Annotated in this window: 157 protein-coding genes, 1 tRNA gene and 2 pseudogenes; 84 read left to right on the forward strand and 76 right to left on the reverse strand. The window is 63.9% G+C overall.

Translation table 11 applies throughout. The features are described 5' to 3' along the window. Positions 1 to 106, forward strand: a pseudogene (locus tag EN808_RS37205) (IS110 family transposase); the annotation flags it as partial. 68 nt (positions 107 to 174) lie between these two features. Here the strand turns inward: EN808_RS37205 and EN808_RS27530 are convergent. After that, positions 175 to 1,767 carry a peptide chain release factor 3 gene (locus EN808_RS27530; RefSeq protein WP_127873035.1) on the reverse strand — a complete coding sequence of 531 codons (1,593 nt, stop codon included), beginning with the start codon at positions 1,765 to 1,767 and terminating at the stop codon, positions 175 to 177. Between the two features lie 206 nt (positions 1,768 to 1,973). Between EN808_RS27530 and EN808_RS27535 the strand changes: the two genes are divergently transcribed. Further along, positions 1,974 to 3,047, forward strand: a complete 1,074-nt coding sequence (locus EN808_RS27535) for an FAD-binding oxidoreductase (protein ID WP_127873034.1) — start codon at positions 1,974 to 1,976, stop codon at positions 3,045 to 3,047. A 211-nt stretch (positions 3,048 to 3,258) separates the two neighbouring features. Here the strand turns inward: EN808_RS27535 and EN808_RS27540 are convergent, their stop codons facing one another. Then, positions 3,259 to 4,059: a class II glutamine amidotransferase gene (locus EN808_RS27540; RefSeq protein WP_127873033.1), complete on the reverse strand. Its 801-nt coding sequence runs from the start codon at positions 4,057 to 4,059 to the stop codon at positions 3,259 to 3,261. A gap of 14 nt (positions 4,060 to 4,073) precedes the next feature. Further along, positions 4,074 to 4,322 (reverse strand): DUF6356 family protein, encoded by a 249-nt coding sequence (locus EN808_RS27545; RefSeq protein WP_127873032.1) that lies wholly within the window; start codon positions 4,320 to 4,322, stop codon positions 4,074 to 4,076. 115 nt (positions 4,323 to 4,437) lie between these two features. On the opposite strand from EN808_RS27545, the gene EN808_RS27550 reads away from it, so the two are divergent. The 6 genes from EN808_RS27550 (at position 4,438) to EN808_RS27575 (ending at position 8,981) form a co-directional block, all read left to right on the forward strand. Then, a complete protein-coding gene (locus EN808_RS27550) occupies positions 4,438 to 4,908 on the forward strand; it encodes an Lrp/AsnC family transcriptional regulator (RefSeq protein ID WP_127278799.1) in 471 nt (156 codons plus the stop codon). Between the two features lie 96 nt (positions 4,909 to 5,004). Continuing rightward, positions 5,005 to 5,490, forward strand: coding sequence for a dUTP diphosphatase (dut, locus tag EN808_RS27555; protein WP_127278800.1), 486 nt, complete (start codon positions 5,005 to 5,007; stop codon positions 5,488 to 5,490). Positions 5,491 to 5,501: 11 nt separating this feature from the next. Beyond that, positions 5,502 to 6,161 carry an HAD family phosphatase gene (locus EN808_RS27560; protein WP_127873031.1) on the forward strand — a complete coding sequence of 220 codons (660 nt, stop codon included), beginning with the start codon at positions 5,502 to 5,504 and terminating at the stop codon, positions 6,159 to 6,161. Positions 6,162 to 6,242: 81 nt separating this feature from the next. Further along, entirely contained in the window at positions 6,243 to 7,097 is an 855-nt protein-coding gene (locus EN808_RS27565) for a hypothetical protein (protein ID WP_127873030.1), read from the forward strand. Between the two features lie 74 nt (positions 7,098 to 7,171). Further along, entirely contained in the window at positions 7,172 to 7,975 is an 804-nt protein-coding gene (locus tag EN808_RS27570) for an oxaloacetate decarboxylase (RefSeq protein WP_127278803.1), read from the forward strand. 7 nt (positions 7,976 to 7,982) lie between these two features. Beyond that, positions 7,983 to 8,981, forward strand: coding sequence for a proline racemase family protein (locus tag EN808_RS27575; protein WP_127873029.1), 999 nt, complete (start codon positions 7,983 to 7,985; stop codon positions 8,979 to 8,981). Positions 8,982 to 8,985: 4 nt separating this feature from the next. On the opposite strand, the gene EN808_RS27580 is transcribed toward EN808_RS27575, so the two are convergent. Together EN808_RS27580 and EN808_RS27585 are read right to left on the reverse strand one after the other, a co-directional pair. Beyond that, positions 8,986 to 9,696 (reverse strand): sulfate transporter family protein, encoded by a 711-nt coding sequence (locus EN808_RS27580; protein ID WP_127873028.1) that lies wholly within the window; start codon positions 9,694 to 9,696, stop codon positions 8,986 to 8,988. Between the two features lie 221 nt (positions 9,697 to 9,917). Then, a complete protein-coding gene (locus EN808_RS27585) occupies positions 9,918 to 10,820 on the reverse strand; it encodes an EamA family transporter (RefSeq protein ID WP_127873027.1) in 903 nt (300 codons plus the stop codon). A 200-nt stretch (positions 10,821 to 11,020) separates the two neighbouring features. Between EN808_RS27585 and EN808_RS27590 the strand changes: the two genes are divergently transcribed. Continuing rightward, on the forward strand, positions 11,021 to 12,013 hold the full coding sequence (locus EN808_RS27590) for an adenosine kinase (RefSeq protein WP_127873026.1): 993 nt from the start codon (positions 11,021 to 11,023) through the stop codon (positions 12,011 to 12,013). A gap of 374 nt (positions 12,014 to 12,387) precedes the next feature. Then, entirely contained in the window at positions 12,388 to 13,086 is a 699-nt protein-coding gene (locus EN808_RS27595) for an antitoxin Xre/MbcA/ParS toxin-binding domain-containing protein (protein ID WP_127873025.1), read from the forward strand. Positions 13,087 to 13,165: 79 nt separating this feature from the next. Here the strand turns inward: EN808_RS27595 and EN808_RS27600 are convergent, their stop codons facing one another. Both EN808_RS27600 and EN808_RS27605 read right to left on the reverse strand, forming a co-directional pair. Beyond that, positions 13,166 to 15,445 carry an NADP-dependent malic enzyme gene (locus EN808_RS27600; protein WP_135917276.1) on the reverse strand — a complete coding sequence of 760 codons (2,280 nt, stop codon included), beginning with the start codon at positions 15,443 to 15,445 and terminating at the stop codon, positions 13,166 to 13,168. A gap of 133 nt (positions 15,446 to 15,578) precedes the next feature. Beyond that, positions 15,579 to 16,778 carry a glycosyltransferase gene (locus tag EN808_RS27605; RefSeq protein WP_245525139.1) on the reverse strand — a complete coding sequence of 400 codons (1,200 nt, stop codon included), beginning with the start codon at positions 16,776 to 16,778 and terminating at the stop codon, positions 15,579 to 15,581. Positions 16,779 to 16,925: 147 nt separating this feature from the next. Between EN808_RS27605 and mutS the strand changes: the two genes are divergently transcribed. Further along, entirely contained in the window at positions 16,926 to 19,655 is a 2,730-nt protein-coding gene (gene mutS / locus EN808_RS27610; RefSeq protein WP_135917277.1) for a DNA mismatch repair protein MutS, read from the forward strand. A gap of 48 nt (positions 19,656 to 19,703) precedes the next feature. Here the strand turns inward: mutS and EN808_RS27615 are convergent. The 3 genes and pseudogenes from EN808_RS27615 to EN808_RS27625 all read right to left on the reverse strand — a co-directional run bounded on the left by EN808_RS27615 (position 19,704) and on the right by EN808_RS27625 (position 23,511). Then, positions 19,704 to 20,475, reverse strand: a pseudogene (locus tag EN808_RS27615) (aldo/keto reductase). A gap of 92 nt (positions 20,476 to 20,567) precedes the next feature. Further along, positions 20,568 to 20,960 carry a DUF305 domain-containing protein gene (locus tag EN808_RS27620; protein WP_127277847.1) on the reverse strand — a complete coding sequence of 131 codons (393 nt, stop codon included), beginning with the start codon at positions 20,958 to 20,960 and terminating at the stop codon, positions 20,568 to 20,570. A gap of 43 nt (positions 20,961 to 21,003) precedes the next feature. Beyond that, the gene (locus EN808_RS27625) at positions 21,004 to 23,511 is read right to left on the reverse strand and encodes a heavy metal translocating P-type ATPase (RefSeq protein ID WP_135917278.1); all 2,508 of its coding nucleotides are present in this window, start codon (positions 23,509 to 23,511) and stop codon (positions 21,004 to 21,006) included. Positions 23,512 to 23,713: 202 nt separating this feature from the next. On the opposite strand from EN808_RS27625, the gene EN808_RS27630 reads away from it, so the two are divergent. The 8 genes from EN808_RS27630 (at position 23,714) to EN808_RS27670 (ending at position 33,914) form a co-directional block, all read left to right on the forward strand. Further along, on the forward strand, positions 23,714 to 24,526 hold the full coding sequence (locus tag EN808_RS27630; RefSeq protein WP_135917279.1) for a glycosyltransferase family 25 protein: 813 nt from the start codon (positions 23,714 to 23,716) through the stop codon (positions 24,524 to 24,526). 317 nt (positions 24,527 to 24,843) lie between these two features. Beyond that, entirely contained in the window at positions 24,844 to 25,647 is an 804-nt protein-coding gene (locus EN808_RS27635) for a glycosyltransferase family 25 protein (protein ID WP_135917280.1), read from the forward strand. Between the two features lie 259 nt (positions 25,648 to 25,906). After that, positions 25,907 to 26,704: a glycosyltransferase family 25 protein gene (locus EN808_RS27640; RefSeq protein WP_135917281.1), complete on the forward strand. Its 798-nt coding sequence runs from the start codon at positions 25,907 to 25,909 to the stop codon at positions 26,702 to 26,704. 88 nt (positions 26,705 to 26,792) lie between these two features. Then, complete coding sequence (locus tag EN808_RS27645; protein WP_135917282.1) at positions 26,793 to 29,594, forward strand: [protein-PII] uridylyltransferase; 2,802 nt, start codon at positions 26,793 to 26,795, stop codon at positions 29,592 to 29,594. A 46-nt stretch (positions 29,595 to 29,640) separates the two neighbouring features. Continuing rightward, positions 29,641 to 31,242 (forward strand): murein biosynthesis integral membrane protein MurJ, encoded by a 1,602-nt coding sequence (murJ, locus tag EN808_RS27650; protein WP_135917283.1) that lies wholly within the window; start codon positions 29,641 to 29,643, stop codon positions 31,240 to 31,242. A 277-nt stretch (positions 31,243 to 31,519) separates the two neighbouring features. Next, a complete protein-coding gene (trpS, locus tag EN808_RS27660; protein ID WP_127277841.1) occupies positions 31,520 to 32,587 on the forward strand; it encodes a tryptophan--tRNA ligase in 1,068 nt (355 codons plus the stop codon). A 119-nt stretch (positions 32,588 to 32,706) separates the two neighbouring features. Next, positions 32,707 to 33,198, forward strand: coding sequence for a universal stress protein (locus EN808_RS27665; protein WP_010913128.1), 492 nt, complete (start codon positions 32,707 to 32,709; stop codon positions 33,196 to 33,198). 146 nt (positions 33,199 to 33,344) lie between these two features. Next, entirely contained in the window at positions 33,345 to 33,914 is a 570-nt protein-coding gene (locus tag EN808_RS27670) for a NifU family protein (protein WP_027142904.1), read from the forward strand. 196 nt (positions 33,915 to 34,110) lie between these two features. Here EN808_RS27670 and EN808_RS27675 read toward each other — a convergent pair whose 3' ends face one another. Continuing rightward, positions 34,111 to 34,728: a L,D-transpeptidase gene (locus tag EN808_RS27675; RefSeq protein ID WP_127279442.1), complete on the reverse strand. Its 618-nt coding sequence runs from the start codon at positions 34,726 to 34,728 to the stop codon at positions 34,111 to 34,113. A gap of 226 nt (positions 34,729 to 34,954) precedes the next feature. Here EN808_RS27675 and cueR point away from each other — a divergent pair, with 226 nt between their 5' ends. From cueR to EN808_RS27690, 3 genes are all read left to right on the forward strand, one after another. Further along, positions 34,955 to 35,434 (forward strand): Cu(I)-responsive transcriptional regulator, encoded by a 480-nt coding sequence (cueR, locus tag EN808_RS27680; RefSeq protein WP_245464435.1) that lies wholly within the window; start codon positions 34,955 to 34,957, stop codon positions 35,432 to 35,434. A 148-nt stretch (positions 35,435 to 35,582) separates the two neighbouring features. Next, on the forward strand, positions 35,583 to 36,053 hold the full coding sequence (locus EN808_RS27685; protein ID WP_127279441.1) for a nucleoside deaminase: 471 nt from the start codon (positions 35,583 to 35,585) through the stop codon (positions 36,051 to 36,053). 84 nt (positions 36,054 to 36,137) lie between these two features. Beyond that, positions 36,138 to 36,638, forward strand: coding sequence for an MmcB family DNA repair protein (locus EN808_RS27690; RefSeq protein WP_189521958.1), 501 nt, complete (start codon positions 36,138 to 36,140; stop codon positions 36,636 to 36,638). Between the two features lie 63 nt (positions 36,639 to 36,701). Here the strand turns inward: EN808_RS27690 and nhaA are convergent, their stop codons facing one another. From nhaA to EN808_RS27725, 5 genes are all read right to left on the reverse strand, one after another. Further along, positions 36,702 to 37,895 carry a Na+/H+ antiporter NhaA gene (nhaA, locus tag EN808_RS27695; protein ID WP_135917285.1) on the reverse strand — a complete coding sequence of 398 codons (1,194 nt, stop codon included), beginning with the start codon at positions 37,893 to 37,895 and terminating at the stop codon, positions 36,702 to 36,704. Positions 37,896 to 38,194: 299 nt separating this feature from the next. Continuing rightward, positions 38,195 to 38,758 carry an ActR/PrrA/RegA family redox response regulator transcription factor gene (locus EN808_RS27705; RefSeq protein WP_015314185.1) on the reverse strand — a complete coding sequence of 188 codons (564 nt, stop codon included), beginning with the start codon at positions 38,756 to 38,758 and terminating at the stop codon, positions 38,195 to 38,197. A 65-nt stretch (positions 38,759 to 38,823) separates the two neighbouring features. Beyond that, a complete protein-coding gene (locus EN808_RS27710; protein WP_135862295.1) occupies positions 38,824 to 40,155 on the reverse strand; it encodes an ActS/PrrB/RegB family redox-sensitive histidine kinase in 1,332 nt (443 codons plus the stop codon). Positions 40,156 to 40,485: 330 nt separating this feature from the next. Then, positions 40,486 to 42,948: an ATP-dependent helicase HrpB gene (gene hrpB, locus EN808_RS27720; protein WP_135917286.1), complete on the reverse strand. Its 2,463-nt coding sequence runs from the start codon at positions 42,946 to 42,948 to the stop codon at positions 40,486 to 40,488. A gap of 55 nt (positions 42,949 to 43,003) precedes the next feature. Then, positions 43,004 to 43,894: a DMT family transporter gene (locus tag EN808_RS27725; protein ID WP_135917287.1), complete on the reverse strand. Its 891-nt coding sequence runs from the start codon at positions 43,892 to 43,894 to the stop codon at positions 43,004 to 43,006. A 26-nt stretch (positions 43,895 to 43,920) separates the two neighbouring features. Between EN808_RS27725 and EN808_RS27730 the strand changes: the two genes are divergently transcribed. From EN808_RS27730 to EN808_RS27800, 15 genes are all read left to right on the forward strand, one after another. After that, positions 43,921 to 44,610: a PIG-L deacetylase family protein gene (locus EN808_RS27730; RefSeq protein ID WP_135917288.1), complete on the forward strand. Its 690-nt coding sequence runs from the start codon at positions 43,921 to 43,923 to the stop codon at positions 44,608 to 44,610. A 254-nt stretch (positions 44,611 to 44,864) separates the two neighbouring features. Continuing rightward, positions 44,865 to 46,196: an ABC transporter substrate-binding protein gene (locus tag EN808_RS27735; RefSeq protein ID WP_127873006.1), complete on the forward strand. Its 1,332-nt coding sequence runs from the start codon at positions 44,865 to 44,867 to the stop codon at positions 46,194 to 46,196. 126 nt (positions 46,197 to 46,322) lie between these two features. After that, positions 46,323 to 47,270: a sugar ABC transporter permease gene (locus EN808_RS27740; protein WP_095771946.1), complete on the forward strand. Its 948-nt coding sequence runs from the start codon at positions 46,323 to 46,325 to the stop codon at positions 47,268 to 47,270. Beyond that, entirely contained in the window at positions 47,267 to 48,217 is a 951-nt protein-coding gene (locus EN808_RS27745) for a carbohydrate ABC transporter permease (protein WP_135917289.1), read from the forward strand. Before EN808_RS27740 ends, EN808_RS27745 begins: the two co-directional genes overlap by 4 nt. 253 nt (positions 48,218 to 48,470) lie before the next feature. Then, positions 48,471 to 48,674 (forward strand): hypothetical protein, encoded by a 204-nt coding sequence (locus EN808_RS27750; RefSeq protein ID WP_127278072.1) that lies wholly within the window; start codon positions 48,471 to 48,473, stop codon positions 48,672 to 48,674. A gap of 2 nt (positions 48,675 to 48,676) precedes the next feature. Beyond that, positions 48,677 to 49,789 (forward strand): ABC transporter ATP-binding protein, encoded by a 1,113-nt coding sequence (locus tag EN808_RS27755; protein ID WP_135917290.1) that lies wholly within the window; start codon positions 48,677 to 48,679, stop codon positions 49,787 to 49,789. Continuing rightward, positions 49,782 to 50,795 (forward strand): ABC transporter ATP-binding protein, encoded by a 1,014-nt coding sequence (locus EN808_RS27760; protein WP_135917291.1) that lies wholly within the window; start codon positions 49,782 to 49,784, stop codon positions 50,793 to 50,795. Before EN808_RS27755 ends, EN808_RS27760 begins: the two co-directional genes overlap by 8 nt. A 67-nt stretch (positions 50,796 to 50,862) precedes the next feature. Continuing rightward, complete coding sequence (locus tag EN808_RS27765) at positions 50,863 to 52,506, forward strand: dihydroxyacetone kinase subunit DhaK (protein WP_135917292.1); 1,644 nt, start codon at positions 50,863 to 50,865, stop codon at positions 52,504 to 52,506. A 72-nt stretch (positions 52,507 to 52,578) separates the two neighbouring features. Next, on the forward strand, positions 52,579 to 53,181 hold the full coding sequence (gene dhaL / locus EN808_RS27770; protein ID WP_127278075.1) for a dihydroxyacetone kinase subunit DhaL: 603 nt from the start codon (positions 52,579 to 52,581) through the stop codon (positions 53,179 to 53,181). Continuing rightward, positions 53,178 to 53,567, forward strand: coding sequence for a dihydroxyacetone kinase phosphoryl donor subunit DhaM (gene dhaM, locus EN808_RS27775; RefSeq protein ID WP_127278068.1), 390 nt, complete (start codon positions 53,178 to 53,180; stop codon positions 53,565 to 53,567). Before dhaL ends, dhaM begins: the two co-directional genes overlap by 4 nt. 21 nt (positions 53,568 to 53,588) lie before the next feature. Beyond that, positions 53,589 to 53,891 (forward strand): HPr family phosphocarrier protein, encoded by a 303-nt coding sequence (locus tag EN808_RS27780; RefSeq protein ID WP_127278067.1) that lies wholly within the window; start codon positions 53,589 to 53,591, stop codon positions 53,889 to 53,891. A 41-nt stretch (positions 53,892 to 53,932) separates the two neighbouring features. After that, the gene (gene ptsP / locus EN808_RS27785; protein WP_189524176.1) at positions 53,933 to 55,507 is read left to right on the forward strand and encodes a phosphoenolpyruvate--protein phosphotransferase; all 1,575 of its coding nucleotides are present in this window, start codon (positions 53,933 to 53,935) and stop codon (positions 55,505 to 55,507) included. A 9-nt stretch (positions 55,508 to 55,516) separates the two neighbouring features. Next, positions 55,517 to 55,939, forward strand: coding sequence for a hypothetical protein (locus tag EN808_RS27790; RefSeq protein ID WP_127278065.1), 423 nt, complete (start codon positions 55,517 to 55,519; stop codon positions 55,937 to 55,939). 39 nt (positions 55,940 to 55,978) lie between these two features. Then, positions 55,979 to 56,965 carry a dihydroxyacetone kinase subunit DhaK gene (dhaK, locus tag EN808_RS27795; protein ID WP_127278064.1) on the forward strand — a complete coding sequence of 329 codons (987 nt, stop codon included), beginning with the start codon at positions 55,979 to 55,981 and terminating at the stop codon, positions 56,963 to 56,965. Between the two features lie 70 nt (positions 56,966 to 57,035). Further along, complete coding sequence (locus EN808_RS27800) at positions 57,036 to 58,058, forward strand: nucleotidyltransferase family protein (protein ID WP_135917294.1); 1,023 nt, start codon at positions 57,036 to 57,038, stop codon at positions 58,056 to 58,058. A gap of 8 nt (positions 58,059 to 58,066) precedes the next feature. Here the strand turns inward: EN808_RS27800 and EN808_RS27805 are convergent, their stop codons facing one another. The 4 genes from EN808_RS27805 to EN808_RS37210 form a co-directional block, all read right to left on the reverse strand. Beyond that, the gene (locus EN808_RS27805; RefSeq protein ID WP_135917295.1) at positions 58,067 to 59,050 is read right to left on the reverse strand and encodes a serine kinase; all 984 of its coding nucleotides are present in this window, start codon (positions 59,048 to 59,050) and stop codon (positions 58,067 to 58,069) included. Continuing rightward, entirely contained in the window at positions 59,047 to 59,481 is a 435-nt protein-coding gene (locus EN808_RS27810; protein WP_127280435.1) for a lasso peptide biosynthesis B2 protein, read from the reverse strand. Before EN808_RS27810 ends, EN808_RS27805 begins: the two co-directional genes overlap by 4 nt. A 12-nt stretch (positions 59,482 to 59,493) precedes the next feature. Then, positions 59,494 to 59,784 (reverse strand): PqqD family protein, encoded by a 291-nt coding sequence (locus EN808_RS27815; RefSeq protein ID WP_127280436.1) that lies wholly within the window; start codon positions 59,782 to 59,784, stop codon positions 59,494 to 59,496. Positions 59,785 to 60,217: 433 nt separating this feature from the next. Continuing rightward, on the reverse strand, positions 60,218 to 60,334 hold the full coding sequence (locus EN808_RS37210; RefSeq protein ID WP_245520831.1) for a DUF2259 domain-containing protein: 117 nt from the start codon (positions 60,332 to 60,334) through the stop codon (positions 60,218 to 60,220). Positions 60,335 to 60,569: 235 nt separating this feature from the next. Between EN808_RS37210 and EN808_RS27820 the strand changes: the two genes are divergently transcribed. Beyond that, the gene (locus EN808_RS27820; protein WP_127872996.1) at positions 60,570 to 62,477 is read left to right on the forward strand and encodes a propionyl-CoA synthetase; all 1,908 of its coding nucleotides are present in this window, start codon (positions 60,570 to 60,572) and stop codon (positions 62,475 to 62,477) included. A gap of 146 nt (positions 62,478 to 62,623) precedes the next feature. After that, positions 62,624 to 63,706: an acyltransferase gene (locus tag EN808_RS27825; RefSeq protein WP_135917296.1), complete on the forward strand. Its 1,083-nt coding sequence runs from the start codon at positions 62,624 to 62,626 to the stop codon at positions 63,704 to 63,706. Positions 63,707 to 63,829: 123 nt separating this feature from the next. Here EN808_RS27825 and EN808_RS27830 read toward each other — a convergent pair whose 3' ends face one another. The 6 genes from EN808_RS27830 to EN808_RS27855 form a co-directional block, all read right to left on the reverse strand. Further along, entirely contained in the window at positions 63,830 to 66,211 is a 2,382-nt protein-coding gene (locus EN808_RS27830; RefSeq protein WP_127279769.1) for a polysaccharide biosynthesis tyrosine autokinase, read from the reverse strand. Positions 66,212 to 66,359: 148 nt separating this feature from the next. Then, on the reverse strand, positions 66,360 to 67,256 hold the full coding sequence (locus EN808_RS27835) for a UTP--glucose-1-phosphate uridylyltransferase (RefSeq protein ID WP_127279770.1): 897 nt from the start codon (positions 67,254 to 67,256) through the stop codon (positions 66,360 to 66,362). A 74-nt stretch (positions 67,257 to 67,330) separates the two neighbouring features. After that, positions 67,331 to 68,299, reverse strand: coding sequence for a glycosyltransferase family 2 protein (locus EN808_RS27840; RefSeq protein WP_135862307.1), 969 nt, complete (start codon positions 68,297 to 68,299; stop codon positions 67,331 to 67,333). Then, a complete protein-coding gene (locus EN808_RS27845; RefSeq protein ID WP_127281152.1) occupies positions 68,289 to 69,239 on the reverse strand; it encodes a glycosyltransferase family 2 protein in 951 nt (316 codons plus the stop codon). The genes EN808_RS27840 and EN808_RS27845 overlap by 11 nt, the downstream gene beginning before the upstream one ends. Further along, positions 69,239 to 70,228: a glycosyltransferase family 2 protein gene (locus EN808_RS27850; protein WP_135917297.1), complete on the reverse strand. Its 990-nt coding sequence runs from the start codon at positions 70,226 to 70,228 to the stop codon at positions 69,239 to 69,241. Before EN808_RS27850 ends, EN808_RS27845 begins: the two co-directional genes overlap by 1 nt. 15 nt (positions 70,229 to 70,243) lie before the next feature. Continuing rightward, the gene (locus tag EN808_RS27855) at positions 70,244 to 71,416 is read right to left on the reverse strand and encodes a glycosyl transferase family 1 (protein ID WP_127279648.1); all 1,173 of its coding nucleotides are present in this window, start codon (positions 71,414 to 71,416) and stop codon (positions 70,244 to 70,246) included. Between the two features lie 184 nt (positions 71,417 to 71,600). Between EN808_RS27855 and EN808_RS27860 the strand changes: the two genes are divergently transcribed. Then, complete coding sequence (locus EN808_RS27860; RefSeq protein WP_135862310.1) at positions 71,601 to 73,097, forward strand: lipopolysaccharide biosynthesis protein; 1,497 nt, start codon at positions 71,601 to 71,603, stop codon at positions 73,095 to 73,097. A gap of 53 nt (positions 73,098 to 73,150) precedes the next feature. Next, positions 73,151 to 74,173 carry a phosphoribosyltransferase family protein gene (locus EN808_RS27865; RefSeq protein WP_127279646.1) on the forward strand — a complete coding sequence of 341 codons (1,023 nt, stop codon included), beginning with the start codon at positions 73,151 to 73,153 and terminating at the stop codon, positions 74,171 to 74,173. Between the two features lie 26 nt (positions 74,174 to 74,199). Here EN808_RS27865 and EN808_RS27870 read toward each other — a convergent pair whose 3' ends face one another. From EN808_RS27870 to EN808_RS27905, 8 genes are all read right to left on the reverse strand, one after another. After that, positions 74,200 to 75,279: a glycosyltransferase gene (locus tag EN808_RS27870; protein WP_127279645.1), complete on the reverse strand. Its 1,080-nt coding sequence runs from the start codon at positions 75,277 to 75,279 to the stop codon at positions 74,200 to 74,202. A 66-nt stretch (positions 75,280 to 75,345) separates the two neighbouring features. Further along, positions 75,346 to 75,795 carry a hypothetical protein gene (locus EN808_RS27875; RefSeq protein ID WP_127872987.1) on the reverse strand — a complete coding sequence of 150 codons (450 nt, stop codon included), beginning with the start codon at positions 75,793 to 75,795 and terminating at the stop codon, positions 75,346 to 75,348. A gap of 13 nt (positions 75,796 to 75,808) precedes the next feature. Continuing rightward, positions 75,809 to 77,251 (reverse strand): GMC family oxidoreductase, encoded by a 1,443-nt coding sequence (locus EN808_RS27880; protein WP_135917298.1) that lies wholly within the window; start codon positions 77,249 to 77,251, stop codon positions 75,809 to 75,811. 49 nt (positions 77,252 to 77,300) lie between these two features. Next, entirely contained in the window at positions 77,301 to 78,632 is a 1,332-nt protein-coding gene (locus EN808_RS27885; protein WP_127872985.1) for a UDP-glucose/GDP-mannose dehydrogenase family protein, read from the reverse strand. Between the two features lie 49 nt (positions 78,633 to 78,681). Continuing rightward, the gene (locus EN808_RS27890; RefSeq protein ID WP_135917343.1) at positions 78,682 to 79,548 is read right to left on the reverse strand and encodes a family 16 glycosylhydrolase; all 867 of its coding nucleotides are present in this window, start codon (positions 79,546 to 79,548) and stop codon (positions 78,682 to 78,684) included. A gap of 143 nt (positions 79,549 to 79,691) precedes the next feature. Then, the gene (locus EN808_RS27895) at positions 79,692 to 80,093 is read right to left on the reverse strand and encodes a hypothetical protein (RefSeq protein WP_135883688.1); all 402 of its coding nucleotides are present in this window, start codon (positions 80,091 to 80,093) and stop codon (positions 79,692 to 79,694) included. Between the two features lie 299 nt (positions 80,094 to 80,392). Next, a complete protein-coding gene (locus EN808_RS27900; protein ID WP_135862318.1) occupies positions 80,393 to 81,415 on the reverse strand; it encodes a glycosyltransferase family 2 protein in 1,023 nt (340 codons plus the stop codon). Between the two features lie 65 nt (positions 81,416 to 81,480). Beyond that, complete coding sequence (locus tag EN808_RS27905; protein ID WP_135917299.1) at positions 81,481 to 82,611, reverse strand: nucleotidyltransferase family protein; 1,131 nt, start codon at positions 82,609 to 82,611, stop codon at positions 81,481 to 81,483. A 509-nt stretch (positions 82,612 to 83,120) separates the two neighbouring features. Between EN808_RS27905 and EN808_RS27910 the strand changes: the two genes are divergently transcribed. The 6 genes from EN808_RS27910 (at position 83,121) to EN808_RS27935 (ending at position 88,955) form a co-directional block, all read left to right on the forward strand. After that, entirely contained in the window at positions 83,121 to 83,273 is a 153-nt protein-coding gene (locus EN808_RS27910) for a lasso peptide (protein ID WP_127279240.1), read from the forward strand. A gap of 132 nt (positions 83,274 to 83,405) precedes the next feature. Next, positions 83,406 to 83,705: a PqqD family protein gene (locus EN808_RS27915; RefSeq protein WP_127279241.1), complete on the forward strand. Its 300-nt coding sequence runs from the start codon at positions 83,406 to 83,408 to the stop codon at positions 83,703 to 83,705. 106 nt (positions 83,706 to 83,811) lie between these two features. Beyond that, on the forward strand, positions 83,812 to 84,204 hold the full coding sequence (locus tag EN808_RS27920) for a lasso peptide biosynthesis B2 protein (protein ID WP_245525140.1): 393 nt from the start codon (positions 83,812 to 83,814) through the stop codon (positions 84,202 to 84,204). After that, the gene (locus EN808_RS27925) at positions 84,201 to 86,144 is read left to right on the forward strand and encodes a lasso peptide isopeptide bond-forming cyclase (RefSeq protein WP_135917301.1); all 1,944 of its coding nucleotides are present in this window, start codon (positions 84,201 to 84,203) and stop codon (positions 86,142 to 86,144) included. The genes EN808_RS27920 and EN808_RS27925 overlap by 4 nt, the downstream gene beginning before the upstream one ends. After that, the gene (locus EN808_RS27930; RefSeq protein ID WP_135917302.1) at positions 86,141 to 87,118 is read left to right on the forward strand and encodes a serine kinase; all 978 of its coding nucleotides are present in this window, start codon (positions 86,141 to 86,143) and stop codon (positions 87,116 to 87,118) included. Before EN808_RS27925 ends, EN808_RS27930 begins: the two co-directional genes overlap by 4 nt. After that, positions 87,111 to 88,955, forward strand: coding sequence for an ABC transporter ATP-binding protein (locus EN808_RS27935; RefSeq protein ID WP_135917303.1), 1,845 nt, complete (start codon positions 87,111 to 87,113; stop codon positions 88,953 to 88,955). Before EN808_RS27930 ends, EN808_RS27935 begins: the two co-directional genes overlap by 8 nt. Positions 88,956 to 88,974: 19 nt before the next feature. Here the strand turns inward: EN808_RS27935 and EN808_RS27940 are convergent, their stop codons facing one another. Then, complete coding sequence (locus EN808_RS27940) at positions 88,975 to 89,250, reverse strand: exopolysaccharide production repressor exox (protein ID WP_135862324.1); 276 nt, start codon at positions 89,248 to 89,250, stop codon at positions 88,975 to 88,977. Between the two features lie 600 nt (positions 89,251 to 89,850). On the opposite strand from EN808_RS27940, the gene EN808_RS27945 reads away from it, so the two are divergent. Together EN808_RS27945 and EN808_RS27950 are read left to right on the forward strand one after the other, a co-directional pair. Continuing rightward, entirely contained in the window at positions 89,851 to 90,528 is a 678-nt protein-coding gene (locus EN808_RS27945; protein WP_135917304.1) for a sugar transferase, read from the forward strand. An 85-nt stretch (positions 90,529 to 90,613) separates the two neighbouring features. Continuing rightward, positions 90,614 to 91,870, forward strand: coding sequence for a polysaccharide biosynthesis/export family protein (locus EN808_RS27950; protein WP_167531474.1), 1,257 nt, complete (start codon positions 90,614 to 90,616; stop codon positions 91,868 to 91,870). A gap of 319 nt (positions 91,871 to 92,189) precedes the next feature. Here the strand turns inward: EN808_RS27950 and EN808_RS27955 are convergent, their stop codons facing one another. Further along, positions 92,190 to 93,488, reverse strand: coding sequence for an O-antigen ligase (locus tag EN808_RS27955; RefSeq protein ID WP_127275992.1), 1,299 nt, complete (start codon positions 93,486 to 93,488; stop codon positions 92,190 to 92,192). A 307-nt stretch (positions 93,489 to 93,795) separates the two neighbouring features. Between EN808_RS27955 and EN808_RS27960 the strand changes: the two genes are divergently transcribed. From EN808_RS27960 to EN808_RS27985, 6 genes are all read left to right on the forward strand, one after another. Beyond that, the gene (locus EN808_RS27960) at positions 93,796 to 94,548 is read left to right on the forward strand and encodes an SDR family NAD(P)-dependent oxidoreductase (protein ID WP_135917305.1); all 753 of its coding nucleotides are present in this window, start codon (positions 93,796 to 93,798) and stop codon (positions 94,546 to 94,548) included. 229 nt (positions 94,549 to 94,777) lie between these two features. Then, the gene (locus EN808_RS27965; protein ID WP_135917306.1) at positions 94,778 to 96,127 is read left to right on the forward strand and encodes a glucoamylase family protein; all 1,350 of its coding nucleotides are present in this window, start codon (positions 94,778 to 94,780) and stop codon (positions 96,125 to 96,127) included. Beyond that, entirely contained in the window at positions 96,117 to 97,646 is a 1,530-nt protein-coding gene (locus EN808_RS27970) for a mercuric reductase (protein ID WP_135917307.1), read from the forward strand. Before EN808_RS27965 ends, EN808_RS27970 begins: the two co-directional genes overlap by 11 nt. A gap of 124 nt (positions 97,647 to 97,770) precedes the next feature. Continuing rightward, entirely contained in the window at positions 97,771 to 98,421 is a 651-nt protein-coding gene (locus EN808_RS27975) for a bifunctional DNA primase/polymerase (protein WP_245525141.1), read from the forward strand. Continuing rightward, positions 98,418 to 100,553, forward strand: coding sequence for a glycosyltransferase (locus tag EN808_RS27980; RefSeq protein ID WP_135917308.1), 2,136 nt, complete (start codon positions 98,418 to 98,420; stop codon positions 100,551 to 100,553). The genes EN808_RS27975 and EN808_RS27980 overlap by 4 nt, the downstream gene beginning before the upstream one ends. A gap of 33 nt (positions 100,554 to 100,586) precedes the next feature. Continuing rightward, on the forward strand, positions 100,587 to 102,161 hold the full coding sequence (locus EN808_RS27985) for a glycosyltransferase (protein WP_135917309.1): 1,575 nt from the start codon (positions 100,587 to 100,589) through the stop codon (positions 102,159 to 102,161). On the opposite strand, the gene EN808_RS27990 is transcribed toward EN808_RS27985, so the two are convergent. The 3 genes from EN808_RS27990 to EN808_RS28000 all read right to left on the reverse strand — a co-directional run bounded on the left by EN808_RS27990 (position 102,144) and on the right by EN808_RS28000 (position 105,296). Continuing rightward, positions 102,144 to 103,139, reverse strand: a complete 996-nt coding sequence (locus EN808_RS27990; RefSeq protein ID WP_189524177.1) for a hypothetical protein — start codon at positions 103,137 to 103,139, stop codon at positions 102,144 to 102,146. The genes EN808_RS27985 and EN808_RS27990 overlap by 18 nt on opposite strands. Before the next feature lie 80 nt (positions 103,140 to 103,219). Beyond that, positions 103,220 to 103,795, reverse strand: coding sequence for a DUF1349 domain-containing protein (locus EN808_RS27995; protein ID WP_135917310.1), 576 nt, complete (start codon positions 103,793 to 103,795; stop codon positions 103,220 to 103,222). A 61-nt stretch (positions 103,796 to 103,856) separates the two neighbouring features. After that, on the reverse strand, positions 103,857 to 105,296 hold the full coding sequence (locus EN808_RS28000) for an aldehyde dehydrogenase family protein (protein ID WP_135917311.1): 1,440 nt from the start codon (positions 105,294 to 105,296) through the stop codon (positions 103,857 to 103,859). Between the two features lie 277 nt (positions 105,297 to 105,573). On the opposite strand from EN808_RS28000, the gene EN808_RS28005 reads away from it, so the two are divergent. The 5 genes from EN808_RS28005 to EN808_RS28025 all read left to right on the forward strand — a co-directional run bounded on the left by EN808_RS28005 (position 105,574) and on the right by EN808_RS28025 (position 111,283). After that, on the forward strand, positions 105,574 to 106,233 hold the full coding sequence (locus EN808_RS28005; RefSeq protein ID WP_189524178.1) for a TetR/AcrR family transcriptional regulator: 660 nt from the start codon (positions 105,574 to 105,576) through the stop codon (positions 106,231 to 106,233). Positions 106,234 to 106,327: 94 nt separating this feature from the next. After that, positions 106,328 to 107,581: a sarcosine oxidase subunit beta family protein gene (locus EN808_RS28010; protein WP_135917313.1), complete on the forward strand. Its 1,254-nt coding sequence runs from the start codon at positions 106,328 to 106,330 to the stop codon at positions 107,579 to 107,581. Positions 107,582 to 107,608: 27 nt separating this feature from the next. Continuing rightward, entirely contained in the window at positions 107,609 to 107,875 is a 267-nt protein-coding gene (locus tag EN808_RS28015; protein WP_127872971.1) for a sarcosine oxidase subunit delta, read from the forward strand. Beyond that, the gene (locus EN808_RS28020) at positions 107,872 to 110,751 is read left to right on the forward strand and encodes a sarcosine oxidase subunit alpha family protein (RefSeq protein ID WP_135917314.1); all 2,880 of its coding nucleotides are present in this window, start codon (positions 107,872 to 107,874) and stop codon (positions 110,749 to 110,751) included. Before EN808_RS28015 ends, EN808_RS28020 begins: the two co-directional genes overlap by 4 nt. Continuing rightward, a complete protein-coding gene (locus EN808_RS28025; protein WP_135917315.1) occupies positions 110,744 to 111,283 on the forward strand; it encodes a hypothetical protein in 540 nt (179 codons plus the stop codon). The genes EN808_RS28020 and EN808_RS28025 overlap by 8 nt, the downstream gene beginning before the upstream one ends. A 20-nt stretch (positions 111,284 to 111,303) precedes the next feature. Here the strand turns inward: EN808_RS28025 and EN808_RS28030 are convergent, their stop codons facing one another. The 14 genes from EN808_RS28030 to EN808_RS28095 form a co-directional block, all read right to left on the reverse strand. Next, positions 111,304 to 111,789, reverse strand: a complete 486-nt coding sequence (locus EN808_RS28030; RefSeq protein ID WP_127872968.1) for a hypothetical protein — start codon at positions 111,787 to 111,789, stop codon at positions 111,304 to 111,306. Positions 111,790 to 111,956: 167 nt separating this feature from the next. After that, complete coding sequence (locus EN808_RS28035; RefSeq protein WP_135917316.1) at positions 111,957 to 113,204, reverse strand: SfnB family sulfur acquisition oxidoreductase; 1,248 nt, start codon at positions 113,202 to 113,204, stop codon at positions 111,957 to 111,959. A 24-nt stretch (positions 113,205 to 113,228) separates the two neighbouring features. Next, a complete protein-coding gene (locus EN808_RS28040) occupies positions 113,229 to 114,020 on the reverse strand; it encodes an ABC transporter ATP-binding protein (protein ID WP_127279152.1) in 792 nt (263 codons plus the stop codon). 74 nt (positions 114,021 to 114,094) lie between these two features. Then, the gene (locus EN808_RS28045; protein WP_127279153.1) at positions 114,095 to 115,432 is read right to left on the reverse strand and encodes an ABC transporter substrate-binding protein; all 1,338 of its coding nucleotides are present in this window, start codon (positions 115,430 to 115,432) and stop codon (positions 114,095 to 114,097) included. 71 nt (positions 115,433 to 115,503) lie between these two features. Continuing rightward, a complete protein-coding gene (locus tag EN808_RS28050) occupies positions 115,504 to 116,541 on the reverse strand; it encodes a branched-chain amino acid ABC transporter permease (protein WP_127279154.1) in 1,038 nt (345 codons plus the stop codon). 2 nt (positions 116,542 to 116,543) lie between these two features. Next, the gene (locus tag EN808_RS28055) at positions 116,544 to 117,443 is read right to left on the reverse strand and encodes a branched-chain amino acid ABC transporter permease (RefSeq protein ID WP_127279155.1); all 900 of its coding nucleotides are present in this window, start codon (positions 117,441 to 117,443) and stop codon (positions 116,544 to 116,546) included. Next, positions 117,440 to 118,393 (reverse strand): ABC transporter ATP-binding protein, encoded by a 954-nt coding sequence (locus EN808_RS28060; RefSeq protein WP_127872964.1) that lies wholly within the window; start codon positions 118,391 to 118,393, stop codon positions 117,440 to 117,442. Before EN808_RS28060 ends, EN808_RS28055 begins: the two co-directional genes overlap by 4 nt. Before the next feature lie 117 nt (positions 118,394 to 118,510). Then, positions 118,511 to 119,614 (reverse strand): dimethylsulfone monooxygenase SfnG, encoded by a 1,104-nt coding sequence (gene sfnG, locus EN808_RS28065; RefSeq protein ID WP_135917317.1) that lies wholly within the window; start codon positions 119,612 to 119,614, stop codon positions 118,511 to 118,513. 168 nt (positions 119,615 to 119,782) lie between these two features. Next, entirely contained in the window at positions 119,783 to 121,243 is a 1,461-nt protein-coding gene (locus EN808_RS28070; RefSeq protein ID WP_135917318.1) for an FAD/NAD(P)-binding protein, read from the reverse strand. Next, on the reverse strand, positions 121,240 to 122,412 hold the full coding sequence (ssuD, locus tag EN808_RS28075) for an FMNH2-dependent alkanesulfonate monooxygenase (protein WP_135917319.1): 1,173 nt from the start codon (positions 122,410 to 122,412) through the stop codon (positions 121,240 to 121,242). The genes EN808_RS28070 and ssuD overlap by 4 nt, the downstream gene beginning before the upstream one ends. A gap of 248 nt (positions 122,413 to 122,660) precedes the next feature. Then, complete coding sequence (locus EN808_RS28080; RefSeq protein WP_135862367.1) at positions 122,661 to 123,596, reverse strand: sugar ABC transporter substrate-binding protein; 936 nt, start codon at positions 123,594 to 123,596, stop codon at positions 122,661 to 122,663. Positions 123,597 to 123,610: 14 nt separating this feature from the next. Further along, a complete protein-coding gene (locus EN808_RS28085; protein ID WP_135917320.1) occupies positions 123,611 to 124,642 on the reverse strand; it encodes an ABC transporter permease in 1,032 nt (343 codons plus the stop codon). Next, positions 124,642 to 125,631, reverse strand: coding sequence for an ABC transporter permease (locus EN808_RS28090; RefSeq protein ID WP_189524179.1), 990 nt, complete (start codon positions 125,629 to 125,631; stop codon positions 124,642 to 124,644). The genes EN808_RS28085 and EN808_RS28090 overlap by 1 nt, the downstream gene beginning before the upstream one ends. Further along, a complete protein-coding gene (locus EN808_RS28095) occupies positions 125,628 to 127,130 on the reverse strand; it encodes a sugar ABC transporter ATP-binding protein (RefSeq protein ID WP_135862371.1) in 1,503 nt (500 codons plus the stop codon). The genes EN808_RS28090 and EN808_RS28095 overlap by 4 nt, the downstream gene beginning before the upstream one ends. A gap of 331 nt (positions 127,131 to 127,461) precedes the next feature. Between EN808_RS28095 and EN808_RS28100 the strand changes: the two genes are divergently transcribed. The 3 genes from EN808_RS28100 to EN808_RS28115 all read left to right on the forward strand — a co-directional run bounded on the left by EN808_RS28100 (position 127,462) and on the right by EN808_RS28115 (position 130,733). Then, positions 127,462 to 128,136, forward strand: a complete 675-nt coding sequence (locus tag EN808_RS28100; RefSeq protein WP_127278177.1) for a GntR family transcriptional regulator — start codon at positions 127,462 to 127,464, stop codon at positions 128,134 to 128,136. 279 nt (positions 128,137 to 128,415) lie between these two features. Next, positions 128,416 to 129,927: an altronate dehydratase family protein gene (locus tag EN808_RS28110; RefSeq protein ID WP_127278176.1), complete on the forward strand. Its 1,512-nt coding sequence runs from the start codon at positions 128,416 to 128,418 to the stop codon at positions 129,925 to 129,927. Between the two features lie 59 nt (positions 129,928 to 129,986). Further along, entirely contained in the window at positions 129,987 to 130,733 is a 747-nt protein-coding gene (locus tag EN808_RS28115; protein WP_127278175.1) for an SDR family NAD(P)-dependent oxidoreductase, read from the forward strand. A gap of 14 nt (positions 130,734 to 130,747) precedes the next feature. On the opposite strand, the gene EN808_RS28120 is transcribed toward EN808_RS28115, so the two are convergent. From EN808_RS28120 to EN808_RS28145, 6 genes are all read right to left on the reverse strand, one after another. Further along, the gene (locus tag EN808_RS28120) at positions 130,748 to 131,653 is read right to left on the reverse strand and encodes a dihydrodipicolinate synthase family protein (RefSeq protein ID WP_127278174.1); all 906 of its coding nucleotides are present in this window, start codon (positions 131,651 to 131,653) and stop codon (positions 130,748 to 130,750) included. Positions 131,654 to 131,664: 11 nt separating this feature from the next. Next, entirely contained in the window at positions 131,665 to 133,377 is a 1,713-nt protein-coding gene (araD, locus tag EN808_RS28125) for an L-arabinonate dehydratase (RefSeq protein WP_127872957.1), read from the reverse strand. A gap of 17 nt (positions 133,378 to 133,394) precedes the next feature. Continuing rightward, complete coding sequence (locus EN808_RS28130) at positions 133,395 to 134,174, reverse strand: SDR family oxidoreductase (protein ID WP_135917321.1); 780 nt, start codon at positions 134,172 to 134,174, stop codon at positions 133,395 to 133,397. 25 nt (positions 134,175 to 134,199) lie between these two features. Next, on the reverse strand, positions 134,200 to 135,150 hold the full coding sequence (gene araH, locus EN808_RS28135) for an L-arabinose ABC transporter permease AraH (protein ID WP_135917322.1): 951 nt from the start codon (positions 135,148 to 135,150) through the stop codon (positions 134,200 to 134,202). A 9-nt stretch (positions 135,151 to 135,159) separates the two neighbouring features. Next, on the reverse strand, positions 135,160 to 136,671 hold the full coding sequence (araG, locus tag EN808_RS28140; protein ID WP_135917323.1) for an L-arabinose ABC transporter ATP-binding protein AraG: 1,512 nt from the start codon (positions 136,669 to 136,671) through the stop codon (positions 135,160 to 135,162). A 71-nt stretch (positions 136,672 to 136,742) separates the two neighbouring features. Beyond that, positions 136,743 to 137,732 (reverse strand): arabinose ABC transporter substrate-binding protein, encoded by a 990-nt coding sequence (locus EN808_RS28145; RefSeq protein ID WP_127275810.1) that lies wholly within the window; start codon positions 137,730 to 137,732, stop codon positions 136,743 to 136,745. 257 nt (positions 137,733 to 137,989) lie between these two features. Between EN808_RS28145 and EN808_RS28150 the strand changes: the two genes are divergently transcribed. After that, entirely contained in the window at positions 137,990 to 138,679 is a 690-nt protein-coding gene (locus EN808_RS28150; protein WP_245520832.1) for a FadR/GntR family transcriptional regulator, read from the forward strand. Between the two features lie 8 nt (positions 138,680 to 138,687). Next, entirely contained in the window at positions 138,688 to 139,836 is a 1,149-nt protein-coding gene (gene dgoD / locus EN808_RS28155) for a galactonate dehydratase (RefSeq protein WP_135917325.1), read from the forward strand. 423 nt (positions 139,837 to 140,259) lie between these two features. Here dgoD and EN808_RS28160 read toward each other — a convergent pair. Together EN808_RS28160 and EN808_RS28165 are read right to left on the reverse strand one after the other, a co-directional pair. Further along, positions 140,260 to 140,335: transfer RNA gene (locus EN808_RS28160), tRNA-Ala, on the reverse strand. Positions 140,336 to 140,507: 172 nt separating this feature from the next. Beyond that, a complete protein-coding gene (locus EN808_RS28165; RefSeq protein WP_127275813.1) occupies positions 140,508 to 140,900 on the reverse strand; it encodes a TIGR02300 family protein in 393 nt (130 codons plus the stop codon). Between the two features lie 206 nt (positions 140,901 to 141,106). Here EN808_RS28165 and aroA point away from each other — a divergent pair, with 206 nt between their 5' ends. The 3 genes from aroA to rpsA all read left to right on the forward strand — a co-directional run bounded on the left by aroA (position 141,107) and on the right by rpsA (position 145,281). After that, positions 141,107 to 142,465, forward strand: coding sequence for a 3-phosphoshikimate 1-carboxyvinyltransferase (gene aroA / locus EN808_RS28170; protein ID WP_135917326.1), 1,359 nt, complete (start codon positions 141,107 to 141,109; stop codon positions 142,463 to 142,465). A 261-nt stretch (positions 142,466 to 142,726) separates the two neighbouring features. Then, the gene (gene cmk / locus EN808_RS28175) at positions 142,727 to 143,377 is read left to right on the forward strand and encodes a (d)CMP kinase (RefSeq protein WP_135917327.1); all 651 of its coding nucleotides are present in this window, start codon (positions 142,727 to 142,729) and stop codon (positions 143,375 to 143,377) included. Positions 143,378 to 143,583: 206 nt separating this feature from the next. Next, positions 143,584 to 145,281, forward strand: coding sequence for a 30S ribosomal protein S1 (gene rpsA / locus EN808_RS28180; protein WP_127275816.1), 1,698 nt, complete (start codon positions 143,584 to 143,586; stop codon positions 145,279 to 145,281). A gap of 223 nt (positions 145,282 to 145,504) precedes the next feature. On the opposite strand, the gene EN808_RS28185 is transcribed toward rpsA, so the two are convergent. The 4 genes from EN808_RS28185 to EN808_RS28200 all read right to left on the reverse strand — a co-directional run bounded on the left by EN808_RS28185 (position 145,505) and on the right by EN808_RS28200 (position 149,609). Beyond that, a complete protein-coding gene (locus EN808_RS28185) occupies positions 145,505 to 146,212 on the reverse strand; it encodes an SDR family NAD(P)-dependent oxidoreductase (protein WP_127275818.1) in 708 nt (235 codons plus the stop codon). Between the two features lie 222 nt (positions 146,213 to 146,434). Continuing rightward, complete coding sequence (locus EN808_RS28190; protein ID WP_135917328.1) at positions 146,435 to 148,015, reverse strand: 5-guanidino-2-oxopentanoate decarboxylase; 1,581 nt, start codon at positions 148,013 to 148,015, stop codon at positions 146,435 to 146,437. Between the two features lie 80 nt (positions 148,016 to 148,095). Continuing rightward, the gene (locus tag EN808_RS28195) at positions 148,096 to 148,740 is read right to left on the reverse strand and encodes a TetR family transcriptional regulator C-terminal domain-containing protein (RefSeq protein WP_167531483.1); all 645 of its coding nucleotides are present in this window, start codon (positions 148,738 to 148,740) and stop codon (positions 148,096 to 148,098) included. Further along, positions 148,737 to 149,609, reverse strand: coding sequence for a dimethylarginine dimethylaminohydrolase family protein (locus tag EN808_RS28200; RefSeq protein WP_135917329.1), 873 nt, complete (start codon positions 149,607 to 149,609; stop codon positions 148,737 to 148,739). The genes EN808_RS28195 and EN808_RS28200 overlap by 4 nt, the downstream gene beginning before the upstream one ends. Before the next feature lie 213 nt (positions 149,610 to 149,822). Here EN808_RS28200 and EN808_RS28205 point away from each other — a divergent pair, with 213 nt between their 5' ends. From EN808_RS28205 to EN808_RS28240, 8 genes are all read left to right on the forward strand, one after another. Continuing rightward, positions 149,823 to 150,638, forward strand: coding sequence for an ABC transporter ATP-binding protein (locus EN808_RS28205; protein WP_127275822.1), 816 nt, complete (start codon positions 149,823 to 149,825; stop codon positions 150,636 to 150,638). A 56-nt stretch (positions 150,639 to 150,694) separates the two neighbouring features. Beyond that, entirely contained in the window at positions 150,695 to 151,492 is a 798-nt protein-coding gene (locus tag EN808_RS28210) for a transporter substrate-binding domain-containing protein (RefSeq protein ID WP_127275823.1), read from the forward strand. Between the two features lie 204 nt (positions 151,493 to 151,696). Continuing rightward, complete coding sequence (locus EN808_RS28215; protein WP_135862970.1) at positions 151,697 to 152,362, forward strand: ABC transporter permease; 666 nt, start codon at positions 151,697 to 151,699, stop codon at positions 152,360 to 152,362. After that, complete coding sequence (locus tag EN808_RS28220) at positions 152,362 to 153,171, forward strand: ABC transporter permease (protein ID WP_135917330.1); 810 nt, start codon at positions 152,362 to 152,364, stop codon at positions 153,169 to 153,171. The genes EN808_RS28215 and EN808_RS28220 overlap by 1 nt, the downstream gene beginning before the upstream one ends. A gap of 127 nt (positions 153,172 to 153,298) precedes the next feature. Beyond that, entirely contained in the window at positions 153,299 to 154,300 is a 1,002-nt protein-coding gene (locus tag EN808_RS28225; RefSeq protein WP_189524180.1) for an Ldh family oxidoreductase, read from the forward strand. A 241-nt stretch (positions 154,301 to 154,541) separates the two neighbouring features. Beyond that, entirely contained in the window at positions 154,542 to 154,823 is a 282-nt protein-coding gene (locus EN808_RS28230; RefSeq protein ID WP_127275826.1) for a hypothetical protein, read from the forward strand. Between the two features lie 196 nt (positions 154,824 to 155,019). Beyond that, positions 155,020 to 155,472 carry a DoxX family protein gene (locus EN808_RS28235; protein WP_135917332.1) on the forward strand — a complete coding sequence of 151 codons (453 nt, stop codon included), beginning with the start codon at positions 155,020 to 155,022 and terminating at the stop codon, positions 155,470 to 155,472. 110 nt (positions 155,473 to 155,582) lie between these two features. Next, positions 155,583 to 156,560: a complex I NDUFA9 subunit family protein gene (locus tag EN808_RS28240; RefSeq protein ID WP_135917333.1), complete on the forward strand. Its 978-nt coding sequence runs from the start codon at positions 155,583 to 155,585 to the stop codon at positions 156,558 to 156,560. A 93-nt stretch (positions 156,561 to 156,653) separates the two neighbouring features. Here the strand turns inward: EN808_RS28240 and EN808_RS28245 are convergent, their stop codons facing one another. Then, positions 156,654 to 158,021: a cytochrome P450 gene (locus EN808_RS28245; protein WP_135917334.1), complete on the reverse strand. Its 1,368-nt coding sequence runs from the start codon at positions 158,019 to 158,021 to the stop codon at positions 156,654 to 156,656. Positions 158,022 to 158,231: 210 nt separating this feature from the next. Here EN808_RS28245 and EN808_RS28250 point away from each other — a divergent pair, with 210 nt between their 5' ends. The 4 genes from EN808_RS28250 to EN808_RS28265 all read left to right on the forward strand — a co-directional run bounded on the left by EN808_RS28250 (position 158,232) and on the right by EN808_RS28265 (position 165,401). Then, complete coding sequence (locus EN808_RS28250) at positions 158,232 to 158,801, forward strand: NADPH-dependent FMN reductase (RefSeq protein WP_135917335.1); 570 nt, start codon at positions 158,232 to 158,234, stop codon at positions 158,799 to 158,801. An 83-nt stretch (positions 158,802 to 158,884) separates the two neighbouring features. After that, positions 158,885 to 161,515, forward strand: a complete 2,631-nt coding sequence (locus EN808_RS28255; protein ID WP_189524181.1) for a caspase domain-containing protein — start codon at positions 158,885 to 158,887, stop codon at positions 161,513 to 161,515. Between the two features lie 145 nt (positions 161,516 to 161,660). After that, entirely contained in the window at positions 161,661 to 164,132 is a 2,472-nt protein-coding gene (gene gyrB, locus EN808_RS28260) for a DNA topoisomerase (ATP-hydrolyzing) subunit B (RefSeq protein ID WP_135917336.1), read from the forward strand. A gap of 351 nt (positions 164,133 to 164,483) precedes the next feature. Continuing rightward, on the forward strand, positions 164,484 to 165,401 hold the full coding sequence (locus EN808_RS28265) for a hypothetical protein (protein WP_135917337.1): 918 nt from the start codon (positions 164,484 to 164,486) through the stop codon (positions 165,399 to 165,401). Positions 165,402 to 165,480: 79 nt separating this feature from the next. On the opposite strand, the gene EN808_RS28270 is transcribed toward EN808_RS28265, so the two are convergent. From EN808_RS28270 to EN808_RS28315, 10 genes are all read right to left on the reverse strand, one after another. Continuing rightward, positions 165,481 to 166,878 carry an NAD(P)(+) transhydrogenase (Re/Si-specific) subunit beta gene (locus EN808_RS28270; RefSeq protein ID WP_127872941.1) on the reverse strand — a complete coding sequence of 466 codons (1,398 nt, stop codon included), beginning with the start codon at positions 166,876 to 166,878 and terminating at the stop codon, positions 165,481 to 165,483. Positions 166,879 to 166,884: 6 nt separating this feature from the next. Further along, complete coding sequence (locus EN808_RS28275) at positions 166,885 to 167,313, reverse strand: NAD(P) transhydrogenase subunit alpha (RefSeq protein ID WP_189343545.1); 429 nt, start codon at positions 167,311 to 167,313, stop codon at positions 166,885 to 166,887. Next, on the reverse strand, positions 167,310 to 168,587 hold the full coding sequence (locus EN808_RS28280; RefSeq protein ID WP_135917338.1) for a Re/Si-specific NAD(P)(+) transhydrogenase subunit alpha: 1,278 nt from the start codon (positions 168,585 to 168,587) through the stop codon (positions 167,310 to 167,312). The genes EN808_RS28275 and EN808_RS28280 overlap by 4 nt, the downstream gene beginning before the upstream one ends. A gap of 87 nt (positions 168,588 to 168,674) precedes the next feature. After that, entirely contained in the window at positions 168,675 to 168,899 is a 225-nt protein-coding gene (locus EN808_RS28285) for an aa3-type cytochrome c oxidase subunit IV (protein WP_127277793.1), read from the reverse strand. 164 nt (positions 168,900 to 169,063) lie between these two features. Then, on the reverse strand, positions 169,064 to 169,213 hold the full coding sequence (locus EN808_RS28290) for a DUF3096 domain-containing protein (protein ID WP_015314280.1): 150 nt from the start codon (positions 169,211 to 169,213) through the stop codon (positions 169,064 to 169,066). Positions 169,214 to 169,355: 142 nt separating this feature from the next. After that, complete coding sequence (locus EN808_RS28295) at positions 169,356 to 170,045, reverse strand: acyl-homoserine-lactone synthase (protein WP_245464326.1); 690 nt, start codon at positions 170,043 to 170,045, stop codon at positions 169,356 to 169,358. A 372-nt stretch (positions 170,046 to 170,417) separates the two neighbouring features. Further along, complete coding sequence (locus tag EN808_RS28300; RefSeq protein WP_127872939.1) at positions 170,418 to 172,733, reverse strand: EAL domain-containing protein; 2,316 nt, start codon at positions 172,731 to 172,733, stop codon at positions 170,418 to 170,420. Between the two features lie 144 nt (positions 172,734 to 172,877). Then, positions 172,878 to 176,366 carry an indolepyruvate ferredoxin oxidoreductase family protein gene (locus EN808_RS28305; RefSeq protein ID WP_135917339.1) on the reverse strand — a complete coding sequence of 1,163 codons (3,489 nt, stop codon included), beginning with the start codon at positions 176,364 to 176,366 and terminating at the stop codon, positions 172,878 to 172,880. A 217-nt stretch (positions 176,367 to 176,583) separates the two neighbouring features. Then, positions 176,584 to 177,117, reverse strand: a complete 534-nt coding sequence (locus EN808_RS28310; RefSeq protein ID WP_127872937.1) for a hypothetical protein — start codon at positions 177,115 to 177,117, stop codon at positions 176,584 to 176,586. Then, positions 177,110 to 177,718, reverse strand: a complete 609-nt coding sequence (locus tag EN808_RS28315; protein ID WP_135883734.1) for a CGNR zinc finger domain-containing protein — start codon at positions 177,716 to 177,718, stop codon at positions 177,110 to 177,112. Before EN808_RS28315 ends, EN808_RS28310 begins: the two co-directional genes overlap by 8 nt. 141 nt (positions 177,719 to 177,859) lie before the next feature. Between EN808_RS28315 and EN808_RS28320 the strand changes: the two genes are divergently transcribed. The 4 genes from EN808_RS28320 (at position 177,860) to EN808_RS28335 (ending at position 182,366) form a co-directional block, all read left to right on the forward strand. Further along, positions 177,860 to 178,765 (forward strand): branched-chain amino acid ABC transporter permease, encoded by a 906-nt coding sequence (locus tag EN808_RS28320; RefSeq protein ID WP_135917348.1) that lies wholly within the window; start codon positions 177,860 to 177,862, stop codon positions 178,763 to 178,765. A 181-nt stretch (positions 178,766 to 178,946) separates the two neighbouring features. Next, positions 178,947 to 179,531, forward strand: a complete 585-nt coding sequence (locus EN808_RS28325) for a TRAP transporter small permease subunit (RefSeq protein ID WP_135883735.1) — start codon at positions 178,947 to 178,949, stop codon at positions 179,529 to 179,531. After that, positions 179,531 to 181,318, forward strand: coding sequence for a TRAP transporter large permease subunit (locus tag EN808_RS28330; protein ID WP_127278185.1), 1,788 nt, complete (start codon positions 179,531 to 179,533; stop codon positions 181,316 to 181,318). The genes EN808_RS28325 and EN808_RS28330 overlap by 1 nt, the downstream gene beginning before the upstream one ends. 19 nt (positions 181,319 to 181,337) lie before the next feature. Continuing rightward, the gene (locus EN808_RS28335) at positions 181,338 to 182,366 is read left to right on the forward strand and encodes a zinc-dependent alcohol dehydrogenase family protein (protein WP_135917340.1); all 1,029 of its coding nucleotides are present in this window, start codon (positions 181,338 to 181,340) and stop codon (positions 182,364 to 182,366) included. The last annotated feature ends 382 nt before the right edge of the window (positions 182,367 to 182,748 follow it).

Raw genomic sequence — 182,748 nt, forward strand, 5'->3', positions numbered from 1 at the left:
CGGTAAGCAACCAAAGGTCGCCATCGTCGCCGTGGCCCGAAAGATTATGACCATCCTCAGCGCCATGCTTCGACACAACCAACCCTGGTATCCAGACAAAGCCTGAAAACACAGTTGCTCATCCGTCGCCTTCGGCGACACCTTCTCCCACAAGGGGAGAAGGGAAAGGGCAGCCTACGCCGCCTTATCTCTCACCTGATAATCCTTGATCGTGGCGAAGCGGATCGCCTTCCAGCGCTCGGCTTCGTAGTTCAGCGAGAAGGCGTGCTGGGCGAGGAACACCGGGTCGTTGTCGAGGTCGCGGGCGATGTCGCCGCGATGCGCTTCGATGAAGCGAAGCACTTCGGCCTTGTCGTCGGCCGAGATCCAGCGGCAGACCGAAAAGCGCGACATTTCGAACTCGACGGGCAGCGTGTATTCGAAGTTCAGCCGCTCTTTCAGCACATCCAGCTGCAGGGCGCCGACGACACCGACGATGGCCGGCGAACCATCTTCCGGCGAAAACAGCTGCACGACGCCTTCCTCGGCCATCTGGTGCAGCGCTTCCTTCAACTTCTTGGCCTTCATCGCGTCGCCGAGGCGCACGCGGCGCAGGATTTCCGGGGCGAAATTCGGCACGCCGCGAAACAGGATTTCCTCGCCCTCGGTCAACGTGTCGCCGATGCGCAGCGTGCCGTGGTTGGGGATGCCGACGACATCACCGGCGAAAGCCTCGTCGGCGGTGACGCGGGTGCGGGCGAAGAAGAATTGCGGCGCCGAGAGTGACATCGGCTTCCCCGTGCGCACCAGCTTGGCCTTCATGCCGCGCTCGAGCTTGCCCGAGCAGACGCGCACGAAGGCGATGCGGTCGCGATGGTTGGGATCCATGTTGGCCTGGATCTTGAAGACGAAGGAGGTCATCTTCTCCTCCGTCGCCTCGATAGTGCGGGTGTCGGCCTCCTGCGCGCGCGGTGGCGGCCCGAAGGCGCCAAGCGCCTCGATCAGGTCGCGCACGCCGTAATTGCGCAGCGCCGAGCCGAAATAGACTGGTGTCAGATGGCCTTCGCGAAAAGCGTCGATGTCGAGCGGACGGCAGGCTTCGCGCGCCAGTTCGAGTTCCTCGATGAAGGCCTCGCGCTCATTTTCCGGCAGAAGGCCGGCAACGCGGTTGGAATCGGGACCGTTGACCGGCGTGCGTTCCTTCTCGTCGTCACCCTTGCGCACGGCGTTCAGCGCCAGGTGATAGGTGCCGGAGAAGGTCTTGCCACGGCCGATCGGCCAGGTGACGGGCGCGGTGTCCAGCGCCAGCTTCTGCTCGATCTCGTCCAAAATCTCGAACGGATCGCGGCTTTCGCGGTCCATCTTGTTGACGAAGGTGATGATCGGGATGTCGCGCAGCCGGCAGACCTCGAACAGTTTCAGCGTGCGCGGCTCGATGCCCTTGGCGGCGTCTATGACCATGACGGCCGAGTCGACCGCCGATAGCGTGCGATAGGTATCGTCGGCGAAGTCCTCGTGGCCGGGCGTGTCGAGCAGATTGAAGACGTTGTCCTCATATTCGAAGGTCATCACCGAGGTGACGACCGAAATGCCGCGCTCGCGCTCGATCTTCATCCAGTCGGACCGCGTCTGGATGCGGTCCTTCTTGGCCTTGACCTCGCCGGCAAGCTGGATGGCGCCGCCGAACAGCAGCAGCTTTTCGGTCAGCGTCGTCTTGCCGGCGTCGGGGTGGGCGATGATCGCGAAAGTGCGGCGGCGCGCCACTTCCTCTGGGATAGCTTCGGGCATTCTGTTGGGATTTCCGTGTGACAGGCCGGGCTTCTAGCAGCGCTACGCCGGGCTGTCGACCGTTCCGGCGGCACGGATGCCGCCGGATGCCGTCTCTCTGCTGAAGCCAGCAATGGCCGGGAGCCGTGTATTTCAACATTGGCAAGCGGCCATAGGAATGCCACTTGGATGAACATCCCTTGGAATCAGGAGACAGAGGAGTGACCATGGCTGCGTCGAAACAAGTGATCGTCATCGGCGCCGGCATTATTGGTGCCTCGGTTGCCTGGCATCTGACCAGAGCTGGCGCGCAGGTGACGGTCATTGCCGACAGCGCGCCGGGCGGCGTGGCGACGCCGAACTCGTTTGCCTGGATCAACGCCAGTTGGGGCAATCCGGAAACCTATTTCCGGCTGCGCATCCGTGCCATGGCCGAGTGGAAGCGACTTGCAAATGATTTGCCCGGCCTGCCGCTGGCCTGGTGCGGCGGCCTGAACTGGGACCTGCAGGCGGAGAGGCTCGAAGCCTATGCGGACGAGCATTCGGCCTGGGGCTACGGCATCGAACGGGTTGGCCGAGAGCAGGTGGCACGCATTGAGCCCAATCTCGCCGAGCCTCCAGATTTTGCCTTGCATATCGCTGAGGAAGGTGTCGCCGAGCCCGCGGCCACAGCGAAGGCGCTGCTGGCGGATGCAGCGCGGCAAGGCGCGCGCATCCTCTCCGGCACGGTGACCGCGCTGGCCCAGAGCAACGGCAGGATTACCGGCGTGGACACATCACATGGGCTCGTTGCCGCCGACGAGGTGGTGATCGCCGCTGGCGTCGGCTCTCCGGATATTGCGGCGACGGCCGGCATCACCTTGCCGATCGAGACGCCGCCCGGCCTTATCGTCCATTCGCGGCCTTACAGGAAATTGCTCAACGGACTGGTGCACGCCGAGAGGCTACACATGCGCCAGACCGCCGAGGGCCGCATCATCGCCGGCTCGGATTTCGCTGGCGGCGATCCCGGTATGGACGCCGAAGCGACCGCCCGCGCGCTGTTCGCGGTCACGAAAGCAGCATTGCGTGGCGCGGAGGGGCTGGAACTCGATTTCCAAACCATTGGCTACCGCCCCAATCCGATCGACGGCTTTCCGATCATCGGCCGCGCCGAGGGCCTGGATGGGCTCTACGTCGCGGTCATGCATTCCGGCATCACGCTGGCACCAGCCGTCGGCCTGTTTGCCGCGCGGGAGATTCTTGAAGGCGAGCGCGATGCATTGTTGGCGCCTTACGGGCTGGCGCGGTTTGCGCAGTAGCAATGGCTGCTTCCGAGGCGCGGCACTCTACGGCGCCCCCCTCTGTCCTGCCGGACATCTCCCCTACAAGTGGGAGACGTCAGCTTCGCCGGCGGCTTCGCTCTTCAACGTTCGAGATTGGGAAGGCCATCGCGACATCTGGCCTCCCGCTCTGGGGGAGATGTCCGGCAGGACAGAGAGGGGCGCGGAGGAACTCGACCGAAACGATTTGCTATCCAACCAGCGCCAGCTTCGCCGCGACCGGAACGAATGGACTTATGTCGATGCCATCCCTGGTCATGGTGACGAAGCTCGATGGCGGGATCGCCTGCCAGTCGCCGCCCTCGCGATCGAAGGGCTCGGAGACGATGCAGCGGCCAGCGCCCTTGCGGAAGATGGACGTGTAGAGCGTCGGCGCGTGAGCGTCAGTGGCGTAGCGGACCGCATATAGAATCTGCCCGTCGGAGAAAGCGGCGGTGAGTTTAAGCGCCGGCTCGAGACCGGCGCGGCGAGAGGCTTCCAGCACGCGGCTGGTGGCACGCGAGACGGCGCCTAGTGGGTCGGCCGAAAGGCCCTCGTCGATCATCAGGAGAAAAAACAGTTCGGAATCGGTGGTGCCTTCGCGCTGGTCGAAGACAGCGTCGGACAGCGAGTTCTCCAGCGCGCGGCGAATTTTCTCGAAACCGCCGATCTGGCCATTGTGCATGAACGACCAGCGGCCGGAGATGAACGGATGGCAGTTCATGCGGCTGGTGGCGCCGCCGGTCGAGGCCCTGACATGGGCGAGGAACAGGCCGGACTTGATCTGCCGGCACAGGCTTTTCAGATTGGGGTCGGACCAGGCCGGCAGGATGTCGCGATAGAGGCCGGGCTCGGGCCTCTCGCCATACCAGGCAAGGCCGAAACCGTCGCCATTGGTCGGCGACTTGGCTTCCTGGGCGCAGTGGCTCTGGGCGATCAGCGAGTGACAGGGCGCCGTGAGGATATCTTCGAGAACGACCGCTTCACCGAGATAGGCCGCCCATCGGCACATCGCTTTGTCGTCCTCTAGGCACGATCCGCAAGCGCCGCCGGCGCTTCGACCGTGTGATTGCCTCTGTTGTGCGTCCGCTCGTAGAGCTCGCGAATGATTCGGCTGGCGGTAGTCTCGAAGAGAAATGGCAAGAAAGCGTGAACGAGCGCTGCTCCCGCCGCCATCAGCAGGCGCGACGAGAACCAGGCGGCGAAGGCCATATGGCCGAAATAGGTTTCGCCGACCTTGGCCGGATGAGAGGTGAAAATGCTTGCGAGCGACATGCTGGTTCCCCTTCAGCGCTGGAGCTTCCTGATATGAGTATCCTGACACGCCTCACCGGTTCATTGGTCCCAAAATATCCTTGTATTTTGCCACTTCATGGGACAAACATCCCAAATGACACTGGAAATCGATGAAATCGACCGAAAATTGCTTGCCGAACTGCAACGAGACGGCACGTTGTCGGTCGACCAGCTGTCGGAGCGGGTGGCATTGTCGCGCAATGCCTGCTGGCGTCGCGTCAAGCGGCTGGAGGAAGATCGCGTCATCACCGGCCGCGTGGCGCTGGTCGATGCCGAAAAGCTCGGGCTTGGCCTTTCGGTGTTCATCCTGATCCGCACATCCAACCACGACCCGGACTGGCTGCAGAAATTCCGCGCCGCGGTAAGCGGCTTGCCAGAGATCATCGGCGTCTATCGCATGTCTGGCGATCTCGATTATGTACTGCGCGCCCGTGTCGCCGACGTGAAGGCCTATGACCGGCTCTACCAGCGGCTCATCGCCAAGGTGGCGCTGTCGGATGTTTCCGCCTCCTTCGTCATGGAGGAGATCAAGGAGACGACGGTGGTTCCGATGGAAGTGCGTTGAGCCGTCCTCAGGCCATAGTGATGCCCGAAAGAAAGCCGTTGATAGCGCCGCGGGCGAATTGACCGAATCGGCAATCGCGCCGATAGGATCGATTTTATGCGCGCAGCCCTTCAAACACCCTCCGTCATCGGTCCCACCGTCGGCTTCGTCAGGCTGCCGCATGGCGAGGGACTTCCGCTTCCCGCTTATGAAAGCACCGGCGCCGCTGGCATGGATTTGCGCGCGGCGGTGCCCGAAGACCGGCCGCTTCTGATCCTGCCCGGCAAGCGCGCTCTGGTGCCGACGGGGCTGATCCTGGAAATTCCCGAAGGCATGGAAGGCCAGGTGCGGCCACGCTCGGGCCTTGCCTTCAAACACGGCCTTACCGTCCTCAATTCACCCGGCACGGTCGACAGCGACTATCGCGGCGAGGTGAAGGTGCTGCTGGTCAATCTCGGCGACGAGGATTTTGCCGTTACGCGCGGCATGCGCATTGCCCAGATCGTTTTCGCCGCCGTGACGCAGGTGGCTGTGGAAGAGCGTTCGCTCGCCGGCGGCACGGCGCGCGGCTCGGGCGGATTCGGATCGACCGGCACCGCCTGATAGCGAATCCAATGCCCTTGCCTAAACTTGTCATCTTCGACTGCGACGGGATCCTGGTCGATACCGAGAACCTCGCCAACCGGCGCCTGGCCGAATGGCTCAGCGCGAGCGGCTATCCAACGACCTTCGAATATTGCCGCAAGAACTTCTCCGGCCGCAGCATGGTCTCGGTGCAGAAGGAGATCGAGGAGACGACCAGCGTCAGGCTCGGCGCCGATTTCGTCGAGCGCTGGAATGCCGGCCTGCCGGATCTGTTCGCTCATGGCGTCGAGGCGATCCCTTATGTCCGGGAGTTCATCGAGGCGGTCCGCGCCGCCGGCCTCGCCTATTGCGTCGCCACCTCGGCCAGGATCTCGAAGATGCACATAACGCTTGGCCAGACCGGGCTGTTGCCGCTGTTCGAGCATGCCATGTTCAGCGCCACCATGGTCTCGCGCGGCAAGCCGTTCCCCGACCTGTTCCTGCATGCGACCAAAGCCATGGGCTTCGAGCCGGCCGACTGCATCGTCATCGAGGATAGCGTCGCAGGCACGCAGGCAGGCATCGCTGCCGGCATGCGGGTGTTCTCCTATCATGGCGACCCCTATTCCGACCGCGACGGCCTGATCCAGGCCGGCGGCATCCTGTTCGACGACATGCGCGAACTCGCCGGGCTGGTGCCGATCCACTGATTTTGCCGGCCGGATGGGCTAGTGCATGTCGCCCGGAAGTGTCAGCTTCGCGGTGCTTGCGGTGAGGGGACGATATCAAGCATGTCGGGATTTTTGCATCGGCTCGTCTTTGCCTGCCTGTTGCTGCTGCCATTGCTGGGCGGCGCGGCCGGCGCCCAGGACGCGGCCAGCCCGGACCTCGGCAAACCCATCGATGGCCACGCCGGCACGACCTATGCCGATCTCATCAGGATGGTCATTCCGGATCTGACGGCGAAGGGCGACTACTATGTCGGCTCCTCGCCGATCGAGATGCGGCACATTGCCGGTCCCGACAATGACAGCTCGCCACCAGAAGCACCGAGCGTTTTCAGCGCCGGCGTGCTTGGCATCAAGGCCGGAGGCAAGGAGCGGCTGGCCATGCTTTTCGATCTCGGCGAATCGCCCGACAGCGCGGAGGGCTATGCGGTGCTGGCGCTTTACGATCTCACCGGCAAACCGAGGTTGCTCGATGCCGTCAATGTGGCGACCGACCGTTTCACCTTCTTTCGCCACCCCGGCAAACTTTCGCTCGGCGCCAGCGACGATGCGCTGATGATCTCCAGCACGCATTTCAACTCGAACCAGGGCTACATGTCGACGCCGCTTATCCTGGTGCGAGACGACCGTTTTGAGCTGATCGACCTCATCAACACGTTCGACGAAAATGTCTGTTCCTATCGGCGCTCCCAGGACCTGACCTTCCAGGCCGTGAGCGATGGCCAGCCCTACGCCGCGATCAAGGCGACGATAACCGACAAGACGGCACCTGGCGAAGAGACGTGCGACGAACCCGCCCCCAAAGCCGTCTCGAACGACATTTCCGTAACCTACCGCTGGGACAAGAAAACAGCGGGCTACGTCGCCGATTCCGATGCTTTCGAAAAATTGGCAGCAGACAACGAGAAACGCTTCTGAACCAACCGCATTTGTTTGCCCGGCCGGAAACGGCGCGCTAGCATCCGCCCCGACACTCGTCATGGGGAACATTCATGGACAAGGGCAAGATCTTTCGCGACCTGCATGCCTCGACCTTCGTCATGCCCAATCCCTGGGACCCGGGCACGACGAAGCTGCTTGGCTCCTTCGGCTTCAAGGCGCTGGCCACGACCAGCGCCGGCTTTGCCTTTTCGCGCGGCCTGCCGGACGGGGCCGTGAGCTTCGACCAGATGATCCATCATTGCCGCGAGGTGACGGCCGCGACCGAACTGCCGGTCTCGGCGGATCTCGAAAAAGGCAAGGGCGACAGCCCCGAGCAGGCCGCCGAGACCATTTTCGCAGCGGAGGCCGCCGGGCTTGCCGGCTGCTCGATCGAAGACCATACCGGCGATCCGGAAAAGCCCATCTACGAGTTTTCGCATGCGGTCGAGCGCGTCGCCGCCGCGGTGGAGGCGGCGCGGGCGCTGAAGCGCGATTTTGTCTTCACCGCGCGGGCCGAGAATTTCCTGTGGGGCAAGTCCGACCTCGACGATACGATCAAGCGGCTGCAGGCCTTCGAAAAGGCCGGCGCCGACGTGCTCTATGCGCCGGGCATCGGCGACGTCGAGATGGTGCGCACGCTCTGCTCGGCGGTGACCAAGCCGGTCAATGTCATGGCGAGGCCCGGCTTCACCATCGCCGACCTTGCCATGGCCGGCGTCAAGCGGATTTCGCTCGGGCCGTGGCTGACCAATTTCGCCTACGGCATGCTGGAGACGGCGGCGCGCGAGATCCAGCAGGACGGAACGTTCGGCTTCACCCGCGCTGCCATGCCGTTCGGCAAGTTGCAGGCGCTGTACGGCAAATCCCAGGGTTAGACGCCGCATGAACCTTACCGTCGTCGACATGCATACGGGCGGCGAGCCGCTGCGGATCGTCACCGGGGGTTATCCCGCTATCCCCAAGGGCACCATCCTTGAAAAGCGCGCCTATGTGCGGGACAACCTCGACCATTTGCGCAAACTGCTGATCTTCGAGCCGCGCGGCCATTACGACATGTATGGCGCCTTGCTGGTCGAGCCCGATTTGCCCGGCGCCGACCTTGCCGTGCTGTTCATGCACAATGAGGGCTATTCCACCATGTGCGGCCACGCCATCGTCGCGCTCGGCCGTTATGCCATCGATGAAGGCCTGGTGGCGAAACAGGAGCCGTTCACCACCGTCAACATCGAGGCGCCTTGTGGCCTGGTCGTCGCCTCGGTCGAGGTCAGCGACGGCAAGGCCGGTGCGGTGTCGTTCGAGAGCGTGCCTGCCTTCCTGTTCGCCCGCGACCAACAGATCGAGCTGACAGAGTATGGCAAGATCGGTTTCGATATCGCCTATGGCGGGGCTTTCTACGCGCTGGCCGACTGCCATCAGTTCGGGCTGGAATTCGGCCACGACCGCGTGCGCGATTTCGTCGATGCGGCAACGGCGCTGACGAACCGGCTCAAGGCCGAGTTTGCGCTGTCGCATCCCGATCATGACGACCTCGCCTTCCTCTACGGCACCATCCTGACCGACGGAAAGGACGCCTTTTCCGGGGAAGTCACCAGAAATGTCTGCGTCTTCGCCGAGGCGGAAGTCGACCGATCGCCGACCGGTTCCGGCGTGACCGCCCGGCTGGCGGCCATGCATGCCAAGGGTGAGATCGCCATCGGGCAGACGCGCAGTTTCGAGAGCATCGCCGGCTCGCGCTTTTCCGGGGCGGTCGTGCGAACGGCACAGGCCGGCCCGCACGAAGCGATCGTCGCCCGCGTCGGCGGCCGCGCCTATTATTCCGGAGGAGCCGAATTCATTGTCGAACCGGACGACGAGCTGGGGCGTGGTTTCCTCTTGCGCTGAAGGCTCAACCGTTTGCGGAACGGACCGCTTCCCGCGCCGAGACCGCCTTGTGCAGATGCACCATCATGGCGGCGGCGAAGAGCGGCGTCAGCAGGTTGAGCAGCGGCACGGCAAGGAATGCCGCGATCACCAGCCCGGACAGAAACACCGTACCGGCATAGCGCCGGCGCAGGGCCCTCGCATCTTCCTCGGGGCGAAAGCGCATGGCGGCGAATTCGAAGAATTCGCGCCCCAGCAGGTAGCCGTTGACAATGAAGAAGGCTGCGATGTTGATGCCCGGCACCAGCAGAAGCATGAGCGCCACGATGTTGCCCAGGATGACGACGCCGAAAAACTTTATCGCCAGCACCATCGAGCGCAATGCCGGCATGGCCCGTCCGGCCGGGTGGCTTGGGTAATCGGTGCGCTCGACCACTTCGGCGACATCGTCGAGGAACAGGCCGGCGATGACGGCCGTGACCGGCGCAACAAGCAGCGCCATGCCGAAGGCCAGCGCGATGGCCGCGACAATGCCGCCCAGCCAGCCGGCCCAGGACGGTATGCCGGGCAACACGGTCTGGAGCCACGGCAGGGCCAGCCATTCGACAAGGCTGGTCAGGCCGAACCACAGGGCGACCAGCGCCAGCAGGGTTAGGCCGAGCGTCTTGATGAACACGGCGCGGAACGGAGGCGAGAGCAGCTCCAGGGCCGCGGTGCGGGCAGCGTCGAAAATCACCGTGCTTCAACCCCAGGTCAGCGGACACAACCACAGAGCAATTCCAGGAAAAGTGCGTAGCGGTTTTCCGCCCGGGATTGCGTAAAAACGAGAAGTTACAGCGGGTCAGAGATTCCATCAAACACTGAACCGCTCAAGGCAGGACGTCTCCGAGATAGGCAGTGCGGCCCGCGAGCACAAGCGCGGGCCTTTGCTTGTCTTTGGACGCTGCCGAAATCTGACTACCGGGCGAAGGCCGGTTTGCGGACCGGTATGGTCATGGCCGCCACGCCGGCAACGACAAAGCCCATGCCGAGCCATGCCGTCGGACCCAGGCTTTCGCCGAGGAAGATGGCGCCGATGCCGACACCGATCGGCACCCGCAGATAGGCCTGCGACGTCGTGCCGACCGAACCCAGCGTGTGGATGAGGCGAAAATAGATGACGAACGCCAGTGCCGTCGAAAACACGGACAGGCCGAGCAAAGCGAGGATGGAAGCTGCCGAAGGCGTCAGCGTCCATGGCTGGTCGACCACCAGGCTGAGCGGCACCAGCATGACGGCGCCGCACAGCATGGAGCCAGCGGCGGGAAGCATCGGATCGAGGCCCTTGAAGCCACGGCCGAAGATGGCGGCGCCGGCATAGCACACGGTTGCCGCGACGATGGCGATCTGTGCCCAGAGCTGGTGGCCGATGCCGCCAAGCGCCTGTGTGCCGACGATGAGGCAGATGCCGGCAATGCCGGCGCCGACGCCGACCAGCTTGCGTGGGGTGACCGGCTCATGGCGGGTGATCAGCGCGGTGAGCAGGAAGGTGAAGATCGGCGAGGTGGCGTTGAGGATGGTGGCAAGGCCGGCGTCGACCGAGCGCTCGGCCGCGGCGATCAGCGTGAACGGGACGACGCTGTTGAGGCAGGCCTGGAAGGCGAAGCGGCGCCAGCTAGCCGCGTCTCCCGGCATGGCAAGCCCACGCCAGCGGATGATGGCGAACAGGATGGCGCCGGCGATCAGGGTGCGGGCGGCGATGAAGGTGATGGGCGGGATGGTCTCGACGCCGATCTTGATGAAGGTGTAGGAGGCGCCCCACAGGACAGCCAGTACGCCAAGCAGCGCCAGGTCGGTAGCCGTGTCGTTTTTGGCAGGCATGGGCTCGCGCCTTCGGACCGTGATCTCAGGAGCGCAGATGTAGGCGACATCGCGACGAAATGTTTCGGCCACGGTCGAATTGTCGTAGCGCCTGGGCTGGCGCGGCAAGGACAGAAAATCGGTTGCCTGTTTTCAGCGTCATGCTGTAGACCCGCGCGGGCATGGCAAGAAGCCGGCTCGGGTTTTTGGCGGAGACATTGATGCCGGATTATGACGTGCTTTGCATCGGCAATGCGATTGTCGACATCATCGCCCAGTGCGAAGAGGACTTCCTCCAGACCAACGGCATCATCAAGGGCGCGATGAATCTCATCGACACCCATCGCGCCGAATTGCTCTACAGCCGCATGGGTCCGGCAATCGAGGCCTCCGGCGGCAGCGCCGGCAACACGGCGGCCGGGGTCGCCTCCTTCGGCGGACGCGCCGCCTTCTTCGGCAAGGTTTCCAACGATGCGCTGGGCGAAATCTACGCGCACGATATCCACGCGCAAGGTGTCGCCTTTGACACCAAGCCGCTCGAGGGCGAGCCGCCGACGGCGCGCTCGATGATCTTCGTCACCCCCGATGGCGAGCGCTCGATGAACACCTATCTCGGCGCCTGCGTCGAACTCGGGCCGGAAGATGTCGAGGCCGACAAGGCGTCGGGCGCCAAGGTGACCTATTTCGAAGGCTATCTGTGGGACCCGCCGCGCGCCAAGGAAGCCATCCGGCAGACGGCCAGGCTGGCGCACGCGGCCGGCCGCGAAGTGTCCATGACCTTGTCGGATTCGTTCTGCGTCGACCGTTACCGTGACGAGTTCCTCGACCTGATGCGCTCGGGCACGGTCGATATCGTCTTTGCCAACAGCCACGAGATCAAGTCGCTTTACCAGACTTCGTCGTTCGACGAGGCGCTGGCGCAGATTCGCAAGGATTGCAAGATCGCCGCGGTGACCCGCTCCGAAAAGGGCTCGGTCATCGTGCGCGGCGACGAGACCGTGGTCATAAAGGCGACCGCCATCAAGGAACTGGTCGACACGACGGGCGCCGGCGACCTCTACGCCGCCGGTTTCCTGCATGGTTATACACAGGGACGCGACCTCCAGACCTGCGGCGACCTTGGCTCACTGGCAGCCGGATTGGTGATCCAGCAGATCGGCCCGAGGCCACGGCAGAATCTGCGCAAGGAAGCCGAGCAAGCGGGGTTGTTGTAGGGGGGCTTTTCCCTTCTCCCCCTGTGGGAGAAGGTGGATCGGCGCGCAGCGCCGAGACGGTTGAGGGGTGGGTGACGGATCGCCGTTTTTGCCAAGCTGGAACACCCTCATCCGACCTCGCTTCGCGAGGCCACCTTCTCCCACAAGGGGAGAAGGAAAAGACCGTCGCGCGGTTGTCACACACCGCTCCTACAGGAAATTGCGAGCGTCCCGTGACTGGCATTTCGGGATGCTCGCAGTCAGTTGGGGTGTCGTAAATGCAAGACAGCAACCTGTCGGGTTCGCTGCATCTGTTGCCGTTCGGAGTCCCGCTTTTCCCTTAGCCGTTGACAAACGGCCGCAGTCGGGGAGGAGCGCGGCCAGAAGACAGATGCATGACCAGATTTCCAATCCAGGCGACCGGCATAAACCAGGACGACTTCGCGGAGTTGGTCGCCGACAAGGTCGAGCGCGCGCTCGCCCATTATGACGAGGCGATCAACCAGTCCACCATGGTCTCGGTCGCCAAAATCGCCGGCAGCATCGCCTCCGCGGTCACCTTGCTGTCGCCCAAGCACCAGCGCGCCATCGACACCATCCACGCCGACCTTCCGGGGCTGGCCTCGAAATTCGTGCGCGCGCTGGCGGCAGAAGCGGCGCGCCGAGGCGAAGCCGGCACCACCGGCACGACGACGCTGCCCGCAGAGGCCGAAGCGCTTCCCGCGCTGACCCAGTCCGACGACCTCGAATCGATGCTGATCGAGGACTGGGCCGGCCGCGTCGCCGGCTCGACCTATCTGGAAGAGAACCTGCGCATCGCACGCTCCACTTTGCACCGCTGGCAACGGCGCGGCGACGTCATCGCGCTGCGCAAGGGCGGCCGCAAGCACGTCTTCCCGCTGGCGCAATTCGTCGACGGCAGGCCGGTGGCGGGCATAAGCGACGTGCTGGAGCTGATCGGCAACCCGAGGCTCGCATGGCTATGGTTGACCCGCCCAGCGGCACAGCTCGACGGCCGCATCCCGATCGACCTGCTACGGCAGGACCAGGCGGAAGAGGTGGTCGAGGCGGCGCGTGGGTTCGCGCCGGGCTGAAGTCGGCGCGAGAAGGTGCCCGCGCCGCGCTTCGGGCTTGTCTGATGCAGAAGCTTTCGTCTGCCAGGCGGGATGCTCCTCAAGTCCCCGCCGTATAAGCCGCGATCGCCGCCATGTTCACGATATCGCTGTCCTTGGCGTTCAGCGAGACGATCTGCACCGGCTTGTTCAGGCCGACCAGCAGCGGGCCGATGACGGTCGAGCCGCCGAGTTCCTGCAGCATCTTGGTCGAGATCGAGGCCGAGTGGAACGCCGGCATGATCAGCACGTTGGCCGGGCCGGTCAGGCGGATGAACGGGTATTGCGCCATGGCGCGGGCGTTGAGCGCCACGTCGGCGGCCATTTCGCCGTCATATTCGAAATCGACGCGGCGCTTGTCGAGGATGCGCACGGCTTCCTGGATGCGCTCGGAACGCTCGCCCTGCGGATGGCCAAAGGTGGAATAGGCGAGCATGGCGAGCCTCGGCTCATAGCCCATGCGGCGGGCAAAGCCTGCCGCCTCCTCGGCGATGTCGGCGATCTGCTCGGCGTTGGGCATGTCGTGGACGGCGGTGTCGGCGACGATCACCGTGCGGCCGCGCGCCAGCACGATCGAGGCGCCGATGACGCGGTGGCCGGGCTTGGCGTCGATGACGCGCCTGATATCGTCGAGCGCGGTGGAATAGTTGCGGGTGACGCCGGTGACGATGCCGTCGGCGTCACCCAGCGCCACCATGCAGGCGGCGAAATGGTTGCGGTCGTTGTTGATCAGCCGCTGGCAGTCGCGGAACAGGAAGCCTTTGCGCTGCATGCGTTCGTAGAGATAGTCGGTGTAGATCGAATTGCGGCGCGACAGGCGCGCGTTGATGATCTCGATGCCTTGCTTGTTCAAGTCGATGCCGGCGTGCCTGGCGTTCTCCTTGATGACGTCGTCGCGGCCAAGCAGGATGGCCGTGCCGAGCCGCTGGTTCACATAGGAGACGGCGGCGCGCATCACCTGCTCCTCCTCGCCCTCGGCGAAGACGATGCGCTTGGGCTGGCGGCGCACGCGGTCGTAGATGCGCTGCAGGGTCGAGGCGATCGGGTCGCGGCGGGCGGAAAGCTCCTGCGCGTAGCGGTCGAGATCGAGGATCGGCTTGCGGGCGACGCCCGAATCCATTGCCGCCTTGGCCACGGCAATCGGGATGGCCGAGATCAGGCGCGGGTCGAAAGGCACCGGAATGATGTAGTTGGGGCCGAATTTCGGCCGGTTGCCCTGATAGGCGGCGGCGACGTCGTCGGGCACGTCCTGGCGCGCCAGTTCGGCGAGAGCGCGGGCGGCGGCGATCTTCATGTCGTCGTTGATGGTGGTGGCCCTGACATCAAGCGCGCCGCGGAAGATGTAGGGGAAGCCGAGCACGTTGTTGACCTGATTGGCATAATCCGAACGCCCGGTGGCCATGATGGCGTCGGTGCGGATCTCGGCCACTTCCTCCGGGGTGATCTCCGGATCGGGATTGGCCATGGCGAAGATGATCGGGTTCTTGGCCATCGACTGCACCATGGCGGTGGTCAGCGCCCCCTTGGCGGAAAGGCCGAGGAAGACGTCGGCGCCGTCGAGCGCTTCGGCCAGAGAACGCGCCTCGGTCTTGACCGCGTGCGCCGATTTCCACTGGTTCATGCCCTCGGTTCGGCCCTGGAAGACCACGCCCTTGGTGTCGCACAAGGTGATGTTTTCGGGCGAAAAACCCATCGCCTTCATCAGCTCGATGCAGGCGATGCCGGCGGCACCCGCGCCATTGCAGACCAGCTTCGTGGTCTTCATGTCGCGGCCGGTTACCTCCAGCGCATTGATCAGGCCGGCGGCCGAGATGATGGCCGTGCCATGCTGGTCGTCATGGAAGACCGGGATGTCCATCAGTTCGCGCAGGCGCTGCTCGATGATGAAGCATTCCGGCGCCTTGATGTCTTCCAGGTTGATGCCGCCGAAGGAGGGACCGAGGAAGCGCACGCAGTTGATGAACTCGTCGGCATCCTCGGTGTCGACCTCGAGGTCGATGGAATCGACATCGGCGAAGCGCTTGAACAGCACCGCCTTGCCTTCCATGACCGGCTTCGAGGCCAGCGCGCCGAGATTGCCGAGGCCGAGGATGGCGGTGCCGTTGGAGATGACGGCGACGATGTTGCCGCGCGTCGTATAGTCGAAGGCTCTCGAAGGATCCTCGGCGATGGCGCGCACGGGCACGGCGACGCCCGGCGAATAAGCGAGGCTGAGATCGCGCTGCGTCGTCATCGGTTTGGTGGCGACGATCTCCAGCTTGCCCGGCCGGCCCATGGCATGGAATTCGAGCGCTTCCTGTGCGCTGACGGACGGACCGTTGTTCTCGGTTTTCCTGGCCATGATGCTTTTTGATTTCCTCGCCGGTGCGGCACCTCCTTGAAGCGGGTGCCTGTGTCCTTGCGAATTAAGACCACGGGCCGCCGCGTGTAAACCACGAAGCTCTGCAAAGCTGCTTCAAAGCGGACGCGCTCGGTCAGGGACTGGGCTGCGCTGGCTTGAATGCGGTGATTTCATGCGCATGCTGGCGGGCCGTTGCCCATCGCCGCAGCGTCCTGGTTCCGGGGAACGGCCATTGCGACAAGGGCGGCCGTCGGCTTCCCATCCGCTCGAACAGCTCCGACAGGAATTCCATGAGTTGCCGCCGTTGCGGCTCGACCCTGGCCATCGTGCGGTTACGGATCTCCTCGCGCGGTATGGCGCGGTCGCGCAGCGTCTCGACAGCCCGCCGGATCGCCGCCGGATCGGGCTCGGCGATGATGCAATAGTCCGGATCGAAGAAGACATCCCGGCCGCCAAGACTGGGCGTGCTGACCACCGGCAACCCGGCCATCAGATATTCCATGCTGGAACACATCGCCCCTTCCGCCGCCGACAGACAGAGCCCAACCGCGGCCTGGTTGTAGACGCGATTGACCTCCTGCGGCGCCAGCCAGCCGGCCAGGCCATCGATAATCGGGTTGGCGATACGATGCAGCGGCGATTGCGCCTGCAGGCGACGGATGAAGGCACGGTCGCCGGCCCGGGGCAGCTCGCCGATCGAAAAGGTGATGTGGGCGAGCCTTTCGACGTCGAAGGCGAGGTAATGACGCTTGGTGTACGAGATGCGGCCGTTATAGACGGCGTCGAATTCGACGGGGACATCCGGCAATGGCCGAAAGATGTCCTCTGAGACCATCAGATTGTGGTTGGAGACGATCGCGGTTCCTCCGACAGCGGTGACCAGACGACGCTCCTCCGGCGTGTTGCAAAGAAAAATCAGTTCGTGAAGCGGAAAGTTCTCACGGTACCAGGCGAGATCCCGGCCCAGCTTTGCGACGACGTGCGGCCGCTCGAGCGTCCAACTCGGCATCAGCAGGAACAGGGCGCGCCGCGAGGCCAGGCGACGGCCGATTGCGACGATCGAGTTGAGGGGACGGGCGCCGCCGATCGGCGTGTAGATCAACAGCGGATCGTGGCTGAGAACGTAAACCGCGAGCCGAATGCCGCCGTCCAGATGGGACAACGGACCGCTGAGCGGCAGCGCGAAAGGGAGGCGCTTGGCCGCCGAAAACTTAAGCCAGCCCAACCTTTGACTGGCATGCCGAACCGTCATGAGCCAGAGCCGTTCGAGGGCCGAGTCGATCGGCCCTACCATCTCCTCGAACGTTTCGTGCCCATCCCTGTCCATGACCATTATACCCCCAAGACGACAGATATTCGCGATCACGGCATCGGGCAATGCCGCTGAATAGCCGGCCATGGACGATGGCTTGCGATCTTCCCCTGCTTTTCGATGGCCCGGCATTAAACCCCGCCACCACATCTGCTAGCGTGCCGCGCCATGAACATGCACAGCCCGAACGAGCCCGACGCCGCTCCCGAGTTGACGGCGGCGCCACAGCCAGGCGCCGCCGTCACGCCGATGATGGAGCAATTCATCGAGATCAAGGCGGCCAACCCGGATTCGCTGCTGTTCTACCGCATGGGCGATTTCTACGAGCTGTTCTTCGACGATGCCGAGAAGGCGAGCCGGGCGCTGGGCATCGTGCTCACCAAACGCGGCAAGCACCAAGGCCACGACATTCCGATGTGCGGCGTGCCGGTGCATGCGGCCGACGACTATCTGCAGAAGCTGATTGGCCAGGGGTTCCGCGTCGCCGTCTGCGAGCAGATCGAGGATCCGGCCGAGGCCAAGAAACGCGGTTCCAAATCGGTGGTGCGCCGCGATGTGGTGCGGCTGGTGACCCCGGGCACCATCACCGAGGACAAATTGCTGGCGCCGTCGGAATCGAGTTTCCTGATGGCGCTGGGCAGGGTGAAGGGCGGAGCGGACCACAGCTTTGCAATTGCCTGGATCGACATCTCGACCGGGGCCTTCCGCGTCGCCGAGACCTCCGCCGACCGGCTGATGGCCGACATCTTCCGTGTCGACCCGCGCGAGCTTATCATGGCCGAGCCGGTCTTCTATGATCCCGAGCTGAAGCCGGTGTTCGACGTGCTCGGCCGCATTGCCAGCCCGCAGCCGCCTTCGCTGTTCGATTCGGCCTCGGCCACGGGGCGGATCGCGCGGTTCTTCGAGGTGGCGACACCAGACAGTTTCGGCACGTTTTCGCGCGCCGAACTGTCGGCGATCTCGGGCGCCATCGCCTATGTCGAGAAGACGCAGAAGGCCGAGCGGCCACCGCTGTCGCGCCCCGAGCGCGAGGAGCAGGGCTCGACCCTGTTCATCGATCCGGCGACGCGCGGCAATCTCGAACTGTTGCGCACGCTGTCCGGCAGCCGCGAGGGCTCGCTGTTCAAGGCGATCGACCGCACGGTGACCGGCGGCGGCGCAAGGCTGCTCGCCGACCGGCTGATGGCGCCGCTGACCGACCCGGCGGCCATTGTCGCACGGCTGGATTCGGTGTCGTTCTTCCGTTCCGAGGTGCGGCTTTGCCAGGCAGTGCGGATGAGCCTGAAGAGCGTCGCCGACATGCCGCGTGCGCTGTCCAGGCTGGCGCTCAACCGTGGCGGCCCACGCGACCTCGGCGCGCTGCGCGCCGGCTTCGAGGCGGCTGGCGCAATCGCCGAGACCTTTGCCGCGACCGCCCTGCCCCAGGAATTGGCCGACGCGATGGCCGCGATTCAAGCGCTGCCGAAGGCACTCGCCCAGCATCTCACACAGGCGCTCGGCGAGGAACTGCCGCTGCTCAAACGCGACGGCGGTTTCGTTCGCGGCGGCTATCATGCCGAACTCGACGAGATGCGGGCGCTGCGCGACGAGTCGCGCAAAGTGATCGCCGGGCTGGAGCGCTCGCTGATCGAGGAAACCGGCATCCGTTCGCTGAAGATCCGGCACAACAACGTGCTTGGCTACTACATCGAGGTGACGGCCAACCATCATGCAATCATGACCGGCAGCGATGGCGCCAAGGCGCGCTTCATCCACCGCCAGACCATGGCCAACGCCATGCGCTTCACCACGACCGAGCTCGCCGAACTCGAGACCAAGATCGCCAATGCCGCCGACCGGGCACTGAGCATCGAACTGGCCGCCTTCGATGCGCTGACGGCGGAGGCGGTCGCCGAGGCCGAGGCGATCCGCGCCGGGGCCGATGCGCTCGCCGTGCTCGATGTATCGGCCGCCCTCGCACTGTTGTCGGAAAGCGAGGCCTGGTGCCGGCCGGTGGTGGATTCCAGCCTTGCCTTCGAAATTTCAGGCGGGCGGCATCCGGTGGTCGAACAGGCGTTGCGCCGTTCGGGCGAAGGCCCGTTCGTCGCCAATGATTGCGACCTCTCGCCCGAGGGGACTGCCAGGAACGGCGCGATCTGGCTGCTGACCGGCCCGAACATGGGTGGTAAGTCGACGTTCCTCAGGCAAAACGCGCTGATCGCGATCCTGGCCCAGACCGGCTCGTTCGTACCGGCGGCGTCTGCCCATATCGGCGTCGTCGACCGGCTGTTCTCGCGCGTCGGCGCTTCGGACGATCTGGCGCGCGGCCGTTCGACCTTCATGGTCGAAATGGTCGAGACGGCGGCGATCCTCAACCAGGCCGGGGAACGCGCGCTGGTGATCCTCGACGAGATCGGCCGCGGCACCGCGACGTTCGACGGCCTGTCGATCGCCTGGGCGGCGGTCGAATATCTGCACGAGAAGAACCGCTGTCGGGCGATTTTCGCCACCCATTTCCACGAAATGACGTCGCTCGCCGGCAAGCTGGCGCGGCTTTCCAACGTCACCATGCGCGTCAAGGAATGGGAAGGCGACGTCGTTTTCCTGCACGAGGTCGGCAAGGGTGCAGCCGACCGGTCCTACGGCGTGCAGGTGGCGCGGCTCGCCGGCCTGCCGGAGGCGGTGGTCGAGCGGGCCAAGGCGGTGCTGCACCAGTTGGAGGAAGGCGAGGTCTCCGGCAAGGCCAACCGGCTGGTCGACGACCTGCCGCTGTTTTCGGTGGCGGTGAAACGGGAAGCGCCAAAGCCGGTGAAGAGCGACGCGCTGGGCACAGCGCTCGGCGAGATCAACCCCGACGAGATGACGCCGAAGGAAGCGCTGGAGGCGCTCTACCGGCTGAAAGGGCTGGCGGGGAAGTAATTTTGCAATCTGGGCGGCGGAGGGGGAAATTGGGGCAGCACCGCCGCCTCAGATCATCTCCAGCCCGCGCTTGCGCTTCGGTGGCGGGAATGCACGGTCGAGATCGGCGATGTCCTGCGGCGTAAGCTTTATGTCCAACGCAGCGACATTCTGGCGGACGTGCTCCTGGCTGCCGGCCTTGGGAATGGCGATGACGCCGTCCTGCCGCATCACCCAGGCCAAGGCGATTTGCGCCGGTGTCGCGCCGTGGCGGGCGGCGACGGCGTCAAGCCTGGCATTGCGCGCCAGCGCGCCTTGGGCGAACCAGATTGTAGAGCACCTGGTTGGTCTGGACATTGCCGCCGTCGCGCAGGCCAGCCAGTTCCTCCATCTCCTCGGTGTCGAAATTGCTGACGCCCCAATGCCGTATCTTGCCGGCTTTTTTCAGCGCCTCGAAGGCTTCCACCGTTTCCGATAGGGGCACGCTGCCCGGCCAATGCAGCAGATAGAGATCGATGCGGTCGGTGGCGAGGCGCTTCAGGCTGTTCTCGCAGGCGCGCTGCACGCCGGCCCTTGAAGCGTTGGAAGGCAAGACCTTCGAGACCAGGAAGACCTCGGCGCGGCGCCCGGCGATGGCTTTGGCCACCACTTCTTCCGCGCCGCCGCCGGCATACATTTCGGCGGTGTCGATCAGCGTGACGCCGAGGTCGAGACCGAGCTTGAGGGCATTTACCTCGTCGGAGCGGCGCCGCGAATCCTCGCCCATTTTCCACGTGCCCTGGCCGAGAACGGGTATGGCCTCGCCGCAGGGCAGTGTAGTGGTTCTGACGCTCGATTCCATGGCATGGCTCCGTCGGTACTCGATCGCATCGAGGCCTCGACGAGACTCCGCAAGGAGTTCTCGCCGGACCCTACTTAGCGATGCCGGGAAGCTTACTTCACCGGATGGGCGGCGAGCCAGTCCTGCATCTGCTTGATTTCGGCTTCCTGCGCGGCGATGACGCCTTCGGCGAGTTTGCGGATTTCCGGATCCTTGCCGTTGGCCAGCTCGACCTTGGCCATGTCGATCGCGCCTTGATGATGCGGAATCATGCCGCGGACAAAATCGACGTCGGCGTTGCCGGTATATTGCGAGGCCATCATGTCGGTATGCATCTTGTCCATCGCCGCCTTGTAGCCCGCCGTCGAAGGGCTTTCCGCCCCCATGGCCATGGCGCCCATGTCGTGCTTCATCTCCTCGCTCTGCGCCGGCACGCTTTCGAGGAAGACGGCAAGCAGCATTCCGGCCGCCATCAGCAGCAGCACGAGTTTTTTAGCCAAGGTCATTCATGGTCTCCTGTTGGTTGGATTTCGTATCTGGGGGTTAATCTCAGAGTTTCAACGTTCTGAGCCGCAATGCGTTCGCGATCACCGAGACGGAGGACAGGCTCATCGCCGCCGCCGCCAGCATCGGCGACAGAAGCGTGCCGGTAAGCGGATAGAGCACGCCGGCCGCGACCGGCACGCCAAGCACATTGTAGAGGAAGGCGAAGAACAGGTTCTGCCGGATGTTGCCGATGGTCGCCCGGGCCAGGGTGCGGGCGCGGACGATGCCGTTTAGGTCGCCCTTGACCAAGGTGATGCCGGCGCTTTCGACGGCGACATCGGCGCCGGTTCCCATGGCGATGCCGACATCGGCGGCGGCAAGCGCCGGCGCATCGTTGACGCCGTCGCCGGCCATGGCGACGCCGGCACCCCTGCCGCGCAGTTCGTCGACGAGCGCTGCCTTCTGTTCCGGCAATAGACCTGCCCGAACCTCGTCGATGCCGAGACGTCCGGCGATCGCCTTGGCCGTGCGCTCATTGTCGCCGGTCGCCATGATGATCCTCAGCCCACTGTCATGCAGCGCCCTGATCGCCTCCGCCGTGGTCGCCTTGACCGGATCGGCGACGGCGACGATGCCGGCCAGCTTGCCGTCGACAGCGACGAACATCGCCGTCTTGCCATCGCCCTGCAATGCTTCCACGCGGCCCAGGATTGCGGAAACGTCGATGGCGAGATCGGCCATCATCGCGGCATTGCCGAGCGCGACCTTCTTGCCCGACACCGTGCCGGAAACGCCCTTGCCGGTAACCGCCTCGAAGCTGCTGGCCTCGGCGATCTTCACGCCGCGCTGGCCCGCCCCATCGACGATGGCCTCGGCCAGCGGATGCTCCGACCCCTTTTCCAGGGTCGCGGCGTACACCAGCAATTCGTCCTCGGAAAAGCCCGCGGCCGCGACGACGTCGGTCAGTTTCGGCCGGCCCTCGGTCAGCGTGCCGGTCTTGTCGACGATCAACGTGTCGACGGCGGCGAAGCGTTCGAGCGCGGCGGCTTCCTTTATCAGCACACCGGCATGCGCGCCGCGCCCGGTGGCGGTCATTATCGACATCGGCGTGGCGAGGCCCAGCGCACAGGGACAAGCGATGATCAGCACCGAAACCGCCGAGACGATGGCGAAGATCAGACTGGGCTCGGGGCCGAAGACTGCCCAGGCTACGAACGCGGCGATGGCGACCAGGACGACGGCCGGGACAAAGTAGAAGGAAACGCGGTCGGCCAGGCCCTGGATCGGCGCGCGCGAGCGCTGTGCCTTGGCGACGAGTTCGACGATGCGCGACAGCGTCGTCTCGGCGCCGATCCGCTCGGCGCGCATGATCAGCGAGCCGTTCTTGTTGAGCGTGCCGCCGGTCAAGGCGTCGCCTTCGGCCTTCTCGACCGGCAAGGGTTCGCCCGTGATCATCGATTCATCGATGGAGGAGCGGCCTTCCAGCACCGTGCCGTCGACCGGGACAGCATCGCCGGGACGGATGCGCAGGCGATCGCCGGCCTTGACCTCGTCCAGCGCTACATCGGTCTCGCCGCCGTCGTCTGCGATCCGCCGCGCGGTCTTCGGCGCGAGATCAAGCAGGGCGCGGATCGCCGATCCGGTCTTTTCGCGGGCGCGCAGTTCCAGTACCTGGCCGAGGAAGACCAGCGCGACGATGACGGCGGCTGCCTCGAAATAGACCGGCACCGTACCACCATGGCCGCGGAACTGGTGCGGAAAGATGTCCGGGAAGAGCGTGGCGACGACGCTGTAGACATAGGCGGCGCCGACACCGAGCGAGATAAGCGTCCACATGTTGGGGCTGCGGTTGAGGATCGAGTCCCAGCCGCGATGGAAGAACGGAAAGGCAGCCCAGAGCACCACCGGGCTCGCCAGGACCAGTTCGATCCAGACTTTTGCGCGATCCTCGACCAGGCCCTCCAGCGACAGGCCGACCATCGGCGCCATGGCGACGACCAGCAGCGGGACCGACAGCACCGCGCTCACCCAGAGCCGCCTCGTGAAATCGACCAGTTCGGGATTTGGCCCTTCATCGCCTGTCGGCACGCCCATGGGCTCGAGGGCCATGCCGCAGATCGGGCAGGAGCCGGGCTTGTCGCGGATGATCTCGGGATGCATGGGGCAGGTGTATTGCGTGCCCTTGGGCATCGGCCCCGGTGCCGGCCTGTCGCCGAGATAGGTTTGTGGCGCCGCCTCGAACTTCGCCTTGCAGCCGGCGGAACAGAAGTAGAAACCTTGGCCTTCATGGCGGACGAAATGTTTCGCCGTCGAGCGGTCGACGCTCATGCCGCAGACAGGGTCGGTGGCCGTCAGGTAGCTTTCCGGCTCGGACTGGAACTTCGAACGGCAGCGCTCGCTGCAGAAATGATAGAGGCGGCCGCCATGCTCTGATGTCGGCTTGCCGGCGGCCGGATCCACGATCATGCCGCAGACCGGGTCGAGCGGAGCCGCATTCGCGGCGGCGCCTTTGGACGCGCAGCAGCCGCCATGCGAGCCATGCGTATGATGATGGTGATCTGAATGCGTCATTTCGAAAATGCCTTGATGTCACTGCTTTGAGGTCGAGGTAGTGCTTCCAGTAACTGGAAGGTCAAGGGCTGTTTTGATTTTCCGATTCGGGCGCCGTGAAATCGATCGAACACCCCCTGCACAAAGGTACATCTCGTGCTAAAACTTTGCTTGCTAATATTACTCGCCGCATCACGTTCATCTCGCTAGATTTCGGTCGACAATGAAGTGCCTGGTCATAAACCTCGATCGGTCCTCGGACCGACTTGCCCATATGAGAGCAGAATTCGGCCGTATCGGCGTCGCGTTCGAGCGCGTCGTGGCGGTTGACGGATACAGCCATCCCGAACTCGAACAGCAACCTCAGCATCCGATGTATGGACCCCGGCAACTATCGAGCAGCGAAATCGCCTGCCTGCACAGCCATCGTGCCTGCTGGTCGATCCTGGCGCGGGACGAGGCGCGCTATGGCGCCATCTTCGAGGACGACGTGGTCTTTTCCGCGAATGCCAGTTGTTTGCTTGCCGACAGCAGCTGGATCCCGGCCGACGCCGACATCGTCAAGCTGGAGACGTACTTCAGCAAGACCATAATCCAGCGGATGAGGATTTCCGCCGGTCATGGTTTTTCCGTGTCAAGGCTCTGCAAGTTCCATCCGGGAACCGGGGGCTACATCATCTCCAGGCAGGCCGCGCGCGATCTTCTCGAAGCGACCGAAAGGATCAACCTGACCGCCGATGACCTGATCTTCAACCCGGCGTTCGCGACATGGTCGAGCAACGCGATCTACCAACTTGTCCCGGCACTGTGCGCACAGGATCAAGTCCTCGGCGACAGGGCGCTGGGGATGCCAAGCCTGCTCGACCACGGACGCGAATGCAAATGGCTCGCCAGCGGCTTGATGACAAAACGCCGGCGGCCGATGACCGAGAAGATCAGGATCGAGATCGGGCGGGTCGTGGAATGGATCGTCGATTTCTGCAAGTTGCGGCGACGGACCGTCATCCCTCTCGCTTCGCCGGGGCCAAGGGATTAAGCAGGCTTCTCCGGGACCCACTCACAGCGCCGCCGAAACCGGGCGTAAATGCCGCCACAGGGCAGCTCCACCCAGCTCGCCAAGATGCTGTCGAGCAACCGAATCGAATTCCGTTTCGCGTCCGATGTCGCGAAATAGAAACCCTGTCCTGCGTCCAGAAACGGGTCATCGATCTAGTAACCGGAAGCTCAAGAGCCGCTTCGTCGCTGCTCGTTGCATTGCACCTTCTGGATTCCTGACGAAATAATCATGCGACCGGGCACCATCTGTGGTAGAGGGCGGCGACAGTCTCCTGGAAGTATAGATTTTATCCGAAAATGAAGTACCTGGTCATCAATCTCGATCGATCCCCGGATCGACTTGCCCATATCACCGCCGAGTTTGTCCGCATCGGCATCGCGTTCGAGCGCGTCGCGGCGGTCGATGCAAGACAACATCCCGACCTGGTGCTGCAACCCCAGCATGCCCGGTACGCCGAGCGACGCCTATTCGGCAGCGAGATCGCTTGCCTGCACAGTCACCGCGCCTGCTGGACCATCATTGCGCGGGACGACGCGCCCTACGGCGCCGTGTTCGAGGACGACATTGTGTTTTCCGCGAAAGCCGGTGTGCTGCTTGCCGATACGGGCTGGGTTCCGGCCGACGCCGATATCGTCAAGCTGGAGACATTCTTCCACAGAACGGTCATCCATCGGGCCGGCATCTCCGTCGGCCCGGGATTTTCCGTGTCCAGGCTGCGCAAGAACCACATAGGATCCGGAGGCTACCTGCTTTCCAGGCAAGCGGCCCGCGCCCTTCTGCGGGCAAGCGCGGAGGTCAACGTGGCGGTGGACAGCCTCATCTTCGACCCCGCATTCGCAACGGCAGCAGGCAAGACGATCTACCAGCTTGTTCCCGCGCTCTGCGCGCAGGACCAGTTCCTGCGCAACAGATTGCCAAGCCTGCTCCATCAGGAACGGCAAGCCGAGTGGACCGCGAGCGGGCAGGCCGAAAAACGCCGAAGGCCATTGTCGAAAAAGGTAGCGGTGGAGACCAGGCGGGTCGCCGAGTGGATCCTCGACTACTGCCAGTTGCGGCGACACGCGGTTATCCCGCTCGATCCGCCCGAAGCCGGACGTTAGATCTCTTGCCGCTACCGCCGGCGTGCCCGTGCCCACGCCGCGAAAGCAGGAGGCAGGCCTTTCGGTGCCCGTGTCGAAATTCCTGCTGAAGCTCGCCAGGATTGATCTCTGACGCTGCTTCGAATGAAGGCTCACGCCCTGTTTTAGCCGCGCTCATTTCGTCGCACCGCAAATTAGCCCCAGAAATGATCAGCAATCCCTAGACCTTCACGTGCTAGACGGCTCTGGCGATCCGCTGAAGGTAAAGCCTGCGTGCGATATGAAGTGCCTTGTCATCAATCTCGATCGTTCTCCCGAGCGGCTTGCCCATATGACCGCCGAATTTGCCCGCATCGGCATCGGGTTTGAGCGAGTCGCCGGGATCGATGCCAGGCAACATCCCGACCTGGTGCTGCAGCCGCAGCACGCGATACACGCCATCCGGCCTCTTTCCGGCAGCGAGATCGCCTGCCTGCACAGCCATCGCGCCTGCTGGACGATCATTGCCAAGGGCGACGCCCCGTACGGTGTTGTGTTCGAGGACGACATGGTCTTCTCTGGCAAAGCCGGTGCATTGCTTGGCGATACGAGTTGGGTGCCAGCAGACGCGGACGTCGTGAAGCTCGAGACGTTCTTTTCCAGAACCGTCATTCAAAGGAGAAGGACTTCCGCCAGGAACGGTTTTTCCATGGTCCGGCTCCGCAAGGGCCATCCCGGGGCCGGGGGTTATCTCCTCTCGCGGCAAACCGCATGCGACTTCCTGGAAGCAACGGCGCAGGTCAACATAGCTGTCGATGATCTCATCTTCGACCCCACTATCTCAGCCGGCAAGACTGTCTACCAACTCGTTCCAGCGCTCTGCGCGCAGGACCAGTTCATTGGCGACGGGCTGCCAAGCCTGCTTGACCCGGAACGGGACGCCGCGCGGACCGCGAGTGGACTTATGACAAAGCACAGGAAGCCGACAACCGTGAGAATCAGCAGGGAAGCCGGGCGGGCAGCGCGGCGGATCACCGATTTCTTTAAGCTGCGGCGGCGGATTGTCGTCCCGCTCGCTCCAGTCGAGGCAAACGACTAGAGCGTTTGCCGGATTGACAGCTGGCCATACCCAGCGCCGAGAAAACACGCTATAGACGCCGCCCAAAAGGCAAGGCCAACCGGTATCCATGGCGAAAATCTCCCTGAAGCTCGATGAACTGATCGACGGCGACGCTTTGCGCCGCGAGATGACGGCGCTGACCGCGGCCAGCGCTGGCGACGGTTCCAGCCAGGCCATCCGTGCCGCCGTTCTTCAGCTTCTCAAGGGGCGCCTCGCCGAGGGCCGCAAGACAGCCGAGGCCATGCTGATGCAAGATGGCGGCGGCAACGCCTGCGCCGAACGGCTGTCGCACCTGATGGACGAGCTGATCCGGGCGCTCTACGATTTTGCCGCGACGCATGTCTACCGGGTGAAGAACCGGTCCTCGGCCGAACGCATGGCGGTCGTTGCCGTCGGCGGCTATGGCCGCGGCACGCTGGCGCCGGGATCCGACATCGACCTGTTGTTCCTGCTGCCCTACAAGCAGACGCCGTGGGGCGAACAAACGGTCGAGTACATGCTCTACATGCTGTGGGACATGGGGCTGAAGGTCGGCCATGCCACCCGCAACATCGATGAGTGCCTCAGGCTGTCGCGCACCGACATCACCATCCGCACCTCGATCCTGGAGGCGCGATTCCTGTGGGGCGAACGCAAGCTCTATGATGAGCTGATGCTGCGCTTCGACCACGAGGTGGTGCGCACGACCGGCCCGGAATATGTGCAGGCCAAGCTCGCCGAACGCGACGAGCGCCATGCCAAGGCCGGTGAAAGCCGCTATCTGGTCGAGCCCAACGTCAAGGACGGCAAGGGTGGGTTGCGCGATCTGCAGACGCTGTTCTGGATCGGCAAGTATTTTTACCGCGTGCGCACCGGCGAGGAACTGGTCGAGAAAGGCGTCTTCACCGAGGCCGAGTATCGCGAGTTCCAGAAGGCCGAGGATTTCCTGTGGGCGGTGCGCTGCCACATGCATTTCCTCACCGGGAAGGCCGAGGAGCGGCTGCATTTCGACATCCAGCGCGAGATCGCCGAACGGCTCGGCTATACGACCCATCCCGGCCTGTCGGCGGTCGAACGCTTCATGAAGCACTATTTCCTCGTTGCCAAGGATGTCGGCGACCTGACCCGCATCTTCTGCGCCGCGCTGGAAGAGGAGCAGGCCAAGCACGTTCCCGGCTTCAACCGCATCTTCCTGACCTTCCAGCGCCGCAAGCGCAAGCTGGCCGGGACGTCAGACTTCATCGTCGACAACCATCGCATCAACATCGCCGACGACCAGGTGTTCGAGCGCGATCCGGTCAATCTTCTCAGGCTGTTCTGGTTCGCCGACAAGCACGGGCTGGAATTCCATCCCGATGCGCTGAAACTGCTCACCCGTTCGCTCGGCCTGGTCAACAAGTCGCTCAGGCGCGACGAGGAAGCCAACCGGCTGTTTCTCGACATATTGACCTCGGACCGCAACGCCGAACTCAACCTGCGGCGCATGAACGAGGCGGGGCTGCTGGGCCGGCTGATCCCGGATTTCGGCAAGATCGTCGCCATGATGCAGTTCTCGATGTACCACCACTACACGGTCGACGAGCACTTGATCCGCTGCATCGGCGTGCTGGCCGAGATCGAGCGCGGCGATGGCGAGAAGGTGCATCCGCTGTCGCATTCGCTGATGCCGGGCCTGAAGAAGAGCCGCGAGGCGCTTTATGTCGCCGTGCTGCTGCACGACATCGCCAAGGGCAGGCCTGAAGACCATTCCGAGGCCGGCGCCAGGATCGCAAGGCGGATCTGCCCGCATATGGGGCTTTCGCCGGCCGATACGGAAACCGTCGCCTGGCTGGTCGAGAACCACCTCGTCATGTCGATGACGGCGCAGACCCGCGACCTCAACGATCGCAAGACGATCGAGGACTTCGCCTCGATCGTGCAGTCGGTCGAGCGGCTGAAGATGCTGTTGATCCTAACCGTCTGCGACATCCGGGGCGTCGGACCGGGCGTGTGGAACGGCTGGAAGGGCCAGTTGCTGCGTACGCTCTACTACGAGACCGAACTGCTGCTGACCGGCGGCTTTTCGGAAGTCTCGCGCGCCCAACGCACGGCGGCGGCACGCGAACGCCTAGCGGAGGCGCTCGCCGACTGGCCCGACAAGGCGCGCAAGCGCTATGTCGGACTGCATTATGAAAACTACCTGCTGACCGTGGACCTGCCAGACCAGCTTCGCCACGCCGAATTCATCCGCGAGGCGGACGCGGCGGGCAACAAGCTCGCCACCATGGTCAAGACCCACCAGTTCGAGGCGGTGACCGAAATCACCGTGCTGGCGCAGGACCATCCCCGTCTTCTCTCGGTCATTGCCGGGGCATGCGCCGGCGCCGGCGGCAACATCGTCGACGCGCAGATCTTCACCACGTCGGACGGCCGCGCGCTGGACACGATCCTGATATCGAGGGAGTTCGACCGCGACGAGGACGAGCGCCGGCGCGCCGAGCGCGTCGGCAAGCTGATCGAGGACGTGCTGTCGGGCAAGAGCTGGCTGCCGGAAATGATCGAGAAACGGACCAAGCCAAGGCGCGGATCCAAGGTGTTCAAGATCCCGCCGCGCGCCGAAATCCGCAACGCGTTGTCGAACCGGTTTTCGGTCATCGAGGTCGAGGGGCTCGACCGGCCCGGCCTGCTGTCGGAAATCACCGGGACGCTGTCCGACCTATCGCTCGACATCGCCTCGGCGCATATCACCACTTTCGGCGAGAAGGTCATCGACACCTTCTATGTCACCGACCTCACCGGCCAGAAGATCGACAGCCCGGCCCGCATCGCCACCATTCGCAACAGGTTGATAGCGACGCTCGAAGGCGCGGCACTCGAACGCGGCGGCAGGGCCAGGGCAGCCGCCGAGTGACGGCCATCATCTCCTTCTTCCAATCCCACAGGCAGTCTGCGAACGCATGAGTCTCGTCAAGAAATTCGCCACCGTCGCTTCCGGCACGTTGATGAGCCGTGCGCTCGGTTTCGGCCGCGAGATGCTGATGGCAGCCGCACTGGGCACCGGACCGGTCGCGGACGCCTTCAACGCCGCCTTCCAGTTCCCCAACACGTTTCGCCGGCTGTTCGCCGAGGGCGCCTTCAACGCCGCCTTCGTGCCGCTGTTCGCCAAGGAAATCGAGACGCACGGCACCGACGGCGCCAAGCGTTTCTCGGAAGAAGTGTTCGGGGTCCTGTTCTCGGCGCTCTTGGCGCTGACCATCGCCATGGAACTGGCGATGCCGCTGATCGTGCGCTACCTGGTGGCGCCGGGCTTCGCCGACACGCCGGGCAAGTTCGAGACGACCGTTACGCTTGCGACGATCATGTTCCCCTATCTCATCTGCATGTCGCTCGCCGCCATGATGGCGGGGATGCTGAACTCGCTGCGCCGCTATTTCGCGGCGGCGATCGCGCCGGCTTTCCTCAACATCATCCTGATCAGCGTGCTTGGCTACGCCTGGTACCATGGGCTGGATGCACATGCTGTCGGCTTCGCCCTGTCCTGGGGCGTGCTGGCGGCGGGCATGGTGCAACTCGCCATCGTCTGGGTGGCGGTGCGCAATGCCGGCATCTCGATCGGCTTCCGCCGGCCGAAGATGACGCCGAACGTGAAGCGGCTCCTGATCCTGGCGCTGCCGGCGGCGATCACCGGCGGCATCACCCAGATCAACCAGCTGATCGGCACGGCCATCGCCTCGGCGCAGGACAGTGCCGTCTCCTCGCTGGCCTATGCCGACCGCGTCTACCAGCTGCCGCTCGGTGTCGTCGGCGTCGCGGTGGCGATCGTGCTGCTGCCCGAGCTGTCGCGGGCGCTGAAGTCGGGCAACCTGATCGAGGCGGCCAATCTGCAGAACCGCTCCGTCGAATTCACCCTTTTCATGACCTTGCCTGCGGCGGCGGCGCTGTGGGTGATGTCGGAGCCGATCGTGCGGCTGGTCTACGAGCGCGGCGCCTTCGCCGCCAACCATTCGACCCCTGTCGTGGCGGCGATCCTTGCGATCTTCGGTCTCGGCCTGCCGGCCTTCGTCCTGATCAAGGCCTTCACCCCAGGCTATTTCGCCCGCGAGGACACGCGCACGCCGATGATCTTCGCCGCAATCTCCGTGGCGGTGAACGTCGCCACCGCGCTGACGCTGTTCCCGAGGATGGGCGCGCCCGGCATCGCCGTGGCGTCGGCCGTCGCCGGCTGGGTCAACGCGCTGATGCTGCTTGCCGTGCTGATCCGGCGCGGCCATTGGGGTCGCGACGTTCCGCTCTTGAAACGCATTCCGCGCCTCGTGCTGTCAGCGGTGGTAATGGGGGTCGCCCTCTATTTCGCCGAGCATTATTTCGCCGTCAGGCTCGGACCGGGCTCGCCGCTGGTGATCAAGGCAACGACCGTGCTGGCGCTGGTGGCGGGCGGGGCGACGCTCTATTTCGTCACGGCGTTCGCCACGGGCGGCGCCGATTTCGGCATGATCCGCAGGAATGTGAAACGTGGCTCAGGCAAGGCGGCGGTCAAGGACCCGTCCCAGGATTTATAGTGTCTGCGCCGCCCCTCATTGCCCTGCCGGGCATTTCTCCCCGTGGAACGGGGAGAAAGAGGCTGAGCGGGCTACGGCGCTTTTTCTCCCCGTCACTATACGGGGAGAAATGTCCGGCAGGACAATGAGGGGCGGCGCGAACCTGTCAGGACGAAGTCATCCGCCCAGCGGCCCAACTTCCGCCTCTTGATCCCGTCCGCCCCTTCGTTCATAAGCGCGCCGTCGAAAGACTTTCGCCGCGTGCGAAACGGCCCTCCACAAGCCACGGGGAAAATCCATGTCCGCCTTCAAGCCACTCGTCTTCTCCGGCGTCCAGCCGACCGGCAATCTGCATCTCGGCAACTATCTCGGCGCCATCAAGAAATTCGTCGCCCTGCAGGATACGTCGGACTGCATCTACTGCGTCGTCGACCTGCATTCGCTGACCGCGCAACTCGTCCATGACGACCTTGCCGACCAGACGCGGTCGATCACCGCGGCGTTCCTCGCCTCCGGCATCGACCCGAAGAAGCACATCGTCTTCAACCAGTCGCGGGTGATGCAGCATGCCGAGCTCGCCTGGATCTTCAATTGCGTCGCGCGCATCGGCTGGATGAACAAGATGACGCAGTTCAAGGACAAGGCCGGCAAGGACCGCGAGAATGCCTCGCTGGGCCTGCTCGCCTATCCCTCGCTGATGGCGGCCGACATCCTGCTTTATCGCGCCACCCATGTGCCGGTGGGCGAGGACCAGAAGCAGCATCTGGAATTGACCCGCGACATCGCCCAGAAATTCAACAACGATTTCTCCAACCGCATCGCCGGTCTTGGCGTCGGCGTCGAGATGCAGGTCGGCGAGGAGACGGTGAACGGCTTCTTCCCGATCACCGAACCGGTCATCGGCGGCCCGGCGGCGCGCATCATGAGCCTGCGCGACGGGTCGAAGAAAATGTCGAAGTCGGACCCATCGGATCTGTCGCGCATCAACCTGACCGACGATGCCGACACCATCTCGAAGAAGATCCGCAAGGCCAAGACCGACCCGGAGGCCTTGCCGAGCGAGGTCGACGGACTGGAAAGCCGGCCCGAGGCGGAGAACCTGGTCGGCATCTATGCGGGCCTCGCGGAAATGTCGAAAGCCGATGTGCTGAAGCAATTCGGCGGCCAGCAATTCTCCGTGTTCAAGCCGGCGCTGGCCGATCTCGCGGTGGAGAAACTGGCGCCGATCGCCAGCGAGATGCGCCGCATCCAGGGCGACCGCGCCTATGTCGACGCGGTGCTCCGGGATGGCGGCGAACGCGCCGGCGTGCTCGCCGAGACGACTATGAAGACGGTGCGCGACATTATCGGGCTGCTGCAGGGCTGAGCCCGATCGTCAATGCGCCGCCTCGTACCGGCCCAAGACATACTGGCCTATGGCCGGCGGCTTGCCGCCGGCCTGCCGCGGTGGCAGATTGCGGCCGAAAAGATACCGAGTAGATAGACATGGTCTCCAAACGCCTCAGCCGCGAAGCCGGTCATCGCAGGAAATTCCTGACGATCATCGATGACACGCCGGAATGCGAACGCGCCGTCGCCTACGCTTCGAAGCGGGCGCAGAGCACCAGCGGCACGCTGGTGCTGCTCTATGTCATCGTGCCGGACGACTTCCAGCACTGGCTGGGCGTCGAGAAGATCATGCGCGAGGAGGCGAACGCCACGGCGCGCGCGGCGCTGGACGGCTACGCCAACAAGGTGCGCCAGAAGCTCGGCATCGAACCGGAGATGGTCGTGCGCGAAGGCAAGCCGACCGAAGAGATCCACAAGCTGATCGAGGAAGACCAGGACATCGCCATTCTCGTGCTGGCGGCCGGCGCCGGCAAGGAAGGGCCGGGCCCGCTGGTCGGTGCCGTGGCCGGCAAGGGTGCCGCTTTCCCCATTCCGGTCACCGTTGTACCGCAGAATCTGTCGGATGAGGAAATCGACAGCCTGGCCTGAGGCCCGCCCGGGATTCAGCTCCCCAGCCAGCAAAAACATTCCGCCGGCCGGCCGTTCCGGCGATGCGTTTCGCTTGAATGTCCCGCCGATAGAGCCTATTTAGAACTATTCCAAACTAGTTGCCCAAAACGGGCATGGAGACGGCCATGTTCATCCAGACCGAGTCGACGCCCAATCCGGCGACGTTGAAGTTCCTGCCTGGCAAGGAAGTGCTGCTCGAAGGCACCGCCGATTTCCGCGATGCTGACAGTGCGGCGACGGCCTCGCCGCTGGCTGGGCGGCTGTTCGAAATCCCTGGCGTCACTGGCGTGTTCTTCGGCTATGATTTCATCACCGTGTCGAAGGACGGTCCGGACTGGCAGCACCTGAAGCCGGCGATCCTCGGCGCCATCATGGAGCATTTCATGTCCGGCGCGCCTGTCATGGCCAAGGCCGGCCCCGCCGCCGAGACCAGCCAGACGGGCGAATTCTACGACAAGGCCGACGAGGAGCTCGTCATCACCATCAAGGAGTTGCTCGACACGCGCGTGCGCCCGGCGGTCGCCCAGGACGGCGGCGACATCACCTTCCGTGGCTTCGAGAACGGCACCGTGTTCCTGCACATGAAAGGTGCCTGTGCCGGTTGCCCGTCCTCGACGGCGACGTTGAAGCACGGCATCCAGAACCTGCTTCGCCATTTCGTGCCGGAAGTACAGCAGGTCGAACAGGTTTCCTGATTCTTCTTCCGCGCCGCCAGTCGATCTGCGAGCGCGGCCTGAAACATCCTATCCGCGAACAACAAAAAACCGGGCCGAATTGCCCGGTTTTCTGTTTGGGACGTCCGTTGTTGCCTAGACGGTCCGCGTATGAAAGGTGACTTCCAATTTAACCACGATATGCCGAAAAAGCGGACAGGCTTTCCGGCACCATGGCCTAAAGAACGATGACCTTGGCGCCGACCTCGGCGCGATCATAGAGGTCGATGACATCCTGGTTCATCAGGCGGATGCAGCCCGACGACATGGCCTTGCCGATCGAGTTCCATTCCGGGCTGCCGTGCAGGCGGTAGCCCATGTCGCCGCCCTTGTTGAACAGGTACATGGCGCGCGCGCCGAGCGGGTTCTTCAGGCCTGGATCCATGCCGCCGGCGAACTTGGCGAGTTCGGGCTGGCGCTTGATCATCTGCGAGGGCGGCGTCCAGGTCGGCCATTCGCGCTTGATGGCGATATGGGCGGTGCCGTGCCATTCGAAGCCCTCGCGGCCGACGCCGATGCCGTAGCGGATGGCCCGGCCGTCACCCTCGACGAAGTACAGAAACTTGTTCTGCGTATCGACGATGATGGTGCCCGGCTTTTCCTTGGTGTCGTAGCTGACTTCCTGGCGATGGTACTTCGAGGGAACCTTCTCGATCGGGATGCGCGGCAGCTGGTAACCGGCATCGGTCACCGCGCCATAGTCGTTGGAAAAGATCTGCCCGCCGATGGTGCTGCAACCGGCAATAGCGGTGGACAGCGCCAATGCGGCAAGTATTGCAAGCGACTTCATGCGCATGTGGTGATCCGGTGCCCTGCCCAAACTGGAGCGGCACGAGTCGGCCGCTTTCTCGCCATCATTCATGCTGGCATTTGCTTTGCTTGCCAAGCACACGATGCCTATATGCGGGGACTTACGTGCTGGTATGCGTATCACTATGGTATTTCGGCAACATACTTCACCGGATTGTGAAGGAAATTCAATGGGGCCTGAATCACGGGCCCCGCAAAATCGAGGACCCGCCATGAATGTCGGCGACGCCGCCCACCGCTCAGGCCTGCCTGCCAAGACCATCCGCTACTACGAGGAGATCGGCCTGATCGCGCCCGCGCGCGCCGCCAATGGCTACCGCGATTATTCGGGCGACGACATCCACCGGCTGGCCTTCCTGCGCCGCGCGCGCAATCTCGGCTTTTCCATAGACGATTGCCGTCAGCTGATGGCGCTCTACAGGGATCGCGGCCGCGCCAGCCACGATGTGCGCGCGATCGCCGCCGCCCATGTCACGGCCATCGAGGAGAAAGTGCGCGAATTGCAATCGATGCGCTCGACGCTGCAGAAGCTCGTCCACGCCTGCCATGGCGACGAGCGGCCGGATTGTCCGATCCTGGATGATATGGCGGGGGCGGCGTTAGTCGGCGACAAACCCCAGCGCAGGATCGATGGACAACGTGTTGAAGACGGTGATCAACGCCAGGGTGCCGAAGGGCGACAAGCCGGATAGGTGTTGGCGGTGCGAGCGGCCTTGCTACTTCTCCGTGAAGGCCGCCAGCATTGGTTCGTGTGGTATATTGCATGCTCTAATATGAGCGTAGGATATAGGCACTGCCGCTGTCCCACTGACCGGTGACCCCGGTGATCGGAGAGACCGCATGACCCGCGACCAGATGCTCGCCCACCTTCGCGCCGCCGATGCGGTCGCTCGCGAGGCTGCCGCGCACGGCCACCATCCGTTCGGTGCGGTGCTGGTTGGCCCCGATGGCGCGATCCTCATGCGCCAAGGCAACATCGACACCGTGCATCACGCCGAAACCGAACTTGCGCGGCGCGCGGCGGCAGCCTATTCGCCGGAGTTTCTCTGGACATGCACGCTGGTCTCGACCGGCGAGCCCTGTGCGATGTGCACCGGAACGCTCTACTGGGCAAATATCGGCCGGCTGGTCTACGGCTTCGAGGAAACCGAACTCCTCGCGCTGACTGGCGACCATCCCGAAAACCCGACGATGAGCCTGTCCTCGCGCATTGTGCTCGGCTCTGGACAGAAGAAGATCGAGGTTCACGGCCCCTTCCCCGAAATTGCGGACGAACTGGTCTCGGTGCACCGTGGCTTCTGGCAGCGGTAGTGGTTCTTCGCGCCCAAGGGGTGGGTTGTCAAATATCCAATCGCCGGGTTCAAACCGTGAACAAAATCTGGCATGGTGCCTGGCATGCCAATCATCTCCCCGATTCCCCTGAATCCTCTGATCGACGGCCGCCAGTCCGAGCGCGCCATGCTGGTGCGGCGCGGCGTGCAGCGGTTGCTGATGCAAATGGGCGCGCATGTACTGCCTGAGCTGTCGCTGGCCACCGGCCGCCGAGCCGACCTCGTGGCGCTGACCCGGCAGGGCGACATCTGGATCATCGAGATCAAATCCTCGATCGAGGATTTTCGCGTCGACCGCAAATGGCCTGATTACCGGCTACATTCCGACCGTTTTTTCTTCGCCACCCATCCCGGCGTGCCGGCGGAGATTTTTCCGGAAGAGTGCGGGTTCATCCTCTCCGACGGCTATGGCGCTGAAATCCTGCGCGACGCACCCGAACACCGCATGGCGGCGGCAACGCGCAAGGCGCTGATGCTGCGCATCGCGCGCGCCGGTGCTTCGCGGCTGCTCTCGGCGGAGCTTGCGGGTGTCGCGGTGCCGGTGCTCGAGGGGGAAAGCGAGTAGCGGCTGGCAATTGCGCCAAGTGTCAACGGCAGCTTCGCAGAACCAAGGCCTGCAAAACCCGCTCTACTCCCCCACTTCCTCCCCACCCGCCGCCGGCGCCATCAGCAATAGGGCGGCGCCAAGCAGCGCGGCAACGAATGAACCCGCGAGAATGCCAACCTTGACCGCGTCCTGCAGCGCCATGTCGCTGGCGAAGGCGAGCAGGCCGATGAACAGGCTCATGGTGAAGCCGATGCCGCACAGCAGCGAGATGCCCAGCATGTGCATCCAGCCTGCATGGGCCGGCAGGTCCGCAAGGCCGAAGCGGATGGCGAGCGCGGAGGAGCCGAACACGCCGACCAACTTGCCGACGACGAGACCGGCCGCGACGCCCAGCGTCAACGGCTCGATCAGGGCGCCGAAACTCAGGCCGGCGAGCGAAACGCCGGCATTGGCAAAGCCGAAGATCGGGATGACGATGAACGCCACCAGCTTGTGCAGGCCATGCTCGAGCCGGTGCAGCGGCGAATGGTCGAGATCGTGGCCGATCCCGGCGGAGCGTTCGAGCGGAATGGTGAGCGCCAACGCAACGCCGGCCAGCGTGGCATGGACGCCCGACTTCAGCACCAGCACCCACAGGATGGCGCCAAGCACGAGATAGGGCACCAGGCTCATCATCCGCATGCGGTTGAGCACGACAAGCACGGCAATGACGGCGAAGGCCGCGCCGAGATAGGCCAGCGACAGGCCGCTGGTGTAGAATATGGCGATGATGATGACCGCGCCGAGGTCGTCGATGATGGCAAGCGCGGTCAGGAAGACCTTCAGCGAAGCCGGCACGCGGCTGCCGAGCAGCGACAGCACGCCGAGCGCGAAGGCGATATCGGTGGCGGTCGGGATCGCCCAGCCGGACAGTGCGGCCGGATTGTTGCTGTTGACAGCGACATAGACCAGCGCCGGCACCACCATGCCGCCTGCCGCGGCGATGCCGGGCAGCACCCTGCGCGGCCAGGTCGAGAGCTGGCCATCCAGCATCTCGCGCTTGATCTCCAGCCCGACGAGCAGGAAGAACACCGCCATCAGCCCGTCATTGACCCAGTGCGAGACACTGAGCGGCCCGAGATAGGCGTGGAGAACGGCGAAATAGGTTTCGGCGAGCGGCGAATTGGCGACGATCAGGGCAAGGGCGGCCGCTGCAATCAGGATGATGCCGCCGGCCGCCTCGCTGTCGAGGAATTCGCGGAAGACGGAAACCGGCCGCTGCTTCTGATCCTGCATGTCGCCTCCGTCATGCCGCCTGCTCGGCGGATTTTCATTGTCCAAGCGTCGGCGCTGCCCCTCACCTGCCTGCCGGCATCCTCTCCCCGTATAGTGACGGGGAGAGGGGCGCTGTTATCGCCGATTTCGCCAACCGCCGATGTCGCAACATGGCGCCGCGTTGCGGCGGGCCGCTTTCTCCCCGTACGGGGAGAAAGCCCGGCAGGGCAATGAGGGGCGGCACTGACCTGTCTAATAGGCGGTCTCCGCTGCGCGTTGTAAACTGGTATTGGTCTGATGCTCCGCGTGGTTGACGCGCCTCAGCGCGGCGCGCGCTTGGCCAGGATCCGCTGCAGCGTGCGGCGATGCATGTTGAGCCGGCGCGCGGTCTCGGAGACGTTGCGTTCGCACATTTCGTAGACGCGCTGGATATGTTCCCAGCGGACACGGTCGGCCGACATCGGGTTTTCCGGCGGGGCGGCGCGCTCGCCGGTGGTGCGGGTCAGTGCGGCAAAGACATCGTCGGCATCGGCGGGCTTCGAAAGATAGTCGACGGCGCCGAGTTTCACCGCCGTCACCGCGGTGGCGATGTTGCCGTAGCCGGTCAGGATGATGGTGCGGGAATCCTCGCGCTTCTCGCGGATGGCGGCGACCACGTCGAGGCCGTTACCGTCGCCCAGCCGCATGTCGACCACGGCATAGGCGGGCGGATTGGCGCGGGCTTTGCCCACGGCCTCCTCGACGCTCTCCGCCGTCTCGACCACGAAGCCCCTGGTTTCCATGGCACGGGCCAGACGGGTCAGGAACGGCTTGTCGTCGTCGACGATCAGAAGCGAGGTGTCCTCGCCTTCAACCATAGGCCCACTGTTTTCATCGCCTGTCATCGTCTTAAAAAATTCCTGCTGCCTTATTTTTACGCAGATATAGTTTTGCGGGGCTATTGTCCAATTTACGCAGTGTCAAACATGGTCGCCGGGGACGATTGCGGGTTCAGGAAGACATTTCTCGGCCACGAAATCCGCACCACCGCCCCTTCGCCGAGGCCGCTCGAATTGCGAAAATCGAGCGTGGCGCCAGACCGTTCGAGCAAAGTCTTGGCGATGAACAGGCCGAGCCCGAGGCCGCCGCCAGCTTCCGTACCCTGGCGTGTCGACATATAGGGCTCGCCAATGCGGTCGATGATCTCGGGCGGAAAACCCGGGCCGTCATCGGTGATCGAGAAGGAGACCATCGCCTCGTCCCAGCTCCAGCGCACGGTGACGCTGTTGCGGGCGAAATCGACGGCATTCTCGACCAGGTTGCCGAGGCCGTAGATGACACCCGGATTGCGCCGCCCGACAGGCTCCGGCCCGGTCCGGTCGCCGGGGCGGAGCTTGATCGAAATGCCGAAGTCGCGATGCGGCGCGGTGACCTCCTCGACCAGCGAGGTCAGCGGCAGGCGCGACAGATGCGCCTCGCCCTCCGACGACAGGCTGGTCAGGCGTTTCAGGATTTCGCGGCAGCGCTCGCTCTGCGAGCGCAGCAGCTTCACGTCTTCCCCGTATTTCGGATCGGTGCCGAGCGCCTTCTCCATTTCCTTGGCGACCAGCGTGATGGTGGCGAGCGGCGTGCCGAGTTCGTGCGCGGCGGCGGCAGCCAACCCGTCGAGCGCGGAAAGATGCTGCTCGCGCTGCAGCACCAGTTCGGTGGCGGCCAGGGCGTTGGCCAGAAGCCGGGCCTCGGCGGCCACCCGAAAGGCGTACATGGCGGTGAAGGCGATGGACGACAGCACCGCCATCCACATGCCTGCAACATACACGAAGGGCATGGCCAGCGGCGCGTCCTCATGCCAGGGCAGCGGCAGATGGCGGAAGACCAGCAAGGTCGCCGCTATCATCACCAGCCCACCAAGGATGGCGGTGAGCCGAAGGGGAAGCGACGTCGCCGAAATGACGACCGGCACGGTCATCAGCAGCGAGAACGGGTTGGTCAGGCCACCGGTCATGTAGAGCAGGCCGGCAAGCTGCAGGCTGTCGAAGATCAGGATGCCGAAGGCGGCGAACGGGGTGAGTCTATGCGCGGCCGGAAACCGGAAGGCCAGAAACAGGTTCATCCAGGCCGAACAGGCGACCAGCGCAAAACACAGGCTGACCGGCAGCGGGAATTTCAGGCCGTAGGCGACGACAAGAACCGTCAGGCTCTGGCCGACAATGGCAAGCCAGCGCAGCCGGATCAGCGTGTTGAGGCGCAGCCGCTGGCTCTGCTGGAAATCGGGCGTGTTCAGGATGTTGATCATGGCCATGGATTACAGCCGCGGGATGGACAGCGCTAGTAGCGGCGCAAAGGGACATTCGGGATTGGCCGAGGCCTCAAAACTTCGTCATCCCAGGGCGGAGCAGGAGCGTAGCTCCGTCGCGGAGACCCTGGGATCCATTCCGTGACCTTCGACCTGGTGCGGCTGGGCAGGATTCCGCGCCGACGTAGCCACCTTGAAGTCGCGGCATAGATCCTCGGGTCTGCGCCGCGTCGCTACGCTCCTTGCTTCGCCCGTGGATGACGAAGTGATTGATGCTTTCGCGAAATTTTCGAGGGAAGTCCCGCTGACCCAAGCGGCCCGCCAAAGCGCCCATGGCTAGGTCCCGCGCGGTTTGGCGCGGGCGGTCGCGGCGGCGAGCAGCGGATTCTCCGGCCAGACATGCTTGGGATAGCGGCCGCGCATGTCGGCGCGCACATCGGCCCAGGAGCCGCGCCAGAAGCCGGGCAGGTCGCGCGTCGTCTGGATCGGCCGGTGCGCGGGGGACAACAGTTCGAGTGTCAACGGCACGGTGCCGTTGGCGATCGAAGGATGGCGGTCGAGGCCGAACAGTTCCTGGACGCGGACCGCCAGAACCGGCCATTCGCCGTCATAGCGGATCGGCACGTGACTGCCCGACGGGACGTCGAAATGGGTCGGCGCCAGCGCATCGACCTTGCGCTGCAGGTCATGCGGCACGAGCGACGACAGCCCGGCCGGGATCACACCAGCATCGATGGCAGCCAGGGACGCCGCACCGGACAGAAACGGCAGCAGCCAGTCATCGAGGCGCTCGATGAGCGTTTCATCCGACATGTCTGGCCAGGGCGCGCCTAAGCCCTTGTGAAGCCAGGACAGCCGCTGGCGCAGCGTCTGGGCCTCCTTGCTCCAGGTCAAAAGGGAAAGCCCATGCTCGCGCAACGCCTCAAGAATAGCGCGGTCGGCATCGGCGCCGACCGGCGCCGGCAGCATACGTTCGGCGAGTGTGATGGCGCCGAGGCGCACGGTTTCGCGCACCCGCACGGCGCGGCGCTCGCGATCGAAACTCGTCTGCCTGCGCGTTTCGATCTTGCCGCCAAGGGCTGACCGGATATCCTCCTCGCTGATTGCCGCCGCCGCCGTGATGCGGGCATTCTGCGCCTTGCCCTGGAGGTCGGCGACGACCAGAAAGGGTTCGCCCGCCAACGGATCGGCGGCGTCGAGCATGGCGCCGGAGCCATTGGCCAGCACGAAACGGCCGCGCTCGCCGCGCGCCTTGGCGACGCGGTCCGGCCAGGCATGGATGAGCAGGGTCCCGGCGTGAACAGCTCCGCTGGTCTTCGGATCGCCGACCTGCCTGGCCAGGCGCTCGGCAAGCTGGCGCGCCGACGTGGCACGTGGCGATTTCTCGCCGCGAAAGCGCATCAGCCTCCGTTCGAGATCGGCACCGTCGCCGCCAAGGCCGCGTTCGGTGAGCAACACCGCAAGCATGGCCGCCTCGCCGGCATGACCGCTGCCGGCCGCCTCGGCGACCATATGCGCCAGCCGCACCGGCAAGGCGAGCTTGCGGATCGAAGCGCCCGCTTCCGTCAAGCGCCCGGCCTCGTCGATGGCATCGAGCGCGCGCAGCAGCGCCCTTGCTTCATTGAGCGCCGGCGCCGGCGGCGGATCGAGGAAGGCAAGTCTGGTTGGATCGGCGACGCCGAAGGCGGCGCAGTCGAGCAGCAGGCCGGACAGGTCCGCCTCGAGGATTTCCGGCGGCGTGAAGGCGGGCAGTGCCGCCGTCTGCTCGGCGCGCCACAGCCGGATCGCGACGCCGGCCTGCGTGCGACCGGCGCGGCCGGCGCGCTGGTCGGCGGAAGCCTTGCTGACGCGAACTGTCTCCAGCCGTGTCAGGCCGCTGGCCGGTTCATAGCGCGGCAGCCGCGACAGGCCGGAATCGATGACGACGCGCACGCCGTCGATGGTAATCGAGGTCTCGGCGATCGAGGTCGCCAGCACCACCTTGCGGCGGCCCGCCGGTGCCGGCTTGATCGCCGCGTCCTGCGCCTTGCCGTCGAGTTGACCATAGAGCGGGACGATATCGGTGTCGGCGCCGACCTTGCCGGACAGCCGCTCGGCGGTGCGCTCGATCTCGCGCTGGCCGGGCAGGAAGGCAAGCACGCTGCCGCTCTCGTCGGCAAGGGCGGAGCGGATCGCCCTGGCCATGGCATCCTCGATTGCCGCGCCAGCCGGCCGTTCGTCGTACCTGACATCGACAGGGAAGGCGCGGCCCTGGCTTTCGATCACCGGCGCGCCCGACAGGAGTTTCGCGACCCGTGCGCCGTCGAGCGTCGCCGACATCACCAGCAGGCGCAGATCCGGCCGCAGTGCGCCCTGGACGTCGAGGGCGAGAGCGAGACCGAAATCGCCGTCGAGCGAGCGCTCGTGGAATTCGTCGAAAATGACCGCCGAAACGCCGGGCAGTTCAGGGTCGTCAAGAATCATCCGCGACAGAACGCCCTCGGTGACGACCAGGATTTTCGTCCGTGCCGAGGTGCGGTTTTCCATCCGCATGGCATAGCCCACCGTAGCGCCCGGCTCCTCCCCAAGCAGTTCGGCCATGCGGCGCGCGGCGGCGCGGGCGGCAAGCCGGCGCGGTTCGAGCAACACGATCTTGCCCGTGCCCGCCCAGGGCGCATCGAGCAGCGCCAACGGCACCAGCGTGGTCTTGCCGGCGCCGGGTGGCGCCACCAGCACGGCGCTGTTGCCGGAGCCGAGCGCCTCGCTCAGCGCCGGCAGCACGGCGGATACTGGAAGCTCCGGCAAGGACTTGGTCGTCATTGCGCCCGCATATCAGCCGTCACGGGGGCGGTGCAACTTATCGAATTGCGGCGACTCAAAGCCGGGTGCGCGAAAACGGGTTCCAGCGCACCGTGCCCAGCCGCACTTCTTCGCGCACCATGGTCAGCAGGCCGGAGCCGCCGACGACCCCGAGGCCGACAAGCGACAGCCAGTCCGGATATTCCTGGAAGAACAGCGCGCCGAGGATCACCGCCCAGACGATCTGCGAATAATGCGTCGGCGCGATCCGGTTGGCGGGGGCGTATTTGGCGGCCAGCAGTTGCAGCAATTGTCCGCCTGCGGTGAATGCGCCCGCCATCACCAGCCAGACCAGCTGTTTTCCATCCGGAACCGTGAACGAGGTCGCGGCGGCACCGATGCCGTTGAACAGCAGTCCGTACCCGATCAGTACGCCGAGAATGGTTGTGCGTTTTTCCCGCTGCGCCAGCGAACGCATCAGGATGACGTTGGTGGCGGCGAGGAAAGCGATGATGAAAGCGGCAAGGTGGCCTAGGTGCAACTCGCGAAAGCCTGGCCTGACCACCAGCATGACGCCGGCGAAGCCGGCGACCACCGCCAGCCAGCGCCAGGGGCCAACCTTCTCCTTGAGGATCACGGTGGAAAGAATGGTGACGCAGAGCGGCGCCAGAAAGATAAGCGCATAGGCCTCGGCCAGCGGAATGGTGGTGAAGGCATAGACGCTGAGCACGCCTGATGCGATGCCGGCCCAGGCCCGCGCCTGCACCGCCCAGGGACGTTTGGTGCGCCAGAAATCACGCCAGCGCTCGCTGGCCGGCCGACTGAAGAAAAGGAAGCAGCCGGCGAACAATGTCGAGAAGAAGCCGATCTCGAACACCGTGAATTGGCCGCCCAGGCTCTTGATAACGGCATCGCTGCACGAATAGCTTGCATAGGCGATGAGGGCGAGCAGGATTCCGTTCGGCACGTTTTTTCATTTCCGGGAGAGAATAGTTGAAAATACTGGCGCTCGGTGCGCATCCGGACGACATCGAGATCTTCATGTTCGGTACGATGGCCGCCTATGCCGCGCAAGGCGCAGCACTCACTTTTGCCGTGGCCACCGATGGTGCCAGGGGCGGCAAGAGCGATCCCGCCGTTCTGGCTCGTGTCCGCCGCGAGGAAGCGATGGCCGCGGCCGCGCTGCTCGGGGCCGCGCCGCGCTTTCTCGACTTTCCCGACGGCGGCCTGGTGGCGGATGCCGCACTGATCGATGAGCTGAAAACGCTGATCCGCGAAATCGGGCCGGATCTCGTGATCACGCACGCGCCCAACGACTATCACGCCGACCACCGTGCACTGTCGGACGGCGTGCGCATCGCGTCGTCGTTCGGCGTCCCCGTGCTGCATGCCGACACGATGGGCGGCACCGGATTCTCGCCGACGCACTATGTCGATGTTTCCGCCCATGCCGAGATCAAGGCCAGGGCAATCCGCATGCACCAGTCCCAGGACCCGGATCGCTTCGTCGATGTCGCGCTGACGCAGAACCTTTTTCGCTCGGGCCAATGCAATGGTGCACCGGGGTCGCAGGCTGAAGCCTTTCGCTTCGAACCGATGTTTCCCTTCGGGGATATCCGCGCGCTGCTGCCGCCGGCGCCCCCGATCCGGACGGTGATGATGAGCACCAGGCGGGTCGACTGACCCCTCGGAGCACGTCCACACTCCGCGATCATCCGACCGGCGCTCGGCGCTTTTCCCAACGTTTTCAGATACCGGCGCAAACATGCTGCGGCGCAGCAACGAATTCGCTTGCGTTGTTTAGTAAAAAGAGCATCACTAAACAAATTACTAAACATCTGCGGCGCGACGATGCCGCCATGTTTGGGCCTCTGAGGAGAGAGGTTGAGAGTTCTTGAAACCGTCATCCGGACGTGTTTCACAAATGGGAGGAAGGCATGAAATCGAGCTTTAAACTGGCTTTGGGACTGACCTCTGCGATTGCAGCGTCGACAGCCGTCTCGAACGCCGCGCACGCTGAAGACCTGACGCTGTGCTGGGCCGCCTGGGACCCGGCCAACGCGCTTGTCGAACTGTCGAAGGATTTCACCAAGGAAACCGGCATCGGCATGAAATTCGAATTCGTGCCGTGGACCAACTATGCAGACCGTTTCCTCAATGAGCTGAACTCGCACGGCAAGCTCTGCGACCTGATCATCGGCGACAGCCAGTGGATCGGCGGCGCGGCCGAGAACGGCCACTACGTCAAGCTGAACGACTTCTTCGACAAGGAGAAGATCAGCATGGACGACTTCGTACCGGCGACCGTGGTGGGCTATTCCGAATGGCCGAAGAACACGCCGAATTACTGGGCGCTGCCGGCCATGGGCGACGTCGTCGGCTGGACCTATCGCAAGGACTGGTTCTCCAAGCCCGAACTGCAGAAGGAGTTCAAGGAGAAGTATGGCTGGGATCTCGGCCCGCCTGCCACCTTCGACCAGTTGAAGCAGATCGCCGAATTCTTCCAGAAGCGGCAGATCGACGGCAAGACGGTCTACGGCGCCTCGATCTACACCGAGCGCGGTTCCGAAGGCATCACCATGGGCGCGATGGACGTGCTCTACAGCTATGGCTTCCAGTACGAAAACCCGAAGAAGCCCTACGAGATGGAAGGCTTCGTCAACTCCGAGAAATCGGTCAAGGGGCTGGAATTCTACAAGGCTCTCTATGACTGCTGCACCCCACCCGGCGCCTCGAACAGCTACATGGGTGAAGGCGTCGATGCCTTCAAATCCGGCCAGGTGGCGATGCACATGAACTTCGCCTTCACATGGCCGGGCCTGCAGAAGGACGAGAACGTCGGCGGCGACAAGATCGGCTATTTCGTCAACCCGAAGGGTCCTGACGGCGACCAGTTCGCCCAGCTCGGCGGCCAGGGCATTTCGGTGGTGTCCTATTCCGACAAGCAGGAAGCGGCGCTGAAATACATCAAGTGGTTCGCCAACAAGGACGTGCAGGCCAAGTGGTGGTCGCTCGGCGGCTATTCCTGCCTGAACGCGGTGGTGAAGGATCCGAAATTCCCCGCCAGCCAGCCCTATGCTCAGACCTTCCTCGACTCGATGGCCATCGTGAAGGACTTCTGGGCCGAGCCGAGCTACGCGCCGCTGCTGCAGGCCTCTCAGAAGCGCTTCCACGACTATGTCGTCGCCGGCCAGGGTTCGGCCAAGGATGCGCTCGACGGGCTGGTCAAGGACTGGACCCAAGTGTTCCAGGACGATGGCAAGATGTAACTGGGGCAAGATGTAACCGGCTCCTCCCGAGCCAGGCCCAAGCGTCCCGTGCCGCCCTTGGCACGGGACGCAGTTCAGATAAATTCCATGATAGAGACGACCCAAGTGACCGAAGCAGGACTTACCATGCTCAATCGGACCGCGGAGAACGTTGCCCGGGCGACCCCGGAACCGTTGGCGCGCAAGGTCCGGGGCATCAGCGACAAGGGCCTCGCCTGGCTGTTCATCTCGCCGACGATCCTGTTGCTGCTCGCCATCAATATCTTCCCGCTGTTCTGGGCGATCTATCTGTCGTTCACCAATTTTCGCGCCAACCGCCCGAACGAGGTGGTGAAGAACCTCGGTTTCGCCAACTACCAGCGCATCCTAGGCGACCAGGACATCTGGATCGCCATGCAAACGACAGCGCATTTCGTGTTCTGGACCATCCTGTTGCAGACGCTGATCGGCTTCACGCTGGCCTGGCTGATCGACAGGAAGTTCCGCGGCCACGCTTTCTGGACGACGCTGATCCTGGTGCCGATGATGCTGTCGCCCGCAGTGGTCGGCAATTTCTGGCGCTTCCTCTACGAACCCCAGATCGGCCTGTTTTCCTATGTCATCTCGTTCGTGTCGGGCATCCCGCCGACAAGCATCCAGATGCTCTCCAATGTCTCGCTGGCACCGTGGTCGATCATCATCGTCGACACCTGGATGTGGACGCCCTACGTGATGCTGATCTGCCTGGCGGGCCTGCGCTCGATCCCCGAATACATCTATGAGGCGGCCGAGGTCGACCGCGCCTCCAACTGGCGGCAGTTCTGGTCGATCACACTGCCGATGGCGCTGCCCTTCATCATGCTAGCGGTGCTGTTTCGCGGCATCGAGAACTTCAAGATGTTCGACATGGTCAATCTGCTGACCGGCGGCGGGCCGGGCTCGACCACCGAGGTGGCCTCGATCACGCTGAAACGGCAAGCCTTCGAAAGCTGGCGCACCGGCTATTCCTCGGCCTTCGCCATCATCCTGTTCGTCGCGGTGTTCGGTCTCGCCAACATCTACGTCAAGGCGCTCAACAAGGTGAAGCAGAGATGAGCCTGACCACAGCCCATTCGGTCGTCGCCCCCTCGGCAAGTTCGAAGCGCATCGCCGGCGCGATCATCATCGCCTATGCGCTGATCTCGATCGTGCCGCTCTTGTGGATCTTCGCCACCAGCTTCAAGACACCGCCGGATTCGATCGCCTATCCGCCCAAGATCGTGTTCCAGCCGAGCATCGAGGGCTACTGCAACCTGTTCACCACGCGCACGAGGCAGACGCCGGAATACATCAATTCGCTGGGGCCAGCGACTGGCTTCTGCGACGAGACGGTGCGCAAGCGCAACATGGTGATCGCCGGACCATCCAACTTCCTGCCGCGCTTCGTCAATTCGCTGGTCATCGCCTTCGGCTCGACCTTCTGCGCCGTCTTTCTCGGCACATTGTCGGCCTATGGCTTCTCGCGCTTCAAGGTGCCGCTCGCCGACGACCTTCTGTTCTTCATCCTGTCGACACGCTTCATGCCGCCTATCGCGGTCGCTATTCCCATCTACCTGATGTACCGCGAACTCGGCCTGTCCGACACCGCGCTCGGCATGATCCTGCTCTACACGGCGGTCAATGTGTCGCTGGCGGTATGGTTGCTCAAAGGCTTCATCGACGAGATCCCGCGAGAATACGAGGAAGCGGCGATGATCGACGGCTATACGCGGCTGCAGGCCTTCTGGCGCACCGTGCTGCCGCAGGCCACGACCGGCATCGCCGCGACCGCCATCTTCTGCCTGATCTTCGCCTGGAACGAGTATGCGTTCGCCGCGCTGCTGACCTCGGGCACGGCACAGACCGCGCCGCCCTTCATCCCGACCATCATCGGCGAAGGCGGCCAGGACTGGCCGGCGGTGGCAGCCGGCACGACGATCTTCCTGGTGCCGATCCTTGTCTTCACCATCCTGCTCCGCAAGCAATTGCTGCGCGGCATCACCTTCGGCGCGGTGCGCAAATGATGGACTTGGCACAAAGTCGCCCCCCACTCCGTCGAGCTTCGCTCGACACCTTGCCGGGGCGAGCCACGGGTCTCGCCCGTCCTTCGGACCCCCCGATCGACGGGGTAGAGGAAGGGCGCGAACTTCATTCAACCAGGCTCCCTTCCTCTCCCTCCGGAGGGGGGAGAGGTGGCGCTGCGAAGCAGCGACGGAGTGGGGGAACCACCTGGCAACCATCTCTCCCCCTGAACGGGGAGAAGGAGGGGAGGAACGCATGAGCCGCTCGGTTATCTCCAAGCGCCCATCTTGGCCACGCTGGGCAAGGCGCGGGCTGATGGAAAACATAGCGACGGCACTGATCGCCATCGGCTTCCTGATGCTGTTCCAGCCTTTCGCGCTGTCGCTCTACACCTATTCCTTCATCACCATGCTTGCCGGCACGGTGATGTTCATCATCGTCTCCAAGTTCCCGGAATAATCATGGCCGAAATCCGCGTCCAGCATCTGAGAAAGGCCTTCGGCGATTTCGTCGCCGTGCAAGACTCCAACTTCGTCGTCGAGGATGGCGAGTTCTTCGTCATGCTCGGACCGTCCGGTTGCGGCAAGACCACCACCTTGCGCATGATCGCCGGGCTGGAGCTGCCGACCGGCGGCCAGATCCTGCTCGGCGGCGACGACGTTACCATGCTCAGGGCGCGCGAGCGCGACATCGCCTTCGTCTTCCAGCTGTTCGCGCTCTACCCGCACATGAATGTACGCAAGAACATCGGCTTCCCGCTGCTGGCGCAAGGCATGTCCTCCGCCGAAATCCGCAGCCGCGTCGAGGAAACCGCGAAGCTTCTGCGCATCGACCATCTGCTCGACAAATCCGTCTCCGGCCTCGCCGGTGGCGACCGCCAGCGCGTCGCGCTCGGCCGCGCCATCGTGCGGCGGCCAAAATGCTTCCTGATGGACGAACCGCTGGGGACGCTCGACACCGAATTCCGCGATTTGATGGTCCATGAATTGCGCGAACTGCACAACCGCATCCACGCCACCACGGTCTATGTCACGCATGACCAGATGGAAGCGATGTCGATGGCCGACAAGATCGCCGTCATGAACCATGGCGTCATCGAGCAGTTCGGCACGCCACGCGAGATCTACGACCGCCCGGCGTCCATGTTCGTCGCCGACTTCATCGGCTCGCCGCCGATGAATTTTCTGGGCTTCGGCGGCGGGATCGCCAAGGGCGCGAGGGAGATCGTCGTGCAGGGCGCCAAAGTCACGGTGCCGGAGGTACGCGAGGATGTCGGGCCGGCCGACATGGCGCTCGGCATCCGCCCCGAACACATCCGCTTCGACGACGCATCGAAACTGCGCGGCTCAATCTACGGCACCGAATATCTCGGCACCACGCAGATCGTCGCGGTGGAGACATCGGACGGCATCATCAAGGCGCGTGTGCCGGCCGAAATCCGGCTCAACGCCGGCGACCATGTCGGCCTGACGCTGAACAGCGCGCGGCTGTCGCTGTTCGAAAAAGGCTCAGGGCGCGCGGTGAAGACGGCGATCCACGATACCGCCTCTCAGGGGAGAGTGCAGCATGGCTGATGTGCGCATCAAAGGCGTGACCAAGAGTTTCGGCGAGCATGTCGCCGTCAACGGTCTCGACCTGCATATATCAGACGGCGAATTCGTCGTGCTGCTCGGGCCGACCGGCGCCGGCAAGACGACGACATTGCGCCTGATCGCCGGACTGGAGCGGCCGGATACCGGTACGATCGAGATCGGCGGCCACAATGCCACCAGCCTGTCACCGGCCGAGCGCGACACCGCTTTCGTTTTCCAGCAATATTCGCTCTATCCGCATCTGTCGGTGTTCGACAATCTCGCCTTTCCCCTGCGCTCGCCGGCACGAAAAATACCGGAAGACCAGATTCGCCGCCGGGTCGAGGAGGTGGCGAAGATGGTGCGCATCCATCACAAGCTCGCCAACCGTTCGACCAAATTGTCGGGCGGCGAAATGCAGCGCGTCGCCATCGGCCGCGCGCTGGTCCGCAAGCCGTCCATCTACCTGATGGACGAGCCGCTGTCGTCGCTGGACGCCAAGCTGCGCGCGGATCTGAGGCTCGAGCTGAAGCGCATCCAGTCCGAACTCGGCGCCACCATGCTCTATGTCACCCACGACCAGATCGAAGCCATGACCATGGCCGATCGCATCGGCATCCTGGCCGACGGCGTGCTGGTGCAGATCGGCACGCCGCGAACCATCTACTCCGAGCCGGCAAATCTGCACGTCGCGGCAAGGCTCGGCCAGCCCGCCATCAATCTTCTACCGACAGGGCTGCTGCCGGATGGCAGCGCGCCGGCCGGCACCAAGACGATCGGCGCGCGCACCGAGCACCTGGCGATCGAGAAAGCCGTGAATGGCCATGCCGACGGCGTCGTCGACTGGGTCGAGCATCTCGGCGACCAGAACCATCTGCATGTGACGGTGGGGCCGAAGAAACTGGTGACGCTGACCGATCCCGACACGGATCTGGCGCAAGGCGACAAAGTGGCGATCCGCTATCGCTCGCCGCTCTATTTCGGCGCTGACGGACAACGACTGATGTGAATGGTTTTTCGGTGTCCCTCGCCAAGGTGATGCCGGCTTCTGATTGACGAAATACGGGACGAATTCGATGAAGCACTTTTTCAACCGCAGGGAAACGATCGTCACCGAGGCGCTGGACGGATTGTTGCGCACCATTGGCTCAGGCAACCTCGCGCGCCTCGACGGCTATCCCGAGATCAAGGTCGTGCTGCGCGCCGATTGGGACAAGTCCAAGGTCAGCGTCGTCTCCGGCGGCGGCGCCGGGCACGAGCCGTCGCATGCCGGCTTCGTCGGCAAGGGCATGCTGACAGCTGCCGTCTCGGGCGAGATCTTTGCCTCGCCGAGCGTCGAAGCGGTGCTGGCGGCCATTCGCGCGGTCACCGGACCGGCCGGCTGCCTGCTGATCGTCAAGAACTACACCGGTGACCGGCTCAATTTCGGCCTCGCTGCGGAAAAGGCGCGCGCCGAAGGCTTTCGAGTCGAGATGGTGATCGTCGCCGACGACATCGCGCTGCCTGACATCGCCCAGCCGCGCGGTGTCGCGGGCACGCTGTTCGTGCACAAGATTGCAGGCCATCTGTCGGAAGCCGGCCAGGATCTGGCCGAGATCGCGGCCGCGGCGCGGGCGGCGGCGAAGGATATCATTTCGCTCGGCATATCGCTGTCGTCCTGTTCGATCCCGGGCCAGCCGCATGAAGACAGGTTTGGAGCCGATGATGGCGAACTCGGCCTTGGCATCCATGGCGAGCCTGGCGTCGAGCGCATCGCGGTGCAGAGCGTCGACCGGCTGGTGGCGATCATGGCGGAGCGCTTGGCAGTGCGGCTCGACCCGAAGGCCACCTATGCCTTGCTGATCAACAATCTCGGTTCGGTGCCACCGCTCGAAATGTCCTTGGTCGCCAATGCGGTACTTGCCTCGCCGCTCGCCAGGGCCGTCAAGTTGACGATCGGTCCCGGCCCGCTGATGACGGCGCTCAACATGAACGGGTTCTCGCTGTCGCTGATCCGGCTCGATGCGGCGCGCCAAGCGGCCCTGCTGGCGCCGGTCGGCCCGCACGCCTGGATGCCGGCAAAGCCGGTCGTGGCGCCTTATGTCGTGCCGATGGTCAAACCAGCGCACGAAGGCGCGGCACGTAAGGCCAGCCACGACGCAGGCACAAGGCGCTTGATCGTGACGGTCTGTGAAAAGCTGATTTCGCTTGAAGCGACATTGAACGGCCTGGACGCCAAGGCAGGCGACGGTGACACCGGCTCGACGGTGGCGACCGGTGCACGCAGCATCCTCGAACGGCTCGATACGCTGGCGCTTGCCGACCCCGCAGCGACGCTTGGCGCCGTCGGCGACCTTCTGAGCGCCTCGATGGGCGGCTCCAGTGGGGTGTTGTTGTCGATCTTCTTCACAGCGGCGTCGCGGGCCCTCGATGGCGGCACTGATGTACCCAAGGCCCTGCTTGCCGGGCTTGAACGAATGACCTTCTACGGCGGCGCAAAACCCGGCGATCGCACTATGGTCGACGCGCTGGAGCCGGCCCTGAGGGCGCTCGACGCCAAGGGCCTGGAGGAAGCCGCGATAGCGGCCGCGCGCGGCGCCGAAGCCACGGCCGCGATGGAGAGGGCGAAGGCCGGCCGGTCGGCTTATGTCGGCACCAAATTGCAAGGTGTGGTCGACCCCGGTGCTCATGCCGTGGCCGAAGTGTTCGCGGCCGCCGCCGCGCAGCATGCCACGGCCTGACGCATGCTCCAGTTGCCGAACGACCGTTCTTTCGCTACTGCCGGCAAGGTGCAAACCGGGAATTCGGGCGACATGACGGCGCTGAATCTTTCGAAGCTGATCACGGCCGCCGCGGATACGATTGCCGAGCACGCCGAGGAATTGACGGCGCTCGACCAGGCGATCGGCGACGGCGACCATGGACTGAACATGAAGCGCGGCTTCGAGGCCGTGCGCGCCGAGGCGGATGTGTTCGCGGCAAAGCCGCTGCCAGACACACTGAAGGCGATCGGCACCAAGCTGGTGATGACGGTGGGCGGTGCGTCCGGCCCACTCTTCGGCACGTTGTTCATGGCGCTCGGCAAGGAGATTTCGGCGGAACCTGATCGCGCCAACCTGACGACTGCCTTCGGCAAGGCGATCGAAGCGGTGGCCGCGCGCGGCAAGTCACAGGTTGGCCAGAAAACCATGCTCGATGTGCTGCAACCGGTGCATGACGCGTTAGCCGGGGGAAAGACGGTAGCTGAAATAGTCGACATCGCCGACGCCGCCGCCGAAGCGACCGTGCCGATGAAGGCGCTGCGTGGGCGTGCCTCGTTCCTCGGCGACCGCTCGATCGGCCATATGGATGCCGGCGCGCGCTCGACCGCGCTGCTGGTGCGCACGGTGGGACAGGCGATCGGGGAAAGCGCATGAGCAATGTCGGGATCGTGATCGTCTCGCATTCGCCGCTGGTCGCGGAGGGCACAGCCGACATGGTACGCCAGATGGTGGGCGACGAAGTGCCGCTTGCATGGTGCGGCGGAAACGGCCATGGCGGGCTCGGCACCAGTGTCGAGGCGATCATGGGCGCCATCGACAAGGCCTGGTCGGAAGCCGGTGTCGCCATCCTTGTCGATCTCGGCGGCGCCGAGACCAATTCGGAGATGGCGGTGGAGATGATCGGCGAACCGCGAGCGCAGAAGATCATCGTCTGCAACGCGCCGATCGTCGAGGGCGCGGTAATGGCGGCGACCGAGGCCTCCGGCGGCGCCTCGCTCCGGGAAGTGGTGGCGACGGCGCACGAATTGTCGCCGTCGTGAGTGAACGGGGTTTTTGAAGACATGTCCGCAACCGCAGAAGCGACCGTCCTGATCACCCACGATGTGGGCCTGCATGCGCGTCCTTCGGTGAAGTTCACCAAGCTGGCCAAGAGCTTTGCCGCCGATGTGGAAATTGCACTCGCCGCCAACGGCCCGTGGTTCGACGCAAAAAGCATCGTCAAGGTGATGGCAGCCAAGGCGCCGAAGGGCACGGTGCTGCATATCAGGGCCAAAGGCGATGGCGCCGATGATGCGATCCGCGCGCTGATCGAACTGGTGCAGCGCGATTTCGACGAGGACGCTGGCCATGTCCGCTCGGCTTGAGGCCGTTGCATGCCTTGGCCGGCCCGCAGGGAATGCGGGCCATGCGCATTGAAGGTGTTCCGGCCTCGGCCGGCTATGCCGAGGGCCCCCTGTTCGAACTGGACCGGCCTGCCGGCGTCTATGCAAGCAAGGCAAGCTCCGCCGAGGAGACGTTGTCGCTGGAAGCCGCGATCGGCAAGGCGGTGAGCCGGCTCGTGGCCATGGTCGGGACCGCCGACAGCGATGCCGCCGGCATACTCGAATTCCACATCGCCATGCTGGAAGACGATGCGCTGAGCAGGCCGGCCTTCGCATCGATCGCTTCCGGAAAAACCGCCGACGCGGCCTGGCGGCAGGCACTCGATGCCGAGATCGCCGGCTACGACGCCTCGGACCAGGATTATTTCCGCGCCCGCGCCGCGGACCTGCGCGATATCAGGGACCAGGTGCTGCGCGCGCTCACCGAGGACGGTGACAGCACGGCACCGGCCGGCGCCATTCTCTGCGGCGAGGATATCGCGCCGACGCGGTTTCTCGAAACCGACTGGAGCCATGGCGGCGGCATCGCGCTGAAGGCAGGCAGCACTGCCAGCCACGTCGCCATGCTGGCGCGCTCGCGTGGCGTGCCGATGGTCGTGGGTCTGCGCGATCCGCTCACCGCTGGTGCCGGCATGGCGCTGCTCGACGCCGAGCACGGGACTATCGTTCTGGCGCCCTCGCCCACGGAGATCGGCTCGTTCCGACAGGCGTCGTCTTCCTTCGCGGCTCGACAGGGCAAGGCACAGACATTTCTGGCGCGGCCGGCGGCGACGAAGCGCGGCACCGCGGTGCGCGTGCAGGTCAACATCGCCGACCCCCGCGATGTCGATGCCATCGACATCGCGACCTGCGATGGTGTCGGCCTGATGCGTACGGAATTCCTGTTCGGCAAGACGCTGCCGGATGAAGAGACGCAGTATCGCGCCTATCGCAAGGTGCTGGAATGGGCCGGCGAAAAACCGGTGACGATCCGCACCGTCGATGCCGGAGGCGACAAGCCGGTGCCGGGCTTCACCGTCGAGGAAGGAAATCCGTTCCTCGGCCTGCGCGGCATCAGGCTGTCGGTGGCCAGGCTGGATATATTCCGTGTTCAAATCAGGGCATTGCTGCGCGCCGCACCACACGGCAATCTCAAAGTCATGTTTCCGATGATCGCCACATCAGAAGAGTATGAACGCGCCGCCGCCCTGTTCGCCGAGGAGCGGGCGGCGCTCGCCGCGCGCGGCGTCGCGCACAAAATGCCGCCGCTCGGCATCATGGTCGAGGTGCCCTCGGTGGCCATCGCGCCGGAGGCGTTCGCCGGCGTCGCCTTCTTCTCGATCGGCTCCAACGACCTCACGCAATATGTGATGGCGGCTGCCCGCGACAATGCCGCGGTCGCGCATCTCAACTCCGTCCGCCATCCGGCCGTCCTGCGGTTGGTCGGTTCGGTCGCGGCCTTCGGACAGGAGAACGGTATCCCCGTCAGCCTGTGCGGCGACGCCGGCGGTGATCCTGCTTCGATCCCATCGTTGCTCGAGGCCGGCCTGCGCGATCTCTCGGTCGCGCCGGCGCAACTCGCCATGGCCAAGGCGGCCATCGCGGACGTCCGGGTCTAGGCGGCTGGCATGATCGACAACGCATACCAACCCGGCTCCGAGGAGGCGATCCGCGCCTACAAGACGATCCTGTCGCAGGTCATCGACCAGCGCCCGTCGGGCATGCGCCAGCGCCTCGCCGACGCGCTCGGCAAGCACCGCAGCTTCGTCACGCAGATTTCGAGCCCCGCCTATTCGATCCCGATCCCGTCAAAACATCTGCCCGCCATCTTTTCCGTCTGCCATTTCAGCCCAGCCGAGCGCGACCAGTTTCTCGCCGCCTATCACCAGGCACATCCCGGGAAGATCTCGGTCGCCGCGGGCGCACGCAAGACAAGGCACGTTTCGCTCATCGTGCCGGATTTCGGCGATGACAAGCAGAATGCAGCGCTCGACCGCGCGATCAACGAATTCATCCAGAAGGTCACCAGCATCACCGGCAAGAGTGGCTGATCGACCCTTGATGCCAGGCTATTTCGGGAGGAGACGGCCGTGAAGAAATTCATGAACTCGGTGGACACGGTGCTGACCGAGAGCCTCGACGGTTTCGTGGCCGCCCATGCCGACATCCTCGTGCTTGGCGAGGAGCACAAATTCATCCGCCGCAAGGCCCTCGAGCCGGGCAAGGTGGCGCTGATCTCCGGCGGCGGCTCCGGTCACGAGCCGCTGCATGGCGGCTTTGTCGGCCATGGCATGCTGGACGCCGCCTGTCCCGGCCAGGTGTTCACCTCGCCGACGCCGGACCAGATGCTGGCAGCCGCGCAAGCTGTCGACACTGGCGCCGGCTGCCTGTTCATCGTCAAGAACTATGAGGGCGACGTGATGAATTTCGACATGGCGGCGGAGATGTCGGAAGGCGTCCTGCAGGTGGTGACCAATGACGACGTCGCCGTCGAGAATTCGTCCTATACGACCGGACGGCGCGGCGTCGCCGGCACATTGGTGGTGGAAAAGATCGTCGGCGCTGCCGCCGAGCACGGCCTGGCGTTGCCGGCGTTGAAGGCGCTGGGCGACCGCGTCAACGAGGCGACCCGCTCGATGGGCGTGGCACTGACCAGCGGCACCGTGCCGGCGGCCGGCAAACCGACCTTCGACATCGGCGATGGCGAGATGGAATTCGGCGTCGGCATCCATGGCGAGCCCGGCCGCCGCCGCGACACCTTGAGGAGCGCCGATGCGATCGCGCACGAGATCTGCGCCGCGATCCTGGGCGATCTCGGCGACAGGGCGAACGGCCCGGCGCTGCTGTTCGTCAACGGCTTCGGCGGCACGCCGCTGATGGAGCTCTATTTGATGTACAACAGCGCCCGCCGGATTTTCGAGCAGCATGGCGTGACGATTGCCCGCTCGCTGGTTGGCACCTATGTCACCTCGCTCGACATGGCCGGCTGCTCGGTCACGCTGACCCTGCTTGACGACGAATTGACGGGCTGGTGGGACGCACCTGTCCACACGGCGGCGCTGCGCTGGGGCATGTAACGCTGGCTTCCCCTTGGCTTTTCTGCGACCATCCGGGCGATCCCGCTATCGGTAACACCTGTCCGGATTGATGCTGCCATCCCTTACGCCCGCCGAGGAAAAGTTGCTGCTGCGCTTCGCCGACCCGGAGGCCGCGGCGGTCGAGGACAATTTGTCGGCAAAGGCGCTGTCGGCTCTGCTCGACAATGCCGAATTCCACGGCGTCCTGCCGATCATGCTGCGCAAGCTCAGGGAGCGCGGCGACGCGCACCTTCCGTCGAACGCTGGCTTGCAGGACAAACTCGACGATCTGCGCCAGAAGGCGACGATCGCTACCGGCCAGTCGATGCTGCTGCAGTATCATGGCGACCGCATCATGAAGGGGATGGCGGCGGAAGGCATTCCAGCGCGGATCGTCAAGGGGCCGGTGTTCGCGCGAAAACTCTACCGTAACGCATCCGACCGGCCGTTCACCGACATCGACATCCTCGTCGAGCCCGCCAACCTTGCACGGGCAAACCAGGTGATCGCGGCGTCAGGCTTCGAGCTTGGCAGCAACGAGGCGGAATCCTACCAGCTGCAGGAATTCAAATGGCTGGAAAAGGAGAATTCCAGCCTGCTGGTCGAGCTGCATGGCGACCTTGTGCACGACACCGGCATGCGTCGCCGCCTGTCGCTGGGGTTTCGCGAGCTGGGCATCATCGACGGCGAGGCTATGGACACGCCGGCAGCCCTTTTGACGATCGCCATCGTGCATGCCGCCGGCGGGCATAAATTCCACCGGCTGCAGCTTTGTGTCGACGTGCTGCAAGGCGTACGCGCGCTGCGATCACCCGAACAGGAAACCCGCCTGCTCGACGCCGCCCGCATGACCGGCATCGAACTCGAACTGGCGATCGTGCTCAACGTGACCGGCCGCCTGTTCGGCGAACCGCATGCGCTCGAACTTGCCGGGCGGATCAAACCCGACCTGTCGATACGGTTGGCCAAGAAGCTGATCACGACGAACACGCTGCTCAGAGTCAATTCCAGGGAGAAGATCGGCTCGCGCCTGCGCCGCGATGCCTTTCGCTGGATCCAGCGCCTGGCCAAGGCCAGGCCATACGCCGCTTGAAGTGGCCGTCAGTCCCGTGATGTCAACGTGGCGCTGATCAGCGCCGCCGCATCGGCCGGGCGCGCGCCTACTTCCAGCGTGAAGGTCGGCACCGACGAGACCAGTCTGCCGATCGTCGCCAGCCGGCGCTTCTGCAGCGGCAGCAGGCCGGTCGCGCCGGTTCGGACGTTGTCCATCGCCAGCGCCACCATGGCGTCGGTCCTGGCCATCGGCACGAGCCGGGTCTCTTCGTCGGCGGATCGCGCGAGGTGCAGGAGCGCGGCCACCGGACGGGCGGTCGGCGTTTCGATTTTCACGATCCCGCCCAGCTTTTCCAGCGAAACAGCCTGTTCGCCATTGCGGTCCCAGGATGGCCCGAGGCATGGCGCCACCTGCGGGATCATTCGCGCGGTCTTCTCATGGATCTTGACGTGGCGTGGCAAACCCCAGGCAACCGGCGTGGCGCCCGCGACATCCAGGATCATGGCGTCGTCGGAGCACAGGCCGAAACCATGCGTTGCCAGGGCCAGCGAGGTCGTGGTCTTGCCGGTACCGCTCGGGGCATGGATCAGCACGACGGCATCCCGGCCCGGCAGCGTCAGGCCCGCGGTATGCAGCATATGCTGGCCGCCGGCATCGAGCGCGGCGTCCAGCATCAGCATCGACGGCGTCCAGGCGGCCTTGCTGTCGGGCACGATGCAAAGCCGAGCCCAGCCCTTCTCGCTGATCTCGACGGTCTGGCGTCCTGGCAAGACCAGATGGACGCTGGCGCCGTGGGTGATCATCCGGCAGTAGCCGTCGTCCGGTATCTCGCCCTCGAAAACCAGGGATCCGGCGGGTGTCTCGTCCAATGCTTCCGCGTCGGCGATGTCGAAACGAAAATCCGCTTCGGTCGAACCTTCGACGCGCAGGCCGGCGAGCATCCTGTCGAAGTCTAGCCATAGTTCGGCCCGTTCGGCCGAAATGCCGAGCACCTGGCCGTTGAGATCATAGAAGACGCAAGGTCTGGTCAAGCGGGGCGCACCTTCGTGGCGCGGTCATGGTGGCGATAGATTTCGACCATGCCGGGAAGGCTGTGGCTGACCACCGGCCTGCCGTCGAGGCAGACCCAGCAATGCGCCGACAGCCGGGACGCTTGCAGCGACTTCGGATCGACGCCGAAACGCAACTCCGGATCGAAGCCGGCAAGGCGCAGGAAACGGTGGCCGAGCAGCCCTTCCCGCAGGCATCTGCGGTCACGCATCAGCCAGGGATGGCGGACAATGCGGTTGACGCGAGCGACAATGTAGGCGGCTGGCAAGCCACGATAGGGCGTCGGCGAGGCAAGCGGCGCCCATTCCAGCACCTCCTCGAAGCTGCGGTTGGCAATAAGGACCGGCATCAGCCGCGCGCTTGCCCAGAGATGGCAGCGGAACAAGGCGCGCAGGAGAGGACTGTCCGCCATCAAACAGTACCTTCAGCTATCAAGTCCCGGAGCGGCCAGAATGCCTTCCGAGACCAGATCGGCGGCCAGTGCCGCCATGTCCTCGTCAAGCGTGCCCTTGTCGACTTCGAACTCCTCGCAAAGCAGGCCGACGATCTGGCCGAGGCTGCGCGCGCCATCCACCTTGTCGAGAAAGGCTTCGGTCGTGCCGTTGCAGGTATAGAGCTGGCCGCTCCGGGCCAAAAGCACGACCGCGCCGTCGCCGACATGCTGGACCGAGGCATCTTCCGCCAATCTCAGAACCGTTCCAGAGGCAATTTCCATCACGAACCCCAAAAGCCATGCGAAACCCCGGAATGAGATAGCGCGGTGGTGGGGCTCTGTCTATCGACCGGCTGGGGGATGGCCCGCGCAGCTCTGTGTGAGCGACAGATCCTTGTCAGTCGCAACATCCATCCACAGCTGAAATCCTCCCAGAAATAGCCGCCGGAATGACACGCTAGGCAAGCGCGTGGACCGGCAGGACCGTTGCTTTTCTTCCCTTAGGTAAGGTAAGAACTCCCCGTATGTTGGGGAGATAGGGTATGCGTTACAATTGGGAGCGGGCTCCGACGACTTTCGAACGTCATCGAAAAGCGCTTGCGACAGCCATTTTGATCTTCGGCGGCGTCGGCCTCATGCTGGTGGCCTTGCCGATCTAGCGTGATCGACTTTTGTCCAGCAAATCCGGTTCTTTAGACGGCTATCGACGGGTTGCTCAGCGGGGTTGTCCGGTCACCGCGATGAAGCGGCGATCGCGCCCCTCAAAGCCCTGGCTGAAGCGCTGCACCAGCACAACGATCACCGCCGACTTGCCGGCCGGTGTGTTTTTCATAGGATTCCGACAGGCTGTTTGTCCTCATGCAGGGTCTTGAACCAGCACAATCGCGGGCCCTGGCGCGATACGCCACCGATGGTGCATTCGTTCACCCCTCGATGGCGCGCTTCACGACACCGCGCCTATCAGGTCAAGACGCGGCCAACTGAGACGAAAATGCAGGGAGACAACGCCCGAAGAAACAACATAGGCTACTGGCGAGGACGGCAGATGGTTCCTGGGGAGGATATGGATGGCTTCACGCTATCACGAGGTCTATGACGGCTGGAAACGCGACCCGGAAAAATTCTGGGCCGACGCGGCCGAGGCCATCGACTGGTATTCGCCCTGGGACAAGGTGTTCGATGCAGCAGCCGGCGTCTATGGCCGCTGGTTCACCGGCGCGACCTGCAACACCTGCTACAACGCCCTAGACAGGCATGTCGCCGGCGGGCGGGCCGACCAGATCGCACTGATCCATGACAGCGCCATCACCGGAACGGTGAAGAAGTTCACCTATGCCGAACTCAAACGCGAAGTGGTGGCGCTGACCTCGGTGCTGAAGAACCGCGGTATCGGCAAGGGCGACCGCGTCATCATCTACATGCCGATGGTGGCGGAGGCGGCCATCGCCATGCTCGCCTGCGCCCGCATCGGCGCCGTGCATTCGGTCGTGTTCGGTGGCTTTGCCTCGCATGAGCTTGCCACCCGCATCGACGACGCGAAGCCGAAACTGATCATCTCGGCCTCCTGCGGCCTGGAGCCGGGCCGGGTCGTCGCCTACAAGCCGCTGCTCGACAGAGCGATCGAGATGTCCCGCCATAAGCCGGACGCCTGCCTGATCCTGCAGCGCGACCAGTTGCGCTGCGATTTGAAGGACCATTTCGACATCGACTATGCCGACGCGGTCGCCCGCGAACGGGCGGCCGGCGCCAATGTCGACTGCGTGCCGGTGCTGGCCACCGACCCGCTCTACATTATCTACACCTCGGGCACGACCGGCCAGCCCAAGGGCATCGTGCGCGACAATGGCGGCCACATGGTCGCGCTGAAATGGACGATGGACAACGAGTTCGGCGTCAAGCCGGGAGAAGTATTCTGGGCAGCGTCCGATGTCGGCTGGGTGGTCGGGCATTCCTACATCGTCTACGGACCGCTGCTGCATGGCTGCACCAGCGTGCTCTTCGAAGGCAAGCCGATCGGCACGCCCGATGCCGGCACCTACTGGCGGGTGATCTCGGAGCACGGCGTGGTCGCGCTGTTCACCGCGCCGACCGCCTTCCGCGCCATCAAGGGACAGGACCCCAAGGGCGAGTTCGTGCCGAAATACGATCTGTCGAAATTCCGCACGCTGTTCCTCGCCGGCGAACGCGCCGACCCCGAAACCATCAAATGGGCGGAGCAAAAGCTCAACGTGCCGGTGGTCGACCATTGGTGGCAGACCGAGACCGGCTCGCCGATGACGATCAACCCCGCCGGGCTCGGCCTCTTGCCGGTAAAATACGGCTCGCCCGGGGTGCCGATGCCGGGCTACGACATCCGCGTGCTCGACGATGCCGGCCATGAAGTGCCCCGCGGGACGCTGGGCAATGTCGTGGTCAAGCTGCCGCTGCCGGCCGGCTGCCTGCCAACGCTGTGGAATGCCGACGACCGCTTCCGCCAGGCCTATCTCGATGAGTTCCCCGGCTTCTACAAGACGGCCGATGCCGGCATGGTCGACGAGGACGGCTATCTCTACGTGATGGCCCGTACCGACGACATCATCAACGTCGCCGGCCACCGGCTGTCGACCGGCGCGATGGAAGAGGTGCTGGCCGCCCATCCCGACGTCGCCGAATGTGCCGTCGTCGGCATCGCCGACGCGATGAAGGGGCAAATTCCGCTCGGCTTCGTGGTGCTGAACGCCGGTGTCGCGCGCGACGGCGGCGCCATCGAGAAGGAGGTCGTCGCGCTGGTGCGCGAGCGCATCGGCCCGGTCGCCGCCTTCAAGACGGTGATAACGATCAAGCGGCTGCCCAAGACACGGTCGGGCAAGATCCTGCGCGGCACCATGCAGAAGATCGCCGACAAGGAAGCGTGGACGATGCCGGCGACCATCGACGACCCCGCCATCCTCGAGGAAATCACGGCGGCTCTGAAGGCGCGCGGTATCGGCGTCTGAGGAGCACTGCCGGCAGATGAGTGGAGATTCAGTTCCGCGATGTTGCGGCGCGGCGAACTTTGTGATGGACGCATCGCACAATCGTTGATTGTGCGATGCAACATTCCGACTTACAGTTCGCGTGGGGGGCCATTCGATGGGATCGCATGGCTCAGCAAAAAACAACGTTCGGCGGCATCGACATCCTGCGGTTTCTCGCCGCCGTGCTGGTCATGGTCTACCACTACGGCTTCTGGGTGTGGGCCTATCCCGACGGCATCTCGGCGCAAGCGACCGGCGGCGTTCCCGCACAGCCCGGTATCGGCGCCTGGGTCGAATCCGGCTGGGTCGGCGTCGAGATCTTCTTCGTCATCAGCGGTTTCGTCATTGCCTTCAGCGCCGAGAATTCGACGCCGCTGCGGTTCTTCGAGGCAAGGGTCAAAAGGCTGGCGCCGGCGGTGTGGATCTGTGCGCCGATCACCGCGGCGCTGTTGCTGCTGATTGGCTCGAGCTGGCCGACCGATGCGGTGGTAAGGCTCGCCCGAACGGCCCTGTTCGCGCCCTATGGTCCGTGGGTTGACAGCGTCTACTGGACGCTCGGCATCGAGATCGCCTTCTATGCCATCGTCTGGGTGCTGCTGCGGCTCGGCCGCTTCCATCTGATGGAAGCGGTTGCCATCGTCATCGGCCTGGTCAGCACGCTGTTCTGGTGCCTGTACTATCCGCTCGGCTGGTCGGACTTCGCCGAGACGCGCTGGCTGCAGCTCATCCTGGTGCATCATGGCTGTTTCTTCGCGGTCGGCGTGCTCATCTGGCTGATGCGGTTCAAGGCGGTGACGCCTTCGCGCCTTGGCTTCTGCCTGCTGTTCCTCGGCGGCGGCGTGCTGCAGATCGCCAGTTCCGTCGACGTCCACAGCATCAAGGTCGGAGCCATGATGCCCTACGCACCGCCAATCCTGATCTTCCTCGTGGCCATCGCGCTGATGGCATGGTCCCTCAGGCTCGACCTCAGCTGGAGCGGCTGGCGCCGGATAGGCCTGATGACCTATCCGCTCTATCTGATCCACGACGTCATCGGCGCGGCGATGCTCGGCGCCATGGTCCGCGCCGGGCTGCCATATCTCTTCTCGATGGCGATGGTCGCCGCGACCATGATCGCGGCGAGCTGGCTGGTGGCGACCGAAGCCGAGCCGCGCATCCGGCTACTGCTCGACCACACGGTTTTCCGCTACCGGCTTAAGGCAGCGTAGCCGTCCAGCTTCGCCGCCGCGCTTCTTGTCCAGCCGCATAAAGGCGGCGACAGACGGAACTTTGCGTAGTCTCGAAACAAGAAGCGCAGCGCGCTCTCAGGAGATGGTAGGCAACGGCCTATCTCAGACCGCTGTCTTCGACCGCACTTCCGACTTGTCGAGATAGTAGCTCGAGTACTTGTCGAAGAATTTCTCCGATGCGCCGAACGATCCGTATTTGGCCAGCTTCTTCAGGTCGACCTTGTTCAGCACCGCGCCGACGATCTTGTTGGCGACATAGGGTTCGGATTCCAGCATCGAGCGCACCATGGCGCGCGGCGTGCGGCCCCATTCGGTGACCAGCACGAAGCCGTCGACGAGCGGCGCGAAGGCCTTCGCGTCGACCACCGGCCCGAGCGGCGGCAGATCGACGACGATGTATTCGAACGTCTCCTTGGCGTTCTCGATGAAGCGCCGCATGCCGGCCGAGGAGAGAAGCTCGCTGGTGTGCGAGAAATGCCCACGCGACACGGCCGGGATGATGGCCAGCTTGGTCTGCCTGTCGATCTTGCCAACGGACTGCCATGTCTGGCCGCTCACCACCGCTTCCATCAACCCTTGCTCGGCTTCCATGCCGAGGCTGCGGCTGAGGCCCGGATTGCGCAGGTCGCCGTCGATGAGCAGCGTCCTGGCGCCATTGGCGGCGAGCAACCCGGCGAGATTGGCCGCGACCGTCGACTTGCCTTCGCCGGGCAGGACCGAGATCACGCCGATGACGCGGCTGCCTTGCCCTTCCATGACGACATCGAAGGCGATCTTGGCACTGCGCAGCGTTTCGGAGAACATCGATGCCGGAGCGTCGATACTCACCCGCATTCGCGCCCGCCTTTCGATGGCGGCCGGCGATCTGGCGACCTTGAGATCGGGCTCGGCCGGCTTGTCTTCCTTCGTCGGTTTGCTACCGATGGTGGGCAGGTAACCGAGGAATTTGAGGCCGACGCGGTCGCGCACCTCCTCGCCGGTCCTGAAGAACCGTTCGTTGAACTCGTTGAGGCCGCCGAAGCCCGCGCCCATGAGAACGCCGAGCACCAGCGAAAGACCGAGCACGATGATGGTGCGCGGGCTCGAGGCGGCAAGCGGGGTCGACGCATCCGAGATGATGCGGATCTTGCCGACCGGGAAGGACTGCTGCTGGGCGGCTTCCTCGTAGCGGCCGAGGAACGTCTGGTAGAGCGTGGTCAGCGCCGTCGCCTTCTGGTCGAGATCACGCAACTGGACCTGCGACTGGTTGTCGATGGAGCTCTTGCCCTGCGCGGCGGCGACATTGGCCCTGAGCGCGGTTTCGCGCGCCAGCGCCACCTCATACTCGTTGCGGTAGCTTTCGGTCAGCTGCTTCAGTTCGCCGAAGATCTGCGCCGATATGTCGGCCTTCTCCTTGGCGAGCGCCACCGCTTGCGGATGCTGCGGGCCGAAATTCGCCTCGACATCCTGCTGCCGTTTGGCGACGGTGAGGTAGCGTGTCTTCAGCGCCGCGATGACGGAGCTGCTTGGCTGGTCGCTGGATATTGCGGCGTCCTTGAAAGCGTTCTCCGAACCGCTGTCGACGATCGACTTGTATTGCTGGTAACGGGCGCTGGCACGCGCGGTGTCGGCCTGCGCCACGATGAGCTGGGCATTCAGGTCGGCGAGTTGCTTGGCGCTCATCAGCTGGCCGTCGCTGCTGGCGGACAGGCCATGTTCGGCCCTGAATTTCTCGACCGCCAGCGATGCCTGCTGCGAGCTTTCGCGCAGTTCGGTCAGCCGGCCCTGCAGCCAGACCGCCGCGCGCTCGGTGGCGTCGAAGCTGGCATCGAGCTGGTCGGCGAGATAGGCGTCGGCATAGGCCTTCGTGATGGCCTTCGCCAGCGCCGGATCCGTCGCCTGGTAGCCAAGCGCGATGACGTAGCTTCGTCCGACGCGATCCGCCTGGATCTCGTTCTGCAGCTTGAGGATGGCGTAGTCACGGCCGGATGCGGCAATCAACGCGTCGCGCGCGGCGGGGTCGAGCTTGCTGATATCGCCGACGCCCGGCATGACCGGGCTTGGCCGGACATATTGGATCAGTCCGCGGATCAAGCCGATGCCCTGGGCAAGCGCCGATTGCGGCGGGTTCATGAACGCTTCGTTCTGATCGAGCTTGAGCTTGTCGACGACCACGGCGGCGAGCCGCGTCGAGGTCAGGATCTCGATCTGGCTGAGAATCGCCGAATCGGTCTGCATGGTCGTCGACGCCGCCGAAATGTCGTCGACGATCTTGTTCAGCCCCTCATCGATCAGCACGCTGGAGACCGACACGAATTTTGGCGGCGTGGTCTGCAGATAGAGCATGCCCAGGAAAAGGCCGATGACGGCGCACACGCCAACCACCTTGGCCTGCCGTGCGGCCATGCCAAGCAGCCGCTCGATATCGATGAAGTCGTCGCCGTCTCCTGCGTCCGAATTCGGCAATGGCATCCTCTTGTCGAGAGGAAAGTTGGCATAATTCATCTTCGGTCCAATTCTGGCTTGTCTCGCTCGCAGGCCCCAGAAAGATCGGGAGCATTGGCGGACGCGACACACGCTTGGTGCCGGACAGCGCGGAGCCGGCCGGCCCTTCCGCCGTCAGCCACCCGACAATACTCCCGAAAGATGGGCATTATGCGGCTTCTTCCTGGCGTTCATGCGTCCGGACGAACTCCCGGAGCATCTCGAAAACCGGGCCCTTCATGTCGTCGCGCGCCAGCGCGAAGGCGATATTGGCCTGGATGAACCCTTCCTTGGAACCGCAGTCGAACATGCGGCCCTTGAAAGGCTGGGCAAAGAATGGCTGCTCCTGCGACAGGCGGACCATGGCGTCGGTCAGCTGGATTTCATTGCCGGCGCCGCGTTGCTGGTTGCCCAGAAGCTGGAAAATCTCGGGCTGCAGGATGTAGCGGCCGTTGATGTAGAAGTTCGACGGCGCGTTGGCCGGCGCGGGCTTTTCGACCATGGCCGTCACCTCGAAGCCGCCGCCAATGTCGGCGCCACGGCCGACGATGCCATATTTGTTGGTCTCGGTGGGATCGCAGCGCTCGACGGCGATGACGTTGCCGCCGGTCTCGGCATAGAGGTCGGTGATCTCGGCCAGGCATCCGCGACCGCCGAAGGAGACCATGTCAGGCAAAAGCAGGGCGAAGGGCTCGTTGCCGATGACCTCGCGCGCGCACCAGACGGCATGGCCGAGGCCTTGCGGCGATTGCTGCCGGATGAAAGAGGTGGCGCCGGCCACCGGCAGCATGCTTTCGAGCGCTTCCAGCTGTGTCTTCTTGCCGGTCTGCTCCAGGGTTCCGATCAGTTCCGGATGAAGGTCGAAATAATCCTCGATGACCGCCTTGTTGCGGCCGGTGACGAAGACGATGTGCTCGATCCCGGCCTCGAAGGCCTCGTCCACCGCATATTGCACGACGGGCCTGTCGACCACCGGAAGCATTTCCTTCGGCATCGACTTGGTCGCCGGCAGAAACCTTGTTCCAAGCCCCGCCACCGGTATCACGGCCTTCCTGATTTTCTTCATCGCAAATTCCTTCTGAGGAGATCGACTTCAGTCCATTCACAGGCCACGAAAAATCCCTCCATGTGCCTGCATCTTCACCTCCCCACCCCCACGGCAAACTGTGCCGCTACTCGTCGCAACCGCACGGCGATCGGCATGCCCATGTGCCTGACCGCCGCCGGGTCGCTGAGCGCCGTCCGGATCGCCTTGAGCGGGGACCGCGCCTTGATGTGCTGGACCATCGCCAGGAACGAGGCCGCCTTGCGCAAGCTGCGGCCGCGCCGGGCGAAGGCTGCCTGGGCCTCCTCGTCCATCCGATGGGTTTGCGCGAATTCGGCATCCGCCTTGCGCATCGCCTCGACATGATGAGGCTCGAGCACGCGCGAGATCGAACCACTGCGGATATGATAGGCATAGCCGATATCAGGCTCGACCACGCATCTGCCGCCCATGGCCAGGGCTTCGGCAAAAAGGATGTAGTCTTCGCCGATCCTCAGTTCCTCGTCATAACGCAGCCGGTTTTCGTCGAGGAAACTGCGCAGGAAGATCGGCTTGAGGTAGCCGAGATTGAATTTCGATTCGAAGACGACATTGCCGGCGATGTAGGTGGCCAACGAAATCTCGCCCAGGCCTTCCAGATACTGGCGCGGGAACATCGCGTCCTCGACCACGCCGTCCTCACGGACGACCTCGAGATTGTCGACGGCGATCTCGGCGTTCGCCCTTTCGGCGCGGCCGATCATGGCGGCGATACGGCCGGGAAAGACGGCGTCGTCGGAATCGAGAACCGCGATCCACCTGCCCCGGGCGGCGTCGAGCCCGGCATTCCTGGCCCCGCCGGGGCCCCTGTTCTTGTCCAGCGCCAGGACGCGCACGATGTGCTCGGGATAGGCCCGCGCCGCATCGAGCGTGCCGTCACGCGACTTGTCGTCGACGACGATGATCTCGAGGCTGACACCCTTCTGGGCGATGGCGCTGGCGATCGCCCGATCGAGGGTTGCCTCGGCGTTGTAGGCGGCAATCACAAAAGAAACATCGGGAACGGAGGAAACGTCAGGCGGCACGCTTGCCTCCTTCCCCTGGTGAAGGCTGGCCGTAGAGGCGCAGTTCGCGGACACCGACAAGGCCGCTGACGACGCCGACATGCATGATGCCGCGCAGCACGCTGCGGTTCCTGCGTATCGGGCTGGCGACAACCGGAAGGGCGGCGGCAAAGCAATAAGCGGCCTTTGCCGCGGCAAGGGCGGCCTGCTTCACCCGTGCAATGCCGCCGGCGTCGCGGCCCAGGAGATGGCCGTGCGTCTGGCCGACCCGGAAACGGCGGCGGCTGAGCCAGTCGAATGCCGCCCTGGCCCGTGGCACGGCCTCATCCACCCATGCCTCCGGCGCAAACGCGATCCGGCCGCCTGCCTTGTGCATCTGGTCGAAGAATTCGGTGTCCTCGCCGCCGGTCTGGCCGCGCGCCAGGCTGAAGCGGCGGCCGCGCAGGCTGTCCGACCCCATGCGCAGCAGGACGTTGCAGGTGTAGCCGGTGCGGATTTCGCCGCGCACTCGTACCGGCAAGGTGGAATGGAAATCGCCGCGGCGCATCCAGTCCGGCGCATCCGGACGGTAAAGCGCGCGCACCGGGCCGAGCACGGCTGTTGCACCGCTTTCCTCAGCTGTCGCGACCAGCTCGGCCAGCCAGCGGGCGGTGGCGGTTTCGTCGTCGTCGATGAAGGCCAGGAAATCCGCTTCGCTGGCATCGAGGCAAGCGTTGCGGGCAATCGAGATGTTGCGCGCCGGGCAATGCCGGTAGCGGACCGTCAGCTTCAAGTCCCGTGACAGCGTCGCCACCAACTCCCTGGCGCTTGGCGTGTCGTCATTGTCGGCGACGATGACGCCGACCTCGAAGCCGTCAGGCATGGCAAGCGCCGCAAGCGAGCGCAGCGTCTCGGCCAGTTCCGGCCGCCGGAACGTGCACACGCCGATGTCGATGCGGCGGTTCCTGGTCTCAACCGCCATCACACCGCCCTCCGCCGTGCGCCGAGGCCGAGAAGCTGCAGCCAGAAGCCGACGGACCAGCCGAAATGCATGACCATCGCCGAGACGCCGGCAAGCGCGATATCGGCATTGCGCTGGCCGATGGCCGTCACCAGGCCGTAGCCCAGGCACACCGCCACCCACAGCAGCAGCGGCAGCGCCGCAATCCAGTGCACGAACGAGAAGGCCGCGAGAAGGACCACCGGGAAGACCGCCAGCGGCACCATCTGCCTGACCTTCGGGATCACCCGATGTTTCAGCACGTTCTTGGCCCGACCGCGGCCATAGCCGAGATACTGGAAATAGAGGCCGCGCAGCGAGGTGCGCGGATAATAGACCATCTGCGTCCTGCCGCTCATCCAGATCCTGTAGCCGGCCTGCCTCAGCCGATAGTCGAGTTCCGCATCCTCGTTGTGGCTGAACGTCTCGTCATAGCCACCGACGGCCTGGAAGGCCGATATCCGCATCAGCGCGTGATGGCCGTGGTCGACCCATTCTCCGGCGGAGAGGTGGCGGTGCTTCGAGCCACCGGTGCCGAGCTTGGAATTCTGCGCCGCCGCCGCCGCTTTCTGCACGGTGCCGCTGCCGCTGGTCAGCATCGAAACCACGACCGAATCGGCACCGGTGGCCTGCGCCTCCTCGACCAGCCGGTCGCAATAGTCTTCCGGATAGCCGCCATGGGCATCGATGCGGATCAGATAGTGCGCGCCCTCGCCAAATCTGGCCACCGCCAGGTTGATCGCGGCGCTCTGGATGCGCTTTTCATTGTGAAGCAGCACGATGCGCGGATCGTTCTTCTGGCGCTCGCCGACAATGGCGAGCGTGCCGTCGGTGCTGCCGCCATCGGCAACGACGATCTGCGCGCCAAGCCGTTCCGCCGCCGGGCAGAGCTGGTCGAGCAGCGCACCGATATGTGTTGCCTCGTTGAGACATGGGATCACGATCAGGCTGGGGGCAAGCGCTTGCGTCATCGGGCGATGTCCATCCTATGCCAAGGCTTCGGCTGCGAGGGGCTCGCGCATGGTGGTCAGGCGGCGCAGTTTTTCGACCAGGGCGCTGCAGTCGCCGCGATCGTAGCTCCACATCCTCGGATTGTGGGCCAGCACGCGCATCTTCAGCCTGCCGAAACGGTGCTGCTCCATCCCGCCAAGCGCGGTTTCCAACGCCTCGGGCGTGGCCTGCGGCAACAAAACGCCGATATCGCGCTGCCGCAGGAACCGTCCGGTCTCGGTGTTGTCCATCGAGATCGGCACCGCGCCGAAGCGGCAGCCTTCATAAAGGCGGTTGGGCAGCAGCCATTCGGAGTTCTGTCCCTCCTCGAAGAAATCGATCGCCCAGGAGAAATGGACGTCCTGATAGATCGCCGCCATGTCCTCCGGATTGCGATACGGCCCGCCAAACGACAGGTAAGGTTCGGCCTCAACGAAGGCATGGAAATCCGGGAATTCGGAAAGTGCCGGACGGCCGCGCAGCACGATCTCGAACCGGCCCTCCATGCGGCGCGTGAACCCGGCAAGCAGTTCGAGCGAGCGGCGGCAGCGCAGCGCCCCGAACCAGCCGATCCGCCATGGCGGGGCTACGGGTCCTTCGACCGCCTCAGGCTCGCCAGGCAGAACAGCCGCTGCCTCGAAATATTTGTTCTCGACCAGTTCCACCGGTGCCGCGACCTGGCGGAAGGGCCTGAAATAATTGGCGATGAAGGCGGGCGAACTGGTCACCAGCAGCTTCACGTCGCGCGCCAGATGGCGCTCGGTGGCGCGCAGCGCCTTGCCCAGAGCATCATCGCGGAGCACCAGGCGGTGAATGTCGAGGCATTCATAGACGATCGGGACCGCGGCGCCGAAAGCCGACCTTGCCCGGCGCGCCAGCGCCAGCATTTCCAGATTGCGCGCGATGATGAGATCCGGCTTCGGCATGCGCTTGAGCTTCGAACCTATCGATACCGCTGCTTTCGCCACCGCCGTCAGGCGCTGCGCGAATCGGCCATCACGCGTCGCGCCAAGGTCGATGGGCCGCAATCCTTCGATATCGGCGACAGGGGCGGCGGTACGGCGGAAGCCCGCCAGGGTGACCCGGGCGCCACCTGTCCGGAGCATCGTGATCCGTCGGCGAACCGCCGGGTCGGAAATATCGTGCACCAGGTACAAGACATGCAGCATGAAAACTCGACCGCTGTTTGACCCACCCAGGGAAAGCCTAGTACAGCTCTTGCTGCATCGCAACATTTTTGGCACGGCGATCCACGTTTTCTGTTGCACTGCAAAATTATTGCCGTAGTTTGTGGTCGGCGGCGGTTGTGGATTTCGGGCCCCGGAATCCGCGCAAAGATCAGGAATCCTGAATTTGGAAGCCAATCCATTCGATCCGCCGGAAGGCTCTCTGCGCAAATCGGTCGGCCGCGGCGCCGTCGTGACCGCCATGGCGCAGTCGGTGCGGGTCGCCACGCAGATCATATCCGTCATCGTGCTGTCGCGGCTCTTGTCGCCGCAGGATTTCGGTGTCGTGGCCATGTGTGCGCCGGTGCTCGCCTTCATCGCCCTGTTCCAGGATTTCGGCCTGACCCAGGCGACGATCCAGAAGACAGGCATCCGGCACGAGGAGGTGAACTACCTCTTCTGGATCAACGTCGCCGTCAGCGCCATCCTGGCCTGCGTGCTCGCGGGCGCGGCACCCCTGGTCGCTGCCTTCTACGGCGAGCCGCGTGTCGCTGGCCTGGTGGCGGCATTGGGGCTGCAGATCCTGGCTTACGGCCTGGGCGCACAGCATCTGGCGCTGCTGACGCGCCGCATGCAGTTCGGCCGCCTGGCGATCATCGACGTCGCCGGGGCCGTGGCGGGTCTGGCGGTATCGATTGCCTGGACCTTCATCGACCGCTCCTACTGGGCGCTGTTTGCCGGCACGCTGACCGGGGCGGTGCTTCCGACGCTCTGTTACTGGGCAAGCTCGCGCTGGCGCCCGGGCATGCCGCGCAAGGTCGCGGGCATCAGCGAGCTGATCAATTTCGGCGCCGGCATCACCGGTTTCAATTTCGCCAATTTCTTTGCCCGCAATCTCGACAACGTGCTGATCGGCAAATACTGGGGCGAGGCCCAGCTCGGCCTTTACGACCGTGCCTACAAGCTGCTCCTGTTCCCGCTCAGCCAGATCACCAATCCGCTGTCGAAGGTGATGGTGCCGGCGCTGTCGCGGCTGAAGGACGAGCCGGACCGCTATCGCAGCGCCTATCTGCGCGTCATGCCGCTGATCCTTTTGGTAGCGCTGCCCGGCGTCGCTTTCGCCACCGCCATGTCCGATGTGCTGATTCCCTTCGTGCTCGGCGAGCAGTGGCGCGCCAGCGCCTCGATCTTCCTGGCGCTCGGCTTTGCCGGCCTGCTGCAGCCGCTCAACAATCCGGCGGGCTGGCTTTTCGTCAGCCAGGGCCGCTCCGGAGACTTCATGCGCTGGGGCATCATCACGGCGGTGACCTCGGTGCTTGCCTTCGCGCTCGGCCTACCCTACGGCGCGCTCGGCGTGGCGGTCGCCTATGCGGTTAGCGAGTATCTGCGCACGCCCTTCCTGTGGCTCTATGTCGGCAGGAGCGGACCGCTGCAAGCCGGCCATGTGCTGCGCGCGGCAACGCCGTTCGTGCTTGGCGCGCATCTGGCGCTGGGCGCGGTCTGGCTGGTCAAGCCGATGCTGCCGCAGCAGCATGTCGTTGCCCTGGCCAGCGGCGCCATCCTGGCCTACGCGATCACCATCGTCGTCGCGCTGGCATTCGCGGCCGGACGCGAAGCCTTGCGGGAGGCCTTGAAGATGCTGCCTGCAAGAACGCCGGCGGCGACGCCGCGTGAGGCGCAATAATTTCGGCGCCTTTGTCGTCTAACCCTATCCCACCCGAGCATCAGGCCTGATCCATGCACTACCGATCGATCTCCGACATGAACGACGCGATTGTGAGTAACCTTCACCGGCTGCCGCGCGACATCGACCTGGTGGTCGGCGTCCCCAGAAGCGGCGTGCTGGCCGCGACGCTGGTCAGCCTTGCGGCGAACATTCCGATGACCGACCTGGATAGCTTCCTGGAAGGCCGGGTCTACACGTCAGGCATCACCAAGCGCAGGGCCGCACTCGACCGCAAAGTCTCGGAAATGCGCAAGGTGCTGGTGATCGACGACAGCGTTTCCGGCGGCAATGCCATGCGCGACGCCCGTGCCCGCATCAAGGGCGCCGGCATCGAGGCCGACTACACCTTTGCCGCCGTCTTCGGTCTGGAGCCCGAGCATCAGGAGACCGATCTGGTGTTCGAGGTCGTTCCGCATCCGCGCATGTTCCAGTGGAACTTCATGCATCACAAATTCCTGGCGCAATGCTGCGTCGACATAGACGGGGTGCTGTGTCTCGATCCGACCGAGGCCGAGAACGACGACGGGCCGGCCTATGAAAAATTCCTGAGCGAGGCGCGGCCGCTTCATGCCGTGACCCAAAAGATCGGCTGGTTGGTCACCAGCCGGCTCGAGAAATACCGTGCGTTGACCGAGGCGTGGTTGGCCAAGCACGAGATCCAGTACGACAAGCTCATCATGCTCGATCTGCCGAGCAAGGCGGAGCGCCAGCGGCTTGGCGCGCATGGCAGTTTCAAGGCCGATTTCTATCGCAAATCCGATGCCATCCTGTTCATCGAAAGCGAGCATGCCCAGGCGCTGAGGATCACGGAACTGTCGGGCAAACCGGTCCTGTGTGTCGAAACGCACATGGTCAGTTTTCCCGATGCGCTGTCGCTTCCGGCCCTGGGCCAAGCCGCGCGGAACCTGCCGGCAAGGCTGCGCCAGGTCAACTCGCAAGAGGGCCGCAAGAGCGCCGCCAAGACCATCGCCCGCGCCCTGCTTGGCGCGCGCGGCTATGAAACGCTGAAGAACCGGGTCAAGCGCCCAGCCTGACGCGGCGCGATCGGGTCGCTGTTTGACTAAGCGGCCTGGCGCGCGCTCTGCTGTGCCGCCCTGTCCAATATCGAGAAGAAGGTGACGAACTGACGGTCGGGGTCGAGCTCCGGCCGCCCGGCGAAGCTGCGCGCGAGGGCCGAGACCCGCTCATATTCCTTGTTGTCATTCCACAAAAGCCTGACGGCGGCGACCCAGTCGGCGAGCGGAGCATCATAGTCGAGCACCGCGCCGCCAGGGCCGATCGCTTCGGGCAGGCCGCCGCGGCGGGAGCCGACGACGGGAATGCCGCTGCAATGGGCCTCCGAGGCCACCCGCCCCCAGGCCTCTTCCCATTTGCTGGGCGCCAGCAGGATCCGGGTGCGGCCATAGACCGTCTTCATGTCGCTGGTGCGGCCTTCCAGCGTGACATTGCCGAGCGGCGCGATCGTCTGCTCGATGCGTGCCCGGTGATCGTCCGCCAGTTTCCAGCTTTCGACGAACAGGAAAGGGATTTCGGGGCACGCGCCGGCGATGCGCACCGCAAGCTCGAAGCCCTTTTCCTCATATGGGTTGATCAGGGTGACGAACTGGCCCGACGTCGGCGTGCTGTAGTGCGTCGGATTGATGGTCGGCGGGATTACGGTTGTCTCGATGCCGAACTCCCTGGCGTAGGTGCGCGCGGTGAACTCGGAATTGGCGATATAGAGCGCCGAGCCCAATTCGCGCAGGTCGCCTCCCAGTTCGTGAAACTCGACATTGCGGAGATAGACGACCAGCGGCACGCCCTTGGCCTGCAACGCCTTGCCGAGCGGAACCGATTTGTGACACTGGACCACCGCGACATCCGGCTTCACCCTGTTGACGGCGAAGGCCGCCGCCTCCCAGGGGAACCATGCCCGGATCACCGGGTAGCCGGGAAAACTGTCGACGACCGCGGGCTGGCGCAACAGCTTCATCTTTGCACGCGCCTTGAAGCCGAAGACACCATCGCCAAACAGGGCGGCGAGCACCGCGGCCTCATGCCCATGCTCGATCAACTGCTCTGCCAGATGGTGAGTGCTCGACTGGACGCCGCCGCTGAACTCCGGTGGGTAGCCATTGCCGCCTGCAAAGAGAACTTTCATGATCCCGGCTCCTCGTCTATCCATTTCAATGCCTCGGCCCGATGAAGGCCCGCGTCCAAGGCCGCTTCAGGCAGTCTTTGGCGGATCAAGCGTCGCGAACGGATTTGTGCATGACTGCCATCCGGTGAACCGGATGGGATCATTGGGCGAACCGCGCCAGGCGTAGTCCGTCAGCATGTGGAATTCGGCAACAACCCAGCGGTCGAAATGCCCGAGGTCGCGCTGCTTCTGTTTTGGCAACAACTGGCGTGCCTGACCGAGCTTCGCCTTCTCGAGCAAGGTGACGGCATCGCTCAGTTTTTCGCTGGGAAACATTCCCGGATTGCGGTTGCGGAACTCGAGCACGAACTGCTGCAGGTGCTCGATGCGCATGTTCAGCCTGCCGAGGTATTTTTCGAGCGTGACGCGAACCAGGTCCTCGTCCGAGAACGAGGACACGGCCGCGTAGGCCACGCCCGTCGATGCAACTCCGCCTGCCATGATGGCCAGTGCCGAACGCCGCGTGATTTCGATCATCGCATACCTCCCCTCACGCCATCCGGCTCGCTGCCCGCAAGGACAGAGCTGCCGCGGTCAGGCTCGGATTGGCGCAGGAACAGCTGGGATAGGTACTGGTGCCGACGACAACCAGGTTTCTCAACCGGTGATGGATCATGTTGCTGTCGATTACCGAATCGGCCGGGCCGGTGCCCATCCGCAACGTGCCCTGGACATGCGATTCCGTTGGCCGGATCCCGCGGTCGAACAACCGCTCCACCGGTAGCGGGGCAAGCAGTCCAGGCAATTTCTCAAGCGCCCGGGCCATGCCTTTGACCGCGTAGTCCGACGGTGCCTTGAAGCTGACGAAAGCATTGTCGTCCTCGTCGAGAGTGACGAAATTCTCGTGGTCGAGCAGGTTTTCGGTGACCACGACCAGCGGCAGCGCCTGGCGCAGCCGCCCCTTCTCGGCGCGCATCCCGTGCTGCCAGCGGTTCTCGAAATAGACCAGGGCCGCCGCATGCTCGGACCGGTGCGGACCGTCATAGAGGCCGAAATTCAGGCCGGTGGTGATGGTGCTGCCGTCGAAATTGTCGACGCCGTCGAGATAGACCTCGAAATTCCAGCCATAGGATTCATGCAGGCCGCGCCCGACGAATTCATCTCCGAGGCCGGAGCGCAGCATGATCGCCGCGCTCTGGATGGCATTGGCGCCGAGAACGAAGAGGTCGCCGCTGGCCTGATATTCCTTGCCCTCATGGACGAAGGCGACCGAACGCACCGTGCCGCCGACATGGTCGAGCCGCCGCACCTCGGAGCCGAGGCAGACCGATACGTCGGGATGCTCGAAGACATGCATCAGGCCATTATTGGCGGTGAACTTGGCATCGGCCGGGCACAGCCAGCAACGCAGATTGGCGCAGCAGGAGCTGCGTTGCGCGGTCGGCACGCGGGCCCGCGCGGTCGGCATGACGAAATGCTGGTCGGGCTGGGCCGCCTTCATCATCCTGTCCGGCGTCGACATGCGATGCGGCGGCTGCGGAAACGGCCTTGAGCGCGGCAGCATCGCCGCCATGTCCGGATCGCCCGAGATCGACATGATGTCTTCGGCGTCGCAATAGAACGGCTCGACATCGTCGTAGCTGATCGGCCAGTCATTGCCGATGCCGTAGGTGCTTTTCAGCCTGAAGTCGTTGGGATGGAAGCGTGGCGTCTGCGCGAACCAGCAATTGGTCCCGCCGCCCAGCCCGATCGTGTAATTCCACGGCTTGTCGGAATTGGTCTTGTAGGTCGTCTCGTCGTCGATGTCGGTGTTGACGTTCTGGTCGAGCTGCCATTGATGCGTGTTGTGACGGCCCCATTCGAGGACGAGTATGCGCGCCTTACGCCGCCTGGCGAATTCATGCAGGAAGAAAGCCGAACCGAAGCCGGAACCGATCACGACAACATCGAAATGATCCTTGGTGACTTGCTCGGGCTTGACGTCCAGCACCATCAGTTGCAACTCCTTTCCGCGCCGGGCGCAGCCGTAGGGTCGAGCGGTCTCATGCCGCCATTCTGCCGATCGAGTGATATTCGATGCCGTGGCGCGCCACGACCTTGGGATCGTAGAGGTTGCGGCCGTCGAAGATGACCGGCGTGGTCAGTGCATCCTTCAGCGCATCGAAGGACGGTGCGCGAAAACTCTTCCATTCGGTGGCGATCAACAGCGCATCGGCGCCGCGCAGGGCCGCTTCCTTGGTACCGCACAGCATCAGGTCGTCGCGCAGCCCGTAGATGGCCTGGCATTCCTGCATGGCCTCGGGGTCATAGGCCTGCACGTTCGCGCCGGCCTTCCAGAGCGCTTCCATCAGCACACGCGCTGGCGCCTCGCGCATGTCATCGGTGTTGGGCTTGAAGGCCAGGCCCCACAGCGCGAAGGTCTTGCCCTTGAGGCTACCCTTGAAATAGCGATGCACCTTGTCGAACAGGATGGATTTCTGGTCGTTGTTGCGCTCCTCGACGGCGCGCAGCAGCTTGGCGTCGAACTTGACGCCCTCGGCGGTCTTGATCAGGGCGCGTACGTCCTTGGGGAAACACGAGCCGCCATAGCCGAGACCCGGATAGATGAAGTGATAGCCGATGCGCGGATCGCTGCCGATGCCCTTGCGCACCTCCTCGATGTCGGCGCCGAGCTGTTCGGCGAGGTTCGCCATCTCGTTCATGAAGCTGATCTTGGTCGCCAGCATGCAGTTGGCGGCGTACTTCGTGAATTCGGCGCTGCGCACGTCCATCACGATCATCTTCTCGTGGTTGCGGTTGAAGGGCGCGTAGAGTTCGCGCATCACCGCCTCGGTTTCCTCGCTGTCGGTGCCGACGATAATGCGATCCGGCCTCATGCAGTCGGCGACGGCAGAGCCCTCCTTGAGGAATTCAGGATTCGAGGCGACGTCGAAGCTCAAATCGTCGCGGCCTCTTTTCTTCAGCGTCTCGGCGATCCTGGCCTTCACCTTTTCACAGGTACCGACCGGTACGGTCGACTTGCCGACGACGATCTTGGCGGCATCCATCTCGCGGCCGATGGTCTCGGCGACCGCCAGCACATATTTGAGGTCGGCCGAACCGTCCTCGCCGGGCGGCGTACCGACCGCGATCATCTGGATTTCGCCGTGCCTGACGGCAGCCGCCGCATCGGTGGTGAACTTGATGCGGCCAGCGGCATGGTTCTCCCTGACGATGCTTTCAAGGCCTGGCTCGAAGATCGGGACGAAGCCCTGGTTGAGCCGCTCCACCTTGCTAGCGTCAATGTCGACGCAGACAACCTGGTGACCAACCTCGGCAAGCACCGCCGCCTGTACGAGGCCGACATAGCCAATTCCAAACACCGTCAAGTTCATTCGGTTTCATTCCCATCCAGGGCCTGGAGCCGTTTTCGGTCCGGCCGGTTCAATTCGTCTTTCCCAACTCTTTTAGGCTGCAGACCAGCGATTCCGGAAACTGGCAGGGCTGGCCGAGCGCGGTGAAGGCAACGCGCTCTACCTGCAGCGAAAGCTTGCGGCCCGGATCGGCGAACGCTCCCATCCAGCCCTTCATCGTCTCGCTGCCCCAAAGGCTGAAGAAAATCTTCTGCGCATGGCTGGGCAGCTTGGCGGGATCGGTGATGGTGTTCACCAACTGACCGTTGAGGTACCAGCGCAGACTATCCTTCTCCCATACGAAGGCATAGTCGTTGAAGGCACTGTCGGTGCCGCCGGCCACGTCGACCAGTTTCTCGTTCTTGCCCTTGCCGTTGATGTAGGCGTTGACCTGCACCTTGGACGTGTCCTTGGTCAGGATCTCGAAATCGATCTCATCCCAAGGCTGCTTGTCGGACGGGCCGATATAGGAGAAGAAAGCCGCGTTGAGGCCGGGGCCCGTATCGGTTTTCATCCGTGCCTCATAGGTACCATAGCCGAAGCGCTGCTTGGTCTGGATCTCGCCGCAAGCGAACTCGCGATCCTTGGTCTTCTGCTTCGCGAAACCGAGCGAAAGAACACCGTCGGAAAGCTCGACCAAGCCTTTCGACCAAGTGCAATTTTGATGGCTGCCGTTTGTCCAGCCGTCTGAAACGTACCAGCGCTCACGGTCTAAACTTTTGAAATCGTCGACGAAAGAGGGCGCGGACTGGATATCCTGCGCATGAGACGGGGTTGCCGGCAGGCTGCCAAGAGCGGCGAGCAGCAAAGCGGCCGCAAGGCCGGACCGGCGGCCGAAATCCCGGGTTGAAGGGTCGTCGATTGCTGTCGTGGACATGGTTTTTGGTTCCGAACTCATGACAAACTCACCTTTGCGCTGTGTCCCCAACCCAAAGTCGACGTTTGAACCGCTTCCAAACGGGCCAACCTTGACCTCTTCAATCACCCTCCCGACTGCCAACCTTGCATCACCTCCGTCGTAACGGTCCCGCGCCGCCACCTTCACCCTCGGCCGGCTCCCGTCTGCCTGGCCGATTCGACCGCAGCCGGCGAATCGGCGTCCGCATTCTCGTCGAAGACCGCATCCAGCGAATGACGGAGCTCGCGCATCATGCCGCCCTGGCGCGCCAATGCCGCGATGCGGCGCTCGCTGTTCAAGATCGACTGCGTCAACGCGCTGACCTCGGACGAGCGGCGGTCGGAGGCGGAACCATTTTCCATGGCTTCAACGAGGAAAGCCGCGTTGGTCGCCTCCTTCTGATAGCGGCTCTCCAGGCCGGTTTTCTCGGCATCGATTTCGGCCGCGATCTGCTCGAACAGCTTCGCCAGCCGGTCGAGACGCGCAACATCGGTCTGCCTGTCGCGGGCCGGATCCCTTGATCTGAAGCCGAATATCGAGGCCATGAACTTAAATTCCCGTCATCGCTGGCTTTTTGGGCCGGCTTTCTGGCCGGGCCACTGGCCAATCCCCGCAACCGGGGCTGAAAACTCGTACCGCGTCGTCCACTCCTCCGCCGAAGAGAGACTTCGGACCAGTCCGATCGGGGGCCAGTTCGGCTGGTCGTTCAGTTTGCTGCACCGCAACATAGACTGCCATCCCCGGAGCCGCGAGGCAACCACCCAATTCGTAAACTCATAAATCCGATCGAAATGGTTGCGTGGTGGGCGGGCGGCGGGCCGGCAAGAGCCAACGCTCCCGCACCTTACCGTGCCTTGCCCGTGCTGGTTCCGGCCATCAGGAAACGCAGCGGCGGCACGTGTTTGTTCCTGGACACGAGGCCAACGCTGCGAAACAGCGCCTCGAGTTTGTCGGATGCCACGCCCTGGACGATGGGAAAGAAGTTGGATTGGCTTGCGAAGGCATAGGCCGCGGCCGAAGCCAGGCCCCGCTCGGCCTTCACGTCGAGGAAATTGCGCAGCCGATATTTGTCGCGCACATGCCTCTCGTGCCGCCGCAATACCGCCTTGGACCCTTCCGGCAGGCTGTCGATGGCCAGCAGCGCCAGATCGGCATCGGCCAGTCGCTTCAGATCCTGCGTCTTGTGGCGGCCGCTGAGCGAATCGGCTCGCACGATAGCGCCGTAGCCACAGGAACGGATGACCTTGAACCGGGCCCCGTGGGCGACCGCCCGCGCGTAAAGCTCATAGTCCTCACCCAGTCGCAGGCTTTCGTCGTAGCGCAATCCGTGGCGGTCGAGGAAGGCACGGCTGATCACGGGCTTCAAGAAACCGAGTTCGCCTCTTTGCACGCGGCGCCTGGAGATGTTGCCTTCCACGAACCGTTCGAGATTGAGGAATTCGGGATCGGCGGCAAAATCCGGGGCGACGATCTTGGTCGCGTCGCCGGTCGCGTCATCCCTGATGAGCATGATGTTGTCGGCGGCGAAATCCCAATCGGCGCTGGCAAACAGGTTGCGAAACCGGCCATTGAGGAAGAAATCGTCGGCGTCCAGAATGCTGACGAACGGCGCTCGTGAGCGGGTGATCGCGGCGTTGCGGGCAAAGGATGGACCGCGATTGACGTCGAGGCGCATCACCGAGAGCCGGCCGCTGCCGTCGTCGGCCGAGCGGGCGACCTCGGCGGTATTGTCGGTAGAGCCATCGTCGACGACGACGACCTCCGCCACTTCCGGTTCGCGCAGCGCGGATGCGATGGCAACCGCGATCGTGCGCGCCGCGTTTTTGGCCGCGATGATCACGCAAACCTCGGATTTCGTCATCGACATGGAATTTGCCTCTTGCACAGGTTTCGTTCTGCCCTCGCCCTGTACACGTTCGATATCCATTGCCCTCATGGACTGGCCGGCCGTTCGAAGATGCGGCGGCTGATGTCCGCCGACGCGGCCCAGCCAGCCTCGGCCAGGTAGCGGACGGGAGCCCGGCCGCACAATTCCCACAACACAGTCCGCCGCTGCGGCCAGCGCAGCGACGACAGCCATGGCGCGATGACCATGTTGAGCAGGTCCTCATTGCCGATGCGCGACAGGATCGGCTTGGCCCGCTCCGATAGAAGCGTGCCGGTGCCGCCCAGCAGCACGTCGGCGGCGCGCAGGCCGAGCAGCAAGGTGTCGTCCAGTCCCTGGCCTATCGCGGCATCGAGCACACGCTGCTGATCGGCCTCGCCGAGGCGAGCGGCGCTGGCCCTGATATCGCAGACATAGCCGGCGCAGGGCTCGCGGTTGAACAGGGCCTTGGCGACGCTGATGCACGACAGCATCAGTGTGTCGGCGGCCGAAGTGAAAGGGACCTCGACGCCGGTGATCTCGACCAACCGTTTCCGCCGCAGGAACCCGTCGGCATCGCGCGGGCTGGGCGAGCCGGGCTGCTGGAGCCGGTAATGAAGATCGACCGTGGATGATCTCGGCCCGCTGCCGCGAACCATGTGCTGTTCGCCGAGGAAGCGGATCCACCAGACCGAACGCGACTTGCCCGACACCTCGTAGCCAATCAAGCGCAACGCTTCGCGCGTCTTCAGGAACCCGGCCGGCGCGACCAGGATGTCGACATCGCCCGCAGGCTTCATGAAGTGATCGTCGTAAAGCAGATGCTGCTGGAACGGCCCCTTCAGGAAGACGAAATTGATCCGCCGGTCGGACAGCGCCTCGTTGATGGCCATCGAATCCATCAGGCAGGCGGCGTTCATCGAAACCGTCCTTCTGCGATAGGTTTCGAGCCACTGGAAGAGCTCGCCCGGCCTCTCATGCGCCGGCGCACGCGCCAGCGCCTTCAGAACGAAGACACCGACCTTGTTCAGCCTGGCGATATCGGTGACGGCCTCGACCGAAAGGCCCGAGGGCAACGCCTCGGCGGCCGGGGCGGCGGGCGCCGCGAAATACAAACGTAAGCAGGCCCGCACATAGGCGATCTCGTCGGCGCAGTCGGTTGCGCGCAGTCGTTCATAAGAGCTTTCCGGCAAGGCCATTGAGCGCACAGTCTCCAAAAAACGGTTTGCGCGTCGCGTATGCTGCAAGTGCGAAACAAAGCATCCTTAAAAACCGCGGCGCCGTAAAGCCTTTCCTTTCGCGGTGCAAGATTTTGCAACCATAGCGTTTGCCGGCTTCCTCCGAAGGTGACGAGGTGATGGACGGAACACCCCGTCGCGGTGCTATCGGCGGTGGCCAGATGAAAGAGGGATATAGTTTAGCGCTATCTAAAATCAATCGCTTGCGTGAATTTCCCTTCAGGAATTCCCCTTAAAAATGACCAAATCAATGATTTAAAGTGTTGTCACTAGCAAACGCCGAAGTGAAGCAGCTTCCCTTCCTAAATGGCGGATTTCTCACATGGGGAGTGACGTTCGCAACCCATAATTGATTAACGGCGGGTAAATGAGACTTGACTCATAAATGCTGCTATGCAGCTATTGCGCCGCAGCATGAAAGTGCTGACGGTAATCGACAGGCCGTTTCCAGTCCTTGATAGGAGAGTACAATGGAACAGAATGTTGAAAAGCAAGAGTACGAAACGCCAAACCTGACCGTGCATGGTTCGATCGAGACCATCACCCAGGGCGGCGGCGGCAGCACGGCGATCGATGCGTCGTTCCCCGCACATACGCCAATTGGCGACCTCACGTTCTCTTGAGACTATCCTGATCCCGGAGGATGACGTTGGAACCTCCAGTATCCAAAAATCATAAGAAGGAGCCGGGGGTGAAAATCCCCGACTCCTCCAGCCTGTCGATGCGGGGCAACGTGTTGCGAAAGAGGTTTTAGGATGAACTGGAACCCATCCGACCGCGATTGCGTAAGCGCGACCAAGGATGCCGTGGCCTGCGAATTCGGCGAAGGCCTCGCGCTTCTCAACCTGAAATCCAATATCTACTACAGCCTCAACGGTGTCGGCGCTTTCATCTGGGACCTGATCCAGGAGCCCAAGCCGGTCGCCGATATCCGCAGCGCCGTCCTCGCTCGCTACAATGTCGACGCCGAGCGCTGCAAGGGCGACGTCGACGCATTGCTGAAAGGCCTGGCGGAAAACGGGCTTGCGAGGCTTGAGCATGAGGCCGTCGTCTAGGCAGGTGTCGCAGAAGGCCATGGTTGCGCGGCAAAGACCTGTGACGCAGAGACCCCCCGTGCCGATGAAGCGGCCTGGCAGGCGGAGCCTGGCCAGGATTTTGGCCTTGAGCGGTTCGGAAGCGTTTTTCCTGGCCCGCTGCCTGCTGGTGGTCGCGACCGTGCGGCTCGGGCTGACAGTGTTCTCCTACAACCGCGTCCGCGGGATGGTGACACGGCTCAACGCGCGCCAATGTGCGAGCATGGGCGAGTTGCGGCTTGTCGCCTGGGGGGTTGCAGCGGCCGCGCGGTTCGTGCCGGGCGCCACATGCCTGACCCAGGCGCTTTCGGGCCAGTATCTCCTCGCGCGCAAGGGCAATGCGTCGAATATCCGCATCGGCATCGAGCGCGGCACGGGCGAGCAATTGAAGGCGCATGCCTGGCTGGTCAGCGACAACCACATCGTGCTCGGCGGATCCATCGATGGTTTCGCACATCTGGTCGACCACGGCAGCCGATGAGCGGCGTGGCCGGAATCCTGTTGCGGCAGGGCCACGCAGTAGCGGTCCGAGGCCCCGCGCCGACTGAAGCGGCGAGCGGCATCCAGCAGATGTTGGCGCGCATGCGACATCGTGGTCCCGACGGAAGTTCATGGTGGCTGGACAGCGGCGTCGCGCTTGGCCACGCCTGGCTGAACACGACCGACGAAGCCGGGCCCGGCCCGCTGACCATGGCCGGCGGCAAGCTCGCCATCACCGCCGACTGCCGGCTCGACAACCGCGACGAGCTGCTCGCCAGGCTCGGCATCAGGGACAGCTCAGTCGCCGATGCTGCCTTGCTGATGCGGGCCTATCTGCGCTGGGGTGAAGCCTCCCCCGTGCATCTGCAAGGCGATTTTGCCTTCGCCATCTGGGATGCCGAGCGGCAGCTTCTGTTCTGCGCGCGAGACCATTTCGGGGTCAAGCCATTCTATTACCACGCGGCGGAACGACGCTTTGCCTTTGCCTCCGAGATCGGACCAATGCTCGGCCTCGACGGGGTTGGTGCGCACCTCAGCGAGCACCGGATTTCGGGCTTCCTGGCCGGGTTGCCCGACGACCCGCAGTCCACGCCCTACCGCGACATCTTCGCCCTGCCGGCGCGTCACAGCCTTACCGTCACCGCGCAACGCCTGGTGCTGCGCCGGTATTGGCAGATCGAGCCATCACAGCGAGTGCCACGGTCGGATGCCGCGGAGGAATTCGCCCATCTTTTCTCGCAATCGGTCCGCAATCGCATGCGGGGAAGTCCATCGGTCGGCGCGATGCTGAGCGGCGGCCTCGATTCCTCCTCGATCGCCTGCGTGGCCGGGCTGCAAAATGCGGCCGGGCGCAAACCGAAGCTGCCGACCTTCTCCCTAGTTTTCGAGAAGGGTTCGTCGATGGACGAGCGCTCCTTCATCGATGCCGTGCTGGATCAGCAGAAGACCGACCCGACCTTGATCCCTGTCGGCAATTATGCGCCTTTCGCCGAATTCGAACGGGTGCTGGAGGAACAGGAAGGCACCTTCCTGGCGCCGGGCCTGACGCTGACACGCGGTATCTACCGGACGGCGGGCGCCAAGGGCATCAAGGTGCTGCTCGATGGCCATGGCGGCGACGAGGTCGTTTCGCAGGGACATGGCCATCTGCACGAGCTTGCCAATGGCGGCAGATGGCTGGACCTCTGGCGCGAGGTCCGCAGCGCCTCCAACACCTATGGCGACAGCACGCTCGGCCTCTATTTCCAGTTCCTCACTATTTACGGGCCGGCCTGGCGCATCGCCAGGCTGCGGCAGTTGGGGAACCGAGCCCTGAACAAAATACGCAAACCTGCCCAATCGCGGCGTGGCCGGAGCTGGCGCGACCTGATCAATCCGGACCTTGCCAGGCGAACCGAGCTCATCGACCGGTTCCACCGAGCCGGCTATATGCCACCCGGCGTCCAGGCCAGCGATGCTCTCAGTCACCGCTGGATCCTGTCCAACGGTTATGTCCCGCACTCTTTCGAGGTTCTGGACAAGGCCGCCGCCAATTTCGGCGTCGAGCCGCGTTATCCGTTCTGGGACAAGCCGCTGGTCGAATTCTGCCTGGGGCTGCCGGGCGAGCAGAAGCTCAGTCACGGCTTTGGCCGCTACGTGTTGCGCCGGGCTATGGAGGGCATCCTGCCGGCGGCGGTCCAGTGGCGGCGCGACAAGATCGATTTCACCGCCAATCTCGTCAACGGCATGGTGCGCAACCATCGCGACCTGCTGGACCAGTTGCTGGTTGGCGACGCGGGTCGCATCGCGCCCTATGTCAACCTGCCGGAAGTAACCGCTGCCTATGCGCGGCTGTTGCGCCAGCCGGACCAGGTGGCGCCGCTCGATGTCCAGTATGTCTGGCGCTCGGCGTCATTGTCGCTGTGGCTGCGGCAGGTCCAGCATGGCGGAAGCCCGGCATGATGTCCCGCCAAGAGCCGTTCGCCGGCGATCTCGACCATCTTCCCCGGCGCAGCAGGATCGCGGGAGAACGACGTTACTACCGCGCCTACGGCCTGATCGTCGCATCCGACGTGTCCCTGCCCGAACTGGAGCCGGCGGACCCGGCGTCGGCCGACATCGAGATCGCCATCGGCCCGATCGATATGCCCAAGCCTTCGGCGGAGGCCGCGACCTTCTTCCGCTTCGAGCCCGGCCGGCAGTATTTGGCCTGGGAGGCCGTCGGCGCATTCCTGATCAGCGACGCCCGCCGCATCGATGTCCAGCCGGCGCCCGGCGTCGACGACGCCTTGCTTGCCTTTCCGTTGCTGGGGCCGGTGCTGGCGCTGCTTCTGCACCAGCGCGGCCTGCTGGTTCTTCATGCCAGCGCCATTGCGGTAACCGGCAGGGGCGCCATCTTCATGGGCGACAAGGGCGCCGGCAAATCGACGACGGCAAGCGCGCTGATCCGGGCCGGACACGATCTGCTTACCGACGATGTCGTCGCGCTCGACCTGGCAAACCCGAACCAGCCGATGATCGTTCCGGGGTTTCCGCAGATCAAGCTTGCCGCCGATGCCGCAGCGGCAATCTCGCTTGGGCAGGCGCAAGTGCGGCCGCAAGTGCATCCCGCGATCGAGAAGATGCAGCATCGCCTGCACGGCGCCTTCTCCGGCAACAGGGTGCCGGCGGCCAGGATCTACATACTCGAGCGTGGCGAAAGGGCTGGGATCACCCCCTTGCCTTCCATTGCCGCCTTGCCGGCCATCATCAAATTCTCCTACGTGACGCGTTTCGGCCGCGCGGCGCTCTCCGGCGATTTCGCCGCGATGCACCTTCGTCACTGTTCAGCAATCGCTAACCATGTCGGCGTGTGCCGGCTGGACGTTCCGACGGGCATCGACAGGATCGGCGAGGCTGTGGCGCTGATCGAAAAGGAACTGGCAGGAGATGCCTAGGTCATCGGTCTTCAGCCTGTCGCTGTTTCGCGATGTCGCGGCATTTGGCGCCGTCATTGCCCAGATCGGCGGGCGGCGGACCTGGACGGCGCTGTTGTTCCTGATCCTCGGCAGCCTGACCGAAGGCATCTCGATCCTGCTGCTGATTCCGCTGCTGCACCTGGTTGGGCGCGCCGACCAGGATTTCGCGGTCAGGCTGCCGAATATCGATTTCGTCCGCTGGCTGGTGCCCGGCGGAACGCTGCAACTGACGACGGTGCTTTGCGCGCTGGTCGGGCTTGTTGCCGTGCAGGCAGCCTTCAACCGCTTCAAGTCGGTCTATATGGCAAGGCTGCTCTTCGATTTCATCAACCGCCTGCGCATGAACCTGTTCGAGAGCATCGGCAAGGCGCGGTGGGGCGTGTTCACGCGCATGCGCGGCTCCGATCTCGACCATGCCCTGACCGGTGACATCGACCGCGTCCAGGGGGCCGCCTTTTCCCTGCTGATGTTGGTGCAGATCGCCGTGCTGCTGGCGGGCTATCTCGTGATTTCCATGTTCATCTCCCCGGTTATGACGGCGTTTGCCGTCGTTATCGGCATCGTGATGTTCATAGCGCTGCAGCCGTTTCGCTCGCGGGCCACGGCCTTCGGCCGCATCCTGACGAGCAATCGCCAGGACCAGTACCGTACGGTTTCGGAATTTCTCGGCGGCATCAAGGTGGCCAAGAGCCTGAATGTCGAGGGCAGCTATTTCGCGCAGCTGCAGGCCACGCTCGAAAAGATGAAGGCCGATAACATCGCTTATGTGCGGAACAGCTCGATCGGCACCGCCGTGTTCCAGGTGGCGAGCGTCGTGGGCTTGAGCGTCTTCATCTATGTGGCGCTGGTCCGCTTCAACCTGTCGCTGGCCGAGATCGTCGTGCTGCTCCTGGTCTTCATGCGCATCGCGCCGCGCTTCATGGACATGCAGACGCAGGCCCAGCAGGTGCTGATCAACCTGCCCGCCTATACGGCAATGCGCAGCCTGCAGGCACGTTTCGACGCCGAGCGCGAGCCGGGCCATATCGAATCCGGGGATGCCCGCAAGCTGGCCCTCGATACGGGGCTGAACATTCGCGACGTCTCCTTTGCCTATGACGGCGGCGCCGGCAAGGCGGTGGTGAGCGACGTCACCTTCGGCCTTCCGGCCGGCAAGGTCACCGCCCTGATTGGCCCGTCCGGATCAGGCAAGAGTACGATCGCCGACATGCTGCTCGGGCTGCTCGAGCCGACCGCGGGCAAGATCCTCGTCGATGGCGTCGAGGTCGATGCCGGCAACCGCCGCCGCTGGCGCGATCAGGTGGCCTATGTGCCGCAGGAGGTATTCCTGCTGCATGACACGATCGCGGCGAACCTGCGGCTTGCCGCCCCGCAGGCCAGCAACGACGAATTGTGGGCGGCACTCCGCGCCGCGCATGCCGGCGAATTCGTAGAACGGCTTGACCTCAGACTGGAGACGGTGGTCGGCGACCGCGGCGTGCGCATGTCGGGCGGCGAGCGTCAGCGCATCGCGCTGGCGCGCGCGCTGCTGCGCAAGCCTTCACTGCTCATCCTGGATGAGGCAACAAGCGCGCTCGACTGGCAGAACCAGTCACTTATCGCCAAGTCGATCGACGGCCTGCGCGGCTCAATGACGATCCTGACAATCGCTCACCGGCCGTCGATGATCGCCTTCGCCGACTGGGTGGTGGCAATGGAGGACGGCCGTGTCGTGGAAGTTGGGCAATATCGGCGCCTGAAGGCGAAGCCGGGGAGCCGACTGTCCAGGATGCTGTCGGGAGAACAGTCGGAGACCGAACCAGCGGACGTGGCCTGACCCGGCGTGCGCCTTGCGCCTAATGCAGGCTCCGCCGGGCGCTGCCAAGTTTCTCGCCCTCGGGCACTTCGGTGGATTTCTTCTTTCTCTCGGCTTCGCGCAGCCTGTCGGCCGGCGTCGGCTCGCTCCTGGCGATCATGGCGTAGACGACCGCGAAATAGCCGGCCTGGATGACCACCGCGCAGATGATGACACGCAGCAGTGTCGTGCCGAGCGAAGCCCCACCCAGCCACGACCAGGCAACGACGATCGAGAGCGCGAAAAGCATCCCAAGGATGAATTTTGGAAGCGACATACCCAACAGCCCATAAACCGGCTCGGGTTATATCCAACGATAGCCCCACCCGAGCGCCGTCCCTTGTCATGCGGGCTTGTTAAGTCACCCGCTGCCGACCGGTTGCTTCCGGCCTTTCAACCTGTCGCCACCATGACAGGTATAATTTGCAATTCTATTAAGGCGAGCAGAAGGCGGCAAGGGCAACCGCACATATTTTTGAATCAGCTTACGCGCTCGACTCTGCCATGCTGCAACGCACACGGCCGCATTTCACTCAACCTGCAGCCGTTATAAGGCGCGAGTACAATCCATAATATTAAGCAGTATTTTATGTGAATAGTTTCAAATATGGCACCTTCCTAAAGCACTTATATGTTCCGCCCCTCGACGCCGAGAACGCGTCGCCTAGGAATCGCCTCAAAAATGTCCGGATTTTTTTATCCTTGCCCATTTATTGTCACAAATGTGCTAAAAATTTCGAAATTTGTGCAGAGCGAGCTTACTATTTAGTCAATTCATGACGCGACTATTTCAATGGGATGGGAAATTGTGTGTTGCGCTGCAGCATTTTTTTGATATCGTGCGGTCAACCATTCGTTCACCGCATGGAGTTTCCGTATGAGGGATATTGCCAAGTCGGCCACGGCGGGCTTTTCGCAGGCTGACACCGACTTTCCGCCGCCGATCGGCGGTCTCATCAAGCGGAGTTTTGATGTCGCCGGTTCGCTGGTTGGGCTGATCGCGCTCAGCCCGCTGTTCATCATGATAGCATTGCTGGTCAAGTTCTCCGATGGCGGATCGATTTTTTACGGTCACCGCCGAATCGGGCGCGGCGGACGGCTGTTCTCCTGCCTCAAATTCCGCACCATGGTTCCCGACGGGGACAAGGTGCTGGCCGCCTATCTTGCGACCAATCCAGACGCCAATGCGGAATGGATAGCGACCCGCAAGCTGAAGAACGATCCACGCGTCACCCGCGTCGGAGCGGTCCTGCGCAAGCTCAGCCTCGATGAGTTGCCGCAGATCATCAACATCCTCCAGGGCGACATGAGCCTTGTCGGGCCTCGCCCGGTGGTCCGCGACGAACTGGAAATCTACGGCAGCGCGGCTGTCTATTATCTGAAGTCCCGGCCCGGCCTGACCGGCCTGTGGCAGGTCAGCGGCCGCAACGATGTCTCTTATGACAGCCGCGTCGCGTTCGATCGCCACTATGTCGAGAACTGGTCGCTGTTCGAGGACGTTCGCATCATCATCAGGACCGTGCCGGCCGTCTGGATGTCACGCGGTTCTTATTGATCGGCCGGGCTGACCCAGCCATCCGGCGGCAAGCTCATCGGGCGATGGGGCTAAAACGGATCGGAACGTTCAGTTGAAAACAGACATGTTCGAAGCCTTTGGCGGCGGCCCGTTTTTCGGCCGCTCGCGGCTCGTGGCGACGTGCCTTGCGATGTCGCTCGCTTTTCCCCAGCTGGCCGCCGCCGACGACTACCGTCTGGGCTCCCAGGACAAACTCACCATCCGCATCGCCGAATGGCAGACCGTCGAAAGCACGTTCCGCGACTGGTCGTCGGTCAATGGCCAATACACGGTCGGTCCGGCCGGCACGCTGTCGGTGCCTTTCGTCGGCGAACTGCCGGCGGCCGGCAAGACCACGGCAGAGGTCGCCGCGGCGATCGGCGAGGCGCTGCAGCACAAGCTCGCTTTGTCGGACAAGCCCGAAGCCTCGGTCGAAATGGCGCAATTCCGGCCGTTCTACATTTCGGGCGAAGTGCAGAATCCCGGCCAGTTTCCCTATGTGCCCGACCTTACGGTGCTGAAGGCGATCAGCGTCGCCGGCGGCATCAGGCGCAGCGCCGACTACGGTCCCCAGCTCGGCAAGGACCTGGTCACCGCCAAGGGTAATTTCGATATCTCCGACGACCTGCGTGTGCGGCTGATCGTCAAGCGCGCCCGCATCGACGCCGATATGGCCGGCAAGACGAGCTTCGAAGCGCCGAAGGAGGTCGAGGGCGATCCTCGGCTGCCGACCATCGTCAACGACGAGATGACGATCCTGACCGCCGACCAGAAGGCGCTGAAGCTGAAGCTCGAGTCACTCGACGATCTCAAGGGTGTGCTGCAGGCCGAAATCGAATCGCTGGAGAAGAAGATCGTCAACCAGCAGAAGCAGGTCGATCTTGCGCAGCAACAGCTGGCCAGCATCGGTCCGCTGGCGCAGAAGGGTCTGGTCGCCAATGCGAGACTTCTGGATTCGCAGCAGTCCGTCACCGACCTGCAAGGCAAGATCCTGGACTATGAGACGGCCATCCTCACCGCCAAGCAGGCGATCAGCAAGGCGACGCAGGACGCCATCGACGCCCAGAACACCTTGAGCTCGAGCCTCGCCGCCGCCCGGCAACAGACCGAAGCCGACCTGAACGAGGCCGCGCTGAAGGTGAATATGCAGAAAGGCCTGATCGCTCAGGCCACTGATCCGGCGACGACGGCCGCCATCACCAACGACCAGCAGCCTACCTTGCTCTATTCGCTGGTGCGCAATGTCGACGGCAAGACCAGCGAAATCGCCGCCAAGGAAGACACGCCGGTGCTGCCCGGCGATGTGATCAAGATCAAGCTGGCGCCGCTGGCGAGCCAGTAGGGACGCGGAAGTTCGCACGACCCGCCGCTTCGATCCTCTAACACAAAGACTTTGAACCTCCGCCTGGCCTGCCTGGCGGAGGTTTTTGCTGACAGGGTTTCCAGAACCGGAAAACCAGAACGGTTGTTGACGCAATTGCGGACGGGAAAACCGCTACGCACTTTTCCCGGCATTGCTCCAAGAACGGTTTAGTGTTTGATAGAATCTCTGACCCGCTCTAACTTCTTGTTTTCACGCAATTCCCAAGGGGAAGCGCTATGCGCTTCTCCCGGGAAACCGTTACACACTTTCCTGGAATTGCCCTGGCGGACCCTCATCATTACTCGGCCGCCGCCGGACGGTGCGGCCAGGCTGGCTCCCCACCCTTCGCATCCGCTGGCTCGAAGGCCGGCGACCACCGCGTGCGCGTGACCGGCAACCGGGCCAGCTTGAAGAAGCTGAAATACATCAGGAAGGAGCCCATGATGTAGGGGTTGAGAATCTCGACCTCGACGAAGGAGCGGATGAGCAGCAGCACCATCACGCCGATGAGAACCACCGATTCGGCCTGCCATGTCTTGAAGACCACCGCCGCGATATGGCCGAAGAGCGTGCGCAGCATGATCAGCGATATCAGCACCGCCCCGGTGAAGCCGAGTTCGACAAGGGCCTCGACATAGGTGTTGTGGAAATGGAAGCCGGTGCGGGTGGTGATGTAGAATTCGTTCCACAGCCGCTCGGCCTCGGCAAAGCCCTGCACCCAATAGGCGGCATAGCCGACGCCGAGGATCGGCGATCGCATCGCGGCGTTCCAGCCCTGCTCCCACAGATAGGTCCGCCCGGTGAGCGTCGAATCCTTACCGAAGATGCCAAGCACGAAGTCCATGAGCCCGAGATTGAGGGCGACGATGGCCACCACGACGATCATGCCGGCGCCGATCAGGAAGATCACCCGGCGATAGCGCCGCGACAGAAGCTTGCTCATCGCAAGCAGCGCCACCAGCGCCAGAACCGCCGGTATCGAGGCCATCGAGGTGGCGGAATGCGAGACGACCAGCACATAGGCCGACAGCAGCACGACCGGCACGGTCAGCATGAAGCTCAGGCGGCCACGCCGAAGGAAAGCAAGGAAAACGACGGAGAAATAGATGCCGAGCGAGCCGACGAAGCCGATCTGGTTCTTGGAGGCGAAGGCGCCGACGAAATTATAGGTGCCGTCGAGGACGTCCTCGGAATAAGCTCCGACCTTCAGCGAATAGATCAGGACGAAGAATATGCCGACCAAGGCGCCTATCGTCAGGGTGCGCACGCTGACGGTGCGCGCCGCGACATAGGCACAGGCGATATGGGAAAGGTACTGGACCGCCGTTCTGGCGGTGGTGCCGGGTGCCTGCGACCAGAACACGGAGAAGCAGACATAGGCAGCGAACAGCAGCGGCAACCAGGCACTGGACAATTGCCGCAGGAACCGCCGGTAGTCGACCAGGATGAGCGGAAGCCAGACGACATAGTAGGCCAGGATCAGCACCTGGCCGAAAATGACGGAATAGGAGAACGCCCAGATCGAGACGGCAACGGCAAAACTGCCATAGACCGAATTCTTCTCGGGATCGACGAGCAGGGATTTGGGAATTTTCATCTAAAGGGTCCCGTCAACACGACCCAGAACCGGCAGGCCGCAAACCAGCCGGCATATCCGCAAACAGGGGCGTACAAGAAACGGCGTCTCCATTGTGCAGTGCAATATAACCTATCGCACCCCTTGCTCAATGGCAAATCCGGTCACCTTGTCTTACAGCGAAGCGATCGCCGAGAGATCGCAACCCCATAATCCGGCCGGTGTTGGGCCCAGACGATCCGGCCACATGCCGGCTTGAACTCGATCGGCGGTCACCTCACAGTTCCCGACGAGCCATCACATGGACCGGGATGGACAGGGGAGTGACATGCCGATGAATTTCGCGGGACGATTCGCCGGCCGATCGGCGGTGATTACCGGCGGCGCCTCGGGCATCGGCCTGGCGGTCGCGCACAGGATCGTCGACGAAGGCGGGCGCGTCAGCGTCTGGGATCGCGATCCCGCACAGATCGAACAGGCGAAAGCCGTCATTCCCAGCCTGCAGGGGGTGACGATGGACGTTGCGGATGCGGCAAGTGTGGAGGCCGCCGCACAATCGACGATCGAAGTCCTCGGCGGCGTCGACATACTGGTCACCAGCGCGGCCATAACCGGCCCCAACATGACGACCTGGGCCTATTCGGCCGAGGACTGGCAAAGGGTCATCAATATCAACATCAACGGCGTCTTCTATTGCAACAAGGCGCTGGTGCCGCACATGCTCGAGCGCAACTACGGCCGCATCGTCAACATCGCCTCGATCGCCGGCAAGGAAGGCAATCCCAACGCTTCCGCCTACAGCACCTCGAAGGCGGCGGTGATCGGCCTGACCAAGTCGCTCGGCAAGGAACTCGCCAAGACCAAGGTGACGGTCAATTGCGTGACGCCGGCAGCTGTACGCACGGCGATCTTCAAGCAGATGAGCCAGGAGCACATCGACTTCATGCTGTCGAAGATACCGATGGCGCGCTTCGGCGAGGTCGAAGAAGTGGCTGCGCTGATCTCATGGATCGCTTCCGAGGAATGCTCGTTCACCACGGCCGCCGTGTTCGACGTTTCGGGCGGCCGCGCTACGTATTGAGCCGGGTCGAGGCAGTTCCGAGTTCGCCCGAGCCAACTACAATTCCGCGTGACGAAGCAACGATTGGAGCTGGACAGGCTTATGGTAGCTGGCGTCTGAATGAGCGTGCCACAACAGGGGAAAGCCATGACACGACGAGAGAGCCCGGCAGGTGCGATGTCCCCCGGCCACTGTGCCGGTGGCCTGCGATCGACGGAAGCGGCGATCACCAGGCCGGAGTTTGCTTCGTTTGCTTAGAGCAGATCCCACCGCGCTGGCCGATGACGAGCTTCTGGACCGCTATCAGCGCGCCGCCTTCGGCTATTTCCTGGAGAATGTGAACCCCGACAACGGGCTGGTCGCCGACACGTCGCGGCCGAATTCACCGTGCAGCATCGCCGTCGTCGGCTTCGCCCTGTCCTGCTATCCGATCGGCGTCGAACGTGGATGGATGGCGCGCGATGCGGCTGCCAGGCTGACCCTTGCGGCGCTGCGCTTTTTCCAGACCAGCACGCAAGGCAGCGGCCCCGACGTTACCGGCCACAAGGGTTTTTACTACCACTTCCTCGACATGCGCACTGGTTTGCGCGTCTGGCGCTGCGAGTTGTCGATGGTCGATACCGCCTTGCTGATCGCCGGCATGCTGGTGGCGGGCGCTTATTTTTCCGGCGACAATGATGACGAGGCCGAAATCCGCCAACTGGCCGAGGCGCTCTACAGGCGCGTCGACTGGCGATGGGCACAAGGCAGCAGCCCGACGCTCCGCCAAGGCTGGAAGGCCAGGACCGGCTTTCTGCACTATGGCTGGGAAGGCTACAACGAGGCGACGATCCTCTATGTGCTGTCCATGGCCTCACCGGACCGGCCGACCTCCGACGACAGCTACGAGGCCTGGACGGCGACCTACCAGTGGGAAAACATCTACGGCCACGACGTGCTCTATGGCGGGCCGCTGTTCATGCACCAATTCTCGCATGCCTGGATCGATTTCGCAGGCATCCGCGACGCTTTCATGCGCGAGAAGAATTCGGACTATTTCGAAAACAGCCGCCGCTCGACATACCTTCACCGCGACTACGCCCGGCACAACCCCTACGGCTTTGTCGGCTATGGCGAGAACCTGTGGGGTCTTTCGGCAGGGGACGGACCAGGCGGCTTCCGCGCCAGCGTGGAGCGACGGCGCCACCGGTTTTCCGGTTACGCGGCGCGCGGCGCGCCTTTCGGTCCTGATGACGGCACGATCGCGCCATGGTCCTATCCGGCGTCGCTGCCTTTCGCGCCTGATATTTGCCTGGCGGCGATGCGCCATCTCGCCGATCGTTACCCGGAGGTGATCGACAATTTCCGGCTGCCGAGCGGTTTCAACCCGACATTGGCCAACCGGCGAAATTTCGGCCGCAACGGCTGGGTGTCGGAAGGCCATTACGGGTTGGACCAGGGCATTGCGGTAATGATGATCGAAAACCACCGTTCCGGCATGATCTGGGAGCTCATGCGTTGCAATCCCCATATCCGTCGTGGGCTGGACAAGGCCGGCTTTACCGGCGGATGGCTGTCGCGGCCGGCAAGCCCGGCATCCGGGGGGCGCGATGTCACGTGAACCGACGAGAGCCGCCGCCTTCCCCGTCGACCACAACGACGTCGAGCTGGTCAGGGGCGCGCATCCTCCGCACTGGAAGAACCCGACCCCGAACGGCTCCTACAATCTCGTCGTCATCGGCGCCGGGCCGGCCGGGTTGACCGCCGCGCGTGACGCGGCGAGCCTTGGCGCGAAGGTCGCGCTGATCGAGCGCGGGCTGATTGGCGGTGCGTGCATCAATGTCGGCGGCATTCCGTCGAAGTCGATCATTCGCACAGCCAGGCTCTATGCCGACATGCGCGATGCCGAGAGCTTCGGCGGCGACCCGCCAGATCATCTTCGTGTCGATTTTCAACGGGCGATGACACGGATGCGGCAGATCCGGCAGCGGATCAGCCGTGCCGATTCCGCCGCGAGCCTGGTTTCGGAAGGCATCGACCTCTATTTCGGTGCGGCGCGATTTGCCGGCCCCGATACGGTCACGGTCGAGGAAAGCACGCTGCATTTCAAGAAGGCGCTGATTGCAACGGGCGCACACCCGGCCTTCCCTGCTATTCCGGGGCTGGTCGAAGCCGGTTATCTCAGCAATGAGACGATGTTCAACCTGACGCAATGCCCGCCGCGGCTCCTCGTCATCGGCGGCGGGCCGCTTGGCTGCGAGACGGCGCAGGCTTTCTGCATGCTCGGCGCCAAGGTCATCCTGGCGCAGAGCGATCCGATGTTCCTGCCCGGCGAGGAGCGCGACGCCGCGCAAATCCTTTCGGACGCCCTGGCGCGCGAGGGGGTGGAGGTGCGCCTGAACACCGAAGTGGTGGCGGTGCGCAGGGAAGGTACCGCCAAGTTCGCCGACCTGATGCGGGATGGTGACACGACGACGATCTCCGTCGACGAGATCATCACCGGCGTCGGCCGTTCACCCAACGTCGATGGTCTCGGCCTCGAAGAGGCCGGCGTGGCGTATGACGCCGACGGCATCAAGGTGGATGATTATCTGCGAACCAGCAACCCGCACATCTATGCGGCGGGCGACGTCTGCCTCGAATACAAGTTCACCCATACCGCCGAGGCAACGGCGCGCATTGTCGTGCGCAATGCCTTGTTTCGCGGCCGCGAAAGGCTCAGCGACCTCGTCGTTCCCTGGTGCACCTATACCGATCCGGAGATCGCCCATGTCGGCCTCTATCCCCTGGAAGCGCGCCGCAATGGCATTCCGGTCAAAACCTATACGATACTGATGCACGATGTCGCCCGCGCCGTGATGGACGGCGAGGAGGAAGGATTCGTCAAGATCCATGTCAGGGAGGGGTCCGACCGCATCCTGGGCGCGACGGTCGTCGCCAGCCATGCGGGCGAGATGATCAACGCGGTGACCCTCGCCATCCGGTCCGGCATGGGACTGCATGCGTTGGCCGACGTCATCCATCCCTTCCCGACACAGGCGCAAGGCATCAAGATGGCGGGCGACGCCTATAGGCGGACACGCCTCACCTCGTTGCGCAGGCGCCTTGCGGCGCACTGGCTGGCGTGGTCCAGACGATAAGCCCAAAGCCATCACATATGCCGAAATGCTCACAAATACGCAACCAAGTGCGCGGCGGCGCTTGACGGATCCCTGCGAGGCTAATGAAATCGAGACGACGCCTTCGGCCGCGGAACATTCGTGGATGCAGCCTTTAGTCGAAACGGAATACGCAATCGAGCTCTTGTCCAAGGGTTACATCTGTGTGCCTCTGCGCGAAGGTGGCAAGCATCTCGATCTTGAGGCGATGGAATATCATCCGCTGCATTTGAAGGCCCGTCGAAAGGATCTGAAAGAATTGGCGTTCCGGTCGATTGCCTTTCAGTTGTCGCAGAAGCCACCAACACCGGAGGAAATCCGGCGCTGGTTTCGGGACTTTGCTGGAAATGTCGGCATCATCGGAGGATACGGCAACCTTCTCATCTTGGATTTCGACGATTCAGCAGACTATCGCGCCTGGTCTGGCAAGCACGCGCACCTTTCAAGTTGCACGCCGGTCGCGAAATCACCGAATGGATTCCACATCTATCTCAGGACGCGCGAACCGGCGGTATCATCCAGCCTGTATCTCGGCATGCGGCGGATCGGCCACCTGAAGGCGCTTGGCGGTTACGTCGTTGGAAGTCCTTCCGTACTCAAGGATGGCTGCTGCTACAGCTGGTTGAAGGACCAGTCGCCATTCGACGTCGAGCCGCAACCAGTCGAAAGCCTGGCCAGTCTTTCACTTCGCGCGGTCTCGCCACTCAAACATTGCTATGACCGCGTTCTGAAGCGCGGTTTTTTCGTGCCGCAATGAGCATTTCGGGGCGTGAGCAACCCGATATCAGCATCGTCATTCCGGCAAGAAATGCCGCCGCGACGATCGACGCCACGCTGCGAAGCCTTCTGCCGGAGAGGGGCCTGATCAGCGAGATTCTTCTCGTCGACGATGGCTCCATCGACCAGACCACGGCGATCTCGATGCAAAGCGCCCGGAAGTACGGATTGCCGCTGGAGATCCTCGCTATGCGGCTGGGCAGCGCGGGCGCTGCCCGCAACGCCGGAATTGCGCGAGCCAAAGGCAAGTTCATACTTTTCCTCGATGCCGACGATGAGGTGATGGCGGGAGGGTTGGGACTGCTGCATGAGGCGCTCCTGCGCAATCCCGAGGCCGGCCTGTCGATAGGAGCCAGCATTCGCCGCACCAGGGGGAGGCCGGACAAGCTCAAGGTTCCGCATGGGTACACGAGCGACCGGGCATTGAACGCCCGCCGCTACCTTCTTAACGAGGCATGGCCGATCGCCATGGGCAGCGCGTTAGTCGCAGCCTCGGCAATGGCCACCGTCCGCTTTCCGGAAACCACCAGCCTGGATGAGGACACGTGCTATTGGGCGGCCATGCTCGCACAGGCCGACGTGACAACGATCTCTTCTCCGGTGCTTCTCTACCACCATGACGAAGAGAGGATGGCGCGGCGATTTGTCGAGAACCCGCGGGCCACGTTTCTCGCGATAGCACTGGAGCTGGACAAGCTTGCCGGTTCAGCCATTGCCAGGGACGTTCTGCAGTGGAGGAAGGCCTGGATAGCCTTGCGGATTTCAAGGCAGCTTATCAAACACAACCGATACAGCTATGCGATGAGCATGATGCGTGCCGTTCGCGCCCACAAAAGGCTGGGGCCGAGCTGGAAGGCGTCGCAATATCGCATACGAATTCGCATCGGAGCCATGATGGAACGGCCTGACCACTCGTCGAGCGCTGGCGCGGTCACGGAAAGACGTACGCTGATCGTATCCTTCGACCCGGCATTTCCGCCGGTTTCCGGTGCGGACCTGAGAAATTTCAACAATGCCAGCCTTGCAGCCGAGTTCGGCCCAGTCCGGCTTGCCTCGATCAGGCCGCTGGGCGACGCGCGCCAACCGTCCGACGCGCGCATCAACGCGGTTGGCCTGGTAACCGATGGAGAACCGCGTTCGGCCTCTCTCGGCTGGTGGAGGATCGCGGGGGAGAACCGTATCCCGCGCACGGCATTGGTGCGGCTGCGGAAAATGGTGCAAACCTTCAAACCCGATACGGTCATCGTCGAAGGGACCGGCCTGTTCAAGCTGCTGCGACATTTGCGGCCGCTGACGAAGCAGCTCATCCTGGACATGCACAATGTCGAATCCGACCTGGCGGCACAGCTGCGACATATCAGTCCAGGGCGATCCCCGGCGGTGCTTGGCATCCGGCGGCTGGAGAGAAAAGCGCAATCCCTCGTCGACAGGGTGTGGGTCTGCTCGAACCAGGATCGCGAAAGGTTGATGGCCGCATCCCGGCACAATGTGCCGATCGATGTCGTTCCCAATGGAATCCCCAACGTCGAGGACATTCCGCGGGGGCTGCCCGCCGAAGCCGCGACCGACAGCGGTTATCCGACGATCGTATTTATCGGGCATCTCGGCTATCCGCCGAACGTCGATGCGGCCGAGCGCCTGGCGGGCACCATATTGCCCCGCATTCGGCAGGTCTTGCCGGGTGCAAGACTTACTCTTGCCGGACGAAGCCCAAAGGCGGCCGTACGGGCGCTGACCAGATTGCCTGGTGTGGAGCTTGTCGAAGACCCCGAAAGCGTGGCGCCACTCCTGTCCGGCGCGCATCTCAGCATCATCCCACTCAGGGCCGGCGGGGGCACGCGCATCAAGATCCTGGAGGCGATGACTTGGGGGGTGCCGGTGATCGCGACACCGCTCGCTGCCGAGGGGCTGGACATGGTCGAGAATGACCAAGTGATGCTGTCGACCAGCGACGAAGGACTGGCCGACATGGCCATCGAACTCTCTCTCGACGCCGAACGCCGGGCGCGGCAGCGCACGCGCGCGCATCAGGCCGTATGGGCAAGGTTTGGCCCGCAAGCGATCCGCGATGCCGTCCGCGCCGGGCTTGCACTGGACAATGACGGCAAGTGACACCAGGCCACCCCATCACCCCATGAGCCGTCGATGATTCCGCCGATCCTGCACCAGACCTGGAAGACCGACAGCGTTCCCGCACGCTTCCAGGCCTATGCCGACAGCTGGAAGCGGCACAATCCACACTGGACGGTCATGCTCTGGAGCGACCGGATGCTGCTCGAATTCGTGGCCGAGCACTACCCGGATTACCTGCCGATGTTCTGTGGCTACACCAACGGCGTGCAGCGGTCGGACGCGGCCCGCTACATGCTTCTGCATCACTTCGGCGGGGTCTATGCCGACATCGACTGCGAATGCGTCGCGCCCTTCGATGCGATCATGAGCGAGACCCGGGTCGTGCTGTGCAAGGAGCCGGCTTCGCATGCGGCCGTCCAGGCGGATTTCCGGGGCCTGCCCTACCTTCTGTTCAACGGGACGATAGCGAGCCCGCCCGGTCATCCATTCTGGTTGCATCTCCTGTCGATGATGCCCGGGCTCGCCGCCGCCAAGGACGTGCTCGACGCGACTGGCCCTTGCCTGCTCACCTCCGCGCAGCGCGGGTACAGCGATCAGGTGGCCTTCGCCATTCATCCTTCCGCCCTGTTCGTGCCGGTGACGTCGGCCGGGAGCACGGAGCGCGACGCCGGCGACGACACGGCCGCGCTTTCGATCCACCACTGGGCCGGCACATGGTGGACCCCGGAACCGCCGCCGAACTGGTGGACCAAGTTTCGCAATCGGGCCTATGGGCTCCGGTATCACCTGACGCGCGGCGCGTATCTGGATGAGGCGCAGGCGAAAGCAGGCGTCGACAGAACGGTCCTGTCGGCGCCGCCGCCATCGGGCCGAAACGTCGCTGTCTTGGTGCCGCTTCGAGACGCCGCCGACCTCATCCAGCCCTTTCTTGATGCGCTGGATGGGCTCGACTATCCCAAGGACCGGATCAAGCTGGTCTTCTGCGAAGGCGACAGCCAGGACGGAAGCTGGGAGCGACTACAGGCCGCAACCGCTGGATTGGCCGGCAAATATCGTGACATCATCCTGTTGCAAAGACAGGTCGGCACCCGCCTCGACAGGGCAAAACGGGCGAAGCCCAGGATGCAACGCATCAGGCGCGGCGCGATCGCCAAGGTGCGAAATTATCTGATCGATCACGGGCTCAGCGAGGACGATGACTGGGCGCTGTGGATCGACATCGACGTCTGGCGCTTTCCCGGCGATGTGCTGAACCGCCTGATCGCCACGGCACATCGCATCGCGGTGCCCAACTGCGTGAAGATCGCCGGTGGCGCCAGTTTCGACCTCAACAGCTTTGTCATCAGACGGCAGACCAAAAACTATCGCTATTACCGCGAGATACGCGGCGGCCTTCACCAGCCTCCCGTGCAAACGCCAAGCCGGTATCATCTCAGCGATGTCAGGCATCTCGACATCATCGGCCTCGATGCGGTCGGCGGAACCATGCTCCTGGTCGATGCCGCCCTGCATCGCGGTGGCCTTCGCTTTCCCGAAATTCCATACCGCGATCTGATCGAAACCGAAGCTTTTGGCCTCCTTGCCAACGACCTCGGCATCCGGCCGGTCGGCCTGCCCAAGCTGGAAATCCTACACGTCCCGTGGTGAGACGACGGTCCGCCGAAGCCCTTCGCGCAGAGGCTGCAGATAGGCTTGCGGGCGCAGACGGCTCCATACATAGTCCCGGTCCGTCAAATGCGCGGCCTGCCTGATCCAGCGCGCCGGGGCATCGGGGTCCCGCACCTCGCGCCAATCGTCGACGATGATGACAGGCAGGCCTTCGTAAAGCGGATCGAGCGGTGAAGTCTTGGTCACCACGATGCAGCCGAGATAAAGCAGTTCCCAAGTCCGGTGACAGTCCAGGCCGTTTCCGACGGTCGACAGCACGAGCGGATATTGCGAATAGAGCTGCCATATCGAGCGCTGCGATACGCGTTGCCCTAGAAAATCGACATGCGGGCATCCGTCCAGAGCATCAAGCAATTCCCGACGCTCGCCGGACTCTCTGCTGACGCTGAAATCGCAGAATATCCTGGCTGGACGACGATCCGCACTCCCCTGCCCGCGCAGGGTTTTCAGGTGTCTCACCAGTCCGGCAGGGGTCGCCAGGGAACGTGGGGTGTGGAGATCCAGCCCGATCGGAAACGGCTTGACCCTGGGATGACCGCCGTCGCAGTTCTGGCTGTACCAGGAGACCAGATAGGGGTTGGCGAGAAGCCGCTCGACAGTGTCCTTGGCCAGATCCGAAGGCACCGAGGAATCACCGTCGGTCGTCAGCAGGATGAAGGGAGCCTTGATGGTGGGCAGGGCTATCCTGGCGAAAGTGTCGAGATCACAATTTCGCGCAAGCCTGGCCAGGGTGCTCAGCCGCACCCAGACGATGCCATGCGCGCCGCTATAATGGTCGCGGAAAAAAGCCTCGCTTTGCGTCGATTCGGTCGGCGCCCAGCGATACCAATCGGGTCCGGCGAAGTCGCAGAAACGCCCGATCCCTTGCGACCAAAGCACGGAAGGAACGCTGAAAAACCTCAGCGCCCCGGAACGAACGGGTTTCTTGAGTTTTGCCCGCCAACGCGACATGCCCATGGGCAACCCTTAGCCCAGACGCCGTTATGGCCGCAACGTCCGGCCTGCTTGCTCACACAGGCCAAGGCGGGCTCGTGGCGTCAGTCGTGCAGGTCCCGCGCAATCGGCGGGCCGACCGAAAATCCGGAGAACGTGACCTCGAAACCCTCACGCTGCGGCGAACAGCACATCATACCGACATCGACCAGCTTCGAGATGGCGAAATAGGCGAGCCGCACCGGCTTCCAATGACCGTCGGAAGCGTCGAGATACTGGACGCGGATCGCCTCGCCATGGCGGGTCAGGCGGATCCTGACGCCGTCCGGGCCGGCGGCAATGGCCACCAGCGACCAGTCCGACGTGTCGTTGGTGACGACGACGGATAAATAGGCAAGGCCGTCGGTGTATTCGATGCCGGCCTTGATCCAGTGCGTTTCGCTCAGCCGGACCATCAGCCCGGCCTGGTCGTAAAGCACCTCGTAGTCGCCCTTGACGGTGACCTCGGCGGTGAAGTCACCCTCGACCTGCCGATAGAGGAAGTGGCCGTTGTCGCGCCAGAAACCATAGAAGGTCTCGCGCCAGAAATCGGTCTCCTTGCCGGTGCGCACGCGCACGGCATCACCGTCGATGGCATGGTGCGGCGGCGGGTTGAGCCAGGTCAGGTCCTGCAATGTCATCGCTTGCACCGTCGGTTTTTCGAGGAGGTGACGGTTCGCCGGCCGGCAAGCCGGCGCCGGATCATCCCGCGAACGTATAAGCGGTCTTTACCGTGGTGTAGAACTCCATGGCATAGCGGCCCTGTTCGCGCGGGCCGAAGCTCGAACCCTTACGCCCGCCGAAGGGGACGTGGAAGTCGACGCCCGCCGTCGGCAGGTTGACCATGACCATGCCGGCTTCGGAGTTGCGCTTGAAATGCGTGGCGTGCTTGAGGCTCGTGGTGCAGATGCCCGAGGTCAGGCCGAACGGCGTGTCATTGGCGACGGCAAGCGCTTCGTCATAGTCCTGGACGCGGATGACGCTGGCGACGGGGCCGAAGATCTCCTCGCGCGAACTGCGCATGGCGTTGGTGGCCTCGGTGAGCAGCGCCGGCTTGAGATAGAAACCCGGCGTCTTGCGGTCGAGCCGTTCACCGCCGAAGGCGAGCGTGGCGCCTTCCCGGACACCGATGGCGATATAGTCCTCGTCCTGCTTGAGCTGGGTCGCGTCGACCACCGGGCCGATCTGCGTTTGCGCGTCGAGCGCGTCGCCGATCACCAGCTTTTCCATGCGCTCCTTGAGCGCGTCGACGAAACGGTCGTGGATGCCGTTGGTGACGATCAAACGCGACGAGGCCGTGCAGCGCTGGCCGGTCGAGAAGAAGGCGCCGTTCAGCGCGCAATCGACAGCGACCGCGAGATCGGCGTCGTCAAGCACGACCAGCGGGTTCTTGCCGCCCATTTCGAGCTGGAACTTGCGCATGTGCTCGACACTTGCCGCGGCGACGCGTTTGCCGGTTCCCACCGAGCCGGTGAAGGAGACGGCGTTGACGTCGGGGCTGTCGAGCATTGCTTGGCCGACCACCGAGCCCTTGCCCATGACGAGGTTCAGCACGCCCTTGGGCAGGCCGGCGCGGTGCAGGATGTCGACGATGGACCAGGCGCTTTCGGGAACGAGTTCGGCCGGCTTGAAGACGACGGTGTTGCCGTGAGCCAGCGCCGGAGCGATCTTCCAGGCGGGGATGGCGATCGGGAAATTCCATGGCGTGATGATGCCGACAACGCCAACCGCTTCGCGCGTGATCTCGACGCCGACGCCCGGCCGCACGCTTGGCACCACCTCTCCCGACAAGCGCAGTGTTTCGCCGGCAAAGAAATCGAATATCTGGGCGGCGCGGATGGTCTCGCCAATGCCCTCGGCCAGCGTCTTGCCTTCCTCGCGCGCCAGGTTGCGACCGAGTTCGTCCTTGCGCGCCATGATCTCGTCGGCGGCCTTTTTCAGCACCGCATGGCGCGCCAGCGGGCCGGAGCGGGACCATGCCGGAAACGCCGCCTTGGCCGCCGCGATCGCCTGGCCCGCCTGTTCGACCCCCGCCGAGGCATATTCGCCGACGACGTCGCCGGTATCCGAGGGGTTGATGTTGCGGGATCCGGCATCGCCGACCCATTCGCCGTCGATGAGGTTCTTTCGAAACGCTGTCATGTCCTTGCCTTCCCTGGCTGTTGGCCGCGCGGCGGCATCTGTCTGAAGTGGTATTTGCCAGACAATTGCCTTGCGGGAAAGCACGCACTGGGCTCGAAGGCCGCGACAAAAGTCCCCGGGCCTGCGCTCATGCCTCCGGTGCAGCGGCGGCAGTGCCGCGTCGACAACCACTCCAGCCAACATCGGTGGATGGCTCGCCGGGTCAAGGTCGAATTGCCCTGTACACATATGTCCACGACCTTGATTTGCCTGATCCGGCATGTCATGCGTCGTGGCGATGACAGCACTCGAGACGACGATCCAGCGTGCCGGCGCCACCGGCAATATCAAGGCCACTCGCGAAGACTGGCTGAAGCTCGCGCTTGAAACCCTGATCTCGGACGGCGTCGAACGCGTCCGCGTGCTGACGCTTGGCCAGCAGCTCGACGTCTCGCGCTCGAGCTTCTACTGGTATTTCAAGAGCCGCCAGGACCTGCTCGACCAGTTGCTGGACCACTGGCGGCAGACCAATACCCGATTCATCGTCGAGCGCGCCGAACGCCCTTCCGCGACTGTCATTCGCGGGGTGATGAGCATTTTCGAATGCTGGGTGGACGAAAAGCTGTTCGACCCCCGGCTGGATTTCGCGATCCGGGCATGGGCTCGCCGCTCCCCCGCGACAAGGCGCGCGCTGGACGAGGCCGACGAAGAACGGGTCAATGCCATCCGCGGCATGTTCATGCGTCATGGCTACGAGGAGGAAGACGCATTCGTGCGGGCCCGCGTGCTCTATTTCATGCAGATCGGCTACTATTCGCTCGAACTCGACGAGCCGATGAGCAGCCGCCTGCCGCATGTTGCCGCGTATCTGCGCAGCTTCACCGGACAGGAGCCTACGGCGGGCGATGTCGAGGATTTTTCACGTTACGTGGAGGAGACCATCTCGCAGAACCGCTAGCGTTGGCTGACGCAAGCCGGGATGACCGGCAACTAGACATACGTGTCCATTACCCCTAGGTTTGCCCTGATCAACCAGGCTTGTCGCCCACACAATGACCCGCATCTATTCCGCTCTCTCGCTGTTCAAGGAAGGCCTGGCCGGCCAGACCGGCTGGAAACAGGCCTGGCGCTCGCCCGAGCCGAAACCGTCCTACGACGCGATCGTCATCGGCGGCGGCGGCCATGGGCTGGCGACGGCCTATTACCTGGCCAAGAATCACGGCATCGCCCGGGTGGCCGTGCTGGAAAAGGGCTGGATCGGCGGCGGTAATACAGGCCGCAACACCACCGTGGTGCGCTCCAATTATTATTATCCTCAGAGCGTCGAGCTCTACGGGCTGGCGCACCGGCTCTACGAAGGCCTGTCCAAGGATCTGAATTACAACGTCATGCTGTCGCAGCGCGGCATGGTCAATCTGTGTCACTCGACCGCCGAAATGGAAGTCGGCGCGCGCACCGTCAACGCCATGCAGATCAGCGGCATCGATGCGGAGCTGTTTTCGCCCGAGGACGTGCGCCGGGTGGCGTCGATCTATAATTTCTCGGCCGGCGCGCGGTTTCCGGTGTTCGGCGGCATCTGGCAAGGCAGGGCCGGCACGGCGCGCCATGACGCGGTCGCCTGGGGTTACGCGCGCGCGGCGAGCCGGCTCGGCGTCGACATCATCCAGAATTGCGAGATCACTGATTTCATCGTCGAGGGCGGCCGCTGCCGCGGTGTCCAGACGACGCGCGGCACGATCCGTGCCGAGCGCATCGGCATGGCGGTGGCCGGGCACTCCTCGGCTCTGGCTGAAAAAGCCGGCTTCCGGCTTCCAATCAACTCCTACGCGCTGCAGGCCTGCGTTTCCGAACCGGTCAAGCCGATCCTCGACACGGTGGTCCTGTCGCCCGGCACCGGCGTCTATGTCAGCCAGTCGGACAAGGGCGAGATCGTCATTGGCGGCGGGCTCGACCGCATCCCTTCCTATGCACAGCGCGGCAATTTGCCGACGCTGGAGACGGTGATCACGGGGGTGCTGGAGATGTTCCCGATCTTCGGCCAGTTGAAGCTGATGCGGCAATGGGCGGGCATTGTCGACGTCGTGCCGGATTCCTCGCCGATCATCGGGGAATCGCCGCTGCCCAACCTGTTCCTCAATTGCGGCTGGGGCACGGGCGGCTTCAAGGCGATCCCCGCCGGCGGCACGTTGCTGGCGAACCTGCTGGCGAGCGGCAAGCACAACGACATCAGCCGGCCCTTCGATCTCGACCGCTTCGCCAGTGGGCGGCTGATCGACGAAGCGGCCGGCTCCGGCATCGCGCACTGATATACACAGAGACCAGGACTAGGCGTCATGCAGCTCTTTCCTTGCCCGTTCTGCGGCCCGCGCGACGAGACCGAATTCCACTATGGCGGCGATGCCGGCAATACCAGGCCGGACGGCGGCGATGTGCCGATCGATCGCTGGGCCAACTATCTCTACCTACGCTCCAATCCGAAAGGCGCTGCGCGCGAAATCTGGGTGCATATGAACTGCGGCGAGTTCTTCGTCATGGAGCGCGACACGCTCACGCACGAGGTGCTGTCCTCGTCCGCGCTGGGCGAGGAGCACGCGGCATGACCGCCTCGCGTCTTGCTACCGGCGGCAGCGCCATCGACCGCTCGCGCCCGCTCCGCTTCAGCTTCGACGGCACAAGCGTGGACGGCTTTGCCGGCGACACCATCGCCTCCGCGCTGCTCGCCAACGACGTCGCGGTCGTCGGCCGCAGCTTCAAATACCACCGGCCGCGCGGCATCTGGGGTGCCGGCGTCGAGGAACCCAACGCGCTGGTCGATATTGGTGGCCCACACGCGAGGCCGAACACACGTGCCACGACCGAGCCGGCACACGATGGGCTGGCGGCCAAAAGCGTCAATGCGACGCCCAATGCATTGAGCGACCGCAACGCCTTCCTCGACCGTTTTGCGCGCTTCATCCCGGCGGCGTTCTACTACAAGACCTTCATGTGGCCGGACTGGCACATGTTCGAGCCACGCATCCGCGCCATGGCCGGACTGGGCAAGGTCGACAAGGACTGGATCTCATCAGGCCCGGCCGACCAGATCAATCATCATTGCGACGTGCTGGTGGTGGGCGCTGGGCCGGCCGGACTGGCGGCGGCCAAGCTCGCGGCCGGCATGGGCCTCTCCGTGACGCTGGTCGACGACCAGCAGAAGCCGGGCGGGTCGCTCGGCCACCGCGCCAGCGAGATCGACGGCAGGCCGGCTGCCGGGTGGCTCGAGGAGACGCTGGCGTCGCTTGCCGGCGGGGGACATCTGATCCTGCCTTCGACCACGGCCTTCGGCATCTACGACCACAATCTGGTCGGCCTGAACCAGCGCCATTTCGATGGCCGGCCCGACACGCTATGGCGGGTCCGGCCGCGCCGGATCGTGCTGGCTACCGGCGCCATCGAGCGGCCGCTGCCTTTCGCCAACAATGATCTGCCGGGAATCCTGTCGGCCGATGCCGCGCTCGCCTATCTCAGGCGCCACGCGGTGCTGGTTGGCAGGCGCGTCGTGGTCGCCACCAACAATGACAGTGCCTATGAGGTCGCGGAGGCGATCGCCGAGGCCGGCGCCGAAGTGACGCTTGTCGAGATCAGGCGTGACGGGATGCCCGCCGCGCCAGCCAGGATACGGCTGTTGAAGGGGCGGGCGCTTGCCTCCGCGGCGGGCAGGCTACGCGTTGAAGGCGTGACGCTGGACGACGGCACCAGGCTCGACGCCGATTGTGTGCTGGTCTCGGGCGGCTGGACGCCGACCATTCATCTCTTTGGCCAGGCCAGGGGCAAGCTTGCCTGGAGCGAGGCCCGCGCCGCCTTCCTGCCTGGCAATCCGGTCGACGGCATTTCCGTGGCTGGCGCCGCCGCCGGCGCGGTTTCCTTGTCGGACGTGTTCGCCGGCGCGGAGAAAGCCGTCGCATCGCTCGGCCAGGCGAAGGCCCCGCGCAGCACCGGTCCGGAAGCGACAGCCGGGATTGCAGCCGCCTGGCCGGTGCCCGGCTCGAAAGGACGAATCTGGATCGACTACCAGAACGACGTCACGGTGAAGGACGTGGAACTGGCGGCCCGCGAAAACTTCGTCTCGGTCGAGCACTTGAAGCGCTACACCACGCTCGGCATGGCGACCGATCAGGGCAAGACCTCCAACCTGCCCGGACTGGCGCTGATGGCCGGGATCACCGGCCGAACGGTGCCGGAAGTCGGCACCACCACCTACCGCCCACCCTTCACGCCGGTGCCGTTGGCGAGCTTCGCCGGCGCCCGCGCTGGCGAGTTGATGGCGCCGGTGCGCCGGCTGCCGCTGGAAAACGTCCATCGCGCCAACGGCGCCGTCTTCCAGGAATATGGCGGCTGGCTGCGCCCGGCGCACTATGGCGGTCGCAATGCGGACGCGGGACGCGCCATCCAGGACGAGGCGTTTCGCGCGCGCCGGTCGGTCGCGCTGTTCGACGGTTCGACGCTCGGCAAGATCGAGGTGATCGGACCGCGGGCGGCCGAATTCGTCGATTTCCTCTACTACAACACCATGTCGACGCTGAAGCCTGGCCGCTGCCGCTACGGCTTCATGCTCTCGGAGAACGGCGTGGTCTTCGATGACGGCGTGCTGGTGCGGCTGGGCGAGCACCGTTTCGTCGTGTCGTGCTCGTCCTCGCATGTCGCCGCCGTGCACGCCCGGCTGGAGGAATGGCGCCAGGACCGGTTCGGGCGCGGCGCCGTCTACATCCACAACGCGACATCGGAGATGGCGACGCTGACCGTCTCCGGGCCGAACGCCCGTAGGCTGCTCGAAACGGTGGGGCTCGGCCTTTCACTCGCCGACGCCGACCTTCCGCATATGGCGATCGGCCATGGCAGCTATGCGGGAGACGAGGTTCGGATTGCCCGTGTCAGTTTCACCGGCGACAGGAGCTATGAAGTCTCTATCCGCGCGGATCGCGCCGAACCTTTGTGGGCGCATCTGCGCCAGGCCGGCCAGGCGTTCGATGCCGTTCTCATCGGGCTGGAAGCGCTGATGATCCTGCGTGCCGAGAAGGGCTTCATCGTCATCGGCAAGGACACCGACGGTACCACGCTGCCGCACGATCTTGGCGTGGCGGGTCCCCGGACGAAGCGCCAGAGCGAGTTCGTCGGCCGCCGCTCGCTGTTCACCGAGGAGGCTTCTCGGCCCGACCGCATGCAATTGGTCGGGCTGGCGGTGCCGCGGGACGAAGCAGCACTTGCCACCGGCGCGCACGGTATCGAGCGGCGCGGCAGCAAACTGCGCAGCATCGGCTTTGTCACCTCCAGTTATCAGAGCCCCACCCTCGGCCAGCCGATTGCGCTTGGCCTGATCGAACGGGGTGCGGCGCGGCACGGCGAAACGATCGAAATCCAACATCTCGGCAAGCTCAGGACGGCGACGATCGCCGCCCCTTGCGCCTACGACCCGTCGGGAGACCGGCTCAATGCGTGATCTCGCGGAAAAATGGTCTGTCGCGCCGGACTGGCCGTCGGCGACCATTAATGCACCCGGCCTCGTGGTACGCGCTGTCCCTGGCCTCGACCAGATATTGATCAGCGGCGACCTCGACGCCTGGATGCGCCTGTCCGGCGTGGACGGGACTGGCGTGGGCGCCTTTGGCGCGGCTCAGGGTGACCGCTATGCCGCGCGGCTGGCGCGCGACCGGCTGCTCGTGGTGTCGAACACGCCGCTTGCCATTGCCTCCGGTTGGCACGCGGAAGGCTTCGCGGTGACGGTGATCAGCGCCGGGCTGCAGGTGTTCGAGGCCGAAGGCCCGGCACTCGATGCTTTCATCGCGCGTGGAACGACGCTCGATCCCGCGCAGCCAAGTGCCAGCGCGGCGCTATCCTTCGCCGGCATCAGCGCCATCGTCTATCGCCATGACGACAAGCTGCGCATCCACGTCGATCGCGGTCTCGCCGCCTATCTCTGGACGTGGATGGAGACGGCTGCCGCCAACATCGCCGCCGAATCACCGAGTTAGGCAGGCGACGACATTCCCGCTCAGAGCGTGAAAGACCAGAACAGGCAGGCCAGTGTCGCGGCGGCAAAGATCACGAAGAACAGGCTGCGCAGCAGCACATTGCGACGCAGCTCGTTCATGACGAAGTGGCAGCCGATGATCGCGGCCGCAAACAGGAACCGCCAGTTCAGCACCGCCCACAAGACATCCCGCTGACCGAAAGCCCATCTGGCGACGAGGCAGCCAAGGATAGCCGCAAACAGTACGATGACGGTCCAGAAGATCGCGTCCGCGGCGTTGGTCAGCACAATGCTGGCTGCCCTGATCGGCAGGAGCATCATCAGCAGGGCGCTGAAGAAATAGACCGCGGCAAGTGGAATGAACGTGCCGGCATCGGCGATGCCGTCAAGCCGTCTCACACCGATGGCGCCATAGGGATAGCCGTGCCTGGCCACCGCCAGGCTGAGCGCCATGAGCAAGGCGGTCAGCACCGCGACCAGTGCGAAGGATGTGAGGGCTTTGCTCATGATGTTCCTGTCCCGGGCGAATCAGACAGGAACCGGTGTAGCCGATGGTCGTAAATTGCGCGTAAGCTTTCCCCGCCACCGGCACCCCGAAGGGGGTAACCGGCAGGGCGAAATCACTTGGCGATGACCGTATCGACGATGGCGCGCGTCCGGCCGCCGGTGGGAAATCAGCTCCAGGCGTGCAGCGGCGGATTCTCGCCATTGAGGAAATATTTGCCGAGGATCGAATATTTCCAGCGCACCGGATCGTGCAGCGTGTGCGTCCGGGCGTTGCGCCAATGGCGGTCGAGATTGTGCTCGGCCAATGTCGAGCGCGTGCCGGCCAGTTCGAACAGCTTGTTCGTCGCCGCAATGGCGATCTCGGTCGACAGGATTTTTGCTTCCGCGGTGACGATCTGGGCGTGCGCCACGATCTCGGCGGTCGGCTCGGCCACCGCCTTGTCGATCGCGTGGCCAGCCTTTTCGAGCAGCGCCTGCGCCGCGTGCAGGCGCAGCGTCAGGTCGCCGATCGCCTGGATGGTGTAGGGATCGTCCCAGGCATTGTCGACACCGCTGTCGATCCAGGCGCGGCTCCTGGTCCTGACGAAGTGGACCGTCTCGTCGATCGCCGCCTGGGCGATACCGGTATCCACCGCCACCTGGATGATCTGGAAGATGGCGCCGTCGGCGGTCGGCTTGTCGTAGCCCTTGTAGCCGGGCACCAGATGCGTCTTCGGCACCTTGACATTGTCGATGATGACAGTGCCCGACAGCGTCGTGCGCTGGCCGAAGCTCGACCAGTCGTCGACGACCGTCAGGCCCGGCGCGCCGCGATCGGCGATAGCATACCAGGCACGGCCCTCGTCATCGAGCGCGACGATCGGCACCAGATGGGCGAGCAGCGCGCCAGAGGAATAGAATTTGCGGCCATTGACGACGACATGGTCGCCGGCATCGGTGAAGCGGGTTTCGAAATCGGCGGCGCGTTTGGAGCCGAACTCGGAAAAGGCGTTGCCGAACCGCGTGCCCTTCAGCGCCTCGGCGAAAAGCAGCTTCTGCTGCTCGATGTCGGAGACGGTGCGGATGGCGGCGACGACGCCGAGATGGTTCTGCGCGACCTGGCCGATCGAAGAATCGGCCGCCGAGATGATCTCGATCACCTTGGCCAGCGTTGCATAGGAGACTTCGGGACCGCCGAATGCCCTGGACACGTTGATCGACCAGAGGCCGCTTTGCGAAAAGGCGTCGAGTTCGGCTACCGGCCAAATTCGCTCGCGGTCGCGCTTCGACGAATCCTTGACGAATTCGGCGGCCAGAGCGTGGGCGACGGCGATCGCTTCGGCGTCGTCCCTGATGATATGTGCCGGCGCCGAGGGCCTTGCGACCGGCGGTACGGCGGCGGAAGCATGGTCGGTCTTGACGGTCGAGACGGTCATTTCATTGCTCCTTCAAATTTCGGTTCAGGCAACGGCATGGAGATGGGGGGACTTGGGGGCGGGCGTCGGCTGCTGGCCGAGATAGAGCGCCCTGATATCCTCGCGCTGGCGGAGATCGGCGGCTGTGCCGGAGAGCACGGAGACGCCGTTTTCGAGCACGGTGGCGTGGTCGGCATAGCGAAGTGCTACCGCCGAGTTCTGCTCGGCGACCAGGATCGACAGGCCGGTCTCGCTGTTGAGTTTCCTCAACGTCTGGAAAATATCCTGCACGATGAGCGGGGCGAGCCCCATCGACGGTTCGTCCAGCACGAGCAAGCGCGGCCGCGACATCAGCGCCCGGCCTATTGCCGTCATCTGCTGTTCGCCGCCAGAGGTCAGGCCCGACAAGGTCCGGCGCTTTTCCTTCAGACGTGGGAAAAAGGCATAGATCCGTTCGAGGTCGGCGCTGATCTCGGCGCGGCGGCCGCCGCGGCCGATGCCGCCGGCGACCAGATTGTCCTCGACGGTGAGGCTCTTGAAGCAGTGGCGGCCTTCCAGTACCGGCACCAGGCCGGCACGCACCAGATCGCCGGGCTTGCGGCGCGCGACATCCGAGCCCTCATAGCGGATGGTGCCGGCGTTGACCTGGCCCCGTTCGGCCGGCAGCAGGTTGGAGACGGCCTTCAGCGTGGTGGTCTTGCCCGCGCCATTGGCGCCGAGCAGCGCCAGGATCTCACCGCGCCTGATCTCGAAGCTGACGCCGTGCAGCGCCGTGATGGCGTGGTTGTAGGTGGCGTGGACCGCGTCGACAGCAAGGATGATTTCGGTGTCGGGCATGACTGTCTTCCGTACTTGTCGGAACCGAACCGGCCCGGCGCCGCGGAAGGCATCCGCGGCACCCGGCCTGTTGATCAGTTGGTGGTCACTGCGTTGGCATCGTCGGCGGTGCGTAGCTTGATGCCCTTCTCGGCGGCATAGGCTTCGGCGGACTTTTCGATAATCGGCCGCAGCAGCGCCCAGTCCGGGGCGATCCAGTCGGAGACGACGTTCCACTTCTTGCCGTCCCACTGCTGGAAGGTGACGTAGCCCTCGCCCTCATGGTTGTCCCAGCTGACATTGATCGAGTGGAACAGGTCCTTGGCGCCGAGCGCCTCGACCTTGGCCGGATCGAGCTTGAGATGCTCGAAACCCCAGCGGACCTCGTCGCCGGTCAGCGTGCGGTGGCCGAACTTCTCCTGGGCGACGCGGATCGCCTCGACGTTGAGAATGCCGTTGACGATGCCGAGATTGTGGTAGACCGAGCCGATACGGGACTTGTCCTCGAGGTTGCCTTTGCCGGCGCCGTAGACGGTCTTCACGATTTCCTTCACCACGGGATAGGAATTGCCCGAAGCCTGGGTGGTGATGGCGGTGTAGCCCTTGGCGGCGTCGCCGGCGGGAATGACGTCCTCTTCCGAGTTCGACCAGACATTGCCGACGATGTGATCGACGGGGTAGCCGACCTTAACGGCGGTCTTCAGCGCCACCGGGTTCATGACGCCCCAGCCGCGCAGGACGACGAAATCAGGCTTGGCGCGGCGGATGGTCAGCCACTGCGACTGCTGCTCGTTGCCGGGATGCGGCACTTCGATCTGCTGCACGGCGAAGCCGTATTTCTGCGCCAGCAGTTCGTAGATCGGTATGGTCTCCTTGCCATAGGGCGAGCCGTGATAGAGCACGACGATCTTCTTGCCCTTGAGCTTGTCGATGCCGCCCTCCTTCGAGGCGATGTAGTTCACGATGCCCGACGTCTCGCTGTAGGGGTTGAGCAGCAGCGGGAAGACGTAGGGGAAAACACGCCCGTCGGTGGAATCGGTGCGGCCGTGGTTGACCGTTATCAGCGGCACCTTGTCGGCGGTGATGCGGTCGATCATGGCGTAGGCGATGCCGACCGAGAGCGGGTTCCAGGCGGCCGCGCCGGCATGGCTCTTCTGGCGCTCATAGCATTCGACGCCGCGCTCGACCTCATACTGGGTCTCGCATTCGTCCCAGGTCAGCTTGACGCCGTTGACGCCGCCGTCGCGGATGTTGATGAGGTTGAGATAGTCGATGAAGCCGCCGAAGAAGCCGGTGCCGCCGGCCGCATAAGGCCCGACGCGATAGCTCTGCAGCGGGAAATATTGTTCGTCGGCATGGGCTGATGGCAAGGCCACCGACACGATCATCGCCGCGGACAAAGCCGCCGCCTTGAGTGTGCTGAGGAAGGTCATGGTTGGGGTACTCCCGGTATGGGCCGTCTTGGGTTCGGCCTCTGGTTCATTTTCAGGCGTGAATGCGGGGCTCAGGTCGACTGCCAGGCGAACAGGAGCCGTCTTCGGACCCTGTCCCACAGGGCCACCAGCCCATCGGGTTCCAGGATCAGAAACAGGATGATGAGGGCGCCGAGCACGATGCGCTGGCTCATGTCGAGCACGCCCGAGTCAAAGACGTCTCCAAGCAGGAAGCCGCCAAGGCGCGACAGGGCGAGCGGGAACACGACGATGAGGGCGGCACCGAAGAAGGCGCCACGGATCGAGGCCAGGCCGCCGATGATGATGATGAACAGGATCTGGAACGAGCGGTCGAGGTCGAAGCCATCAGGCTCGACTGTCCTGAGATAAGCGAAGGCCCAGATGACGCCGGCGACGCCGATGATGAAGGAGGAGATGGCGAATGCCAGCAGCTTGGTCTTCAGCACCGGTATGCCGATGATGCGGGCGGCGGTTTCATTGTCGCGGATGGCGATGAAGTTTCGTCCCGTCTGCGAACTGACCAGCCGATAGGCAAGGAAGGTGAGGATGCTGACGATGGTCAACGCGAAGAGATAGCGGCCGACGGCGCCGTCGAGCGCGAAGCCTCCTATCGAAAGCCTCGGCGCGTCTATGACGCCGGAGGCGGAGTTGTTCGAGAACCAACTGAACTTGGTCAGCGCCCATTGCACGAAGAACTGTGCGGCAAGCGTCGAGACGGCGAGATAAAAGCCCTTCAACCGCAGGCTCGGCAGGCCGAAGACGATGCCGATCGAAGCGGCGACGATGCCGGCGAGAACGATACTGCCGATCAGCGGCAGGCCCTCGACGCGCAAGTTGAAATTATAGGCGGCGAAGGCGCCGGCCGCCATGAAGGCGGCGCTGCCCAGCGAGACCTGGCCGGCATAGCCTGTGAGGATGTTCAACCCCACACCGGCGAGACCGAGCGCCAGGAACGGCAGCAGTATGGCCTCGAACAAATAGCTCGATCCGATCAGCGGCACGACGCCATAGGCGAAGGCAAGCAACAGGACGGGCGCGATCCATTTCGGCAGCACCGGCGCGGAGAAGTCGGCTGCAATAGCGGCCATGGTCAGACCCTTTCCACGAGCTTCTGGCCGAACAGGCCGGAGGGACGGATCAAGAGGAAGACCAGCGCGACGACATAGGCGAACCAGCTCTCGATGCCGCCGCCGAAATAGTCGCCGATATAGACCTCGGCGAGCTTCTCACTGGCGCCGATCAGGAGCCCGCCGGCAATGGCGCCAAGGATGGAATCGAAGCCGCCCAGCACCAGCACCGGCAGCGCCTTGAGCACCACCAGCGACAGCGAGAACTGCACGCCGAGGCGGGCACCCCAGAGCAGCCCGGCGACCAGCGCGACGAGGCCGGCCGCCGCCCAGACGGTCGCCCAGATCAGCGGCAGCCTGAGGCCGACCGCGAGTGCGGCGAACTGGTCGTCGGCGACGGCGCGGAAGGCGAGGCCGATGCGGGTGTAGCGGAAGAACAGCGACAACACGACAACCATGCCGGCCGCGACCACCGCCGCGAAGATGTCGAACTGGCTGATCAGCACGCCGCCGATTTCCAGCGGCACGTCCTCGATGCCGAGGTCGAGACCGTGGACCTGCGTACCCCAGATCAATTGGGCAGCGCCCTCGATGATGTAGGACAGGCCAAGCGTCGCCATGAACAGGGTAATCGGCGGCTTGTTGGTGAGCGGCCTGAGCACCGTGCGCTCGATGGCGATGCTGATCACCACCATGATGGCGAAGGTTGCCACCAATGCCAGTGCAAACGGAACACCGCGTTCGACAAGACTGACGAAAGTCAGTGCGGCGAACAGCAGCATCGCGCCTTGGGCGAAGTTGAGCACGCCCGAGGTCTTGTAGATCAGCACGAAGCCGATCGCGACCAGCGAATACATGACGCCCGACAGCAGGCCGCCGACGAGCACTTCGATGAAAAACTGGTAGTCGAAATCGGCGATCATATGCCCGCCCTTCCTTCATCACAGGAGAGGGCCTCATTGTCGGAGGCGATGCCGAGATAGGCATCGATGACGCGCTGGTCGTTGCGGACCTCTTCGGGGGTGCCGTCAGCGATCTTGCGGCCATAGTCCAGAACGGCGATACGGTCGGACAGGCCCATGACGACGCCGACATCATGCTCGATCAGGACGACCGTGGTGGCAAAGCGGTCGCGCGCGGCGCGGACGAAATCAGCCATTTCGCTTTTCTCACTCGCTGTCATGCCGGCCATCGGTTCGTCGAGCAGCAGCAGGCGCGGTTCCGCCACCAGCGCCCGGGCGAGTTCGACCCGTTTCTGCAATCCATAGGGCAGCGTGCCGGCAAGACGATCGCGAACGGCGGCGAGGTCGAGAAATTCCAGGATCTGGGCGGAGCGGCTCAAGGCGTCGCGCCGCTCGCCGCGCGAGCGGCCGATGCCGAGCACCTGGCCGGCGAAGTTGGAACGGACCTTGTAGGCGAGGCCGGAGGCAACATTGTCGAGGACGCTGAGCCCTTTGAACAGAGCGAGGTTCTGGAAGGTCCTGGCGACGCCCAAATGCGCCAGCCGCTGCGTCGGCACCTGGGTATAGCCGACGCCGGCGAGCCGGACCTGGCCACGATCTGGGCGGTAGACGCCGCTAATGACGTTGATCAGCGAGCTCTTGCCGGCGCCGTTCGGGCCGATGATGGCGCGGATTTCACCTGATCGAACCGATAGGTCGATATCGGCCAGCGCGACGACACCGCCGAACGACAGGGCGATGCCCTGAAGCGACAGCAGCGGAGCAGTTGCATTGGCAGTAGATCCGGCCGCCCCAGCGTCGCCTTCGGACAACTGTGCAGGCTGGAGCACGGAGGGCAGGCCGCGCGCAAAGACTTCCGGCGCGTAGACCGAGGCTTCCATCGCTCCTAAGGCATAGCTGGGCAACGGCATTCCAATCGTCCTCGATTTCGCCCGCAGGCGCACGAATTCTCGATGCCGCCCGAAAGATCGAGCGCGCTTGAAAACCTGTGCTGGCCGGGCTGCCCGGCCAGCTTTTGGGGGAGATGACTATTCCGCTGCCAGCGACGCTGCCTGCTCGGCGTTTTCCAGCTCGCGAACGAGCGGAATGACGTGCTTGCCGAAATACTCGACCTCCTCCTGGAAGTGCAGGAAGCCGAGCAGGATGAGATCGGCGCCGGCGCGCTTCAGGTCGACGATGCGCTCGGCGACCTGCCTCGGCGTGCCGATCAGGTTCGAACGAAAACCGTCATTGTACTGGACCAGATCGTCGAAGGAGGATTTTGCCCAGTTGCCCTCGCCTTCCGGCGAGGCCTTGCCGGCATTCTTGACCTCGTGGCCGAAGGCGTTGACAGCCTCGGGGTTAGCCTTGGCGATAATTTCGGCGAGCACCGCCTTGGCCTCGTCCTCGGTCTCGCGGACGATGGCGAAGGCGTTGACGCCGACCTTGACGGAATGATTGCTGGCCTGTGCCTTGGTCTTGAGATCATCGACCTGCTTGGCGATTTCGGCCGGCGAGTTGCCGTTGGTGAAGTACCAGTCCGAAACACGCGATGCCATGTCGCGGGCGGCGCGCGAGGAACCGCCCTGGAAGATTTCGGGCAGGGGCTGCGGCGGCTTCGGCTTCAGGGAGTATTCGTTGAAGCGGTAGAAATCACCCCGGAAGGTGAAGCTGTCCTGCGTCCATATTCCGCGCAGCGCGCGGATGAATTCCTCCGAGCGGCGATAGCGCTCGTCATGGTCGAGCCAGTGTTCGCCGATGGCGTGGAATTCGCCACGGAACCAGCCGGAGACGAGATTGATGGCGACACGGCCATTGGTCAGATAGCTGATGGTGGCAATCTGCTTGGCCGCCAGCGCCGGGTTCCAGGGGCCAGGCAGGATCGCGGCGATGACTTTCAGCGTGGTGGTGGCCGCCAGCAGATCATGGCTGAACGCGACCGATTCATGCTGCTCGTCGGCACCGTAGCCGGCGGTGAAACGGATCTGGCTCAGCGCGTAGTCGAAGCCCGCCTTCTCGGCGATCTGGGCCAGCTTGCGGTTGTACTCGGCCGAATGGTTGGTGCGCTGCTCGATGTTGGAAATCACCAGGCCGCCCGAAACATTGGGCACCCAATAGGCGAATTTGACCGCGTCGGTTCCTGCATGTGCCATGAACTGTCTCCCATTCCGGGCCGTGTCGTTGATCGGTCCGGCGCGTAGCCGGATTTCTTCAATATTTATTATGTTTATGGAATTTATATACAAAGAAGGATTTTCCGTTTTTGAACCCTTTGCGGGACGGAAATACCAATTTTCTCCGACCGGGCCGGCTTGCGCTTGTCAGCGCGCGACCGCAACGCTCCCGGCATTGGCGCCAACCGGCTCGGCTGAGGGGAGCGTGTCGAACAACCCAGCGATTTCGGCCGCGACCCTTTGTGCATGACGAGCGACCTCCGGCAGGCCCATGAGTTCGCCAAACGTGCCCCGCGCCAACGGACCGGCGACGAAAAGCCCGGCAACCGGCTTGGCATCGCTGCCGATCGCAAGGCTATCGAGGCTGGTCTCGATACCGAGCCCGTATGTGTCGGCCCTAATCAGCCCGGCCTCAGTCAGCGAAAGCAGCGCCGGGTTTGACTGGAGCGCCTGGCCATGAGCCGGCCCTGTCGTGTTGATGACGGCATCGAAGCGTGCCGTCTCGATCCGCGTCTGTCCGCGCCGTTGGAAGCTGACCGCGAGGCTCTCGCCCTCGTCGTTCGACGCGACAAGCCTGGCGGCGATGGTGTCGAACGCGCCGTCCGTCTGGCGGCGGTCGAGCACGGCAGCGACCTGGGGGGCGATCCTGAAGCGATGCACGTCCCAGAACACGCGCAGCTGGCGGACCAGCCTTGCACGCTCCGGCGGAGAAAGGGCCGCCCACAGCGCCGGCCCCTGCAGGCGCAGCTGGTCGAAGACCGACTGCCAGTTGACCCTGGCGGCCTGCGCCGCCGCCAGTGTGCCGCGAATGTTCTTCAGCAGGCCGAGCGCCGATGTGGCCGGTGCCGACGCAAAGTCGCCGAAAGGCTCATGTCTGATATCCGGGTGGCCGCGCGAGCGCAGGCCGCGCCGCGACAGCGCCAGGATGCGGCCGCGATGGCCACGACGATCAAGTTCGGCCACTATGTCGGCCGAGGTCAGCCCGGAGCCGACGATCAGGACCGACGCCTCCAGCCCGATCTCGGCAAGTGCCGACGGTGCGTAGGGATCGGCGATGAAGCCAGGTGCTTCAGCCAAGGAGGCAAGTGGAGTTGGGATCGCCGGCAGAGGATGCGTCGCGGCAAGCACGACGACGTCCGCCGCGACAGGTCCGGCGGAGGTCTGCACGGTCCAGGCCGCGCCATTGGCTTCTCGTATTACCTGCGTAGCCTGAGCTTCGACATGGCGGACAGCACCGGAGTCGAGCCAGGGTGCAAGGTGCTCGGCGACATAGCGGCCGAACACACGCCGGCGCGGAAACACATCGCCGTTCTTCCACAAGGCATCCGGGTCCCGTTCGATTTCGCCACTGCCGGCCAACCAGCGCGCAAAATGCTGCGGGTCTTCAGGAGCCATGCTCATGCGGATGGCCGGGACGTTGACGCGGTGGGATGGTTCTTCGCTGGAATAGGCAAGGCCGCCGCCAAGCGCGGAACGCGGCTCGATCACCGAGATCGACAGGCGCTCCGGCCGATTTGTCCGCGCAAGGTGCCAGGCCACGGCGGCACCGGAAAAACCGCCGCCGATGATGGCGATGCGCAATCGGCGGGCCGGAGGCAGCGCGTTCACGAGGCGCTGGCGAGCGACTTCGGCCGATGGTCGCCGGCGATGGTCTCGCCGAACGGTCCGGTGTTCACCGAAGAGCTGGCGGCCTTGACCGGATGATCGGTCGGCAGTTTCGGCAGCACCAGTTCGCCAAAACGATAGGCTTCCTCCAGATGCGGGTAGCCGGACAGGATGAAGGTGTCGATGCCGAGGCGCCGGTATTCGTCGATGCGCTCGGCGACCGTGTCCGGATCGCCGACCAGTGCGGTTCCGGCGCCGCCGCGCACCAAGCCGACGCCGGCCCACAGATTGGGCGCGATCTCGAGCTTGTCGCGGCGGCCGCCATGCAGCGCGCTCATGCGCGCCTGGCCGACCGAATCCATGCGGGCAAAAACCTTCTGCGCCGAGGCGATGGTCGCGTCGTCGAGCCGGCTGATCAGGCGGTCGGCGGCGGCCCAGGCCTGTTCGGTCGTCTCGCGGGCGATGACATGCAGGCGAATGCCAAAGGAAAGTTTGCGGCCGGCCTTTTCGGCCAACTCGCGCACGGCGTCGAGCTTGCGTTCGACATCGGCCGGGGGTTCCCCCCAGGTCAGATATTTATCGATTTCCTGCGCCGCCACTTGCGATCCGGCGTCCGACGAGCCACCGAAATAGAGCGGCGGATACGGCGTCTGCACTGGCGGGAACAGCAGGCGACCGTCCTCGATGCGGAAATGCTTGCCCTGGTGCTCGACCGTCTCGCCGCTCAGCACGCGCTTGTAGATGTGGAGGAATTCCTGCGTCACCTCGTAGCGCTCGGCATGCGAGAGAAAAATGCCGTCGCCCTTGTTCTCCAGCGGATCGCCGCCGGTGACGACGTTGATCAGCAGGCGGCCGTTGGAGATGCGGTCGAGCGTGGCGGTCATGCGCGCGGCAAGCGTTGGGGACTGCAGGCCGGGCCGCACGGCTACGAGGAAACGCAGCTGCTCGGTCAGCGGCGCCAACGCCGAGGCAATCACCCAGGAATCCTCGCAGGCCCGGCCGGTCGGCAACAGCACGCCGTAATAGCCCAGCGTGTCGGCCGCTTTCGCCACCTGCGTCAGATAGGGCAGGTCAACAGCCCTGCCGCCTTCGGTCGTGCCGAGATAGCGGCTGTCGCCATGTGTCGGCAGGAACCAGAGCACCTTGATGCGGTCGGCGACATCGCGGCTCATGACCTGCCTCCCGCTGGATGGCGGCGGTGACGGCCTAGGTCTGGGGCGGTTGAAGGCAGGCGCAAAAGGTCGGGCATGGCGTGGTCCTGTCCGGGAAACAGATCGCCGATGCAGATTGCTTATTCTATAAATTCTGTAGAGTTAGTTTATTCCAAATCCTCCGCCGCAATTAGAAATTCTTCCTCATGCTGCGCCGTCCGCAACGAGCGGAGAGGCCGGCCAACTATGCAGGGCCGGCCTTGGCCTTGTCAGAACGCCGGTTCCACCGCGTTGACATTGTCCTTGGTGACGACGGTCAGCGGGATCGGCAGCCGGTCCTTGACCTCCTTGCCGTCGATGATCTCGGCCATGGTGTCGATCGCCAGGCGGCCGTCCTCGACCGGCGACTGCACGATGGTCGAATACATTTCGTTGGTGCGGATCGATTCGAACGCGTCCTTCTGGCCGTTGATGCCGACGATCGGCGGCGCCGCCTTGGAGGGATTGGCCTCCTTCCAGGCGTCGATGAAGCCGCGTGCCATGGTGTCGTCATTGGCATAGACGCCGCTGATCTGGTCACCGAAGCGAGTGATGAGGTCGCGGCTCACGACCAGCGCCTTCTGCTGGTCGAAGTCGGCATTGACGGTGTCGAGCACCTTGATGTCGGCGCTGGTTTCCTTGAGGCGGTCGGTGAAGCCGCTGACACGGCCGATCGTCGTGCCGTTGCCGGCCTGGCCGGCGATGATCACGACAGAGCCCTTGCCGCCGAGCGCCTTGCTCAGCGAATCCGCCGCCAGCTTGCCTTCCTCGTAGACGTCAGGTCCGGTGAATGACTTGATGAACGGCTTGGCGTCGTCGCTCATCGGCGAATTGATGAGGATCGCCGGGATGTTGGCCTGCTGCGCGCGGGCCAGGCCAGGGATGTAGGCCTGCGGGTCGAGCGGCCACAGGATGATGCCGTCAACCTTGCGCGCCACGCAGGTGTTGAGCTGCTCGGTGCCCTTCTGGACGTCGAAGTCCTGACTCAGGCTGAGAATCTCGACGCCGAGTTCCTTGGCACGGGCCTCGAGCGCCTTGTTGGCCGGCGTCGCATAGGCGTGCGAATCCGCCGCCGTCACATAGCAGACCGTCTTGGCATTGGCCCAGCCTGTCGACGCCAGCAACGCCACGGCGGCGATCTGGAGCATGCTTCTCTTGCCAATCATATCTTTCCTCCCAATCATGCTTTTCCTCCCAACCATGCTTTTCCTCCCAACCATGCTTTTCCTCCTTGAGTGATTGGATTGTCGCGAACGAGCGCGGGGCGTGTGCCCTGAGCCCTCCCCGTGGTGGTAACGGCCCGATCGAGCATGACGAGCAGGATCAGGATGAGCCCCGATACGACCTGCTGGACGTATGCGGGAACGGACTGGAACTCCATCGCGATGGTCAGCGAGCCGATCGTCAGCACGCCGCCAAGCGTGCCGAGCGCGGATCCCCTGCCGCCTTCGAGGCGGGTACCGCCGACAACGACCGCGGCGATGACGGCAACCGTCAGTTCCGAGCCGAAGACGGGCGACCCGGTGTTGGTGACGAGGCTCTGGAGAACCCCGGCGAAGCCAGCAAGCGTGCCGGCAAAGACAAAGCCGAGAAAGACGATGCGGTCCGAAGCGATGCCGCTCTCCTTGGCGGCCGCCGGATTGGAGCCGACGGCAAAGACATTGCGGCCCGGAATGGTGCGCGTCAGCCAGAAATGCAGCAGTACGATCAGGATGATGAACAGTGCGCTGCGAATGGTGAAGACATCGAGGTAGATCTTGGCCAGAGCCAGCGAAAGCATGATGTCAGTGCCCGACACCGGCTGGCTGTTGGTGATCCAGTGCGCCAGCGAGCGGAAGATCAGCATCGTGGCCAGTGTCAGGACGAGCGAATTCACCTTCAGCCCGACGACCAGGGCGCCGTTGATGGCGCCCGCCAGCGTGCCGGCAAGGATGGCGACGATCGCGGCGGGCAGGATGCCGATCTCTCGCTGCAGGATGACGGATACGATCCCGGCCAGCGCGAACACCGCGCCACCGGATAGGTCGATCTGGCCCGATATCAGAAGCACGGTAAGCCCAATGGCGATCAGGCCGATCGTGGCCGCCCTGTCGAGGCCGAGGCTGAGCGTCGAAGCCGACAGATAACCCGGAACGAGCAGCGCGGAAGCGACCAGGGTAAGGCCGAGGATGATCACGACCCGGTATCGCGAGGCGAGGACGAGAAGACGCATCAAGCCACTCCCCGCTTGCGCAACGCGGCATCCATGCCGACAGCCCCGACAATCAGGATGCCGAGCACGAAACCCTGGATCGGCGTGCGCACGCCGTCGAGCACCATGACGTTGGTCAGAAGCTGCACGAAGATCAGCCCGGCGATCGCCCGCGGCACGGAGCCGAAGCCGCCGATGATCGAGACGCCACCGACCACCACCGCGGTGACGGCGCTGAATTCATAGCCGGCGCCGATGAGCGGTCGTGCGCTTTGCAAGGTCAGGCCGAGCAGCCCGCCTGAAATGCCGGAGGCGAGTGCCGTGATCACAAAGGCGCCGGCCTTCACGGCCTGCACGGGGACGGCACTTGCCTCGGCGGCGCTGTAATTGCCGCCGGTGGCGAGCGTCCATCGGCCCCAGAAGGAGCGCGACAGGACGAAATGGCCGATGAGGGCAATGACCAGGAAGATCAGCACCACGACCGGAATGCCGAACAGGCGGCCCTTGGCGAATTCGGCCGAGGCGGGATTGCTGCCATAGACGATGACGCCGCCAACGGCAGCCTGGACGATGCCCAGCCCGATGGTGCCGATGCCGAGCGTGGCGATGATGGGATTGATGCCGACATAACCGACCAGCACGCCGTTGAGCAGGCCGATCAGACCGGCGAGGCCGACCGCAAGGACAAAGGCGGGCAGAGGCCCGATCATCGGCTGCAGCCCGAGCGACAGGATGGCGCCGCAGGCGATCGTGGCCGGCACCGACAGGTCAGCCAGGCCACCGACCACCAGCACGAAGGTCATGCCGACGACGACGATGCCGACGATGGACATCGAGGTCAGCACATTGAGGAGGTTGCCGGATGTGAAGAAAGCAGGGCTGACAAGTGAGCCATAGAGCATGACGGCGAGGATGGCGAAAGCGAGGCCCGCCTTAGACAGGGCATCGACAAGCTTGCTGCCGCGCGTAAAGCGGTCGGGGGTGACGATCTCCACGGCCGCGTCGGTCACGCCATTTCCTCCCCGGTCGCCAGGGCCATGATGCGCTCTTCGCTGAGTTCGGCGCGCTCCAGCGGCTCGCAGGCATGTCCGTCGCGCATGACCACGACACGGTCGCAGACGCCCAGGATCTCGGGCAGTTCGGACGAGATCATCACCACCGCCATGCCGCTTGCGACGAGCTGGCCGATGATGTTGTGGATCTCGGCCTTGGCGCCGACGTCGACGCCGCGCGTCGGCTCGTCGAGGATCAGCGCCGACGGCCTGGCGGCAAGCCATTTGGCGATGACCGCCTTCTGCTGATTGCCGCCGGAAAGGAGATTGATGCGCCGTTCGCCATCGGGCGGCGAAATCGAAAACTGCTTCACGTAGTCCGCCGCCAACGCCCGGTCGGCACTTCGCCTGATGCGCCCGAAACGGCTCAGGCGCCGCAGGATGGGCAGGCTGATGTTCTCCCGGATCGACATGCCAGGCACGATGCCATCGCCCTTGCGGTCCTCCGGAACGTACGCAATCCCGGCCTTAACGGCCTGCGATGGGGAATTGATCGAGACCTCGCGGCCGTTGACGCTGACCGTGCCCTCGACGAGGCGCGACAGGCCGAAGATTGCGCGCGCCACCTCGGTGCGGCCGGCACCAACCAGGCCGGTCAGGCCCAGTATCTCGCCGGCTCGCACCTCGAAGCTGACATTGCGGAAGCGCGTGCCGTCGCTGATGCGCTCGACGCGCAGCACCGACTTGCCGATCTCGGCCTGGCTTTTGGGAAAGACGTTACTGACCTCGCGGCCGACCATCAGCCTGATCATCTGCGCGGCGGTGATGCCTTCGATCGGGCGCGTCTCGATCATGGAGCCGTCGCGCAGCACGGTCACCTCGTCGGCGATCTCGAGCACGTCCTTCAAGCGATGACTGATGTAGATGATGGCGATGCCGTCATCGCGCATCTTGCGCAGGATCCTGAACAGCGCTGTTGTTTCATGCTCGCTGAGGCTCGATGTCGGCTCATCCAGCACGATGATCCGGGGTTGCGCGGCATAGGCCTTGGCGATCTCGACGAGTTGCTGCTGGCTGATCGACAGATTGCCCAGCCGCTCGCGCGGATTGATGGCCGCTCCGAGTTCGGCAAGGACGGCGCCGGCCTTCCTGACCATCTCGCCCTTGCGCAGAAAGGTCCATTTGCCGGGCATGCGGCCGAGATAGACGTTTTCCGCGACAGTCAGGTCCGGCACCAGATTGATTTCCTGGTGCACCATGCGGATGCCGAGAGCCTGGGCGTCGGCGGGACGGCGCATGCGCACCTCGGCGCCACCGACCTTGATGGTGCCGCTGGTCGGCGCGTAGGAGCCGTTGAGCACTTTCATCAGCGTCGATTTGCCGGCGCCGTTCTCGCCCACGACCGCATGCACGGTGCCGAACCTGACGGCAAAATTGACGTTTGACAGAGCCTTCACGCCCGGAAACGTCTTGCTTATGCCTCTCATGTCCAAGGCGCAGTCGGCGGCGACAGTCATGTCTGGCTAGGTTCCTCCCGGCAGGCCGGCCCGTTGTCCATGGCATCGAGCTGTTGTGTTATTTTAGTATAATTCCATTTTAGAGCGCGAACCAATGCGGCCAGAAGGCATGCCCTCTCGGCGTGCAGCTTGGTTCAGGCCTTCACTTCGCGGTGAAATTCATCACTATCGAGGATCTATTGCACTAATATAACAGTTCTGGCAAGCTGGATTCCGATGACCTGCGCGACCATCCCATTGTCGATAGAGACCACCCCTCGCATCGGGTGCATTCCGATTTACATTCTAATATAATCTGATCATTTCCGGTGAACGAAGCTACGGATTTGCCATGGACCTTGACCCTTCGACCCTCAATCGGGCTCTGCCGCTCCGCGATCAGATCTATCACAAGATCCGCAACCTGATCGTCGTCGGGCAGATGAAGCCGGGGGAAGTGATCAACGAGGTGGCGATCGCCGAAGCGCTCGGCGTCTCGCGCACGCCGGTGCGGGAAGCCGTCAAGCGCATCAGCGACGAAGGCCTGGTGAAGATCCTGGCGCAGACCGGCACCTATGTCGCGCCGATCAGTCGTGCCGATCTGGAAGAAGCCTATGTCATCCGGCGGGCACTGGAGATGGAGAGCGCACGGCGCGCGGCCGTCAAGCTCACACCGGCGTCGGCGGAACTGCTGGAGGACAATATGGCGGCACATCGGCTTGCCATATCGCGCGGCCGATACGCCACCGCGATCCAGCTCGACGACGTCTTTCATCGCACCATTGCCGAGATTTGCGGCCTGCCGATGATTTGGCGCGCCGTCGATATTTCCAAGGCGCAGATGGATCGCGGCCGCTACCTCGCCATTCCAAAGCCCGGCTACGGCGAACAGACGATCGAGCAGCACGAAGCCATCCTCGACGCGCTGAAGCGTCACGATGCCGAAGGCGCCGCGCGGGCGATGGAGCACCACCTCGAAACGTCCTTCCGCAACACGCTCGAAGTCGCCGCCGAGCTTCTCGGCTGAAGCCGGACGGCACCGCAACCGGGACACGATTGGCACATGCGAAGAATGGGACTTTGTATCGGCCTGAAGGCATAGGCGATCGCGGAATACCAGCGCGCACGCCGCGGTCTGGCCGGAGGTGCTGGCCGTCATCCGTTCCGCCACCAACTCTCTTCCTTAACGCCCGGCGAACGCAGCTTATCCAGGCGACGCTTGACCACTAACATTCTATTATATTAGTATTCCTTATGCCTTTCGCCCCCCGGCTTTGTTCGGGGTGGCCTTTTCAGAGTTTGGGTAATGACGCGCTTCATCAAGCTATCGCACGCCGACAACATCCTACTGGCGGTCGATCCATTGGCGGCCGGCGAAAAGGCCGGCGACGTGGCTGCGAGGGCTCGCATCCCGCGCGGCCACAAGATGGCCATGCTCGACATCGGGGCGGATGAACCGATCGTAAAGTATGGCCAAACCATCGGCTTCGCGCGTGGGCCGATCGCGGCCGGAGATTGGGTGCACGAGCACAATGTCTACCTGCGCGATTTCGAGCGCGACTACGAGCATGGCACCGACGTCAGGGAAACGCCGGTCCTTCCCGATGGCGAACGGGCGACTTTCATGGGCTACCGCAGGTCCAACGGCAAAGTCGGCACGCGCAATTTCATCGCCGTCCTGACCTCGGTAAACTGCTCGGCCAGCGTCGCCCGCTTCATCGTGGAAGAGGTCAACCGTTCAGGCATGCTGCGCGACTATCCCAATGTCGACGGCGCCATTGCGCTCGTGCACGGCACCGGATGCGGCATCGACACCAAGGGCCCGGCCTACGATCTGCTGAAGCGCACGCAGTGGGGTTTTGCCACCAATCCCAATGTCGGCGGCGTGCTGATGGTCGGACTTGGCTGCGAAGCTTTCCAGATCCCGCGTTGGATGCAATCTTATAACATCGAGGAAAGCACCACGTTCCGCACAATGACGATCCAGGAAACCGGCGGCACCCGCAAGACCGTCGATGCCGGGGTGAAGGCCATCGTCGAGATGCTGCCGATCGTCAATGCCGCGGAGCGGACGCCGCAGCCGGCTTCCGAGCTGGTGCTGGCGCTACAATGCGGCGGCTCGGACGGCTATTCCGGTATCAGCGCCAATCCGGCACTGGGCGCGGCAGTGGATCTGCTGGTCGCCCAAGGAGGGACCGCCATCCTTTCTGAAACACCCGAAATCTACGGCGCGGAGCATCTCTTGACGCGGCGAGCCGAAAGCCGGGCCGTCGGCGAAAAACTTGTCGAGCGCATCCGCTGGTGGGAGGACTATACCGCCAGGCACGACATGGAGATGAACAACAATCCGTCTCCCGGCAACAAGCTCGGCGGGCTGACCACCATCCTGGAGAAGTCGCTGGGCGCCTCCGCCAAGGGAGGCACGACCAATCTGCGCGCGGTGCTGGAATATGCCGAGCCTATCAACGAGCGCGGCCTCGTCTTCATGGACACGCCAGGCTACGACCCGGTCTCGGCGACCGGTCAGGTGGCGGGCGGTGCCAACATATTGTGCTTCACCACCGGGCGCGGTTCGGCCTTCGGCTGCAAGCCGACGCCGTCGATCAAACTCGCCTCCAACTCCTTCATCTTCGAGCAGATGCCCGACGACATGGACATCAATTGCGGCGACATCCTCGACGGCGTGACGCTGGCGGACAAGGGCGAGGAGATCTTCGCCGAGATCCTGCGCGTGGCATCGGGCGGGCGCACCAAGTCGGAAGCGCTCGGCTATGGCGACAATGAGTTCGTGCCCTGGAGCCTCGGCGCGACGATGTAGCAGTACCGCTCACTTTCAACACGTACCCCCAGTATCTCAGACGGAAAGAACCGCTCGGCATGAACAGGATAGACCTTGACGGCCAACACGCCGTGGTTACCGGAGGCGCGCAAGGCCTCGGCTTCGCGATGGCAAAGCGTTTTGTCGCCTCGGGCGCGACGGTCACCTTGTGGGACCTCGACGAGGCGCGCCTCGATACGGCCAAGCGGGAACTCGGCAAGGCAGCCACGACGCTGGTCGTGGACATAGCCGACTGGGGTTCGGTGGACGCCGCGCGTGCCAGGACGGAGGAGATCGCGAACAAGATCTCCATCCTCGTCAATTCGGCGGGCATTGCCGGCCCCGCCGCCCCGCTCGATACCTACGACGTCGATGTGTGGAAGAAAATCATCGACGTCAACGTCAACGGCACCTTCTACGTCAACCGCGCCGTGGTGCCGGGGATGAAGGAGCGCAATTACGGGCGCATCGTCAACATCGCCTCGGTCGCAGGCAAGGAGGGCAACCCCAACGCCGCCGCCTATTCGGCCTCGAAGGCCGCCGTCATCGGCATGACCAAGTCGCTCGGCAAGGAGCTGGCGCAGTACGACATCGCCGTCAACTGCATCTCGCCGGCCACTGCGCAGACGCGCATCCTCGAACAGCTGACGGCCGAGCACATCGAATACATGCGCTCGCGCATCCCGCGCGGCCGCCTGCTGGAGGTCGACGAGGCCGCCGCCATGGTCGCCTGGCTCGTCTCCAAGGAAAACAGTTTTACAACCGCTTCCACCTTCGACCTGTCGGGTGGGCGAACGACCTACTGACGAAAAGACGCTGTTCAGGCGGGCAGCCGACCAAGGCTGGCGGCGAAGCGCTGCACCATCGCAAGCCCGGTCTCGTTTGGCCGCATCGCTGGCGCACGGTCGTGAATCTGGATACCGGCGCGGGCGCCGAACAGCCGCTTGCCGTAGCAGATCAGGTTCTCGATGCCTTGCATGACGAAGACCGCCGCCGGCAACATTCTTTCGTAGGCCGCCTCGGCCGCTGCTTCGTCTTCGGCGCGGAACGCCTGATAGGCGCGCACGGCGTGGTCGATGCCATCAGGCGCCAGGATCATGCCACGGCAACCGATGCGGAAATTGTCGGTCAATTCCAGCCCGCCCCGCCCGTTGAAGACGGGGATGCGGCCTTCGGTGCGCTCGATCAGGCCGGCAATGTCGGTGACCGGGCCTTCGCCCTTGATCAGCCTGATGTTGGGGTGGAGCGTGACGAGCTCGCGAATCTCGTCCGATGTCAGGCCACGGCCGAAAAAGGCCGGCGCGTTCTGGATCGCCACCGGCAGGTCGGTTGCCTCGGCGACGCGGCCAAAAAAGCGGATGTATTCGGGCGCTCCATAGGATCCAACTGGCGGCGGCTGCAGGATGACCCAATCTGCGCCGAGGCTTTCCGCATGCCGGACCTGGGATATCTGCTCGGCAACGGAAGACCCGAAGATGGTGAAGGCGAGCGGTACCTTGCCGGCGGTGTCCTGCGCCGTCCACTCCATGATCGTGCGGCGCTCCGCCTCGGTCAGCTTGGCGACTTCTGTCGCGAGGCCAAGCGCCGCCATCCCATGCACGCCGCTCGCCAGGCAGATCTCGACCTGCCTGCGCATCGCCGCGCGGTCGAGTTTTTCCTGGGCGTCGAACAGGGCGTAGAGGATGGCGTGAATGCCGTGGAAATCATCGGGCTGGAATTTTGGCATCCCACGCGCCCTCAATGGCTTTCGCGCGGAATGGCGTGGCCACGGTTGCCGACCAGAAAGTCGAGATCGGCGCCACGGTCGGCCTGCAGGACATGGTCGACATAGAGGCCCTGATAGCCGCCGCGCATCGCCGGCTCGGGCGGCTGCCAGGATTGGCGCCGCCGCGCCAGCTCCTGTTCCGACACGTCGAGATGCAGCTTCCGCGCCTCGACATCGAGTTCGATCATGTCGCCGCTCCTGACCAGCGCCAGCGGACCGCCGACGGCGGCTTCGGGTGCGGCATGCAGCACGACCGTGCCGAAGGCGGTGCCGGACATGCGGGCGTCGGAAATGCGGATCATGTCGCGGACGCCCTTTTTCAGGAGCTTTTGCGGCAGCGCCATGTTGCCGACCTCGGCCATGCCCGGATAGCCCTTGGGGCCGCAATTCCTGAGCACCATGATCGAGGTCTCGTCGATGTCGAGTGCGGGATCGTCGATGCGCGCCTTGTAGTCGTCTATGTCATCGAAGACGACGGCGCGGCCGCGATGCTTCATCAGGGATGGTGAAGCGGCCGACGGTTTGATGATGGCGCCATCGGGTGCCAGATTGCCACGCAGCACCGCGATACCGCCATGCGGCGTCAGCGCCCTGTTGCGCGGACGGATGACCTCGGGATTGTCATTCCGGGCGTCGGCGATGTTGTCGCGTACGCTCTTGCCGGTGACCGTCAGCGCGTCGAGATCGAGCATGTCGGCGATCTCTTTCATGACCGCCGGAATGCCGCCGGCGTAGCAGAAATCCTCCATCAGGAAACGGCCTGATGGCATCAGGTCGAGGATGGTCGGCACGTCGCGACCGAAGGCATCCCAGTCATCGAGGCTGAGTTCGGTGCCGACGCGGCCTGCAATCGCCAGCAGATGCACGACCGCATTGGTCGAGCCGCCGATGGCGCCGTTGACGCGGATGGCGTTGGCGAAAGCCTGCTTGGTAAGAATGGCCGAGGGGCGCAGATCGTCATTGACCATCTCGACGATACGCCGCCCGGTCATGCGGGCGATGCGGTTGCGTCGCGCGTCGACGGCGGGATAGGCGGCGTTGCCGGGCAACGCCAGCCCGAGCGCTTCGACCATCGAGGCCATGGTCGAGGCCGTGCCCATGGTCATGCAGTGCCCAGGCGAGCGCGACATGGCGCTCTCGGCATTGGCGAAATCCTGCTCGCTCATGATGCCGGCTCGCACATCCTCGGAGAATTTCCACACATCGGTGCCGGAGCCGATCTGACGACCCTGGAAGCGGCCATTGAGCATCGGCCCACCGGAAATGACGATCGATGGCAGGTCGCAGGAGGCAGCCCCCATGACCAGTGACGGCGTGGTCTTGTCGCATCCGGCCATCAGCACGACGCCATCCATCGGATTGCCGCGGATCGCCTCCTCGACATCCATCGAGGCGAGGTTGCGGAACAGCATCGCCGTCGGCCGCAGATTGGATTCGCCGCAGGAGAACACGGGGAATTCCAGGGGCAGGCCGCCGGCCTCCAGCACGCCGGCCTTGATGTGCTCGACCAAGCCGCGAAAATGCACATGACACGGGGTGAATTCGGAGAAGGTATTGCAGATGCCGATCACCGGGCGGCCATCGAAAGCATCGTCGGGCAGGCCGTTGTTCTTCATCCAGCTGCGATGGATGAAGGCATCCTTGCCTTGGCCGCCGAACCAATGCTGCGATCGTCTCCTGGTCAATGGCCTTCTCCCGGTGCTCAGGCGGGATGCTGAAGCTGGCTCAGCCCGCCATCGACGACGAGGGTCGCCGCGTTCATGAACGGGCACTCGTCGGAAATCATGAACACGGCGGCAAGGGCGATCTCGCGCGCCGAGGCAATGCGGCCGCCGGGATGCAGCGCCATGGTGTTGGCGCGCGCCGCCGCCGGATCAGGAAAACTGTTCCAGTAGTCGATGGCCTTCTGCGTCTCGACATAGCCCGGCGCCAGCGCGTTCACGCGCACGCCCTGCCCGGCATATTCGAGCGCCAGCGATTTGGTCAGCCCAAGCAGAGCGTGCTTGGCGACAGGATAGGGAAAAGTGTGTGGGATGATGGTGAAGCCGTGGGTCGAGGCGATGTTGAGGATCGCCCCGCCGCCATTCGCCAGCATGCCCGGCAGCACCGCCTTGCTGCAGTTCCAGGCGCCCTTGACGTTGACGTCGAAATTGCGGGTCCACTCTTCTTCGGTGGCCTCCAGCGGCGTCGAGAAAACGTTCATTCCGGCATTGTTGATCAATGCGTTAACCGGACCTATCTCGGCGTTCGCGCGGGCAACGGCTGCTTTTATCGCGACCCCGTCGCTGATGTCGGCTGTCGCATGCCCGACATGCCCCTTGGGTGCCGCGAGACCCGCGACGGTCTTCTCCAGCAACGTGCCGTCCTGGTCGACGAGGAACAATTTCGCACCCTCGGCAAGACAGGCCTCGGCGATGGCCAGCCCGATGCCTTGCGCGGCGCCTGTCAGGAAGATGCGTTTGCCGGACAGGCGCTCAGCCATGGGTGTCACTCCAGTCGAAGACGGGTCAACGCCGGCCCAAGGCCGACGAACGCAGATTGTCAAGCAGCACGGCGAGGAGCAGGATCACGCCGCGCACGATGTACTGGTAAAAGGCCGGGATGTTGAGCAGGTTCATGGCGTTCTCGGCGATGCCCATGATCAGCACGCCGACGATGACGCCGGACATTGTGGCACGTCCGCCGGCAAGCGACACGCCGCCGAGCACGCAGGCCGAGATGACCGAGAGTTCAAGCCCGACCGCCGCGTTGGGCTGTCCGGAGGTGATGCGTGACGCCAGCAGGATGCCGGCGATGCCGCAGACGACGCCTTGCAGGGCGAAAATCCAGATGCGCGTGCGGTCGACATTGACGCCGGCCAGCCGTGACGCTTCGGGATTGCCGCCAATGGCCAGCGTGTTCTTGCCGAACACGGTGCGGTTGAGCACGAAGCCAAAAATGCCGAACAGAACCGCCAGCACCCAGACGGGCGTCGGTATGCCTAGGAATTTCGACAGCGCGAGCTGATAGAAATCCGGGCTGTTGATGCCGACGGCGCGCCCGTCGGATGCGATGAGTGCAAGGCCGCGCACGATCTGCATGGTCGCCAGCGTCGTGATCAGCGCGTTGATGCGGAATTTGGCGATGACGACACCGTTGATGAAGCCGACAGAGGCACCGCAGGCGATCGCCGCCAGCAGCCCGAGCAGGATCGAGCCTGTGTAGTTCGACGCCATCACCGCGACCATGCCAGCGAAGGCAACGATGGAGCCAACCGACAGGTCGAAGTCGCGCGCCGCGAGACAGAACATCATGGTGCAGGCAACGATGCCGACGGTAACCACCGACTGCAGCAGGCCAAGCATATTGCGGTCGGTGAGGAAATTGGGAACCAGCAGCGAGACCAGCGCGAAGGCAACGACGAAGATGACGACGAGGCCCTGTTCGCCGAGCACAATCTTCTTCAGCTGATCGGTCATGTCAGGTCCTCAGGATGCGATGGCGTCGGGGGTTTTGGTGTCGGGAAGTGCCGCGGCCAGGATCGCCTTCTCGGCGAACTGGTTGCGTGCAAGCTCGGCATTGATGCGCCCGCCGCACATCACCAGGATACGGTCGCAAATGCCCATCACCTCCGGCAGGTCGGACGAGACGACGACGATCGCCATGCCATCCTCGGCAAGCTGGTAGAGCAGTTCGTAGATTTCCGACTTGGCGCCGACGTCGATGCCGCGTGTCGGCTCATCGACGATGAGGACGCGTACGCCCTGCTCCGACAGCCAGCGGCCAAGGATGACCTTCTGCTGGTTCCCGCCGGAGAGATTGATGATGTCCTGCTTGCGCGATGGCGTGCGCACCTTGAGCTTCTTGATGAAGGTTTCGGCCGTGGCGATCTCGCTGGCGCGGTTCAGGATGCCGAAGCGCGCGTGATGGCGCCGCGAGGAGATGTTGATGTTCTCCTCGATCGAGCGGCCCTGGATGATGCCGTCATGCTTGCGGTCTTCCGAACACAGCACGATGCCGGCGCGGATCGCGCCATGTGGGTCGGCGGCATGGATCGCCTCGCCATCCACCGTGATGGTGCCGCCCGAGCGCGGGTCGGCGCCGAAGACCAGCCGCATCAGTTCCGAGCGGCCTGCACCGATGAGGCCGAAGAAGCCGACGATCTCGCCGGCCCTTGCCTCGAAACTGGCCGGTATCTTCAGTTTTGCTCCGGAGATGGCTTCGACCTCCAGCCTGATGTCGCCGGCCTTGCGTGGCCGAAAACCCCAGATGTCGGAGATTTCGCGGCCGACCATTTCGGCGACAACCTGGTCGCGGGTGACGCCTTTCAGCGATGCGTGGTGCGCCGCGAGCTTGCCGTCGCGCAGCACGGTCAGGCTGTCGCAGAGGCGGAACACCTCGTCGAGCCGGTGCGAGACATAGATGATGACCTTGCCCTCGCCGCGCAGGCGGTCGATCAGGGCAAACAGGATTTCGCTCTCGCGCGACGACAGCGACGAGGTCGGCTCGTCCAACGCGATGACGCGCGCGTCGAGCATGATTGCCTTGGCGATCTCGATCATCTGGCGCTCGCCGATCGACAGCGTCTTGACCTTGCGGCTGATATCGATGTCGATGCCGGCCGATTTCAGCTTGGCGCCGACATCCTCCAGCATCTTGCCGCGCGCGATGACGCCGGCGCTGGCGGGAAAGCGGCCGAGGCTGAGGTTCTCGGCGACGGTGAGTTCCGGCACGAGCTGCAATTCCTGATGAATGACGATGACGCCATTGTCGAAGGCATCCCTTGTCGAGGCATAGGCCTGGACCTTGCCGTCGATGCGGATCTCGCCTTCGTCCGCATGCTGGTCGCCCGAGAGGATCTTGATCAGGGTCGATTTACCGGCGCCGTTTTCGCCCATCAGGCCATGCACTGCGCCCCTGTCGACGCCGAACGAGACGTCCGACAGCGCCTTGACACCCGGATAGGTCTTGGTGATGTGCGAGAAGTCGAGAAAGGACACGGGCGTCGATCCTTCTTGTGCCACGGCAAACAGGCGGCGGCATGAGCCGCCGCCTGTTTGTACAGGGAGGATTATTCGATGCCGAGGCCCTGGCGGACCTTCTGGTAGTCGTCGCGTTTGGCCAGCGCGCCGGAGGTCAGGATCAGCTTCTCCGGTTCCTTGTTGTTGGCGACCCAGTCATACATGTTGAGCGCCGTCTCGTAGCCATGGCGCTTCGGCGAGATGATCACGGTGCCGACAAAGCCAGTGGCGGTCGGCTTCTTGAATTCGTTGATCGCCGAATCCGCGCCGCCGATGCCGACGCCGATCATGCCGTCAGCAGCAATGCCGACGCTTTCGGATGCGCGCACTGCACCGAGCACCGCTTCGTCGTTGAGGCCGAAAGAGACCCACTTCTTGATGTCGGCATGGGCGTTGAGCACCACCGTCGCGGCATTGAGGGCTGCTTCGGTGTCGGTCTTGGCCTGGGGAGCGTCGAAAATGTTCTCGGCCTTGAAGCCGTTGGCCTTCAGCACCGAGATGGCGCCTTCGACACGGTCGACGGCGGTCGGCAACTGGTCATAGGAAACGCGGATCGCACCGACTTCGTCGGCCTTCCAGCCGCGCGCCTTCATCTCATCGACGATCGCCTGGCCGACGGCCTCACCGATCTTGGTGGCCGAGATGCCCATATGCGGCACGTCTTCGAGCGCCTTGCCGTCGGCGCCGACCAGACGGTCGTCGACGGTCATCAGCTTGAGATTGTTGGCGGTGGCCTTGGCGACGATGCCGGGGCCAAGCTTTACGTCCGGCGTGCAGACGATGAAGCCCTGGGCGCCTTGCGCGCCGAGATTGTCGATCGCCGACATCAGCTTCTCACCGTCCTCGGCGCCGATCTTGACGAGGGTAAAACCCTTTTCCTTGGCGGCCTGGTCGGCGAACTTCCATTCGTCCTGGAACCACGGCTCCTCGGGCTGTTTGACGATGAAGCCGATCTTGGTGTCCTGAGCATATGCAGCGATGGTCGTGACGGACAGCACGGCAAGCGCGCCCGCGACGAGCGCGGTCTTCAGAAGTCGCATGATTACCTCCCAGCGATGGCCGGGCGCTCAGCCCGGATGCAGGAGTCTCTAATTGTTTTTATCATACTCGTCAATTGATCTGGTATGATAATTAAGATACATGCTCTGACCAGGGATCGCTGGCGCAAATCATCCGCATCCGGTAAGGCCGGGCCGGTTGTGCGAAACCAGTGGGTTCGCCGCCTTGGAGGAGGGCTGAGGTGACCGAAACGTCTAAGAAGGCTTCAGCCGACACGACCACGCGCCGCCCGCGCGTCATGCCCGATGTGACGAAGGCGATCGCCTCCGACATCTTTTCCGGGCGCTATCCGGCCGGCTCTTCCCTGCCCACCGAAAACGAACTCGGCGTCGAGTATGGCGTCAGCCGCACCGTCATCCGCGAAGCCCTGAAGGTGCTGGCCGCCAAGGGGCTGGTGCTATCGCGGCCGCGCGTCGGCACCATCGTGTGCAACGAGGACGACTGGAACATCATCGACCCGCAAGTGCTGGCCTGGCACGCGCCGCATGCGCTTGACGACAAGCTGTTCGATGCCATCCTGGAGACACGCCGGGCCATCGAGCCGCTGGTCGCCGAGTTGGCCGCCACGCGCGCGACGCTGCAGGAGATCGCCGATCTGGAGGCCGCGTGGCGCGGCATGGCTGATGCCGGCGAGGACCTCGCCGCCTTCTCGCGCAGCGACATTGCTTTCCACCAGATCGTCTATGCCGCCAGCCACAACCCGATCTTCCGCCAGATCGGCAACCTGATCGACACCGGGCTGAAATTCTCGCTGGAAGCGACGGCAACCATCTCGCTCGACCGCCGCATGAAAGCCGTGGCGGCGCACCGCGAAGTGGTGGAGGCGCTGCGCATGCGCGACGCCGGGGCGGCGCGTGGTGCCGCCAACCGGATTCTCGACCTTGCGGCGCGCGACCTCGTCAGCGCCAAGAAACTCAAGAACAACTGAGACCGCGCATGAAAATCATCTCGCTCACCACCTACATCGTTCCGCCACGCTGGCTGTTCCTGAAGATCGAGACAGATGCCGGCGTCACCGGCTGGGGCGAGCCGGTGGTCGAAGGCCGCGCGTTGACCGTCGAAGCGGCGGTCAAGGAGCTTGGCGATTATCTCATCGGCAAGGATCCTCGCCTGATCGAGGATCATTGGACGGTGATGCATCGCGGCGGCTTCTACCGCGGCGGGCCGATCCTGATGAGCGCCATTGCAGGCATCGACCAGGCGCTGTGGGACATCAAGGGCAAGGCGCTCGGCGTGCCCGTGCATGAACTGCTCGGCGGCAGACTGCGCGACACCATCAAGGTCTATTCCTGGATCGGCGGCGACCGGCCGGCGGAAGTGGCGGCTGGCGCCAAGGAAGTCGTGGCCCGCGGCTTCCTGGCGCTCAAGATGAACGGTACGGAGGAACTGCAGATCGTCGACAGCCACGACAGAATAGATGCCGCCGTCGAACGCGTCGCCATGGTGCGCGAGGCGGTCGGGCCCAATACCGGCATCGCCGTCGATTTCCATGGCCGCGTCCACCGGCCGATGGCCCGCATCCTGGTCAAGGAGCTCGAGCCCTACCGCCTGATGTTCATCGAGGAGCCGGTGCTCAGCGAAAACCGCGAGGCGCTGAGGGAGATCGCCGCCCTCGGCTCGACGCCGATAGCGCTCGGCGAGCGGCTCTACAGCCGCTGGGACTTCAAATCCGTGTTCGAGGAAGGCGTCGTCGACATCATCCAGCCCGATCTGTCGCATGCCGGCGGCATCACCGAGTGCCGCAAGATCGCGGCTATGGCGGAGGCGTATGACGTGGCGGTGGCGCCGCACTGCCCGCTCGGACCGATCGCGCTCGCCGCCTGCCTGCAGCTCGATGCCGTGAGCTACAACTGTTTCATCCAGGAGCAGAGCCTGGGCATCCACTACAACGCCGCCAACGACCTGCTCGACTACGCCGCCAACAAGGACGTCTTCCGCTACGAGGATGGCTATGTCGCCATCCCCGACGGCCCGGGGCTCGGCGTCGAGATCGACGAGGAGTATGTCAAGGAGCGGGCCAAGGAAGGCCACCGCTGGCGCAACCCGATCTGGCGCCACAAGGACGGCTCCTTCGCCGAGTGGTGAGCAGCGAGGTCAGCAGCCAAGCTACCACATTTTTTTCTCAGCATTATCGAGCAACGGTCTTCTGACACGTCACCAACGCCGTCCGTGTTCACGATGAGATCAGACGGGAAACTCTTTTCGATAACGAAACCCAGCTTCTCACAAGCGGCAACGCATCGAACGACGGAAATCGATGCGTTGTTCCCAAGCGAGTTGCGTCCAGAGTTATCCGCCCCGATGAAGCATAGAGCCTGTTTGTTGTCGCTATCGCGGCGCATCCTGACGATGCCCGGCGGAGGGTCGCATACGGTAAGTGCCAGCGCCAACCCAGCAAGAGCGAGTGTAATCAGACTGCCGTTCCGCATTGACCTATCCCACCCCGCTGAAACGGAGACGGACCAGTTAGCATGCGCGCTGACAAAAAAGCTGAAACTCTAGAGAACTTGGTGGAGCCAATCGGGATCGAACCGACGACCTCTTGAATGCCATTCAAGCGCTCTCCCAACTGAGCTATGGCCCCACTCCCGGCAGTCTGCCGGCGCCGTTTCCGGCGAGAGATCGGCGAGGGTTGGAAGACCGCGCCGTTAGTGCAGGCGGCTTCTAACCCCGCCTTTCCCAGATATCAAGCCTTCATCGGCGGCTTTTTCTTCACAGGCCGTGAAAGCCGGCAAACGCTTGCGTTCGAGACCTTGTCAGACCTCGTCGTCGTCGTCGCCGACGCCGATCATGTCGGCAACGTCGTCGTCTTCTTCCTCTTCGTCGGCAAGGAAGGTGTCATCCTCGTCGTCGCCGAGATCGACATCATCCTCGTCGTCGCCGAGATCGGGAAGATCGTCGCCGCCCTTGGCCTCGTCATCGGCCTCTTCCAGCGAAACGACTTCGGCGCCCTCTTCGTCCTCGGCGTCCACTTCCTTCTCGGCCACTTCCTCCTCCTCCTCGACGGCGGCGATCTTGCCTTCGTCGAAATAGGAACGCGGATAGCTCTTGCCGGTATAGGGCGAGACGATCGGGTCTTTGTTCAGGTCGTAGAATTTCCGGCCCGTTTCAGGGTCGATGCGTTTTGTGCCAAGTTCGGTTTTTGCCACGGCAAGCCTCGTCAATAAAAGAGTGGTCCCCTTAACCACAGTTTGCAGCGCTGTCAAAGCGAAAAGCCGGCGTCACAAAACCAAGCATTCAAAGGCCTCGCGCCAAGTGACGACCATGGGGATGACCATTTCGCCTCGCCGTGATAGGAGACCGCCGCAACAAATGAAAAGCGCCGGACCGCCGGCATTCCGTCCAGGGAAATTCCATGTCACACGCCGCCGCTGCCAAGCCGGCCACCGCCCGCAAATCATCCGCCCTTTCCGGCACGGCCCGTGTGCCGGGCGACAAATCGATCTCGCACCGCTCCTTCATGTTCGGGGGGCTTGCCTCCGGCGAAACGCGCATCACCGGCCTGCTCGAGGGCGAGGACGTGATGCGCACGGGCGCGGCCATGAAGGCGATGGGCGCGCATATAGAGAAGCACGGCGCCGAATGGGTGATCCGCGGCACCGGCAATGGCGCGCTGCTGCAGCCGGAAGGCCCGCTCGATTTCGGCAATGCCGGCACCGGTTCGCGGCTGACCATGGGGCTTGTCGGCACCTACGACATGGAAACGACCTTCATCGGCGATGCCTCGCTGTCCGGCCGGCCGATGGGCCGCGTGCTGGAACCCCTGCGCCAGATGGGCGTGCAGGTGCTGAAGGCGACGCCCGGCGACCGCATGCCGATCACGCTGCATGGCCCAAAGCACGCAGCCCCGATCACCTACCGCGTGCCGATGGCCTCGGCGCAGGTGAAGTCGGCGGTGCTGCTGGCCGGCCTCAACACGCCGGGCATCACCACCGTGATCGAGCCGGTGATGACGCGCGACCACACCGAAAAGATGCTGAAAGGCTTTGGCGCCAATCTGTCGGTCGAGACCGACGAGCGCGGCGTGCGCCACATTTTTATCGAAGGCCAGGGCAAGCTCACCGGCCAGACCATCGCGGTGCCGGGCGACCCTTCCTCGGCCGGTTTCCCGCTGGTGGCGGCGCTGATCGTGCCGGGCTCTGATATCACGATCGAGAACGTGCTGATGAACCCGACCCGCACCGGCCTGCTTCTGACGCTGCAGGAAATGGGCGGCCAGATCGACATTTTGAACCCACGCAATGCCGGCGGCGAGGATGTCGCCGATCTGCGCGTGCGCTATTCCGAGCTCAAGGGAGTCACCGTGCCGCCGGAGCGGGCGCCGTCGATGATCGACGAGTACCCGGTGCTGGCTGTCGCGGCCAGCTTCGCCGAGGGCGAGACGCTGATGCAGGGGCTGGAGGAGCTGCGGGTGAAGGAATCCGACCGGCTGTCGGCCGTCGCCAACGGGCTGAAACTCAACGGCGTCGACTGCAACGAGGGCGAGGCGTCGCTTGCCGTGCGCGGCAAGCCGGGCGGCAAGGGCCTGGGAGGCCATCCCAACGGCCTGGATACGACGGTCAAGACGCATCTCGACCACCGCATCGCCATGAGCTTCCTGGTCATGGGGCTGGCGACGGAGAAGCCGGTCACCATCGATGACCAGGCGATGATCGCGACGAGCTTTCCGGAGTTCATGGGGCTGATGGCGGGGCTGGGCGCGGAGATCGGGTGAATTGTCGATGGCAATTGCAAACCTCGGAGATTGGATGCCGACATCCCTCCCTTCGTCATCCTGGGGCGAAGCAAGGAGCGGAGCGACGCCGCGCAGACCCCAGGATCCATGCCGTGACTTCAACGCTCCGCAACGGTGCAATATTCTGGTCCGCGGCATCCTTCGGTTGAGGACACGGCATGGATCCCAGGGTCTCCGCGACGGAGCTTCGCTCCTGCTCCGCCCTAGGATGACGAACGCGTTGGGATCGACGGCCTGCCAATGACCCACCCCTTCACCATCGCCATCGACGGACCGGCCGGCGCCGGCAAGGGCACGCTCGCCCGCCGGCTCGCCGATCACTATCGCCTGAATCTGCTCGACACCGGGCTTACCTATCGCGCGGTGGCCCATGCGCTGCTGCGGCTCGGCTTGCCGCTCGACAATGTCTCGGCGGCCGAGACCGCGGCGCGCCAGGTCGACCTGGCAAAGCTCGACCGCGCGGTGCTGTCGGCGCATGCGGTTGGCGAAGCGGCTTCGAAGGTCGCGGTTTTCCCGACCGTGCGCCGCATCCTGGTCGAAAAGCAGCGCGATTTCGCCAGGACGCCGCCGGGCGCGGTGCTTGACGGGCGCGATATCGGCACCGTCGTGTGTCCCGACGCCGACATCAAACTCTATGTGACGGCGAGTGCCGAAGTGCGGGCACGCCGCCGGCTGGCCGAGATCGAAAGCATCGGCGGCACCGCCGATTTCGCCGAAATCCTTGCCGATATCCAACGCCGCGACGAGCGCGACATGGGCCGGGCCGACTCGCCGCTGAAGCCGGCCGCCGACGCGCACTTGCTTGATACCAGCGAAATGGCTATAGAAGCCGCGTTTCTCGCGGCCATGTCTGTTATCGACGACGTGCTGGCCAAGAGAAACAAGGCCTGATCCGGGTTTTCTCCCGCGTTTCCGTTGCCGGAGGCGAAGAAAATACCCATATCGGGCACGAACCAGCCTGCCAGCATTCTTCATGCGCCGGAATTGCCGCTCGAAAAGCGGCCCAGGGCTTTTTAGCCCGGAACGCCGGCAGGCCAACGCAACGCTAACCCACGGCGCCCGTCCCGCTCGAGATGCGGGGCACTCCAGGAGAAACAATGTCAGCTGCAAATCCCACTCGCGATGATTTCGCGAGCCTGCTCGAAGAATCATTCACCACCGGCCATTCCGGCGAAGGTCAGGTCGTCAAGGGTACGATCACGGCGATCGAAAAGGACATGGCCATCATCGACGTCGGCCTGAAGGTCGAAGGCCGCGTGCCGCTGAAGGAATTCGGCGTCAAGGGCAAGGACACCACCCTCAAGGTCGGTGACACCGTCGAAGTCTATGTCGAGCGCATCGAGAACGCGCTTGGCGAAGCCATGCTTTCCCGTGAGAAGGCCCGCCGCGAAGAGAGCTGGGTCCGCCTCGAAGAGAAGTTCACCAAGGGTGAGCGCGTCGAAGGCGTCATCTTCAACCAGGTCAAGGGCGGCTTCACCGTCGACCTCGACGGCGCCGTGGCCTTCCTGCCGCGCAGCCAGGTCGATATCCGCCCGATCCGCGACGTTTCCCCGCTGATGCACAACCCGCAGCCCTTCGAGATCCTCAAGATGGATCGCCGCCGCGGCAACATCGTGGTTTCGCGCCGCACCGTGCTCGAGGAGAGCCGCGCCGAACAGCGTTCGGAAATCGTGCAGAACCTTGAAGAAGGCCAGGTGGTCGAAGGCGTCGTCAAGAACATCACCGACTACGGTGCGTTCGTCGACCTCGGCGGCATCGACGGCCTGCTGCACGTCACCGACATGGCATGGCGCCGCGTCAACCATCCGACCGAAATCCTCAACATCGGTCAGACGGTCAAGGTGCAGATCATCCGCATCAACCAGGAAACCCACCGCATCTCGCTCGGCATGAAGCAGCTCGAGAGCGATCCGTGGTCCGAGATCGGCACCAAGTTCCCGATCGGCAAGAAGATCAAGGGCACCGTCACCAACATCACCGACTACGGCGCGTTCGTCGAGCTGGAGCCGGGCATCGAGGGTCTCATCCACGTTTCGGAAATGTCGTGGACGAAGAAGAACGTGCACCCCGGCAAGATCCTGTCGACGACGCAGGAAGTCGACGTGGTGGTGCTCGAGGTCGATCCGGCCAAGCGCCGCATCTCGCTCGGCCTCAAGCAGACGCTGGAGAATCCGTGGCAGGCTTTCGCCTCGAGCCATCCGGTCGGCAGCCAGGTCGAGGGCGAGGTCAAGAACAAGACCGAGTTCGGCCTGTTCATCGGCCTCGAAGGCGACGTGGACGGCATGGTCCACCTCTCCGACCTCGACTGGACCCGTCCGGGCGAGCAGGTCATCGAAGAGTACAATCGCGGCGACATGGTCAAGGCGCAGGTGCTCGACGTCGACATCGACAAGGAGCGCATCTCGCTCGGCATCAAGCAGCTGGCCAAGGACACGGTCGGCGAAGCAGCGACGTCAGGCGAACTGCGCAAGAACGCGGTCGTCACCTGCGAAGTCATCGGCGTCAAGGATGGCGGTCTGGAAGTGCGGCTGGTCGACAGCGGCATCGAGACCTTCATCAAGCGCTCCGACCTCAGCCGTGATCGCGACGAGCAGCGCCCCGAGCGCTTCACCGTCGGCCAGAAGGTCGACGCCCGCGTCATCGCCTTCGACAAGAAGACCCGCAAGCTGCAGGTCTCGATCAAGGCGCTGGAAATCGCCGAAGAGAAGGAAGCGGTCGCACAATACGGCTCGACCGACTCCGGCGCTTCGCTGGGCGATATCCTGGGTGCCGCGCTGAAGAAGCAGGGCAACTAAGACCTTCGCAACGCGAAGCTCTTCGCGCAGCCTTAAAAACAAAACCCCGCCGGATCGCTCCGGCGGGGTTTTTCTTTTGAGCGGTTCAGCGCTTGATAGATTCGCCGACCCGCTCTAACTCTTTGTTTTCACGCAATTCCCAAGGGAAACCGCTACGCGTTCTTCCCGGGAAAACCGTTACGCACTTTTCCTGGAATTGCTCTCGGCGAAATGCTCTTGAAGCTCAGGCCCTGCCGTAGAGCGGCACCAGCGTTCCGCTCATTGCCCGGTTGGTGGGCGAGACGAGATAGGCGATTGATTCGGCCGCAGCTTCGAGGCTGACCCATTTGGTGAAATCGGCATCCGGCATGTCGGCGCGATTCGCGGGCGTGTCGAGCGTCGAGGGAGCCACGGCATTGACCAGGATGCCATTGGCCTTGAGCTCTTCCGCCATCGCCACCGTCATGGCAGCGACCGCCGCCTTGCTGGCGGTGTAGGCGACCATCCCGGCGCCGCGCCTGGGGTCGAGCCCGGCGCGCGCGGTGACATTGACGATGCGGCCGGCAGAGCCCGACGCCAGCATCGAGCGGATAGCCGCACGGCTGCACAGGAAGGTGGTGCGGGCGTTGGTGTCCATCATCTCGGCGAAGGATGCCGATTCGATCTTTTCCACCGGTGCCATGGCAAAGCCGCCCGCCAGATGGATCGATCCCCACAAGGCAGGGACCTGAGAATAGAAGGCTTCGACCTTGGCGGAGTCCGACAGGTCGACATTGTGCGCCAGCTTCACATTGTCGTGCGCGGTGAAGGGGAAGTGCTGAGGTGCCGCAGCGTGCGCGTTCGGCACATGACAGATCGCGCCCTGCTCCAGCAGCCTGCCGACCACCGCCCCACCGAGCGCGCCGGTTCCACCGGTCACAACGATATGCCTGCCTTCAAGTGTTTCCGTCATCCTGGACCGCTCCTGTCATTTTTATGACTTTTGTCGTTGGTTAGCCGCGCCGACGCGAAGCGTCGCGCCTTTCAGTCAATCACTCAACCGATATCTCGACATGGCAGCCGTCACGTCTTTGCATGCGTCAGCGCACCGTCGAATAGCGAAGCCTCATGCCTTCCAAGACCAAGCCGGCAAATGGTCCGCTTCCGGTCGGGGACCAAGGCCGGGCTGGGTGGTTCAAACGACCGTGATTTCGATGACACGTGGCAGTCCCGTTGCCCGGGCGTGCCTCAACGCCTGTGGCAAGGCGTCGATGTCGGCCAGCCTTTCGGCTGATATGCCATAGGCTTCGGCAAGCTTGCAGAAATCCGGCGGCGCCGGCGACACGCCGACAGGTTCCACGCCGACATCGAGCATCGAGGTCTCGATCTCGCGATAGCCCCTGTTGTTCCAGACGACGAAGATGACGGGCGCTTCGGAATCCAGCGCTACGGCTATCTCCGGCAAGGTGAATTGGAAGCCGCCGTCGCCGGTCAGGCAGACAACCGGGGCATCGGGCACGGCGAGTGCCGCGCCGATCGCCGCCGGAGGGCCATAGCCCAGCGCGCCGAATCCGGTCGCGGCATTGAACCAGCCGCCGGGCCGGTCATGGTCGTAATAGAGGTTGGCGGCGTAAATCGGCTGGGTGGAGTCGCCGACGATGATGGCACCAGGCAAGGCATCGCGGATCATTTCCACGGCATGCACCTGCGCCGCATAGGCCGGACTCAACTCGGCAAAGGCGGCCTTTCGCCCCGCCGCGGCGCGGCCATGGCCGTCTTCGCCGGCGCTGTGGGCGGGATCGATCGCCGCAAGCAGGGCCTCGATCGCCACGGCGCAATCGGCCTGGATGGCGACCGTCACCGGGCGCCGCGCAAGCTGGTCGGCGCCGATGTCGATACGGATCAGGTTCGAAGGCAACACAAAGCCGCCGTCGCCATAGCCGTCATAGTCGGTCGGGCCGAATTCGGTGCCGGCGGCGATCACCAGATCGGCCTCGGCCATCAGCGCGCGAACCGCTTTCAGGCTTGGGCTTGCCGGCACGCAAAGCGGATGACCATGCATCAGGCCGCGTGCGTTGGTGGTCTCGACAACCGGCGCGCCCAGTCTTTCGGCAAGCCGCCGCAGTGGAGCTTCCGCCTTCCTGGCGCCGCCGCCGGCAAGGATCATCGGACGGCGCGCTACCTTGATTAGCTTCGCCGCCTCGGCAATTGCCCCGGCGTCCGGAGCGGGCGGGGCGGCATTGCTCAACGCAGCCGCAAGACCGTTGGCGGGCTTCACCATGACGTCGGTCGGAATTTCGATATGCACCGGTCCTGGACGCGCGGACGAAAACAACGCGAAGGCACGGGCGAGCGCGCCCGGCAGTTCTGCGGCCTCGGTGATGCGCTCCGAGAACAGCGCTACCTTCTCCATCATGCCGCGCTGGTCGGGCAATTCATGCAGGAAGCCGAACCCCTTGCCGAGCGTGTCGGTGGCGTTGACGCCAGAGATCACCAGCATCGGCACCGAATCGGCGCGCGCCTGGCCCATGGCGGTGATGGTGTTGGTCAACCCCGGCCCGGTGATGACGAAGGCGACGCCCGGCCTGCCGCTGGCGCGGGCGTAGCCGTCGGCCATGAAGCCGGCGCCCTGTTCGTGGCGCGGCGTGACATGGCGGATCCTAGACCTCGCCAGGCCGCGATAGAGCTCGACCGTATGGACGCCGGGGATGCCGAAGACGGTGTCGACGCTATGAGCCTCGAGTAGCGAAATGAGCGCTTCGCCGATGGTGGTCATTGCTTAACTCCCCTGTCTATTTGTTTCTTACGCAATTCCCAAGCGAAAGCGCTACGCGCTTTTCCCGGGAAAACCGCTTCTCATTTTTCCTGGAATTGCTTGAGCGGCGCGAGGCCGAGCTCGGCCTCGACAGCCTTGATGCCAATCGCCGCCAATTCGCCGGGCGAAAACATCTCGCCGGCCAGGCAGCCTTCTATCCAGAGCCCGTCGATGATCGCGTTGATCGCGATAGCATGGTGGCGCAGCTCGCCTGCGTCCGGCTTGTGCTGTTCGGCGGCGAGCACTTCGGCCACTACCGCTTCCACCTCGTTGCGAAAGCCAAGGTAGCCATCGCGGTGGGCACGGGCCAGGGCAGGATCGGCACCGGCGCGGCCGAGGAAGGTTGCCCAGAGCGAAAACACCCGCGCGTCGATGATCGGCGCATTGAGGTTGGCGGTGACGAAGGCCGCGAGGCGTTGGCGCGGCGAGGCATCATCCATGACCAGTGCCGCTTTCGCCTGCTCGGTCATGCGGCCGACCAGCGCCGTATAGGCTTCCTGCAGCAATTCTTCCTTGCCCGGGAAATAATGCCGGATAAGCCCGGCGGTGACGCCGGCACGCAATGCGATGGTGCGCAAGGTGGCGCCCTGCAGGCCATATTCCGCCACGCTGTCCAAAGTCGCTTCAATCAGATCCTGCCGCCGCCGCCCCTCGCCCTCGCGACGGAACTTACGGCGCGCATTCATTGGCGCAGAATCGGTCGCGTCAGGCATGTCGGCCCGCCTTCGCAGGCGATGCAGAGCGCATCCGCCTCGAAGATTTCAACCGTGCAGCCGGCGGCTTCCATCGCGGCCTTGGTCCTGGGAAAGCCCGCGACCGCGATGACCTTGAGCGGGCTGGTCGACAGGACGTTCAGGCTGAGGCCGTTGGAAGCGGCGAATTCTTCGGCGTCGCCTTCGACCAGCCGGATGCCGCGCGCCTTCAGCGTCTGGTAGAACGGGGCCGGCAAAAGCGGCGAATAGACCAAGGCGAGGTCGTCGGCCAGCGGGCTGATCACCGACATCAGATGCAGGCACGCTTCTTCGCCCTGCCACAGCGGCAGATCAAAGCCGTAGACGGAAATGCCCAACGGCGTCAGCAGGTTGGAAACCTGCTGGATGCCTTCCTGGTTGGAGCGGACACCGCGCCCGATCACCAGCGTGCGGGCATCCACCCATACACAGTCGCCACCTTCGACCTGGCCGGGAGCCTCGACGCGGCCAAGGATCGGAATGCCCAGTCTTCTATAGGTTTCCTCATGCAGCGAGGGCTCGCTGGCGCGCAACGGCTTGCCCATGGACAGGATCAGCGCGCCACGGTCGGTCATCAGCGAGGGGTCGTGCGTGAACACCGAATCCGAAAGTCCGTCGGCCCTGTCCTCGATCCATTCGATCTCGGCGCCGGAGGCCGCCACCAGTTCAGCAAGGACCGCGTGCTGCGAGGCTGCTTTCGCCGGGTTGAATCCCGGGCCATAGTGCCAGGCGGCCCTGTCGGCGTCACGCATGGCGTTGGCCGCCGACCGCATCAGCACGCGCCGCAGCGGCGCCGCCATGGACTGTGATCCGAAAGCGCTCATCGATGCCCTTTTTAAGCTGAAAAAAATCGGGAAAATTTCATGAGAGGTTATTTATACACTTGCACAACAAGGCCGCAAGTGCCGTAATGAGCGGGATTGACGGGCTCGCTCTGTTGGGTCCATGCTTGAAGTCTGGAGCGGGGCAGTACAGCGTATGTTGATTAGCCGGATAGACGTTCGACGAACCGCCTGCGGCCATATGGAGGTCTTTTGGTGAGCGCTGTGGCAGCTGCCAAACTCCCATCAGGCGAGGTGCAGGACAGCGCCGCAGAAGCCATCCATGTCGAGAACCTGCACAAGAAATTCGGTCAACTGCATGTGCTGAAGGGCGTATCGCTGTCGGCGCGCGACGGCGAGGTCATCGCCATCATCGGCGGCTCGGGCTCGGGTAAATCGACGCTGCTGCGCTGCATCAACTGCCTGGAAAATCCGACCAGCGGCATCATCCGGGTCAATGGCGAGGAGATCAAGCTCAAGGCGGACAGCCACGGCCACACCATCCCGGCCGACCGCAGGCAGATCGAACGCATCCGCTCCAAGCTCGGCATGGTGTTCCAGAACTTCAACCTGTGGAGCCATATGACGCTGATCGAAAACGTCATCGAGGTTCCCGTGCACGTGCTGGGCGTCAAGCGCGACCAGGCAATCGCCCAGGCCGAAAAGCTGCTGGCGCGGGTCGGGCTCGCCGAGAAACGCGATGTCTATCCGGCCTATCTCTCCGGTGGTCAGCAGCAGCGCGCCGCGATCGCTCGCGCGTTGGCCATCAATCCGCGCGTCATGCTGTTCGACGAACCGACCTCGGCCCTCGATCCCGAACTGGTGGGCGAAGTGCTGAAGGTGATCGGCGATCTGGCTCGCGAAGGCCGCACCATGGTGCTGGTCACCCACGAAATGAAATTCGCCCGCGAGGTCGCGACCCACGTCGTCTACCTCTACAACGGGCTGGTCGAGGAGGAAGGCCCGCCGGAGCAGATCTTTGGCGCGCCCAAATCCGAAAGGCTCAAGCAGTTCATCCGCAACATCGGCTAGGGACAGGCCGGGACGGAAGAAAACCGGGAACCAACAACAAACTGGGAGTTCTGAAAATGAAGACTGTTCTGAATACATTGGCCGCGGCACTGCTGCTCGGCGTCGCCGCCATGGGCGTGGCCAAGGCCGATCCGGTCAAGATCGGCGTCGCCGCCGAACCCTACGCGCCCTTCACCTCGCCCGATGCTTCGGGCAAATGGGTCGGCTGGGAAATCGACTTCATCGACGCCGTATGCGCCGAGGAAAAGCTCGACTGCGTCATCACCCCTGTCGCCTGGGACGGCATCATCCCGGCGCTGACCACCAAGAAGATCGACCTTATCGTCTCGTCGATGTCGATCACCGACGAACGCAAGAAGACCATCGACTTCTCCGACAAGTACTACAACACGCCGACCGCGATCATCGGCCCCAAGGACCAGAAATTCGGTGCCACGCCCGACGATCTCAAGGGCAAGGTCCTCGGCGTCCAGGTGTCGACGGTGCATGCCGTCTACGCCAAGAAGCACTTCGGCCCGACCGCATCCGAGATCAAGGAATACCAGACGCAGGACGAAGCCAACAACGACCTTGCCGCCGGCCGCCTCGACGCGGTGCAGGCCGATTCCATCGCGCTCAAGGAGTTCCTCAAGACCGACCAGGGCAAGGCCTGCTGCGATCTCAAGGGCATGGTGGCCCCTGACGACGAGGTGCTCGGACCGGGCGTCGGCGCCGGCGTGCGCAAGGAAGACACCGATCTGAAAGAGAAGATCAACGCCGGCATCAAGGCGATCCGCGCCAACGGCAAATATGACGAAATCTCGAAGAAATACTTCGATTTCGACATTTACGGCGGCGCCACGCAGTCGAACTGACGACCCTCGCATGGCTGGAGGGCAGGGCGCTGACGCTCCCGTCCTCCAGCCGGCCTGTCCACGCATGCTCGCCGCCGGCCGCAGGTGCCGGCGGATCGAGCCAGCAATCCGGGGGCGACGCTGATCGAATCCTTTCTTCCGGCCTCCGCGGCCGGCATCGTCGAACTTCTCTCGCCCGCGCCCGTCGGCTGGGGCGGGACGCTCCTGGTCGGGCTCCTGCATTCGCTGGAGATCGCCGTCGGCGCCACCATCGTCGGCCTGCTGATTGGAACCTGGGGCGCCTATGGCAAGCTCTACGGCGGACCGGTGGTGCGCGACCTGTTCGCGGTCTACACCACCGTGGTGCGGGCCGTGCCGGAACTAGTGCTGATCCTGCTGCTCTATTATGCCGGCACCGACCTGATAAACCAGGTGCTGGCCGCCATGGGCTACCAGCGTGTCGACATAAGCGGGCTGGTGGCCGGCATCGCCGTACTCGGCTTCGTCCAAGGCGCCTATTCGACGGAAGTCATCCGCGGCGCGATCCTCGCCATTCCGCAGGGCCAGATCGAAGCCGCCCGCGCCTTCGGCATGTCTCCCGGCCTTCTGTTGCGGCGCATCACGCTGCCGGCGATGTTGCCTTTCGCCATTCCGGGCCTCGCCAATCTGTGGCTGATCGCCACCAAGGACACCGCTCTGCTGGCCGTCGTCGGCTTCTTCGAACTGACGCTGGCGACACGACAGGCGGCGGGCGTCACCAAGGCCTATCTGATTTTCTTCCTCGCCGCCGGCGTGCTCTATCTCTGCGTGACGCTGGTTTCGAACTTCCTGCTTGGCCGCGCCGAAAAATGGGCGCGGCGTGGCATGCCTTCGATCAAGGATGCCCGTTGATGACCGGTGAAACAGTCATGATCGATACGGCGGCGCGCGCTTCGCTCTGGCTGCAGCCGCATCGCATCGTGCTGATTCTCATCGCGGTGGGGCTGGTGGCGTCGGCTGCCTTCTTCATGCGCTGGGACTGGCTGCCGCAATATTGGGAAATGGGCCTGATGGGCATCTGGCGTGCCCTGTGGATCCTAGCCGTCACCTGCGCGCTCGGCTTCATGATCGCCGTGCCCGTCGGGCTGGCGCAGGCGGCAGGCTCGATCTGGGTCGCGGCTCCGGCGAAAGTCTTCTGCACCATCATTCGCGGCACGCCGCTGCTTCTCCAGCTATGGCTGCTTTATTACGGGCTGGGCTCGCTGTTCCCGCAATATCCATGGATCCGCGAATCCTGGATGTGGCCCTATCTCAGGCAGGCATGGCCATACGGCGTGCTGGCGTTGACTTTGTCCTTCGCCGGCTATGAGGGCGAAGTGATGCGCGGCGCCTTTGCCGGCGTGCCCAAGGGGCAGTTGGAAGCGGCTCGCGCCTTCGGCATGAGCCGCTGGAAGATTTTCCGGCGCATCTGGCTGCCACAAGCCTTCTACCGGGCGCTGCCAACGCTGACCGGCGAGACCGTGCTGCAGCTGAAATCAACGCCGCTGGTGGCGACGATCAGCGTGATCGATATCTTCGCGGTCTCGTCCAAGGTGCGGCAGGACACCTACCTCACCTACGAGCCCCTGCTGCTCTTGGCGTTGATCTATATGGCGATCACCGGCATTCTGGTCTTCGCCTTCAGCCGGATCGAGGCGCGGATCCCGGTCAAGATAGGTTAGGGGAGTAGGGGAGTAGGGGAGTAGGGGAGTAGGGGAGTAGCCAGCCACTTCCGCATTCACATTTCCATCCCCGTTCGCTATTCACTGCGCACAATTCCCTATTCCCTAATTCCTTAGGACCGTCATGATGCAACTCAGTCTCGACCAGGCAAAAGGACTGTGCCGGATGGCGGCACTTGGGGCCGGCGCCAATGAGGAGGCGGCGCAATCGCTCACCGCCTCGATCATCGCCGCCGAGGCCGAAGGACTTGCAGCCGTCGGGCTGTCGCATTTCATCGATTACCTCGAAGCGCTCGAGGCCGGGCGCATCGACGGCAATGCCGACCCGGTGATCACCCGGCCGGCGCTGGCCATTTATTTCTCGGACGCACGCGGCGGGCTGGCGCATACCGGCTTCGACCGTACCATCGACGACCTCGCCAAGGCGGCAAGACTGTTCGGCGTCGCCATCTTCTCGCAGAAGAACGCCTATACGTGCGGGGCGCTCGGCTACTTCACCGGCCGGCTGGCGGCGCAGGGGCTGGTGTCCTTTGCCGCCACCAATGGACCGGCCGTCCTGGCCGGCTCGGGCTCGGTCAAGCCGGTCTACTGCACCAATCCGATGTCGTTCGCCGCGCCCGCCGCCGACGGCGCGCCGCTGGTCATCGACCAGTCGTCGAGCGCGACCGCTTTCGTCAACATCCGCAAGGCCGCGGAAGACGGCAAGCGGATCCCCGAAGGCTGGGCGCTGGACGCCAGCGGCAATTCGACGACCGATCCAGCCGCCGCCATGAAGGGTGCCATGCTTGCCTTTGGCGGCCAGCGCGGCGCCAACATCGCTCTGATGGTCGAGGTGCTGGCGGCGGGCCTGTCGGGCGCCAACTGGTCGCTCGACGCGCCGTGGTTCAGTGGCGGCCCCGACAGTCCGGGAACCGGCCTGTTCGTGCTCGCGGTCGAGCCCAAGCTGCTCGATCCCGATTTCGAGCAGCGCATGAAAGACCAGCTCGACCGACTGCGCCGGCGCTATGGCGTGCATGTGCCCGGCCGTGCCCGGGCCGAAGCGGCGGAGAAGGCGCAGGCGCGCGGCATCACCGCGCCCAAAGCAGTGATCCAGCGCATCTCCGAATTCGCCGAGCGCTATTCGGCCTGAATAATTTCTATTATTTTCAGATAGTTACATGACCCTCCCCGCCCGAGGCGCGGTTGTGCGCGCTTTTTTGCGTTTGCCCTGAACCTTTTCCGACGCTCGGGCGACCAACGTTTGTGCAGGGCAAGGCGTGCTTGCCCGATCCAGACCGGGGAACAGCAAAATCCAATCGAAAGTCTGCTCCGCGCGAAAGGCATCGCCCTTCGCGTCCCGGAAACACAACCTCGAATCAAGGAAGATCATCATGACCAATACCAAGACCACCATCCTGACCGCCGTCCTCCTGCTCGGTTCCTTCATGGGCGCCACGCAGGCGGCCGATTTGAAGGCCGCACCGGTCAAGCCGGCCAATCCGGGCGTCATCACCGCGCCGAGCGGCGGCGCCACCGAGGACCACTACTGCAAGAACGGCCACGCCAAATTCGCCAACTGCAGCGCTGATTTCATCGCCGCCTGCAAGAAGGTTGGTGGCACCATGTCGGATGTTCAGGGCTGGGGTGGGCGTACTTGCTTCACGCCCTCCTGATACCGTCTCAGGTCAGGCCGCTCGTCGGCCCCTGACACCTCATGGATGTCACCCGGAAAACCCCGCCTCGGCGGGGTTTTCTGCATTTCTCGTTCGTGACGCCAAAACATGATTTCAAAAGTTAACTTTTGTTAACTTGACTTGGTTGCAACCCTCCGGCGTTTGCGAAAGGCATTGTCACAAAACAGGAGCTCCGATGTCCGCGACCACCGACCCCTCCCACGGCAAGCTGATCATTCCGACGCCTGGCCGGCTGTATTCGTCGCTGCATGATGCAGGCGAAACCGTGCTGCGCGTCATCGCCGGCGCGTTCCTCACCATCCACGGCTCGCAGAAGATCGCCAACCCTTTCGGCGCCGCCGAAATGGTCGAAGGCCTGGGCTTCTATCCCGGCGCCTTCTGGTCGTTGCTTTTGGCCTGTGCCGAATTCTTCGGCGGCATCCTGATCGCCATCGGTCTTCTGACGCGGCCCGCCGCCTTTGCCGGCCTGTTCGTGCTGCTGGTGACCGTCTGGTTCCACTGGGTCACCATGGGCCAGGGCTTCTCGGGCGCTGAAAAATCGCTCCTGTGGGCCGCGATCCTGCTGTTCTTCGTCATTCGCGGCGGCAACCGGCACTCGGTCGATGCCCGCCTCGGCAAGGCATTCTGACACACCCGAAAGAAGGGCGGCAGCGACGACGCGTCACCCTTTGCCTTTGGCGCAAAACGGACTATGAAACGGCTCAGCCAAGCCATCTGGAACGCGCGCCGGAGCCCGTCATGACCGAAATCCTGCAGACCCCAAAGCTTGTCGTCGTCTTTGGCGGGTCAGGCTTTGTCGGCCGCCATGTCGTGCGGGCGCTGGCCAAGCGCGGCTATCGCATCCGGGTCGCCTGCCGGAGGCCCGATCTTGCCGGCCATCTGCAGCCGCTCGGCAATGTCGGCCAGATCCAGCCGGTGCAGGCCAATGTGCGCGTGCGCTGGTCGGTCGACCGCGCCGTGCAAGGCGCCGACCATGTCGTCAATCTCGTCGCCATCCTGCATCAGAGCGGCCGGCAGAAATTCTCCGCCGTGCATGATTTCGGTGCTCGCGCGATCGCCGAGGCGGCGCGCTCCGTCGGCGCCGGGCTCACCCATATTTCGGCGCTCGGCGCCGATCTGGACTCCGAATCGGATTATGCGCGCACCAAGGCGCTGGGCGAGAAGGCGGTGCTGGAGACGATCACTGACACCGTGATCTTCCGGCCGTCGATCAATTTCGGGCCGGAAGACAGCTTCTTCAACCGTTTCGCCAATATGGCGCGTTATTCTCCGGTGCTGCCGCTGATCGGCGGCGGCCACACCAAGTTCCAGCCGGTCTATGTCGGCGACGTCGCCGAGGCGGTGGCGCGCTCGGTCGACGGCAAGATCGATGGCGGCCAGGTCTACGAGCTTGGCGGCCCCAACGTGCTCACCTTCAAGGAGTGCATGCAGGAACTGCTCACCGTGATCGAGCGCAAGCGCCTGCTGGTGCCGGTGCCATGGTGGGTGGCAAACATCCAGGCCTCGATCCTCGGCCTCCTGCCCAATCCGCTGCTGACCAAGGACCAGGTGATGCAGTTGCGCGAGCACAACATCGTTTCGGACGAAGCAGCCAAGGCGAACCGGACACTGGCGGGGCTCGGCATCCAGCCGCAATCGATCGCGACGATCCTCCCCAGCTACCTCTGGCGCTTCCGCGCCGCCGGCCAGTTCCAGCAGCGCAAGCCCGCAGTGTGAGGGGGCGCAACAGCTCCTCTGTGACCCGCTCTAACTTCTTGTTTTTACGCAATTCCGGACGGAAAACCGCTACGCACTTTTCCTGGAATTGCTCTAGCGAGGCGTGACCTGCATCGGCAGACCGCCTTGCGGCTGCGTGGTCAATTTCTGCACCGGCCAGGGTTTTGTTTCGGCAGTCGTGTCGAAGCGGAAGCGGGACAAAAGTATGGCGAGCGCGATGATCGCCTCCTGCATGGCGAAGCTGGCGCCGATGCAGACGCGCGGGCCCGCGCCGAAGGGCAGATACTGGAAACGGTCGATCTTTTCACGGTTTCCCGGGTGAAAGCGTTCGGGCAGGAAGGCGTCAGGCTTGTCCCACAGCTTCCTGTGGCGGTGGACGACCCACGGCATCACCAGCACGGCAGCGTACTTGGGGATGTAGAGATCCTTCCACATTTCGGGCTCGATCGGCTCGCGATTGATCGACGGCGCCGGCGGATACAGCCGGAGCGCCTCGTCGAAGGCGGCGCGTGTCAGCGGCATGGCGTCGAGCCACTTCGTCGGATCGGGCTCGCGCGCCAGCACCTGGTCGATCTCCCGTTCGATCCGGTCACGCTCCCAGGGCGATTCAGCCAGGCAATACAGCGTCCAGCCCAGCGCGCGCGCCGTCGTCTCGTGGCCGGCGCCTATGAAGGTGATGATGTTGTCCTCGACTTCCGGGCGCGTCAGCCCGTCGGGGCCTTCGGCCTTGAGCAGCAGCGTCAGGAAATCCTGGGGCACGGCATCGGGATCGCGCCTGAACTTTTCTTCGCGCATCCTGACCGTGTCGGTCACGATCTTGCGGAAATAGGCCATCGTCTTGCGGCCGCGGATGCGGGTCAGCCGCGGCAGCCAGTCGGGCGCGCGCAACAGGTCGAGCGGATCGACGCGACCCATGGTCTCGAACAGGCGATCGATCTCGTTGGCGAAACTGCCTGGTTCGCCCGCGATCTCGCCGGAAAACAGCGTCTCGGCGAGGATGTCGTAGGTGAGCAGCGTCATGTCATGGGCGATGTCCGAGGTGCCGCCAGACTCGTAACGGGTGACGAACTCCAGCGTGCGTTTCAGCATCGGCTGCGCGAAGCCGAAGATGTGGCGCGGCGTGAACACCGGCGCCATCGCCTTGCGCGACCGCTTCCACACCTCGCCCTCGGCGGTCAGCAGGCCGTCGCGCAGGATCGGCCTCAGGATCTTCTGGCGCACCGTCGCCATCTTGTAGTTCTTGGCGTTGTCGACCAGCACATGGCGGATCAGGCCGGGATCATTGGCGATGACCAGCGGCCCGCCAGCGCCCTTGGCCGAAATCCAGGGTTCGTTGTAGGTCGGCTCGCCCCAGAGTTCGAGCGGATTGCGATAGACGATGCGGATCATCTCCAGCGTCGAAGGCGGCGATGTGCGCGGCTTCGGGGCGGGAGGAACGAAGGGGGCGGGCTGAGTATCCATGAAGTGCTCCGCTGCTCCCATCAATGTAGTGGCTGGCACACCGGGCGTCCATGTGACCGAACGGCAGACCGAACCGTGGCGGAAGGAACGCCAGGGCGGACAGTCTGTTCATCCGATCGTGACCGTTCCGCCAGGGTTCAACCTTGTCCGCAGAAAGACTGTGCCGTACTGACGGTCACCAACGGATACCGCCCGACAAAGGAGCCTGCCTTGAAGCGCCAGTTGAACATCATCATCGGCAGCACGCGGCCCGGCCGCGCCGGTCCGGTTTTTGCCGAGTGGCTGGAGACGTTCGCGCGCGAGCACGGAAAATTCGCGCCAGTGCTGACCGACATCGCCGCGTTCAACCTGCCGGTGCTGGATGAGCCGCATCATCCAAGGCTCGGCAACTATCAGAACGACCACACCAAGGCCTGGTCGAAGGCGATCGACCGCGCCGACGCCTTTGTCTTCGTGGCGCCGGAATACAATTATTTCGCGGCACCCGCGATCGTCAACGCGATCGACTATCTCGCCCGCGAATGGAAATACAAGCCCGCCGCCATCTTCAGCTATGGCGGTGTCTCCGGCGGCTTGCGCGCGGCACAGGCGCTGAAGCCGCTGCTGACCGCGGTCGGGATCATGCCGATCCCGGAAGGCGTCGCGCTGCCGCTGTACCAGAAACTGCTCGACGAGAATGGCGCCTTCGATGCCAGCGAGCAGGTGCGAGGCGGGACCAAGACCATGCTGGACGAACTGTCGCGCTGGAGCGAGGCGTTGAAACCAATGCGCGCAGCCTGAAGGAGCCGCTCCCAATCCCGGCTTGCTCGTGCCATAAAGAGATGGAATGGTCGGCAAATGACTGAGCCGGGGGGCGGTTCGACTTGCGTTTGCTGTTTGCCTTGCTGCTGATGCTTGCGACCACCGCTGCAGCGGTGGCTGAGCGGCGCGTGGCATTGGTCATGGCCGATGACGACTACCGGCTGGCCCGGCCGCTTGCCAATCCCATCCATGACGGCGAAGCGATGGAAGCGGCGCTGAAGAAACTTGGTTTCGAGGTGGTGCTCGAAACCAACCGCGATCTCAGGCGCATGCGCCGCGCGCTCGACGATTTCCGCGAAGACGCCAGGGGCGCGGACGTGGCGCTGGTGTATTTCTCAGGGCACGGCGTCGAAATATCGGGCGACAACCGGCTGCTGCCGGTCGATGCCGATGCGTCCTCGCTCGATGCGCTGGACAAGACCAGCCTGCCGCTGGAAGAGGTGCGCGACGCGGTCGCGGCCACCGCGAAAGTCGGGCTGATCGTGCTCGATGCCTGCCGCAGCGATCCGTTCTCGGGGCGTGGCGGCGACGGGCGCGGCGCGACCTCGCTGGCCAACGATGTCGCCGACAAGGTCAAGCCGGGTCTTGGCCGCATCGGGCGGGCGGAAAACATCCTGTTCGCTTTCTCTGCCGCGCCCGGCGAGACAGCCGCCGATGGCGCCGGTCAAAACTCACCCTTCACCACGGCGCTGACCAAATATCTCGGCACGGACGGGCTCGAAATCCGCTCGGTGCTGACGCTGGTGCAGCAGGAGGTCTACGACCTGTCGCGAGGCAAGCAACTGCCCTATGTCGAGAGCGGCCTGCCGAAACTGTTCTTCGCCGCCGCGGCCAAGGAACAGTTGCCAGAGCGCGAACGGCTGCTGCTGGCCATGGCCGACGTGACGCCGGACATGCGCGGCGAGGTCGAGCGGATCGCCAGCGACGCCGACATGCCGCTGGCGCCGCTCTATGGGGCGTTGATCAGCGCCGACATCAGCCATTTGTCGGCCGAGAGCCTGAATGCCCGGCTGCGCGAGGCGGCCGACGCCTTCGTCAAGGTACGCGCCGAGATGAAGACGCTGGGCGCCGACGATCCGCGTGTGACGGAACTGCGCCGTCAGGCCGAGGAGCAGTTGGCCCTGGGCGCCTTCGGCGCGGCACAGGCGAAGCTGGCCGAGGCGGTCGATATCGACGAGGTGTCGCGCAAGGCGCTGAAGGCGAATTTCGCCGACCGGACGCTGTCGCAGGCGGCGACGCTGTTCCTGTCGGCGGGCGCGGCGCGCGCCGACCTCAACTATGCGGCGGCCATCAAGGGCTATGAAACCGTGCTGTCGCTGTATGGCGAGGCCGGGCAGACCTCGCTCAGCCTGGAACAGGCCGACCGTCAGAGCCGCACGCTGGAGGAACTCGGTATTCTTTATACGACGGTGGGCAATGTCGACGCGGCCGGCCGGGCCTTCGCCGCGCTGTTGGCCAATCTCGAGCAGCGGTCGCGTCAGGAAACCGATCCCAGCGTCAAGCGCGATCTCGCCATCAGCCATATCAAGCTCGCCAACACTGAGGTGGCGCAAGGCAACCTGCCGAGCTCGCTCGAAAACTATGAGGCGGCCAGGGGCATGCTGCAGGAGTTGACCGCAAGCGTGCCGGACAAGAAAGACTGGCTCGGTGATCTTGCCATGGCCAATGACAAGATCGGCAACGTCCTGGCGACACAAGGCGATGTGGCCGCGGCCGCCCAGGCCTATCAACAAAGCCTGTCGATCAAGCAGAAATTGGCCGACGCCGAGCCGAACAGCGCCTATCTGCTGCGCGACCTGACCATAACCTATGACGAAATCGGCGACCTTGCCCGTACCGCCGGCCAGTTGGACAGCGCCCAGACGGCCTTTGAAGAGAGCCTGAGAATCCGGCAGGCGCTGGCCGAGAACAAACCCGACGACCTTGAGCGCCAGCGCGCGGTCTCCGTAAGCCACGAGAGGATCGGTGACGTGCTGCGCGAGCGTGGCGCCGCCGCCGATGCGCTCGTGGCCTATAACAAGAGCCAGGCGATCGCCGAAGACCTGGTGCGCCGCGATCCTAACGATACCGACTTGAAGCGCGACCTGTCGATCAGCTACGCCAAGATCGGCAACGCGCTCAACGACCAGGAGAGCTGGCCGGCAGCGCTGGCTTCCTATCAACAAGCGCTGGCCGTAGCGCGTGAACTTGCCGCGAGCGACCCAGGCAACACCGACTGGCAGCGCGACCTTTCGGTCTGTCTGGAAAAGGTTGCCGGTGTGCTTGATGTCCAGGGCAATGTCAGCGACGCACTGCGAAACTACCAGGACAGTCTTGCCATTGCCGACCGGCTGGCCAAGCTCGACCCGGGCAATTCCGACTGGCAACGCGACCTGTCGATCACATTCTCGGAAATCGGCATGCTGGAGACCAAGCAGCGGCATTTCGAGGGTTCCAGGAAGGCCTTCGAAGCCAGCCTCGGCATCCGCCAGACACTGGCTCAATCCGATCCGAACAATGCGCTTTGGCAATTTGATCTGGTTCAGGCCTACATCAACTATGCGTATGTGGCCAAGGATCCGAAGGCGGTGCTGACCAAGGCGCTGAACCTGACGCTGGAGCTAGACCGCACGGGCCGGCTGGCGCCAAGGGACAAATCCACGATCAAATATTTGCACGGCCTTCTCGCTAAATTCAACGCTCGAAAAAAATAGCCGGCTGGCGGCTCGGCATTTGAGCCGGAAATGCCTGCAAACCTTGGAAAAACCGCCTTTAGCGCCTATATCTAGTCGATATCAGAAGCGCGATTCGGGGCCGATTTTTCGCGCTGTACAAGCGGCATCTAGACAACAGGTTTTCATGAGCGACCAGACCGAGAACACCAACGGCGCTGAAGCCGAATACGGCGCCGATTCCATCAAGGTTTTGAAGGGGTTGGATGCTGTCCGCAAGCGGCCGGGCATGTATATCGGCGACACCGATGACGGCTCGGGCCTGCATCACATGGTCTACGAGGTGGTCGACAACGCCATCGACGAGGCGCTGGCCGGCCATGCCGACCTGGTTTCGGTGACGCTTAATCCCGATGGCTCGGTGACGGTTATCGACAATGGCCGTGGCATTCCGACCGACATTCACCCCAGCGAGGGCATTTCGGCGGCCGAAGTGATCATGACGCAGCTGCATGCCGGCGGAAAGTTCGACCAGAACTCCTACAAGGTTTCTGGCGGCCTGCATGGCGTCGGCGTCTCGGTCGTCAACGCGCTGTCGGCCTGGCTGAAGCTCAAGATCCGCCGCAACGGCCAGATCTTCGAAATGAGTTTCACCCATGGCGATGCCGACGCGCCGCTGAAGGCGACCGGCAGCTACGAGCAGGACAAGCGCCCGGGCACCAATGAGGGCCGCAGCGGCAGCGAGATCACCTTCTTTCCGTCCGCCGAGACCTTCACCATGGTCGAGTTCGACTTCGGCACGCTGGAGCACCGGCTGCGCGAACTCGCCTTCCTGAACTCCGGTGTGCGCATCGTGCTGACAGACGCCCGTCATGCGGACGTCGTGAAGCATGAACTGCACTATGACGGGGGCCTCGAAGAGTTCGTCAAATATCTCGACCGCGTCAAGAAACCGCTGATCGAGAAGCCGATCGCCATCAGGGCCGAGCGCGACGGCATCACCGTCGAAGTGGCGATGTGGTGGAACGACAGCTACCACGAGAATGTGCTGGCCTTCACCAACAACATTCCGCAGCGCGACGGCGGCACGCATCTGGCCGGTTTTCGCGGTGCGCTGACCCGCCAGATCACCGGCTATGGCGAATCCTCGGGCCTGACCAAGAAGGAAAAGGTCTCGCTGATCGGCGACGATTGCCGCGAAGGCCTGACGGCGGTGCTGTCGGTCAAGGTTCCCGATCCGAAATTCTCGTCGCAGACCAAGGACAAGCTGGTCTCGTCGGAAGTCCGTCCCGTGGTCGAAGGGCTGGTCAATGAAGCACTCGGCACGTGGCTCGAAGAGCATCCGACCGAGGGCAAGGTGGTCGTCGACAAGGTGATCCAGGCCGCGGCGGCGCGCGAAGCCGCGCGCAAGGCGCGCGACATCACCCGCAAGACCTCGCTTGGGGTCACCTCGCTGCCCGGCAAGCTGGCCGACTGCCAGGAACGCGACCCGGCGAAGTCCGAAATCTTCATCGTCGAGGGTGACTCGGCAGGCGGCTCCGCCAAGGGCGGCCGTTCGCGGCAGAACCAGGCGATCCTTCCCTTGCGCGGCAAGATCCTCAATGTCGAGCGGGCTCGCTTCGACCGCATGCTCTCGTCCGACATGATCGGCACACTGATCACCGCGCTCGGCACCTCGATCGGCAAGGACGAATTCAACGCCGACAAGCTGCGTTACCACAAGATCATCCTGATGACCGACGCCGACGTCGACGGCGCCCATATCAGGACCCTGCTGCTCACCTTCTTCTTCCGGCAGATGCCGGAGCTGATCGAGCGCGGCCATCTCTACATCGCCCAGCCGCCGCTCTACAAAGTGACGCGCGGCAAGAGCTCGCAATACATCAAGAATGAGAGCGCCTTCGAGGAATTCCTGATCGATTCAGGGTTGGAGGAGGCTTCGCTTACACTTGGCTCGGGGGAAGTGCGGACCGGACAGGATCTGCACGGCGCCGTTGCCGACGCGCTGGCCGTGCGCCAGCTCATCAACGGCTTGCACACGCGCTACAACCGCAACGTCGTCGAGCAGGCGGCGATCGCCGGCGGGCTCAATCCCGATGTCTTTGCCGATCTTGGCCGCGCCAACACGATGGCGGAGCGGATCGCGCAACGCCTCGACATCATTGCAGAGGACACCGAGCGCGGCTGGACCGGCCGCATGTCGACGTCGAACGAGGGCATCGGCGGCTATGTCTTCGAACGCACCGTGCGCAGCGTCAAGGAATACGCCCATCTCGACATGGCGCTGATCAATTCCGCCGATGCACGCCAGCTCGACCGCTACGCGCAGCGCCTCAGCGAGATCTACGAGACGCCGCCGGTGCTGCGCCGCAAGGATGTGTCCGAAACTGTCTCGGGGCCGCTGGCGCTGCTCAACGCGGTCTTCGCGACCGGCCGCAAAGGACTGACCATGCAACGCTACAAGGGTCTCGGCGAGATGAATGCCGAGCAGTTGTGGGAGACCACGCTCGACCCGAATGTGCGCTCGCTGCTGCAGGTCAAGGTCAACGACGCGACCGACGCCGACAGCCTGTTCTCGCGGCTGATGGGCGACGAGGTGGAACCACGGCGCGAATTCATCCAGGACAACGCGCTGTCGGTCGCCAACCTGGATATTTGACCGACCGCCCAAATCGGCGCGCCAGGCAATTCCAGAAAGTGCGGAACGGTTTTCCGGGGAAAAGCGATAGCGCTTTCCCCTGGGGGACTTCGTCAAGACAACGAATAGAGCGGTTCCGCGTTTTCGTGAGACAATGAACCGTTCTACGCCGCGCCAATTTGTTCCATCGCCGGCAAACAAAATCATTTCATAGCCCATCGGAACGGAAGCTCCCGAGAGACATTGTGACAGTATCGATCACAATTTCTCACAAGGAGACATCCATGGGACGCGGCATCTTGCTCTGGTTGCTCGGCATTCCGATTCCGATCATCATCCTCATCATGCTGTTCGTACGGTAGGGGGCCTGAAATGCAGTCCGCCCTATCGGCTGTCAACGTATCCGCTTCGACGGAATCGTCCTCCACCGCGGTCAGCTGGGGACCGATCATTGCCGGCGCCTTCGCGGCCTCGACGCTGACATTCATCCTCATGCTGCTCGGCTCGGGCCTCGGGCTCACTATGGTTTCGCCATGGTCGGGCTCCAGCGCATCGATCACCACCTTCGCGGTGTCCACCGCCGTCTGGCTGGTCATCGTGCAATGGCTTTCCTCCGCTGTCGGGGGCTATTTGGCAGGACGGTTGCGTACCAAATGGGTCGGCATCCACACCGACGAGGTCTATTTCCGCGACACCGCCCACGGCTTTCTCGCCTGGGCGTTGGCCACGCTTCTCGTTGTAGGCGTACTTGGCTCGGCGCTTTCCGCCGCGATTGGATCAGGTGTACAGGCCGCGTCCACCGTGGCCTCGGGAGCCGCCATGGGTGCGTCGGCCGGCGCCTCGGCCAATGCCAGCGGCGCATCGGCCGACAATGCGACCTCCTATCTGGTGGATTCGCTGTTCCGGCCGGCCGATCCGGCCAAGCTCGCGGCCGCCAATCCAGGCGATGAAGCCGCGGCAGCCGGGCAGGCCTCACGTATCCTGATCGCCGGTACCGTCGCCGGCGAGGTCTCCGCGGAAGACAAGACCTATCTTGCGCAATTGGTCGCCGCGCGCACCGGCCTTTCCGAGGCTGACGCCAAGACACGTGTCGACGCGGTACTGGCGAAGGCGCAGGACGCGAAGGTCAAGGCGAAGCAGGCGGCCGACACGGCAAGAAAGGCAAGCGCCACCTTTGCGCTTCTCGGTGCCCTGTCGCTGGTCATCGGCGCCTTCATCGCCAGTGCGGCCGCGGCTCTCGGCGGCAGGCAGCGCGATGAAGAGGAAGCCGTTTTCCTGACCAACGGATGAAAGCAAAGCATCAGGACAGCACCAAAGAGCCCGGCATCGACCGGGCTCTTTCTTTATTCGACAGTCAAGATCGGCCGGATCAGTGATCCATCGCCTTGACGATCTCTTCGGTCATCTTCTTGGCGTCGCCGAGCAGCATCATGGTGCCGTCCTTGTAGAACAGCGTGTTGTCGATGCCGGCATAGCCGGAACCGAGCGAGCGCTTGACGAACAGGCAGGTGCGGGCCTTGTCGACGTCGAGGATCGGCATGCCGTAGATCGGGCTGCTCTTGTCATCACGCGCGGACGGGTTGGTGACGTCGTTGGCGCCGATGACATAGGCGACGTCGGCCTGCGCGAATTCGGAGTTGATGTCCTCGAGCTCGAACACTTCGTCGTAAGGCACGTTGGCCTCCGCCAGCAGCACGTTCATGTGGCCAGGCATGCGGCCTGCGACCGGGTGAATGGCGTATTTGACATCGACGCCGTTGGCCTTGAGCTTGTCGGCCATTTCGCGCAGCGCGTGCTGCGCCTGCGCAACCGCCATGCCGTAACCCGGCACGATGATGACCTTCTGCGCGTTCATCATCAGGTAAGCGGCATCGTCGGCCGAACCCTGCTTGACGGTGCGCTCGATGCCGTCGTCAGCCGCGGCGGCCGCCTCGCCGCCGAAGCCGCCGAGAATGACCGAGATGAAGCTTCGGTTCATGCCCTTGCACATGATGTAGGACAGGATGGCGCCCGACGAGCCGACCAGTGCGCCGGTGATGATCAGCGCCAGATTGCCGAGCGTAAAGCCGAGAGCCGCCGCTGCCCAGCCCGAATACGAATTCAGCATCGAGACAACGACCGGCATGTCGGCGCCGCCGATCGGGATGATCAGGAGGATGCCGAGCACCAGCGAGGCGGCGACGATCAGCCAGAACACCAGCTTCGATTCCGTACCGACCAGGAGCACGATCAGCACGACCAGGGCGATGCCAAGTGCGGCGTTGATGAAGTGACGGCCGCCGATCATAATCGGCTTGCCGGACATGCGGCCATCGAGCTTGAGGAAGGCAATGACCGAGCCGGTGAAGGTGATGGCGCCTATGGCGACGCCGAGGCTCATCTCGATCAGGGCCTGGGCATGGATGTCGCCAGCGGTGCCGATGCCGAAGCTCTCCGGTGCGTAGATGGCGGCGGCCGCCACCATGACGGCGGCGAGGCCGACCAGCGAGTGAAAGGCTGCGACCAGCTGCGGCATCGAGGTCATGGCGATGCGGCGCGCGGTGACGGCGCCCACGCCGCCGCCAATGGCGAGGCCAAGCACGATCAGGCCGAAGCGGCCAGCGGACGGGGTTGCCAGCGCCAGCGTGGTGGCAATGGCGATGCCCATGCCGATCATGCCGTAGAGATTGCCCTGGCGGCTGGTTGTCGGATGCGACAGGCCGCGCAGCGCCATGATGAACAGGACGCCGGAAACCAGGTAGAGGAAGGACGCGAAGTTGGCGTTCATGGCGCTCTACTTGTCCTTCTTCTTGTACATGGCCAGCATGCGCTGGGTGACGAGGAAGCCGCCGAAGATGTTGACCGAGACCAGCATCAGCGCGACGAAGCCGAAGCCTGCGGCAACGCCCGAAGCCGCGATACCGACGGCGAGCAACGCACCGACGACGATGACCGACGAGATGGCGTTGGTGACGGCCATCAGCGGCGTGTGCAAGGCGGGCGTCACCGACCAAACGACATAGTAGCCGACGAAGATCGCCAGCACGAAAATGGCGAAGCGGAAGACGAAGGGATCGATGGCGCCGCCCGACAGCGCGTGCGCGGCATTACCGGCGGCCTCGGTGCCGCCCGGGGCATTGGCCAGGTTCTGCACCGCGAGCCTGACGGCAGCACTTGCCTGGTCGAGTTGATCCAGGGCTTTCTGCAAGGTCTGATCCATCACGCGGTCCCTTTCGGCTTAGACGCGGGCGATTTGGGTGCGGCAGGTTTCTTCGCTGCCGCCTTTTTCGGCGCAGGCGTGGACGCATCGGCGACCAAGGTCGTGGCCGGGATCGCCGCCGGCTCGACATAGGGCTGCTGGTCCGCCTTGGCGAAGGCCGGGTGAACGACCTTGCCGCCATCGGTCAGCATCGTCGCCTTGACCAGGTCGTCGTCGCGGTTGATGGCAAGCGTCTTGGTCGTCTTGTCGACCAGAGTCTCGAGGAAGGCGAACAGGTTCTTCGCGTAGAGCAGCGAGGCGGATGCGGCGACACGGCCGGGCACATTGAGGTGGCCGATGATCTTCACATTGTTGGCGGTGGTGACGATCTTGCCTGGCTCGGCACCCTCGACATTCCCGCCGCGCTCGACAGCGAGATCGACCAGCACCGAGCCCGGCTTCATCGAGGCGACCATGGCGGCGGAGACGAGCTTCGGCGCCGGCCGTCCCGGGATCAGCGCCGTGGTGATGACGATGTCCTGCTTGGCGATGTGCTCGGCGGTGAGTGCCGCCTGCTTGGCCTGGTATTCCCTGGACATTTCCTTGGCGTAGCCGCCGGCGGTCTCGGCGGCCTTGAACTCCTCGTCCTCGACCGCCAGGAATTTTGCGCCGAGCGAGGCGACCTGTTCCTTGGCGGCGGGGCGCACATCGGTGGCGGTGACGACGGCACCGAGACGGCGCGCGGTGGCGATCGCCTGCAGCCCGGCGACGCCGACGCCCATGATGAACACTTTCGCTGCAGGCACGGTGCCCGCCGCCGTCATCATCATCGGCAGCGCCCGGTCATATTCCGACGCACCGTCGATCACCGCCTGGTAGCCGGCAAGATTGGCCTGGCTGGACAGGACGTCCATCGACTGGGCGCGGGTGATGCGCGGCATGAATTCCATCGAGAAGGCGGTGACGCCGGCCCTGGCCAAGGCCGTGACAGCGGCATCGTTGCCGTAGGGATCCATGATGGCGATCACCGCGGCGCCAGCTTTGTAACTCTTCAGCTCGGCGTCCGTTGGCCGGCGAACCTTCAGCACGACATCGGCCTTGGCGACATCCAAGGCCTTGCCGATAACGGCACCTGTCTTGGCGAATTCTTCGTCGGGGATGCGCGAGCGGGTTCCGGCACCGGTTTCGACGATGACGTCGAAACCCAGGCCCGCCAGCCGCTTCACCGTATCGGGCGATGCCGCGACGCGCGGCTCGTTCGCATCGAGCTCACGAGGGATGAAAACCGTCTGTCCCACCGCATGATCCTTTCGGCTGGAACCTGTCTGCGCGACGTGTCGACCGGGATATCCGGCTACGTCAACCGCAAGAGGGTTTTGGAAGGTCTATCGCAGAATGAAGGCGCCAACGGCCATGATCAGCACGAACAGGATGGTCGCCGAAAAAAAGCCGCCCGCGAAGAAGCCGAAAGCCATCGCCAGAAGCAGAGCGCCGCAGAAGAGCGAGCCATATTTGGCCAGCGCCAGAAAGCCCGCATAGGTACGGTCATGCTCGGCATAGTCCATCTTCGCGCCCAGTTCTACAGGACCGGTCGGCGTGTGCTCAGCCATAGGAATACCCCTTCGAAGACATCTTTCAGGCACATACCGAAAAGCTGGGCGCAGAGCAATGGCGCTATTGCCGCATCGCAGCCGACAACTGCCTCAAGGGAAAATTGAAACTGGCCGCCGATGCCGGGCAATCGGCGGCTTTGCGGCACGCTTGACCCGCTGTCTCAGCCGGCCAGATGCGGAAACAGGCCCAGCAGTCCAACGACAATCAGATAGAGCGCGACGATGTAGTTCAGCAGCCGTGGCATGATGAGGATCAGCACGCCGGCAATCAGCGAGATGAGCGGCGTGAGGGCCAGCGAGTGGATGGTCATGACCGTATTCCTTCCCACGAACAATGCGACACGCCCGGGGCGAACGCCCGTTGGGCAGAATTGCGGCGATACTCGATGGCGATGCCGCTACTCATAACGGCAGATCCGCGGGAAAGGTTCATGATGCCAGGAAGGCGCCCGTTCAGGCAGCGTCGCGATAGTATTTCGCCGTCGGTACGATGGACAGCGGCGTCAGCCGGTTGATGGCCGGATTAGCGAACATCATCCGCTGCTCCACCGCCGTCGACTTAAAGAACGGGAACCGTTCGAGTGTCTGGCGCAAGTTTTCGCCGCAGGGGATTTCGAACAGGGCGATCGGCGCAAGAACACCCGGGAACACCTTGCCCTCTGTCCTCTGAATGGCATGGAAGATGCGAGCATAGTAAGCGGAATGCTCGATCTTGATCGGCGTAAGCACTGCCGTGAGGTTGAAGTAACTGGCGGCCACCATGCCAAGCCTGAGCGTCAGAAAAGGCAGGACTCCGGGCGCGGGCGCACTGTCGGCATCGGTTGCGAAGCGAGTCCCGTCGATGAATGTCTCTCCGCGGGCAAGCCGCTCGGTCAATATTTCCGGATAGGCGTCGACGGACGGCGAATGAGGGTGCTCTCGGGAAATGTAGTGGAGCCGTAGTGTGCTGACCAGGTGTCCATCGAAGTAGACGCCGAACCGATAGGAATTCGGCAGATTGTCCCAGCGATCCTCGAACATCCCGCTGGCGATCGGGCCGCACATGCCCGATTGCAGGTAGGAATGATAGCGAAGGCGGTAGATCGCCTCCAGATCCTCGCCTCCAGTGATGAGACGATAGTCGACATGCTCCAGCAATTGCATGATCGAATGGTTCAGCGCCGACCCAGCATTTGCGCCGGCGCCAGCCCGCGCATCGTTTCTTGCAGCATCCATTCTCAAGTCCTCGTATCCGCCTCTGAACAGGCTATTCGAGTTGAAATGAGACACAAGCCGAAAATTCGACCCTACCAATTTACCACTTGTTAACCTTAACGACCGGAGATTCTGGCGGCAGAGTGGTGTTGGCTAAAGGAGCAGTTTTGGCGTCCAGATCCAAGTTAGCGTGAAAACTACTGAGCGCTTTGCTTGGAATTGTTCCAAGTCACTGCCAGATATGCTGGTTCGTATGAGCCCGCCACACGATCCAAGCAACGCACATTATTAACTTCGATGGGCGGGAATTTGCGGCGAAAGCTAGCCGGCTGTGCGCTTGGCGGCGAGACGCAGATCCGCGGCAAATGGCCAAGTGACGTTCGACATCGTCTCGATACCCGACGCGCTGAGCGCTGCGCCGAACAGGAAGCCCTGGACAAGATCCGGCTTCACCGAATGCATCAAGACCTTAAGCTGCTCGAATGTCTCCACGCCTTCGATGGTGACGGTAAGCCCCAGGATACGGGTCAGATCGACGACGCCCTTCAACAGCTCGAGTGAGCGCGGATTGTGGGTGATGTCCATCACGAACGACCGGTCGATCTTGATCTTGTCGAGTGGAAGCTTATGGAGATAGCTCAGGCTTGAATAGCCGGTGCCGAAATCGTCGAGGGCGATGCGGACGCCGAGCTGCTTCAGTTCCTCGATATATTGGCGGGTCAAGGACTTGTCGTCGAGCAGCGCGGTTTCCGTGACTTCGATTTCTAGGCGGCCGGCGGCGAGGCCGGAGTTCGCCAACGCATCGCGCACCTTCTGGATGACGTCGCGGCTGCGGAAATCCCTGGCCGAGAGATTGACCGAGACGCTGGTCTGGTCAGGCCATTTGGCGCATTCGGTGCAAGCCGCATGCAGCACGAAGGTGCTGATTTCGGAAATGATGCCCATCTCCTCGGCCAGCGGAATGAATATGCCGGGCGAAATCGGTCCGAGATCGGGATGGTCCCAGCGGCAGAGCGCCTCGCAGCTGGCGATGCGCATGGTGTTCATCGCCACGATCGGCTGGTAGACGACCCGCAGGTCCCTGCTTTCCACGGCACTGCGCAGATCCGCCTTCATCAGCTGGCGGTTGCGGAACGCGGCGTCCATCGCCGCCTCGAACAGCCGCCAACCGTTCTTGCCGAGCTCCTTGGCCTTGTAGAGCGCCAGGTCCGCCTTGACGATCATGGCGTCGACATCGGTCCCGCCGACCTTGGACAGCACCGCGCCGGCGCTGGCCTGGATCCGCAACCCGTGGCCCGCGACGTCGACCTCTCCCTGCAGCTCGGCGAAAATCCGGTCGAGCAGGCTCTCCAGGTGGCTCTCGTCATCGATGCGGTCGAAGAACAGCATGAACTCATCGCCACCGAAGCGGCTGACGGTAAGGCCTTGCCCGGCGATGGCCGCCAGGCGATCGGCTACGGCGTAAATCAGCCCGTCGCCGACAGGATGTCCGAGCGTGTCGTTGACGCTCTTGAAATCGTCGAGGTCGATCACGGCGAGGCCGCACAGGCGGTCGCGGTCGCCGGAGGCCATCAGTTCGCCGACCAGTTCGTGGAAATAGGCACGGTTGGGAAGGCCGGTGAGATTGTCGTAGCGCGCCATGAACCGGATCTTTTCCTCCGCTTCGACGCGCGCCGTAACATCCTCGAAGGTGATCACGCCGAGTTCCTGGCTGCCTTCGCGCGCGGAGAATTCGTAATGCTGGCCGTTGGCGAGCGAAACAAGCACCTTGCGGTCCCTGCCCTCGCGCAGGGCGCGAGTCAGCTGCGCCTCGACGTAGCGGCAGTCCTTCGGCGCCAGCATACCGCCGGCGACGCCGCGCATCAGAAGGCCGTGGATGGAGCGCCCGAGCAGCGCGTCGGCCGATTTCAGCGACATCAGATGAGCGGCCTCGGCATTGGCGACCGCGACACGCCCGTCAGGGCCGAGCATGACTAGGCCGTGCGACATGGTGTTGAGCGCGCGGTCGAACCTGCGCGTTATGCTTTTCGCCTGCTGGTGGCCGATGACCGCGGAAAAAAGCACATTGCGAACATGGTCGGCGCTGTTGATGGTAATGAACGTCATCGGGAAGATCATCAGACCGAGGACGACAGACGGGGCATCCTGACGCAGCAGGAGCGCAACTGCCATCGGACCGATGAAGGTTACGGAAAAAATCCGCACCATGCGCGGAGAACCGTAGTTGCGGGCGACAACCGTGACCAGGGTTGCCAACGTCAGCGACATCGCCGCCAGTTCGGCGAATGGGTCGGGATACACATAGATCGACACGAAGCACAGCGCACCCAAACCGAGGCCCTGCAAGCAGCCTTTGAAGATGTAGCTGCGCTCCAATCGGTGTGCGTGTTCGACATCGGCAATCATGCCGCCGGTCTTCAGGAAGCTGCGAATACCGAAATAACGGAGAAGGCTGATCGGCAGTAGAATAAAAGAAAAGGCCAGAAACAACAGATTTTGCGTGCGCTGATAAATCATGAATCCGAGGATCCAGTAGCACGCGCCACCGATCACCAACATGTGCGCGTTGTCGAACAACGACCGCACAAATTGGATATAAACATCCGCGGGGATGCTTTCGGTCTTTGTTTTGCCCATATGGTCGGCCCAACGCTAGGCCTTGTCATGCCACAACCGCCTTAAGAAAGGCTTAGAACAGGGGGTTAAGCAACGGCTTCGGTCCGCCTGCCAAGGCGAGAGGGGCTTACAGCCCGAAAAAGGCTTTGAACATTGGTGGAGGAATCACTCAGCGGCACTGAGAACCGGTATCGGCATCGTTTGGGTCAGCCGCTGGAGCAACCTGCGGCGCTCGCCCGCCGCCTTTTCGGCGCTGGTCCGACGGACATGGCCGTAGCCGCGGATCAGTGCCGGGACCGAGACCAGGGCTGTCGCGGCCTCGATCTTGCCTGGCGCCAGCGAGTTGGCCACGAGCTGCAGATCGGCTTCGTACTGCGCCAGCAACTGCCGCTCCATGCGCCGTTCGGCGGTGTAGCCGAATAGGTCGAAAGCAGTGCCGCGCAGGCCCTTCATCGCCGCCAGCACGCGAAAACCCTTCATCATCCAGGGGCCGAAGCTCGATTTCCTCGGTTTGCCGTCATTGCCGCGACGCCCCATGATCGGCGGTGCGAGATGGAATTCGAGTTTCTCGTAGCTCTGGAACTGCTTGCCAAGCTCGGCGGCGAAGGAGCCGTCGGTGTAAAGCCGCGCCACCTCGTATTCGTCCTTGATCGCCATCAGCTTGAACAGGCTTTTGGCCGCGGCCTCGGTCACATCGGTCGAACCCGGCATGGCCTTCGTTTCCGCCGCTCGCAGCGTCGAAATCCTGTCGGCGTAGCGCTTGCCGTAAGCAGCATTCTGATAGGCGGCGAGGAAGGCGACACGGCGGGCGATGATCTCGTCGAGCGTCTCAGCGACCGAAGCGGCCTGTCCGGCCTTGTCGGCGAAGCCCGGCTGGGCGACGAGGCCGCGCACGAAATCCGGCTGATGCGCCGCGCGGCGGCCCCAGCGGAAGGCGGCGATATTCATCGCCACCGCTTCGCCGTTCAATTCGATAGCCTTTTCAACAGCTTCGGCCGAGAGGGGCAGACCGCCGTGCTGGAAGGCAAAGCCGAGCATGAACATATTGGCGCCGAGCGAATTGCCGAACAGTGCGGTGGCGGTGCGGGTGGCGTCGAAGAAATGCGCCTTGTCGTCACCGGCGGCGGACCGGATCGCCTTCTTCAGGCGCTCGACCGGCAGCGAGAAATCGGCCGATCGGGCAAATTCGCCCGGCATGATCTCGGCGGTGTTGGCCAGGAAGATCGTATGCCCCTCGCGCACCGCGGTCAGCACCTTCTTGGCGCCCGACACGACGAGATCGCAGCCAAGTACGAGGTCGGCCTTCCCAGCCGAAACGCGGATGGCATTGATGTCTTCCGGCGTGCGGGCGATGCGGACATGAGTGAACACCGAACCGCCCTTCTGGGCGAGGCCGGCCATGTCGATCATGCCGCAGCCCTTGTCCTCCAGATGCGCCGCCATGCCAAGCACGGCGCCGATGGTGACGACGCCGGTGCCGCCGACGCCATCGATGATCGCCGCCCAGCCCTCGACGCCGAGCGGGAATTCGGCTGGTGTCGGCACGCCTTCAAGTGGGTCGGTCCCGCCGGCCAGGCCTTCGGCCTTGCGGATCTTGGCACCGTGCACGGTGACGAAGGACGGGCAGAAGCCGTTGACGCAGGAGAAGTCCTTGTTGCAGCTCGACTGGTCGATCTTGCGCTTGCGGCCGAATTCGGTCTCCACCGGCTGGATCGAGACGCAGTTCGACTGCACGCCGCAATCGCCGCAGCCTTCGCAGACCAGTTCGTTGATGAAAACGCGCTTGTCGGGGTCGGGAAAGGTGCCGCGCTTGCGGCGGCGGCGCTTTTCGGCGGCGCATGTCTGGTCGTAGAGCAGGATCGACACACCCTTGACGTCGCGCAACTCGCGCTGGACGAGGTCGAGGTCGTCGCGATGATGAATGGTGGCGCCGGCCGGAAACTCGGCCTTGCCCGCATATTTGTCGGGTTCGTCGGTGACGACAGCGATGCGGTCGACGCCCTCTGCCCGCACCTGCCTGGCGATCATGTCCACGGTCAGCCCGCCCTCATGCGGCTGGCCGCCGGTCATGGCGACGGCGTCGTTGTAGAGAATCTTGTAGGTGATGTTGGCTTCGCTCGACAGGGCGAAGCGGATCGCCAGCGTGCCGGAATGGTTGTAGGTGCCGTCGCCGAGATTCTGGAAGATGTGGTCGCGCCTGGAGAACGGCGCCTGGCCGACCCATTGCGCGCCCTCGCCGCCCATGGCGGTGAAGCCGAGCGTGTTGCGGTCCATCCACAGCGCCATGAAGTGGCAGCCGATACCGGCGGCGGCGATCGAGCCATCAGGTACCTTGGTCGAGGAATTGTGCGGACAACCCGAACAGAAGAAGGGCGTGCGCGAGCCGATGTCGGTGGCGTCCGCCAGCATCGCCTGGAATTGGCGCAGCTTGGCGACCCTTGCCGAAATCTCCTCGGACGGGCCGATGGTCTTCACGATCCTCTCGCCGAGCGCTATGGCGATCTCGTTGGGGTCCAGCGCGCCCTTGGCCGGGAACAGCCAATCGCCGCGCTCGTCCTTCTTGCCGACAATGACCGGCGGCGAGGCCGTGCCATAAAGGCTCTCGCGCAGCTGCACCTCGATCAGCGAGCGCTTCTCCTCGACGACGACGATGGTGTCGAGACCGCGGGCGAACTCGGCAATGTGCTGCAGGTCTAGCGGCCAGGGGCAGCCGACCTTGAACAGCCGCACGCCGATGCGGTTGGCTCCCGCCTCGTCGATGCCGATATCCTCCAGCGCCTGGCGGACGTCGAGATAGCTCTTGCCCAGCGTGATGATGCCGAGCTTCGGATTGCGGCCGCCCGAATAGACGATCCTGTTCAGCCCATTGGCATGGATGAAGGCGGAAGCCGCGGCACGCTTGTGCTCATGCAGCCGCTCCTCCTGGCCGAGCATGTCGATCTCGTGGCGGATGTTGAGGCCGCCCGGCGGCATGTCGAAATCCGGGACGACGATCTTCAACCGTTCGAGCGAGGCATCGACCGAAGCCGTCGATTCGATGTTGTCCTTGACGCATTTTATCGCCGCCCAGGTGCCGGCAAAGCGCGACATGGCAAAGCCATAGAGGCCGTAGTCGATGATCTCCTGGACACCGGCCGGGTTGAGGATCGGCACCATGGTATCGACGAAGAGGAATTCGGTGGCGTGCGCATTGGTCGAGGATTCGGCCATGTGGTCATCGCCCATGAGCGCAAGGACGCCGCCATGTTTCGACGAGCCGGCGAGATTGGCGTGGCGGAACACGTCGCCCGAACGGTCGACGCCCGGCCCCTTGCCGTACCAGACCGAAAAGACCCCATCATGGGTGCCCTCGCCCAGCAGCTCCGTCTGCTGCGAGCCCCAGCAGGCGGTGGCGGCCAGCTCTTCGTTGAGGCCGGGCTGGAAGATGATGTCGGCCCCGGCGAGCTGCTTTTTCGCCTTCCACAGCTGCATGTCGAGGCCGCCGAGCGGCGAGCCGCGATAGCCGGAGACGAACCCTGCCGTGTTCAAGCCAGCGCGGCGGTCGCGCTCGCGCTGCATCAGGAGCATGCGGATGACCGCCTGCGCGCCGGACAGGAAGATGCGCTCCTTCCCGAGATCGAACTTGTCGTCGAGCGCGACATCATGCAGCGTCATCAGGCATTTCCTCTGCGAAGGCCGCGCGGGGCAGCGGCCAACGTCGGGATCGGATGACGCATCCTTTCTTCCCTTGCAAGGCAGGTCAAACAAAATCGAAAGGACCAGCCAACGCGCAACAAACAGTCCGGCGGATGGTGGACCGCGCATGAAAGCGTGCGCCGACAGCGCGACGGCGCACGAAAATTCCAGACGAAATCGATGCCGTCGGAAGGTGTCAGCCGGCTTTCGAGCAGTCCGGCTTCGGCTCGCCGGGCAGCTTGCCGTCGGGATGGCCGACGAGATCGGGATTGGCCGTATAGAGCTGGTCGATGACCAGCGGCCGGTCGGGCAGGATCGACTGATCTTCCGTCGACATCAGCGTGGTGTCGATGGTCTGCAGGACCGCACCATCGGCGCCCTTGATACTGATGGCGATGGCATAGGGTTTGTTCTTGACGACGCAGGTCAGCGCCGGGCTCTCCAGGCTCACCTTGTCGAGCTTCGGCCAGACCTTCTGCTCGACCACGAATGGTTCACCTCCGGCGGGGTTCTGGAAGCTGGCAACCGCCACCTGGCCCTCGCCCATCGGCTGCAAGGGCCGCAGCGTCACGACATAGGTCGCCCGGGCGAGACGGTAGTTGAAGACGAATATCTTGCCGGAAACCTCGAACAGCTTGCCTTCGCCGCCGGTATCGCGACAGGCGCCGAGGGCCGCGGCGGCAATCAGCATGGCGCCGGCAGCGAGCGAACGTGAAAATCCTCTAGGCATTCCTGACCTCATTGGCCGCCATGCGGCGGCGATAGTGACGGCTCGCCTTCTGCCTGTTGCCGCACACCGCCATGTCGCACCAAAGGCGGCTGGAATTGCGGCTTCTGTCGACAAACAGCCAGGTGCAGTTGGGGCAGATCCTGAGCCTTGCGACCGTGTCATCGCGCAACAGAGAAAGGGCTGAAACCGCCAGCGCCGCCTCGAAGGCGATCGGCGTCGCCGGATCGCCGAACGGCCGTCCCGGCGCCCCGATCTCGGTCCGGCCGGCAGCCAGGCCGTCTGCACAGGCCCGCAGGAACTCGGGCAGGTCGGCGGTGGAAACCGCGCCCTTCGACACCGCGCCTCGAAACAGCCGGTCGGTCGTCTCGCGGATCGACAGCACGATGGGCGCGATTGCCACCGGCGAGGACACCGCCAACCGCCTGTCGCCAAGCTCGGCGGCGCGAAAGCCGCTGGCCGCGTCGGCGAAGCGACCGATTTCGACCGGATCGTCGAAGCGGTCGAAGGTGCGCTCCGCATCGCCGCGCAGCACGACGGTATTCGCCGTGTCGAGCGCGAGCAGGCCGCCGGTAAACCGGTGTGGGGTCCAGGCAACTGTCATTCCTGAAAATCTAACCGATAAATCGCGTTTGACAAGTTAGATTCGGCGATGCAAACCTCGGATGCGCACGGTATCGTCGCCGTTGTCCGATCGGCTCTTGGGCGAGATGCTTCCGGGCGAGAGCTTCTGGTGTTGTCGAGCATGCTCTATTTCTTCCAGCAGGTGCTGAACGGGCTGCATTCGGGCGCGCTCTATGCCCTACTCGCCTTCGGCTATGTGCTGACCAACGGCATCCTGCACCGCACCAACCTTGCCTATGGCGCGCTGTTTGCCTTCTGCGGCCAGGCAATGATCCTGAGCGTCGCCTTCGCCTACCAGGTGCTGTGGCTGACGCTGTTGGCTTCGGTGCTGTTCGGCGTCGTCGCGGCGTTCCTCTATGCCGCGCTCATCAGCCATGTCCTGTCGCGCAGCGTTTTCGAGACCTTGGCCGACCGTTCGCCCAACGCGATCGTGGTGACGACGCTCGGCATCCTGCTCGTGCTTTCGGAAGCGAGCCGCATCGCCGCCGACACGCACGATCTGTGGCTGCCCCCAATGTTGGCCGAGCCCATCGTTTTCGCCCAAAGCTCCGGCTTCATGGCGACGCTGACGCTGATCCAGGTGCTCGACTGCGCCGTGGTCCTGGCGGCGGTCGCACTCGCTACATGGGCGTTTGCCCGCTCAAACTTCGGCCGGTGCTGGCGTGCCGTCTCCGACGACCTCAGGGCCGCCGCCCTGTGCGGCGTCGACGTGCGCGGCGTGTTCCGGCGTGCCGTGCTGTTCGGCGGCTTCTGCGCCGCGCTGGCCGGGGTCATGGCCAGCCTCTATTACGGCAATGTCAGCTTCGGTTCCGGCCTTGTCTACGGCCTGAAGATCCTGTTCGTGACCGCTGTCGGCGGCTATCTCTCGCCGCCAAGGGCCGCGCTGGGCGCGGCCGCTTTCGGCATGGCCGAATCACTGTGGGCCGGCTATTTCCCGGTCGAATGGCGCGATGCGTGGATGTATCTGTTCCTGGTGGCCATGCTGATCCTGATCGGCGCCGGCCGCGACACCGGAAAGATCGTCTGAGCCCATCAGACTTTGGTTGCATGACGTTTCGTCAGGCCGCGGTTTTCCACCGCGCCGCAAGGGCCGATTGCCTGCATCCTTCCTCCTCGTGTTGACCAACCGGACCACGCACTGCATACCGTTGGGCCACGCGACGCGACGAAAAAGGGGGATCGCGCGTCACCGCATCAGGGAGGAATGCATGGCAGGGCTGCTTGCTCTATCCAGGGTCATTGACCGCGCCAACGAATTCATCGGCAAATCGGTATCCTGGCTGATCCTGCTGGCGATCCTGGTGAGCGCCGCCAACGCCGTCATCCGCAAGGTCTTCGACATTTCGTCGAACGCATGGCTGGAGCTGCAATGGTACCTGTTCGGCGCGGCGTTCATGCTGGCTGCCGCCTATACGCTGAAGCAGAACGAGCATATCCGCATCGACATCGTCTACGGCCTGTTTTCGCGCCGCGTGCAGCACTGGATCGATCTTCTCGGCCACATCCTGTTCCTGATGCCGTTCGTGACGCTGATGGTGTTCTATTTCGTGCCCTACGTACGGCTGTCGTTTCATAGCGGCGAGATGTCGACCAACGCCGGCGGCCTGATCGTGTGGCCGGCAAAGGCCATCCTGCTGGTCGGCTTTTTCCTGCTCGCGCTGCAGGGCATTTCCGAGATTATCAAGAAGATCGCCATTATGCGCGGCGTGATGGATGATCCCAACCCGTTCATTTCCGTGCACGAACAGGCCGAACTCGAAGCCAAGGCGCTCGCCGAAGAGGTGCGCTCGTGATGGAGTTCATCGCCCAGAACATGGCGCCGATCATGTTCGCCTCGCTGATCCTGTTCATGCTGATCGGCTATCCCGTCGCCTTTTCGCTTGCCGCCAACGGCCTGATGTTCTTCTTCATCGGCGTGCTTTTGACGCCCTATTCGGGCGGCGCGATCAATCTCGCCTGGCCGTTGCTCTATGCGCTGCCGGACAATTTCTACGGCAGCCGGGTGATGTCGAACGACACGCTGCTGGCCATTCCGTTCTTCACCTTCATGGGCATCGTGCTCGAGCGATCCGGCATGGCCGAGGACCTGCTCGACACGATCGGCCAGCTGTTCGGACCGATCCGCGGCGGCCTCGCCTATGCCGTGATCTTCGTCGGCGCGCTGCTCGCTGCAACGACCGGCGTGGTGGCGGCGTCCGTCATCGCCATGGGGCTGATCTCGCTGCCGATCATGCTGCGCTATGGTTATGACCGCCGGGTGGCGTCCGGCGTCATCGCGGCGTCGGGCACGCTTGCGCAGATCATTCCGCCGTCGCTGGTGCTGATCGTTCTCGCCGACCAGCTCGGCCGCTCGGTGGGCGACATGTATGCCGGCGCCCTGATCCCCGGCCTGGTGCTGACGGGCCTATACACGCTCTACATCGTGATCATGTCGATCGTCCGGCCAAAGTCGATGCCGGCCCTGCCGCTCGAGGCCCGCACACTCGGCCATGGCGTGGTGTCCCTGCTGATCGCGTTGGTGGTGGCCGTGGCGATCGCCTATGCCGCCTACCGTTACCTGGTGCCCGCTCATGGCGACAATGCCGACATTCTCGGCGCGGCCGTCGGCGTCATCTTCATCTACGTCGTCGCGATTCTCGACCGCAGCCTAAACATCAACATGATGTCGCGGCTGGCGCAGCAGGTCGTGATCGTGCTGATCCCGCCGCTGGCGCTGATCTTCCTGGTGCTCGGCACCATCTTCCTCGGCATCGCCACCCCAACCGAGGGCGGCGCCATGGGTGCGGTCGGCGCGCTGGGCATGGCGGCGATGAAGGGCCGGCTGTCGATGGACGTGATCAAGCAGGCGCTGGCCTCGACGACGCGGCTGTCGTCCTTCGTGCTGTTCATCCTGATCGGCGCGCGGGTGTTCTCGCTGACCTTCTATGGGGTCAACGGCCAGATCTGGGTCGAGCATCTCCTGACCTCGCTGCCGGGCGGCGAAGTCGGCTTCCTGATCGGCGTCAACATCCTTGTCTTCTTCCTCGCCTTCTTCCTCGACTTCTTCGAACTGGCCTTCATCATCGTGCCGCTTCTGGCGCCGGCCGCCGACAAGCTCGGCATCGACCTGATCTGGTTCGGCGTGCTGCTGGGCGTCAATATGCAGACCAGTTTCATGCACCCGCCGTTCGGCTTCGCGCTGTTCTACCTGCGCTCGGTCGCCGCCCGCGTGCCCTATCTCGACCGCCTGACCGGTAAGCAGATCGCGCCGGTAACGACGGGGCAGATCTATTGGGGCGCGGTGCCGTTCGTCTGCATCCAGGTCATCATGATCGGCCTGACCATCGCCTTCCCGCAAATGGTGATGCGCTACAAGGGCACGGCCATCGATTCCGGCACGATCGACTACCAGGTACCGGAAGCGCCCGGCCTGTCGCCGCTCGGCGCGCCGGAAGGTGGCGGCGCTCCTGCCAATGGCGGTGGCGCACCGGCCGCGCCCGGCACGCCCGACCTGTCGCAACCGCCGAATTTCGGCGATGCGCCGCCGGCCAAGCCGGCGACACCGACGCCGGACCTGTCGCAGCCGCCGAATTTCAACTGAGCTCGGAGGGGAAGACGCCATGAAAGCCGTGCGGTTGGAGAGAGTGGGCGGCATCGCGCTGCGCGAGGTCGCCAAGCCGGTTCCCGGTCCGGACGAGCTTCTGGTGCGGATCGAGGCCTGCGGTGTCTGCGGCACCGACCGGCATCTTTTCCACGGCGAATTCCCTTGCAGGCCGCCTGTGACGCCCGGGCACGAGTTCGCCGGCATCATCGAGGCGGTCGGTAATGCGGTCTCCGGCTTTGCCGTCGGCGACCGGGTCACTGGCGATCCCAACATCGCCTGCGGACGGTGCCCGCATTGCCATGCCGGCCGGGTCAATCTGTGCCGCAATCTCAACGCCATCGGCATCCATCGCGACGGCGGCTTTGCCGACTATGTGGTGATGCCGCAAAAACAGGCTTTCATCCTGCCCGCCGATCTGCCGCCGACACATGGCGCGTTCTGCGAGCCGCTTGGCTGCTGCCTGCACGGTGTCGACCTTGCCGAGATCAAGCCGGGCGGTTCGGTTGTCGTGCTCGGCGGCGGCGTGATCGGCCTGCTAACGGTGCAGCTGGCTCGGCTCGCCGGGGCCACCACCATCATCCTGTCGACAAGGCAAGCCTCGCGCCGCGCGCTTGCGAGGGAACTCGGCGCAACGGCGACGGTCGATCCCACAACCGCCGATGTGATCGATGCCATCGCCGGACGGGCGGGACTGATGCCCGGCGGCGCCGACGTGGTGTTCGAATGCGCCGGCGTGCGCGACACCGTCGAGCAGTCGATGCGGCTGGCAAGGGCCGGCGGCACCGTCGTCATCGTCGGCGTGACGCCGCAAGGCATGAAGGCGGAATTCGAGCCCTTCGACCTCCTGTTCCGGGAACTGAAGGTACTGGGCTCGTTCCTCAATCCCTATACGCATCGCCGCGCCGCCGAGCTCATCGCGTCGGGCGCGATTGAGATCGACCGGCTGATCTCCAGGCAGGTGTCGCTGGAAGAGGCGCCTGGTGTGATCGCCAATCCGCCCGCGCCGGGCGAGGTCAAGGTGCTGGTGGTGCCAGGCCTGGGCTGAAGTGCGGTCCTTCATCTTGCAACGTTGGCGATTGGCGAAACCGTCGATGACAGCTTCCCTCTCCCCGTCCCTATACGGGGAGAGGATGCCGGCAGGCAGGTGAGGGGCGGCGCCAATGCTGAATTGATAAGATGCGCGGTTGGGCTTGCGCCGAGGGCGTTCAATCGCCGAAGCCGGCGCTGCCCCTCATCCCGCTGCCGGTGTCCAGCCGATAGATGGGTAACAGATTGAACCGGATACATAGGTAACAGTTCTCCCCTATGCATCCGCCGCAGCGCCAAGCGGTTTGGTTGGCGCGGCGCTGCGGCGGACGAGCTTCATACGTCTGGTGTCGATGATGCCAAGCGGATAATCATGGAAGGTAAGTGCCCATTGGCCGTCC

It is taken from the genome of Mesorhizobium sp. M8A.F.Ca.ET.165.01.1.1 (genome assembly GCF_004792065.1).
Taxonomy (GTDB): Bacteria; Pseudomonadota; Alphaproteobacteria; order Rhizobiales; family Rhizobiaceae; genus Mesorhizobium.

What these genes read in the sequence shown, in the direction of transcription:
- EN808_RS27530 (WP_127873035.1), bottom strand. Translation starts at nt 1,767, where the DNA reads ATGCCCGAAGCTATCCCAGAGGAAGTGGCGCGCCGCCGCACTTTCGCG.
- EN808_RS27535 (WP_127873034.1), top strand. Translation starts at nt 1,974, where the DNA reads ATGGCTGCGTCGAAACAAGTGATCGTCATCGGCGCCGGCATTATTGGT.
- EN808_RS27540 (WP_127873033.1), bottom strand. Translation starts at nt 4,059, where the DNA reads ATGTGCCGATGGGCGGCCTATCTCGGTGAAGCGGTCGTTCTCGAAGAT.
- EN808_RS27545 (WP_127873032.1), bottom strand. Translation starts at nt 4,322, where the DNA reads ATGTCGCTCGCAAGCATTTTCACCTCTCATCCGGCCAAGGTCGGCGAA.
- EN808_RS27550 (WP_127278799.1), top strand. Translation starts at nt 4,438, where the DNA reads ATGACACTGGAAATCGATGAAATCGACCGAAAATTGCTTGCCGAACTG.
- dut (WP_127278800.1), top strand. Translation starts at nt 5,005, where the DNA reads ATGCGCGCAGCCCTTCAAACACCCTCCGTCATCGGTCCCACCGTCGGC.
- EN808_RS27560 (WP_127873031.1), top strand. Translation starts at nt 5,502, where the DNA reads ATGCCCTTGCCTAAACTTGTCATCTTCGACTGCGACGGGATCCTGGTC.
- EN808_RS27565 (WP_127873030.1), top strand. Translation starts at nt 6,243, where the DNA reads ATGTCGGGATTTTTGCATCGGCTCGTCTTTGCCTGCCTGTTGCTGCTG.
- EN808_RS27570 (WP_127278803.1), top strand. Translation starts at nt 7,172, where the DNA reads ATGGACAAGGGCAAGATCTTTCGCGACCTGCATGCCTCGACCTTCGTC.
- EN808_RS27575 (WP_127873029.1), top strand. Translation starts at nt 7,983, where the DNA reads ATGAACCTTACCGTCGTCGACATGCATACGGGCGGCGAGCCGCTGCGG.
- EN808_RS27585 (WP_127873027.1), bottom strand. Translation starts at nt 10,820, where the DNA reads ATGCCTGCCAAAAACGACACGGCTACCGACCTGGCGCTGCTTGGCGTA.
- EN808_RS27590 (WP_127873026.1), top strand. Translation starts at nt 11,021, where the DNA reads ATGCCGGATTATGACGTGCTTTGCATCGGCAATGCGATTGTCGACATC.
- EN808_RS27595 (WP_127873025.1), top strand. Translation starts at nt 12,388, where the DNA reads ATGACCAGATTTCCAATCCAGGCGACCGGCATAAACCAGGACGACTTC.
- EN808_RS27600 (WP_135917276.1), bottom strand. Translation starts at nt 15,445, where the DNA reads ATGGCCAGGAAAACCGAGAACAACGGTCCGTCCGTCAGCGCACAGGAA.
- EN808_RS27605 (WP_245525139.1), bottom strand. Translation starts at nt 16,778, where the DNA reads ATGGTCATGGACAGGGATGGGCACGAAACGTTCGAGGAGATGGTAGGG.
- mutS (WP_135917277.1), top strand. Translation starts at nt 16,926, where the DNA reads ATGAACATGCACAGCCCGAACGAGCCCGACGCCGCTCCCGAGTTGACG.
- EN808_RS27620 (WP_127277847.1), bottom strand. Translation starts at nt 20,960, where the DNA reads ATGACCTTGGCTAAAAAACTCGTGCTGCTGCTGATGGCGGCCGGAATG.
- EN808_RS27625 (WP_135917278.1), bottom strand. Translation starts at nt 23,511, where the DNA reads ATGACGCATTCAGATCACCATCATCATACGCATGGCTCGCATGGCGGC.
- EN808_RS27630 (WP_135917279.1), top strand. Translation starts at nt 23,714, where the DNA reads ATGAAGTGCCTGGTCATAAACCTCGATCGGTCCTCGGACCGACTTGCC.
- EN808_RS27635 (WP_135917280.1), top strand. Translation starts at nt 24,844, where the DNA reads ATGAAGTACCTGGTCATCAATCTCGATCGATCCCCGGATCGACTTGCC.
- EN808_RS27640 (WP_135917281.1), top strand. Translation starts at nt 25,907, where the DNA reads ATGAAGTGCCTTGTCATCAATCTCGATCGTTCTCCCGAGCGGCTTGCC.
- EN808_RS27645 (WP_135917282.1), top strand. Translation starts at nt 26,793, where the DNA reads ATGGCGAAAATCTCCCTGAAGCTCGATGAACTGATCGACGGCGACGCT.
- murJ (WP_135917283.1), top strand. Translation starts at nt 29,641, where the DNA reads ATGAGTCTCGTCAAGAAATTCGCCACCGTCGCTTCCGGCACGTTGATG.
- trpS (WP_127277841.1), top strand. Translation starts at nt 31,520, where the DNA reads ATGTCCGCCTTCAAGCCACTCGTCTTCTCCGGCGTCCAGCCGACCGGC.
- EN808_RS27665 (WP_010913128.1), top strand. Translation starts at nt 32,707, where the DNA reads ATGGTCTCCAAACGCCTCAGCCGCGAAGCCGGTCATCGCAGGAAATTC.
- EN808_RS27670 (WP_027142904.1), top strand. Translation starts at nt 33,345, where the DNA reads ATGTTCATCCAGACCGAGTCGACGCCCAATCCGGCGACGTTGAAGTTC.
- EN808_RS27675 (WP_127279442.1), bottom strand. Translation starts at nt 34,728, where the DNA reads ATGCGCATGAAGTCGCTTGCAATACTTGCCGCATTGGCGCTGTCCACC.
- cueR (WP_245464435.1), top strand. Translation starts at nt 34,955, where the DNA reads ATGAATGTCGGCGACGCCGCCCACCGCTCAGGCCTGCCTGCCAAGACC.
- EN808_RS27685 (WP_127279441.1), top strand. Translation starts at nt 35,583, where the DNA reads ATGACCCGCGACCAGATGCTCGCCCACCTTCGCGCCGCCGATGCGGTC.
- EN808_RS27690 (WP_189521958.1), top strand. Translation starts at nt 36,138, where the DNA reads ATGCCAATCATCTCCCCGATTCCCCTGAATCCTCTGATCGACGGCCGC.
- nhaA (WP_135917285.1), bottom strand. Translation starts at nt 37,895, where the DNA reads ATGCAGGATCAGAAGCAGCGGCCGGTTTCCGTCTTCCGCGAATTCCTC.
- EN808_RS27705 (WP_015314185.1), bottom strand. Translation starts at nt 38,758, where the DNA reads ATGACAGGCGATGAAAACAGTGGGCCTATGGTTGAAGGCGAGGACACC.
- EN808_RS27710 (WP_135862295.1), bottom strand. Translation starts at nt 40,155, where the DNA reads ATGGCCATGATCAACATCCTGAACACGCCCGATTTCCAGCAGAGCCAG.
- hrpB (WP_135917286.1), bottom strand. Translation starts at nt 42,948, where the DNA reads ATGACGACCAAGTCCTTGCCGGAGCTTCCAGTATCCGCCGTGCTGCCG.
- EN808_RS27735 (WP_127873006.1), top strand. Translation starts at nt 44,865, where the DNA reads ATGAAATCGAGCTTTAAACTGGCTTTGGGACTGACCTCTGCGATTGCA.
- EN808_RS27740 (WP_095771946.1), top strand. Translation starts at nt 46,323, where the DNA reads ATGCTCAATCGGACCGCGGAGAACGTTGCCCGGGCGACCCCGGAACCG.
- EN808_RS27745 (WP_135917289.1), top strand. Translation starts at nt 47,267, where the DNA reads ATGAGCCTGACCACAGCCCATTCGGTCGTCGCCCCCTCGGCAAGTTCG.
- EN808_RS27750 (WP_127278072.1), top strand. Translation starts at nt 48,471, where the DNA reads ATGAGCCGCTCGGTTATCTCCAAGCGCCCATCTTGGCCACGCTGGGCA.
- EN808_RS27755 (WP_135917290.1), top strand. Translation starts at nt 48,677, where the DNA reads ATGGCCGAAATCCGCGTCCAGCATCTGAGAAAGGCCTTCGGCGATTTC.
- EN808_RS27760 (WP_135917291.1), top strand. Translation starts at nt 49,782, where the DNA reads ATGGCTGATGTGCGCATCAAAGGCGTGACCAAGAGTTTCGGCGAGCAT.
- EN808_RS27765 (WP_135917292.1), top strand. Translation starts at nt 50,863, where the DNA reads ATGAAGCACTTTTTCAACCGCAGGGAAACGATCGTCACCGAGGCGCTG.
- dhaL (WP_127278075.1), top strand. Translation starts at nt 52,579, where the DNA reads ATGACGGCGCTGAATCTTTCGAAGCTGATCACGGCCGCCGCGGATACG.
- dhaM (WP_127278068.1), top strand. Translation starts at nt 53,178, where the DNA reads ATGAGCAATGTCGGGATCGTGATCGTCTCGCATTCGCCGCTGGTCGCG.
- EN808_RS27780 (WP_127278067.1), top strand. Translation starts at nt 53,589, where the DNA reads ATGTCCGCAACCGCAGAAGCGACCGTCCTGATCACCCACGATGTGGGC.
- ptsP (WP_189524176.1), top strand. Translation starts at nt 53,933, where the DNA reads ATGCGCATTGAAGGTGTTCCGGCCTCGGCCGGCTATGCCGAGGGCCCC.
- EN808_RS27790 (WP_127278065.1), top strand. Translation starts at nt 55,517, where the DNA reads ATGATCGACAACGCATACCAACCCGGCTCCGAGGAGGCGATCCGCGCC.
- EN808_RS27800 (WP_135917294.1), top strand. Translation starts at nt 57,036, where the DNA reads ATGCTGCCATCCCTTACGCCCGCCGAGGAAAAGTTGCTGCTGCGCTTC.
- EN808_RS27810 (WP_127280435.1), bottom strand. Translation starts at nt 59,481, where the DNA reads ATGGCGGACAGTCCTCTCCTGCGCGCCTTGTTCCGCTGCCATCTCTGG.
- EN808_RS27815 (WP_127280436.1), bottom strand. Translation starts at nt 59,784, where the DNA reads ATGGAAATTGCCTCTGGAACGGTTCTGAGATTGGCGGAAGATGCCTCG.
- EN808_RS37210 (WP_245520831.1), bottom strand. Translation starts at nt 60,334, where the DNA reads ATGAAAAACACACCGGCCGGCAAGTCGGCGGTGATCGTTGTGCTGGTG.
- EN808_RS27820 (WP_127872996.1), top strand. Translation starts at nt 60,570, where the DNA reads ATGGCTTCACGCTATCACGAGGTCTATGACGGCTGGAAACGCGACCCG.
- EN808_RS27825 (WP_135917296.1), top strand. Translation starts at nt 62,624, where the DNA reads ATGGCTCAGCAAAAAACAACGTTCGGCGGCATCGACATCCTGCGGTTT.
- EN808_RS27830 (WP_127279769.1), bottom strand. Translation starts at nt 66,211, where the DNA reads ATGAATTATGCCAACTTTCCTCTCGACAAGAGGATGCCATTGCCGAAT.
- EN808_RS27835 (WP_127279770.1), bottom strand. Translation starts at nt 67,256, where the DNA reads ATGAAGAAAATCAGGAAGGCCGTGATACCGGTGGCGGGGCTTGGAACA.
- EN808_RS27845 (WP_127281152.1), bottom strand. Translation starts at nt 69,239, where the DNA reads ATGGCGGTTGAGACCAGGAACCGCCGCATCGACATCGGCGTGTGCACG.
- EN808_RS27850 (WP_135917297.1), bottom strand. Translation starts at nt 70,228, where the DNA reads ATGACGCAAGCGCTTGCCCCCAGCCTGATCGTGATCCCATGTCTCAAC.
- EN808_RS27855 (WP_127279648.1), bottom strand. Translation starts at nt 71,416, where the DNA reads ATGCTGCATGTCTTGTACCTGGTGCACGATATTTCCGACCCGGCGGTT.
- EN808_RS27865 (WP_127279646.1), top strand. Translation starts at nt 73,151, where the DNA reads ATGCACTACCGATCGATCTCCGACATGAACGACGCGATTGTGAGTAAC.
- EN808_RS27870 (WP_127279645.1), bottom strand. Translation starts at nt 75,279, where the DNA reads ATGAAAGTTCTCTTTGCAGGCGGCAATGGCTACCCACCGGAGTTCAGC.
- EN808_RS27875 (WP_127872987.1), bottom strand. Translation starts at nt 75,795, where the DNA reads ATGATCGAAATCACGCGGCGTTCGGCACTGGCCATCATGGCAGGCGGA.
- EN808_RS27880 (WP_135917298.1), bottom strand. Translation starts at nt 77,251, where the DNA reads ATGGTGCTGGACGTCAAGCCCGAGCAAGTCACCAAGGATCATTTCGAT.
- EN808_RS27885 (WP_127872985.1), bottom strand. Translation starts at nt 78,632, where the DNA reads ATGAACTTGACGGTGTTTGGAATTGGCTATGTCGGCCTCGTACAGGCG.
- EN808_RS27890 (WP_135917343.1), bottom strand. Translation starts at nt 79,548, where the DNA reads ATGAGTTCGGAACCAAAAACCATGTCCACGACAGCAATCGACGACCCT.
- EN808_RS27895 (WP_135883688.1), bottom strand. Translation starts at nt 80,093, where the DNA reads ATGGCCTCGATATTCGGCTTCAGATCAAGGGATCCGGCCCGCGACAGG.
- EN808_RS27900 (WP_135862318.1), bottom strand. Translation starts at nt 81,415, where the DNA reads ATGTCGATGACGAAATCCGAGGTTTGCGTGATCATCGCGGCCAAAAAC.
- EN808_RS27905 (WP_135917299.1), bottom strand. Translation starts at nt 82,611, where the DNA reads ATGGCCTTGCCGGAAAGCTCTTATGAACGACTGCGCGCAACCGACTGC.
- EN808_RS27910 (WP_127279240.1), top strand. Translation starts at nt 83,121, where the DNA reads ATGGAACAGAATGTTGAAAAGCAAGAGTACGAAACGCCAAACCTGACC.
- EN808_RS27915 (WP_127279241.1), top strand. Translation starts at nt 83,406, where the DNA reads ATGAACTGGAACCCATCCGACCGCGATTGCGTAAGCGCGACCAAGGAT.
- EN808_RS27925 (WP_135917301.1), top strand. Translation starts at nt 84,201, where the DNA reads ATGAGCGGCGTGGCCGGAATCCTGTTGCGGCAGGGCCACGCAGTAGCG.
- EN808_RS27930 (WP_135917302.1), top strand. Translation starts at nt 86,141, where the DNA reads ATGATGTCCCGCCAAGAGCCGTTCGCCGGCGATCTCGACCATCTTCCC.
- EN808_RS27935 (WP_135917303.1), top strand. Translation starts at nt 87,111, where the DNA reads ATGCCTAGGTCATCGGTCTTCAGCCTGTCGCTGTTTCGCGATGTCGCG.
- EN808_RS27940 (WP_135862324.1), bottom strand. Translation starts at nt 89,250, where the DNA reads ATGTCGCTTCCAAAATTCATCCTTGGGATGCTTTTCGCGCTCTCGATC.
- EN808_RS27945 (WP_135917304.1), top strand. Translation starts at nt 89,851, where the DNA reads ATGAGGGATATTGCCAAGTCGGCCACGGCGGGCTTTTCGCAGGCTGAC.
- EN808_RS27950 (WP_167531474.1), top strand. Translation starts at nt 90,614, where the DNA reads ATGTTCGAAGCCTTTGGCGGCGGCCCGTTTTTCGGCCGCTCGCGGCTC.
- EN808_RS27955 (WP_127275992.1), bottom strand. Translation starts at nt 93,488, where the DNA reads ATGAAAATTCCCAAATCCCTGCTCGTCGATCCCGAGAAGAATTCGGTC.
- EN808_RS27960 (WP_135917305.1), top strand. Translation starts at nt 93,796, where the DNA reads ATGCCGATGAATTTCGCGGGACGATTCGCCGGCCGATCGGCGGTGATT.
- EN808_RS27970 (WP_135917307.1), top strand. Translation starts at nt 96,117, where the DNA reads ATGTCACGTGAACCGACGAGAGCCGCCGCCTTCCCCGTCGACCACAAC.
- EN808_RS27975 (WP_245525141.1), top strand. Translation starts at nt 97,771, where the DNA reads ATGCAGCCTTTAGTCGAAACGGAATACGCAATCGAGCTCTTGTCCAAG.
- EN808_RS27980 (WP_135917308.1), top strand. Translation starts at nt 98,418, where the DNA reads ATGAGCATTTCGGGGCGTGAGCAACCCGATATCAGCATCGTCATTCCG.
- EN808_RS27985 (WP_135917309.1), top strand. Translation starts at nt 100,587, where the DNA reads ATGATTCCGCCGATCCTGCACCAGACCTGGAAGACCGACAGCGTTCCC.
- EN808_RS27990 (WP_189524177.1), bottom strand. Translation starts at nt 103,139, where the DNA reads ATGGGCATGTCGCGTTGGCGGGCAAAACTCAAGAAACCCGTTCGTTCC.
- EN808_RS27995 (WP_135917310.1), bottom strand. Translation starts at nt 103,795, where the DNA reads ATGACATTGCAGGACCTGACCTGGCTCAACCCGCCGCCGCACCATGCC.
- EN808_RS28000 (WP_135917311.1), bottom strand. Translation starts at nt 105,296, where the DNA reads ATGACAGCGTTTCGAAAGAACCTCATCGACGGCGAATGGGTCGGCGAT.
- EN808_RS28005 (WP_189524178.1), top strand. Translation starts at nt 105,574, where the DNA reads ATGACAGCACTCGAGACGACGATCCAGCGTGCCGGCGCCACCGGCAAT.
- EN808_RS28010 (WP_135917313.1), top strand. Translation starts at nt 106,328, where the DNA reads ATGACCCGCATCTATTCCGCTCTCTCGCTGTTCAAGGAAGGCCTGGCC.
- EN808_RS28015 (WP_127872971.1), top strand. Translation starts at nt 107,609, where the DNA reads ATGCAGCTCTTTCCTTGCCCGTTCTGCGGCCCGCGCGACGAGACCGAA.
- EN808_RS28020 (WP_135917314.1), top strand. Translation starts at nt 107,872, where the DNA reads ATGACCGCCTCGCGTCTTGCTACCGGCGGCAGCGCCATCGACCGCTCG.
- EN808_RS28025 (WP_135917315.1), top strand. Translation starts at nt 110,744, where the DNA reads ATGCGTGATCTCGCGGAAAAATGGTCTGTCGCGCCGGACTGGCCGTCG.
- EN808_RS28030 (WP_127872968.1), bottom strand. Translation starts at nt 111,789, where the DNA reads ATGAGCAAAGCCCTCACATCCTTCGCACTGGTCGCGGTGCTGACCGCC.
- EN808_RS28035 (WP_135917316.1), bottom strand. Translation starts at nt 113,204, where the DNA reads ATGACCGTCTCGACCGTCAAGACCGACCATGCTTCCGCCGCCGTACCG.
- EN808_RS28040 (WP_127279152.1), bottom strand. Translation starts at nt 114,020, where the DNA reads ATGCCCGACACCGAAATCATCCTTGCTGTCGACGCGGTCCACGCCACC.
- EN808_RS28045 (WP_127279153.1), bottom strand. Translation starts at nt 115,432, where the DNA reads ATGACCTTCCTCAGCACACTCAAGGCGGCGGCTTTGTCCGCGGCGATG.
- EN808_RS28050 (WP_127279154.1), bottom strand. Translation starts at nt 116,541, where the DNA reads ATGGCCGCTATTGCAGCCGACTTCTCCGCGCCGGTGCTGCCGAAATGG.
- EN808_RS28055 (WP_127279155.1), bottom strand. Translation starts at nt 117,443, where the DNA reads ATGATCGCCGATTTCGACTACCAGTTTTTCATCGAAGTGCTCGTCGGC.
- EN808_RS28060 (WP_127872964.1), bottom strand. Translation starts at nt 118,393, where the DNA reads ATGCCGTTGCCCAGCTATGCCTTAGGAGCGATGGAAGCCTCGGTCTAC.
- sfnG (WP_135917317.1), bottom strand. Translation starts at nt 119,614, where the DNA reads ATGGCACATGCAGGAACCGACGCGGTCAAATTCGCCTATTGGGTGCCC.
- ssuD (WP_135917319.1), bottom strand. Translation starts at nt 122,412, where the DNA reads ATGAGCCGCGATGTCGCCGACCGCATCAAGGTGCTCTGGTTCCTGCCG.
- EN808_RS28080 (WP_135862367.1), bottom strand. Translation starts at nt 123,596, where the DNA reads ATGATTGGCAAGAGAAGCATGCTCCAGATCGCCGCCGTGGCGTTGCTG.
- EN808_RS28085 (WP_135917320.1), bottom strand. Translation starts at nt 124,642, where the DNA reads ATGCGTCTTCTCGTCCTCGCCTCGCGATACCGGGTCGTGATCATCCTC.
- EN808_RS28095 (WP_135862371.1), bottom strand. Translation starts at nt 127,130, where the DNA reads ATGACTGTCGCCGCCGACTGCGCCTTGGACATGAGAGGCATAAGCAAG.
- EN808_RS28100 (WP_127278177.1), top strand. Translation starts at nt 127,462, where the DNA reads ATGGACCTTGACCCTTCGACCCTCAATCGGGCTCTGCCGCTCCGCGAT.
- EN808_RS28110 (WP_127278176.1), top strand. Translation starts at nt 128,416, where the DNA reads ATGACGCGCTTCATCAAGCTATCGCACGCCGACAACATCCTACTGGCG.
- EN808_RS28115 (WP_127278175.1), top strand. Translation starts at nt 129,987, where the DNA reads ATGAACAGGATAGACCTTGACGGCCAACACGCCGTGGTTACCGGAGGC.
- EN808_RS28120 (WP_127278174.1), bottom strand. Translation starts at nt 131,653, where the DNA reads ATGCCAAAATTCCAGCCCGATGATTTCCACGGCATTCACGCCATCCTC.
- EN808_RS28130 (WP_135917321.1), bottom strand. Translation starts at nt 134,174, where the DNA reads ATGGCTGAGCGCCTGTCCGGCAAACGCATCTTCCTGACAGGCGCCGCG.
- araH (WP_135917322.1), bottom strand. Translation starts at nt 135,150, where the DNA reads ATGACCGATCAGCTGAAGAAGATTGTGCTCGGCGAACAGGGCCTCGTC.
- EN808_RS28145 (WP_127275810.1), bottom strand. Translation starts at nt 137,732, where the DNA reads ATGCGACTTCTGAAGACCGCGCTCGTCGCGGGCGCGCTTGCCGTGCTG.
- EN808_RS28150 (WP_245520832.1), top strand. Translation starts at nt 137,990, where the DNA reads ATGCCCGATGTGACGAAGGCGATCGCCTCCGACATCTTTTCCGGGCGC.
- dgoD (WP_135917325.1), top strand. Translation starts at nt 138,688, where the DNA reads ATGAAAATCATCTCGCTCACCACCTACATCGTTCCGCCACGCTGGCTG.
- aroA (WP_135917326.1), top strand. Translation starts at nt 141,107, where the DNA reads ATGTCACACGCCGCCGCTGCCAAGCCGGCCACCGCCCGCAAATCATCC.
- cmk (WP_135917327.1), top strand. Translation starts at nt 142,727, where the DNA reads ATGACCCACCCCTTCACCATCGCCATCGACGGACCGGCCGGCGCCGGC.
- rpsA (WP_127275816.1), top strand. Translation starts at nt 143,584, where the DNA reads ATGTCAGCTGCAAATCCCACTCGCGATGATTTCGCGAGCCTGCTCGAA.
- EN808_RS28185 (WP_127275818.1), bottom strand. Translation starts at nt 146,212, where the DNA reads ATGACGGAAACACTTGAAGGCAGGCATATCGTTGTGACCGGTGGAACC.
- EN808_RS28190 (WP_135917328.1), bottom strand. Translation starts at nt 148,015, where the DNA reads ATGACCACCATCGGCGAAGCGCTCATTTCGCTACTCGAGGCTCATAGC.
- EN808_RS28195 (WP_167531483.1), bottom strand. Translation starts at nt 148,740, where the DNA reads ATGAATGCGCGCCGTAAGTTCCGTCGCGAGGGCGAGGGGCGGCGGCGG.
- EN808_RS28200 (WP_135917329.1), bottom strand. Translation starts at nt 149,609, where the DNA reads ATGAGCGCTTTCGGATCACAGTCCATGGCGGCGCCGCTGCGGCGCGTG.
- EN808_RS28210 (WP_127275823.1), top strand. Translation starts at nt 150,695, where the DNA reads ATGAAGACTGTTCTGAATACATTGGCCGCGGCACTGCTGCTCGGCGTC.
- EN808_RS28220 (WP_135917330.1), top strand. Translation starts at nt 152,362, where the DNA reads ATGACCGGTGAAACAGTCATGATCGATACGGCGGCGCGCGCTTCGCTC.
- EN808_RS28225 (WP_189524180.1), top strand. Translation starts at nt 153,299, where the DNA reads ATGCAACTCAGTCTCGACCAGGCAAAAGGACTGTGCCGGATGGCGGCA.
- EN808_RS28230 (WP_127275826.1), top strand. Translation starts at nt 154,542, where the DNA reads ATGACCAATACCAAGACCACCATCCTGACCGCCGTCCTCCTGCTCGGT.
- EN808_RS28235 (WP_135917332.1), top strand. Translation starts at nt 155,020, where the DNA reads ATGTCCGCGACCACCGACCCCTCCCACGGCAAGCTGATCATTCCGACG.
- EN808_RS28240 (WP_135917333.1), top strand. Translation starts at nt 155,583, where the DNA reads ATGACCGAAATCCTGCAGACCCCAAAGCTTGTCGTCGTCTTTGGCGGG.
- EN808_RS28245 (WP_135917334.1), bottom strand. Translation starts at nt 158,021, where the DNA reads ATGGATACTCAGCCCGCCCCCTTCGTTCCTCCCGCCCCGAAGCCGCGC.
- gyrB (WP_135917336.1), top strand. Translation starts at nt 161,661, where the DNA reads ATGAGCGACCAGACCGAGAACACCAACGGCGCTGAAGCCGAATACGGC.
- EN808_RS28265 (WP_135917337.1), top strand. Translation starts at nt 164,484, where the DNA reads ATGCAGTCCGCCCTATCGGCTGTCAACGTATCCGCTTCGACGGAATCG.
- EN808_RS28270 (WP_127872941.1), bottom strand. Translation starts at nt 166,878, where the DNA reads ATGAACGCCAACTTCGCGTCCTTCCTCTACCTGGTTTCCGGCGTCCTG.
- EN808_RS28285 (WP_127277793.1), bottom strand. Translation starts at nt 168,899, where the DNA reads ATGGCTGAGCACACGCCGACCGGTCCTGTAGAACTGGGCGCGAAGATG.
- EN808_RS28290 (WP_015314280.1), bottom strand. Translation starts at nt 169,213, where the DNA reads ATGACCATCCACTCGCTGGCCCTCACGCCGCTCATCTCGCTGATTGCC.
- EN808_RS28295 (WP_245464326.1), bottom strand. Translation starts at nt 170,045, where the DNA reads ATGCAATTGCTGGAGCATGTCGACTATCGTCTCATCACTGGAGGCGAG.
- EN808_RS28300 (WP_127872939.1), bottom strand. Translation starts at nt 172,733, where the DNA reads ATGGGCAAAACAAAGACCGAAAGCATCCCCGCGGATGTTTATATCCAA.
- EN808_RS28305 (WP_135917339.1), bottom strand. Translation starts at nt 176,366, where the DNA reads ATGACGCTGCATGATGTCGCGCTCGACGACAAGTTCGATCTCGGGAAG.
- EN808_RS28310 (WP_127872937.1), bottom strand. Translation starts at nt 177,117, where the DNA reads ATGCCTAGAGGATTTTCACGTTCGCTCGCTGCCGGCGCCATGCTGATT.
- EN808_RS28315 (WP_135883734.1), bottom strand. Translation starts at nt 177,718, where the DNA reads ATGACAGTTGCCTGGACCCCACACCGGTTTACCGGCGGCCTGCTCGCG.
- EN808_RS28320 (WP_135917348.1), top strand. Translation starts at nt 177,860, where the DNA reads ATGCTCTATTTCTTCCAGCAGGTGCTGAACGGGCTGCATTCGGGCGCG.
- EN808_RS28325 (WP_135883735.1), top strand. Translation starts at nt 178,947, where the DNA reads ATGGCAGGGCTGCTTGCTCTATCCAGGGTCATTGACCGCGCCAACGAA.
- EN808_RS28330 (WP_127278185.1), top strand. Translation starts at nt 179,531, where the DNA reads ATGGAGTTCATCGCCCAGAACATGGCGCCGATCATGTTCGCCTCGCTG.
- EN808_RS28335 (WP_135917340.1), top strand. Translation starts at nt 181,338, where the DNA reads ATGAAAGCCGTGCGGTTGGAGAGAGTGGGCGGCATCGCGCTGCGCGAG.